Source organism: Bacillus sp. PK3_68, from assembly GCF_003600835.1.
Classification (GTDB): domain Bacteria; phylum Bacillota; class Bacilli; order Bacillales; family Domibacillaceae; genus Pseudobacillus.
In genome coordinates this window covers 4,129,386-4,327,500 of record NZ_NQYC01000001.1, presented here as the reverse complement: position 1 = coordinate 4,327,500, position 198,115 = coordinate 4,129,386, and the positions used below count along the sequence as shown (strand labels likewise).

Sequence of the window (198,115 nt, the reverse complement as noted above, 5' to 3'; positions counted from 1 at the left end):
CAGTTACAGACCAGAGAGCCGCCTTCGCCACTGGTGTTCCTCCACATCTCTACGCATTTCACCGCTACACGTGGAATTCCGCTCTCCTCTTCTGCACTCAAGCCTCCCAGTTTCCAATGACCCTCCACGGTTGAGCCGTGGGCTTTCACATCAGACTTAAGAAGCCGCCTGCGCGCGCTTTACGCCCAATAATTCCGGACAACGCTTGCCACCTACGTATTACCGCGGCTGCTGGCACGTAGTTAGCCGTGGCTTTCTGGTCAGGTACCGTCAAGGTACCAACAGTTACTTTGGTACTTGTTCTTCCCTGACAACAGAGCTTTACGATCCGAAAACCTTCTTCACTCACGCGGCGTTGCTCCGTCAGACTTTCGTCCATTGCGGAAGATTCCCTACTGCTGCCTCCCGTAGGAGTCTGGGCCGTGTCTCAGTCCCAGTGTGGCCGATCACCCTCTCAGGTCGGCTACGCATCGTCGCCTTGGTGAGCCGTTACCTCACCAACTAGCTAATGCGCCGCGGGTCCATCTGTAAGTGACAGCTAAAAGCCGCCTTTCCATTCTTCTTCATGCGAAGAAAAAGAATATCCGGTATTAGCCCCGGTTTCCCGGAGTTATCCCAGTCTTACAGGCAGGTTACCCACGTGTTACTCACCCGTCCGCCGCTAACTTGAACAGAGCAAGCTCCGTCAAGTCCGCTCGACTTGCATGTATTAGGCACGCCGCCAGCGTTCGTCCTGAGCCAGGATCAAACTCTCCAAAAAGATTGTTTGACTTGCTCATGTTTTAAAAATAAGAATTAACTTACTGGCATGTATTTTGTTCAGTTTTCAAAGATCAATTTCATCTGAGTCGTTTTTAGCGACCTTTTTAATTTAACATTTATCCAACATAATGTCAATGACTTTTAAAAAAATATTTTCTACCAAATCAGCTGCTTTAACAGCAAATAGTAATATACCATTCTCTTAAATACGCAGTCAACAACTTTTTTAAATATCCATATAATAGATTTTTATGGCTGATTTAGAGCAAATGGTAGCAATCATTCCGATAAAGATGGAGCAAAAATCACACAAGCCCTACAAAAAATAGGGCCAATCATTAGTAATATAAAAAGCCCTCCCCCGGTAAATTTATCTTTATAAGCTACTTCGTTTTATTGAAAAAATTCACTATTTATTTTACATGCTTTCATATAAGTAAATGTTGTTCTAATTCCATGCGAAGTGAAGAAGGAATTGCTTCGCTCCGCTGATGTTCTTTATTAAAATTCACATAAACAGTAGAAGAAATTACACACTTTTTCCCTGCCTGCCAAATTTCCTCATACAGCTCCAAGCTAGTATGGCCAACCCTTTTTACCCAACAGCAAACTTCAATATCCACCCCAAAAAAGATTTGCTCCTTGTACTCAATCGTTGTCTTAACAATGATCATTTTCCAATCGTGAAATTTATGATCCGGGTTAAACAAAGCAAAGATTTGATGACGCCCGGCTTCTAGCCAGATTGGAATAGTAGTGTTATTAATATGCCCTACAGCATCTGTTTCAGAAATTCGGGGAGTAAGCGTTGTTGTATACATATTTATCCCTCTTTTATTTATTATTCATTCCTCTACTCGCATTGTCTTACTATGTACCGTTTCATCTTATTGATTTTTAAACTCTGGCTTACGCTTTTTAAAAAATGCTTCCATACCTTCCTGCTTATCTTGAGTAGCAAACAACACCGACTGTGCCAGTTTTTCAATAAGGAGACTATTTTGCAATGCTGCTCGAGATTGAGATTTAATGGCCAATTTTGCAAATTTCGTGGCTACCGGTCCTTTACTTATTATTTTTTAGCTATGTTAAATGTTTCTTTTTCAAGCTCCTGCTGGTTTACTACAGCGCTTACTAAACCCATTTGTTGTGCAGTTGCCGCATCGACCATGTTTCCTGTAAAAATCAAATAAAGTGTGTTTCCGAGTCCTATATGCTGTAATAATCTTTGTGTGCCTCCAGCTCCCGGTATAATGCCAAGATTTAATTCTGGCAACCCGAACTTTGCATTATTTGAAGCGATTCGAATATCACAGGCTAGTGTTAATTCACATCCTCCCCCTAGAGCAAAACCATTTACCATCGCGATAGTCGGTTTTTCAAATGTTTCAAGCTCGTTTAGGAGGTCGTGGATACCTTCATTAGTCATGACGTCAAGATGATCTAAATGTTGAAGTTCTTCTATATCTGCCCCTGCGGCAAATGCTTTGTCTCCGCTACCTTTAATAATGACAACACGCACTTCATCGTCATATTTAAAGGAATAAAGCGCATCACGAATATCGAGAATGCATTCATTATTTAAAGCATTCAAAACCTCCTCTCGATAAATTTCAATAACTCCAATTTGCTCCTGTATGTATACTTGAATGTTTTGATACAAAATAATCCCCCCCTTGATTATTTACTATCGAAATAAAAGTCTTGAGCAGTTTTTCTATCGTAGGATTTCTTTTGCTTTTTAACGGTCTTCTTCGTAATCTGAGTTGTTAGATACAAACCTTTCTTAACCCCTTATTCTAAAATTAACCTTCCAGTATATGCGTTTGTATAAATTTCATAAATATCCTTTTCTGTTAACTTTTTAGGACTTCTTTCTAATAATCGTTCTTGTAAAAGTGCATGTCTTGTTAAATTTTTTAAATCCTTTTCCCTCACTTCATAAGCAGAAAGAGAAAGTGGCAAGCCTGAATCCTTAACCAAATCATATAGCGACTGTACAACTTTTTTGGCATTTTCACGTTCAGATTTCCCAGTTGAATAAGATCCAATTATCTGGCCTACCTCGGCTAACTGCCTCACGCATGACGGCCAAATATTCGCATATACATATGGCAGCAACCCCGCATTCGCTTCTCCATGCGCTACTTTGAACTGTCCTCCTAACGGGTAAGCTAAAGCATGTACTCCTGCTACTCCTGCGTTATAAAAACTTAATCCTGCTTCCAGGCTGCCGAGTGATAATTGTTGACGAGCAAGTCTATCATCCCCATTCCAAACAGCTACTCGGATCCATTGGTAAATCCGCTCTAGCGCATTTTTCGCAAAAGCATTGGATAGCGGATTAGAAAACCTTGAAGTAATGGACTCAATGGCATGAGTAAATGCATCTACAGCACTTGCAGCAGTAGCTTGCTGTGGCAGTGAATATGTTAGTTCGGGATCAACAATTACGTAATCCGCAAGTAAATATTTATGAGTAATAACATCTTTTGTCTCATTCACGCTAAATACCGCAATGTCCGTTACCTCCGCACCCGTTCCAGCGGTAGTAGGAATCAGCACTTTCTTAATGCCTTTTTTTGAAATCTTTCTTTGCTGTGTTAAGTTTAAATACTCCTCTGCCCTTCCTTCGTGAGCAGCCAACACCGCTACCGACTTAGCTAAGTCTAGTGCACTGCCACCGCCTATCCCAATTACAAGGTCATAACGATCTTGGTGTATCTCATCAAGAAATTGTTGCGCTAGTGTTATAGATGGTTCTGGCTCTACTTGATCACAAACTTTTACAGCAATGTTGTTTCTCATAACGATGTCTATTACACTTTTAACAAGCCCTAACTTTAAAACAACAGGATCACAAATTAAAAATACGCTTTTGCTCTTGAGCTCTCGAAAAATCCGTTCGAGCTTTTGTACCGATTTCTCTCCAAAATGGATTTCGATAGGAGAAATAAAGCTATACTGCTTTGGCATAAACTCCCTCACCTCTTTTATCATACGCAACCATTCCAGGATAAAATTTTCTAATAAAGAAACTACAACAAAGCCGTTTCCGTAAGATGGAAGCCACCGACTTTTAGGCTGCCCTTCGCCAATCGCACGAAATCTCCAAGGCAAAGGAGCCACTTTTTATTTCTTCTCTTTTACTAAGCGACTAGCCTATGCACCTTTAATTTAAATACATACGAAAACCGATAACTATTAGCAATATGGATAACATTTGGATAATCATTTTACTTGGCAGTTTCTGGGCTGAAATTACTCCAAGGTGCGCTCCAATGGTCACTCCTATCCCTCCCCAAATAACTATCTCCCAATCTACATGACCATATAAGAATTGAAAGAACCCCCCAACCGAAGAGTATAAACATATAGAAAAGACGGAGGTTGCAGCTGCCTGGTGAGGTGAAATATGAAATAAATAAATTAAGACTGGAACAAGAAGCCAGCCGCCGCCTATTCCCAAATAGCTGGATAATACTCCGATAAAAAACCCCACTGTTAGTAATTGTATAATCATTAAACGAGCGGGGTTTTGCAAGGAAGGCTCCATGCTTTTATTTCGTATAGATAAGTGTTCGGATTTCCCCTTGGAGCTAGCTACTAGAGCTTCTTTTCTGTTGAGTCGAATTGGCACATTTTTAGCTAATAAAAACAAGCCTAATGCAATTAAAATGCTGGCAAAAAGGATATAAAAAAAGTTAGAAGGATAGGATTGCAGGAACCAGACACCCACAATAGAACTAGGCAACGCGCCCATTCCCACAGCAGCCCCTATTCTGTAATGAATCATCTTTTTTTTCGCGTATCCTATTGCTCCGGCTATGGAATTAATACATACCAATACCAAGCCAGAACCTGCTGCAACTGTAGGTTCCATTTGAAAGACAATTAACAGCACGGGAACAAATATAAATCCCCCTCCAGCCCCAACAATTGTTCCATATCCCCCGGCGATGATTCCAATAATGAAAAGCAACAAGCTTGTTGTAGTAACCATATTCTCTCTCCTTAAACAGAGTAAAGATCTAACCAAAACAAAATATTCCGAGAGAGGCAGTCATCATATCGCTTAGTCAAACCTTCTTTTAAGAAACCTCCCCTAGATAGTTAAAATACCTTCTGCAAACATCTTTCTTAATGCCTTTTTATCAATTTTCCCAATCGGTGTTAATGGAAATTTATCAAGAAAATGGACGACTTTAGGTATCATATATTTGGAGGTTCTTTGTTTGCAGAAATCAATTAATTGCTCGCTAGTACAGGTCAATCCTTCTCGCAGTGATACAACTATACATACCGCCTCCCCCAATCTGGGTGGGGAACACCTATACACGCACTTAATGCAATAGAGGGGTGCTGATTCACTACTCGTTCCACTTCTGAAGAATATACGTTCATTCCACCTGTAATGATCATATCTTTCTTCCGATCTACAATATAAAGGTAACCGTTTTCATCCCACCTGCCAATATCTCCGGTGTAGAACCAGCCGTCACGAATGGATTCCTGGGTAAGGTCAGGTCTTTGATAGTAACCCACCATCATCGCTGGTGATTTTACGATAATTTCTCCAAGCTCGAACGGCTTTACGTCGTTTCCTTTATCGTCAATCAGACGAACTTCAGTAAATAGGCATGGCTTCCCACAGCTCTTCAACACCTCTGCATTGTTATGATAAGCCCAAATATGAGCGCTTTTCGATAGTCTTGTAATGACAATATTACATTCTGTCATTCCGTATTGCTGACGCATAATTGGTCCAAATACCTCGAAAGCTTCTTTTAAACGCTTTTGCGAAATTGGTGACGCTCCATAGAAGATGCTGCGCATCGAGCTCATATCATAGTCAATCTTCCTTGCCTGATCGAGAAGCCTATATAACATAGTCGGCACCATAAAGGTGGTCGTAATCTCATGGTCTTTTATGGCTTGTATGAACGTTTCCGCATTAAATGATCGCATCACATAAATATGCACTCCTGACACAAGAGATCTCCAAAGCAACGAACCGGCCGAATGAACAATTGGCGTGCTCAGCAATAATCGGTCCCGGTCATCAAGCGGATCCTCGATAGCAGCGGAAATGATGGCAGCACCCAATCCTTGCTGAGAATGCATTACTCCTTTAGGCGTACCGGTTGTCCCGCCTGTATAGGATAGAAGAGCGATATCTTCTTTCTTAGCAATTGGCAAGTCTACATCTTCGATTTCTTCGGGCCATTGGAACTGTTCAAACCCTTCCGGATAATGATGACCAAATTCAGGAAGGCCAATGATATGAACACCTTCTTCTTTTGCTTCTCCTAAATATTCGAGGAAGGTATCAAAGTGTGTCTGTGCAGCTATTATCACCAGTTTGGGTTTTGTTTCTTTTAAAATAAAATTTATTTCTCGTTTTCCTAGCTTTTCACCTATTGGTATCAAAGTAGCACCACATTGCTGAACAGCCAAACCAAACATCACACTTTCCAAGCTATTTGGAATAATAGTCGCTATGTGAATACCTCTTCCGGCACCTAAGCGAAGTAAGTAAGAAGAAATCCGTTCTATCTTGTTCCATAGCTCTTTATAAGTTATCGTTTCTCCACTCGGTAGCAAAGTAATGGCTGGCAGTTCGCCAAATCGCTTTATTCCTTTATACACCAGTGATTGAAATGTTATCTTATCCCACATTCATTATCCCCTCCATAAAAGAGCTCTTAATTTTTCAATAGTGCCTTAGCAATCGTATTTTTTTGGATTTCTGAGGTTCCACTTAAAATTCGATACATCCGCGCACTTCTATACATTTTTTCTACCGGATGCCCTTTCACTAATCCTTTAGAGCCAAGAATTTGGATAGCTTTATCAGCCACACGACTATTCACCTCTGAAGCAAACAACTTAGCCATAGATGCACCGGCTCTCTCCTCCTCTCCTCTGTCAATTTTTTCAACCACATCATAGACCATACACCTCGCTGCGTAGATCTCCGTTGCCATTTCCGCGAGCATGTGCTGAATTGCTTGAAAATCACTGATAGGCCGTCCGTGTTGCACTCTCGTTTTAGCATGATCAATAGATAAATCGAGAAGACGTTGAGCCATTCCGACAAAACCCGCTGCATGTGAAACGCGATTGGTGTTTATTCTTTTCAATCCGAGCTGCAGCCCTTTTCCTGGTTCTCCGATGATATTAGCGGCAGGTACTCGACATTGCTTGAAAATCAATTCAGCATGTATTCGTTCTCCTGATAGGGGAACTTGAATATCTCCCAGTTCAAACCCTGAATGCTGGGATGTTTTTTTATCTATCAAGAAAGCGGTAATCCTTGCTTTTTCTCCTTCCTGCAATTCTTTGGCTATGACAATAGCAAAGTCAGCATAAGGAGCTGCACTAATAAAGTGCTTCTTCCCATTTACTATATAATCGCCACCGTCCCTGACAGCTGTTGTTTCAATAGCAAAAGCATCCGATCCAGCATTTGGTTCTGTCAGTGCAAAACAGCAGCTAGCTTCTCCAGATACGACGGGCAACACATATTTTTCGATCTGCTCTTTTGTAAAGCTTTCCAACATCTGGCCGATTCTTAGTGGTCCACCAATCTCGCCAATCACTTGCCCCCATAAAACAGCTCCAGAACGCGCCAATTCTTCCTTAAGCATACATAACCCTCTTAAACTAACATTCTGCCCTCCATACTTTTCAGGAAGATTAATGCCGTAAAAGCCCAATTCCCTTGATCGCTTTCTTACCCACTGAATAGCCTCCATCGGAATATCCTCTTCAGCATTTAACCCTTGCTTCTTTTCATATGGAAGCAATTCATTTTGAATAAAATGCTGCAACTTTGTTTGAAGTATCTCTAATTCTTCTTCCCGCGTCGTTAACATAGGCTTCCCCTTTCGATTTTTATTTTGTAGAATCTACCAACTATTTAAAAGTTTTAAATATTATAATAATTAATTTTAAATATAAATTTCATTTAAGTAAAATAACAAAATATGATAAGTACATAAAAAATATTGATGAAAGATAAAAAAATATTAGTTTCCCTTCAACATAGGAAACTAATATTTAAGAGTAGTATAAAATTCGAGACATTTGATAAATTCCTTAGCAGCCTTTGAAAAATATTGCTTCTTCGAGCGAACGTAGCCCAGTTCCATTGAATTGTTTTCTAGATTTATTAAAGGAATAGCTACCAGTTCTCCGCCTAGAAAATAGGGATCACTATTCATTCCAATATCATAAGAAAAGGAAATGGCTAATCCCTCAGCGACTGTTTTTTTGATAATCTCTGTATTATTTGTGAAAAACAAAACATTCATTTCGCCGTAACGAGCAAAAAATTCTTTAATAAACCTTTTCATTTTTGGTCCATTGTAGACGACTAAGTCTTCGTTCAGCAGTTCTTCGGGGCTTATACTTTTTCGGCCTGCTAAAGAAGAGTTCCTGCTGACTGACACAATTACTTTCGCTTCCATTAAAGGTTGAAATTCCAACTCACTTTCCTTTGGTTTAAGCGGTGGAATATTTAATAGGCCGATGTCAATTTTATCATTTAATACATCTTCGATGATTTCTTGTCCCCCTTTTTCTTCAATCATAATTTTTACTTCAGGGTACTTTTTTTTAAATAAGGCTAAGGATTTGGGCAAAATCGTAAGAAATAAACCTTGTGTGGATGATAGACGCAGCTCTTTTTCCATTGTATCCGAGTGCATTTGCGCACTGTCTCTAATTTCCTCCAGCTTGCTCAATACCTCATGAGCTTTTTGGATAATTTCTTTTCCGTCTTCTGTAGGTATGGTTCCTAATCGTGATCGCTTGAAGATTTTGATACCTAATTCATTTTCGAGACTTGTAATAGCCATGCTGATTCCAGACTGAGAAATGTGGAGTTTTTCTGAAGCTGTGGAAATTGAATTTACCTCGGCTACCTTTATAATGTATTCTAATTGTTCAATATTCATGGCTCATTCTCCTTCTATCCTGCTACCAATATCATATCTCTAACGGAAAACCCTTTCAATTTTAGAGAAGAAGATTAGAACAGTTTAAACCATCTACGCTAAATAGGATACTCTTTCTAGTTTTATACTATGGTAGTTGTTTTTTCGTATGGTTTTGCCGGTTGAGTTGGATTGTTTTTGATAGATATGGCCACTGCTGTTCCGAGTAACGCTACGATCATTAAAAACCAAAAAGCTGCATTGTAGGAGTTATTAAATAGATGAATAATTAGGCCAATAGCCAAAGGCGAAACACCACCGGCAATTTGCCCGGCAAAAGTTACAAGTCCAGAGGCAGAACCGGTAACTTCTTTCGGAGCATATTTTATAATAATTGTATAAAGAACGGTTCCAAAGAAAGAGAGCGCTATGGAGTTAAGAGTAAGATAGGTGATGATAAGTGCTATAGATGTGGCGTTAGACATTAAATAGAGAAAAATTGCCGATAATAAGGCGCCTGCAGCAGCAAGATATTTTTCACGATTAGCCATATATTTATCCAGCAGCCACCCGCTGACATTAAACATTAAAAACCCAAAAATATAAGGAATCGCCAACAATCCCCCGGCGGCTACCAACTCGACCCCTTTTTCCTTAACTAAATAGATAGGCATCCATGATATTAGACCATAGTTAATAATATTACATAGAAATTTGAACGTAATGAGTTTCCAAATATTTTCGGTTTTAAACAATAACTTAATAGAAACTTTATTTTGTATTTTATTGAATTGCTTAACCTCTTTTGTGCTTTGAGGCTTGAGAACAAACCAAATACCAAAAGAAATTAAAATCCCTAAAACCCCCGCAATAGTAAACATGCCTCTCCAGCCGAACGCAGCTACCATGGAAGCAGCAAGAGCAGTACCTAATATTCCCCCAATATTTTGAGCAGACAAGAAAAAGGAATTGGCCCGGCCCCGTTCTTCTTCTGGAAAGTTCTCTCTTATCGTGGACATACTGGCTGGATAGAAAGGCCCCTCTCCTAATCCGAACAGAAAACGAACGAATAATAAAGATAGAAATGACCACGCAAACCCTGTCATCATCGTGAATACAGACCAGCTAAATAAAGAGACCGTAATCATCACTCGAGCTCCATATTTATCGGTCATCCACCCACCAAGCAGCTGCATTAGAGAATAACTAACAAAAAATATGCTGATTAGCAAACCCGTTTGAGACGTATTGAGATGGAACTCATCTGTAATAGGAATAATACCGACATTTATGGCCACTCGATCAAAAAAGCTTAAAATCATCCCAATAAATAAGAGACCACTGATAATAAATTTTCGTTTCTTGCTTACATACAACTGCATTCCTCATCCCTCCAGTTTTAAAGACTTCTATCTATATTGGCAACGCGCTGTTTCAAGCCTTCACAGGAAGCGCTTACAATTGCTTTCAAATTGTCAAAGGTTGAATATTTTTTCACCTTATTGATTTTCAATTCTGTTATCAAGCAGGATGATTTAATTAAAGAACGGTGAGTGGATTTATGAAAACAGGGATGGATGGCTGCAGAATTAACGATTAAATTCAAGCCCACGAGGTTAAGAATTAAACTCGCGGGAATCAATAGTGGTCATCCATCCTTTTTACCGAATGTAAGCTATTTTTTATAAATAATCTAAAGCAGCCGCCATCATGGGGTAACGATATTAACTTTAGGGTGAAATTGATCGAGTAAAGACAAGAAATTTTCGAAGCGTTCCTTACTGCCAGAAACAGAAACCTTCTCCGCTTTTTCCATTTCAGACAAATTCTCTCTCCCTAAAGCAATCATGTAGAAGGTTACTCTATCTAACACTAATGTTGTATCAGGTTTGGATGCTGTTTTCTCCTTTTTGAAATTTAACACGGAGTTTTCTAGATTCATTACATAGTTAACTTGTGAATCTGTAAATGTAATGTTAAACGTCATATTTTTATTTTCTGCTTTTGTTCCATTTAATTTAATAGACAAAAATTTAAGAAAATCATCCACTGGCATATTGAGCAGTGTATCCAGATTCATCATTCCACCCGTTCCCTTCGAGTCTGCTACACCATTCCTTAACTCCTCGGCGCCGGTAAGATAGAAATTACGCCAAACAGAGGATTCAGCCATATATCCTAGCTGCTCATAAGCTTTAGCCAATAAATTTTTTGCCTCTATATTATTGGGATTCGCCATGACTACATGCTTTAAGACTTGAGCTACCCAGCGGTATTCTCCTTTTTTATAGTCAAGTTTTGCCTGCTTAAGAACCTTCTTTTCCCCGCCCATATATTGCACATATTTCTCCCCCGATTCCTCTTGAGATAAGGGGTCTAAGTCGGACGGATTACCGTTGAAATATCCTAAATAATAGTTATATACGGCCTTAACATTATGTTTCATCGTTCCATAATAACCTCGATTAGCCCAGGCTTTGTCTAACTTTTCAGGAAGCTTTAGCTTTTCGGCAATTTCATCCGGCGTAAAGCCCAAATTAGCCAATCGGATAGTTTGGTCATGAATATACTTGTATAAATCACGTTGGCTTTTCAACTGTTCTAAAATGCGCTCTTTATTCCATACAGGCCAAGAGTGAGCGGTAACCATAGCCTCTATATCTTTACTTCCGTATAGGTCCACTGTTTTGTCCAATGCTTCTACCCATTTTAAGGCATCTCTCGTTTTAGCCCCTCTTAATGTGTAAATATTGTGTAATGTATGTCCTGTGTTTTCGGCTATCACCAGCGTTTTATAGTCATGAATATAATAATGCATTTCGGATGGAGCTTCTGAGTCCAGAGTCAACAGAAATTCAAACGTTATTCCGTCTATCTCTACCGTTTGAATATCTTTCTTTACTTCCATTGTTGGAGGCAAATAACTAAAAGTTCCGTTACTTAGCCCCGGGCCAATACCGGAAGTAACGAACCCTTTTTCACCAGCAGACAAAAGGTTGCCAAACATATAACCTGCACGCCGAGACATGATATTACCTAAGAGAACATTTTCACTCAGCGCTTCTTCGTTAAATTTTGCTGGGACAATAATAGGCACTTTTGCTGGATTTTCCGCGTATTGGGCAATGCCTTTTATACCGCCAAAGTGATCCGCATGACTATGACTGATAACAATGGCACTTACTGTTTTCTTGGGGCGATGCTCGAAATACAGTTCCATGGCTGCCTTAGCTGTTTCAATTGTAGAAAGCGCATCCAAAACGATTAATCCGGTTTTTCCTTCCACAATGGTAAGCACCGATAAATCCTGTCCCCGAACTTGATAAACGCCATCCACTACTTTAAATAAGCCTGAAATATTTTGTAATTGAGCCTGTCTCCACAAGCTCGGATTTACGGTAGAGCTCGCTGGCTGGTTCTCTTTAATAAATGAATATTGATTGCTGTCCCATACTACGTTACCTTTTGAGTTTTTAATAGGATTCTTATTTAAAGGTGCAATAAATCCTTTATGTGCATTCTTAAAATCTTCCTTATCCGCAAAATCCAACTGTTTATAAACGCCCTTATTTGCTAAAATAGTTGAATGAGTTGCCGGCAGCGGCTGATCAGATGCAGCCTTTATAACGGAAGATCCGGCTAATAAAACCAAAACAATTGGAACGGAAACAATCCCCTTGACAAAAGATTTTCCAAGCATTTTATTCCCCTTTCTTGTTTAATCAACAAGCACCTCTTTGTTCTTTTAAACGCAAAGTTGTTTTTAGACTATTCTAATAATTTTAACTAATTTTATAATTGAATTACCCTTAAGTAAAATTACTATTTTTAATGGTGACTTCAGTTTTACTGATACATGAGCTAAATATATCTGTCAGAACTCATGCTTATTAATGAAGTGAATAGCTGATTGCATCTCCGCTTAAGGTGTCGCCCAAAATAACACTCTCAACAAATTCAGCCTTAAGGTTTGTCCCCCTTAAGGCTTTCATCAAAGTTTTTGCTCTGAACGCATGAATTATGATGATCGCGTTCCTCTTCATTTTGCCTATCTCTTCCTTGCCTTTATCACTTCAACTCACTCCACCACAAGCGCTGGATTAATAGTTTGAGCGAACACATTTATGCTTTTTCTAACCCTTCTTCTTTTTTAGGAGAATAACTGATTCCCACAAATACCAGAATGATTCCAAGCAGCTGGTAAGCATCCGGACGATAGTGTAAAAGGGTTACATCAAGCAAGATGGCAACAACCGGATCTACAAAGACTAAAAGAGCGATGGTTTGAGCCTTTAATTCACGCAAACTACTGAAAAATAAGTAAAACACAAATCCAGTATGAATAAATCCTGTCACAAGGATATAACACCAGTTTATGAAGGTAAGAGGTATAAAACTTGTCCAATCTACTAACGGCATCAACAATAAAACACCTAAACTTGTTTGAATAACCGTTGTTGACACTGGACTAAGTACTTGAATTCCCTTTCCCGTAATGGAAGTAAGGGCGTAGAAAAAAGCCGCTGCAAATGCCCATAAAATACCGGTAGCGAAGAAACCATCAAGAGTAGTATGTTGATGGATTCCTCCAACTAATAATGTGCCAAAAAAGCAAACAAAGAAAAAGAGCAATCCTATTTTAGTTATTTTTTCTTTAAAAATAACAGAGCCTAAAAGGAGCACAATAACCGGTGCTAAATGATAAATGGACACTGCTACAGTAATAGGCATCAATTCTAAAGAACGAAAGAAAAAGACCCAATTTATGATAAGAAATAGCCCGCATAATAAGGCAAGTAGATACTCTCGACGAGGGATAGGCTCTTGCTTTTGTTGTTTTGTTTTTCGTTTGCTAAAAACCCATATTGCTCCTAAAAGAATGCTTGCACAAAGACAACGCACAAAAACTAACTCTATCGAGTGCAGACCAGTTTTTTCTGAAAATAGACCAATTGAACCAAATATAGCCATAGAGCTGGCAAACTTTAATTTTGCATACATCTAATCCGTCCCTTAAGTCGTTATAAGCATAACGACTATTATTTTTGTGATAAAAAAACAGCTTTATGTTAAGCTGTTTTTTCCTGTCATTACATGAATCAAATCCTCTCGCGATTTCCACAGCGCTTCTAGCTTTTCAGGGCCGAACGCATTTGTGACTTCTTCCACCATAATGTCATGCCGAATATATTCGGTAGCTACAAGAACAAGAGCAGGATCTGTCGACTTCACCGCCCACTCTGAACCTTTGTCGCTAAACTTAGCAATGAGAGCTTCCTCTTCATCTCGAATGAGAATAGTTAAATAGCCATTCATGCGTTTACTGACAATGCCTGGAGCCATATAGTTATGGTGATACGTGTGTCCTAATGTCTTATTTTCCGCCCCAAACAAAACCGTAAAAATCGGTATCGTTCCTTCTTTCTCCCGAACAGCCTTTTCAATCTCTTTCACAAGTGGAGCCCAGATGGACAGCCAGATCTCTTTTTCGCTGATTGAATCATCGAAAGCATTTCTTGAACGATATGCTCGTATTGGACAATTCTAGTGACCACATCCATCTTTTGGTCACTCTCTAACACTGCAAGAGAAGACTCTAACCATTCAAACGATGTATTCATCTCTTCTTTCAGACGAGAAAGCAACCGTTTCGGATCAACAGGTTGATAGACAACGGGATCCGAAGGAACTGTTTGAACAGCTCCTTTATCAAGTAATTTCCCCAACACCTCATAAATCATTGACCGCGGAACGCCCGAACGCTTACTTAATTCATAGCCAGTTATCGCAGGTGATTTCAATAAGCCTATATAGGCCTTACACTCATATTTTGAAAATCCGAGCTTTTGCAATTCAACAATCGCTTTTTCTTCCATAAACCCTCCCGTTAGTAGTTAGTCTTAAAACTACTATAAATTCTTTATACAGAAAAGTCTATAGTTTCAGATAGTTAATTGATTCTTTATCCAAAACGGTTGTACTTTCTAATAAGGTTTGATGAAGAAACTATTATGAATATGGATAAAAGAACGCAAGAAAAAAAGCGTATGTTGAAAAAAGCTGGCTCAAAATACGCTTTAGTCCTATATAATTGCTTGATTCTTTTATTAAAAAAGATAAATTATTTCATTTAGTAAAAAATCCATACAGACTTTATTAAACATCATAAGCCATTGGAGAACAGGTTAGAAGAACACATTAAGGCTTCTCTCCAATTTCAGAGAATTTCTTCTCATCAATCCTAGTATTAGGAATAAAAATTCTATCATAGAATTTACAATGACTTGTCTATCAAATGAGAGGGGAAAGCGACTAGATGTTCTCACATACACAAAGAGAAGGAAAAATTTATATATTAATCATTTTTTTATTTCTTTATATAAATGTCTTAGTGACATTTAGTTTTATCTACTTCCTCTTAGATCTCTTGGGTTTAGGATCATTAATCGCCCCCTTTCCATTCAACGATCATAAGAAACTACTCTTGGAAAAATTATTGAACTCCCTGCAATTAAGTGCAACGACCTTATTCTACGGTGTCTATGGAGGCATCGTTCCAATTGGCTGGTCTAGATTGGTCGCTTTTTTTGAGGGGAGCGTTGGATTTTTATTACCGGCACTTATACTGATAAAGTATGTGCCGCTGGAAGATGGTCAGTTGGAACGAAGCAAGTTACCAAAAGCCGAGCGAATGATGCATGCCTTGTTTGTTGCGTTAGGTGCTTTTTTTGTATCTCTCGGATTAAAGATTTTTTTAGTGCCGAATCATATTATTGATGGTGGGATCGTCGGTATTTCAATCATTATATCCTATTTAACAGATTTGAAATTAGAATTGCTTCTATTGATTTTAAACCTTCCTTTTCTATATCTAGGCTATAAAAAAATCGGCAAAAAATTTGTACTAACAACCTTATTAGGGATAGGTATATTATCGTTCGGAACGTTTTTTCTTTACAATGTACCTGTTCCAACTGAAAATCTATTGTTAGCATCGGTTCTGGGAGGAACCTTCCTAGGGATTGGTGTTGGAGTAGTAATCCGGTACGGTGGATCTCTTGATGGGACAGAAATTTTGGGGATTTTGCTTAACCAAAGAATCTCTTTTTCTATTGGCAAGATCATTATGTTTATAAATTTCTTCATTTTTTGCAGTGCAGGTTTTATCTTCAGCTGGGATAGAGCGTTATATTCATTAATAGCCTATTACATTGCATCTAAAATGATGGATGTAATCATTGAAAGGTTTTAATCCACATATGATCACAGGTACGGGCTGCAAGAAATTAAAATTTGAAGTGAAGTCATATTAATATTAAACAGCTATTTAAAAAACCATGCAATCAGGAGATCATTTTTTAAATAACTGTTTGGTATTAACATGATTGTATTAGCTTTAATACACTTCTCTTTAAAATTTGCAATATAAGCCTTTTTCTTCTTTTATGTCCGGTTAATTACACAACCGTTCAGCTAAAAGAGGGAGAAGGATGCACACGCTCTTACTTATGTGTGCTGTTTGTCTGAAAGGAATGATGGGAAAAATTTATTTTAGTCCCATTCTTCTTCTGCAAACTCGTTATTGATGATGACACCCGCTTCATATCCCTGACTAGCAGCGCCAATCAGACTCGTAAATGTGTTTTTGGCATCACCGATAACGAATAGCCCTTTGACATTTGTCTGCCCGTGTTCATCAGTTTCATATTCTCCCTTTTCATTTAGCGGAACACCTAGCGTGGCAGGAATCATAGAAGCTTGCTTTTCCCCAGTCGTTGTCATGAATCCCCTTTTCTTGGGATCGACTCTCCATTTTCCAAAATGACCCGTTCCATTTTTCCATTGCTCGATGTGATTGCTCGGATCGGAGACTCTTTTAATTGGATGTGGTGCTGCACAAGCTGCTGCTTTTCTTCATCACTGATATTGGCCTCTCCATTTGTAAATACAATTAGATCTTTGCTCCAGTTATAAATAATTTTTATAAAAGGCATCAATGCTTTCCCATTGCCGATTACAGCGAGCGATTCATTCTTCCGTTCCCACCCGTCACAATAAGGGCAATGAAATAATGTTTTCCCGTACACTTCCTTTATTCCTGGAATATCTGGCAAATGATCTTTCATCCCCATAGCAGCGATCACCTTTCTGCTCAATACGGTGTTCCCCTTTTTTGTTTTTATGACAAAAACTCCATTGTTTTTATTAATACTTTCAACAACGTCTTTCCATATCTGGACATTAGGATACGCCTTCATTTGTTCATGAGCTGCTTCTCTAATTTCAGAGGGACTTACTCCGTCTCTCGTTAAGAATCCATGTGCTTTAACGGTTACCTGGTTTCTCGGCTTTCCCTCATCGATTACTATTACTTTCTTTAAGGATCTTCCTAATACGAGAGCTGCGCTTAACCCGCCTGGGCCTCCGCCTAAAATGGCTACATCTATCACTCCACTAATCATAATTCCCTCCTGCTGATTCCACTGTTATTTCTTGACATCATTCATTTCCCTTTCATAAAAAGAAGAAACATGCAAATTTTCTCCTCCCATAGAAGGCGAAAGAAATGATAAAACGGCATTCTTTTGATGAATTTTACGAGTGTTTTCAATTTGTTTTTTATTTTCACAGTGAATACAAGCACTAGCGTTTCCTATTTACATGGTTTTTAATAGAAGTATTTTGAAATATTATTTGAATTTTTCACATAAATATTTTTGCCAATATTATTGATTGTTCTGTAATCGCGGAAACTCTTTTGTCTTTAAAAACCACGCGGCAAAGAATAAAAATACCTGTTGAAAGCAAGTATTCTTGTGCTCAATTTTTCCTCTCAATCTCTCCCTTTGACAAAGTAATAAAGGAACCAAACAGCGTGGTTTTGTTCATCTGCTGCTGCTCTGCGAAACGTTTCCTTGATATATTGGCTAGGTGCTTCGTCCGCAATGTCTAAATAAAAATCCACTGTTTCTTGTTCATCTTTTAAAGCGAATTCCAGACCTTTAATATATTTGTTAGGGCAGCGTTCTAAAAGCTGCGGTTGTGGTTGACGCCCGGTTAATTGAATATACATTTGCATGAATTGCTGGAAATGCCTTTTTTCATCTCGACGAATTTCAAGAATTTGTTTTTTTACTCCCTTACTTGGAGCCATTTCCGCCAGCTTTGCATAGCATTGAATGGCCGTATATTCTCCATTGATCGCCTTTTCAACATTGGCAATCAACTGATTAGTTTGCCTGCTTACAACAGAGTAATGATACGCATTATGCATATGCTTCCCCCCTATCCCCTTCACTTTATCTTACGGAAAACAAAACAGAGAGGTGCAACATTTAACGTTCCGCTCGTTTCTTCTATAAATATGAAAACCTCTTGTTTGAATTTAAAACCCCATTTACACTTTCATACCCATATGGGTATAATGGTTTTAACCAGCTCAATAGTTTGTAATAAATAATCTCTATTGCTAAGCATTTATAACCATAGAAAACAGTCTTTCAAAAAAGTGTCCTTATGAAAAAATATCCTTTCCAAGAGGTGAGTAATTTGAATACGATTGGCATAAAGGAAAACCTTCTGCCATTTTCATTATTAATCGTTATTAATTTATTTGTAGGCTCCATGGTCGGCCTTGAAAGAACCATTCTTCCTCTCATAGGGGAAGAGCAATTTGGCATTGCTTCAGCCAGTGCCGCCCTGTCTTTTATTATCAGCTTTGGATTTTCGAAAGCGATTGTTAACTTCTTTGCCGGAAATTTAGCAGACCGGATCGGAAGAAGACAAGTGCTGTTAATAGGCTGGTTTATTGGATTATTCGTTCCATTAATCATTATTTTTGCTCAATTTTGGTGGATGATTGTATTTGCTAACATCCTGTTAGGAATTAATCAAGGACTCACATGGTCCATGACCGTAAATATGAAGATTGATTTGTCAAAAAAGACACAGCGTGGCTTAGCCATCGGATTAAATGAATTTGCCGGTTACATTGGGGTGGCCTTGTTTGCTATGATTTCAGGATACACGGCATCCAACTATTCTTTGCGCCCCGAACCATTTTACATTGGCATCGGTATTGCCGTTTTTGGCTTTTTGCTTTCATTAGTGACAACTGACACAGAAAAACATATTAAAAATTTAAAGATAGACGATGTACAAACAAATAATTTAAAAACTGTGTTTTGGAAAACAACTTGGAAAGATAAGAATTTATCAAGTGCCAGTTTTGCTGGATTGGCAACCAATTTAAAAGATGGTATGGCCTGGGGATTATTTCCGTTATTTTTTTCTTCAAGGGGATTGAGCATCGGACAGATTGGATTAATTACGGCTATTTATCCCGCAGCATGGGGAGTTTTTCAGCTTTTTACAGGGGCCTTGAGTGATCGGATTGGCCGTAAATGGTTAATTACCGTCGGCATGTGGCTGCAGGCTTTTTCTCTTTGGTCACTCCTCTTCATCGATACCTATTCCTTATGGATTATAGGAGCAGCCTTGTTAGGAATTGGAACAGCTATGGTCTATCCAACTTTGATAGCATCCATCAGCGACATTGTCCCTTCAAGCTGGAGAGCTACCTCTACAGGTATTTATCGTTTCTGGCGTGACAGCGGTTATGTCTTTGGCGCACTGATGGCCGGTATCATTTCTGATAGGCTAAATGTAAGCTGGGCGATTGGTTTAGTGGCATGCTTGCCTTTAGCAGCAGGTATGATCACAGCTATGAGGATGAATGAGACATTGAGGAATACCAAAGAAAATTTCTAAACGCCATAGTTAATTATAAATATATTATGTAAAGTTGAACGTTAATAAAAAGGACGCAAATCTGCGTCCTTTTTATTAACCATTGATCTGTCCGTTTTCACGGTCGCTTGCTTCATCTTTAATTTCCGCCCGCATTCCCGCAATACTTTCTCTTCGGCGTGCGTTCTTCTCTTCAATCGCTTCACGCTGTTCCGCTTCAGCATTCATCATTGTTTCTTCTGCTCTTTCCATGTTTCCGATTGTATTTTCTACCATCTCCTGCAATCTTTCCACATTGTTTGATCTGTCATCTGGTTTTGGTCTGTTGTTCATCCCATAATCCTCCTTTTGGTGATTGTACATACAGTAGCTTCTCCTATTTAGAGGATCTTTAATGTGGTAATTTGTGGGCTGTTTGAATTGCACACATCATGACATTTATTTTTATGATGATTCTTTAAAAGATAACTGTTGATATTGATTAAACAAAGCCGGATAAACAAGTCTTGCCAAAATTATGCTGGTTAAAGCTGCTGTTGCTAAAGAAGAAAAGACAATAATTAGCTGAAAACGAACGGCCTGAACCGGATCAGCACCCGCAATAATTTGTCCTGTCATCATCCCTGGCAACTGTACAAGCCCAATGGTTTTTGCGCTGTCAATGCTGGGAATCATGCTGGCACGGACCGCATCTTTTAAAATCATCTGTACCGCTTGTTTAGGTGTGCCTCCGAGCGAAAGAATAACATTTATTTCCGCTTTTCTTGAAATAATTTCGGCTTTCATCCTGTTCAGTAATAAGCTCGCTATGATCATCGAACTCCCGATGATCATCCCGCTAAATGGGATAACGTACCTTGGGGCTGGCGGAATAATCTTCAACCCAATTAAAAACAGCATGGACACTGCCTCAATAACAAACAAAGTCATAACTATTCGCCAGCTGATCCCCGGAATCTCGGCCTTTCGTTTGACAATATTGAGAGTAGCAACGGCAATCATTAAAACAATCATAATAAGCATAAAAACAGGGTTATCTGCAGAAAAGATAAAGGTTAGAACGTAACCGATGGCCATTAACTGAATAGCAGAGCGGGCAGCTGCAATAATGATGTCCTTCTCTAATCCAAGCTTTAATCCGCTTGACAGTAGGACAGCCACCCCAACAAATATAACGGCTAAAGATAGTGTAAACAAACTCATGTTATGCTCTGCCTCCACTTAGTTCGCCCCGTAAAAATCGGCGTGTTAACTCTTCTTTTGGCTGATGGAAAAATGACTCTGTATCTGCCTTTTCAATCAGCTGCCCCTCTACAAGCAGCCACGTGTAGTGTCCAATTCTTCGTGCCTGCTCTAGATCATGAGTCACCCATAAGATCGTTTTGTGCTCATCTTTATGTATTTTCATTATTAATTCTTCTATCTCTCTGGCTGCTGAAGGGTCTAAAGCCGAAGTAATTTCATCGAGCATTAATATAGAAGATTCATTTACAAGCGTTCTTGCAAGTGCCACTCTTTGTTTCTGGCCTCCTGAAATTTCCTCTGCGCTTCTTTGCAGTAAATCTTTTGAAAGACCTACATAACGAAGCAATTCTTCAGGAGAGGAGAGCGCAGTACCATGAATTCGCGCTGCCAGTAGCAAATTGTCATGCACTGTTCCTGGGATCATCGGGGCTGTCTGAAAAGCCAGCGCTGCCTGTTGTCGCAGCTTATTCACATCCCAGTTTCTTACTTCTCTTCCCTGTATCCATACTTCCCCCTCATCCGGAGTCAGCAACAGATTGCAAAGAGACAGAAGCGTGCTTTTCCCTGAACCAGAAGGCCCCACCAGCGTAATAATCGCTCCTTCGGGTACCTCTGCTGTCACATTCTTTAGTACCATGCGTTTTTCTTTGCCATTTACCTGAAACTTTCCAGCCTGTTTGAATTGAATCATCGTCTTTAATTGAACCATATTATTCCTTGTTCCATTCCCTCCTCAGTGATCCTTATATTATATAAGTTCTTTTCCATTATATAGCCTTAGTCTCAAAAAGGCTGTCCAAAAATTGCGATACGCAATTTTTGAGACAGCCTCTCATTGAATCCGTTTTGCTTGTATGACCAGACGATACTTTGATGAATGTTGCGGATGACAAGTTACCAGTGACAGCAGCGACTTTCCCCTTTGCGCCTGCAGTACGTTTACCTCTTCAGGTGCAACAATTTTCTTATCAAATACTTTAAACATCATTTGTCGATCTTCTGTCTCCAGTTTGACTAAGCTGCCGCTCTTCAGTTCCTCTAGTCTGTTAAAAAACTTGCCAAACACAGCGGAGCGGTGCCCTGCAATAGCAAAGCTTCCATCTTGCTTTCCGGGTTCATCTAAACGATAAACATTATTTATTAAAACATACACATTCTTACCTGTTCTCTCTACAAGAGAGAATGAGGCACCATATACTGGTGTAGCTTTTTGATAAATTCCAGGCAAAAATATAGACATATGATTGCTACTATTTATACAATTCCTTATAAATCATCTATAGATGATTTAAATCTTTTTACCCACTTCTAGCCATTTACCAAGCAAGCATCATAGTCATATTTCTTTAATTTGACAAAATATATATTACTTTTTACCTATTTATATATAATTTCAAATACTTATAATAGATATATATATTATTTAGGGAGTTGAATTGAGTGGAAGCTAAGTCCAGTTTAATGAAAAAGCTTTTTCCGCTGTTCGCCTTAATCGCCATCGCTGTAGCAGCGATTTCCTGGTCATTGAAAGACGTTGATAAGGCAGTCACTATTTCCTTCTCGTCAATGGAAAAGATTATACAGGAACAAAAAGGAGCTCCTGTTTCTTTACAAGAAAAGCCTGACGGCGCTCTTTATCTCACTACTAAAGATCACCAATACGTCTCCTATACTTCTCCCGGAAGCACTTCGGTAGACCGATTGGTTGAAACCTATAATATTCGTTATTCTTACTCAAATAAAGGGCCCTATGACAATTTAATAATCGGGGGTGTGCTATTAGTAATCGTCGCTGCTGCTGCTGTTCTTTATAAAAAGGGACGAAGCGGTACCACTTCTTCAACAAAAGCGATGAAAAACAGTTTATCGAAAGCGATCCCCCTTCCTTCCATCACGTTAAATGATGTAGGTGGACTATCAGCAGAAATGAAAGCGGAGATTAAGCAAACCTTGTCTATCCTAAAAAATCCTGAGCGTTCCGCTGAAATTGGCGTCAAAGCTCCAAGAGGCATCTTGTTATACGGGCCTCCTGGAACTGGTAAAACATTGCTCGCTCAAGCGATTGCAAAAGAACTGAATGCCAACTTCTTTTCAGCAAGCGGATCGGCTTTTACCGAGTTATTTGTTGGGGTTGGAGCTTCTCGTGTCCGCAGTTTATTCGAACAAGCAAGAAAACAAAAACCAGCCGTGATTTTCATCGATGAAGTGGATGCTCTAGCCGGCCGCCGCAAGGCTCATGGCGGAGAGGAATCTGAAAAGACGCTAACCGAACTTCTTGTTCAACTCGATGGCGGCCATTCCAATGATGATATCCTGTTTATAGCTGCTACCAACAGAAAAGACATGCTTGATGAAGCCTTCCTTCGTCCCGGACGGATTGATTTCTCTTTCCTCGTTCCATTGCCGGACACAAAAGGCAGACGAGAAATTATCGACATTCACATTAAAGGAAAAAAACTCGCTGAAAATGTGCTCTCCTCACTCGGTGATTTAGCAGAAAGTACGTCTGGGTTTTCAGGTGCGGAGTTAAGTTCACTATTTGAGACGGCTAGCCGAAGTGCGATTCGTAACAACCGCAGCATCATCGAAAAGAGCGATCTTGATTATGCGTTAGATCGTACAATTCTTGGAAGCACTTCACGTACGCTGCAAGACCCTGAAACAAAGCGCCGGGTAGCGATTCATGAAGCAGGCCATGCTTTAGTTGCTGCAGCTACCAAACCGGGGTCGGTAAGAAAAGCCACTATTATTCCAAGAGGACAGGCGCTCGGTTATGTCGCTCCTATCCCAAAAGAATTGCACCTATCCACCGCCAGTGAGCTGCTTGATCAAGTCGCCATGATTCTGTCAGGCGGCACAGCAGAACGAAAATTTCTTGGTGAGCATAGCATCGGAGTCAGTGGTGACGTTCAGCAGGCCAAACAAATCATTGAACAAATGGTAGATATGGGTGTGCTGCAAGATGGCTTTACATTAACCTTTGTTAAAATGGAACGGGAAACAAAAATGCAACAGTTATTTGACAAAGCTCTCTCTATTTCAGAACAATTGATTGCAGAACGCGAAGAACAATTCCATCAATTAGTAGACGCTTTACTAAAGAAAGAAACATTAGAAGGCTGGGAAGTAGAACAAATCGTCAATGGTGTGCCCGCCTCTGATGATAAGGAATTGGTGCTTGCTTAGGTCTTCCTTCTAGAAATAAACAATAAAAACCTGGATCGACAAACGATCCAGGTTTTTATTGTTTAAATTCCGCTTCAGTAGAACAGGCTTGTCCTAGATATCTTTTACTTTTTCCGGATTGGGAATGGGCGATATCATAGTTATTTCTTCTTCTCTGTTCTTCTCCCTTCTTCTTCTTACTACAAAGAAAGAAGAAATAACTATGATGCTAAATAGAGATGTAAAAATAAACTGCGGCCGTTGCGAATCAACAATTGCCATTAAAATGAGCACAAAAATCATTGCAAAGATGGTCGCATAGGTTAAATATGGGAAAAGCCACATTTTCACTTTTAGAACTCCAGGGTTTTCTTTTTCTGCCCTTTTTCTCAGACGCAAATGAGAAATGGCAATGACTAGGTAGACAAGAATTCCGACGCCTCCGGAAGAATTTACCAAAAAGAAAAATATTTTATCTGGGGAGGTATAACTAAATATCGTGCTGATGAAAGCAAATAACGTGCTTCCTACAACAGCAAAAACAGGCACTCCATTTTTACTTATCTTTGCAAATAATTTTGGAGCATCCCCTTTTTGAGCGAGCGAATATAGCATACGGGAGCTCGTGTACAGCCCAGAATTTAAGCAGGAAAGCAAAGCTGTCAAAACCACTATGTTCATAATAAGAGCGGCATAAGGAATTCCCATCATTTCAAGAACAGAAACAAAAGGGCTTTTTAGTAATGTCGCTGAACTCCAAGGCAAGATGGTCACCAATACAGCAATGGAACCAATATAGAAAATCAGGATACGCCATACTACACTATTTAATGCTTTTCTCACAGATTTCACTGGATCAGACGTTTCACCCGCTGCAATAGCTGGGATTTCCACACCTACGAAAGCATGAAAAACAATGGCAATACCAACAATGACCGACTCAATTCCGTTAGGTATGAAACCGCCTATATTTAACAGGTTAGATGTGCCCGGCGGTTTAATATTTGGCACAAACCCAAGAATAACTGCTGCTCCTAAACCTAAAAATAAAATAATGCTTACTATCTTAATGATGGAAAACCAATATTCAAATTCACCAAATGATTTCACAGAGAAAATATTAGTAAGTTTCAATAAAACAATTAAAGCAAGACTTATTAGCCACACCGGCACAGAAGGAAGCCACTCGTGGATAATCGCTGCGCCAGCGACTGCCTCTAAGGCAATAACAATCACCCAGAAGAACCAGTATAACCAACCTGTCGTATAACCTGCCCACTCTCCAATCCCTTCTCTTGCATACACAGCAAACGATCCTGTGCTCGGGTTCACTGTAGCCATTTCTCCTAGCATTCTCATGACTAGAACGACGATGAGACCTGCCAGTGCATAAGATACAATCGCCCCTGGTCCAGTTTTACCAATGATAATGCCGCTCCCCACAAATAATCCGGCACCAATAACTCCACTTAGAGATATCATGGTTAAATGTCTTTGTTTAAGGCCCGCTTTTAATTCTTCTTGTTGATGCTCCAAGTTATCCACCAACTTTCAATATTTTTCCGTGAATGCTTATTAGTAAGCGTTTACAAACAGGTTTAGTAAGTTTTTGACTAAAACCCAGCTTAGCATATTGTTTATTTCCCCTTTTACTAGGTGAATCTGTCTTTTGAAAGACAGCAAGCAACGGTAATAGTTTAAATAACCTTTTTTAAACTAGAGAAAACATTTTTTTAAAAAAAGGGGCTTTTTTCGGAAAAGCCCCTTTTGTTTTTTACCAGTTTTTATGATCAAGATGTGCATACTTTTCAAGGAGACGAGTCGGCATTTGCAATGCATCTTTTCTGAATGGCGGTGCCAACTGTGTACCGTCTACAAGAATATCAATAACTGTTGGCTTCTTGGAAGCTAGCGCTGTTTGAATTGCTTTTTGTAAATCTTCTGGATTATCCACACGGATGCCTTCTGCCCCCATGCTCTTCGCCACTTCAGCAAAGTTCGGGCCTTCGATGTCTGCCCCGACAAACCGATTGTTATAGAAATCCACTTGGTTTTTCTTCTCAGCGCACCAAGCCCCATTATTAAATACACAAGCGATAACAGGTAGGTTCTGTTCTACGGCTGTGCTCACTTCATGAAGACTCATGCCCCAAGCGCCATCACCAACAATACAAAACGCTGGAGAAGATGGATCAGCAAGAACAGCCCCCATAGCAGCCGGATAAGCGAATCCGCAGTTACCGAACGTTAACGCAGCCAAATGCTTGCGCGGCTGATTGAATGTTAAATAGGCATTGGACGTAGACGATGTATTGCCAATATCAGAAGCAACGACTGCATTATCTGGAAGCGCACGGTTAATTTCAAGCAAGGCTCTTCGTGGATTCATTGGATTACCTGGAACCATGGCTAAATCAACAAGCTCTTGCTCCCACTTCTCTTTCTCTGCTGCAATTTTTTGCAGGCGCTCCTTGTTTGGCTCGAAAGAAGCCCCGCTGTTTTCCAAGCGCGTTAAGATTTCTGCTGTTGAATCATAAGCATCACCAAGAATCCCTACTTCGACTGGATGTGTTCTTGCGATATTGCGATGGTTGATATCAATTTGAATAATCTTCGCATTTTTAGGAAAATAATCAATATCATAGCATGGAAGAGTTCCAAATACAGACAATCTTGTACCGATCGCTAACAGCACATCCGCTTCCTGTAAAGATTGCATTGCTGCTTTTGATCCCATATAACCAATCGGTCCAACCGCTTGCGGATGATCAGCTGGGAAGGCATCATTATGCATGTAAGAAACAGCTACCGGTGCACTTAATTTTTCCGCCAAATCTTTTACCAAGTCAACGGCATCTGCATCCACAGCTCCTCTTCCGGAAATGATAACAGGGTTTTTAGCTGTTTTTAATAGTTCCACTGCTCGATCGACTGCTGCAGAATCGCCAAATCCTTTTTTCTCTACACGATACTGGGATGGTTTTAAAATATAGTCTTCTACTTCGCCGTAGAAATAGTCACGCGGAATATGGTAAAGAACTGGGCCGCGTTCTGCATAAGCAAGACGGAAAGCTGTGCGCAAACAATCTGCCACGCGGCTTGGATGTGTTACTTTTACTGTTGCTTTTGTAATTTTGTCGAATACAGAAGCTTCATCACACTCTTGGAAACCATCCCAACCGATTGTTTTCGTACCAGCTGATGGAGCAATCACGATCATTGGTGTATGCGCCATATTAGCAGCTGCTACTGAAGTAACCATGTTCGTAACCCCTGGCCCATTTTGTCCGATGACGACTCCCGCTTTTCCAGTCACCCGTGTAAAGGCATCTGCCATATGAGCCGCACTTTGTTCATGACGTACTGGAATAAATTTGATCCCCGCTGTTGGCAGCAAATCAAGCATATCCATGAAAGCCGACCCTAAAATCCCATACATTTGATCGATGCCTTCAGCAAGCAATGTTTCAACAATTGCCTCACTCGGTGTCATCTTTAATTTTTTTCCTTGCATAACCTCTAATTCTTTTTCTGCTTTAACCATTTACTCCTCATCCTCTCTTTTTTGATTCACTTTTATCGTTAAAATTATTTAGTATCATTAAAAACCTCAAACATGGTATTAACAAGGAAGTGAAGATCTTCCTCTGTAGAAGAAAGCGGTGGTGCTACAATGAGCACATTGTTGAATCCCGGAACTGTATCACCGTTTCGTCCGATAATCAGTCCTTTTGATTTACACTTGGCAATGATGCTGCCGATGATTTCATCAGAAATCGGCTCCTTTGTATCCTTATCTTTTACGAGCTCTAAGCCGTATAAGAACCCTTTTGATCTTACTTCCCCTACGTATGGATGGCTCGCTAGCTCATTTAATTTACCTAAGATTAGTTCTCCAAGCCGGGCCACTCTTTCTACAATGCCTTCTCGCTCAATAATCTCAATATTTTTCAGAGCAACCGCACAACTTGCTGGGTGTCCTCCGTACGTTGAAACGTGGCGAAGGTGGTTGTCTGTTCCTTTTTCCTTGAACTTTTCATAAATGCGGGAATGAACGGCTGTTGCCCCAAGCGGCAAGTATCCACTTGTCAGTCCTTTCGCCATTGTAACGATGTCAGGCTGTACACCTGCTGAATGCATGAAGCCGAACATCTTGCCTGTACGCCCAAAACCGGAAACCACTTCATCGATAATGAGCAATACATCATGCTTCTTGCAAATGTCAGCTACTCGCTGCAAATACTCGCTCGAAGGGACAATCACGCCACCTCCGGAAATAAATGGTTCCATGATCACTGCTGCGACTGATTCGGCTCCCTCCCACGTAATCATCTGGTCAATTTGATCCGCTGCTACCTTATCACAATTTGTTACTTCTTCACCAAACGGGCAACGATAGCTGTACGGAGGTGGAACATGCAGGAAGCCCGGCACGCCCGGATCGTACTTCACTCGTCTGTTTGCTTGCGCCGTTGCACTTAATGCACCGAGAGTTGATCCATGATAGGCCCGGTACCTGGAGATAAATTTATATTTTCCTGGATTTCCGTTTTGTTGATGATATTGTCTCGCAATTTTGAAGGCGGTTTCATTTGCTTCAGAACCGCTATTCGAGAAAAAGGTTTTATAGGAATCTCCCAGTAATTCGCTTATCTTCGCAGATAATTCAATCGCCGGCTGATGGCTTAACGTCAGCGGAAAATAGGAAAGCTTTCTCATTTGTTCTGCAGCAGCTTCTACAATTTCCTCGCGACCGTGCCCTAAATTTAAGCACCAGAGCCCTGAAACTCCGTCCAGATAACGTTTTCCTTCAAGGTCTGTGAACCATGCACCCTCGCCTGATTCAGCAATCATTGGCTGTCCGCCTTCTACATGGCGGCTCATCGCGTGCCACAAGTGGTCGTTATCTTGTTTCACCAGCTTTTGATTATCTTTCACTTCCAATTGAGCCATCCTGTTTGCCCCCTTTAACAAGTATTAATAACTAGCTAATCATCTATTAAACTCAGCTGCTGCCGCAGCGAATTTACAAGAAAAAGCTTTTACTTTCTTTCGTTCTCCTCCTCTGCTCTTCTCTTTGTCATATCATGTCGTCAGGTCGTCCGTACCAGTTTGTGTACCTCTCTGTTGTTATTTATATTAAATCATACGTTTTGAAAATATTCAATCAATTCTAAATATATTATTTATTGCAAATTCTATTTATGCTTATCTGCATTTTTAATAGACAGGGAACGACAGAATACCCATCAAGAAACAGCTCTTCCCCTTATCTAGCCGTCCCCTCTTCAATTGTTCTTTTTACTTAGCTTCATACGAAATGAGTACATATCAGAGCGGAAAGAGGCCACGTAGTATTCAACCAGCCTGCCAGAGTGATCCCAAAGCTTTCGCTCCGTATTTAACACATTGAACAAATCAGGCACATCTAACAATTCAGCATCTTCGGCGCTTAAAAAGCCGCTCGTAAGCAATTGCTCTGCCTCCGCTAACTGAATGCCAAGATTTTCTTCCATTAAATCAAAAAGAGTCCCTTTATCAATATCGAATTCAGCTAATTTACTACCAATATCGACAGGATAATATTGCAGTTCAATAGCGAGTGGAATGTCGTTAGCATACCTAACTCTCTTGATAAAATAAGCGATTTTAAAGCCTGTGGCTTCGATGATATCGGCTGGTGGATTAATTACCCCATGTGTAACGAGCTTAGCTCCCGGCTCCATCCCCATTTTCCGTATCGTTTCTGTCGTACTTGTTAATGAACCGAGCCAATCTTGAATAGCTTTAGAAGAGATAAATGTTCCTTTGCCATGGACTTTTTCAACAAGCCCTTCTCGAACAAGGTGGGCAACCGCTTCTCTCACCGTACTTCTGCTCACTTCATATTCATCCATCAGCTGACGCTCACTCGGAATCTTGCTCTGGTACCTTCCTTCATGAATTAATCCTTCTATCTTGTTCCTTAACTGAATATGAAGCGGCACCGGATCTTTAGGATTTAGCTTCTCCACATGCATACCCCTTTCTCCATCATTTTTAAGCCTTGCCAAAAAGCGGTGATTCTTCCTTCTTCTCATCTTGAGATGATTTTATAAAATTGTAACACATTATTAAAAAACAGGTATCAACAGAATTCAATATAGAATTCTATCGACACCTGTTCTTAATGAATCTTACTAGATTGTGAGAAAACAAGGTCTTTTAATTTTTTGCTTGTCAGCTGTAGAGCCTCTTCAAAATAGACCATGTAGAATTGCCTTGTTAACTTTACACCATCAATCTTTACTTCTTTTAATGTCCCCAGCTGCAGCTCTTTTTTCACGGCTGATTTTGAAATGATTGAGATACCAATATCCGCTTCTACAGCGCTTTTAATAGACTCTGTATGTTCTAACTCCAATACCGTCTTTAACTCGTTGGGGTCTACTTGATTTTTTCTTAAACTGCCTTCAATAACTTGTCTGGTGCCAGAACCTTTCTCCCGAATAATGAATGGAAGGGAAGTGAGCTCTTCTTTCAATATGCTATCGCTAATAATAATTTGTGAAGAGCTGGAAGCAATCAGGATTAATTCGTCTTCCTGAAATGGGATTTGTTTCAAATTAGGATAGGATAGCATAGATTCAATAAATCCGAGGTTTAATTCATGCTTATACAATTTCTCAATAATTTGCTCCGAGTTGCACATTTTTAAATGAACATCGACGAGCGGGTAGCGCTTTTTATAGTTTGCAATTAAAAACGGCAACACATGCTCGCCAATTGTCAGGCTGGCTCCAATGTTTAAACTGCCGGCGACCTCTCCCTTTAATTCTTGCAGTTCATTTTGGATTTCGTTCATTAAAAAAAGCATTTTCTCCGCTTTTTTATATAATATTTGACCTGCCGGTGTTAAATCTACCTTTTTGGTTGTACGTTCAAATAGCTTCGTTTGAAGCATATCTTCTAAATGTTTAATTTGTAGACTGACAGATGACTGGGAGATATGCAGCTCTTTCGCCGTCTGTGAAAAGTTTTTATTGTTTGCTACCGCGTAAAATAACCGTAAGTATTCTAAGTTCATTCGTCTTCTCCCCTCTGTTTCCTCTTTCATTATAAATGAAGCAGAAGGAACTTTTCACTCAAATCATGCGGAAGATGAATAAAACCAGAGGAGAAAGCGCCAACAGACCAGCAAAACCAACAATAGCAACTCCTACTGGCTTCATCCCTTCTCTCGCAAAGTCTTTGTAATTAACATTTAATCCAAGCCCCGCCATCCCCATTGCAAGCAAGTATGTGCTTAACAAAAGCAAATAGGTGACAACACTCTCCGGTATGAAATCAAGGGTGTTAATAAAGCTGGCGAATAAAAAACCAAAAATAAACCATGGAATCGGCAGACTTTTCAATCCTTTCTCCGTCAATTCCTTTCTATTAATGATCAGGCTGATGATTAAAGCGACCGGTATTAATAAAAGCACTCTTCCAAGCTTCACTACGATAGCTGCCTGGCTGCTTTCTGCCCCTCCTGGTACAGCTGCAGCGACAACATGGGCCAGCTCATGCAGTGTCGCTCCTGTCAATACACCATACTCATACTTACTGATTGGTAAATGGGGGAATAAAAAGATATAAAGAAGTGCACCGATCGTTCCCAAAATAGCGATACATGAAACAGCGATGGCTGTGTGCTCTTGTTTATTCTTAATGATGGGCGCTACCGCAATAATAGCAGCAGCCCCACAAATAGCTGTGCCTGCCGCAATCAACATTGATAGGTGTTTGTCTAATTTGAATACCTTTCCTAAAAGCAGAATAAATGTCATTGTAAAAGCGATGACAAGCACATCTGTTGCTAACACAGCATAACCAGCTGCGGCAATATCCAGCAAGTTCAGTCGAAAGCCCAATAAAATAATTCCCGCGCGCAGCAATACCTTGCTGCTGAATTGAATGCCTTCCTGATAGTCAGCCTTAACTTGAGCAGTATTTTTCCAAATCATGCCGATTAAAATAGACAAAATCATAATCCCCATGATTTGAAAAAAAGGAAGTTTGGCAATGAAGCCCGCAATCACTGCAATAAGAAAAGTTAACGCCACTCCTTTTGCCACTCTATGGGGCTTGCTTTGTTTTTTCGGTCTCTCCTGTGCATAGGATTGCATTCTTTGTGCTTCCAACCTGACCACCTCCGTATTAGTTAAATTAAACGTATCACAGTTTTGCCTGATCATTATTTTGATTATGTGATAAGTGTTATTGTATTCTTTCATGGAAAGTAGCCGTTTTAGATGGTTAGCTGCTACTAGTCACCTTACAGGAGTCAATTTGCATTCCTAACCGACACTTTTATCAAACAAAAAAACGACCTGTAAAAGGCCGTTTTGCTAAATACTTATTTCTTATCTCTTCGGTTTTCACTTCTATTTTCTTCTTTGTTTTCTTCCCTGCTTTCCTCTTTTCCAGAAGGCCGTCTTCCCCACCAAAACTCATGAACGCGCCGCATATGTTCTTCACGTTCCATGCGTTCCTCGCGCTCTTCCCCTGCCATTTTATGATCCGGCTTATGGTGCTTGTTTTTCATGTTAAACTCCTTCCGCATGTTATTTTGTCATAACATCTTATGCGCTGTGGAGAAAAAGGTGCAGGGATCAACCCCTTATATAAATAAGTCACCTGTTATCTTTTAGCTGCTCGAAACCCAGCTGCTTCCGCTTCTGCTTTTGTGCAAAACATTTGCTCCGGCTTTGTTATGTCATAGGATTGATTTCCAGGAATGTGGTAGATTTTTTCGCCCGAGCTTGAGATATTGCCTTTAATTTTGCAATCGTCCGCTGGAGCAGTCCTCTTTTCTTGTTTTACTGATTCTGCGTTATATCCGCGATCCGTTACGTAATCCTCCACTGACCAAATGCCCAATCGCTGTTCACGTGCTTTCTGTTGTACTCGTTCAAAGCGATCAACATATTTTGTATTCGGCGGAAAAACCGCCACACGAGCCAGCCCTTTTGCAATCAGCTGTTCATTCACTAACTTGTCGTTGAGCCAAACGTAAGCAAGCACCCGGCCATAGCGGTCACGCTCTTGTACATCCATTTCCAACGATACTTTCTTATCGGTCAATAGCGTCTTAGTATAAGCAGAAGCCTCCGGGCCAAAAGGCTGAACGCCAAGCCGCGGGTGCTTTGTTTCTGGCGTGTCGACCAATGTCATTCGAACCCGTTCTTTCTTTCCATTTGCTAATTGAACATCGAAAGTATCACCATCAACTACATAAACGACAGTACCTGCCAAGCCCTTATCACTGTCGGTCTCATCGTTGCTGTTAAAGGCCGCAGACTTATCTGTTTCTTGCACTTTCCCTGCATTGTCAGACTGCTGATTTTCTGTGCTTCCCTGTTGTTCTTCTATTGCACAGCCACTAACCATTAAAAAAATAGCTGTCAGTAAAATTAATTTAATCTTACTCATAACAAACACCTTTTCTTCGATTCTATTCTTTAGATGTGTATGCATAAAAATAGTGTAGTACATCATCTACATATTGCTCGCTGTGATTATAGGAATAAATAGCTTTTTTCAACTGCCCATCAGCTGCCCCATGGGCTTTTAAATAAGCAGCTGCACTAAAAACAGCGTCTTCAAGATCAAAAGGATCCGCTTTTCCATCTCCATTCGCATCCACTCCGTATCCCCCATATTTCTTTATAATGGCCGGGTTCACTTTGTCTTTACTTGAAATATTTCCTTTTCCAAGATCGCTGCACGTAGGATGACTCCATCCGACAAAGGTGCATGGCATGAATTGCATAGGCCCTTCTGCGCCGGCTGGTGATATCATCGATTCCATTGTTGAAAACTTGGTTTCTACCCGATGATGGGCAGCTAACAGCTGCCAGGGCACGCCGTACTCCTTCTCTGCAGCTTTATATATAGGGACATATTCCTTTGGGATAGACGGTTCAATAACAGTGTCTTTAGGGGCGTTTCCCTGATGGAACGCCACATATACCATTGCAATTATAAATAGTAAAAAAAATAATTTTCGTTTTACCGATTTTTTTAGCTTTCTTTTTTTCATGGTGTTCTCCTCAATTAGAAAGTCGGTTCGCATCTATATTAGATAACTGTAGAAAAATCTGCAAGCAATAACGATGCTCACCTAAAAAGGCCGTCCTGCATTCGGCAGAACGGCCAACCTAAATTATTATTTTCTAGGAGAACGGAACGCCTTCATCATGTCTTTTCTTTCTTTTGCAAGTGACTTATACAAGGATAGCATCATTAATATAATGATTGCCGAAAACGGAAGAGCAGCTATAATAAGAGCATTTTGCAACGCCTGAAGCCCTCCGCTATATAAAAGAATAACTGCAGTCAGTGATTGAGCAATCCCCATGCTAATTTTACACGATTCGGAGGAGTAAGTGAACCGTAGGTTGTTTGCATTCCCAATACAAAAGTGGCTGAATCAGCAGAGGTAATAAAGAATATGCTAACTAAAGCAACAGCTATGACCGAAAGAACAGAAGACCATGGAAGCTCATGAAAAATAGCAAACAGGACTTCTTCTGTTGCATTCTTTGTTAAATCTACGGCTCCTGATATTTGCAAGTCTATTGCTGAAGCTCCAAATACAGCAAACCATAAAAAGCTCACAAGCGCCGGCATAATCAATGTGCCAATTAAAAACTCACGGATCGTCCTTCCTTTAGACACACGGGCGATAAAAATACCGACAAATGGCGACCATGAAATCCACCATGCCCAATAGAAAATAGTCCAACCATTAATCCAGGAACGATGCTCTTCATTTAAGGGAGCAATCCGAAAACTCATCGTCGCCAAGTTTTGAAGGTAGGTGCCAATTGTATCCGTAAATAAATTCATAATAAACAGAGTAGGACCAAGGATAAGCATAAGCACTAGCAACACAATAGCTAAAAGCATATTCGCATTGCTCAATATTTTAATTCCTTTTCCCAGCCCGCTGATAGCAGAAGCCATAAATAAAATGGTTACAACAATAATAATAATCAGTTGCACAGAGAAGTTAATCGGTGTACCAAACAAATAAGAAAGACCACCATTAATTTGGGCCGCCCCAAAGCCCAATGTAGTAGCTACCCCCACTACTGTAGCAAACACAGCCATCACATCAATTACTGTACCGAGTGGCCCTCTTGCCCTTTCTCCTAAAATCGGGACAAGCGTTGCACTGATTAAGCCAGGTTCCTCTTTACGGAACTGATAATAGGCCAGTGCCAATGCCACAACAGCATAAATAGCCCAGGCATGAATGCCCCAGTGGAAAAATGTGTAACGCATGGATTCTTTCACGGCTGCCTCTGAGCCTGCTTTTGCTAAAGGAGGGTCAATCGCAAAGTGGCTCAACGGCTCTGCTGCCCCCCAAAATACTAGGCCTATTCCCATACCTGCACTAAACAGCATAGCGAACCATGAAGGAGTAGAATAGTCTGGCTTCTCTCCAGGCTTTCCTAACCTAATAGATCCTACCGGGCTGAAAATTAACAATAAACAAAATAAGACAATCACCGCGACTATAATTAAATAATACCAGCCAAAGGCTGAGGTAATAAACGTTTGAATGTTATTTGTGACTTGCTCGAATGTTTTTGGTGCCGCTACGCCAAATATAACAGAAGCAAGCACTAATGCGATCGTAATCCAAAATACACTTGAAATTTTTTGCACAAAATTCTCCTTTCTATATTTCACCTGACTAATGCACATGGGAATGGGCAGTATATCCACAGATTTTCTCTGCGCTTATTCGACAACCTATATAACCCTAACAAATAACCGGTATCCAATCAAGTAAAGGGATCTTTCCCTATAATTACTCTTACCATAAATCCCTCTAGTATTCTTGTCATAAAAAAGCTCTGCCGGTATTGAGGAACCGACAGAGTGAAGTGATATCGTTATAGCTCATTCATATATGGAGTGGTTTCTTTTTCCATTTCGCTTTTGTATAATTGCGATAAGCCATATGTCCGCTTTTCTGCATCCGAGATCGCGGTTCTCATTTGCTTTTCTTGTTGCTTTACCTCTGCCAACTTTTCCGTGAATTTTTCAATTTTACGCTGGATCTCTTGCTTATTCAGGTTCAATTGTGCAAGTTCATCATTGGAACGATGGATTTCTTCAATTAGCTGCGGTTCATAGTCATGATATTTTTCCAATACTAAATCGCTGATTTCATTGAACACTTTGTCAATTTTCTTTTCAATCTGGGCTTTTTCCGTCTGATGATAGCTTGATTTAATAAAAGTGGTAACGGACCGAACGATCCCTTTTTTCGCATTTTCCTGTTTAGCCAATTTAGCTTCCACTTTCTTCAACTCCTCTTGCAGCCTGTTATTCTTGACGCTAAGTTCGCCAAAATAGGGCCGTGCCGGGTCTTGCTTTAACATCTGTATCAGTTTTTCTCGCAGTTGTAGATTGTACGCTTCTGTTTGACGAAACACAGCTTCTTCCTCTTTTAGTTCTTCTCTAAGAATGTCCAATCCCTTTTTCCAATCATTTTGCTTTTGCACCATTTCATTTACTGAACGAAGCATCTTGCGGTAATCAACAAACCGCTGGTTCCAGGAATGAGTAATTACTGCAAGGTCCTCCTCTTCCTCCGACGCACCATCCGCTAAATAAGGAAGAATTGTCTCAAACAGAGCCATCGGCAGCAGACCCTTATTAAATAATAAATTTTGATAACGGTAAAGGATACCTCCACCTTTAAAAATGAGTGACAACAGTAAGTCAGGGTTTGTCATCCATGAAAAATAAGCAGCTTCCTGCGGGGCAAAAGCAGCAGCGGGACGCTCCCTTGAGAAGCATTGAAGCAAATATTTGTAAAAGCCAAAACCCGTCTTTTCCACGATGGAGGTAAAAACAGCAAAAGCATCCTCCAATAGCGCTATTTGCAATTCTTCTGCTGTCCATTCTGATAAATGAATCTGCTCCTTAATTTGTTCCTGTTGGTAAGAAGGCAAATGTTCAACAAACATCAGAATTTCGTCTACCCAAATAGCTGTCTCCGTTCCTTTTTCAGGCTTAGACTGCTGGGCATTCATATGCGTATATAATTGCGCCATTTCCCAGTGAACAAGAAACTTCACTTTATTTTTTTCAGGAAAGCGATCAAATGCTTTGGCAAAATCCTTATATTGCTTCTGAAGCTGTAGAAAAGCTTCGTCAATTATTTCTTCACATTGCTTCATAACCTTGTATGGGTCATCAAGCAGACGCATAGGCAGTTTAAGTGTTTTACTTAACTCCAGCAGCAAATCCAGCTGCAGTTCCTGATCTTCTACTACGTTTAGCTTATCAGCTTCCTTTTTAAGCCATTCATAAAAATGAGCAGACTGTTCTTTTGAAACTAAATCTTTTGTTTTAGAAGAAACAAGATCCCAAAAGTTTAAATCATGCAGCATGACATATACAAACCGTAAGTGAGTCCCTTTTAGAGACACAAGCGAATGTGCCAATTGCCGGCCTTCTATCATAAGCAATCCGTCCAATCTATTCAAATTATTTGTATATCATTATATATCAAAATAACAGAAGAAGGTATTTGCGCAAAGAAAATCGCTTTTCTTAATCTAACCGTCGAATTTTGTCTAAAACTAATCAGTCGGTTTTTTTCCAAACCATTGCAAAATAAGGAAATATTTTTTAAAATTGGTATATAATTCTGAAATTTATGTAATTTCAGGAAATTCATTTTAGGAGGATGTTCATGGGAAATCAAAAGCTAAAACCCCCACCGCTTGGAGCAGAAAAAACTACTTATGAAAGCATTGCCGAAAGCCCGAAGTTTAAACAAATGGTGAAAAGTAAAACCAAATTTCTTGTCCCTCTTTCAATCTTCTTTCTGCTATTTTATTTTTCACTGCCACTGCTTACATCCTACTCAACCATTTTAAATAAGCCGGCGATCGGTTCGATTTCATGGGTTTGGATTTTTGCTTTTGCCCAATTTATCATGACTTGGGCGCTAAGTATGATCTATGTAAAAAAAGCTAATCAGTTTGATCAAATGTCTGATGATATCTTAAACGATTTACAAGTAGAGAAAAAAGGAGATCAACCGTTATGAGTGTCATTGGGTTAGCGTTTTTCGTTGGAATAGTCGGACTCACGCTTGTCGTTACGTACTTTGCCGCTAAGCGTACAAATACAGCAAGTGAGTTTTACACAGCGGGTGGCGGGCTGACAGGCTGGCAAAACGGACTGGCTATTGCGGGAGACTACTTGTCGGCAGCCTCATTTCTTGGAATAGCCGGGGCTATCGCCTTAAATGGCTTTGATGGCTTCTTTTTCAGCATCGGCTATCTCGTTGCCTATTTGGTCGTACTTTATCTAGTCGCTGAACCATTGCGCAATCTGGGTAAATATACGCTGGCAGATATGATTAATGCCCGCTTTGACCAGAAGAAGGTAAGAGCTACTGCGGCTCTGAGTACCATTACAATTGTTATTTTTTACATGATTGCCCAACTCGTAGGAGCCGGTGCTCTTATCCAATTGCTGTTGGGGATTGATTATTGGATTGCCGTCTTAATTGTCGGTGTGATGATGACTGTTTATGTATTGTTTGGCGGTATGACAGCAACGAGCTGGGTGCAAATTATTAAAGCTGTTCTGCTTATGATCGGTACTGTTATTATTTCTTTTCTCGTATTAATGAAATTTCATTTTAACATCTTTGAAATGTTCTCTGACATGAAATCCGCCACTTCACACGGGGAAAATTATTTAAATCCTGGTGTGAAATACAAAAATCCTATCGATACGCTTTCTATGACGATGGCTCTCGTATTTGGGACCGCTGGTCTTCCGCATATCCTTATGCGCTTCTTTACTGTAAAAGATGCAAAAACGGCAAGAGGCTCCGTCGTTTATGCTACATGGATTGTTGGTGTTTTTTATATTCTTACCATCTTCCTTGGCTTCGGTGCTGCCGCTTTTGTTGGTTCCGATAAAATTATCTCTGCCAACGCGGCTGGAAACATGGCAGCTCCCTTGCTTGCTCAAGCATTAGGCGGCGACATGCTGATGTCATTTGTATCCGCCGTGGCATTCGCCACGATTCTTGCAGTAGTAGCTGGTCTCGTTTTATCAGGAGCATCCGCCTTCGCCCATGATATTTACGGAGAGATTATTAAAAAAGGAAAGGTGACGGAAAGACAGCAGATGCTCGCTGCGCGCTATGCCTCCATTTCGGTTGCTATTTTTTCTATTTTGCTCGCTCTGTTTGCTCAAAAAATGAACGTAGCTTTTCTCGTTTCTCTCGCCTTTTGCGTAGCGGCCAGTGCAAACCTTCCTGTTATTTTGTACACGATCTATTGGAAGCGCTTTAACACCATCGGCGCCATTTCTGCTATGTTAACTGGATTGCTTTCTGCGTTAATGTTGGTAGCCATCAGCCCGAACGTATTAGGCCCTGAAGGCACAGCCATTTTTGTCGGCAGCCCGCTGTTCCCTCTTACCAATCCAGCAGTTATCTCTATTCCAGCCGGTTTCCTTGCCGGGTATGTCGGTACGGTACTTTCTGCTAAAGCAGATGCCCGTAAATTTGCTGAAGTCTCTGTAAAAGCAAATACTGGATTTAAAGGGTAAGTCTATATGAAACAGCAGCCAGAATCGGCTGCTGTTTTTTGTTTCCCTTTTAGTGCCTTTTCCATCCAGATAAGAGTATAATAGTTTAAAAACAGGAGATAAAGATGAAAAAGATATTTGTATCTACCCTATTCATTTTTTGTGCCGCTTTTTTGTCCCCTTCTTTCTCAACAGCTGCAGAGACTACCTCTTTCGAGAAAAAAGTAGCTGCCCAATTATCAGCTATTACAGACAGCAGCCAGTTTATCGTTGTAGAAGGAAAGACAAATCATTACCAAGCCGTATTAAGAACATACGAAAAAAGAGGCGATACCTGGGTGCAAACGTACAAAACTGCCGCTGTGATTGGTAAGAATGGCCTGTCTCAGTCAAAAAGAGAGGGGGATGGCCGCACCCCTGTTGGTTTATTTCCTATTGGTGAAGGCTTTGGATTTGCTCCAAAACCAGCTAATCTAAACATACGGTATACGCAAACGAATAACTATCATTATTGGATAGACGATCCGTCTTCACCAGACTACAATCAGTGGATATATTATAGAGGCAACCCCAATAAGCGCTGGAAGTCCTACGAACGGCTGAATCACTTTTTGTATAAGTATGCAGTTATCATAAAATATAATGAAAAGCCTATTATTACAGGAAAAGGGAGTGCCATCTTTCTTCACAGATGGCGACAATCGACAAGTCCGACAGCTGGATGCGTAGCGCTTAATGAGAATCACCTGTTAAATGTGATGCGCTGGATCGTGCCGGCCAAGCAGCCTAAAATCGTGATTGGCGATCAATCTTCCATCGTCACTCAGCTTAAAAACTACAAGAATTCTGCCAAGTGACTATGCCATCCATTCAAAAACTCACTGTTTGGTTAAAAGATAGAGGATGAAGGATAGAAAAGGCCGTCCCTCTTTTCTATCCCTCTTGCAGTTGACTTTGTTGAATGTCTCTCCAATCCCTCTAAAAGCTGCTTAATTTTTTAGAGCCTATTAAAAGAATGTATTCCATTCCCCATCAAATATGTATTTGCCCACATTCATGTTGTAGACTTGGAGGCTTGTGTATCCTCCTCTTTCTAGACTCACACAAAAGATTTAAAAAGTTTAAGAAACAAAAAAGCACATCACCGTAATAAATGATGTCCTTTAAAGCTTACTTACATCTGTTCTATTCTATTTTTCACAAGTGCTAAACCATTGTTAAGCTCTTCTCTTAGGACTTGTTCTTTCTTGGCAAAATTAGCTGTTGGCTCCTGCGAACGCAAGGCCAGCTGAATATATTGCTTATAGGTAATATGAGCATCAAGTAAAATAGCGTACACCTCTGTCATTTCTTCTGGCGGTTCCGATAGCTCAAATAACAAGTCGCGGCATTTTTCTGAATCTTGTCTTAATGTCTTCACCATATTGTCATACCGGAAAGAGCTGTTGCTCCCTGCTACTATTCCTTCGCCATAGCGGCTAACCACTCCTTGGTCATTCGCATAGCTAGAAACGATAGACTCCGCCTTATAGGCATTTTTATCCATCAGCTCATAAATCACTTTTATCTGCTTCGCATAAGCCTGTTCGTTTCTATACTCTTTAAAATAATAAAATGATAGGCCCGTAAACAGTAAGGTACCACAAACAATCAATAGGAGAGACTTTGCAAAATAGCTCGTTTTTATGGAGGAGCGTCTAACAACCATTTATTATCACCTGGCCCTTTACTGTTTTACTAAGCTCATTTATTATTTTTAAGCTTGCCTTGCAGAAATTATATCATAGAATCTCCAATAAAAAATGGAAGTTTACAGTATTTAACAGAATTGATATATTTGTAAGTAACCATGAAAAAACCTGTCAAACGATGACAGGTTTTTGACGATTAAATTAATTCCTCTACCGCTTTATATTCATATCCAAGGTCTTTTGCTACCGCTTCATATGTTACATGACCTTTATACGTATTGACTCCAAGCTTTAATGCAGGGTTGTCCTGGATTGCTTGATTAAATCCTTTATTAGCCATTTGTAAAGCATAAGGAATAGTCACATTTGTTAACGCTACCGTAGAAGTGCGTGGAACTGCTCCAGGCATGTTAGCTACAGCATAGTGAACAACGCCATGCTTTTCATACGTTGGATTGTCATGTGTTGTTACATGGTCAACTGTTTCAAAGATACCGCCTTGGTCAACCGCTACGTCTACAATAACAGATCCCGGAGACATCGATTTAACCATTTCTTCTGTTACAAGCTTAGGCGCTTTTGAACCTGGAATTAATACCGCTCCAATGACAAGATCAGATTCCTTCACTGCTTCAGCGATATTGAACGGGCTGGACATCAGTGTTTGTACACTTGATCCGAAAATATCTTCAAGCTGGCGCAGACGATCTGCACTCAAGTCAATAATTGTTACTTCAGCTCCGAGGCCGGAAGCGATTTTTGCTGCATTTGTTCCTACCATGCCGCCACCGATTACTGTTACTTTACTTTTCTTTACTCCTGGTACTCCACCGAGAAGAACACCTTTTCCGCCTTGATTCTTCTCAAGGAATTGTGCACCAATTTGTGCGGCCATGCGGCCTGCTACTTCACTCATTGGGGAAAGCAGAGGAAGGGTACGGTTCACTGATACCGTTTCATAAGCAACGCCTGTTACACCGTTTTCTATAAGCGCTTTTGTTAAAGCCGGCTCTGCTGCAAGGTGTAAGTACGTAAATAACAGTAAGTCTTTACGGAAATATTGGTATTCCGATTCGATTGGCTCTTTGACTTTTAAAACCATCTCAGCTTGATCCCATACATCTTTTGCTGAATCAATCAACTGTGCACCGAGTTCTTGATACTCTTCATTAGTGAAACCGCTTCCAAGCCCTGCATCCTTTTCCACTAACACTTTGTGTCCTGCTCTAACTAAAGTAGTAACGCCAGCTGGAGTGATCGCAACACGGTTTTCGTTGTTTTTAATTTCCTTAGGAATACCAATAATCATTTGAACATCTCCTCTTCTTTTCAATATACGTCTATATTATGCTAATTTCCCGGTCAATTCATCATTGTAAATAAAAAATTCAAAGAGATGTTTTTGTGATTTTTTACAAACTTTCCTCCTCTAATTGTTTAATGAGTAAATCTAGATACAAAGTAATTTTTTGGTTTGCATCTTTTAAATTGATCCCAGCTATTTCAGATATCCTTTTCAGTCGGTAAGCAAGCGTATTGGCATGAATATGTAACGCTTTAGCTGCATCATTCATGTTTCCATCATGATGTAGGAACACAAAAATAGTTTCCTGCAAGTTGGCATGATGATCACGGTCATATTGGCTTAATTTTTCAATGGCCGGATTGGTATAACCAGATTGTTTTCTGATCGCAGCCAAATCTTCGATAAATTGAAACACGCCAAGCCTATCGTAGCTAAAAATAGAAGCGGCAGCTAATGAGAACTGCTGTTTCACCTTCAGTACATAAAGTGCCTCCTGATAGCTTCGGGCAAGCTCCAGCGGATTATTAGTTACGCTTCCTGAAGCGGCAATAATCCCTGTAATTTGCTGACGTTCTTTGATTTTGTTGATGAGATTATTGGTAAAATCACCAATGGCCTGTTCTGTCTCTTTCTCTGGCAGCCTCACTAGCAGAATTAACTGTCCGTTATCAAAGGTCCTTGCTATGATGGGCAGCTGTTGCATGGTTTCTACTAAGTAACTGGTTTGGCGTTCGACTGGCTGGCTAATTGGCTGTAAAAAGTCTAAAATCACGACTGCCAACGCACCCTTCAGCACTAAATTGTAACGTTCATTTACTTGTTCTAAATCTCTAAGCCTTGTAAAGTGACCGGTCAGCAGTTTCCAAAAAAGTTCTTCATAATTCTTTTCAGTTTCCGTTTTCTGTTTTTGGCGCTGAATAAGCTGATTTTTTACCGCTTTTGCTGCTTCCTTTAAAATCATGATTTTCTCTTCATTGAACGGCTTACGCGGATGCGCCCAAATAAAGCCGACAACTTCTTTATTCTTACGCACTGAAATCGCCACGCGCTCCCTGATCCCCACCTGGTCAATCCTAGGAACTGTAACCGGCTCCTCTGTTTCGAACAGCTTTGGTATCGCTCCTACTTTCCACAAGCTATTAATAACATTTTCCGGCACACGCCTGCGCATAATGGTTGCAATCCTGACAGGATCAACTTCATCTTCGTGTCGGCTATAGGCAATGATACGGTGATTGTCATCTTCTATTGTAATCGGACATTCCAGTTCTTCACTAATTAAATCAGCAAGCACTTCAAGGGATTCATATTCCTTGGAGAAGAAATTCCCAGTTACTTTTTCCATATAACCACTTTCTTTCTTTAATTTCATTCTGTACCAACATTATATTATTAGACCGCGTTGCTTGAAAGCTATTTTTAATTTATTGTCCATTAACTGACAGAAAACTGTGCTTAACAATATATTTTCTCCTTTAACAGGAAAACGGAGCTGCCGGGAATTGGCATACTCCGTTTAAAAGGCTGAAATTATAAGATTAGCAGACAATCTACTAAATTGGCAGGCAAATGGGAAATGAATACTAGAAGGCTAGTGATCGGGAGATTATTAATATTTTCGAGAATCGCAGTTTGGGCAAATATACACATCTTCTGCATCAAAAATGGAGCCGCACTTCGTTTGTTCGAGAACAACAAATGCTTTCTTCAAGTCAGCACGGACTCCTTCCCACCCGCATTCGCACTTGATTTGATTGAAAGATCCGAACTTGTAAATACCGTAGTTCATAAAATTCACCCCTTTTTTAAATTTTCAGAAAAACTTCTGTGTAATTATCTTACCCAAAAAAGACCAAAAAATCAATTAAATGATTGTGAATTTTTTGTTAATTTTTTAAAGTCAAGTCTTGTTTTTATTTTATTACTTACTTTTTACCCATTTATCGTTTCACTTACCAACAAATAAAAGGAGTGAGGAAAAACGAAAGGATGCTCTAATCGCTAGAACATCCTTCTTTACCTAAAAGATCTTATTTTTCGTCAACCAGTGTCTTAACATCTTGAACAATTTCTTCAAATGGAACTTCTTCTGCTCCGCTATAATTTTTTACTACTTTTCCTTCTTTATTCACTAAATAAAAGCTTGTACCGTGAGTGACTTGATTGGAATTAGGATCGGGAACGGCCAATGTTTGCAGATTCTTTTCTGCAAAATCACGGATGTATTCTGGATCATACCCCGTCAGCAAGTCCCATTTCTTTTCATCCACCTCAAAATGAGAAATGTATTCTTTTAACTTATCAGGTGTATCAACCTCTGGATCGACGCTAAACGATACGATACGATAGTCCTCTACACCTTCTTTTTTAAGCATCTTTTGCAGATCCGCCATATTCTTTGTCATCGGTTGGCAAACCGTTGTGCAGCTAGTAAAAATTAAGTCAGCGAGCCATACTTTTCCCTTTAAGTCCTCTAAGCTGACTTTTTTATTGTTTTGGTTCGTATGCTCAAAGTCTTGCATTTCGACATCCATGTTGCTTTCAAAATTACTTTTGCCGCAGCCAGCTACGAGCAAAATAACCGAAAGCGCTGCAATCACTAAAAAAGAGCGCGAATAATTCAATTTATTTTCCCTCCTGCAATAGTCTAGTAAATCTAAAATAATGTTATTGTATATATCCAACAAATACAACGGCAGGCGATTGGTTATCTTGAATAATTTATGAACACGCCTGCCTATTTATGCTAGTTATGTGGAGGAGAGCGCTAATTGAAATTGTGTATGACTGCCACTTTGCGATGATATAACTTCGAGCCGGGCATCAATTCTTTCCTTTAGCTCGGGCACATGAGAGATTACACCAACGAGCCGTCCGGAGTCCTGAATCTCCATTAACGCTTCAATCGCCTGGTCTAACGATTCGGGATCAAGCGTACCAAACCCTTCATCAATAAACATTGTTTCCAACGATACCCCACCTGCATATTGCTGGACGATCTCCGCCAAGCCGAGAGCAAGCGCAAGTGCCGCCTTAAAGCTTTCGCCCCCGACAATGTTTTTACGTGCCGTTCCTGGCCAGTATACTGGTCAAAAATTAACAACTCCAAACCGCTTTGAGCATTTCCTTTTGCCCGATCTGTTTTGCGGTGCATCGTGTAACGCCCACCAGTCATTTTTACGAGCCGCTCATTTGCCACAACAAGAATATCATCAAGAAAAGCAGCTAGCACATATCGTTCAAATGTTAATTTATGCACATTTTTGCCGTGCGTGATCTCATAAAGATGACCGATTAAGCTATAGTCTTTCTCCAAATCTTGTAAATGCTCATTCACAGCTGCCACTCTTCCTACGATGCGCTGACAGTTGCTGATTAAATGGTTAAGAGCAAGCCGTTCCTTATCTTTCGCAGCTATCTGCTCCTCAATTTCAGCTTTTTTTGTGATTAATGAGGCAAGATCCGGCTTTTCAATGCCCATTAGGCTTTCTGTAAATTCCTTCAATAGATCGGATACGGAGCGAAAATGCTCGTGAAAGGAATGGATCTCCTGTTGCAATTTCTTTAATTCCGCTTCCGTCCTTTTGCTTGCTGAATAGTGCTTAAAATCAGCAAATCCATTTTGCTCCATCAATTGTTTAAAACGCGCTCGTTCAGCATCTAAGCGTTCTTTTTGCTGAGCAATTGTACTTTGTATCTCCTGTAAGCCTGCTTCAACAGCTGCAAGCGCTGTTTCTGCAGCCTGCTTTCTTTTTAAGGCTGCCGCCAACTGTTCCTCCAAACGCTGCCTCGTTTCTTCAGCTTGCTCGACCGCCTGTTCATACGCTTCTTTTTGCTGAAGCGGCACCGGAATGTTCTTTAACAATTCGTCTACATGTGACTGCTTGCCAGCATATAATTCACGCGCTTCTAGTTCTTCTTGCTGACATGCTGCTAACTCAGCACGCAGCTCTTTCCATTGTACATTCAGACGGTTTCGTTCTTCAGTCCATGCCTTCTTTTGCTGCAGCTTTTCATTCGCTTGCTGAATAGCTCGCTCGGCAGCTGCCTGAATAGAAACCAGCTGTGCTTTTTGGCCGTCTATATTTGACCAATCCACTTTTAAATGAAGCTCTTTCGTTTCCTGCAAGAGCTCGTTTAATACCTCTTCTTCCTTCTGTAAATGAATTTGAATACGAGCCAGCTCACGGGCAGCTTCATGCTGTTCTTTTTCAGCTTGTGCTGACACCTTTTTGGCCGCTTCAATTTCTTCTTTCTCCGGAGCATCAGCATGAGCTTTTGCCGGAGATGGATGATGAGTGGAACCACAAACAGCACATGGCTCTCCAGCAATAAGAGACTGCGCCAACATGCCTGCCTGTTGTTTCTGCCAGCTTTCTTCAAGCTTTTTCACATTCATCGCGGCTGCTTCTAGCCCTTCCTTTTTTTCCTTAGTTAGATGTTGCTGGTTTTGCTCCTGCTCTTTCAAATGTTTGATCCGCTCAGTTATTTTACTAATCTTCTCAATCAGCTTTATTTGGGCTTCAGCCTGATAGCCGTTCTTCTCTTCATCGTAAACAATTTGCTGCCAGCGATCGAGGGAAGACAGCTCCTCTTCCAGCTTTTCTATTCTTGTTTCTATTTGTACGGACTGTGCAGAGAGTGCTTCCCGTTTCTTTTCACATGCTTTCACTTGGACATTCAAGCGGTTTAACATCGCTTTTTCCGCATCCAGGGAATAGACCGATTCTCTAAGCGCAATCAGCTTGTTCAGCCTATCGGCCGCTTCTTTCCGCTCTGCTTCTCTGCCATTTTCCTCTTGCCACTGCTGTTCAGCTTTTTCCAGGGCTCTTTGATGATTGATAAATGTTATGCGTGATTCTTCTGCCCTTTTTACATCTTCATCCAGATGTTTCTTTAACTGCATGCACAAGTCTTCCTGGTGCCCTAAGTTCTTTGCCTTCTCTGCCCGTTCAATTTCTTTTGTTTTTTCGGCGATTTCAGGCGTTCTAGCTTCTAGTCCTTTTTTCTCTTCCTCCAGCTCATCTTTGCGGGCGATTTGCTGGATAATGTGCTTTGTCTGATGAATATTTCGGGTTAATTCATCACGTGCATTTTGTTGTTGTTCAATTTCCTCTTTCATTCCCACTAACTTTTCCGACAGAAAATCAATATCTACTTTTAATTGTGAAAGAATGGCTGCCTCGTTTCGAGGATCTTGCTCAAGCAGTTCGCTCATTTTGTCGGTGGCGGGTTCGATGCTGTCCAATAATTGCGCTCGTTCTTTTTGCCCACTTTCCACTTTCTTCGCTAATTCATCTGCCTGGTGCTTTAACTTGTCTTCTATCAATTTATAAAATTGAGTGTGAAACAAGCGTTGCAGCACTTTCTCCTTCTCTTTGCTGTCGGAAACGAGCAGCTTTCTGAACTCGCCCTGGGGAATCATCAATATTTGTCTAAATTGATTCGCATCAAGCTGGATAATTTCTTTTACCTTTTCGTCCACTTCTCGGACATTTGCTGCAATCAATTTTCTCTCTCCACTGTCATCGATTTCATAGAGTTCTGCTTTTGCAGTAATAGTCCGAAACCCTTCCCCGCGCTCTTTTCTCTTTTCCTGCTGGGGAGAGCGGTAAATCAGATAATTGCGTCCCTTCAAAGAGAATTCGAGCGATACCTCTGTTAACAGGCTGTCTGCGGCAAACTGGCTGCGCAGATCGCTTCCCGTTCTCTCTTCTCCACTTGCCCGGCCGTATATGGCAAAGCTAATCCCATCAAAAATAGTTGTTTTTCCGGAGCCGGTTTTTCCTGAAATGACAAACATGGTCCGATTCTCCAGTTGCCTGAAATCAATCTCTTCCCTCCCCGCATAAGGGCCAAATGCCTGCATGATTAATTTGACTGGCTTCATTTTTGATTCGCCTCCAGCTGTGCCTCATGAATAACTCTCTCTATCACTTTTCTTTTTTCATTTGTGAAACTATCTGTTGTCATCTGACTGTAAAAATCAGCAAAAAGGGCAAGATCAGACTTTTTCTCTTCCCGTTTCATTCCATAGCTTTCTTTTTTGCGCTGATCAATCACATCAATTTGTCTCTCTAAATGAAGAATATTTGGATAAGCTTGCCGAAGCTTGCCCATCGGGTCAATAATTGCTCCACGGTCAAGAAGAGTCACTTTTAAATAATCTTCTGCCGCTTCCTTTTGAACGCGGGCAGGGTCAAGCAGCTCCTCCATCGTTCCCTCCAATGAGCGCATATCTCTCTTTGGACGGAGTGTTTTTTCTTCTATAGAGAGCGCTCCCTTTTCATCAACAGTCACAATCGAAATGCTCTTGCGCTGATTTACCTCGGAAAACGAATATTTCAGCAGAGAGCCCGAATAGCGTACCTTCTCATGTTTTATCGCATCCGGACTATGTAAATGACCGAGCGCCGTATAATGGAAAGGAGCAAACAATCCAGCATCTACACAGCCCGATCCGCCCACCGACAACGTTCTTTCCGACTCTGTTGTCTTTCCACCGAGAACAAAGGCATGGCCGACAAATATGTTCACTTCTCTATAGTCCATCTCTTTTTCCAGCTTGCCTATTAGGCACTTCATGGCATCTTGATGGGTATGAATCGAACTGTCACCAAGCAGCTGCCGGATTGTGCCCGGTTCTGCATAAGGAACACAGTAAAAGTTAACCCCATTAATCCGGACAGGTGAAAATTGATCGTCCACCTTTCCTTTCAAATAAAACTGGCTATTCTGAAACCAGGAGGAACCAAATGAAAGACGTTCTGAACTATCATGGTTCCCAGAAATGGCTACAATCGGTGTCTCCAGCTCCACATTAATTTTGAAAAGCATCTCATTTAACAGCTCTACAGCGCTTGTTGGCGGTACAGATCGATCATATAGGTCACCGGCTATGACAACGGCATCCGGCTTCTCATCTTCTACTATTTTTACAAACTGGTGTAAAACCTCACGCTGCTCTTCTGTCATATAAACTCCATGGACGAGCTTGCCTAAGTGCCAGTCTGCTGTATGTATAAATTTCACTTCTGTCACCTCTAATAAAGTCTCTCTTTTCATAGTATAGGAAATTATAAAGAAAGCAAATTGCTTTTCTTTACAAATAGCTAAATAGTAAATCTTAATTATTATGAAGCCTTTTTACGCTAAAATGATAGGATCATCATTAACTGTTGTATCCATTTTCTCCTTTGTCTATAATTAGTAGCGATAGAAGAAAGACTTGGAGGTTGGCATCATGCTGCAAGGTTGGTTTTCTTATTTCATCCTTTTGTGGGTAATTATTCTGGTCGGCAGTTTCGCGATCGGCGGATTTTTTATGTTTCGCAAGTTTTTAAAACGGCTGCCAAAAGCAGATGGAAAATCAGATATGGACTGGGAAGAATATTATGTTGATCAGACAAGAAGCATGTGGAAGAAGCCGGAAAAAGAACTATTGGAAGAACTCGTCAGTCCCGTTCCTGAACTTTTCCGGGATGTGGCTCGTCAAAAAATCGCTGGAAAAATCGGTGAATTAGCATTAAAAGAAAAAGCGGGAAAGATTACGCAGGATTTAGTAATACGAGGTTATATCATTGCTACTCCAAAGAGGGATCATAAGTTTTTGCGTAAGAAATTAAACGAAATGAAGATGGATTTAACTCCTTACGAACATTTATTTTAAAAAGAGCTTGCGGCATCAAACGCAAGCTCTTTTTTTCATGAAAGCGGATTTCCACCAAGTGAATCTTGATCTAATTTAGTCCGCAAGCTTCGATATTGTCTGTACATAGCAATGCGCCATGGGATGATCATTGAAAAGGCAAGAAGGAAAAACATTCCGCTTAATTGGCCAAGATGAATCGTTGAACTCAGCACAACCTTGCCGACGACCCGAATGATTAGCAGGGTAATTAAAATAATAGGAAACGCTTTTGATCGCTTTAAATAAATATCATCATTACGAATTTCAAAATTTGAAGTTTTAATTAATAAGATCGAAAATAACATCCCTACAACTACGGCTTCCAACAACTCCATAAACGTGACCCGAAACTCCGGTATAATAAACATAAGCGCTCCTGTGCTCATAAAGAGCGGAGGGAGCATAATTTTATTGGCCGATGTCGGTTTCTTAGAGGCCTTCATACGAACAAATATCACTGTAATTCCCATGATTACTGCTAAAACGGATGAAGCAACAAGCATCATCTTCATCATTCCTTATCTTTTACATTTGCTTAGTTATTATAATCAATTTTTTTGGAAAAGACAAAAGCCGCCTCCGTTCAAAACAGCTTAATCTATTAAACGGCGTAATGCCTCATTTACCCGAACCTCATCAAAGGGCTTAGTAACGAAGTCTTTTGCTCCCGCTTCAATCGCTTCCATTACCATCTTTTGCTGCCCCATCGCTGAGCAAATGATAATTTTTGCTTGAGGAAATTCTGATAAGATTCGTTTCGATGCTTTAATACCATTCATAATAGGCATGGTAATGTCCATAATAACGATGTCTGGCCTTAGTTTTCGATATTGTCGTACCGCTTCTTCCCCGTTTTCAGCCTCCCCTAAAACCTGATGGCGCAAATTCGTCAACATATCTATCAGTGTCACTCTCATAAATTTTGTATCGTCTACAACTAATACCCCTGCCACTGGCTTGATGCCCCCTCTTGTCTGGAAAATAATGTAACATATGTCTTTATCCTAAATATACCTGTTTACACAAAAGAAGGCAATCAATAGATAAAGTTAAAATCCAGTAAAGCCGCCAAACAACGGGCTCAAGAAAATAATAATTTTTGTCATCCAATCAAAGAAAAGTACGACTCCCATGACAATCATAATATAACCGCCAACCTTCATAATGATTCCACTGTGGGTGCGAATCCATTTCATGCGGCCGATAAAGAAAGAAAGTATAAAGAACGGAATAGAAAATCCTAGCGTATAGGCAATCATATATAAAAGTCCTGATCCCGGATTGCTTGCCGCAAGAGCAAAAACTGACAATAAAATAGGCCCAGTACACGGTGTCCAACCTGCAGCGAATGCGAGGCCGATTAACAAGGAGCCCAGATAGCCGCTCGGACGATTTTTGAATTCAAGCCGCCGTTCGGTCATCAAAAATTTCGGCTGCAAAATACCCGTCACAACTAAACCGAAAAATACAATAAAGATGGCACCAATCTGTCTAATTAAATCCTGGTACTGAGCCAGTATATTGCCGATAACAGTCGAAGCAAAACCCAATGATATAAATATTAAAGAAAAACCGAGCAGAAAAAACAACGTATGCAGCAAACTTCTTTTTTGCAGCATTTTATTCTCATTTTTTAATTCACTAACGCTCATGCCCGTAATATAAGAAAGAAATGCGGGATAGAGAGGCAAGCAGCATGGTGAAATAAAACTGAGAAACCCTGCTCCAAAAGCTAATAAAAAGTTAAGATCGTTCAATCAAACCTCCTGCCTTTCATTGATATTGTAACAAAGTTTCAAGCAGGAATCGAAAGAAAGAGATATGAATAATTTGTGTCCCCATCCTTCCGAAAAAAGGAAATCCCTCAATTTAAAGTAACTTTGTTTTTGAAAAAAAGTAAAAGATTGGGTATACTAGAGAAACCAACGAACACTGACCTATTATTGCATAGAAAGGACTTTCCGCCGTGCATAAAGACGACTTATTGGATGCTATAGAGAAAAAGCGGTTGGAGCTATTTCACATTGTCACTGTTAAAGGATTAAACTCTCCGCTTGCCGTTAAATGCAGCCAAGAGCTTGATCTTTTGTTAAATGACTACGATCGCAAATACGTTCATTCTTCGGTCCCTCTTTATCAAAAACAAGTACCTAATTAAAAAATGAGCAGAGTCCCAAAAACATCTGCTCATTTTTATGCTTATTTTTACAAAATCTAAAAAATAAAAGCACTCAATAACCGAGCGCCGTTTATTTATTATCAAATTGCTTGTTCATTTGTGCCATCATTTGATTTATTTTTTTCTGCGAAGGCTTTTGGCCCATCTGCATCATCATCATTCGCAGCATTTGTTCATTAATTGGCGGATTCTTTTTTAAATAGTCCATCATGTATTTACGGGCTATAAAAAATCCAAGCGCAACTCCGGCAATCAGAGCCAGAATCCCGACGAGTACATACCACATATACTACTTCCTCCTTCATGTCGTCTACTAAAAGTTTACTAAACCAAAGGATATTATACAACATGAAAGAGAAATTTTCTTTACTTAAATAAATTTTCTTTCCTGATCGGCTCGAGCCAGCCATAATTCTTTCGTTCGAAATCAACAGCGAAGAGACAAGCATTCAACTTTTTTAAGGAATAAAAGAAAACGGTCTCCGCTTCGTAACTTCCCCGTGCCTTCAAGTGAAGGCATTTCGCCTCAGCGGACAAAACGGCTTTCCCCTTCTTTTCTGGAAGTTCAATCGTAAAAAGGTTGTTTTTTTCAACCGCAAAGCTGTCTTTACCCATTAACGCTTCTTTCAAAATAGAGGCGAGGGATCGCATCGAAAATTCTTTTGTAATATATTGAATTTGCTTTTCCACTATATTCTTCTCACTTTTTTGTCCGATAGAGCTTTCAAAAAATAACTGAAAAAAGTTCTGTTCACGCCCGTAAAAATAATGAGCGAATTCTTCTCCGATCCAGTAAATTTGATAGCTTCTCATTTACTTTTACCTCCTGCTTGTCCTTTTCCTTATTATAAGAAAGAACCATCGTCAAGGTTGTTGAATTTTGGAAAAAACGTTCACTAGTTTTGTCGATTGGGTCAGAATGGCACGCGATTCAAATCTATATTCACTTTTCAACACAAAAAAAAGCCGGGGTTGCTTTACAGCTACCCCAGCCTTTCTCATGTATCTTCTTATTTATTGAACAGTTCTTTTGCCCGTGAAACTACATGTTCAACTGTAAAACCATATTCAGTCATCACTTTATTTCCAGGAGCGGAAGCGCCAAATCGGTCAATAGCGATAATCTCGCCTTCATCTCCTGTGTAACGTTCCCATCCAAGGGAAGAGCCCATTTCAATCGCAAGGCGCTTTTTCACTTCTTTTGGAAGAACAGAGCGCTTATATTCCTGACTTTGTTTCTCAAAGCGATCCCATGACGGCATGCTGACAACAGACGCATGGATGCCTTCCTGCTGGAGAGCTTTTTGTGCTTCCACCGCTAAGCTCACTTCCGATCCGGTAGCCAGCAACAGCAAGTCTGCCTGCTCTTTTTCGGCTGCTGAAATAACATAAGCCCCTTTTGACACTCCTTCTGTCGCTGTTTCGGAAGTGCCTCGAATAGTCGGCAAGTTTTGACGAGTCAGCACAAGCACAGTCGGTGTTGATTCCGAAGAAACAGCCAACTTCCAAGCAGCAGCTGTCTCATTCGCATCCGCCGGGCGGACAACCGAAAGATTCGGCATGGAGCGAAGAGCGGATAAATGCTCAATCGGCTCATGCGTCGGTCCGTCTTCTCCCACCGCAATACTATCATGAGTAAACACATAAGTAACAGGCAGCCCCATCAAAGCTGATAGACGGATCGCCGGACGTACGTAATCGGAGAATACGAAGAATGTTCCGCCGAACACTTGCAGACCGCCGTGAAGCGCCATTCCGTTCATCGCCGCTCCCATTGCAAACTCCCGTACGCCAAACCAAATGTTACGGCCTTCATAAGCAACAGGTGAGAAGTCTTTTTCATTTTTTATGGTTGTTTTATTAGAGCCGGCCAAATCAGCAGATCCGCCGATGAAAGTTGGAAGGTTCCTTGCAATCGCATTTAATACTTCTCCTGATGAAGCCCGGCTTGCTAACGATTTACCTTCTTCGTAAGATGGGATATCTTTGTCCCATCCTTCGGCTAACTCTCCGTTTATCGCAGCCTGAAGCTGCTGGCCAAGTTCAGGGAATTGCTTTTTATATTCTTCAAACAGCTGGTTCCAATCCTGCTCAACAGCTTGGCCTTTTTGAACAATCAGTTCTTCAAAACGGCCGTATACTTCCTCAGGCACGTGAAAATCCTGCTCAAATGTCCATTTGTAATACTCTTTTGTCAGCTTCATTTCATCTTCGCCAAGCGGCGCTCCATGTACGTCTGACTTACCGGATTTATTAGGTGAGCCATATCCGATAACTGTTTTTACTTCAATCAGTGTTGGCCGTGATTCGTCTTTTTGCGCTTCTTCAATCGCTCTGGAGATCTCTTCCATGTCATTTCCGTCTTCAACACGGAGATACTGCCATCCATAGGCTTTAAAGCGGTCTTTCACACTTTCAGAGAAGGACTTATCAAGATCGCCATCAAGAGAAATATCATTGGAATCATATAAAGCAATTAAACGGCCGAGCTTTAGATGACCTGCAAGGGAAGCTGCTTCGGAAGCCACACCTTCCATTAAGTCTCCATCACCGCAAAGTGTGTATGTATAATGATTGACTACGTTATATTGGTCCTTATTATAGACGGCAGCTAAGTGTCTCTCTGCCATTGCCATTCCAACTGCCATAGCAATCCCTTGGCCAAGAGGACCGGTCGTTGCTTCTACACCGTCCGTGTGTCCGTATTCTGGATGTCCTGGTGTTTTACTGCCCCATTGGCGGAAATTTTTAATTTCATCCATTGATAAATCATAGCCCGATAAATGCAGAAGGCTATATAACAGCATAGACCCGTGTCCTGCTGACAAAACGAAACGGTCACGGTTAAACCATTTTGAATTTTTCGGGTTGTGGTTCATGTAACGGCTCCACAATGTATAAGCCATTGGAGCAGCTCCCATCGGCAGACCCGGATGCCCAGAATTCGCTTTTTCAATCGCATCTATAGAAAGTGTGCGGATCGTATTCACTGCTAATTGATCAACTGTATCAAACATGGAAAACTCCCTTTCCTTACAAATATTGTTCCTTCTTAATATATAGGTCTTTATCAAAATATACAAGATGTCTGAGAAGATCTATTATTTGTCATTTTCTTTTCCGTTTACTCCATATAAAAAAGCCAGCGTTTGCCGGCTCATTAATGCATTCTTTTACGTTTTTGAATGTCTTTAATTTTTTCAGGTGTCACTTCATTGCCTTCAGGATCAAAAATACGCACCGATTCCACTGTATTTTTCATGGACGAGCGAAAAGCACGTAAGTATTCTTGGCGCAGGCTTGTCTGCTCTGCTTGTTCCTCTGCGGACAGCCCTTCAGTTTTTGATTTCTTGGAAAGCTCATTAATACGAGCTAGTTTATCTTGAGAAAGCATAGATGGGGTTACTGCCAATTCGTTATAAATCAGCAGACTCTCCTTTCTTTTTCTTTAATATATTCTTACCTTTATTTTATTAAAAGGGAAAGGAATAAACAAGAAAGATGCCTATTCAAGATCTTTATCCGCCTGTTCAACATACTCTTTAAATCGTCTGTGAACTGTCGCCTTAGATACCCGATAACCAAAGCCGTTTAAAGTAGCAGCTATTTCTTCGAAAGTAAGGTTATTGCGGCGTAGACGGACAATTTCTTCCATCGGCACTTCCTTCCTCTCTCTTCCGGCTGGGTTTCCTCTATTCTTTAAATTGTCTTCAGGTCGAAAACCGTTTTCTACCGCCCGTTTCATTCCTCGCTTGATTTTTAAATTATGAATCTTCCGCTGGTATTCTTCTACCATGCTAACAATTTGAATAACCATTGAATCTGATTCTGACAGCTGCAGTTCTCCATCATCAGCGATGCTAAATACTTTTACTCCCTCTTTAAACAAGCAGTGCAGCAAAGCAATTTTAGCATTGCCTCGTCCAATTCGTGTTTCATCCTGAATCAGTACAGCATCAATCGATTCCTTTTTCACTAGATCTAGCAAATCAAGTATTCCCGGCCGATCTAATTCATAGCCACTCACTTGCTCTTTAATCACTGCTGCCACTTCACATCCTTTTCGGAAGGCAAGGCTGAGCAGTTCTTCCTCTTGCCGTTGAAGCGACGTTTCCTGTGTTTCTTTTTTTGTGCTTACACGGCAATATATAATAGCTTTCACTTGAAATTACTCTCCTTTAAAAGCGATCTGGCCGCCAGTATGAGATGAATGCGAAGTAATGGGAATAACGAGAGTGTCTCCCGGTAATATTTTAACGGAATGCAGCTTGTTCTCTTTTTGTATCCACATGATAAAGTCCTCTTCTTCCATTTCCTTGCTGTTATTATACTGTCTGGCAATGCTCCAGAGAGAGTCCCCTTCCCGTACGGTGATTTCTTCGTAAGGAAGACGTTTCTCACTCACATTAAAGATCAGCATGCTTCCTGCCATAATTGTAACAGCCATAAATAACAGAACAAAAGAATTCTTTTTAACAAACACTTTCATCATTCAACATCCCCTTCAAGCGAATACTCGTTCGTATATTTATCTTTATTTTAATAGGAACATTTGTTTGAGTCAAGATTTCATTCGAACTTATGTTTGTATCCTAAAAAGTGACATGTTATAATACAGAAAAGAGATAATCTAAGAGGTGCAGACAAATGACAAAATTATCGAAGAGGCAGCAAGATATTTTGGACTTCATCAAGCTTGAAGTTAAAGCAAAAGGCTATCCTCCTTCCGTGCGCGAGATCGGGGAAGCAGTTGGATTGGCATCCAGCTCCACTGTCCATGGCCATCTTTCTCGTCTGGAGAGCAAAGGACTGATCCGCCGCGATCCAACGAAACCACGCGCGATCGAAATATTGGAATTGGAAGAAAGCGTACCGAGACAAAAAGTAGTAAGTGTGCCATTAATCGGGAAAGTAACAGCCGGAATGCCTATTACCGCCATCGAAAATATTGAAGAATATTTTCCTTTACCGGAGCGGCTTGCACCTGCCGATGACAATGTATTTATGCTGGAAATCATGGGCGACAGTATGATTGAAGCCGGCATTCTAAATGGTGATTATGTCGTCGTACGCCAGCAACAGACAGCCAAAAATGGCGAAATAGTTGTAGCGATGACCGAGGAAAACGAAGCCACCGTTAAACGCTTTTTTAAAGAAAAAGACTTTATTCGCCTTCAACCTGAAAATTCATCCATGGAACCAATTATTCTGTCGTCTGCTACTATTCTTGGCAAAGTGATTGGCGTCTACCGGGATATCCATTAACTGCCGGACAAACTCCTTTCTGCTCTATTGTGCGGAAAGGAGTTTTAACTTTTTTGCAAGAGTAATAGAAGCAGTTAACCTATCATATGACGAGCCTAAAGAAGATATGATTGTTTAATGAGAAAAGCCATTCACCGAACAACAATCGAAAGTTCCATTGCTAGATTAAAAGCAAGAGAGTCAGAGTCTCTTCAACCACCAAAAACCCCTGGACCTTTATAGGCCAGAGGCAGAAAAAATTGATGATTGAGTTCCCCACTTACGCAATAATGCCACGTTCATTCTCAAACTGTTTATATTGTTCCTCCTTCATAATCTTCTTTAAAATCTGCACCGCTTTCCACACCTCTTCATACGTGTTATATAAAGGGACTGGAGCAAGCCTGATCCCATGAGGGGCTCGAAAATCTGGAATAACTCCATTCACTTTTAACGCCTTACAAATTCGTGCAGCTTCTTTATGCTCCAAATAAATGTGACCGCCCCGTCTCTTGTCTTCCAAGGGATTCCCTATCTTAAAACCGGCTTCGCTCAGTTCTTCTGAAGTGAGCTCGATCATATAACGCGTCATACATAAAGACTTTTTTCGGAGGTTCTCTATACCCGCCTCTTCAAAGAGTTGGAGTGAACCGATCAATGGAGCAATACTTAATATATGAGGTGTGCCGATCTGATAGGCTCCTGCCGCTTCTGCCGGCGTGAACGTATGCTCCATATCAAATTGTTTCTCTTTGTTGGAACCAAACCATCCGGCAAGACCTGGCAGCTTGCCAAAATGTTTTTTATTTACATATAATCCACCGGCACTGCCCGGACCGCTATTTAAATATTTATAATGGCACCAAACCGCAAAGTCTACTTCCCATTCGTTCAATTGGTGTTCAATTGCTCCAATTGAATGACACAGGTCGAAGCCAATTAAAATGTTGCGTTTATGGGCTTCTTTCGTTATGCGCTTTATGTCAAGAATTTGCCCGCTCCGGTAAAGAATGCTCGGCAAGACGATTAAAGCCACCTCTTCTGTCATTGCTTCAATCACATCTTCTTCTTCAATAAGACGCCCATCGCGGCTTTGTACGCGAATCAAGTGATCCTCTGGATGATAGCCTTTCAGCTGAATCTGGCTTCGTAGCGCATAGATATCAGAAGGAAACGTAAGTTCATCTGCCAGTATTTTTGTTCGTTTGCCTTCCGGCTCATAAAAGGTGGCAATCATCTGATGCAGATTCGTTGTTGTGGAACCAGTCACTATTACCTCCTCAGGCCGTGCCCCAACTAACGATGCCAGCTTCCCACCAAGCCGCTCCGAGAGGTCATACCAAGGATAACCCCCTTTTGTCCACCCATCAATTCCGAACTGTTTCCACGAATCTAGCAACTCTAACAACGATTTTTCTGATCGTCTGGACAGTAATCCTAACGAATTACCATCAAGATAAATGATTCCTTCTTGAATATAAAATTCGTTGCGAAAGGATGCCAGCTCATCCTGTTGATCAAGCTTGCAGGCATATTCCTGAGAAGAATCAAACTGCTTTTTACCCATTTGTCCATCCCCTCTATTCTCTATATTCATTCTTCCAATTTCTACTATAACGATAAATGATTAGCCCGTCACTTATTCTTAAAAACATAAAAACCTTTGTGTATTAAGCAATAAAGAGTAATAAAATAATTTAAAGTTACTCTAAAGTAAGATAGGTTATTTAGGTCATTAGTTGCATAAATTTCCATCCTCATGAGATAATAGAGGTAAAACAGGAGTAAATTTATATATCAATATTAATTTTAGAGTCTTTATTACTAGCTTTCCTTCTTTTAATTTATCCTTTCTTCGACGTTAAATACACAAAACCGTTAAAGGAGAGAAAAGATACCCTTTCGAGAGTAAGATTCTTTAAATTTGCCATTTATTCAGAATGGACGATTGTAGCAGCAATCCTTCTCATGATAGTAATGACAAAAATAACGTTTAAAGATATGGGAATAACCCTTCCGCAGCAACCCCATTCAGAAGCGCTCGGCATGATCTTCGGCTTTCTGGCAGGCCTCTTTATTTTACTATTTGTTCTAATGAAAATACCGGCTTATCAACAACGCTTAAACAAGCAAACAGCAGACATCGACTACTTATTGCCCACAATTAAACAAGAAAGAAGATTATCTATCTTCGTTGCTATAACGGCAGGTGTTTGCGAGGAAATTATTTACAGGGGGTTTGTTATTCATTACCTGTCGAGTCTGCCAATTGACATTCAACCAATGTATATAATCATTATCTCTGCCGTTATTTTTGGATTTGGGCACATTTATCAAGGCTGGAAAGGCTTCTTGCTTACCGGGTTCATTGGTTTTATTTTTGCCCGTACTTATTTAGCTACCGGCTCCCTTTTATTCCCAATCCTTCTTCACATCGTCATCGATATGCGGTCTTTTTTATTTGTTAAGCCCTTGCCTAAAGAAAGCCAAACAACTTTTACAAGAAACATTTAACTGTACAAAAAGCCCTTGATTTTGTCTGTATCAAGGGCTAAAAAGATTAATGTATTTTCAATATATCGGCATTCTTCCTCGGTGAGCTTATCTGTCGTAGATGGCTTAAACTTTGTAAATCTGCTTTTCTTTGCTTTCTTAAATATGCTTTTTGGTCCTCCATGAATAATAGGGCCAGGGCTTTTATTTTTACTATCAACTAATTCGGAAAAATAAGGGCTCCGAGCAAATCTGACATGCCCTTTTTTAATACGCTCATACCTTAAAAGCAGTGTTGCCCTATCTAACGATTCTTCAAATCATTATTTAGGGATTTTTGCCGTCCTTTTTTGTCATTCATCCTTTCCAATTGGATTTTATTCTGCCCCCGACGTTCAGCATCTTTTTTAAATGCTTCCATCGCTTTGATGCAAAGAAGATTCATTCATTACGCCTCCTTTATTTCTATTGAATTTGCTTCTACACCTGGCAGGAATAGACTCCTCAAAAAGTCAGCATAACAAGAGGCCATACTGTCGAAAAGCGTATGGCCACTTCTCGCTAGAGCGCTAAAAATAATAAGAAATGTACGGCAAGATCGAAGAAAAAGGACCAAAAAATTACTCTTCCCACGCTCGGGTAATTCCTCTGAATGATTGCCAAACAGACAGCTAGAAAAAATTAGTGCTCTGTTCCATCCCTCCGATCTTTTTGGTTTATGTTTTCCCTGTTCCTATTCAAAAAAACATAAACTACCACCAACCGTTATTTCTACATTCAGTTTCATCCCCTTGTTTAACCACCCAACCCTCTAGTTCATCAAACGTGCTTACACCTTCTAGTGAACGAACCACTCTACTCTCCTCATTTTTATCGTTAATAGCTATACTCCTACATCAAATTATAATCCTCCAAAAAATAACAATAAAAAGCTGTTTCATAAGCTAATCACTAACTTTTCAAAAAGTTTTATGGGATAATAGATTAACAGCATTTAACAAAACTTACATTCCTAGATAAGAGAGGTGGATGATTTGGCCTTACAATATCAAGAACATGGCGATGAGAGCGCTCCTTTGATGCTATTTTTACATGGTGGTGGGGTAAGTGGTTGGATGTGGGATAAACAAGTTCAATACTTCGCCCATTATCATTGCATTGTTCCAGATTTACCTGAACACGGGCTAAACAATCACAAAATTAATTTCTCCATAAAGACTAGTGCAGTAGAATTGATCCAATTAATCGAGAAAAAAGCAGGGACGAAGAAAGTAATTTTAATTGGGTTTTCTCTGGGTTCTCAAGTTATCATTCAACTATTAAGTATGAAACCAGATTTAATTGATTTTGCCATAATAAATAGTGCTGTTGTCAGACCCATTCCATACGCTAAAAAACTAATTCGACCTACTATCAGATTATCCTTTCCATTAATTAAAAATAGATGGTTTTCACAATTACAAGCAAAACCATTATATATAAGCAAAGACTACTTTGAAAAATATTATGAAGAAAGTTGTCAAATGAAGCCTGACACTCTTGTGAGAGTATTAGAAGAAAACACATCGTTTGGGATACCTGCAGATTTTAAAAAGGCAAATGGAAAAATATTAGTTACTGTAGGCGAGAAGGAAAAAGCCATCATGAAAAAATCCGCAAAGGATATTGTAGATGCTAATTCTCATTGCATAGGTATAGGTATACCTAATATTGGACATGGAGCGCCTTTGGCAATGCCTGACTTCTTTAATCGCATGGTAGAAACATGGATAAATGAGGATGGTTTACCACAGGATTGTATAGTGATAAGCTGATGTTTGTTTGATATTGCCTGTATGATTAGTAAAAAATAAAAGTTCTAATCATTATAAAATCCTGCGTTTTGTGTATTTCAAATAAAAAATCAACCATATTTAATCCATCTAAATAAAAGCCCTCATCCAACTAAGGACAGGGGCTTTATTCTACTATTCTTTTGCTGCCTTTCTCCAGTCGATGATGCCTTGATGATGTGATAGATCAGCGGTTTTTGTCATAAGTCTATCCCCTTTGAATGTTCTTCTCTTTTGTTCCCTAACTTAAATAATTCAACTGCTGAGAGTCTGGATAAGCCACTCGCCCATAAGCGATAACCTAACTCTAAATCAGTAAGGGACGTGGCTGCCAATACTATGACTAGTCTAATGAACAGCGCCAATAATGGAAGAAAATTATTTTTTGATCATACTTGTTCTTTTAAACAAATCTACCAGCGCTAGGATGATCGGTGCAACCAGGTCTCATAACCTATATTCCTTTTTGCATAAAAAAGAGACCTGTAGCCACAAGTCTCAAGCTCTTCTCATAGTCATTTTCATAATTAGCCAAACACCCCCCATAACCATTGATAACAAAGTAAAAAATACTCCCAGATTAATACCTAACCGGAAGAAAAAGTCTGCCTGATAAGTACTTCCTTTATATTCTGCTGTTCCAGAAATCACACCGCAAATTAAGACCTCTAATACTAAGCAGATAATCGAAATCCAAAATGCTCTCGAAACAAATCTCATATGCTCCTCCTATTAACAATGCTTGCTAATAGCGTATCTTATAACCCCTTATTTGGTAAATAGTTACAACGTATTGATTGCGTTTTTGAGACTGGTAGTCATACTAAGTACAATGTACTGTTTTTTTCATTTAAAAACACCCCCATCTTATTAGATGCTTAACGGCTCGGTTATTAAGAAAAAACAAATTCAGTCAGCTACACAAATTTTATTACGCCCCGATTTTTTTGCTTGGTATAATGCTCTGTCCGCCTCTTCAATTAACATGTTTATATTATTGGTAGTATCTCCATAACTTGCAATTCCAACGGAAATTGTCAATGTGATTTTTTGGCCATCATTCAATGAAAACTTGTTTTTCTCTACTGCTTTTCTTATATTTTCAGCTATTTCAATTGCCCTATTCAATTGGCAATCTATTAACACTACTGTAAATTCCTCTCCTCCATTACGACTCACCAAATCAAAGCTTCTTGTGCCTTTCCGTAGAAGTAAACCTAATTGTTTTAAAACAGCATCCCCTTCGGTGTGTCCATATGTATCATTTATCCTTTTAAAAAAGTCAACGTCAATATAAAGAAGGGATAAAGGTTTGTTATTTGTTTTAGCATCAGTAGTTAGCTTATTAAACACTTCATCGAATCGCCGTACATTGTTCAAACCTGTTAGTCCATCTATTTTGGCCTCCTCTTTATACTTTTCCAGCAGCATCTGACTATCACGTAAAAATTCAAGGATATAAAAAGCAAGATACCCAGCCGCATAGGAGATAGTCCAATACAGTGGGATTAAATATAAAAGAAAAGAAATATCTTCAATTAAATAAATAACAGTAAAAGAAAAAGAGATATTAGAAAAAGTTAACATGTATAATATTTTTGTATTTCTGGTCAACTGAATTTTTGAAATCCATATGGAAAATATCGCAACAGAAACGATAAACATGATAGAAACATAGGATGAAAGGTTAACCCCAATCAAAAACCTACCTATCATCACGAACATTACAGAAATAGCTGTAGGCAATGCTCCACCAGTGGAGGCTAATAAAATAACAGGAATATGCCGTAAATCAATAATCGTTGTTCCAATCTCTATGCTGTATTGCATCAATACATTGCTAGCAAGCCCTCCCGCTGCCCCCACAAGTATCTTTCTTTTAATGGAGGGACTAGAACGAAGAGGAGAACTTTTTGTGAGATGGGCATATATAAATAAAAGAGAAATAATTATAGTCAAATTCGCAAAGAGATCTTTAATAATCATTTTTATCACCTTAAGGAAATTTATCACATTTACTGGAAAGTTAAAACCAGGAACCAATAAAATCAGCTCAATTAATTCTATTTCTTTTATAAAAAATTGAAACAGATGCTATTGAGCGTTTTAAAGAATATACAGCAACTATTATGTCCGGGGCAGAAAAGGGGGCAAGAATCAAAAAGCTGACACTATATGAGGTTTACCTTCAAACAAAAACCCCTTGAAGCCAAGTGGCTCAAGGGGTTTCACTATTAATACATTTGTAAATATTGTTCGCGTTCCCAAGGGTGGACTTGTGTGCGGAACATGTCCCACTCAATCTCTTTTGCTTCAATGAAGTGTTCAAGGATATGTTCGCCGAGGGCTGCTTGAATAACTTCATCTTTTCTTAACATGCGAAGTGCTTCTGCTAATGTACCTGGCAGATCCTCTACACCTTCACGTTCCCTTTCTTCTTCGTTCATTGTGTAGATGTTGCGATCAACGGCAGGCGGCGGTGTCATGCTGTTTTTAATGCCGTCAAGTCCTGCTTGCAGAAGGACAGCCATTGCTAAGTATGGGTTTGCTGCCGGGTCTACACTGCGCACTTCCACACGTGTGCTCATGCCGCGAGCAGATGGAATACGGATCAGCGGACTGCGGTTTTGACCAGACCAAGCAACATAACAAGGCGCTTCATAGCCAGGGACAAGGCGCTTGTAGGAGTTTACAGTAGGATTTGTAATAGCTGTAAATCCTTTCGCGTGCTTGATGGTACCAGCGATAAATTGATAAGCTGTTTCACTTAATTGCAGCTCGCCATTTTCATCATAAAATGCATTTTTGCCATCTTTGAATAATGACATATTGCAGTGCATGCCTGATCCACTTACACCAAATAGCGGCTTCGGCATAAAGGTTGCGTGCAACCCATGTTTTCTCGCAATCGTTTTGACAACCAACTTAAATGTTTGGATTTCATCACAAGCAGTTAAGGCATTGGCATATTTAAAGTCAATTTCATGCTGTCCCGGCGCCACTTCATGGTGGGAAGCTTCGATTTCAAAGCCCATTTCTTCCAGCTCTAGCACGATGTCACGGCGGCAGTTTTCTCCAAGATCTGTCGGTGCCAAGTCGAAGTAGCCACCGTTATCATTAAGCTCTAATGTAGGTTCGCCATTCGCATCCAATTTAAACAAGAAAAACTCTGGCTCAGGCCCTAAGTTGAAATTAGAAAAACCGAGTTCTTCCATTTCCTTCAAAATTCTCTTTAAGTTGCTGCGCGGATCTCCAGCAAAAGGGGTGCCATCTGGCATGTAAATGTCACAAATCAAACGAGCTACTTTTCCTTTTTCCGCTGTCCAAGGGAATACTACCCATGTGTCAAGATCCGGATATAAATTCATATCAGATTCTTCAATACGCACAAATCCCTCGATAGAGGATCCATCAAACATCATTTTGTTATCCAGTGCTTTCGGCAATTGACTCACTGGGATTTCCACATTTTTAATGGTTCCTAAAATATCGGTGAATTGCAGCCGGATAAATTTAACGTTTTCCTCCCTCGCCAAATTCATAATGTCTTCTTTTGTATACTTGCCCATACAAATAATTCCTCCTCAAGATCATACGTTGTGTTTATTTTTAATGAAAATAACGAAAGCGATCTCCGGGCGGAAGATCGTTTCGATAAAAACGACCAGCATTAATAAATTCCTTGCGCAACAATTTCCTTACTTCTTCATCAGTGGAAATCTTTTTCTCTTTGCTCAATTCATTCTTAACTTGATTATGTATGCTCTCATCTTCCTTCAATAAGATTTTTTTCACACCTGCCATATTGACACCTTCATCAAGCAGATCTTTAATTTCGAGCAAACGGTCAATATCATACAAAGAAAAGAGCCGGCGATTGCCTGCAGTCCGTTCTGGACGAATCAATTGATGTTCTTCATAGTAGCGTATCTGCCTGGCGGATAAATCTGTTAGTTTCATCACTGTTCCCATTGGGAATAATGGCATCGAACGCCTGATTTTGCTGCTCATCAATGATCTCTCCTTTCTTTATGTTATTTATTTTATACCCTGTTACTTTATATGTCAAACACATGTTAGGTTTTCTAACATGAAAAAATTTATAAAAAAACAGCTGCAAGAGCATTTGCTACTTGCAGCCATTTTTTATAACATTTTTTTCTCGATTAATTCATTTAATGCGTAGCAGACCGCAATTTTTACGTGGGCGTACGTTAACCCTCCTTGTACATAAGCGGCAAAGGGTGGGCGTAACGGCCCATCTGCAGACAGTTCAATGCTTGCTCCCTGCACAAACGTCCCGGCTGCCATAATCACATCATCTTCATAACCAGGCATGTAACTAGGATAAGGAGTCACATGGGAATTAACCGGAGAAGCACTTTGAATCGCCTGACAGAAAGCGACCATCTTCTCGCGGTCATCAAATTGGACAGCCTGGATGAGATCAGTTCTTTTCTCGTGCCATTTAGGAGTCGTATTCATTCCCATTTTTTCTAGTATCGCTGCTGTAAAGATGGCTCCTTTTAAACTCTCCGCTACCACGTGCGGAGCAAGAAAGAAACCCTGGTACATCTCCTGCAGACTGTACAGACTCGCGCCTGCCTCGGCACCAATCCCTGGTGAAGTCATCCGATAAGAACAGCTTTCCACGTATTCTGCCTTCCCTGCTATGTAACCGCCTGTTTTTGCAAGGCCGCCTCCCGGATTTTTAATTAATGAACCAGCCATTAGGTCAGCTCCCACATGGCAAGGCTCCTGCTCTTCCGTAAATTCCCCGTAACAGTTATCAACGAAGACAACAACATCGCTTTTTACTTTTTTAACAAATTCAATCATTTCTTTAATATCCGTCATGGTAAACGAAGGGCGGACAGCATACCCTTTAGAACGCTGAATGCCAATCATTTTGGTATTTGGCTTAATAGCTGCCCGAATGGCTGAATAGTCCGGCCGTCCCCCTTCAGCAAGCGGAACGCTTTGATAAGAAATACCAAATTCTTTCAGCGATCCATTTCCTTTGCCGGAAATTCCAACAATCTCTCCCAATGTATCATAAGGGTCACCCGTAATATAAAGAAGCTCATCTCCTGGGCGCAATATACCGAACAAAGCGATCGAAATTGCATGCGTCCCAGAAATAATCTGCGGCCGGACAAGCGCTGCCTCTCCTCCGAACACATCAGCATAAATGCTCTCAAGTGTATCACGACCGCTGTCATCATAGCCATATCCGGTGGAAGGAGTAAAGTGAAATTCACTTACCCGGTGCTTTCTAAAGCTTTCAAGCACCCGAAATTGGTTTAATTCCGCCGTTTTTTCAATCCCTCGATGTACATCGGCAATCTGGGCCTCAGCCTCCTCGGCAATCGGCTGAATAGTTTTTCCTTGTGTCAATAATTCAAACATAACTGTTCTCCCTCTGTATTATGTGTATTTTATCATTTCACCGACAATTGGATGATCCCTAAACATAAATCCTTGCACACGATAAAATTGATCGTCTTCGTCAAACGAGATGGAATCTACAATGGTTTCTGTCTTCAACTGGGCGAGCAGCTTGCCGGCAGAGGATGGAATCCGCCCGTTGTATGGCACCATCTGCTCTTTCATCATGCTCTCGATCGTTTCCTTCAATTTCAGGCGGTCTTCTTCATCAAGAGCACTGATGAGTATTGTTTCTGCATCCGAGGAGCGAACAAATTCCTCGTGTTGTTGATCGCTTTTATTATAAACCGTCAATTCTGGCAAATGGTCCATCTCAAGCTGCTCCAGCAGGCTTCTCACAGTCTGTTGGTGCTGGACAAAATCAGGATTTGAACTGTCAACAACATGCAATAATAAATCTGCCTCACTCACTTCCTCAAGGGTAGAACGGAATGCTGCAACGAGCGTTGTCGGCAAATCCTGAATAAAGCCAACGGTGTCGGTGAGAATCGCCTGATAGCCGCTTGGCAAAACTAGTTTCCGAGTTAAAGGATCGAGTGTAGCAAACAGCTGGTTTTCTTCCAGTGACTCAGCAGCAGTCAGCCTGTTGAATAAAGTGGACTTTCCGGCATTCGTGTAGCCAACCAGCGCTATTTGAAATGTTTTGTTCTTTTTTCGGCGACTTCGGTACCGCTCACGGTGATGAACGATCGTCTGAAGCTGCCGCTTGATTTCATCAATGCGCCGACGAATGTGACGACGGTCACTTTCAAGCTTTGTTTCCCCGGGTCCTCTCGTTCCGATTCCGCCGCCAAGACGAGAAAGAGCTGTTCCCTGTCCAGCCAGCCGCGGCAGCAAGTACTGCAGCTGAGCGAGTTCTACTTGCAGTTGTCCCTCTCTCGACCGGGCACGGCGGGCAAAAATATCAAGAATTAATTGTGTCCGGTCAATCACCCTGGCAGATAAATCGGCAGAAAGATTTCTAATTTGACTCGGAGACAGCTCATCATTAAAAATAATGATATCAGGCTCCAGTTCCTCCTCTAATCTTTTTAATTCCTCTACCTTTCCTTTGCCAATATATGTGCCTGGGTGGATTCGCTCTCTTTTTTGTGTGATCATGGCTAAGGACTCACCTTGCGCCGTTTCTGTTAGTGATTTCAACTCTTGCATGGAGTACAGAAACTGTTCCGTATCGTCCGTTAACTGGCAACCAGCCAGAATGACTTTTTCTTTTTCCACATTTGTCAATTAGTTTCCTTCTTTCCTTAGATTTTTCTTCCATCATCTTATCAAAAAGACAGATAAAATACTAATAACTCTGCAACCGCATACGAAACTTAAAAAATTTTTTCTTTATTAAAAGTTAGACTGGTTCTTTAAGCCTTCCGGTACTATAATAGATTGCCGGGAACATTTTAGTAAGAGGTGACATCCATGGAAATCACTTGGGACATTTTTACAGTCATCGGTACAATTGCTTTTGCTATTTCTGGTGCGATTGTGGCGATGGAGGAAGATTATGACGTATTCGGTGTATATATATTAGGAATGATTACCGCTTTTGGCGGCGGAGCGATCCGTAACTTATTGATTGGTGTACCCGTCTCTGCTTTGTGGGAACAAGAGGCTTTTTTTCAAATTGCCCTGCTATCTATCACAGCGACACTTCTTTTCCCTCACAATATGCTAAAGCATTGGCCGGTATGGGGAAATTTCTTTGATGCCATCGGTTTGTCAGCTTTTGCTGTTCAAGGCGCACTGTATGCAGTCGGAATGAATCATCCGATCAGTGCGGTCATTGTGGCTGCTGTTCTAACCGGAAGCGGCGGAGGCCTTGTGCGCGACTTGCTGGCAGGACGGAAACCAGCTCTTTTGCATAATGAAGTGTATGGCTTATGGGCTGCGTTGGCCGGTTTGCTTATTGGGTTGAACATAACAACTACACCTGTCGAATTAATTATCCTTTTTACTGCGATTACAGCCCTTCGTGTAGCATCTTATAAATTAAAATGGAGACTCCCAAAAAGGGCCCTCCATTAACAATATAAAAGCCTTTCAAAGTTTATTTGAAAGGCTTTTATTATATTAAAATGCCTCCAGCTTTACCTCTTCCGAAACAGTCATGTCAGCCTCTGTGCACTCGATAATTTCCTCTACCGAATACCCTTCTGCTACTTCCATAAGCATGAGACCCTTTGATGTAACATCCATGACAGCCCTGTCGGTAATAATGCGTTGGACGACGCCTTTACCGGTTAACGGAAGCTTGCATTCTTTTAAAATTTTTGACTGGCCATGCTTATTTACATGATCCATAATCACAATGGTTTTGCGGGCACCATGGACAAGATCCATTGCCCCACCCATTCCTTTTACCATTTTTCCTGGAATCATCCAATTGGCCAAGTCACCATTCTGGGAGACTTCCATTCCCCGAGAATGGCCACATCAATGTGCCCCCCGCGTATCATAGCAAAAGATTCGGAACTGTCAAAGTAAGCAGAGCCAGGAATAGCTGTAACCGTCTCTTTTCCGGCATTGATCAAATCAGCATCCATTTCCTCTTCGCTTGGGTAGGGACCTATACCAAGCAGACCGTTTTCCGACTGCAGTACGACTTCTTTGTTTTCAGAAATGAAATTGGCAACAAGCGTCGGCATGCCAATGCCTAAATTCACGTAATTGCCGCTTTCAATCTCCTTTTCTGCCCGTCTTGCAATCTTCTCTCTTGTATCCATTAGTATCCCTCCTTCATTGACGAACCGTTTTTCTTTCAATCCGCTTTTCTTGACTTCCCTGGATCAATGCCTGTACGTAAATACCTGGTGTATGAATATAGTTCGGATCGAGATCCCCTATTTCTACAATCTCTTCCGCCTCAGCGATGGTGATTTGACCAGCAGCGGCGATCATTGGGTTAAAATTTCGGGCGGTTTTATTATAGACGAGATTCCCTTTTTTATCTGCTTTCCAGGCCCTTACAAGACTGAAATCAGCTGTTAGGGCTTCCTCAAGTAAATACTCTTTCCCATTAAATTCTCGAATCTCTTTTCCCTTGGCAATGGGAGTACCGACGCCAGCCGGTGTAAAAAACGCCGGAATCCCTGCCCCACCTGCCCGGATTTTTTCAGCCAGCGTTCCTTGTGGAGTTAATTCCACTTCTATTTCACCGGCAAGCATCTGCCGTTCAAATTCTTTATTTTCACCAACATAAGAACCAATGATTTTCTTGATTTGTTTATTTTTTAATAGCAGCCCGAGTCCCCAATCATCGACTCCACAATTATTAGAAATGATCGTTAGCTCTTTTACTCCCGAATCCGCCAGTGCTTTGATTAAGTTTTCAGGTATGCCACACAAACCAAAGCCGCCAACCATGATCGTCATTCCATCTTTAATTCCCGATACGGCCTCTCGGAAATTAGTATAGATTTCTTTCATCCCGTTCCCCTCCTTTTATTAGACAGGATTCACCCCATGTTTACGGTCTGTGAACACCATATATTTAGACATATACACATTGAGCCGGGCAGAGAGTTCTTCACGCAGTCGGTTTGGCTCTACTACATCATCTATAATCAATTCTGACGCCAGACGATAGATGTCAATATCCTGGCGATATTCTTCCCTCTTCTCATTGATAAACGCGGCTTTTTCTTCCTCCGGCAACGCAGCAATTTTATTGGCGTAGACAGCATTGACTGCCGCCTCAGGACCCATAACCGCAATTTGCGCTGTCGGCAGTGCCAGACAGCAATCCGGTTCAAATGCCGGCCCAGCCATAGCATAGAGGCCAGCTCCATAGGCTTTACGCACAACCACTGTCATCTTAGGCACCGTTGCTTCACTCATTGCAAAAATCATTTTTGCCCCGTGACGGATAATGCCAGCTTTTTCTACATTTGTTCCGATCATAAATCCAGGCACATCCGCCAAGAACAAAAGCGGAATATGAAAAGCATCACACAAACTGATAAATTTAGCTGCTTTGTCAGCTGAATCATGAAACAGCACGCCACCTTTTACTCGAGGCTGATTAGCAATAATACCAACCGGCTGTCCATTGATTCGGCCTAGACCAGTAATCAACTCAGCTGCAAATAATTTTTTAATTTCACAGAAGCTGTCTTCATCGATCAAGCGTTCAATCAGCTGATACATGTCAAAGGGTGCGTTTTGGTTTTGAGGGATAAGTTCTTCGATTGACTTTTCAAAGGCTGCAGGTGCTTTCGGCTCTCTTGGAACTGGTTTCTCCGTATAATTATCCGGAAAATACGTTAAATACTTTTTCGCATATGCAATAGCTTCCTCTTCTGTTTTAACAAGCACATCGCCACAACCCGAAACAGAACAGTGCATTTTTGCTCCGCCCATTTGCTCAAGTGTGACTTTTTCGCCAATCACCATTTCTGCCATACGCGGTGATCCAAGGTACATCGAAGCATTTCCTTCCACCATTACAACAATGTCGCAGAAAGCTGGAATGTAGGCACCTCCTGCAGCAGAAGGGCCGAATAACAGGCAAATTTGCGGCACCTTTCCAGATAGCTTCACTTGGTTATAAAAAATACGGCCCGCTCCTCTGCGCCCTGGGAACATTTCAAGCTGATCTGTGATTCGTGCCCCTGCTGAATCAACAAGATAGAGCATCGGGCAGCGCAGTTTTTCGGCTGTTTCTTGAATGCGAATAATCTTCTCTACTGTCCGCTTTCCCCACGAGCCAGCTTTAACCGTTGAATCATTCGCCATCACGCACACTGTGCGTCCGTTCACTTTTCCGATGCCGGTAACCACTCCGTCTGCCGGCAAATCCCCAGCCATCATATTGGCGAATAATCCGTCCTCTGTCTGAAGACCCTCGTCAAAAAGTCGTTCCAGACGATCACGAACGAATAACTTTCCTTGCTCCTTATTTTTTCATGATACTTTTCCTGTCCGCCTTTCAAGATGGCTTCTGTTTTCTGCTGATAGTCTGTTTTTACTCCCGTTTCATTCACTGCTGTCTCCTCACTTTCCTCTGTATGTTGGCGGCCGCTTTTCTGCAAACGCCCGCAATCCCTCCAGTCTATCCTCTGTCGGAATTAAGGTATTATAAGCCAGCCGTTCAATTTGCAAGCCGGTTGCAATATCGGTCTGCATCCCCTGATTGATGGCTGTTTTTGCCTGAAATAATGCCAACGGGGCATTTGCAGCAATCTCCCTCGCCAAATGGATGGCTGTTTCCAGTAAATTTTCCGGAGTAGCAATATGCTCGACAAGACCAATTTGTTCTGCCTGGTGAGAGGCAATGCGTCTGGCTGTGAAAATTAATTCTTTTGCTTTTCCGGTTCCGATCAATCGAGGCAACCTCTGTGTTCCTCCAGCTCCTGGAATGATGGCAAGAGAGGTTTCTGTTAATCCCATTTTCGCGTGACTGGAGGCAATTCGGATATCACAGGCTAAAGCCAATTCTAATCCTCCCCGAAAGCAACGCCGTTTATAGCGGCAATAACCGGCTGCGGCAACGCTTCCACCTCGTTAATAACCGAACCAATCAAACTGACAATTTTCCTTACTTCCGCTTCGTTCATTCCTCTTCTCTCTTTTAAGTCAGCCCCTGCACAAAAAGCTTTCTCACCTTTGCCCGTCAAAATGATCACCCGAACTTCCGGATCATGTTTAAGGTTATAGAGGGCATCGTGAAGATCATACAAAAGGGCTTGAGACAAGGCGTTAGCTGCTTCGGGGCGGTGAAGTGCCAAAACAGTCACTCCTTGTTCAAGCTTCGTCACTTCAACTGTTTTTCCCAAACAACTCACCCTCTCTCCACTTTGCGGTATAGTTCCATTTGCCTGCTGTTTAACGGCTTGCCTAAAATAGATTCCATCAATTCACCAGCTTCAAGCAGCCCTTCTAACCGAACGCCTGTTTTAATCCCCATAGCCTCAAGCATATAAACCAGGTCCTCTGTTGCTACATTTCCAGATGCCCCTTTAGCATAAGGACAGCCACCCAATCCTCCGAGAGCACTATCAAATGTGCGGATCCCCATTTCCAAAGCTTTCGAAATATTTGCAAGTGCTGTCCCTCTTGTATCATGAAAGTGCATAGCAATATGCTCTTCGGAAAACTCAGAGAGAAGCTGTTCAAGCAGCCGTTCTACCTCTGTAGGGACAGCAACGCCAATCGTTTCACCAAGCGACAATTCATCAATGCCCATATCAAACAACCGGGCACTGATTTCTTTTACCTGTTCAGCTGGCACAGCTCCCTCATATGGACAAGCGATCACAGTCGATAAATATCCTCGCACTGTTTTTCCAGCTGCTTTCGCCTCTGTAACGACCTCTTTCAAGACTGGAAATGTATCCGAAATGCTCTTGTTAATATTGTTTCGATTATGTGATTCGCTTGCAGACATGAAGACGCTCACTTCATCGACATTACCTTCCAGCGCCCTTCGCAGTCCATGCATGTTTGGAACGAGGGCTGCATAGGTGATGCCTGGCTTTCTATCGATAGAAGAAAGTACTTCTACCGCATCTGCCAGCTGCGGAATCCATTTCGGATGAACGAGAGAGGTGACTTCAATATAGGATAGCCCGCTGTCTGAGAGCCGGTTAATCCAGGCTACCTTATTCTCGGTGCCTACCTGATGCGGCTCATTTTGCAGACCATCACGGGGTCCCACTTCTTTAATGGTCACTTTTTCAGGAAGTTTCAACAGGGAACCCTCCTATTCCATATCAACGAGTGCATCCGCTTCGTTGACAAAGTCTCCCTCATTCACATGAATTTTTTGAACGGTGCCATCTTCCTCAGCAGCAATGGGGATTTCCATTTTCATTGATTCTAAAATGATGACATCCTGACCAGCCTTTACTTCTTCTCCCTCTGCTACAAGAACCTTCCACACGTTCCCTGCCATGCTTGCTTGTACTGTTGTCAATATAATCTCTCCTTTACTTCGTTGTGGTTAACTCCGGCAAATAGTATTCATTCACAAAATGAGTTGTTGTTGTTCCTTTTAAAAATTGCTGATGACTGATAATTTTTCTAAGCATCGGCAAGTTCGTTTTGATGCCTTCAATTTTGTACTGCTCTAGCGCTCCCTTCATGCGGGCGCAGGCTTCTTCTCTCGTTGCTCCCCAGGTGATCAACTTACCGATCATCGGGTCATAAAACGGAGTTACAGTTGAGCCTTCCTCGACCGCACATTCATTTCGTATCCCCTCTCCTTGAGGCAGTTCAAAGGCGGTAATTTTGCCAGGTGAAGGGAAAAAGGTTTTTGGATCTTCAGCGTAAATCCGGACTTCAATTGCATGGCCGTTTCGCTTAACGGCCTCTCGTGTTAATTCGAGCTTCTCGCCGGCAGCCACTTTTAATTGCTGCTCCACAAGATCAAGCCCAGTGATTTCCTCCGTTACTGGATGCTCTACTTGCAGACGTGTATTCATCTCCAAAAAATAGAAATTTTCTTCTTTATCCACTAAAAATTCAATCGTGCCGGCATTCGTATAGCCAATATGACGAGCAGCCTTAACTGCAGCATCCAGCATCTTTGTTCTCGTTTCCTCGCTAATAAACGGGGACACCGCTTCTTCCACTACTTTCTGATTGCGGCGCTGAATGGAACATTCCCGCTCCCATAGTGGAATCACTTGACCATGAGAGTCTGCCAATACTTGGACTTCAATATGATGCGGCTCTTGAATATACTTTTCCAGGAACATATCACCGTTGCCGAAAAAAGATTCTGCTCGCTTTTTATTTCCAGCAAACGCCTTAACGAGTTCCTCTTCAGAGTGAACAAGCTGCATCCCAATGCCGCCGCCCCCCGCTGAAGCTTTCAACATTAACGGGTAGCCAACAGAGGCGGATGCCGCCTTCGCCTCTTCTTCATCCTGAAGCGGGATATTAATCCCTTCAATGATAGGGACTCCCGCTTCCTTCATCGTTTTGCGCGCTTCAATCTTACTCCCCATAGCTGCTAAAATATCGGGGGCAGGGCCGATAAAGGCAAGCCCCACATCGAGACATTTTTGCGCGAAAGCAGCATTTTCTGAAAGCAGGCCATAACCCGGATGAATAGCCTCTGCTCCACTCGCCTTTGCTGTCCGGATAATTTCATCAGCATTTAAGTAACTAAGGTTTACTTGCGGCTTACCTATGCAATAAGATTCATCTGCCTGACGGACAAACAGAGCCTGCTCATCCGCTTCAGAGTATATAGCTACCGTTTTTATCCCCATCTTTTTACATGTGCGAATAATACGCGAAGCAATTTCTCCGCGATTAGCAATTAATATTTTGGAAAACAAACTGGACCACTCCTTCTGTTTACTTCAATAAGCTCATCGATTGTTCGCGCAGTCTAAACTTTTGAATTTTTCCTGAAGCGGTCATCGGGTATTCCTTCGTAAATTGAATGTACTTCGGAATTTTATGGCGGGAAATTTTATCCTTGAAGTACTCTTTAATTTCGTCTGCAGATGCGATTTCTCCCTCTTTAAGAATGATCCAAGCCATCAATTCCTCACCGTACTTTTCATCTGGTATCCCAATCACCTGTGCGTCGAGTATTTTGGGATGAGTATACAAAAACTCTTCAATTTCACGCGGGTAAATATTTTCCCCGCCCCGGATGATCATGTCTTTTAAACGGCCAGTCACCCTTATATAACCATTCTCATCCATGACAGCCAGATCACCTGTGTGGAGCCATCCCTCTTCATCAATCGCTTCTTTTGTGGCATCTGGATTGTTATAATACCCTTTCATTACGTGATACCCTCGCGTGCATAGCTCCCCTTGCTTATTAAACGGCAGTTCCCTTGATGACCCAGGTTCCACAATTTTCACTTCCACCTCTGGAAGTGCCCGGCCTACCGTTTCTACACGCAGTTCAACAGGGTCATCTGTTCGTGTTTGGGTAATCACTGGCGAGGACTCTGTCTGACCATAGCATATAGTTATTTCCTCCATGTGCATCTTATTCATTACTGCTTTCATGATTTCGACTGGGCAATTCGATCCTGCCATTACTCCTGTACGGAGAGTAGACAGGTTGTATTTTTGAAAATTCGGATGATTCAGTTCAGCAATAAACATCGTCGGCACGCCATGCAGCGCTGTGCACTTCTCCTGCTCTACCGTTGCTAGCACGGTCTCTGGATCAAATTCCTGCACAGGTACCATTGTAGCCCCGACAGTCACACACGCCATCGTTCCAATCACACACCCAAAGCAGTGAAAAAATGGAACCGGAATACAGAGACGATCTTCTTTCATCAATTCCATGCATCCAGCAATATGAAAAGCATTATTTATTAAATTGCTGTGTGTCAACATGACTCCCTTAGGAAAACCTGTTGTTCCGGATGTATACTGCATATTGATCACATCATCTGGCGCAAGCTCCTCTGTTCGTGCATCCAGCTGTTCTTCTGTCACTCGGTCCGCCATTTCTAAAATATCCGACCAGCTATACGTACCGCTGTACTGCTGTTCACTGAGAACAATGACATTTTTTAACAAGGGCAGTCGCTTAGACGACAATTCTCCAGGCTCACAGGAATGTAACTCCGGACAGATTTCATAAATCGTATCGATATAGGAATTTCCGCGGTAATCTTCTATTAAAACGAGTGTACGACTCTCTGATTGCTTTAATAAATATTCCAATTCGGCGGCACGATAATTCGTATTAACTGTTACTAAAACCGCTCCCATTTTACCTGTGGCAAATTGCAGTGTGACCCATTCAGGAACGTTCGTTGCCCAAATAGCTAGATGTTCTCCTTTATCAACCCCAAGCGCCATTAAGCCTCGCGCTACTTTTCGGCATAGCCGATTAAATTCGCTGTACGTGTAGTGAATACCTCGATCTGGATAGACAAGTGCTTCATGATGTGGAAGTTGTTCGGCCTTATTGGCTAATAGTTCCCCTATTGTTTCATGGATCAATTCGCTCATAACACCCTTCCCCCTATTATCTTTTAACAGCCAAGGTGGCGTGCGATAACCAGACGCTGGATTTCCGAAGTACCTTCCCCGATTTCAAGCAGTTTTGCATCGCGCAAAAATCTTTCTACATCATATTCGTGCATATAACCGTAGCCTCCATGTATTTGAATAGCTTGATTGCTCGTGCGAAAGCTCGTTTCTGAAGCAAATAATTTGGCCATAGCTGCTTCTTTGCCAAATGGTTTTCCTTGATCTTTCAGCCAGGCAGCTTTATACACAAGATTGCGGGCTAACTCCACTTCGGTCGCCATATCTGCCAATTTAAACTGAATGGCCTGGAATTTAGAGATTGGCTGGCCAAACTGCATACGCTCCTTCGAGTATTGAAGCGCCTTCTCTAAAGCCCCTTGCGCAATACCCACCGCTAAAGCGGCAATGGAGATACGACCGCCATCAAGCGTATATAAAAACTGACTGAAACCTTTTTGACTGTCTCCAAGTAAATTTTCTTTCGGCACCCGCACATTTTCGAGTATAATTTCACACGTGTTAGATGCACGGACACCCATTTTGTCATAGTTGCACGAAATGGCCACACCCGGTGCATCAGCAGGTACGATAATAGCTGAAATAATGTTCTTTCCGTCTTCTCTTTTGCCTGTGACAGCGGTTACAATAATTTGTCGAGCAAAACCTGCATTTGTAATCCAGCACTTCTCACCATTAATTACATACTCATCGCCATCAAGGACTGCTTTCGTTCTTGTGCCCCCGGCATCAGAGCCGGCATTTGGTTCAGTTAAACCAAAAGAACCCAATGTTTCTCCTTTCGCCATTGGAACGAGCCATTCCTGCTTTTGTTCTTCCGTTCCGAAATAAAAAATCGGGCTTGCTCCCAGGCTGATAGCTGCTGCGTAGCTTAACCCTGTGCCGCCGCACGCTTTGCCGATTTCCTCCACTGCAATTGCGTAAGAGACAGTGTCCCCGCCAGATCCCCCATATTCTTCTGGAAATGGAATGCCAAGTAACCCTAACTCCCCCATCTTTTTAAATGCCTGTTCATTAAACCCTGACGTTTTATCAAGTTCCTGGGCGTACGGCTTAATCTCTTTCTCAGCGAAACTTTTTACCATTTCCTTTAGCATTTGCTGTTCTTTCGTTAATTCAAAATTCATGTAAAATCCCCTTGTTTTCCCTTTTAATTCAGAGACAGACTAGTCGGTCTTTGAAGGTTATTATAATAGCCAGCTTAATGGTTAATTGGCTGACTGTTTAATAAAATATGATTGAATATCTTGATTCTCCATCCCTTTTTCTGTAATTAGTGCATGCACAAGCAGATCGTTAAATATTCCTCCAATGTCCTCGATTGACAGCTTCCCTTCTTTTTTAAACCATTTGTACGTCCAATTTACCATGCCAATAATTGCCATCGTTGTAATCTCAGCCGATACTTCCGGCCGAAAATCACCGCTCTTTTGGCCTTCGCAAATGATTTGTAAAATGATCTTTCGATACTCGTCGCGCTTTTCATTAATCTTTTCTTGAAAATCCCCTTTTAAGTACGTGCTTTCTTGATAAAAAACAGTAATATGCGGCTTATACAAATCAAACACTTTAGTAAATGACAAAACAATCGCACAAAGCCGAGAGACAGGTGTGTCATAACTAGCATATGCTTCCTTGGCACGGTCGAGCACGTAGGAAATAAAAACGTCGTGAATGTGATATAATAATTCATCTTTCGACTTGAAATTGTGGTAAAACCCTCCCTTGGAAGTACCGCTTTCCGCCACAATTTGATCGACCGTCACTCCATGATAGCCGTGTTTTTCAAACATAATAAGTGATGTTTCTATAATTCTTTCTTTTAGCGCTTTCTTTTTCATAACTGACCACCTTTGAATAAATAGTATCATAGAAAAAACTGGATTGACAATTTTTTTATCAGAAAATAGAAAATAATTTAACGACGCGGCTTGTCCTTTTAGATTGAAAGAAAACCGCCCATGATAATGGCGGTTTATTTTTCTTACTTTAACCCATCTTCTGTTATTTCAATTGGATGTCCTTTGACTCGATTAACATTAACTCTTCATATTTATAGTTATTTTCATTGAGCAAGCGAACAGCTTGAGCGCGTGTCGCTTTTTCAATTAAATTGCGAACATACCTTCCATTTGAAAATGTTTGGTAGTTCCCTTCTCTCACTTTAACAAAGTGTTCACGCAGCTTCATTTTTGCTTCTTTGCTAAACTGGTATTCTTTTTCTGCAGCCATTTTTTCTGCAATAGACATTAACTGTTCAGGCCGATAATCAGGAAATTGGAAGATGAGCGGAAAGCGGGACTCCAATCCAGGATTCAGCGTAAAAAAATGATTCATCTCCCTCGGATATCCTGCCAATATAAGAATAAAGTCATTTTGTTTATCCTCCATGTGCTTGACAAGCGTATCGATGGCTTCCTTTCCAAAATCTTTTTCCCCTCCCCGGCCTAATGAATAGGCTTCATCAATAAATAAAATGCCGCCCATGGCTTTTTTAATTAAATCTCTCGTTTTTTGCGCCGTATGTCCGATATATTCACCAACAAGATCTGCACGTTCCGCCTCTATTAAATGACCTTTTGATAATACTTTCATTTCAAAAAACAACTTCCCGATAATGCGGGCAGCTGTTGTTTTTCCCGTTCCCGGATTCCCTTTAAACATCATGTGCAACACTTGCTTTCCAGCTTTCAGGCCGCTTTCTTCTCTCTTTTTACTAATGAAGATCCAGGCGTAAATTTCCCGGATCATTTTCTTTAAGTCTTCGAGTCCAACTAAAGCATCCAGCTCACTTTCTATCCTCTTTAATACCGCATGCTCAGAAGCATTGGACCACGTATAAAGCGGCTCTTCGCGGACTGGCTGCTGGATGCGGTCATTTTTGGTGTGCAGCACAACATTGATTTGACCGTTGTCTTTCATACGGATTGGCTGCTTCATCTCTATCACCCCATCAAGCTTGACGTAGGCCGTCGCATATTGTCTTTTTTTGCGCTTTCCCGAGAAATAATTTCCCTCTTTACAGTCTATTCATGCTCAAAATAAACATACGTCTTTCTGCATATAAAAAACGTGTACAAAAATTTGTACACGTTTGAATTATATTATTCTTGTTCTTCCAAAGAAATTTGAACGTTTCGTTGAGGAGCGAATGTAGAGATAGCATGCTTATAAACGAGCTGCTGTTTTCCGTCTGATTCAAATAAAACCGTGAAATTATCAAAACCCTTTATGTAACCGCGTAATTGAAATCCATTTAGTAAGAATACAGTGACGAGCGTTCCGTCTTTTCGAAGCTGATTTAGAAATTGGTCTTGGATATTGATCCCTTGTTTCATATCTTTTCCTCCTCTTTCTATCTATACTTAATTAATTCTATTTTAAATGCAGCTTTCCTGCTACAAAATCGGAAATTTCTTTTATTTTTTGCGGCCGCTTTTCCTCATCTGATAAGTCAAACCAATCTACGGCCATTTTATTTCGGAACCAAGTCAACTGGCGCTTAGCATAGTTTCGCGAATTTTGTTTTAATTGCTCGACAGCCGACTCTAACGTCTCTTCCCCCCTTAAATAACTAAATAGCTCTTTATAGCCAATGGCCTGTACAGCCTGACCGCTGCGGATGCCCTTTTCCCAAAGCATTTTTACCTCTTCCAGCAAACCAGTTGCCATCATGCTGTCCACTCTCTGATTAATGCGGTGATAAAGCTGTTCCCGTTCCATGGTGAGGCCGATTAACGCTGTCTCATATAACAATTTATCAGGCGGTTGACTTTGTTGCTCAGACATCCTTTTTCCGGTTGTATAAAAGATCTCCAATGCGCGAATCACTCTTCTCACATTATTGGGATGAATGCTGGCTGCCGCTTCTGGATCAATTTGTTTCAGTTTTCCATGAAGTGCCTCTTTTCCCGCCTGGGCTGCTTCTTCTTCTAACTCTTCACGCAACTGCGGGTCCCCACCAGTCTCGGAAAATTGATAATCATAAATAACTGATTGAACATATAAGCCTGTCCCGCCCACAATAATAGGCAGGGACCCTCTATTAGTAATGTCTGTTATTTTTTTCCTGACAAGCTGTTGGAACTCGGCAGCCGAAAATAATTCATCAGGCTCTTTAATGTCGATTAAGTGATGGGGAACTCCTTCCATCTCTTCGGGGCTGATTTTGGCGGTACCAATATCCATTCCTTTATAAACCTGCATGGAATCCCCGCTGATGATCTCTCCCCTAAATCGCTTAGCTAAATGGATGCTTAGCGCTGTTTTACCGACTGCTGTCGGCCCGATGATCACGATAAGTTTTTCCTGCTGATGCAATCTTTTCACTGCCTTTACCGATTTTCTCTTATCGTACCATACGTACAATCAGTTATTAAAGCTAATACTCTATTCTCACCCTTTTTTTTTATTTTATACGTGCTATCAAAAAAATCCGGCTGCTTATTATTACAGCCGGATTTCGGTTATTGCTGTACATCAACAGGGATTTGTGCATCCCGTATTTCTTTGTCCAGCTCTTCTAAATATTGTTCGGTATGAGAAGAGGACCACCCGAACAAATCTGCCATTACTGCGATAACTCGTTTTTTGTACTGCTTCACTTCATCCATCCGGAAAAATAATGCTCCGGTTCGGCGAATAAAGAAATCGACCGGCCGCCAAATCATTTCATGATTGACTGCATATAGCAATTGGGCATATAGCACTTTAGGGAGATCATTCACTGGAGCTTGTTGTGCAAAGGTAAATACATGATCTACATTTGTTCCATACATATGAGCCAAGTATTCTCCTTCTTGCTCAGATAACCCAAAGGAAACAGCTTCTTTTCCCTTCTTCTTAATAAATGATTCCAGTCGAGCAGCTCCACCAACATCACCTCCAGATATCGGCAAATGGCGCGTTTGACAGCTTTTAAATTGTCTACCCGTTTCAGCGCTCAGTCTTTCAGAAACAAGGTTTACAACGATTTCAGCCATTTTCCGGTATCCTGTCAGTTTACCGCCAGCAATCGTAATTAATCCGCTCTCTCCTTCCCAAATTTCATCCTTCCTTGATATTTCTGAAGGGTCCTTTCCTTCCTCGTAAATAAGCGGCCGCACACCTGCCCAGCTCGATTCAACATCTGCGGGTCCTACGTTCACATCAGGGAACATATAACGAATAGCTTTTAATAAATAGTCTCGGTCTTCTTCTAGCATCTTCGGATTGGCTATGTCCTGATCTTCTCCATAGAACGTATCGGTTGTGCCGACATATGCTTTGCCATCTCGCGGAATGGCAAAGATCATTCGGCCATCGGGCGAGTCAAAATATACAGCTTGCTTAAGCGGAAAAATAGATTGATCAATAACGATATGAATGCCCTTTGTCAATCGCAAGTGTTTATTATTAACCGAATAGTCCTTCTTTCGGACATTATCTACCCAAGGGCCTGCTGCATTGACGACTTTCTTTGCTTTCACCTCAATGGTTTTCCCTGTTAAAACGTCTTTAGCCTCAATCCCGATTACCTTTTGCTCTTCATAGACGAACTTCTCTGCTTTCATATAATTAACAGCAATTGCCCCTTTTTCAACTGCTCTTTTCATCACTTCTATCGTTAGCCGAGCATCGTCGGTCCGGTACTCTACATAGTAGCCGCCGCCAACTAACCCTTCTTTTTTTACGAGCGGCTCTTTTTGAAGAGTTTCTTCAGCAGTGAGCATCGTTCTTCGTTCTGATTTTTTCACGTCAGCAAGAAAGTCATAGACACGCAAGCCAATCCCTGTTGTAAACTTGCCAAAAGTCCCTCCTCGATGCATGGGGAGCAGCATCCACTCTGGTGTTGTAACGTGCGGGCCGTTTTCATAAACTACTGCACGCTCTTTTCCTACCTCAGACACCATTTTAATTTCAAACTGTTTTAAGTAGCGCAAGCCGCCATGAACAAGTTTTGTTGAGCGGCTGGATGTACCGGCAGCAAAGTCTTGCATTTCCACAAGAGCTACCTTCATTCCACGTGTTGACGCATCGAGGGCAATACCTGCTCCTGTAATTCCGCCTCCAATGACAAGAAGATCAAATTCCTCTGCTTGTAAACGGTCAAGCCATTGCTCTCGCTCTACATTTGAAAACTTCATAATTTCGCCTCCAGTTGTTAAATACCTCATCTTTATGGGAAGAAAACGAAAAAGAGACCCATCAAAGCATAACGATGGATCATCGCTATGAAGACAGGTCTCTCTGTTTCTCCAGACAATTTATTAACTTACTTTTATTATATAGGACTATTCAGCAGATTTCAAACTTTAAACACTAAAGCGGCCTCGATTGCTTTTTTCCAACCGGCATACAAACGTATTTGTTCCTCTTTATCCATTTTCGGCTGGAACAATTTTTCTACTTGCCACTTAGAGGCAATCTCTTTACGGTCTTGCCAGAACCCCACCGCCAGCCCAGCAAGATAGGCTGCCCCGAGCGCCGTTGTTTCATTAATAATCGGTCGTTCCACAGGCACTTGCAGCATATCGCTCTGGAACTGCATAAGAAAATTATTTTTAACAGCCCCGCCATCGACACGCAAGGTTTTCAATGAAATACCAGAATCAGCTTCCATTGCATCCAACACATCTTTCGTTTGATAAGCAAGCGATTCAAGTGTAGCACGGACAAAATGCTCTTTGGAAGTGCCTCTCGTTAAGCCGAAGACTGAGCCGCGTACGTCACTATCCCAATAAGGAGTTCCCAGTCCGACAAAAGCCGGGACCACATACACGCCTTCAGAAGAGGCCACTCTAGTTGCATATTCCTCTGTCTCCACGGCGTCCTTTACCATACGCAAGCCGTCACGTAGCCACTGAATCGCCGATCCTGCTACGAAGATGCTTCCTTCAAGAGCATATTCAACTTTCCCATCTATTCCCCAGGCAATGGTCGTTAATAAACCGTGACGAGAAGAAACCGCTTTTTCGCCTGTATTCATTAACATAAAACAACCGGTGCCATATGTGTTTTTCGCCATTCCTTCATCGTAGCACGCCTGCCCAAATAAAGCAGCCTGCTGATCACCAGCTGCCCCGGCAATCGGTACTTCTTTTCCAAAAAAATGGTGAGGCACTGTATGGCTGTAAATTTCAGACGAAGGCCGAACCTCAGGAAGCATGGCTTTCGGAATATCCAAGATCTTTAACAGCTCATCATCCCATTCTAAATCATGAATGTTATAGATTAAGGTTCTTGAAGCATTCGAATAATCAGTCACGTGGGCTTTCCCGCCCGATAGCTTCCAAATGAGCCACGTATCAATTGTTCCAAACAGGAGTTCTCCTCTGTCTGCCCGCTCCCGTGCGCCTGCTACATGATCAAGAATCCATTTTATTTTCGTACCCGAAAAGTAGGCATCAATTAGCAGCCCCGTTTTTTCTCGGAATAACGAATCATATCCTTGCTCCTTTAGTTCATTGCAAATATCGGCCGTTTGCCGTGACTGCCAGACGATCGCATTGTAAATCGGCTTCCCTGTTTCTTTTTCCCAAACTACTGTTGTTTCCCGTTGGTTCGTAATTCCAATACCAGCAATTTGCTCAGGACTAATATTGTTTTCAGATAACACGGTTGCAATGCAAGCAAGAATCGTTCCCCATATTTCGTTAGCATTGTGCTCCACCCAGCCAGGATGCGGAAAATGCTGAGTAAATTCTTTTTGGGCAACGTAAGCCACTTCTCCTTTTCTATTAAACAAGATCGCTCTTGAACTGGTAGTGCCCTGGTCAAGTGATAAAATAAATTGTTCCATCGTTTCTCCTCCCTTTAACGAGCATCTATATTGATTGAAGCTGTATGATTTCTCTTTCCCCAAATAAGTATAACGAGTAAAGCAAAAAAAGTAATAGCTAATACTATCCACAATGCCGGCCCTTTCTCTCCTATAAAGAAAGCTCGGTAAAACAATCCACCAATTGAACCGCCAAGCAGCGGGCCCACTACAGGTATCCAGGCGTATTTCCAATTAGAAGAACCTTTCCCTGCAATCGGTAATAAAAAATGAGCAATGCGCGGGCCAAGATCCCGAGCTGGATTAATGGCATAACCAGTTGTTCCACCTAAGGATAAGCCGATGGCCACAATCAATAATCCTACAATAAACGGATTCAGCCCTTCCGTAAATTGATTCGCTCCAATCGATAATATTCCAACCGTCAAAATAAAAGTCCCGATAATTTCGCTTAATAAGTTAGAAAACGCATGCTCAATCGCTGGCCCAGTAGCAAAAACCCCTAACTTTGCTGCCGGATCCTCCGTTGCTTTCCAATGGGGTAGAAAATGCAAGTAAACCACCGCTGCACCGATTATAGAGCCAATTATTTGTGCAATAATATAAGGCATGACATCTCCCCACGCAAAATCTCCAGCAAATGCCAGAGCCAGCGTGACAGCCGGATTTAAATGGGCCCCACTAAATCGCCCAACCGCGTACACAGCCATCGCAACAGCCAGACCCCAGCCCCAGGCGATCACAATCCAGCCCGAACCAAAAGCAAAAGATTTCTTTAAATTTACATTTGCACAAACTCCTGCTCCGAATACAATCAACAGAGCTGTGCCGAAAAGCTCTCCCCAAAACGGTGACATTTCCCCACTCCCTTTTTTCTATGAATTTACCGATGTTAAAGAGTGTTGTACTCGTTAACAGGAACGTTAAATAAAAAAGAGAACAAAAAAATTCACAACAAACAACCGCCTGAAATAGCGTGTGTTGTGAATCTCTTTGTTCTCCCTCACAAATTATTAACTTATTTTTAAGATAACATGTTTTGAAAGCGCCATCAACTAATTTACAACAACCTAACTTTTAATAATATAATTTCCACAGCTCTCGATCAGAGGTTGTGATGGCGCATGCCCCCGCCTGCAGGGCCTCTTCTACTTCCTCTCTCGTTTCAATCAATCCGCCGGCGAAGATTGGCTTTTTTGTTTTTTCATGCAGCTCTTTAATAATCTTCGGTACGACGCCCGGCAGCACCTCGATATAATCAGGGTCTGTCCGTTCAATTAATTTCACACTGCGCTCGAGGGCGCTTGAATCGATAATGAATGCCCGCTGTGTCGCCAGCATTCCTTTTTGCTTCGCTCTGACAATGGCACTGCCTTTTGTTGAAATAATTCCATATGGCTTGGCATATTGTGCTACAAACTCGGCCGCATATTCATCACTTGTTAGTCCGTGAATTAGATCGAGATGCAGGAACATTTTCTTTCCGTGCTGCTTTGCATAGTCAAAAACACTCTTTACCATGCCTATATGAAGATCTAAAAACACACCATACTCAAATGGAGTGTCCAGCATTTTATCAAAATCCTTCATTGTCCGGACAGCCGGCAAAATTTTTTGTCCGTGAAAATTCATCCGCTACACTCCTTTTCATTTAAACTTTCTTCATCTGCTTATCAGTCAAGGGGGAGTATGTTGTCTTTCTTTAAAGGTTTCCCTCCATACCAAAAAAAGATCATGGTAACGAGTGCAAAAATAGCGCTAATGACCGTGAAAAAGCTGATGCTCTCAAACAACTGTAAAGCCATCCCTCCCAAGTATGGACCGGTTAAACTACCGATGCTGAAGGCCATGCCGCACAGAAGATTGCCTGTCGGCAGGAATTGTCTAGGCATTAGATCGGTCATAAAGCTGATTCCAAGGCTGAAAGTGGAACCAACAAGCATGCCAGCAAGAAAAATACTCACTAACAGTAAATAATATAAGTGGTCGATCAATGCGGCGCTAAAAAACAAAACCGTACCCGCTAACAATACAACCGCTAACACTCTTTTCCGTCCATACTTATCGCTCAATACACCTAGCGGGAACTGGAAAACAATTCCTCCGATAGCAAATGACATCAAAATGACAGAAATTTCTTGAACAGACAATCCGGTTCGAACCCCATAAATTGGATAAATGCCATTAAAAGAAGCTTCTAAGAATCCATAAGCAAATGTCGGCAAAAAGGCAATCCATCCATAGCGAGACGCTTCTCTGAAGCGCTTCAGAGTTTCCCACGTCGAATTGGTTTCCACCTGCTGTTCTGGAAAGTCATTTTTCAGGAAGAATAAAAAGACCCAACAAATAAGACAAAGCACCCCCGAAACAATAAACGGCAAAGATTCGCTATAATGGATAAGACCGGTCATGAGCGGACCAGTGGCAAAACCCAAGCCAAAAAATAATCCATAGAGCGAAATATTTCGCCCGCGCCGCTCCGGTGACGAAAAAGAGGTGATCCATGTCTGGGTGCCAAAATGAAGCGCATGATCACCGATTCCAATCAGCAGCCGCAAAATAAACCAAAACCAAAAGGACTTCCATAAAGGAAAAGAAAAAAGAGCGACAATAACGAGCAGCCCGCCTCCGATGATGACCGGCTTATAACCGAACTGCCGCAGCGGTCTTTCCATAAACGGTGAAACAAGCAAAATTCCAATATATAAACCAGCTGCATTTAATCCATTTAACGAAGCCGACATCCCTTCCCTCTCAAACAAAACAGCGATCAGCGGCAGCAGCATTCCCTGACTAAATCCGGAAATCGCTATAATACTAACAAGTATACGTAATCGAAAACTCTCTCTTGTGTTCACCATAACAACTCTTATTCACCTCTTGTAGATTCCGAAGAACCGTCTCCATCCCATCAACAGATTAAAAGTACTTCTCCCTTTTCTATATTAGGCTATTTCGTTTAGAACGTATAGAGAGATAAATACGAGAAGTTCTACATTTTAAATGTATGTGGAAAATCTGGTTTTTTCATCTTGCACTTCACGTAACGTAATGTTTTAGAATGGACTTATTAAGTGGATGGAGGAAAGCAAAATGGCGAAAACATTTACTATTGGCCAATTTAAAAAGATGAGCGGCCTGACAGCGAGAACCTTGCAATATTATGATGAAATTGGCCTTCTAGCAGCTAAACGGACATCAAGCGGACATCGTTATTACCAAGAAAGTGACTTGTGGATACTTCAAAAAATTGTTTCTCTTAAATTTTTAGGGTTTTCACTGGAAGAGATTGCTGACTTTATTCGTAAAGACACATGGAATGAAAAAGACTCTCTTATCTTTCAGCGCGACCTTATGGAAAAAAAGCGCGAACAGTTAAATGACGCTATCCGGCTACTAAGCCTTGCCATTGATCAAATAGAAAGAGGCGGCACGTTGCATACCGATATCTTTGTTTCAATGATTAATAATGTTCAGATGGAGGATGATCATAAAAGCTGGATGAAATCCGTTGTACCATCGCCATACATTGATGAATTATTCGATCGAATAAAGAATAACCAAGAAGAGATCGAGAAAAGAGCGATGGACTTGTTTTCGCGCATAAAGGAACTGGCCTTTTCAGATCCAAAAAGCAGCGCTGTTGAACAATTAGTGACGGAATTAATAGAGCTGGCAGCAGAAGTAGCCGGCGGTGATTTCCATACGCTGGAAACTTATTTTGCTACCGATCTGGAAGAAGATCCATGGCTGTTTCCTTACCCATTTAGTCCTGAAGAAGAGAAGTGGCTCGAACAAGCGATGACTTATTATAAAGAAAAGGAGGAATAGAAAATGGAAAAAACTGAACAAACAAATTTCCAACAATGGAAGCCCTTTGTACACTTATTTACAAAAGCCCGCCTGTCAAAGTGGATCATTGCCGGGGCCATCCTGTTAAGTATAGCCGAAACACTCGCCGGGCTTGTCGTTCCTTTATTTACGAAAGATCTCGTTGACCAACTTGCCCACAATCAACTGCAAACATCCGTTATTCTCTTCCTTGCTGGCAGCTTTCTCGTTCAGACTGTTTCAGGTGGTTTCTCCTACTACTTGATGAGCTATATTGGGGAAGCAGTCGTTTCTTCTGTGCGGAGAAGAGTATGGAACCAAGTCCTTGAATTGCCCGTTTCTTACTTTGACGAGCATGAATCTGGAGAAACGATGAGCCGGATTACTCAGGATACAAACACGGTTAAAACTTTGATCGTCCAGCACCTCGTCTCATTTGTCACTGGGATCATCTCCATCCTTGGCGCCATTGTTATTTTGCTTTTCATTGATTGGAAAATGACCGTCATTATGCTTCTCGCTGCCCCAGTTTCTATTTTGATCATTATGCCGCTCGGCAGAAAAATGTATCGCATTTCCAAGGATACTCAAACCGAAATGGCCGGTTTTTCTGCTGATCTCGGCAGGGTGCTCACAGATATCCGACTCGTTAAGGCGTACAGCGCTGAAAAGGCGGAAAGAGAAAAAGGTTTCTACCGTATTCAGGAGCTTTTTCGTTATGGATTGAAAGAAGCGCGGGTCCAGGCTGTCATTTCTCCTTTTATGACAGTGATCATGATGCTCGTCCTTGTCGTATTAATCGGTTACGGCGGTGTCCGTGTTGCCTCTGGAGCCCTTACAGCCGGTTCACTCGTTGCTATTATTATTTACATGTTCCAGATTGTCATCCCCTTTAGCCAAATGGCTTCATTCTTTACAGCTTTTCAAAAAGCCATGGGAGCGACAGAAAGAATTCAATCCATTCTAACACTGAAAAAAGAATCAGAAGCAGCCGGCTTGCCTGTCGTTCAGCCAGCACAGCATCTATCACTTAAAGACCTGACTTTTGGTTACGAGGAAAATCATGCTGTGCTCAAAAATATGAATCTTCATATTCCGACCGGAAAAACAACGGCCTTTGTCGGCCCGAGCGGCAGCGGCAAAACCACTCTCTTTGCTTTGCTTGAGCGCTTTTATCAACCTGTGCAAGGAGAAATTTTCTTGGGAGAGCATCCCATCAGCGAATTTGACCTTCGTTCGTGGCGCACATCCATCGGTTATGTTTCCCAAGAAAGTCCCATTATGTCGGGTTCCATTCGCGATAATATTTGTTACGGCATGGGGGGCCCGATTAAAGAGGACGAGATAAAAAGAGCCGCAAAGCTAGCTAATGCCGCTGAGTTTATTGAGGGGTTTCCCGATCAATATAACACAGAAGTCGGCGAACGAGGAATCAAACTATCAGGTGGCCAGCGGCAGCGGATAGCGATTGCCCGGGCCTTTATGCGTAACCCGCAAATTTTGCTTCTTGACGAGGCGACTTCTAACTTGGACAGTGACTCAGAACGGCTTGTCCAAAAAGCGCTCGACCAATTAATGACTGGCCGGACGACCCTTGTCATAGCGCATCGCTTATCCACCATCGTAAACGCCGACCAAATCGTCGTCATCGAACGAGGGAAAATTACAGGCATTGGCACGCATGACACACTGTCTCAAACTCATTCACTCTATCAAAAATTGGCAAGCCAACAGTTTTCTTCTTGAGCCATTAAAAAAAGGTCAGCCTTTCGGGAGGCTGACCTTTTTTCGATCACATAATGCGTTTAAACATTTTCTCTATTTCGTAGGTGGAATAGTGAATGATGATTGGCCGGCCGTGCGGACAAGTGAATGGATCGCTGCTATGTCGCAGATCATCAAGCAGCTGCTGGATCTCATCGTTCCGTAAATGATGATTCGCTTTGATGGAGGCTTTGCAGCTCATCATAATCGCAGCTTCCTCCCGTAACTTTTTAATATCAACCTTTTTCATGGACAGCATTTGCTCAATGATGCCCTCGATCATTTGCTGTTCTTCTCCTTTAGGAAACCATTGCGGATGGGAGTGGACGATAAAAGCTCTCTCACCGAATGGTTCCAAAAACACGCCGACACTTTCCAATTCGTGCAGATGTTCAGTAATTTTAATACAGTCATCGGCTGAATAATCCAGCGTGATGGGCACAAGCATATCTTGCAATTCTTTTTCTACTTGTCCCACTTTCTCCCGGAAAAATTCATATTTCAATCTTTCCTGGGCGGCATGCTGATCAATCATGTACAAACCTCTTTCATTTTGGGCAAAAATATATGTGCCGTGCATTTGCCCAATTGGATAAAGAGGCGGCAATCTGCTTTCTGTTGTCTCATGTATCTCGTGTGTTTCATACTCAATTTCTTCTGAGAAGGTCTCTGCTACGAGATCTGTCGGTGTGGAAGGTATAAATTCGGTCTGTTGAATGATCTCTTCTGTTTCTTTCGACTCCACCGGATGGTCATCGTCCGCTTGATCAGCATTTACTTCGTAAAGCTCTTTCGTATACAACTCTTTCATTTTATCCGTCGGCAGTAACGATTCGCGCTGGGACAATGTGGTAGGGCGAAACTTTTTTTCAAAGCTAGTTTCTGTTTTCACTTGCTTCCGGCTGTCATCAAACGAAAATTCCTCTTGCCGGGAAAGCGGTTTTGCTTGCTTCACTGCTGGTGCTGCCGAAGGAATCAACATTTCTTTTTGGAAAGCTTCACGGATAGCAGTTGTAATAACTTCCTGTAACTCTAGTTCTTTGCTAAAACGCACTTCTAGCTTGGCAGGGTGAACATTGACATCGACTAGTATCGGGTCCATGACAATATTCACTAAAGCAATGGGATACCGCCCAATTGGAAGCAGTGTATGGTAACCTTCCTGAATCGCTTTTGCCAGGCTGTAATTTTTAATGAATCTCCCGTTCACCATGACAGAAAGATAGTTTCTGGAAGCGCGAGTAATTTCCGGCAACGAAATCCAGCCGTCTACTTGGAAATCCAAGGAGGAAGCTGCCACAGGAATCATCTTTTTGGCCGTATTTAACCCGTAAATCGCCGCAAGTACTTGGCGGACATCTCCATTTCCTGTTGTCTGCAGCAACTCTCTCCCATTGTGGCGCAGTCTTATGGCTACCTCCGGATGGGCCAAAGCGAGCCGATTGACTACATCTGTGATGTTACCAAGCTCGGTGTGAATCGTTTTCATATATTTCAAACGTGCCGGGGTGTTAAAAAACAACCCAGACACTTTTATATCCGTTCCTTTGCGGCTGGCTGCCGGACCGTGCTTCTGAACAATCCCTCCCGAAAGAATGATCTCTGTTCCCGGACCTTCCCCCGTTCCGGTCGTCATCGAAAGCTCGGATACAGAAGCAATGCTCGGCAGCGCTTCGCCTCGAAAGCCTAGCGTCCGAATGCGAAATAAATCATTTTCATCTTTGATTTTACTTGTCGCATGACGGGAAAAAGCTTTCAATACATCATCCGGCTCTATTCCTGCTCCATTGTCAAGAATACGGATGCTTTCCAGCCCTGCTTCTTCCACGTCAACCTCAATAACTGAACTTCCAGCATCGACTGAATTCTCGACGAGCTCCTTCACAACAGAAGCAGGGCGTTCTACTACTTCACCGGCAGCAATTTTATTCGAAAGTGTATCATCCAGCTGAATAATTTTTCCCATTTGCTTCACCTGCTTTTCTTTGTCTGACTACCTCTTTATTTTCTTTTGAAGCGCATAGAGGGCATTCATTGCATCAAGAGGAGTCATTTCCAGTAAATCGTAGGACTTTAACTCTTCAATAATCTTTTTCTCTTTATCTGTCTGCGGCGTAGGAGGAGGAGCAACAGGTTCGCTGAAGAAAGAGAGCTGGCCGGCTGCTTCTGCTGTTTCCTTCGGCTGCTTTCGTAAATCAGGCTGTTCTTTCTGTTCTAATTCCGTCAGGATCTCATTTGCTCGCTCAATGAGCTCACGAGGAAGCTCAGCCAGCTGCGCCACATGAATGCCGTAGCTTTTATCGGCCGCTCCTTCTTTTATTTTGTGAAGAAAAACCACACGGCCATTTTGTTCAATTGCACTGACATGTACATTTTTCAACTGAGGAAGGGATTCCTCTAAAACAGTTAATTCATGATAATGGGTAGAAAACAGCGTCTTGGCTTGAATATGCTCATGAATATGCTCAATGATCGCTTGAGCAAGCGCCATTCCATCATAGGTTGATGTGCCGCGGCCAATTTCATCAAAGAGAATCAAAGATTGGTTCGTTGCATGGGTAATAGCATTTTTAGCCTCCAGCATTTCCACCATAAACGTACTTTGGCCCGAGATCAAATCATCCGCTGCCCCGATTCTTGTAAACACCTGATCGAAAACAGGCAACTTAGCTTCCTGTGCAGGAACGAAACAGCCAATTTGAGCCATAATGGCTGTTAAAGCGATCTGTCTCATATACGTGCTTTTCCCTGACATATTCGGACCGGTGACAAGAAGCATTTCCCTCTCGCCGTTCATGAAACAGTCATTCGGAACGTATTCCTGGGAATCCATGACTTTTTCCACGACAGGATGGCGCCCCTCTTTAATGAAAAGCTCTCGGCTTTCCGTTAATTCCGGTCTTATATATTTTCGCTTCTCACTGACTTCAGCGAAGCATTGCAGCACGTCTAATTCGCTCACAAGTCTAGAAAGTTCCTGAAGCTCAGGAATAAATGATTTCACCTGCTCACGGATTTCAAGAAACAGCTCATACTCCAGGTCAATAATCTTTTCTGTAGCTTGCAAAATCAGCGTTTCCTTTTCCTTTAATTCCGGCGTGATAAAACGCTCACAGTTTGCTAATGTTTGTTTGCGTTCATAGCGGCTGTCCTGAAGCAAATGAAGGTTCGCTTTTGTAATTTCAATGTAATAGCCAAAGATACGATTATAGCCAATCTTTAATGACTTGATGCCTGTTCTTTCTCTCTCTTCCTGCTGCAAGTTGGCAATCCAATCTTTTCCGTTGCGGCTTGCATCTCTATACTCATCAAGCTCCGCATGAAAGCCGTCTCTGATCATGCCGCCTTCTTTAACAGATAACGGCGGATTATCAACAAAAGCTTGTTCGAGAAGGTCGGTCAACTCTTCACACGGATTCATATTTTTCGAGAGTGCTTGAATTTCATCGTTTTGAATTTTAAGCAGCAAATCCTTCAGCAGTGGAATCTGCTGCAAGGATTTCTTTAACTGAATCAAATCGCGGCTGTTGACATTTCCGAAAGCGACCCGTCCAGCAAGGCGCTCCAGATCATACACTTCCTTTAACATCTCCCGGATTTCCTGGCGCTCAAAAAACGATTGTATCAATTTCTCCACCATTGACAAACGTTCATTAATTTGTCGTCGGTTGATCAGCGGACGGTCAATCCAACGCTTCAGCATCCGGCCGCCCATCGCCGTCATCGTTTCATCCAAAAGCCAAAGCAATGAGCCTTTTTGTTTTTCGAACGAATCGTTTCCGTTAGCTCAAGATTGCGTTTGGAATAAAAATCGATCTTCATAAATTGATGGACTTCATAGACTTCAACTGGCTGTAAGTGAGTGAGACTCCGCTTTTGCGTGCGGTGCAGATAATGAAACAGCAGATGGGCGGCCTGCTGCATTCCGGAAACAGTAATCTGTTCGGTTAAAGACACGAATTCATCCCTTGCAGCTGTTTGCTCTTCATAAGAAAGCGTAACACCAAGCCGCTCCTTTAACGCCTTTCTTACATTCTCATCCAAATCCTGCTTCGTCACTACCTCCTTTGCCCGTAAAGTAGATAGTTCATTCAGTACTTCATCGAGTGTCGTTAAAGCTGTCGTTCGACTTTCACCAGTAGATAAATCACAAAAGGCCAGGCTGTATGTATCCTCATTTTCACAGAAGAGAGCCGCGATATAATTGTTTTCTTTATCGTGAAGCCCCTTGCCTTCCATGACAGTGCCAGGGGTGATAAGCTGTACGACTTCGCGTTTAACGACACCTTTTGCTTGCTTTGGATCTTCAGTCTGTTCGCAAATAGCGACCTTATGGCCAAGTTCGATTAACTGTTCTATATAAGCAGCCGCCGAATGGTAGGGCACCCCGCACATCGGTATACGTGCAGACGATCCGCCATCTCTGCTCGTTAACGTAATTTCAAGCAACTGGCTGGCTTTCGTTGCATCTTCAAAAAACATTTCATAGAAATCTCCTAAACGAAAAAACAAAAAGGCATCCTCATATTGTGCCTTTATCGCTAAATATTGCCGGATCATCGGCGTATATTGTTCCATATATTGTCCAATCCCTTTCAAGAAAACCTGTCTATTTTCAACTTTACATTATATCATATTTCCCCTCCCTCTGCCGTACGCAGCCCACAAAAATGAGCAGGCTGTATTCAGAGCCTGCTCATTACGTTAATCTTCTTTTTTATTCTCTATAAAAGCTGTATCTAATTCTTCATAGTCTTCGTCATCAATGTCGCTGTCCCAATCTTCATCCTCACATCCATAAGGGTGGACCGCTACGCAAATTTTTGTTTCCCCGACCACTTCAACCAAGAATTCGCGCTCAGCCTGAACAATGATTTTATTATCCTTTGGCGAACATACCGCTTCACAGCAATTTGGCTGTTGCAGCACCCGAGCCATCACTTCATTATCATCAAAACAATTTTCATCGCGATATTTCAACTTAATAACATCTTTATAACTTACTTTTTCCGTTACGACTGAAGTTTTCGTATTGTCATGATGCGAATACCATACGTTAATATCGTATGTTCCATGAACCTCTACCTTTTTCCCCATCTTTTTTGCTTTATACTCATGGTTAATAATCCAGCAACCTAAAATGCTCGATGGGTGATGTGGCGGACAAATGGTGTGATGCGTCTGAGTAAATTTTCGGCCTTTAGCAACAACCGACTTTGTAATAATCTCTCTATATTCTGCCATCCGAGCGTCCCTCCTCGCTTGTTCTCTATCTATCATATGCACCAAGAGCGAGACATGTGCCTAGAACATATAAAAAGTTAGAAAAGCAAAGATAACTCCTCTAAAACCCTACTGCCGAGAAAGTGGATTTTCATATTCTCTAGTCATAAAAAAGACACCAGCATAGAGAGCTGATGTCTTTCGTTTGCCTACTTATTAGCTGCAGCTTCCTGGCGTGCTGTTTCTAACTTGGGCTCCTGTTTCACCGCGAAGCAAATCGCCGCCAGTTGATTCAATAATCTGGTCTGTTACTGTGTTGGAGATAGCGGATGTAACGATTTGCAAAATATCATTTACTTCTACCTGTGATTCTTTAAACTGCTGGACAACAGGAATCTCATCTAATTCCTGTTCAATTTTCAACATTTTTTCTTCGACCATTTTTAACGCTTCTGTCTTGCCGTAATGCTGAAAATTCACCGCTTGTTTCTGCAAGCTTTTTAAACTGGCAATTTTTTCACGCACTTTTTGGTTTTCATGAATTTTTGCTTCTGCCTCTTTAAAGAATGCAACCTCGTCGGTTTCTGCAATCATTTTAGCCAGCTCTGTTGCTTGTGCGAGAATATCATCTTTTGTATACTTTGCCATTTTACTCCACCTCAGCCAATTGATGTTCTTCAATCATTTCTCCGTTTAAGGACCAAGTTTTTGCATCAGTTATTTTTACATTTACAATTTTGCCGATTGCCGTTTTCGGCCCCTTGAAATTAACTAATTTATTTTTGTTCGTGTATCCGGCCAAAATGTCCGGATTGTTCTTGCTTTCCCCTTCAACGAGCACAGGAACAACTTGTCCTTCATATTTCTTTAATGCTTCAGCTGACAATTCGTTTACTACCGCATTTAGGCGCTGCAGCCGCTCTTTCTTCACTTCCATCGGAACGTTGTCTTTCATCTTAGCAGCAGGCGTGCCTTCACGTGGAGAATAAATAAACGTATAAGCGGACTCAAAGCCCACCTCACGGTACAGAGAAATGGTTTCTTCAAATTGCTCCTCTGTTTCATTCGGATAGCCGACGATGATATCAGTTGTTAACGCAACATCCGGGATGGCTGCTTTGATTTTGCGAACAAGCTCAAGGAATTGTTCGCGCGTATATTTGCGTGCCATAATTTTTAATACATCTGTAGATCCTGACTGAACTGGCAAATGAATATGATCCATTAAATTGCCCTTTTTCGCTAACACTTCAATCAGATGATCGTCGAAGTCACGCGGATGACTCGTTGTGAAGCGAACGCGCGGAATATCGATTTTTCTCATTTCGTCCATTAAATCACCGAGACCGTATTCTATGTCTTCGAAATCTTTTCCATAGGCATTAACATTTTGGCCAAGAAGTGTAATTTCCTGATAGCCTTGAGCAGCTAAATGACGCACCTCTTGAATAATGTCCTCTGGGCGTCGGCTCCGTTCCTTTCCGCGTGTATAAGGAACGATACAATACGTACAGAATTTATCACAGCCGTACATAATATTTACCCATGCTTTAATATTTCCCCGACGTACTTTTGGAAGGTTTTCTACTACGTCCCCTTCTTTTGACCATACCTCAACAACCATTTCCTTCGACATGTAGGCATCATTTAAAATATGTGGAAGGCGGTGAATGTTATGTGTGCCAAAAATCATATCAACATGATTATAGGTTTTTAAAATTTTATTTACGACAGACTCTTCTTGTGACATACACCCGCACACACCTAACAATAGATCAGGTCGCTGCTGTTTTAAATGCTTCAAGTGACCAAGCTCACCAAACACTTTATTTTCTGCATTTTCACGAATCGCACACGTGTTGAGCAAGATAACGTTCGCATCCTCTACTGTATCCGTTGCTTCATAGCCAAGAGCCATGAAGATGCCCGCCATTACTTCTGTGTCATGTTCGTTCATCTGGCAGCCATACGTGCGTATATAAAACTTCTTCCCGTCTCCCATGCCGCGAAGCTGTTCGTCGATCTTAAAATCTTTATGGTAGGCTACTTCTTCTTTCCCCCGCTTTTTTGCTTCCTTTAAAGAAGGCGGTAAAAAGACGGTTTCAAAATATTTACTGTAATCCTTTTCGGATTTTTTGTCCGTTGGATTTTTCTCTTTTACTTGCTGTCCCTGAAGACGTTGCTCTTCATTCATCAGAAAAACTCCTTTCTTTTCTAGCAAAAACGACAATAAACCATATTTAAAGTGAGAAATATCTTTTGTTAAGTGGTACACATTATTTTAGTATATAGCTTTCCATTTGATTAAACAATAGATGAATACTAACAATTTCACTAGATAGAATAAAGCATTATTTTTTCTTATTAATCCTATTTTGAAATAAAAAAACCGCCAATGGCGGTTTTTTTATCATATAAATTCCTTCACAAGGTTATTAAACATTTCATCGCCTAGCTGCAGGTCTTGGCTGGCCAGCGGTTCTTCTGCATAGCCATGCACAAGCTCTTGATAAGAAGCTCTTTCTTTATCCTGATAAATGATCCCTGTTACGAGGCCGTTGTGTTGCATCAGCGTATTCATCGCCATCTCCCGATTGGAAGAATCATAGTCTTCAATCGCAGAAAGCTTCGTTAAGTTTTCTTTAAACCAATCATAGGTGTTAATTTTATTATAGGTCACACATGGGCTGAACACGTTAATAATAGAAAAGCCCTTATGGTTGATGCCCGCTTCAATGATGGCCGTTAAGTCCTTCAGGTCCGTAGAGAAGCTTTGAGCGACAAATGTAGCGCCACTTGTCAGCGCCAGCTCCATGGGAGAGACCGTTCCTTCAATCGCTCCTTTCGGAGTGGACTTTGTTACAAATCCCTGAGCAGAGCGAGGAGAGGTTTGCCCCTTTGTTAACCCGTAAATTTGATTATCCATCACAATATAAGTCATATCAATATTGCGGCGCATCGCATGAATCGTATGCCCCATGCCGATGGCGAATCCATCGCCGTCTCCGCCAGAAGCAATCACCGTTAAGTCTTTGTTGGCCATCTTCACTCCTTGAGCAATCGGCAGTGATCGCCCATGAATCCCATGAAGGCCGTATGATTTAATGTAGCCTGAAATACGTCCCGAACAGCCGATGCCGGAAATAACCGCAAGCTGATCCGGCGTCAAGCCGATATTGGCCGCCGCCCGCTGAATCGCCGCCTGGACAGAAAAGTCACCGCAGCCTGGACACCAGTTTGGTTTTACATCATTTCGAAAATCTTTAAACGTTGCCATTTGTAACCGCTCCTTGTAATGGGAAAAGTTCTTTGCTGCCATGGTAAATATGATGCGGCTGGAATGGATTGCCGTCATATTTTAGCAGGCTTTTCACTTTCTGAATGTGGCCTACATTCATTTTAATGATATTCGCCAATTGGCCAGTCGCATTATTTTCTACGACAAGCACGTTTTTCGCTGACTCGATCAGCGGCAAGATTTCTTCTGACGGGAACGGATGAATGAGTCTAATTTGAGCATGGTTGACTTTTACCCCCTCCTGCTCTAACCGTTCCATCGCTTCTTCAATCGCCCCGCGAGTGGAATTAAATCCGATCAACAATAAATCAGCTTCTTCATGCTGAGCGTTTTTATAGACCGGTGTATCAAAGCGGATCTGCTCCAGCTTTCTCATCCGCTTGTCCATTTGAGCCTGGCGATTAGCCGCTCCTTCGGACGGCCTTCCGGTCTCATCATGCTCCACCCCTGTTACGTGGTGAATGCCATGCTTCATGCCAGGGATCACTCGAGGGGAAACTCCATCCTCTGTCACTTCATAGCGTTTAAAGTAAGCTTTTCCATCCAGCTCCGGCAGCTCTTCTTGAACAAGTTTGCCTCGGCGGATTTCTACTCGGCTGTAGTCCAGCGGTTCGACGGTTTGTTTGCCAAGAGATAGCTGCAAGTCAGATAGAAGAATCACCGGACATTGATATTCTTCTGCGAGATTAAAGGCTTCCACCGTATCATAAAAGGCTTCTTCTGCCGTGCTTGGCGCCATCACGATTTTCGGGATTTCGCCATGGGTTCCGTAAATCATCGCCAGTAAGTCGGACTGTTCTTGCTTTGTTGGCAAGCCGGTAGATGGACCCCCCCGCTGAGTATCAACGACAACGAGCGGCGTTTCTGTCATCCCCGCCAGGCCAATCGCTTCCATCATTAAAGAGAGACCCGGTCCCGCAGAAGCGGTAAAGGAACGAATGCCGCCATAATTGGCACCGATCGCCATCGTGGCTGCCGCAATTTCATCTTCTGTTTGAATGACCGTTCCGCCGACCTTCGGCAGCTTGTCGATCAAGTATTCCATAATTTCAGAAGCTGGCGTAATCGGGTAAGCCGCCATCAAACGGACACCGCCCGCCAGGGCACCGAGTGCGATCGCATCATTGCCGATCATGAACATCCGCTGATGTCCATCTGCCGCTTCAAGCTGCATGGCTCCTACTTTGCTGCCAAGCTGGTCACACATATATTGATAGCCTTGTTGAATCGCTTCCATGTTCTTCTGGACAACGGCTTCTCCCTTGCGGCCAAAAATTTCTTCTACTACATTGGTAAACACGTGTACATCTAAATTAATAACAGCGCATGTGGCCCCTACAGCTACCATGTTCTTCATCAACGACGTACCCAGTTCAGCCGCGATTTCTGTGAAAGGAACGACATACAATTCTGCCTTTGCCTGATCTGGCTTCACTGGATTGAACTTAGCATCTGCGATGATGATTCCCTGATCGTGAAGCTCCCCATAGTTGACATCAATGGTTTCCTGGTCAAATGCCACTAAAATATCTAAATCATCCGCGACCGCACGGACAGGAGTCGTGCTCACACGAATTTTATTATTGGTATGGCCGCCTTTAATTCGGGATGAAAAATGGCGGTACCCGTAGAGAAAGTATCCGAGACGGTTCAAAGCGGTAGAAAAGATTTCCCCGGTACTTTCAATCCCTTCCCCCTGTTGTCCTCCGACTTTCCAGGAAAGCTGATTTATCATAAAATATACAACTCCTTCAGTACATTCGGATCTTCAAAACTATTACTTTTTTAGTTTATCACTTTTACAGTTGAATCACTATAGCTAAACGCGACCCTCATCCCGGAAATCGACTTGAAAAATTCGTCCAAAGAAACTTTTCTACTTGGCTGGCGGAATAGTACTTTTGAAGAATCTCTGTCCATTGCTCGTAGGCCTCATATGAATCCCAACCTTGAATCATTTCGTCAATGCCATCAAAATCCGAGCCGAAACCAAGATGGTTTTCACCCCCCAGTTCACAAATATGCTCTACGTGCTTCAGCAAGTCTTGAGCATATACCTTTCCATGTTCCTTAATAAAAAACGGTACAAAGGAGAGGCCGACCACGCTATCCTTTTCAATTAATGCTTGAATTTGATCATCTTTCAAATTGCGCGGATGCGGACAAAGGCTGTAGCAATTTGAATGACTAGCAATTGGATGATCAGCCTGTTCCATTACATCCCAAAAGGCCTTCTCCGACAAATGAGATACATCTGTCCAAGCCTTCCATTCATTCAGCATACGGACAACGCGACTTCCAAATTCAGTTATACCCGCTCCCCTTTTAGTCATAGCACCGTCTGCCAAAGCATTAGTGTGATTCCACGTTAAACCGACGGACCTTACACCGAGCCGGTATAGGGTCGATAGCTTTAATGGGTCTTCTTCAATTGCCTCACCGCCTTCGAGCGTAAGTACGGCGCCAATTTCTCCGTTTTTCAGCTCTTCCAATTCCCGCCTAGTTGTAATCACTTTCATATCTGGATAGGGATCAATCACCTTCTTGTAAAATAAATCAATTTGCTCTAATGCCGAGCGGAACCGATCGTTTGGCCTCACTGAAGTTGGAAGAAAGATCGCAAAGCATTGAACCTTGGCTTTCGCTCGTTTAAGTCTGCTGTGTGTCACATGCAAGGAAGGATCATTAAAATTTTTCTTTGGATCTTTTTGTAATTGATATAAGACGTCACAGTGTGCATCAAACACCATTTTTCTCATCCCTTTCAGAAATGTTTCTGATTCATAAAGGCGAAACAACAAAGCGTAAAAAAAGAAAAACCCGCCTTAAGAAAGCAGAGCAGAAGACTAATCCTTCTTCTCCTGTACTATCAAAAGGCCGGTTTTTATCCATATTTATGATGTTATCGAGGTTCGACAATCAATTTGATTGCAGTTCGTTCTTCTCCTTCAATCATAATGTCTGTAAAAGCTGGGATGCAAATTAAATCTACCCCGCTTGGAGCAACAAATCCTCGTGCAATCGCTACTGCCTTGACCGCTTGATTAAGCGCACCAGCCCCAATTGCCTGAATTTCAGCCGCCCCTCTTTCCCGAAGAACACCGGCAAGTGCACCAGCTACAGAATTAGGATTAGATTTTGCCGAAACTTTTAATATCTCCATTTCTTGTCCTCCTTTTGTTAAACGATACCGAATGCTCATTTAAGTGAACATAGTTGCTCGCTATCCTTCCATTTCTACTATATTCGAGGACAGGCTCCTGTATTACAGACTTCAACTAAGAAACCCTAGGAACTTCACATAGTAGCCTTTTCAGCTAGAGAAAAAGCAGCGCGCTTTAGCAGGCTTATCTCGCTCGGATCACTCGTTAAACAAAAGGGGACACCAGGCTACTCAGCAATAAATGGTGTATCCTCATTAATGAGAATACGGTCAATAGCTTTGGCTTTTCCTGTTTTTTTATCAACTTCAATCAAACAAGCGCTTAATTGTGTTCTTCCACTTTTCGGCACTTCAAATCGCACCGGCAGCCCTGTGACAAATTTCTTTAAAACTGCTTCCTTCTCCATACCAAGAATCGCATCATATGGTCCTGTCATTCCAACATCTGATAAGTACGCTGTGCCTTTTGGCAAAATGCGATTATCCGCTGTTTGCACATGAGTATGTGTTCCTATCACAGCAGACACATTTCCATCTAAAAACCAGCCAATTGCCTGTTTTTCACTTGTCGCTTCCGCATGAAAATCAACAAAAATAATCGGCGTCCGTTCACGTGCTTTGGCGACGAGTGCTTTGGCTTTTTCAAAGGGACAATCAAGAGCGGGCATAAATGTACGCCCTTGAAGATTAATCACTGCCGCTTCTACACCGGCACGCTTAATGAATAACAATCCAGTTCCTGGAGTGCCTTCTGGAAAATTAGCCGGCCGAACGAGTGCATTGGCCTCATCAATAAATTCGAAAACATCCCTATTATCCCAAGCATGGTTGCCAAGCGTAACCACGTCAGCCCCGTCTACTAAAAACTGGCGGTAAATTTTTTCGGTAATCCCCCGTCCTGAAGCAGCATTTTCTCCATTAACGATTGTCAGCTCTGGCCGATACTTATTTTTAAGTCTTGGTAAATACTGATTAATCATGTCGCGCCCTGGAGACCCGACAACATCGCCTACAAATAATATCCTCATATAAATTCCTTTCCTTACCTTTATTTCCCCATAGGGAAAGCGGTGTGATCACTCACACCGCTTTATTTCGCATATTCCACAGCACGCGTTTCTCTTATGACTGTTACTTTAATATGACCTGGATAATCAAGCTCTCCCTCAATTCGTTTCCGAATATCACGTGCCAGTCGGTGCGCTTGCAAATCATCCACCTGTTCAGGCTTAACGATAATCCGCACTTCGCGTCCAGCTTGGATAGCAAAAGATTTCTCTACGCCCTCATAAGATTCGGCAATTTCCTCGAGTTTCTCCAGGCGGCGAATATAGTTTTCCAGCGTTTCACTGCGGGCACCCGGTCTGGCAGCGGACAGTGCATCGGCTGCAGCCACGAGTACAGCAATAATAGAAGTTGGCTCAGTGTCTCCGTGGTGAGAAGCAATACTATTAATAACAACTGGATGCTCTTTATATTTTGTCGCGAGTTCCACACCAATTTCTACATGGCTTCCTTCCACTTCATGATCGACAGCTTTACCGATGTCATGAAGCAAGCCGGCACGGCGGGCAAGTGTTTCATCTTCCCCAAGCTCTGCTGCCAACAAGCCAGTAAGGAAAGCAACTTCCATGGAATGCTTCAGCACATTCTGGCCGTAGCTTGTACGATATTTCAATCGACCAAGAATTTTAATCAAATCCGGATGTAATCCATGAACACCTACTTCGAAAGTTGTCTGCTCACCGACCTCCCGGATATGCTCATCTACTTCTCTGCGCGCTTTATCTACCATTTCTTCGATACGCGCTGGATGGATACGTCCATCCTGTACGAGTTTTTCAAGAGCAATCTTGGCAGTTTCCCGACGAATTGGGTCAAATCCAGAGAGAATTACTGCTTCCGGTGTATCATCAATAATCAAATCAATACCTGTCAGCGTTTCCAGTGTACGGATGTTTCGTCCTTCCCGTCCAATGATACGACCTTTCATTTCATCATTTGGCAAAGTAACAACTGATACAGTTGTTTCTGCCACATGATCGGCCGCACAGCGCTGAATGGCAAGAGAAAGGATTGACTTCGCTTTCTTGTCTGCTTCTTCTTTCGCTCGGTTTTCTTGCTCTTTTGTCATTACAGCAATATCGTGCGCAAGCTCTTGCTCCGTTCGATCCAAGATAATCGAGCGGGCTTCGTCCCGAGTAAGACTGGCGATTCGTTCTAGTTCCGCCTGCTGCTTTTTGATCATCTCTTCCACTTTGCTGTCCATCTCTTCAATATGTTGTTGTCTCTCAGCAAGAATCTCCTCTTTTTTCTCGAGCTGTAATTCGCGTTTATCCAGCGATTCATCTTTTCGGTCGAGGTTCTCTTCCTTCTGTAACAAACGATTCTCTTGTTTTTGCAATTCGTTTCTTCGTTCACGAAGTTCTAACTCCGTGTCTGTACGAAGCTTGTGAATTTCATCCTTTGCTTCAAGCAGGGCTTCTTTCTTTAGCGATTCTGCCTCACGCTTTGCGTCGTCAATAATTTGCTCTGCAGCACTTTTAGCTCCTGCAATCTTTGATTCTGCAATGGACTTTCGAACAAAATAGCCAACAACTACACCGACGATTAGGCCAAGCAAAATGAAGATGATTGTAATGGGTTCCATCCTTTCACCTCCTCTTGCTATGAACTTTTGCCATGCTTTTAACATGTCGGCTGATACATTGTGTTATCATTTCAATATACAGCTTCTCATTTCCATTTTTAAGAGAAAAAAATGTAAAATATACATCTCAATTTTATAGTTGTGAAAATTTCTTGTCAAGAGTTTCATCACGGTAACAGTCTTCTTCGAGACTAATAAAAAACAAGAGGAGCGATGTCTCCTGACACCGCTCCTGTTTATTATTCGTCAAGCAAACTGAATTCTTCTGTCTCTTCTGCTTCCTCTACTTCTACAAAGTCAGCATCAAGACCATAATGCTGGCGGATCTTCATCATAATCTCCTGACGAACAGCCGGATTTTCCTTTAAGAACTGCTTTGCATTCTCACGCCCTTGACCAAGGCGTTCCTCATTATATGAATACCAGGCACCGCTCTTTTGAACAATATCTACCTCTGATCCCATATCGATGATTTCACCTTCTCTGGAGATTCCTTCTCCATACATGATATCGACTTCTGCTACACGGAACGGAGGAGCCACTTTATTTTTCACTACTTTAATCTTTGTTTTGTTTCCTACAATTTCATTTCCTTGTTTCAGTGCTTCAGCACGGCGAACTTCCAGGCGGACGGAGCTATAAAACTTGAGCGCACGGCCTCCAGGCGTTGTTTCCGGGTTACCGAACATAATCCCGACTTTCTCACGAATTTGGTTAATGAAGATTGCAATTGTTTTAGATTTATTAATAGCACCAGACAGCTTGCGAAGCGCCTGTGACATTAAACGTGCCTGCAGGCCGACATGGGAGTCGCCCATTTCTCCTTCAATTTCAGCCTTTGGAACAAGGGCTGCGACCGAGTCGACAATCAGGATATCGACAGCACCGCTTCGTACGAGAGCTTCGGCAATTTCAAGTGCTTGCTCGCCTGTATCCGGCTGAGAAAGCAACAACTCATCAATGTTGACTCCTAATTTCTGAGCGTATACAGGATCAAGCGCATGCTCCGCATCAATGAAAGCAGCTTGACCGCCGGCAGCTTGTACTTCAGCAATAGCGTGAAGAGCCACGGTTGTTTTACCAGAGCTTTCCGGCCCATAGATCTCAACGACCCGACCGCGTGGATAACCGCCTACACCAAGGGCTGCGTCAAGAGCAAGCGAGCCGCTTGGACTAGTGGAAATTTTCCGGTCTGTTTGTTCTCCTAATTTCATGATAGACCCTTTACCAAATTGTTTTTCAATTTGCTTTAAGGCCATATCCAATGCTGCTTGACGATCGTTCACTAAAATTCCTCCTTAAAATTAACAATCTATTAAGTAAATGCACAGTGACATGTTGTTTCATAATCTATACTAACTATACCTTTTTATTGAGACAATTTCAAGTAAAAAGCGAACATTTATTCGGTTTTTTTATTTTTCCTCCTGAGAAGAAGAATGGATAAGAAACTAGAAAAGTAGAAGAAGAAATAGCGGAAAAAAGAAGAAAAAAAAGTAACTCCTGCTTTTTTATTTTATCATAAAAAAGCAGGAGAGGATAATTTTAAGCCTGTCATATTCTTTATTTAATAAGGAAAAGCGTTAAGCTTCTACAGCTACGCCAGTCGCTTTTTTAATCGCCTGATTCAAGTCAGCAATCAGGTCCTCTGTTGACTCCAGTCCGATCGATAAACGGATCATCTCTTCTTTCGTACCTGATTTTGCTAAGTCTTCACTGCTTAATTGCTGATGTGTGGTAGAAGCCGGGTGAATAATGAGTGACTTGCCATCCCCCACATTGGCAACATGTGACCACAGTTTAATGTTATCAATCACTTTTTTACCTGCTTCGCGGCCGCCTTTAATGCCAAATACAACAATAGAACCAAACGTATTAGCCAAGTATTTCTTCGCTAATTCATGAGATGGATGATCCTCCAAGCTTGGATGAGATACCCAATCTACTGCCGGATGATTTTTCAAATAATCGACGATAGCAAGCGTGTTTTCATGATGGCGCTGAATACGTAAATGCAACGTTTCCAGCCCTTGAAGCAACAAGAAGGCGCTATGGGCACTCAAGGAAGGGCCAAAATCCCGTAACAACTGTACGCGTAATTTGATAGCAAAGGCTGGGCCTTCCAGGTCCGCAAATCTTAAACCATTATAAGATTCATCCGGCTCCGTAAAGCCAGGAAACTTCTCACTGTTCCAATTGAATGTTCCTCCATCTACTACTATACCACCGATGACTGTTCCATGGCCGCTGATCCATTTCGTAGCGGAATGAACGACAATGTCGGCCCCTCGAACAAGCGGATTAGCCCCGTAAGGAGAAGCAAACGTATTATCTACAATGAGCGGAATACCATTTTCATGAGCAATATCTGCCACCTTTTCCACATCAAGCACATTCAAGGAAGGATTTCCGATAATTTCTCCAAACAGAGCTTTTGTTTTTGGAGTGATCGCTTTGCGGAAATTTTCCGGATCAGTAGAATCAACAAACTTTACATTAATCCCGTATTTAGGAAGCGTATTGGCAAAAAGGTTATAGGTGCCTCCGTATAAATTAGCTGCCGCTATAATTTCATCGCCCGCGTGAGCCAGATTAAGAATTGAAAAGGAAATGGCAGCCATTCCTGATGAGAGCGCCACTGCTGCTGCTCCCTTTTCCAATGCAGCCACACGCTTTTCAAACACATCTACTGTCGGGTTGGTAATACGCGTATAAATATTTCCTGGCTTTTGCAAAGCAAATAGGGCGTTAGCATGATCTGTATCTTCAAATACATAAGAAGTCGTTTCATAAATCGGAACGGCACGGGCGCCAGTAACCGGATCCGGCACTTGTCCTCCATGAAGTAAAATTGTTTCTTTGTTCCACTGTTCGTTTGTCATCATTAATCCCTCCCAATTATTAAATAAAGCGCTAGTAACCTGAAGAATAACTAAAAAGCCCTCTTCTGTTGTAAGAAGAGGGCTTTATTATAGGATCCTCCTCTTATCTCTCAGGCACATACGCCTGCAGGAATTAGCACCGTTTCAGACAATTTGTCTGAAGGTTGCCGGGCTTCATCGGGCCTAATCCCTCCACCGCTCTCAATAAGAGTACTTCTATTTAATTGCGTAACTCATAATCTCTTGGTTTTTATTATATAGCATAGCGATCAGAATAGTCAATAATATTCCGAATGTTTTCACTTATCTCCAGCAAGCTCAGCCAACAAATAATGACACCCATACTTAACTGAGCGCTTTCTAATTCCTTCACGGCTGCCTACTAATTGGAGTTTGAATACTTTTGTTTCCCTGTGCTTTGAAGCAAGACCAATCCATACAGTACCAGGCGAGTGTCCTTCCGATTTATCCGGTCCCGCCACTCCGGTAAAGCTAATACCGAAGTCAGCATTCAAAAGACTGCGGACATTTTCCGCTAATTCAATAGCACACTGTTCACTAATGGCACCATAACTTTCAAGCGTTTCTGGCTTCACTTGCACGAGTTTTTCCTTTGCTTCATTGGAGTAGCAAACAATCCCGCCATTAAAGAAAATGCTCGCTCCGGGAATAGCTGTCATTTCACTTTGAAACAATCCCCCTGTTAAGCTTTCAGCTGCTGCTAACGTATGAGATGTTTCCTTTAAGCGCTCCGCTAGCTCACGGGCAATGGACGTATCATTATAGCCGTAAAAGTATTCCCCGACCCGGCGAAGAATTTCCTCCTCTGCTTCTTGTATCATCTGTAAAGCGGTTTCTTCCGATTCGTGTTTAGCAGTGATTCGCAGTGTTACCTCTCCATCACCAGCAAGCGGGGCAATCGTCGGATTTTGCTGTGCGAGTAACAAATCCTCTACTTCTGTTTCTAAAGCAGATTCTCCAATACCAAAAAACCTTAATACGCGTGACTCTATTTTTTCAACTTTTTCAAGCACATCTAATAGCGCCGGCTTTCCATAGCGGACAAACATCGGCTGCATTTCCCGGGGTGGCCCCGGCAAAAGCATATAGAAGTGATTCTTTCCTTTTACCATCATCCCTGGCGCCATGCCATGATCATTCGCTAAAACGAGACAGCCCTCCATGACCAGGGCCTGTTTTTTATTGTTTGGTGTCATCGGGCGCTTCGTTTTTACAAAGTAGTTTTCAATACTTTTTAAGGCCTCTTCGTTATAAACAAGCGGACGACCAATATGAGCGGCAATTGCTTCCTTTGTTAAATCATCCTTCGTAGGACCAAGCCCACCTGTAAAGATAAGCAAGTCCGCTCTTTTTTCCGCTTCCTTTATTGCATCGAGCACACGGCTACTATTGTCCCCAACAACCGTATGATAGTACACATTCACCCCAATTTCCGCTAATTGCTGAGAGAGAAACTGGGCGTTTGTATTTGTAATTTGCCCTAACAGCAACTCGGAACCAACTGCAATAATTTCTGCATTCATTTTTGTCATCCCTTCTCTTATTCAGGCCCTGTTAAAGATGAATATTGTTTTTTCGATAGTTGATTGTAGCAGAAGAAAGTGTCTTTAGCGGAGAAAGTGAGTCCTGGTAAGATGGCGCACAGACCGCCAGCGGAAAGCGTCCGCCTGCAGTATAAATCAACAAGCAAGCAGTGGAACAGGGGCCTTTATTAAAAATAAGGCTGCTCCATAAGCAGCCTTATTTTATATAGTATCGTGGTAAATTTTAAAACACAACGGGCTTACTTTGGAGCAACCTTTTCTTTTACTTTGAATGTTTAAACACGCCACGGTTAAGATAGAAGTAATCCCAGCCGGACCAAACGGTAAAGAATGCCGCTATCCAAAGGGCGATATCTGCAAATGGGATTCCTAATCCTTCAAATGGCGCATTATGAAGCAATAAAGCCGCAATGGCAATAATCTGCGCCCACGTCTTAATTTTCCCAAGCATATTAGCCGCAACCACTTCGCCTTCTCCAGCTAAGATTAACCGTAAGCCCGTTACCGCAAACTCCCTGCTGATAATAAGAATGACAATCCAGGAAGCAGCTAAATTAAAATCAACAAGCACGATTAAGGCTGCTGATACAAGTAACTTATCAGCGAGTGGATCTAAAAATTTCCCCAAGTTTGTGACCTGGTTTAATTTTCTCGCATAATAGCCATCAACCCAGTCAGTCGTTGAGGCTAAAATAAATAGCATGGCTCCCCAAAAGTGGGCAGCCGGCATGGTGGTACCAAATACTGTAAGGTCCCCCAATTAAACTCAACTAACATGATCACCAAAAAGAGCGGGATCATTAAAATCCTTGAAACAGTAATTTTATTCGGTAAATTCACAGTCGACCCTCCAACTATTCTATCGACAGACAACTTACAAAGAAGCTATCCAAAAAACTGCCAAATTATTGTCCGGCAGGTTTCGCCTGAATAATAATGTCTTGTCTTACCTGTTTGGCAGCCGGAAGCTGATACGCCAGCGTTTCGCCGTTTACTTTAATTTCCGTATCCGGTGCAAAGCCAACGACAATTTTCGCTTCTGTCTGTCCTGTTAAATTAAATGTTTGCGACTGTCCTTTTGCCAACATATTATTATAATAGCTTTTTCCGCTTCCATCAGTTACTCCTATCCATGTCTCCCCTTTAGATAGAATAGTTACCTCGAATTTCTCTGCATTTTGAAGAACGTATGTGGCTTTCCTGCCGCTCGCCCCTGCTGCAGTTAAGGTTTGTGCAGGCTTAGCAGGCTCTTCGACTTTCTCTTCTTTTTAGGCTCTTTGTTCGTTTCTTTTTTGGCTCTTTGGCTTCTTTCTTATCATCCGTCTGGTCTTTCGGCTGTTCAACAACGGTTTCTTCCTTCACCGCTTTGTCATTAGAATCACTCTTAGGGATAAGAAACCAAACTAGAAAAAGTGCTCCGACAACAAAAGCCGTCACTAAAATCCTCGGTAAATACTCAAGAAGCTTGGACGGTTCAGCTGGCGCCGTCGTCCGTACTTTCTCTACTTTTGTCGCTCTTTGAGGAATTTCATCTTCATAGGAAGAAGGAATTTCATTTTTATATTCTTCAAACAATTGCTCATGGTCAAGCCCAACCGCTTCAGCATATTGCTTGATAAACGCCCGTACATAAAATTTGCCGGGCATCAGCTCATAATTCCCCTCTTCTATGCCCTTTAAATATCTTTTCTGAATCTTTGTCATTTCCTGCACATCTGCTAAGGATAGCCCTTTCGCCTCCCGTGCTTCTCTTAAGCGGTTTCCTAATTCTGTCACCCATAACACCTTCCATAATTAAAAGTTAAAACCACCAAAGTCCATATCCTGGAATAAGTTGTTCTTCTCCACCGGCTCGTATGTAATTTCTTCATCAGGATGATTGCGAAGTTCAATAATATAATCAAAGTCCTCTAAACTGTACTCGCTATTTTGTACAAAAATATCTGGATGTTCCACTACTTTAACGGCAGGCAGTCTCATAATTTCCCGAACGAGCTGCCAATGTCTTTCATTGGCTCTCTTTATCGATACAACCCCATCCATAATAAAAAGGTGATTTGGATTGTATTCGTCCCGAATTAACTGATCACGAACAGTTTGCTTAATCATTGTCGACGAAACGAATAACCATCTCTTATTGGCACAAACACTTGCCGCTACAATGGATTCTGTTTTTCCAACCCTTGGCATGCCACGAATGCCAATTAATTTGTGCCCTTCCATTTTATACAATTCTGCCATAAAATCAACGAGAAGTCCAAGTTCATCCCGAACGAAACGGAATGTTTTTTTGTCGTCCGCATCTCTTTGGATATAGCGGCCATGCCGGACAGCCATTCGGTCTCTTAGTTTAGGTTCCCTTAATTTAATAATTTGAATCGTGTCCATCGTCATTAAAATGGATTCAAGCCTTCTGATTTGGTCTTCGCTTTCTGCCAACATTAAAAGCCCGCGGCTCGCCTCATCCACGCCATTAATTGTTACAATATTAATGGAAAGCATACCGAGTAGCGAAGCAACATCTCCTAACAGCCCTGGACGGTTTTTAACAATTTTATATTCTAAATACCATTCTTTTTTGGACATAGATAACGCTCCTAGCGGCTTCATCAAAAAGCCCATTAATGATAATGTCTAGGTACTATCATATATGATTTATCTCTGTAATGAAAGAAAAAAGAGAGGGAAAAGCTCCCTCTCTTAGCGACTACCATTATTTTGAACTAATTTTACCATCATGCTTGCAATTGCTCTTTGTTCTTCTTCTGAAGCAACGGACCACAAATCAGATAATACTCTTTCCTGCTCGTTTTTCGGGTCGACTTTGTTGGCAAGATAATCACCAACTTGATAAGCCATATTATTGATTACATCATTGTTCATTCCTGAGTTTGTAGCTTGATTTAATTTGTCTCCCAAGAAGTTTTTCCATTCGTGCCAATTTTCGAGTACTGACATGTCGTTGTCCCTCCTTTATTGAGTTGCAACATTAGTTTGTTCCCCGAGAGAAAAATTATGCATATGAATCATGTGTACCAGCCGCCATTTACAGCAAGCACTTGACCTGTTATGTAAGAAGCTGCAGGTGAACAGACGAAGTAAACCGCTTCAGCTACTTCGGCTGCAGCACCAAGACGCCCCATCGGAATATCAGCTGCTATTTCTGCTTTTTCTTCCATTGTAAATTTTTCCATCATAGGTGTATTAACCGCTCCCGGAGCAATCGCGTTCACACGAATATTGGAAGGAGCTAACTCTTTTGCTAATGCCTTCACAAATGCAATTTGGGCGCCTTTTACCGTCGAATAAGCTACCTCACAAGCGGCCCCTGTCTGTCCCCACACCGAAGAAACTAAAACAACTGAGGGCGAAATTGCTTTGCGAAGCTTTGGAATTAACTTTTGCACAATGATCATAGGACTTTTGACGTGAAGCTGCCAAAGCTTATCCATTTCCTCTTCTTCAATCTCTTGAAATAAGCTGTAGTGAGCCGTTCCTCCTGCAAATACGGCAGCCTCCAGGGCAAATAACTGGCTCGACAGAAAGTGAGCACCTGCAGCAGAAGTTAAATCTGCCTGGATCGGGATCACCTCTGCTCCCATGTTTTCCAGCTCTTTTTGTAACGACTTTATTTTTTCTTTTCCTTTATAGTATTGCAAATACAAGTTCCATCCTTCTTTTGCTAGCTTCCTGGAAATTTCTTCTCCTATTCCTCCGCTCGCTCCTGTAACAAGCGCATACTTCTTCACTGTGTACTCCCCCATTCTCTCTACACAAGGAAGCAGCTGGACTCCCTTTCCCCATGATGTCATGAAAAAAGAGAATCCAGCTGCCCTGCTACCTATTTATGCCTGTTTAGGCAAAATATAAAAAGCGGTCAGGCGGTTTTCTGCCACCATTCGTTCGGCAGTGTTCTTTACATCTTCCAGCGTAATTGCTTCCAAGAGTGGCACTACTTCAAATAAATCCATTTCATTGAAGGCATAACGAATAAATTGATTAGCAATATATTCTGGTGAATTAACCGATCGTAAAAAAGAACCGATCTTTTTTCGAATAGACCGCTGTACGGCCTCTTCTGTTAGATGCTTTCCTTCTTTCGCTTCAAGCAAAATAGTACGAATGCGTTCTCCCAGCTCCTCCGGCTTGGTTGTATCTCCACCGACCATCGCAAAACCAAAGCCCTTCTCCTGGGTAAAGTCGTAATAAAATGTTTCATCAATTAGCCCTTCTCGATAAAGCTGGTAATAGAGCGGGGAACTTTTTCCAAAAAGTATATCAAGCAATATATTCATCGTCAGTTCCCGCTTTTGTAATTCTTTTCCCTGCAATTCAGTATCGATTGCTTTGATACCAACTTGACACTTCGGTAATTGAACATTCATTTTAAGAACTCGTTTTTTCTCGTTAACCTCTTCTGGCTCCTGCTCTATCAAACGTTTGATTTCCTCTTGCTTTTGATACTCTTTTTTTGCTTGATTTTCGCGAACGAACCCAATGGTTTTCTCGGGATCAACCGAGCCAACTATGAACAAAAGCATGTTGCTCGGGTGATAAAACGTGCGATAACACTCGTATAAGTGATCTTTTGTAATTTCTGCGATGGATTCTACCGTACCAGCAATATCAATCTTTACTGGATGGTTGTGGTACATATTCTCAATAAGGCCAAAATAAGCCTGCCAGTCTGGATTATCATCATACATACGTATTTCCTGACCAATAATGCCCTTTTCCTTTTCCACTGTCTGTTCAGTGAAATACGGATCTTGGACAAAGTTTATAAGTGTCTCTAGATTGTCCATTACTTTGTCTGTGCTGGAAAACAGGTAGGCTGTTCTCGTAAAAGAAGTAAAAGCGTTCGCTGAAGCGCCTTGACGGCTAAAATATTGAAACACGTCGCCATCTGCTTTCTCAAACATTTTATGCTCCAAAAAGTGAGCAATCCCATCTGGTACCCGGACATACTCGCTCCCTCCCTGTGGGATAAACTGATTGTCAATGGACCCATACTTTGTCGTAAAGGTAGCGTATGTCTTATTAAAGCCTTTTTTCGGAAGTACATACACATCTAATCCATTATCCATTTTCTCAAAATACAATTCTTCCTGCAGCTGATCAAACAGAATTTTCTCCATTATTCTTCCTCCGTTCCCGACAGAAAGTACACCGTATCTATTTCCACTTTATTGGCAACCGCTACAACTTCCTCTATTGTCATTCGCTCTGCTGCCTCCAGCCAATTATCAATCGTGACTGCCGTTTTGCCTATAACATTATGATAGAGCATTTCAATAGTACCTCTCGCTGTATCAAGCGTCTCAAGTATCTGGTTGCGGATGACGGCTTTTGTTTGCTCCAGCTCTCTTTCAGAAACTTCTCCCTTTTTCATCGCTTGAAGCTGCTCAGCAATGATCTTTACAGCTTTGCTGTAATTTTTGCTGTCAATTCCTGAAAGAACCATCAAGAAGCCTTTATGGCTTTCCAAGCGGCTCGCTGCGTAGTAGGCTAGGCTTTCTTTTTCCCTCACATTCATAAACAATTTGGAGTGAGAAAACCCACCAAAAATCCCGTTAAACATCTGCAAAGCAAAGTAGTCATCGTCACCAAAAGTAATATGAGTGCGATAGCCAATATGAAGTTTTCCTTGATTGATTTCCTGCTTTTCTACAACTTCTTTGGGCTCAGAAGGTGAGGCTGTTTGTTTCGCTGATTGGGGAGATCGGGGATTTCTGTTGTTGAACTGAAATAAGCGGCCAGCTATTTTTTCCACTTGATCAGCTTCCACATCTCCAACGATATACATATCCATTTCATCTTCCGAAAATGCTTGTTCATAATACTTATATAAATCGGTTTCATTTATTTCATCTACTGCTTCATACAGGCCGTTTGCCTGAAGAGCATAAGGATCTCCTTTGTACATCTCTTCGAGGAGACGAGCGCTTGCAAAACGCATTTTATCATCATAGATGGACTGAATTCTTTGTTTTAGATTACGCTTTTCATCTTGTACCGTATCTTTATCTAGCGCTCCATTGCTCACTTTCGGTCTCTGCAAGATTTCATGCATAAATTGCAACGCTTTTTCGAGCAGCGGCTCTCCTGCTTTTAGAAACTTCTCATTCGCTACTTCCAATGAAAAGCTCATCACATGAAAGTCTCCTTTTTTTGCTACATCTACATAAAAGCCAGCACCATATAAATCGTCAAGATATGAACGCAGATGTGTGGATGTTGGGTACTTTTCCGAATTGCTTTGAAGAACATAAGGAAGCAAAGCCCTCTTCGTTACAGTTTCTTTTTCAAGCGGAGCTTTCATCCTAAAGACAATCGTATTTGTCTTATATTTATCAGTCTTTACGATGTGTAATGTGTACCCTTCTTTTTTTATAATATTTTCATTGACTAATGTCACTAAAATACCCTCCTTTTCCAGCAGCTATGTCTATATTTTTATCCGTTTATCCTATAATTCATGCCCATATTTATGAAAAACTTAATTTCACTATACATGAGAGGCGCCTAATTGAAAATTGAAACGTACCATCCGAGTAAAATTCTTCAAAATCTGGCTAATGTAGATTCAGTTTTTACACAAACGATTGTGCGGCTGACAAGAAATATCTATCCGACTCTTTTACCTTATAGTTCACAAGGCTTCCTATTTTACATCTGTAAAATAAACGTCAGTATTCTTCCTTCCTGTGTTTAAAGAAAAATCCCCTCTCTATCAAGAAACACTTCTTGATAGAGAGGGATTTGCTTATTGATACATTGTGGTACTTTCGCTTTTCTTTTGTTCAGCTGCAGGCGCTAGCGCGTACGCTGATTTCGCTCTCTCTATCGAAGTCTGAAAATCGACTTCTTGTCGGGAGCTCCAATCCGCTAGCGCGCTAATCAAGCGCCTTCCGCTTTTCTTGTTTGTTACCTGCTGCCTTTGATGTATGGGGTTCCGGACGCTTTTGGTGCATCGGCCCGACCAATAAATCCAGCAAGGGCTAGAATTGTCAGCACGTAAGGGGCGATTAATAAGTAGACTGCCGGAATATCCTCTAAAAATGGAATACTTGATCCGACGATACTTAAGCTTTGAGCGAACCCAAAGAAGATCGCTGCCCCCATCGCTCCGAGCGGATGCCATTTTCCAAAAATCATTGCTGCCAGAGCCATGAAGCCTTGGCCTGTAATTGTCGCATGGCTAAAGTCGAGTGAAATAGACTGGGCATACACGCCTCCGCCCAAACCACCGAGCAAACCAGAAATGAAAACAGCAATGTAGCGCATTTTCGTTACATTTACACCCATTGTATCTGCTGCCATCGGATGCTCTCCTACCGCTCGCAAACGCAAACCAAATGGAGTTTTAAATAGCACATACCAAGAAACGAAAGCCAGGGCAATCGCTACAATAGCCGGGTAAGAGATATTTGAAAAGATTAACCGACCAATCACCGGAATATCACTTAAAACTGGGATATCCACTTTTTTAAAGTTGAATTTAATAATATCTGTCTGACCTTTATCGTAAAGCATTTTCACTAAAAACAATGATACACCGAGAGCTAGAAAGTTAATTGCCACTCCACTGACAACTTGATCGGCACGGAAAGTGATCGAAGCTAGCGCATGAAGAAGCGATAGCAATCCGCCGACGATCATCGCTGCAATCAGAGCCACCCACGGGGTAGCCGCTCCAAAGGTTGAAGCGAATGTTAGATTAAATACAATAGCTGTAAACGCCCCAATAATCATCAGCCCTTCAAGACCGATGTTAACGACACCGGAACGCTCGGAGAAAACACCGCCTAATGCAGTGAAAATAAGCGGGGCGGCTGCGAAAAGAGACGATGAAATAATAATGGATAAAATCGTTAATGTATCCACTTATTTCTCCTCCTTTTTGAATCGGCTGAGAAGCCATTTTATCATATAGCTGGAAGCAACAAAGAAAATAATTAAAGCAATAACGATTTCAACAAGCTCGTTCGGCACACCTGATTCAATTGGCATATTTAATGCTCCAACTTTTAAAGCACCGAATAGTAAAGAAGCGAGCACAACACCAATAGCTGCATTTCCACCAAGAAGTGCTACAGCGATTCCATCGAAGCCTATGCCGGAAAATCCAGAGTGCAAGAAGGCATTTCCAAACGTCCCTAGCCCTTCCATCGCTCCTCCAAGACCAGCAAACGCACCTGAAATGACCATTGAAAGAACAATATTGCGACTGACATTCATACCGGCATACTGGGAAGCATGCTGACTAAAACCAACTGAACGAAGCTCGTATCCGAGCGTTGTTTTTTCAAGAACAAACCACATAATAATAGCGGCAATAATTCCAAGATAAATTCCGTTATGAAGGGAAGAAAAATCTGTGATCGATTCGAAGAACGGAGATTTTAAACTAGCTGTTTCTTTCACTGCTTCCGTTGCATCAGACTGATCACTAATAACATTTCTTATTAAATGATTTGTCACGTGCAAAGCAATATAATTCATCATAATTGTCACAATAACTTCATGGACATGGAGACGAGCTTTTAACAACCCTGGAATCAGTCCCCAAAGTGCACCGGCCGCTGCCGCTGCCAAAAGAGAGAGCGGTAAGTGAATGGCTTTCGGCAAATCGAAAGCTACCCCAACCCAAACTGAAGCCAACCAGCCAACTAACAGCTGGCCTTCCACACCAATATTGAACAGGCCTGTCCGAAATGCAAATGCCACAGCTAGACCGGCAAATATATATGGAGTCATTTGCCGAAGCGTTTCACCGAGATAGAAGGTATCCCCAAATGCGCCATTCCAAAGTGCAACATAACCGCTGATCGGATTGTAGCCGCTGATTAACATAATAATGGCTCCTGTAATTAATCCTAACAATACAGATACAACAGGGACTGCCATATTAGAAAACCGTTTAGACATTCATCTCACCTGCTTCCTTTCGTTTGGAGCCAGCCATCAACAATCCAAGCTCTTGCTCGGTTGTTTCTTTTGGATTAACAATAGCCACAATCTCTCCTTCATAAATAACAGCGATCCTGTCGCTAATGTTAAGGATTTCATCTAATTCAAAGGAGATTAGCAATACCGCTTTTCCTTTGTCCCGTTGCTCGATGAGTCGCTTATGAATAAATTCAATCGCACCAACATCCAGTCCACGGGTTGGTTGAGCGGCAATAAGAAGATCGGGATCACGGTCTACTTCCCGGCCAATAATCGCTTTTTGCTGGTTTCCGCCTGACAATGCGCGGGCCGGTGTATATTCCGATGGCGTCCGCACATCATATTCCTTGATCAATCGGCCGGCCTTTTTATAGATCTCTTTATAATTTAAAACGCCTGCTTTAGAATAAGGTTGCTGATAATACGTTTGTAAAACCATGTTCTCCCCTATCGGAAAATCAAGTACAAGTCCATGTTTATGGCGATCTTGAGGAATATGCGCTACCCCTTGCTCTGTTATTTTCCGCGGCTTGAGATTCGTAATTTCCCGACCGCTGACAAGAATTGAACCGCTTTCGGCTTTTTGAAGCCCGGTAATGGCCTCGATCAGCTCGCTCTGTCCATTGCCGTCTACCCCGCAAATACCGACAATCTCTCCAGCATGGACAGTTAAATTTAATCCTCTTACTGCCGGAATGCCTCTTGTATCCTTGACGAATAAACTTTTGATTTCCAACACACTGTCTTTCGGTTGCGCTTCCTGTTTATCCGTTTTGAATGTAACTTCCCTTCCGACCATTAAGCTGGCTAGATGGTTAGGGTCCGTTTCCGATACATTCACTGTACCGATCCCTTTTCCTTTACGGATAACCGTTACACGATCACACACTTCCATGATTTCTTTCAATTTATGTGTAATCAGAATAATAGACTTGCCCTCTTTAATAAGGGTTTTCATGATTTGGATGAGCTCTTTAATTTCCTGCGGGGTTAATACAGCCGTCGGTTCATCAAAAATTAGTATTTCTGCACCCCTGTAAAGAGTTTTTAAAATTTCGACACGTTGCTGCATTCCAACGGAAATGTCTGACACTTTCGCTGTCGGATCTACAGCCAGTCCATATTGTTCAGAAATTTCTCTAACTTTTTGCTCCGCTTGCTTGATGTCAATTTTCCCACCTGACTTAGGCTCTTTTCCGAGAATAATATTTTCGGTGACTGTAAATGTATCAACGAGCATAAAGTGCTGATGGACCATGCCGATACCCAGTTCATTTGCCACGTTGGGATTGGAAATGTGAACTGTTTCGCCATGAACTTTGATTTCACCTTTTTCAGGCTGATATAGCCCAAATAAAACATTCATCAACGTGGACTTGCCTGCACCATTCTCCCCAAGCAACGCATGAATTTCTCCCTTGCGCAATTGAAGCGTTATATCATCATTGGCAACAAATCCATTGAACTCTTTGCGAATGCCGAGCATTTCAATAACATATTCCACCTGACTCACTCCTCATCTAAGGTCTTTTCTTGCCGCACAGGCTATCGTGTAGATAAACGAATTAATGATTGCAAGTAGGATGTCTGACCTTCTATCACTAGGATTTTTGCAGAACACAGAGCTTCCCGGCATTTTGCAGACAAGCAAAAGCGCCAGCTTAAAAATCCTAACAAACATACAGACGTGCTGCATTCTTGTTACCATTTTTAAGCCGGGGCAAATCTTCTTAATTCTCTGATTTACCCCGGGAGTACTACGTTATTGCAGAGTGGCTAGATTATTTTCCTTCAGGCTTTAAAGGAACCTTCACTTCACCGTTTTTAACTTTTTCTGTCCATTCTTGAACGGCTTTCTTTACGTCCTCACTTAAATTATCTTGAGTTGGAGCAATGCTTACAGCGTTGTCTTCAAGACCGTATTCCAGCAATTCCCCACCTGGGAACTTTCCTTCTTTTGCTTTTGTAGCTAGGTCTTTTACAGCGATATCTACACGCTTAACCATAGAAGTTAATGTGATATTTTCTTCTTTTCCATTGACTGTCACTTTTCCTTCTTCAGCTTGGTCACGGTCAACACCGATTACCCAAACATCTTTATCAGGGTTTTTCTGCTTTTCGTTTTTCGCTTCTGTAAATACTCCATTACCTGTCGCACCAGCTGCATGGTAAATAATATCGATGCCTGATCCATACATAGCAGAAGCCATTTGCTGTCCTTTGTCTGCTTTATCAAACGCGCCAGCATACTCAATTTTCACAGTTGCTTTAGGATTAACCGCTTTCACACCAGCCTGGAAGCCAGCTGCAAATTTGTTAATTAAGTCACTGTCAGTTCCACCGATGAAGCCAATTTTATTGGATTTAGTAGTCAATCCAGCTGCTACACCGACAAGGAAAGAACCTTCATGCTCTTTAAATGTAATGCTTGCTACGTTATCTTGGCCTTCGATCACATCGTCAACGATAGCAAAGTGGCTGTCTTTACGCTGTTTTGCTACTTCTTCAATAGCTGGCTTAAGTTTATAACCAATTCCATAAACCAGATCAAATTTATTACGAACTGCTGTATTTAAGTTCGTTTTGTAGTCAGCATCTGACTTTGATTGGATATAGTCATAGCCGCTTGTTCCTTTTTCCAGGTTGTTATCCTTGCCAAACTCCTGTAATCCTTCCCAGGCAGACTGGTTAAAGGATTTATCATCCACTCCACCTACATCGGTAACCATAGCTACTGTAAACTGATCATCTTTCTTGTTGTTGCCCTTTTGGCTTTTCTCTCCATCATCATTGCCGCCACCGCATGCACCAAGGATCGTACCGGCTGCAAGAACAAGGGACATGGCAAGACCAAACTTGCGTTTTGTCATCAAGATAACCTCCTAAAATTTAAAGTTAGTAGAAATGTTTCCATAAAAGCTAGAACCGCTTTCTCAAGACGTGGAAACTGAATTTATCCGCTTTGAAGTAGTTCACGGAGTAAAGAATCGGCTGATCTGTTTCATCAAAATGCAATTGTTTTAAGATGAGCAGAGCAGTTTCAGGATCGCATTGAAGAATGGGTGACACTTTCTCATGATAGCCAAACGGTTCAATTTGGGCGACCGCGTGGGAGATCTTCCGACTGCTTGTCCGATCAAGCAGTGAAAAAAGTGATTCATCGCCATAGTTATAACTCTCCGGATAATAGTTAACCGGAATCTTATCCAAACAATAGACAACCGGTTCCCCGTTAGCTGTGCGCACCCGTTCGATTACAAATATTTCTTCGTCCGGTCCGCAGTCAAACCGCCGCATATCTTCTTCAGTCGGGTTTTGTATACCCGAATTTAAAAAGATCGTTCCCGGCTCCATATTTGCTTGAATGATCATGTCCGTTACACTCTTCAGCTGCTCAATGCCTGAGGTAAACAGCGGTTTTGCGTTTACAAATGTTCCGACTCCATGCCTGCGGATAATGACATTTTCCTCTTCAAGAATACGCAGGGCCTCTCTTAGGGTAGCACGACTCACCCCTAGCTGCTTGGCTAGTTCGAACTCGGAAGGAAGCTTTTCTCTCTCCTTATAAACCCCTGCTTCAATATCTCTTTTCAAACGATCAATTACTTGAAGGTATAAATGCCGGCTATCCGACTTTATTGTCATGTAACCACCCACTTTCTTACAACGTCAGACCTCTGATGTATAACATTTCTACTAATTTAAGTTTAAGATAGCACTTTTTGTCCAGATTGAAAAGATAAAATCAATGATTCATGTTATTTGTTTTTTATGTATACAATTCCCTCGCATAATTATGAAAAACCCCTTGATTAAGCCTATATTTAACTTTATAATTATTAGCTCGACGTGAAAAGGACATTCATCATAAAAGCCGCCGGATAGGAAACTCGGCGGCTTTGTCATTATTGCATATGCTCCTCTGCCTGTTTAGAAATTAAAACTGTTCGTGGTTTGCTGCCTTCATATGGGCCAACAACTCCTCGCATTTCCATCTCATCGATCAACCGTGCTGCACGGCTGTAGCCAATACGAAATCTTCTTTGCAGCATAGAGACAGAAGCAGTTTGCATATCTGCTACCAGCTGAACTGCCTCTTCATATAGCTCATCCTCCACCTCACTCGTCGTTTCCGGTGTATCGTCAGGGATCATGTCTTCTTGATATTGCGCTTTTTGTTGAGAAATCACATAATCAACGACTTCTTCTACTTCTTCATCAGATAAAAACGCTCCCTGAACGCGGATCGGCTTGGAGGCGCCTGAAGGAAAGAAAAGCATATCCCCACGGCCTAAAAGTTTTTCCGCTCCTCCCATATCCAGGATGGTTCTCGAGTCTGTCATTGAAGATACGGCAAAAGCAATTCTTGACGGAATGTTTGCTTTGATTACACCGGTAATGACGTCGACAGAAGGTCGCTGAGTGGCAATGATTAAATGAATGCCTGCTGCTCGTGCCATTTGGGCAAGCCTTGTAATAGAATCTTCTACATCGCCCGAGGCGACCATCATCAAGTCAGCCAGCTCATCAACGATAACAACAATATAAGGAAGAAGCGGCTGCTTTTCTCCTGTCTCTTCGTTATGGCGTTTCACATGGGTGTTATACCCTTCAATGTTTCTCGTTCCGCTGTGAGAGAACAGATCATATCTACGCTCCATTTCTCCTACGACTTTCTTCAGTGCTTGGGAAGCTTTTTTTGCATCTGTTACAACCGGCGCCAGCAGGTGAGGAATGCCATTGTAAACATTTAATTCCACCATTTTCGGATCAATCATCATGAGCTTGACCTCATGCGGTTTTGCCCGCATTAAGATGCTAGTAATAATCCCATTTATACAAACACTCTTCCCACTTCCTGTAGCTCCGGCTACGAGTAAATGGGGCATTTTGTTTAATTCAGCCGATACTGCCTCTCCGGTAATGTCGCGTCCAAAAGCAATCATTAGCTTGGATCCTGGTTTTTCATTAGCACTTGCTTCTAATACTTCCCGAAGCGAGACCATAGCTACCTCCGAATTAGGCACTTCGATTCCAATAGCCGATTTTCCGGGGATTGGCGCTTCCATCCGGATATCCTTTGCGGCTAACGCCAGGGCGAGGTCATCACTTAAACTAACAATCTTGCTGACTTTTACCCCTACATCAGGATGCACTTCATACTTAGTCACAGCAGGCCCTAGGTGAACCTGGGTGACTTTCGCTTTCACACCGAAGCTTTGGAATGTTCTTTCTAACTTCGCTGCATTTGCATGGATTTGTTTGTATTCTCTGCTTTGGTCCGTTTGCTGGGGCCTTGTTAACAGGTTAATCGAAGGAAGCTGATAATCTTTGTTTTCTACCTCTGTAAAAGTCATAGAAGGTGCTCGATCATCCTCTTCTTTTTCAGCGGCCTGGGCTGGCCTTGCCTTTTCTTCTTTTCCCCGTTCTAGAACGGGCTCCGCTTCCTCCTGATAAGCACGCTCGGTAAAACTTGAAATAATCGGCTCCGGAGCCGAATAATTGTCTTCATTATTAGTCAATGGGGAATGTGGCTCTACTGTTCTTTCAGATGCTCTTTCAGGTATTTTTTCATCCTCTTCCACCCGATCGGCCCGTCTTGTCTTTCTCTCATCCTTCCACTCTTTCATATCTTGGAGAAATACAGCCCACTGCTTTTTAAAGTTTTTCTGACCGGCTACAAATAGCTTGTTAAAAATTTCTCCAAACGACCGGCCGGTAATTAAAATCAAACCAATCATGATAAGAACGAAACTCAAAATTTTTGTGCCAAGCGTATCAAATAAAAAGTAGGAAACAGCAAATAGCGTGGCACCGATCATCCCGCCTCCCAGGTCGTGGCTGCTGGCCGTTCCTTCTTTTACCTCCAGCCAGTAAAGATCCCATGTGTTAATTAAGACGCTCGGCTCATTAAACGACCGACCGTTTCCAAGCAGCTCAAACAGCTTTACATGACTTAAAAGTAATACGCTCATCAAAATAACATACAGTCCCACCTGTTTCCTACGAAACAGAAGAGGCCTCTTACGTTTTGCCATTATGTAAATTCCATAAAGGATCGCAGCGATGAAGCCAATCATATACCATTCGCCGAGGAAAAATCGAAAAAAATAAACGAAAGCATTGCCTACTGCGCCGAGTCTTATGATGCCGATGAGGCTCAAGGCAATGGTGATAATTCCAATTAACTCCAGCTTAATCGCTTCTTTGATTTGCATTGATTTTTTTGTCCGCTTGGACGATTTTTTCTTCTTTTTATTTGCCATAGCTCCCACCTAATCATTGGATTAAAACAAAAAGCAAGAAAGCAGCCGATGGGGCTGCTTTCTATATTATAGCATATTTGTTCGTATCTATCTAACGATGTTTAAAGGGAAATGAATTGGCCGGGTGTTACTTGCTGGTTTAAATAGTGGGACGGATCGGTACTGAGAATCCGGACAACTTTATAGCGATTTTCCTCACGCTCTGCAAAAAGTGGAATACCGTTCCACGAAATAAATTCCAGATTATTCCCTTGAGTATCTTCGGGGTAAATGTGCTCATACGGCATGACTGTGTATAAAATCATTGGATCATCGCTCCGCCTTGTTCTTTAGCAGCAATCAATTCATTTAGCTTCCTCATCGCTTCCCCGATTCCGCCTACTTCTTTAATTAAGCCGTACTGGACAGCGTCCTTGCCAACTACATTTGTACCTATATCCCTTGTTAAGTTCCCCTTTGCCAACATTAGTTCCTTAAACTTTTCTTCTGAAATAGCTGAGTGCTTTGTAACAAAATTGACTACTCTTTCCTGCATTTTATCCAAATACTCAAAGCTTTGCGGAACACCAATCACGAGACCAGTCAGCCGGATTGGATGAATGGTCATAGTAGCCGTGGAAGCAATAAAGGAATAATCACAGGAAACAGCAATCGGTACACCAATAGAATGCCCTCCTCCAAGAACAATGGAAACGGTTGGCTTTGACAATGAAGCAAGCATCTCAGAAATAGCGAGCCCTGCTTCAACATCTCCTCCCACAGTATTTAAAACAATGAGCAGCCCCTTGATTGAGGGGTTCTGTTCAATGGCCACAATTTGCGGAATGACGTGCTCATATTTTGTTGTTTTATTTTGCGGAGGGAGCTGCAAGTGCCCTTCAATTTGGCCAATAATAGTGAGGCAATGTACAGGAGAATCACTTGAAAGCTGGGGGACATTTGTCTGTCCGAGCTGTTGAATTTTCTCCATTAAAGAAGATTGGGGTTTCTCATTCTGTTCTTCCGGCTCTGTTTCTTCCATTGTTTTCTTTTCTATATCCATATCCAATTTCTCCTTTCGAAGGCGACGCATTCTAACGCCTAACTTGTATATGAATATTCTCTTCATCCTGACTGATATTATTCAAAAGCATCAGAGAACAATAAACAAAAAAAATAAGCCCGAAGGCTTATTTTTAATTTTATCATTCGTAGAGTATCTTCTTTTTATCGGTGGAATAACAAAGACTTTTCCGCCGCTGAACGAGCGCCTTCCGCTTTTCTATTGTCCAGCTGCAGGCGCTAGCGGCTCGAGGTCATAAGCCCATCCAGCCAGAAGATTAAAAAACAACCTTCCAGCTGGCTTGTCTTATGCTTGTCGCCGCTGAACGAGCGCCTTCCGCTTTTCTAGACTTCCATGATGATGGGAAGGATCATTGGACGACGTTTCGTTTTTTCAAATAGGAATGAATTCAGTTGATCTCTAATATCTTGCTTAATGCTTGACCAATCAAAAGATTCGCCAGCCATATTTTTTTCTACGATATCAGTGATTAATTTCGTCGATTGCTCCATCAGTTTCTCGGACTCTCGTACGTACACAAAACCACGCGATATGATCTCTGGACCGGAGACAATCCGTTTTTGTTTTTTGCTTAGCGTAATGACGACAATGAAAATTCCATCCTGTGACAAAAGCTTACGGTCTCGCAAGACGATGTTGCCTACATCTCCTACGCCGATTCCATCAATCAGGACATTGCCTGCAGATACTTTAGAGCTGACGCGCAATTTATCGTTTTTATATTCAATCACATCCCCTTTTTCAGGGATATAAATGTTCTCCACGGGTACGCCTGTTTGAGCAGCTAGCTTGGCATGGGCTTTCAACATGCGGTATTCACCCTGAATAGGAATAAAATAACGTGGTTTCATGAGATTGAGCATAAACTTTAAATCTTCTTGGAAGCCGTGACCAGAAACATGCACTTTACGGCTGCCTGTTACCACATTTGCCCCGGAACGATAAAGAAGATTCACTGTCTTTGCCATAAGCAGCTCTAATCCCGGAGAAGGCGTAGCCGTAATTAAAACTGTATCCCCCTCTTTAATTCTTACGAGCTTGTTCGTTCCTTTTGCCATTTTTTGCAGTGCTTCAATTGGTTCTCCCTGCACGCCCGTTGTTAAAATTACAATTTCATTTTCCGGATATTCAGCAATTTCCTGCAGGCTAACCAATACATCTTCTTGAACATTTAAATAGCCTAGCTTGATCGCCACATCGTTCACACGCTGCAAGCTTTTACCGCTGACGGCCACTTTGCGGCCATTCTCGTAAGCAGCGTCAAATACTTGCTGGATACGAATTAAATTGGAGGCATATGAAGCGACAATAATACGTCCTTTTGCCATATGAAAAGCATCCGATAACTGGCTAGCAATCACTTCTTCAGACGTTGTGTGGCCCGGGCGCTCTGCCTCTGTAGAATCAGATAAGAGCATAAACACCCCATTCTGGCCAATTTGAGCCATCTTTCCAATATCAGGTGAATAAAGACCTTTTGCGGCCTGATCAAACTTAAATTCCCCCGTATGCACGATGGCTCCTTCGGAAGTGTGAATGGCTACACCAACAGAATCCGGAATGCTATGAGTTGTGCGGAAAAATGTTACTTCCACACTATCAAAACGGAGCCGCGTATCTGAATGCACCGTATAATACTTTACTTCTTCCTTTACGTTCTCCTCACGTAAACGCATTTTTGCCAAGGCAATTGTCAGCTTCGTTCCATACACAGGCGCTTTAATTTTTTGCAGCACATAGCCTAACGAGCCGATGGCGTCTTCATGTCCGTGCGTTAAAAAGATCCCTTTAATACGTTCTTTATTATCAATTAAATAAGAAATATCAGGGATGACGATATCGATTCCGAGCATTTCATTTTCCGGGAACATGAGCCCGCTGTCAATTATAAAAATCTCTTCATCCACTTCGACTACCGTCATATTCTTTCCAATTTCACCTACTCCGCCAAGCGGAATCACTTTAATCGTTTCGTTTTTTTCTTACTCACTATAAATTTCCTCCTATACTTAAGAACACCCGTCCCATCACATTATGTTTATTATAAGGGATGAAGGAAAGTAAAGCCAATACTATCTGTCTCTGGGAAAGCTTTTATCTGATTTTAACAAAAAAATCCCGACAAGCGGGCTCCTGCTGAAATGAGGCAGAAAAAGCTTTCTGCAGCTGTATCAGCCAGGAGACCTCAACCTATCGGGAATTTTTTTCGTTTACACTAATTTCTGTAAAGCGGTACGTTCAGCTTCTGTAAGTGGAACGAGCGGCAAACGTACAGACCCCATATCCATGCCTTTTAACTGCAAGGCCGTTTTAACAGGCACTGGACTTGGAGAAGCAAATAATTGTTTAATCAGCGGCAAAAGCTGTTGATGAAGTTTTGCTGCTTCCTTGTAATTGCCATCTAAAAAGGCTGAAACCATTTGTTGCATCTCATTACCTGCAACATGTGAAGCGACAGAAACGATACCAACTCCTCCAATTGAAAGGATCGGAAGTGTCAGGCTATCATCGCCACTATACACCTGAAAGTCATCGTCTGTGCCAGCAATGATTTCAGTGACGGCGTCTAGATTTCCGCTCGCCTCCTTCACTGCCACAATATTAGGCAATTTAGACAATCTAATAATCGTTTCAGGCTCGATATTCACACTCGAACGTCCAGGAATATTATAGAGCATCACGGGTAAAGAAGTCGCTTCGGCAACCGTCTTAAAGTGCTGATAGAGCCCTTCCTGATTCGGTTTATTATAATAAGGGGCAACAAGCATAATAGCGTCCACGCCCGCCTCTTCAGCTTTCTTTGTCAACTCAATAGACTGTCGCGTATTATTGCTACCAGTACCCGCTATAACAGGTACTCGTCCATTGGCTACTTTAACTGTATGGCGGAACAAAGCGACCTTTTCTTCCGCCGTCAGAACTGGAGATTCTCCAGTAGTTCCAGCAATAACAAGTGAGTCTGTTCCATTATTTATTAAATAATTCACCAGTTGGGTCGTTCTTTCAAAATCAACATTTTCTTTTGAGTCAAACGGTGTCACCATAGCAGTTGACACCCGTCCGAAAGAAGTCATACTCCTTTTCCTCCTTCAAACAGCCGGCTTAGTTATTTTCATATTCAAACTGATCCTCGTGCAAAAGGAAAGCATCATGAAGCGCGTTAACCGCCGTTACGAGCTGTTCGTTTTTAACGAGCACCCATATAGTTGTATGACTGTCGGCGGATTGCAAAATACCGACTCCTTGTTCCGACAAGGCCGTAACAATTTTAGATGTCACACCCGGTACGCCTGTCATGCCAGCACCGACGACTGATACTTTTGCACAGTCTTTCTCCACGTCAGGCTCATAATCCATTTCTCTTAAAACAGAAATAGCACGATCAGCCATCTCTCCTGCAACCGTATAAACTACACCTGTTGGAGAAATATTGATGAAGTCCACACTGATCTTTTCGTTGGCCATGGCTTTAAATACTTCCGCCTGCAAGTTATACTGATCTTTTTTCGCCTGTACTTTAATCTGTGCTACATTGCTCACATGGGCAATTCCTGTAACGAGGCGCTCACGAACGTCCGGCCCTTGATTCGGCTTCGTAATCGAAGTAACAAGCGTCCCAACGCCGTCAGACTGAGTAGAGCGGATACGCATTGGCACTTTGGCCTGCATAGCAATCTCCACAGCACGGGGATGAATGACTTTCGCTCCCTGATAAGCCATGTTGCACACTTCAGTATAAGTAACAACAGAAAGCGGCCGCGCCTTCGTAGCAATACGAGGATCGGCTGTCATGATTCCTTCGACATCTGTAAAGATATCTACCCACTCTGCCTGTAGGGCAGCACCGAGAGCAGCAGCCGACGTATCGCTTCCTCCGCGTCCAATTGTTGTAATGTCACCCGTTTTAGAAGCTCCCTGGAAACCAGCTACGACGACTACATCATGCGAATGAAGGGCTTTTAGCAGCCTGTCGCATCTCATTTCAAGGATTTTAGCATTCGTATGGTCATCATTTGTTATAAATCCTGCCTGAGCCCCAGTCATGGCACAGGCAGTTATGTTGCTCTCCAATAACATATTTGTAAAGACGAGGCTGGATATAACTTCACCGCAAGACAAAAGCATATCCTGCTCTCTCGCTGTCAGTTTCATCTCTGTTCCATTAACTAGAGATAAGAGTGTATCTGTTGCATAAGGATCTCCCTGTCGTCCCATCGCAGAAACAACCACTACAACTTTATATCCTTCTTTGATCGCTGATTCAATATGCCGCTTAGCGTGGCGGCGTGATTCTTCACTGCGGACGGATGTGCCGCCAAATTTCTGTACGATAACTTTCACTATAAACACCTCTGCATTTCCGTGATGAGATCATCCTACGATCACTTTTCTTTTACAAGCTCCATCTCAATCAATGTTTCAGCAATTTGAACAGAATTCCAGGCAGCTCCCTTGAGCAGGTTATCAGAAACAACCCACATATGGAAGCCTGTTTCTTCATCCAGGTCTTTGCGCACCCGTCCAACAAATACTTCTTTCTTTCCGATGCAATGCGCAGGCATTGGATACACTTGTTCATCCGGATTATCTTGCAAAACTACCCCTGGTGCATCCTGCAGTTTATGTTTAATATCAGCTGCTGACAATCCCTTAGTGTCCACTTCAAAGTAAACAGACTCCGAGTGCCCAGTTTCTACTGGAAGGCGTACACACGTAGCTGCTACACTAAGCTCTGGCATGTGCATAATTTTCTTTGTTTCATTGATCATTTTCATTTCCTCAAACGTAAAGCCGTTTTCCTGAAATTTGTCAATTTGAGGAATGGCATTAAAAGCAATTTGATAATGCTTTTTATCACTGCCTACTGGTAAAATTTCTGGCGTTACTTCTTTGCCATCAAGAATATCTTGTGTTTGGCTATACATTTCATTGATGGCTTTCGCTCCTGCTCCAGATACAGCCTGGTAAGTCGATACAATCACCTTTTTTAAACCGTACGATTGGCGGATGGGTTCAAGAGCAGCCACCATTTGAATCGTTGAACAGTTCGGGTTAGCAATGATTCCATTATGTTTTCTTAAATCTTCTTTATTTACTTCCGGCACAACGAGCGGAACATCTTCGTCCATGCGGTAAGCGCTCGTGTTATCCACAACAATCGCTCCCCGTTTCACTGCTTCTGGAGCAAGCTGTTTAGAAATGCTGCCCCCGGCACTGAACAAAGCAATGTCGACTCCTTCAAAGTTCTCGGGCTTTGCTTCTTGTACAATTACTTCTTCCCCTTTATAAAGAATCGCTTTTCCTGCAGAGCGTGCAGATGAAAGCAATGTTAATTTACGGATTGGAAATTCTCTTTCTTCTAATGTTTGAAGCATTTGTTGGCCAACTGCTCCAGTTGCGCCTACAAGAGCAATATGAAATCCTTTTGTATTCATCCTTCTTTTTCCCCTTTCAAATTCCCTATGAACAAATAGACTTGTGCATATGTAATAGTTTTTAAACAATATTAAATAGTAAAAAAAAATAGAATAGCACTTTTAATAGCTACTATTTTATCATATTAAAGTTCGAAAAGAGCAATAAAATGCTGAGTTCTTAAAAAAAGAGAAAAAAGGGGAGAAATTAACTCCCGTAGCGGAACCGTTCAATAATAACCGGCTGTAGTTGCTTTCCTTCTAGAGCGGATTCGATTGTCTCTGTCAGACTGTCCATTCTCGCTACCATAGAATTTGGTTTTTTTATCGGATCATCCTGACCAAACGGAACAAAATACACATTTTTTACAGGCATAAGCCTCATAATGTTCATTCCATTTAAACCGAGGGCATCATTGGTTGAAATTCCGAGAACGACAGGCTTCAAATTCCGCAATGTCGCTTTAGCCGCCATCAATACCGGTGAATCTGTCATGGCATTGGCAAATTTGCTAAGTGAATTGCCGGTAATTGGAGCAATCACCATGCAATCGAGTGGGATTTTTGGACCGAGCGGCTCGGCTGCCACGATGGAATCAATCACTTTTTTCCCTGTCACTTTTTCAATCTTCTCTACCCATTCTCCCACTTCACCGAAGCGTGTGCCTGTTCCTTTTACCGTAGCTGTTACAACTGGAACTACGTCTGCTCCAAGTTCGACAAGCTTCTTAATTTGCGGAAACACTTCCTCATACGTACAATGAGAGCCCGTAATGCCGAATCCAATTCGCTTCCCTTTTAATGACATCTTCTAATCTCCTTTCGTAGTATTTATGTCTCCTAACAAGTCCGCAATCACGCTCGCTAAAATCTGTCCGGCGGTTTTTGGGGCCACAATTCCCGGCAACCCTAAAGCAAGGATTGCTTTGATGCCTCGCTTTTTGGCAAATTGAAAGTCTGTTCCTCCTGGCTTGGAAGCTAAATCAATAATTAACATATGAGGCTTCATCCTGGCGATGGATTGTGCGGTAATGACTAAAGAGGGAATTGTATTAATAATGATATCTAGCGACTCTGCTTCTTTAGGGAGCTGGTCAATGGAAAACGGTGTCAGCCCCATTTCAATTGCTCGCGCTAAATGTTCGCTCCTTCTTGCACCAAGCTTTACATTTGCCCCTAAGCTGTCAAATGTCCTAGCCACGCTCATTCCTACTCTGCCCATGCCAAGAACAGCAACAGAAGAGCCATGTATGGTAAAATCCGTTTGCTGGATTGCCATCATTACTGCGCCTTCCGCAGTTGGTATGGAATTATAAATCGATACATCATCCCGGTCGAATAGGCGAATGAGTGTTTTTCCTGTTTGTGCAGCAAGCTTCGTCAGTACCGGAGGACTAATGCCTGTAAATAGAATGCAGTGATCGGGCGTTTTTTCAAGCATGCCTTGCGTTAAACGGAGATGATGAGATGAAAAGATTGCTTCAATTTCACCTGTTGGTTGCAAGCCAGCTACCGGTAGAATAATGGCATCTAACTCGTTAAAAGGCAGTTCCGCCAGCTTCTCCTTTACCGCCCCCGTAAAGCTTTGTTCGAGTTGGTCAAACCCAACTAGATACACTTTTGCATCAAGTTCTGTTAATTTCCTGATGATTTCAAGCTGGCGGGCATCTCCGCCTAACACAGCCACCTGGAGCCCTGTCAGCATCGTTTTCACCATCCCTTTCTTCTCGCTTCTACATTGTATGAAAAAATAGAATTTCGGTGAAATGAATAAAAAAATCTCTTGCTATATGCAAGAGATTTTTTCTAATTATATAGTAACGGCCCCTGGAAACTTTCCGTCTGGACTAATCAAAGCCGCCGAATAATCATTGTTGAAGATTTTATTGCCGAGATTATTCACCTTCTCCATCGTTACTTCATCAATTAAACTGACGATTTCATCAAGCGTACGATGTTTCTTTAACAACAGCTCATTCTTACCATTGCGGCTCATGCGGCTATTGGTGCTCTCTAGGCTGAGCATTAAACTGCCTTTTAGTTGCTCTTTGCTATTATGCAGCTCTTTACCGCTAATTCCGTCCGCTTTCAACGTAGCTAGCGTTTGCTGGATTGTTTCAAATAATTCGTCTAGCTGTTCTGCTCCAGTGCCGCCATATATCGTGACAAGTCCGCTATCTCTAAAAGAAGAATGATAAGAGAAGACCGAATAAGCAAGCCCACGCTGTTCGCGTACTTCCTGGAAGAGCCGGGAAGACATGCTTCCTCCTAAAATATTATTCAAAACAATTAAATTGTACACATCTTTATGGCCAATCGGCAATCCTTCAAATCCGAGGCAAAGATGCGCCTGCTCAGTTTCTTTTTTTCGGGCTACTTTTTCTGTAAATGTTTCAGGCGATATCGCATGATCTGGACGTTGTCCCCCTTGATAAGAGCCGAAAAGCTTCGCTGCATGCTGAACTAGCTCTTCGCTGACATTGCCTGCAATAGAAATAACAACGCGATCAGGTGTATACATATCATGCATGTATTGTTTTAGTTTTTCCCTTGTAAAAGAAGCCAGTGTTTCCTCAGTGCCAAGTATCGGATAACCAAGCGGATGACTTTTATAAAAAGCCTTGCTCAGTAAATCATGGACAATGTCATCTGGTGTATCTTCATACATCTTAATTTCTTCTGACACTACACTTTTTTCTTTATTCATTTCTTCCTCAGCAAAAGCCGAATTAAAAAACATATCGGCCAGCGTATCCACAGCATAAGTCGCATGATTATCAAGCACCTTAGCATAGTAACAAGTATACTCTTTCGAAGTGAACGCATTGACCTGTCCACCGATGCTGTCAAAGCTTTCGGCAATCTCTTTTGCTGATTTTGTATCCGTCCCTTTAAAAAACATATGTTCTAAAAAATGGGAAATACCATTATTTTCAGGTGTTTCATCTCTTGAACCTGTCGCGATCCAGATACCAATAGCTGCTGACCGCACAGTCGGTATTTCTTCCATTACTATTCTAACCCCATTGTCACAAGTAAACTTTTTTATCAATGTAATCCTCCTATTTCAGCCGCTGTAAAAAAGCCGAGTTCGTTAATGACTAGATGATGATGTATGTGAAATAATTCTAGTTTCGCTTAGCAAGTTGGATACAGTGTCCACTTTTAATTGTTTAGCCTTTAGCTTTCTAACCAATGTGTCTAAAGAAGCGGACGATGATTCAGTCGGATGCATTAAAATGATCGCCCCTGGATGCACACGGCTTATGACCCTATTAATAAGAGCTTCGGGCGTAGGTTTCTTCCAATCAATCGTGTCTACTGTCCACAAAGTTGTATTCATTCCGAGCTGATGAGCAGTTTCTACTGTCGCGTCAGTAAAGCTGCCGCTTGGAGGAGCGAACAGCAGCGGACGGGTTCCTGTTGCTGATTCAATAACTTTATTTGTCTTTTCCATCTCTTCTCTGGCACGCGCCTTGCTTAGGCGTGCCATATCCGGATGAGTGTAAGAGTGATTTCCTCCTTCATGTCCAGCATCTATAATCATTTTAGCAAGATCAGGGTGTTTTTTTACCCATTGCCCTTCGAAGAAAAAGGTAGCATGAATTGAATGCTTTTTCAACACTTCTAACATTTCCGGTAAATATTCTTCCCCCCATGCTACATTAATAGCCAAGCTTACCATTGCCTTGTCAGAATGTCCACGATAAATTGGAGCGGGGGGCAAGTCCTTTAAATGGACCTTAGGTGGTATTTGTTTATATATTAAACGGCTTTCTTGAAACCTTCCATCTTTTTTCATCAATTGGTAGGACTTCTTTTCATCTACTTTCAGTCCATTATAACCGGGTATTGCTTTCCATACTCGATCAATCTTGGCATTCTGAGGTGAAACATAGCGATCTTTCGCTTCTTGTTGGATCTGTTGAAGCAATGATGGTCCGCTTTGATGGGCGAATTGCGCCTCGTTCTTTAATTCCTCAAGATAACCGCTGATCAATTTGCTTTCAACGAAAAAGAACATAATCATTCCAATGATTAATACACTAATCATATGTTTTATTTTTCCCATTGTCCATGCCTCCCCCCATTGTTTTAAAATTATGAAAAATAGAGGGATTATAGAACATGCGAAAAAACCAGAGGAGCATCCTCTGGTTTTTGATTATGACTGTTGGCCTTGTTTTTCAGCCGCTTCTTTTTGTTCTTTTAATACAGTCTTACGCGAAAGATTTACCCGGCCCTGATCGTCAATACCGATGACTTTGACGAGAAGTTTATCACCAAGTGCCACAACATCTTCCACTTTGCGAACACGCTCTTCAGCTAGCTCTGAAATGTGAACAAGCCCGTCTTTACCAGGGAACAACTCAACAAATGCGCCAAATTTCTCGATGCGCTTGACTGTACCATCGTATAGCTGCCCTACTTCGACTTCACGAACAATATCTTCGATGATTTTCTTCGCAGCATTATTCTGCTGGGCATCCACTGAAGAAATAAAGATTGTGCCATCTTGCTCGATATCAATTTTAACGCCTGTTTCTTCAATGATCTTATTGATCTGCTTGCCGCTTGGTCCGATTACATCACGGATTTTATCCGGATTAATAGTCATCGTTAAGATTTTCGGTGCATAATCTGACAGCTCGCTGCGCGGTTCAGCAATGACAGATATCATATGATCTAAAATATGCATACGGCCTTTTTTCGCTTGTTGAAGAGCTTCTTCTAAAATTTCACGGCTCAAGCCTTCAATTTTAATATCCATTTGTAAGGCTGTAACACCTTTTTCAGTACCAGCCACTTTAAAGTCCATATCTCCAAGGTGGTCTTCCATTCCTTGGATATCCGATAGAACAGTGTAATGTTCGCCGGATTTTACAAGGCCCATCGCAATACCGGCTACTGGTGCCTTGATCGGAACACCGGCATCCATCATCGCCATCGTGCTGGCACAAATACTCGCCTGAGAAGAAGAACCATTTGATTCCAACACTTCTGATACGAGGCGAATCGTGTATGGGAAGTCTTTTTCACTTGGAACGATCGGCTCTAAAGCCCGTTCTCCTAACGCTCCATGACCGATTTCACGACGGCCTGGCGCTCGTAATGGACGAGTTTCTCCTACGCTGAAGGAAGGGAAATTATAATGGTGCATGAAGCGCTTGGACTCCTCGATGCCAAGTCCATCTAAAATCTGTACATCGCCTAGTGCACCGAGAGTACAAATACTTAGTACTTGTGTTTGTCCTCTTGTGAACATAGCAGAACCATGTGTACGGGGCAATAAACCGACCATAGAAGATAGCGGACGGATTTCGTCGATTTTTCGGCCATCAGGTCTTACTTTTTCAACTGTAATAAGGCGGCGAACTTCTTCTTTGACGATCTTGTCCAAGGTTTGTCCGATCTGCTTTATTGTTTCTTCCTCTGCCTCTTCGGCTGTAAACTTCTCAACAACGGTTGCTTTTACGGCGTTAATCGCATCTTCGCGTGCATGTTTTTCCTGCACTTGAATCGCTTCGACCATTTCCTTTTCACAGATAGAACGAACCTGCTGTTCAAGATCCGCATCAAGCTCGTACAAATCGATTTCGATTTTTTCTTTTCCTACCGCCTTGACAATTTCCTCCTGAAAAGCGATTAAACGCTTAATTTCTTCATGGCCGAACATGATGGCTTCAAGCATGACCTCTTCAGGTACTTCATCTGCTCCTGCTTCCACCATGTTAACCGCGTCTTTTGTTCCAGCTACAGTTAAGTGCAAGTCACTCTTTTCAAGCTGTTCAACAGATGGATTAATAATAAACTCTTCGTTTACACGGCCAACGATGACACCGGCAATCGGGCCTTCAAATGGAATGTCAGAAATACTTAATGACAATGATGAACCAAACATAGCCGCCATTTCGGAGGAGCAGTTCTGGTCCACACTCATCACTATGCTGATTACTTGTACTTCATTGCGGAAACCATCCGCGAATAACGGGCGGATTGGACGGTCAATCAGCCGGCTTGCCAGTGTTGCTTTTTCACTTGGACGGCCTTCTCTCTTAATGAAACCGCCTGGAATTTTCCCAACAGCATATAAGCGTTCCTCATAATTAACTGTTAGCGGAAAGAAGTCAAAAGGCTTTGCTTCCTTTGAAGCAGTAGCTGTACTTAGTACGACTGTATCTCCATAGCGGATCAACGCCGCTCCATTAGCTTGTTTAGCGACCTGGCCAACTTCAACAGTTAGCTCACGACCTGCCCATTCTATGGAAAATGTTTGTTTCCCTTGCTCCATAAATGAACCCCTCTCTGTACCAATAAATGTTGTGATTGCGTATCATCCTAACTATTAGCATAACACTCGGGATGATTCATGCAAAGTTATATCATTGAATTTATCTATCTTATATATTCTCTGCTGAAAAATATAAGTTACTCATTCACTTTTTATTTTCTTTTGGAATTAAATCCCAATTGTTTTTCTCCTAATAAAAAAGCGGGAACAAATCCCGCTTTCTGAACGGCTTAGCGACGCAAGCCAAGCTTTTGAATTAATTCACGGTAACGTTGAACATCTTTGTTACGAAGGTAAGTTAATAGGTTACGACGACGTCCAACCATTTTCAACAAACCGCGACGTGAATGATGGTCTTTTTTATGAGTGCGTAAATGCTCGTTAAGTGTATTGATTTGCTCTGTAAGCACAGCAATTTGTACTTCCGGAGAACCAGTGTCACTTTCATGAGTTTTGTATTGGTTGATAATTTCGTTCTTGCGTTCTTGAGTTAAAGCCATTGTAATTCCTCCTTAGTTTTTATAAAATCCCCTGTTACCAAGCATGCGTTGGAGCGGCGCGATGCTGAGCAAAGGTTCAAATAATGCATTTCTAATCATAGCTTATCTTAAGAAAAAATGCAACCTCTTTACCTTTCCACTGCAAAATACGTAACAGCCGCCTGCTTGTCTTTGTCAATTTGAGCCACAAGGGCATCAATCCCATCAAATTTCTGTTCCCCACGTAGCCGGGCATACCATTTAACAGAAACCTCTTCTCCATATATCGAGTGGTCAAAATCAAAAATATGAACCTCTACCGACAGACTGTGCTCATCGGGATGCTTGAATGTCGGACGGTAGCCGATATTGCAAACTCCTTCATACCATTCATTTTTCACTTTTAATTTCACTGCATAGACGCCCGTTTCAGGGATGAGATAATCTTCATCCACTTCCACATTTGCGGTGGGAAATCCAATTTTGCGGCCACGCTTGTCTCCATGAATGACTGTGCCCTTTACCTCATAAGGCCTTCCGAGCAAGCGGGCTGCCTCTTCCACATTTCCTTCCCCAAGAAAGTGGCGAATTTTTGTGGAACTAACTTTCTCTTGCTCATACTCCCATTTATCAATCGTTGTTGAAGTAAAGACATCACGCGAATGAAAAGGAAGAGTTTCCATTGTGCCCTTCCCAAGGCGGCCATATGTGTAATCAAATCCGGCAACGACATGCTCCACATGGAGACCAATAATATATTCATCAACAAATTGCTGGGGTTCGAGTGCTGCAAAATCAGAGGTGAATCGGACAATAAACAAATAATCTACCTCTAGTGACTCTATTTTTTTAATTTTTTCATCCATTGGAGTAATATATTTTATTGGTTTATGTGTATTTCCAAGGACGACGGACGGATGAGGATCAAATGTCATCACCGCACTTTTTATGCCCTGATTCCTTGCTTTCTCTACCGCCGCACGAATGACTTGCTGGTGCCCGGTATGGACTCCATCAAAAAAGCCAAGAGCCATCACTAAAGGGGGCAAATTATTTTTGTCTAAGTTATGGGGATGATGCAACATATACACTTTCACCGTTCTCACCTGTCCTCCTGTCAGTCAGCTAACACTTTAACTGGCTTTACCTTCCCCGGTTTATCCGGGTGAAGCTTATAAATTGCCAGTAGACTCTCTTCATGAAATACTGCCGCTTCTTGTGCCTTTTCAGGCCATTCTGTCGGAGTATCCAACACAGAGCCGTTGATTACTTTCTTTGCTAATGTATCATTTATTGCCCATTTCGGCAAATGCTTGACCCCTTTTTCAAGAGGCTGAAGAATGGAGGAAGCGGCGTCTTCTTCCTGAAGTTTCCTCAGTTCCTCCAATGTGACGCATTGCTGTTTATTAAATCCGCCGGACGCCGTCCGTACGAGCTTAGACATGTGCGCTGGATAACCAAGTCGTTCGCCAATCATAACAGCCAGCGTCCGGATATATGTTCCTTTGCTGCAAGCCACCCGAAAAGAAAACCGAATGACCTCTCCCTCATACCATTCTCTGTCGTCCAATAATTCCAGCTCGTGAATGGTTACCTTTCTTGACGGTCTTTCCACTTCAATTCCTTGACGAGCATACTCATACAGCCTTTTCCCCTTTACTTTCACAGCGGAAAACATAGGCGGTGTTTGCGTGATTTCCCCAGTCAGTGATTGCAACACCGAGAGGACTTCGGCTCGTGAAATTTTTGAACGTATGGGTTGTTGTTCGACTATTTCTCCAGAAGCATCTTCTGTAGTTGTGGAAAAACCAACCGTCACTTCCCCTTCATATATCTTTCCTGAATTCATTATGTACTCAGCAAGCTTTGTTGCCCGTCCGAGACAAATAGGCAGCACTCCTTCTACATCAGGATCGAGGGTTCCAGTGTGCCCTACCTTTTTCATCTTCAAAATTTTACGCACTTTAAACACACAGTCATGGGAAGTCATTCCTTTTTCCTTCCAAAGTGGAAGTATTCCATCCATTCGGTCTCTCTCCTTTTTCAGGCATAAAAAAAGGTCTGGCCCCTTAAGAAGAAATGAATATAGCTCAGAAAAAGCGTCTATATCTCATTCACTGAAGAGGCCAGAACCTTATGATCCTTTATTGTTTATCAATGATCTGTGGAAGGGCTGTTGATTTCTCTTAATAAAGTATCGATACGGTTGCCATATTCGATCGATGCATCCATTTCAAAGAGCAGCTCTGGAGTTTTACGCAGGCGAATTCTCTGTCCCACTTCCGAACGGATAAAACCTTTTGCTTTGGTTAAAGCTTTCAAAGTACCCTCACGCTCTTCTTCATTGCCAAGCACCGTAATATACACGGTAGCCTGTTGAAGATCGCCAGTCACTTCAACGTCAGTGACAGTTATAAAACCAATGCGCGGATCTTTTACTTTCCGGTTCAATATATCCGTCAGCTCTTTTTTCATTTGTTCACCGACACGATTCGAACGAAGACTCATCTTTCTCACCTCACTATAGCCATTCATAGGAAACAGCGAGCCGTTCCCACTCAGGGAAAGAGTCAAGAAAATGCAAGGCATTCGCCAGCTCCCTTTCCGCCGCTTTCTTGGATGAAGCGACAGTGACAACAGCTAGTTTCGTACGCTGCCAAACATCTTGATGATCAATTTCTGCTACGGAAACATTTAATTTTTGCTTTAAGCGTGTAACTGTACGCTGTAGCACTGCCCGCTTTTCCTTTAAAGAGTGCGAGTCATAAATCAAATATTCTACCTCAGCATAGCCGATCATTTGCGTTCAATTTCTTCCTCGATGAAGGCTTCGATAATGTCGCCTTCTTTCACATCGTTGAAGTTTTTAATCGTAATACCGCACTCATACCCTTGGCTGACTTCTTTTGCGTCGTCTTTAAAGCGTTTAAGCGCATCTACTTCTCCTTCAAAAATAACAATGCCATCACGGATTAAGCGCACGCCGCTGTCGCGGGTGATTTTTCCATCTGTCACATAAGAACCAGCAATTGTTCCAACTTTAGATACTTTAAAGGTTTGGCGTACTTCTGCCTGGCCAATAATTTTCTCCTGGAACTCAGGATCAAGCATACCTTTCATCGCCGCTTCAATCTCTTCGATAACTTTGTAAATAATACGGTGTAGACGAACATCCACTTCCTCTGTTTCCGCTGCCCGTTTCGCATTCACGTCTGGACGAACGTTAAAGCCAATGACAATAGCGTTGGATGCGGAAGCAAGGATAATATCAGATTCGGTGATCGCACCGACGCCTGTGTGAATGATTTTTACATTTACGCCTTCCACTTCTAATTTTTGAAGAGCTGCTGCTACCGCTTCAAGCGACCCTTGAACGTCAGCTTTTAAAACGATATTTAAGTCTTTCATTTCCCCTTGTTTCATATGTTCAAACAAATTATCGAGACTGACACGTGATTTTTCACTGCGCTGTGCTTGCAATGCTTCCTGGGCACGTGCTTCCCCAATTTGTCTTGCTGTTTTTTCGTCTTCAAATACAACAAAACGGTCTCCGGCTAACGGAACGTCACTTAAGCCAGTGATCTCGATCGGCGTAGAAGGGCCTGCAGTTTTGATGCGGCGTCCAAGATCATTTACCATCGCCCGTACACGGCCGAATGTGTTTCCGACAACGATAGGATCCCCGATGTTTAATGTGCCGTTTTGCACAAGCAGTGTGGCGACAGAGCCACGCCCCTTATCTAACTCAGCTTCAATTACCGTACCGATTGCCCGGCGATTTGGAGTAGCTTCGAGTTCCGCCACTTCCGCCACGAGCAGAATCATTTCAAGAAGCTGTTCAATACCTTCTCCTGTTTTCGCAGAAAGTGGAACAAAGATTGTATCGCCGCCCCATGCTTCTGGAACAAGCCCTTGCTCCGTTAACTCCTGCATGACACGATCCGGATTAGCTGTCGGCTTATCAATTTTATTCACCGCGACGATAATCGGCACTTCAGCCGCTTTCGCGTGGTTAATCGCTTCAATTGTTTGCGGCATCACACCATCATCTGCTGCAACCACAAGAATGGTAATATCGGTAATTTTCGCTCCGCGGGCACGCATTGTCGTAAACGCAGCATGTCCAGGCGTATCGAGGAAAGTAATTTTCTTATCATTTACTTCAATTTGGTAAGCACCAATATGCTGAGTAATTCCGCCAGCTTCTCCTTCGGTTACCTTCGTATGGCGAATCGAGTCAAGAAGCGTTGTTTTCCCGTGGTCTACGTGTCCCATGATCGTAACAACAGCCGGACGTTCTGTTTTCTCGCTTTCCTCATTCGCTTCTTCAAAGTAAATTTCTAGATCTGCTTTATCAATTAAAATTTCTTCTTCTACTTCTACACCGTACTCGCTTGCTATAAGCTCAATCGCATCTTTGTCAAGCTCTTGGTTAATAGTTGCCATTACGCCCAACATAAACAGCTTTTTGATGATTTCAGATGGTTCTCGGTGTAGTTTCTTAGCCAGTTCTGCTACCGTCAGTGAACCTGCAAATGTAATTTTTTCAGGGAGTTCTTTTACTTTCGGCGGCTGCGGGGCAGCAACTGGTTTTGCCTGACGCTGCTTGTTTCCCTGCTGCTTGCCTCTCCCTTGATTTTTATTGTTCCCTTTTCCTTGATTAAATCCTTTTTGCTGAGAATTTTTCTGTCCGCCTGGCCCTTTGCTTCCTGGCTTTCCTTTGCTCGCAGATGCTCCTCGTCCTGCTCCCTGGGAACTGCCAGCTGGCTTAGTGGACGTACCTGGTTTAGATTGATTAGATTTAGTTTGTTTGTTTGTGTTTTCGAAAGATTTTTCCAATTTTTGTATAGCCTCCTCGTCAATAACAGTCATATGGTTAGAGACTTCTACATTCAACTCTTTGAGTTTTTCAATGACTACTTTACTTGACACGTTTTTTTCTTTTGCATATTCATGTACTCTTTGCTTACTCATATGTTCACCCCCGCATAGTATCATCGAGGAGAGTGGAAAGCTTTTTAGCAAACCCCACGTCTACAACAGCTACGACTACCCTCGCCTCTTTGCCAATGGCCTGGCCAAGGACTTGCCGATTATCAACCCACCTTAACGGCACTTGATAATAGGCTGCTTTGTCCTGTATTTTTTTTCTCGTATTGGGTGATGCGTCTGCTGAAAGCAGAACCAGCTTCGCTCGGCCTTTTTGAATTTCTTTTACTGTCAGCTCTTCGCCTGAGATAATTTTTCGTGCTCTATTGGCTAATCCCAGCAGTTTGGCCCACTGAGGTTCATTCATCAGCTATTTCGTCTCCTTTTCTACGTAAGAGAGGAGTTCTTCAAACACACTGTCTGGCACATCGGCATTCAGTTGTCTTGATAGAATGCCTTTATTTTTTGCCAGCTCTACCGCTTCTTTCGTTTTTGACACATACGCACCGCGACCGGATTTTTTCCCGGTTAAATCGACCGATACGTCTCCCTCTTTTGAACGAACTACACGTACCATTTCTTTTTTGGCTTTCATTTCACCTGTAGCCACACATTTTCTTAACGGAACCTTCTTTGGGCGATTCATTTTCTTCACCTCTTATTCGATTTCTTCGGAGGAAAAGTCATAGGCGCCTTCGTCTTCAACAGCAGATGCTGCATGATCACGCGGATAGATTCCAGCTTCCCGGGCGTCTGTCTCACTCTTAATATCAATCTTCCAACCTGTTAATTTTGCCGCTAGACGGGCATTTTGTCCCCGCTTGCCAATAGCGAGAGATAATTGGTAATCCGGGACAATTACCGTTGTCGCCTTTGCTTCTTCATCCACTTGTACATCAATTACCTTCGATGGGCTTAATGCATTGGCAACGAAAACAACTGGGTCCTCAGACCACTTGACGATATCAATCTTTTCACCTTTTAGTTCGTTAACAATCGCCTGCACACGGCTTCCTTTTGGTCCCACACAAGCACCGACCGGATCGACCTCAGGGTTTTCTGCATATACAGAAATTTTAGAACGGTCGCCCGCTTCACGAGAAACCGAACGAATCTCTACTGTGCCATCAAAAATTTCCGGTACTTCAATCTCAAATAACCGCTTTAGCAGCCCTGGATGAGTCCGTGAAACGAAAATTTGGGGTCCTTTCGTCGTCCGCTCTACTTTGGTGATATAGACTTTTATGCGGTCGTGTGGCTTATAGCTCTCGTTTGGCATTTGCTCAGAAAGAGGAAGAAGGGCCTCGATTTTGCCAAGACTGACATAGATAAAACGGGAGTCTTGACGCTGGACGATCCCCGTCATGATATCTTCTTCACGGTCAATAAATTCTGAATAGATAATGCCTCTTTCTGCTTCTCTCACACGCTGGGTAACGACCTGTTTAGCTGTTTGTGCAGCGATCCGTCCAAAATCCTTCGGTGTCACTTCAAGTTCCACAATGTCTCCCAGCTCATAAGAAGGATTGATTTCTCGCGCCTCCGCTTCGGAAATCTCAAGACGGGAATCAAATACTTCATCTACCACTTCTTTCCGGGCAAACACTCGCATTGTTCCTGTTTCAAGATTTAAATCAACACGGACATTTTGCGCCTGGTTAAAGTTTCGTTTATATGCTGAAACCAGCGCTGCTTCGATCGCTTCAATAATTAAATTGCGCTCGATCCCTTTTTCTTTCTCCAAATATAAAAGAGCATCATATAATTCAGTGCTCATCGGACGTTCCGCCCCCTTACATAATAATAAACTGTCAACTTTGCTTCATGAGATGAACCAAGCTAGGCCGAAAGCTCGGCTGTCTTCCTTTCATTTAAGAAAATGAAACAGCCAGCCGGGCTTTCGCAATCTTTTCCAATGGAATAGTCACTTGCTTCTTTCTCGTTTTGATTAAATACTCGATGACAAGCTCTTCTTGTTCAAACGATAACAAAGTGCCTTCAAATGTTTTTTCTCCATCAATCGGCTCGTAGGTTTTTACGTGCACACGCTTTCCGACCGCCCGCTCATAATCACGAGTTTTCTTAAGCGGACGCTCTGCTCCTGGAGAAGAAACTTCCAAAAAGTAGTTATAAGGAATGGGATCTGTCTCATCCAGCTTTTCACTCAGCCGCTCACTGACCATTCCACACTCCTCAATATCTACTCCTGTTTCTTTGTCAATGTAAACACGAAGGAACCAGCTTTTCCCTTCCTTTACATATTCGATATCGACTAATTCTAGGTCCAGCTCTTCAGTAATTGGTTTTACTAGCTGTTCGACTGTTTCAACTACTTTGCTCATATATACCCCCTGGTTGAATAAAATTCCTGACCAAGAATGAAACTCCTTTACAAAGACGAAAGAGTGGGGATGCCCCACTCTTTCAAAGAGAGTTATCAATTAGTATTTCCATTAAAATATACCATATCCCTTTATTTTATGCAACTCGTCGGCAATTTGCCTTAGAACAGCGAGAGCTGATTCTGATCAGGCAGAGAGACAAGACAGCCATGGTTATCTAAATACTCGATGATCGTTTTAGATACCTTCCCGCGCTGCTGCAAGTCTTCTTTAGACAGGAACTCTCCTTCTTCCCGGGCTTTTACGATATTGTAAGCAGCATTGGTGCCAAGCCCCGGAATCGAATTAAATGGCGGAATCAACGAGTCACCATCAATAACAAATTGGTCCGCACTTGAGCGGTATAAATCTACTTTTTGGAAGGTAAAGCCACGCTCACACATTTCCAGCGCTAGCTCTAATACCGTTAATAAACTCTTTTCTTTAGGAGACGCTTCTAATCCTTTAGCGTTAATTTCCTCAATAAGTAATTTGATAGCAGCCGATCCCTTGACCATCGAATCAATATCAAAATCCTCTGCCCGCACCGTAAAGTATGCTGCATAATACAGAAGGGGCAAATGAACTTTAAAATAAGCAATCCGTACAGCCATTAATACATAAGCTGCAGCATGGGCCTTCGGGAACATATATTTAATCTTTTTACAGGAATCGATATACCATTCCGGCACTTTATTGTTGCGCATTTCCTCTTCCATCTCATCAGTTAAGCCTTTACCTTTACGGACAGACTCCATAATTTTAAAAGCGAAAGCAGGATCAAGTCCCTGATAAATCAGATAAACCATAATATCATCCCGACAGCCAATTACATCACTTAGTTCACAAATGCCATTATGGATGAGCTCTTGGGCGTTTCCGAGCCATACATCTGTTCCGTGGGACAGCCCTGAGATTTGGACGAGTTCCGAAAATGTTGTTGGTTTCGTGTCCTCAAGCATTTGCCGGACAAAGCGCGTTCCAAACTCCGGAATGCCAAGTGTACCGGTTTTACACATGATTTGCTCCTCTGTTACACCGAGCGATTCCGTGCCGCTGAATATTTTCATCACTTCGGGATCATCCGTCGGGATCGTTTTTGGATCGATGCCGGATAAATCTTGCAGCATCCGAATAACCGTTGGATCATCGTGTCCTAAAATATCGAGCTTTAACAAATTATCATGAATAGAATGGAAGTCAAAATGTGTCGTGCGCCATTCTGATTTATCACTGTCCGCCGGATATTGGATCGGCGAAAAGTCATAAATGTCCATATAATCTGGTACAACGATAATTCCGCCAGGATGCTGACCCGTTGTCCGTTTAACCCCAGTACAGCCCTTTGCCAGCCGGTCCACTTCTGCGTTCCGGAGCTGCAGATTATTATCTGAAGCATAACCTTTCACATAACCGAATGCTGTTTTATCCGCCACTGTACCAATCGTTCCCGCCCGGTATACATACTCTTCCCCGAATAGTACCTTCGTATAATTGTGGGCCCTCGGCTGATATTCTCCGGAGAAGTTCAAGTCGATATCCGGAACCTTGTCTCCTTTAAACCCAAGGAATGTTTCAAACGGAATATCATGCCCATCCTTTTTGTATCTGACCTGGCAGTCCGGACAATTTTTATCAGGCAAATCAAATCCAGAGCCAACAGAACCGTCATTAAAAAACTCCGATCTTTTACACTGCGGACAAACGTAATGTGGCGGCAATGGGTTCACTTCTGTAATTTCTGTCATGGTAGCCACAAACGAGGAGCCGACGGATCCACGGGAACCAACAAGATAGCCGTCATCGAGTGATTTTTTTACGAGCTTATGAGAAATAAGGTAAATAACAGCGAATCCGTGTCCGATGATGCTTTTCAACTCTTTTTCTAATCGTGCTTCAACGATTTCCGGCAGTTCTTCTCCATAAATCCGCTTTGCCATGTCATAGCTCATCTGGCGAATTTCTTCATCGGCCCCTTCAATTTTTGGCGTATAAAGATCATCCTTGATCGGCTTAATTTCAGCAATGTTCTCTGCTATTTCATTAGGGTTCTTAATCACAATTTTTTCTGCTGTCTCTTTTCCAAGGAAACTGAAGGCATCAAGCATTTCATTCGTCGTGCGGAAATGGACATCCGGCAACTCATGGCGGTTAAGCGGATTCGCCCCTCCTTGAGAACTAACCAGGATTTTACGGTGAATCTTGTCCGTTGGGTTTAGATAGTGAACATTCCCTGTAGCTACTACAGGAAGCTGCATTTTCTCCCCCAGCTCTACGATTTTTTTGATAATGTCTTCAAGCGCTTTATTATCGCGAACAAGCTCCAATTCAAGCAGGTGGCTATACACTTCTTTTGGATGAACCTCAAGATAGTCATAAAACTTAGCCGCTTTTTCTGCCTGCTCCATCCCCTTTTGCATCATGCTTTCAAATACTTCGCCTTTATCACAGCCCGAGCCGACAATGAGTCCTTCCCGATGCTTTTGGAGGACAGATCTCGGAATTCTCGGTACCCGGTAAAAATAATCTATATGTGAAATCGAAACAAGCTTAAATAAATTCTTCAGACCAGCATCGTTTTGCGCCAAAATTGTACAGTGATAAGGGCGAGCTCGTTTATAAGCACCGCCATCCCCCATATGGGTGTTTAAATCATCATGATAAACAATCCCTTTTTCATTCGCATCCTTGAGCATTCTTAAAAACAAATAACCCGTCGCTTCGGCGTCATAGATCGCCCGGTGATGCTGGGTAAGCTCGACATCGAATTTTTTGGCGAGCGTATTCAACCGGTGGTTTTTTAAAGTCGGGTATAAAAATCTCGCCAATTCAAGCGTATCGATAACTGGATTCGACGACTTGCCAAGATTGTACCGAACGTAGCCGGCATCTAAGAAGCCCATGTCAAAGGAAGCGTTATGGGCAACGAAAATGGCATCTCCTGCCCAATCTTTGAATTTTTTTAGTACTTCTTCGACTTCAGGGGCATTTTGAACAAGATCATCTGTGATGCCCGTTAAATTAATTGTAGTCGCAGAAAGAGGATGGTGCGGATTAGCAAATGATTCAAAACGGTCCACAATTTCACCGTCTTTTATTTTCACTGCGGCCAATTCAATAATCGTATCATAAACAGCTGAAAGCCCTGTCGTTTCTACGTCGAACACCACGTAGGTTTCATCCGCAAGCAAGCGATGAACGTCATTGTAAGCAATCGGAACGCCGTCATCTACCAAATTAGCTTCCAAGCCATACAGCACTTTTATGCCATGCTTTTTCCCGGCACTATAGGCGTCTGGAAACGATTGAACTACTGCATGATCGGTAACGGCGATAGCCTTGTGTCCCCACTTAGCTGCTTGGGCTACCAAATCGCCTATTGGTGAGACAGCGTCCATTTGACTCATTGGTGTATGCAGGTGAAGCTCCACACGCTTTTCCTCTTCGGGAGCTGTATCCTGGCGCATAACTGGAGCGATCTCATTGACATCATTGGCAATCATGACAAGATCACGGACAAACGTATCATTTTGCACAGTCCCTCTTGCCTTTACCCACATGCCTTTTTTCAAACGGCCGAAAAGAGCTGCGTCCTCTTTGTCGCGAGAAAACATTTTTACTAATATAGAGTCGGTATAATCAGTAATTTTAAATGTTAGCAGCGTACGGCCACTTCGAAGTTCTTTCGTTTCCGCATCAAAAACATATCCTTCAATCGCTATTCGGCGCTCTTCATCTTGAATTTCCTCCAGCTTTTTAAACTCGGCATCTTCTTTGATGGTTAAGCCAATCATAAGAGGACCACTAGCCACCTCTTGATCGTCTCCTGCATTTTCTTCCCGTTTCTGCATTTCAGCTACTGCCTGCATAGCTCTCTCGGCATCTTCCTTTTGTTTGGCTTCCAAAAACTGTTGGAATTCATCATTTGTTTCTGCCTCTGCAACTGCTATATCAAATGCTACCGGTGGAAAGCCATAGTTTTGATAAGTACGGCAAATCCATTCGCCATATTTATTTTTTAATGTCATGCCTTCTGTATCATTGCCAACACTAACGATTAATTTATTTCCTTTCACAGTAGGTGTACGTCTATTTAACAGCGCAAGCATCGGAGGAGAGATTCCCTCTAGCTGACTTACGCAAAAGGACCAATATTCACTGATCAACTCTTCTGTCACAGCTGTATTTTTTGCTTTTATTGAAAAAGTAACCTGCGCAATCTCTTTAAATGCATAATGTAGCGCATTTGTAAAAGTTTCAAGAAGCTGACAAGGAATAATAGTTTCGGTGACAAAAGAAAAATGCCAACGTTTGGTCTGTCTTTCTACTGTTAACTTTGCAATTTCAGCTCCCTCAAAATGGCGGACGACTGCATCTTCTGTCAATTTCAATTGCTGTAAGAGCAGCTGGAACCGCTGTCGTCTTCCCTGGGATTCTTCACTCATTTGCATGCCTCCCAATTGATTGTTCTCTTCTATTTTAACAGAAATTCAGAAAGAAAAAGCCACCTGATTCAGGTGACTTTAAATATTTATGCTGCACAAACTTAGATAGCAACAAAATTACCGCTCTAAAATTATTAACTTAGCTAGGTCTCTGCAGGAGAATCAGCCGATAACATTGACAATTAGATGGCTTGAAAAATCTCATGCAGCTTAGAGACAAGCTCATTTCGCTGAATTTCTATCATTTCACCGGTTTTGCGAACCTTCACTTCAACAATTCCCTCTGCTGCCTTTTTACCTACTGTTACTCGGATAGGCAAACCGATTAAATCACTATCGGCAAACTTCACGCCCGGACGCTCTGCTCGGTCATCCATCAATACATCATAACGGTTCTCTCGAAGCAGACTGTAAAGCTCTTCAGCAAGTGTACGCTGACCTTCATCTTTCATATTGATTGGCACTAAGTGAATATCGAAAGGAGAGAGGGCCTTCGGCCAAATAAATCCTTGTTCATCATTAAATTGTTCAGCTACGGCAGCCAACGTCCGTGAAACCCCAATTCCGTAACAGCCCATGATCATTGGTTGCGTCCGGCCGTTTTCATCCAAATACGTGGCATTCATCGCTTCACTGTAGCGTGTGCCCAATTTGAATATATGGCCTACTTCGATTCCTTTAGCAAACTTAATGGTTCCTTTTCCATCCGGAGAAAGATCTCCTTCTTGAATAAAGCGCAAGTCCGCATACTGATCTACACGATAATCTTTTTCCGCATTTACATTTACAAAATGATAGCCTTCTATATTCGCTCCACACACACCATTCGTAATAGCTTTCACCGCATGGTCCGCAATTACTTTCACACCTTCTTTGGCGTTTACCGGTCCAAGAGAACCAATCGTGCAGCCAAGCACTTCGTTCACTTCTTCATGCTCGGCAAGCTCAACGACATCTGCCTGGAATAAGTTTTTCAATTTAATTTCATTCACTTCATGATCGCCCCGAACGAGAACGATGACATATTCTCCATCCACTTTAAAGAGAAGCGTTTTTAAACATTGCTCCGCAGAAACATTCAAGAGCTCTGCTACACTGCTGATTGTTTTAGCATCCGGAGTTTCCACTTTTTCCATTTGGCGCTCCGCTTCCCCACTCTTTTCATAGGCAGTAACAACCGGAGCCATTTCAATGTTAGCTGCATAATCAGAAGAATCAGAGTAGGCAATGGTATCTTCACCGATCTCAGAAAGAACCATAAATTCATGTGTGTCCTTGCCACCCATCGCTCCTGAGTCAGCAATAACAGCTCGAAAATCTAATCCGCAGCGACGGAATACATTTGAATAAGCCGTGTACATCCGGTCATATACTTCCGCTAAGCTTTCATGAGAGGTATGAAAAGAATAAGCATCTTTCATAACAAACTCCCGCCCGCGGAGCAGGCCAAACCGCGGCCGCTTTTCATCCCGGAATTTAGTTTGGATTTGATACAAGGTTAACGGCAAACGCTTGTACGATTTTATTTCATCACGAACCAGGCTTGTAATCACTTCTTCGTGAGTTGCTCCAAGGGCAAACTCGCGTTCATGTCGATCTTTCAAGCGCATAAGCTCTGGGCCGTACGTGTACCAGCGTCCAGATTCCTGCCACAGCTCAGCCTGCTGTAAAGCTGGCATCAAAAGTTCTGCAGCTCCAGCGTTGTCCATTTCCTCACGAACAATTTCCTCTACCTTGCGAAGCACTTTTTTACCAAGCGGCAAATAACTGTATACTCCGCTGGCGTTTTGACGGATAAATCCCGCTTTTAACAGCAACTGATGGCTTTTTACGTCTGCATCAGCCGGTACCTCTCTTAATGTGGGTATTAACGTTTGGCTTTGTTTCATCACATACACCTCAGACTATTTTATTGTAAAAAGAATCGTTGAATATCATTCCATGTTACCACGATCATTAAAAGCATTAACAAGGCGAAACCAACAAAATGAACCATTCCTTCTTTTTGGCGATCAATCGGCTTGCCTCTGAGCGCTTCAACGAGGAAAAACAATAGGCGCCCGCCGTCCAATGCTGGAAGCGGCAATAAATTCATAATGCCTAGGTTAATGCTTAACACGCCGGCCCACTTCATCAAGTTCATAATGCCTGACTTAGCTACTGTGTCAGTGGATACATAGATGCCAACAGGACCCGAAAGCATATCGATCGAAAATTGCCCAGTGACGAGCTTGCCGACCAACCGAATAATTTCTACTGTCCAAAAATACGTTTCTTTCGCGCCATAGGAGATGGAACCGAAGAACGATTTTTCTACTGGACTGTGTACACCGATTACTCCAATCTTTTGATCTTCCACCTCACGGACCTTCGGTGTTACTGGAATATCTAGTGTTTTATTGTCTCTTTCTACTGTAAAGTCAATCTCAGACTGGGGGTTTTTCTGAATGACAGTAACGATATCATTCCAGCTTGCTACCCCTTGTCCATTAATGCTAATAACTTTGTCGCCTTCCATTAAGCCCGCTTCTTTTGCTGCTCCATCGGAGGTCAGCTTGCCAAGCTCGGGCTCGTTTGTAGGCATTCCCTGCATCATAGCAATGAGAATAAAAACAAAAAAAGCTAAAATAAAGTTAAAGAGCGGACCTGCAAAAATAGCCATCGATCGCTGTCCTAGCGTTTTCGAGGCGAACTGTCGGTCCCATGGCGCGATCTGGCTCTCCACCCCATCCTCTAAAATAACGGCCTCCCGATGGATCGGAAACGTTTTAATTTCTTCTTCTCCGTCCTCATAGCCTCTAATAATAAGCTGATGTTCGAGATCGGCGGTCTCTACCTCAATTACTCGAGCTTCTGGATAACGGTCTTTGCCAGAAACGATAATTTTGACAATTTCTTCATGATCATTAAACAGAACACCGATGCGATGACCGGCTTTTAAATCTACCATTTCTGGGTCTTCCCCAGCCATGCGGACGTATCCCCCTAGAGGAAGAAGCCGAAGAGTATATATGGTTTCTCCTTTTTTATGGAAAAACACTTTTGGTCCGAAACCGATGGCAAACTCTCGACAGAGAATCCCCGCCCGCTTGGCAAAAATAAAGTGACCTAGCTCGTGAAAAAAAACGAGGGCGCCAAATATAACGATAAACGCTATAACAGTATTCAATATAGATAACCACCTTTTTTATAAAAGTGAGTGGACGAAATTCCGTGTTTCTTTGTCGGTTTGCTGTATCGTTTCCAGATCGGGCTGCATAATGGACTGATGTTTTTCAAGAGCCCGCTCTACCATTTCATCAATTTGCAAAAATGTTATTTTCCCGTCAAGAAAAGCAGCAACAGCCGCCTCGTTAGCAGCATTCAACACAGTGGGAACTGTGCCGCCCGCTTTTCCCGCCTGATAAGCAAGCGCAAGCATCCGAAAACGCTTTTGATCCATCGGCTGAAAATGAAGCTTGCCCGCTTCCAGCAAATTGAGACGCCGAGCAGAAGGCAAAGGGAGCCGATCTGGATAAGAAAGCGCATATTGGATTGGCACGCGCATATCAGGGGTACCTAATTGAGCGATTACCGAACTATCTTGAAATTCGACCATCGAATGAATAATACTTTCTCGATGTAAAATAACATCTATTTGCTCATATGGCAAATGAAAAAGCCAGTGTGCTTCAATAACTTCCAAGCCTTTATTCATCATTGTAGCCGAATCAATCGTGATCTTTGCGCCCATTGACCAATTTGGATGATTTAACGCTTCCTGTACAGTTACATTCTTTAATTCTTCTCGTGTCCGGTCACGAAAGCTACCTCCCGAAGCTGTCAGTATGAGGCGTGCAATGTTTTTCTCTTTTTCCCCTTGCAGACATTGAAAAATCGCAGAATGCTCACTGTCTACCGGCAAAAGAGCCACATTATGCTTTTCAGCGGCTGCCATAACTAAATGCCCGGCCGTTACAAGTGTTTCTTTATTTGCGATAGCAATTGTCTTACCTGCTTCAATCGCCTGCAGTGTCGGGCGTAAGCCGACACTCCCAAGCACAGCATTCACAAGAATGTCCGCCTTTTGATAAACAGCCGTTTCAACAAGTCCTTCTTGTCCGTACACCACTTTTAAAAAAGGAAATTCTGACTTTAGTTTCTCCGCGTCCTCCCGAAGCTCGACAGATACTAATTCAGGTTGAAACCCACTAATAATGTTCCGTGTTTCTTCAATATTTCGACCGGCTGAAAAAGCAACCAGCGCAAAATCATCACGATGCTCCCGGATCACATCCAGTGTCTGGCGGCCGATCGAGCCAGTTGCACCTAAAAGACTTAATTTCTTCACATCTTTCATCTCCTCAAACAAACTCTGCTGTCACACTAGATGCAGTAAATGAACAAGCGGAAAAACAAATAACCAGCTGTCTGTACGATCCAAAATACCGCCATGGCCCGGCAATAAAGTCCCTGAGTCCTTTACTTCGTAATGGCGCTTAAGAGCTGATTCCGCCAAGTCGCCAAGCTGTCCAAATACAGACAGCACAGCTGTAGCAATTAACAGTTTAAACAATGGTATATCCATATCCGCTAGCAGGGCAATAATCAAAGCGACGATTACTGCTGCAAAAATACCACCAACTGAACCTTCTACTGTTTTGTTCGGACTAATTTCCGGCCATAGTTTGCGCTTTCCGAGCGACCGGCCTACAAAATAAGCACCCGAGTCTGTCGCCCACGTAATTAGAAGGGCAAAAAAGACGAATATAGCGCCCGCTTCTCTCGTTTCTATGAAATAATAAAAACCAAAGCCGACATAAAGCGCAGCCAGAACGCAAAACCCTGCATCTTCAAAATGAAACTTATTTTTTGAAACAACCGTGTATGCTAGCATCAATAACACGAACAAGGCAGATAGCTGCAGCTTATCGTAGCCCATTTGTTCGATAGCAACAGTCAGGCGTTCCGGCATTAACACAATGCAGAGAAGTATGATAGAAAGCAGCCCGGGCATCGAAGCAGGAGCAATTTTTTTCATTTTTAATGCTTCCGTTAGGCCAATGATAGCCATTAAATAAGCCAATATAATAAAAGGCCAGCCGCCGTACAGCACGACCGGCAAAAAAGCGGCCGCCGCAATAACAGCGGTCAAAATACGTTGTTTCATGTCTCAAACTCCTAACTCTTGTCCTGATGAATAATTACGTCAAACCGCCGAACCGACGGGAACGGCGCTGAAAAGCTTCCACTGCTTCGAGCAAATCTGTTTCTTTAAAATCAGGCCAATTAGTATCGGTAAACCAAAACTCAGTATAGGCCAGCTGCCAAAGCATAAAATTGCTCAAACGAATTTCTCCGCTCGTCCGGATAAGCAAGTCCGGATCTTTTAAATGCTCTGTCATAAGATAGCGCGAAAAAAGCTCTTCATTTAAATTTTCCTCTAATAGTATACCATTTTTTGCATCATGAATAATATTTTTTACAGCCGTTAAAATCTCCGCACGACTTCCGTAATTTAAAGCAAAGTTTAATATTAATCCATCATTGCCACTCGTTTGTTCCATCGCTTTTTCTACCGCACTGAGCGTGTGTTTCGGTATTTGATTTCTCTCTCCCATCATTTGTACCTGGACATTTTCTTCAATCAATTCCGGTAAAAACGTGCCAAGAAACTCTTCAGGCAATTTCATTAAAAAATCCACTTCATGTTTCGGCCGCTTCCAGTTTTCTGTTGAGAAGGCATAGAGTGTTAATACTTTGACACCCAACTTATTAGCAAGTTTAGTTATCTTTTTTACCGTCTTCATTCCTTCATGGTGACCAGCAATTCGGGGAAGGGCTCTTCTTTTTGCCCATCTGCCATTGCCGTCCATAATGATTGCAATATGCTCCGGCACTAACTCCTCTTTAATTCTTTCTATTCGATCTTCGATATTATGGTCATCTGCTGTTTTCCATAATTTTCTCTTATTGATCATAAAATATCCTCCACGATGTAGCATCACCAAATTATAAACAAATCATTATCTATTATAATACCAAAATTGTTTGTTGATTACTTTGTAGAAATGGATGTATTTTTTTATTCAATAAAAAAGAAGAAAACCCTCTTACAGCGAAGAGGGTTTTTACATTAGACTTCCATAATTTCTTTTTCTTTATCCTTGGAAATACCGTCGATTTTGCTAATGAAATCATCCGTTTGCTTTTGCACATCGTCCGTTAAGCCACGCAGCTCATCCTCAGTAATGTCGCCAGCTTTCTCCAATTTTTTCAGCTCTTCATTCGCATCACGGCGAATATTGCGAATAGCTACCTTTGCGTCTTCCGCTTCTTTTTTCACTACTTTAGCCAATTCCTTGCGGCGCTCTTCTGTTAAAGCAGGGAATGCAAGACGGATAACCGATCCATCGTTAGATGGCGTTAGCCCAAGATCCGATTTTAAAATAGCTTTCTCAATGTCACCCATCGCTGTTTTATCATAAGGCTGAATAACGAGAAGACGTGCTTCCGGCACAGATACAGAAGCAAGCTGGTTAATCGGTGTTGGTGCCCCATAGTAATCGACCGTTATCCGGTCTAACAATGAAGCGTTCGCACGTCCAGCACGAATGGAGGCGAGCTCTCTCGTATACGCTTGAATTGCTTTAGACATTCTTTCTTTCATCTGTTCAATTGTTTGATTTGCCATTATTCCTTCCCCCTCACAATTGTTCCGATATTTTCACCCATAACTACCCGTTTAATATTGCCGTTTTCTGTAATAGAGAAAACAATAAGCGGTATGTCATTGTCCATACATAATGATGAGGCCGTTGAATCCATAACAGCAAGCCCTTCTTTAATGACATCAAGGTAAGACAATTGATCATACTTAACGGCATTTTTATCAACGCGTGGGTCTGCTGAATACACGCCATCTACATTATTTTTAGCCATCAAAATAACTTCTGCTTCAATCTCAGCGGCCCGAAGCGCAGCTGTTGTATCTGTAGAAAAGTAAGGGTTACCTGTGCCTGCAGCAAAAATAACCACTCGCTTCTTTTCAAGATGGCGGATTGCCCGACGGCGGATATAAGGTTCTGCTACCTGCCGCATCTCTATAGAAGTCTGAACACGTGTTTCAATCCCAAGCTGCTCCAGGCTATCCTGTAGAGCCATTGAGTTCATTACAGTAGCAAGCATGCCCATATAATCAGCTGTTGCGCGGTCCATACCCATTTCACTGCCGATCTTTCCTCTCCAGATGTTGCCGCCGCCTACTACGACTGCCACCTCTATATCGAGTTCAGCAATTTCTTTGACTTGCTCAGCAATTGATTTAATAACAGCTGGATTAATGCCAAATCCGGCCTCTCCTGCCAGCGCTTCCCCGCTTAACTTTAATACTACCCGTTTATATTTTGGAACGCTCATGTAAACCTCCGTATGTATGGTTATTGGTTTGCCTCGGCCTTAACCTTATGGAAAATTGCCAAACTCTAGATGAAATCCCTCACCAATAACCGGCAAGGGATTCCCATCTAACAATAACAATTTCTTTCTATCTTCACTCAATAGAAAAGAATTATTTTTTCACTTGATTCATTACTTCTTCAGCGAAATTGTCTTGACGCTTCTCAAGGCCTTCGCCCACTTCATAGCGCACAAGTGCAGTCACTTCTGCTCCTTTAGATTGAACGAACTTGCCCACTTTTTCATCAGGGTTTTTAACAAATGGCTGGTCAACTAAGCAAATTTCCTCAAAGAATTTGCCAAGACGGCCTTCAACCATTTTTGCTACGATATTCTCTGGCTTGCCTTCGTTCAATGCTTGTTGAGTTAATACCTCACGCTCACGAGCCACTTCTTCTTCAGAAACTGCATCACGGGAGATGTATTTAGGATTTAAAGCAGCTGCGTGCATGGCTACATCTTTTGCTGCACTTGAATCAGTTGTTCCTTCAAGAACAGTTAAAACACCAATGCGTCCGCCCATATGCAAGTATTCACCGAAGGCAGCATTGTCGCTTTTTGTTTTAATTTCAAAGCGGCGAAGAGTTAATTTTTCACCAATTTTCGCAATCGCTTCATTGATGAAATCACTAACTGTTTGGCCGTTATCCATTTTTTGCTCAAGTGCTTCTTCTACGTTTGCAGGCTTTTTAGCAAGCAAATGATCAGCTAATTCTTTTACAAGCACTTGGAAACCTTCGTTCTTTGCAACGAAGTCTGTTTCTGAGTTTACTTCTAAAATAACAGCAGTGTTGCCTTCGCTCTTGATAAAAGTCGTACCTTCCGCTGCAATGCGGTCAGATTTTTTGGCAGCTTTAGCCATGCCTTTTTCGCGAAGGAAATCAATTGCTTTTTCCATATCACCATCAGTTTCTGTTAGCGCTTTTTTACAATCCATCATACCAGCGCCAGTTTTTTCACGTAGTTCTTTAACCATTTGAGCAGTAATTGCCATAATTTATTTCCTCCTTTGAGTCATATGCTTCTTTACGATGCACAGTTTTACTTTTTTCTTTTTAAAAAAAGGTGATAAGAGAAGGTCTACTTATCACCTTTTTATCAGCTTTTACTCAGCTGCTGCTGTTTCTTCAACTTCTGTTGTTTCTTCAACTTCTGCTGTTTCTTCACCTTGTTTTGCTTCAAGGATAGCATCAGCCATTTTGCCTGTTAAAAGTTTAACAGCGCGGATCGCATCATCATTTGCTGGAATAACATAATCGATTTCATCCGGATCACAGTTCGTATCAACGATACCAACGATTGGAATATTCAATTTACGAGCTTCCGCCACAGCAATACGCTCTTTACGAGGATCGATGATGAAAAGGGCATCAGGAAGGTCTTTCATATCTCTAATTCCACCAAGGAATTTCACTAAACGTTCATGCTCTTTTTTCAATTGTACAACTTCTTTTTTAGGAAGTACGTCAAATGTGCCGTCCTCTTCCATTTTCTCGATGTTTTTCAAGCGTTGTACACGTTTTTGGATAGTTGAGAAGTTTGTTAATGTACCACCTAACCAGCGTTGGTTTACAAAGTACATTCCTGAACGTTCTGCTTCTTCTTTTACAGATTCTTGAGCTTGTTTTTTCGTTCCAACGAAAAGAACTTTTCCGCCGTTTTCAGCTAATTCTCTAACGAATTTATAAGCTTCTTCAACTTTTCTTACTGTTTTTTGAAGGTCGATAATATAGATTCCATTACGCTCCTGGAAAATATATTTTTTCATTTTTGGGTTCCAACGGCGTGTTTGGTGACCGAAGTGAACACCAGCTTCAAGCAATTGCTTCATTGAAATAACTGACATGTTTTAGTTCCTCCTAATGGTTTTAATTTTTCCTCCGCTCTCATCATTTTCGATCAGAAACTGTCCTAAAAGACAGCACCATCTGAGCAAATCAGGGAGCGTGTGTAATAACACCGTTAGTAACTATACCATAGCCAGGCAATGCAATCAACTATTTTTACCGGTCTTAGCAAATTTCAATGCTAATTCTACTTCCGTCTTTCCTTTATTTAATTTTTTAGCGATCTCTCCTATGCTAAGTCCCTGCTCATTCAATGAGAAAATATCCTCTGATGCCTTCTGCTCGTCCGGCAACGCGATATTTTCTTTTATTTGTTCTTTTCCATCTTCATTTGGTGTTTTATTTGTTACATTATATACCTGAGCAGCCCGCACCCGTTGCATAGAAGGAGCAGAGATAGTTAGCGAATCCGCCTGTATGTTGTCCGCAGAAGTCTGTTCGCTGGCAGCTTTTGGCGGAGAAGGTGTTCTTATTGAAAAAGTATCTTCCGCTGTAGGATGAGATGAAAACTCTTTAATAAACCTCTCATTCTCTTCTTTCATTTCCAGCAAGTAAGCAGTCATCATTTCTTCCATATCCGCCACTAGCTTCTCCTGTTGTCTCTTTACTTCATACAGACGATTTTGTCTTGTAAACAATAAAATAATTGCCAATAGAGCAACAGCATTAAGTATAAATGAAATAAAAATAAATAGAGTAGCCATTAGATCTCCTTAAAGATGAAACTTTTTCTTAATGTACCGATCCGTTGATTTTTACAAGCTGATTTTTCAGCTTAAACAATGCTTTTGAATGAATTTGGGAGATTCTTGAAGTCGAAAGATTCATTACCTCACCGATCTCAGTTAAAGTCAGCTCTTCATGATAGAATAAGCTGAGCACGAGCTGTTCTTTCTCAGACAGCTTAGAAACTTCCTCCGTCAACTCCTGAATCAGCTCACCCTTCACAAGAACATCTTCCGGCAGATCTGCCTTCTCGTCTTTTAATACAAATCTCTTTCCTTCCGAATCTTCATTATCATGTACTTGTTCGTCCATCGATAGGACATTGGAAAATAAATGCTCCGTCATCGTCTGATGAACTTCTTCTTCTGAAATGTCAAGTTGTTCTGCAACTTCCGCTGCGGTGATTTTTCGAAGGTATTTTTGTTCCAATTCCTCAATCTTTGCTTCAATCTTTTTTGCCCTTTCTCTCGTTCCTCTCGGGAGCCAGTCTTCCTTTCGAAGCCCATCCAAAATCGCTCCACGAATGCGAAAAGAAGCATACGTATCAAACTTTAAATCGCGGGTTGGATCAAATTTCTTCAACGCATCGTACAAACCCATCAATCCAAGACTTTTAATATCTTCTTTATTGACGCTTTTCGGCAAGCTTGCTGATATCCGTTGAGAATGAAAGGATACAAGTGGCATGTACTTTTCTACAAGCAGATTGCCTGCCTCTGGATCCTCTGACTCTTTCCAGGCAGCCCACAACTTTTGTTCATCATATCTGTTCTGTTTGGCCATATTTGACGTTTCTCCTCCTCGGATTGACCTCTCAGAGAAGTTTTTCTGAAAAAAACGGTCAGGCTAATTTATTCTTTATCTTCCACATTTTATTAGAAAATACCGCCAAAACGCAAATAAATTTTCAAAATACGACAAAGGGAAAATATGTATATTATTCCATCACTCTAACAATAACCCATTTACTTTCTCTATAATCTTCTATTTACACTTCTCTACTCTGTTCTCTTTAAGCGTTTTATCTTTTAAAAATTGTTTGATGCTTCAACGGTAAACTTCGTTACATAACGAAAGGGACACTTGTATGTCCCCTTTATATTATGTGATTGCCTTTATTAACTGTTCTTATATGAAGATCGCAAGTATGCGGATCAAATTCTATTGTACGGCCGCTGTTTCCGCCTGTGTCTTCCGCTATGAGCGGTATATGATGGGCCTCTAGTACTTGCTTCACAGCTGCAACATTCCTAGGTCCAATTTTGAATGAGCTGTTTTGCGAACTAAATTGAAACATTTGAGCACCACCAGCAATCTTTGCTTTCAATCTGTAGACTTGTGCGCCTTCAGCTTTTAATAGAGCGACCAATTCATTGATGCCTGTATCTGCATATTTAGCTTTATTCATATGGCCATTTTTGGCAAGCGATGAGTCTGGCAGCATAACATGTACCATCCCAGCGACAGATGTCCGGTCATCATAAATCACCACTCCAACGCAAGATCCTAGCCCCGATGTGCGAATGGCATTTGGTGGACGAACAATATTTAAATCAGCAATCCCTACTTTTACGATTTGTCCAATACTACTCATTTAATCCGACTCCAAGGGCCTCAAAAATTGGACCAAACGATAAAGGATCAGGAAGCAGAAAGAAATGCCCTTTCATTTCGTCTGTATATCCTGCCTGGACTTCCTTTAATATTGTTTCAATAACAATCGCATAATCCCCATATTGAGAAGACTCGACCAATCCATAGCTAATAATAGCGCCAAACATATCTATGGCCAGTTCTGGAACGGAAGGATAAATCTGTAAGCGAGTAAAGTCCCCAAGGGCTGATAAGTAAGAGCCTGATAAAATGTTTCCAAGTTCCTGCATGGCAGAGAGACCGATACTTTTCTCTCCCGCTTCCTTAAAAGAAAAAGCTCTGTCCCCGGTCATATTGCTAATAAAGCTTTCCGCTTGCCTTAAGGAAAGAACAAAGAACATATTCCCTGTAACTTCTCCTTCAATCCTAAGACTCACACTCACTACTTCCTCTTCTGCACCGCCCGCCATCTCCATCATATCGTTAAATGAAACGATGCGGGCACTAGGAACTTTCATATCAATTTGTTTGTTCAGTAAAGTAGAAAGAGCAGTAGCTGCATGTCCGGCACCAATATTGCCGAATTCTTTTAAAATATCTAAATGGGTCGTATTAATCTTTTCGATATAATTCATGGCCATATGCCCCTATTATTTAAAAACTCTTTCTAAATTTAATAAGATAAGCAGTCTCTTTTCTAGCTTAGCCACGCCTGTAATATATTCCGCTTCTACGGCACCGACGATGTCTGGTTGAGGTTCAATGATGCTTTTTGGAATATCAAGAACATCATTGGCGCTATCTACAACTAAGCCGACTTCAATATCATCAGACGCCGCAATAATAATTCTGGTCTGCTCATCGTACTCTTTTTCCGGCAGACTAAAGCGATTACGCAGATCAATAATTGGAGTAACCACTCCCCTTAGATTGATCACACCTTTAATAAAAGAAACCGTTCCTGGTACACGCGTTATGTGAATCAACTTTTCAATCCCCTGAACTTGGTGAACAGGAAATGCATATTCTTTATCCATTAATTGGAAAGCAATCACTTTAATCATTGACGGAGCTGTGATTTCACTCATAGGTTTTCCCTCCTTTTCCCCTCTGCCTATTATTTGATCAGGGCATTGCAGTCTACAATCAAAGCTACTTGACCATCTCCGAGAATGGTAGCACCTGAGATAGCAAACACATTTGATAAATAATTGCCAAGTGATTTTAACACAACTTCTTGCTGACCGATGAAGGAGTCTACGACTAATCCTGCCATTTTATCCCCTTTGCGCACGATTACAATGGAATAAAACTCATCTTCCTTGCTTTCTCTTGGCACTTCGAATATTTTTTCCAGGAAGACAAGCGGGACAATCTTCCCGCGGAAATCAATGACTTGTTGTGTATGAGCATTTAAGACATCTTCTTTTTTCACGATGGCTGTCTCAATAATAGATGATAAAGGAATAGCATATTTTTCTTTTTCCACTTCCACTAACATGACCGAAATAATTGATAGCGTTAATGGCAATTGAATAAGAAATACTGAGCCCGCTCCCTCGGTTGCCTCAATACTGATGGAACCTCCGAGAGATTCAATGGTTGTTTTTACTACATCCAAGCCGACCCCGCGGCCAGAAATATCAGATATCGTATCAGCAGTAGAAAATCCTGAAGCTAAGATCAGCTCATAAATTTGATTATCTGTCATAGAGGCTACTTGTTCTTCTGTTACTATGCCTTTTGACAGTGCCTTATTAAGTACTTTTTCCTTATTAATGCCTGCTCCATCATCTTCAATTTCGATAAACACGTGATTTCCGCTATGATAAGCTTTTAGCTTAACAGTTCCCTCTTCAGGTTTCCCCTTGGCTCTGCGTTCTTCAGGTGTTTCCACTCCATGGTCAAGTGCATTACGAATCAAATGAACGAGCGGGTCGCCGATCTCATCGATTACTGTCCGATCCAGCTCCGTTTCAGCACCGATGATCTCTAAGTTGATTTTTTTATTTAAGTCACGGGCTAACTGACGTACCATTCTTGGAAAGCGATTAAATACGGTCTCTACCGGCACCATCCGCATATTAAGAATAATAGTTTGCAGGTCCCCCGAGATTCTTGCCATTCTTTCAACGGTTTCATTCAGCTCAGGATTATTTAGTTCACCTGAGATTTGCTCTAGTCTTCCCCGGTCAATAACGAGCTCTTCAAAAAGATTCATTAAAATATCAAGCCGTTCAATATTGACGCGAATGGTTTTATTAGATACAGATTGTTGCTTATTACTAGATTTCGGCTCCTCTTTCTTTTCTGTTTTTTCCTGAGGAGGAGCTGGTGAATCTGGTACAACTGCAGCTGCTACTTCTTTTGTCGCTTCTTCAATTTCTGTTGATGGTACAATAAATTCCGAAACGGTTACGCGCTCAACCTCTGATACCTTTTTCACCTTACTTTCGATATCATCAGAAGACTCTTGAGTAATAAGAGTAACTACAAAGCGTTCATCAAACTGTTCTGCTTCCAGTTCTTCCGTAGAAGGAGTTGACTTAATCACTTCTCCGCACTTTTCTAATACTTCAAATACCATAAATACACGCGCTGCTTTCAATACGCAGTCGCTGCGTAATTCAATGGCTATCTCGAAGCAAGTAAAACCTTGCTCTTTTGACTGTTGAATGACCGTGTATTCAAATTCATCATACTTGATAGTTGAAGAAGGACTGACAGAAGGAGAAGCCTCTATTTGTACAGAAGAAGCTGTTTCACTCACCATTTCGCCATTTTCAATTTTCAACAGCTTATCAACAATATCGGATACATCCCGCTTCCCTGCACCGCCGGCCGCAATGTCTTGGACCATTGCTTCCAGATCATCAATCGAAGCGAAGACCACGTCCAAAATATCAGCTGTAACTTTCAGTTTATGATTGCGGATGGCATCAAGAACATTTTCCATTTTATGTGTTAAATTAGCCAGATCTTCATATCCCATCGTAGCAGACATTCCTTTTAATGTATGGGCAGACCGGAAAATCTCATTGACAATTGCAAGATCCTCAGGATTTTTTTCCAGCTCTAACAAGTTTTCATTGATTGCCTGCAAATGCTCTTTGCTTTCATCAATAAAAACTTCTAAATATTGATTCACTTCCATCAGCCGCTCACCCTTTCTATCCTATATACTCTAAAATTTTTTCAGCGATATGTTCTACAGAAACCGTGCAATCGATTAGACGAGTGGCAATAGCGGCTCGTGGCATTCCGAATACTACACACGACTCCTCAGACTCTGCAATGGCCTGTACATTCCCTGTTTCTTTTAATTTGATTAGTCCATTTGCCCCATCTGCTCCCATTCCAGTCATAATCACTGCTACTTTATCAAAGCCCGTTGCTTCACTGACAGATTCAAACATGACATCCACCGCCGGACGGTGTCCGTTAACTGGAGGCGATTGATCAAGATCTATGGCGAGCAGCGCCCCATTTTCTTTTATCTTTAAATGATAGCTTCCCGGGCAAATATAAGCGGTTCCCTTTTGAAGAGTTTCCCCATCCTCAGCTTCTTTGACATGGATGGCAGATAAAGAATCTAATCTTTGAGCCAGTGATTTTGTAAACCCTGGCGGCATATGCTGGACAATAAGTACTGGTGCCTTCAAATCTTTTGGTAGTTTCGTCAGCACTTTTTGAAGAGCTCTCGGCCCCCTGTTGAAGTGCCAATAACAACAATGCTCTGGCTATTTTTCGGCTTTCTTGTATTCCTACTGCTAACCCTTACTTCTCTCTTCCCCGGTGGTTGTTCTACCCTTGCCGGTTTGGGAGGAGCCGCTTGAGCAGTGGGAATCATAGGCCGCAGATTAGCTTTACTGGCAGCGAGTACTTTTTCTATTAGTTCATCTTTAATTTTATGGAGGTCAAGTGAAATGGTTCCCGAAGGCTTTCTGACAAAATCAACTGCGCCTTTTTCCATTGCTTGAAATGTCGTTTCTGCGCCAGCCCCTGTTAAACTGGATAACATAACAATTGGAGTGGGCATATGTTCCATAATGTATCCGAGGGCATCCAGCCCGTCCATTTCGGGCATTTCTACATCCATCGTAATAACGGCCGGCTTAAACTGTTTAATCTTCTCGATAGCGTCTTTGCCATTGCGGGCGGTCGCTACAACTTCTAGTTCCGGATGTGAAGACAAAAACTCGGTAACTAGTTTTCTCATAAATGCAGAGTCATCAACCACAACGACTTTTTTTTCTCTCATTACTAGTGCCTGCCTTTCACAAAGAAGTGACGAAGCTTGAATATAAAGCTGTCTGATTCTGAATGATCTGGTGAATACCCATATCCCTCTTTATACAGTCTTACGGCTTCTCGTAACGCCCGGGATATCTTTGCATTTGGATAAGCAATCAAAAATGGAGTCTGAGCGCTCACAGCTTTTTTCACAGCTGTGCTCTCCTGCAATACCCCAAGCTCAAAACTTGATTTACCTAAAAACTTGCGGACAGCTTGTTGGAGCCGCTTTATAGCTTCCTGTCCTTCTCTCTCTGAATCGGCCCGATTACACAAAAGATAAAAGGCGTTTTCTCCACCTTGAAAGTGAATATATTTCATCATGGAATACGCATCTGTTATAGAGGTTGGCTCGGGAGTGGTTACAACAATAATATCGTCTACTGACATGAGAATATTAAGTGTCTCCTTTGTCGCTCCCGCCCCCATATCAAACAATAAATAATCATATTGGTGCTGAAGCTCCTCTATATCATCCAGCCACCGGCTCAGATGGCTGCTGTTCCATTCTATTAATTGGTTCAGCCCCGAACCGCCTAGAATGTAGGAAACACCTTCCTTATCTCTATACACTAAGTCAGCGAGCGAGAGATTTTTTTCAAAAAAATCAGCAATAGAGTGCTCTGCCGTCTGCCCTGTTAACACATGAATGTTCCCCATACCGATATCCATATCAAATATTAGCACTTTTTTCCCATTTTGGGTTAGATTAATAGCAAAATTTAATGAAATATTTGATTTTCCAACCCCGCCTTTTCCACTCACTACAGCGAGAGTTTTTGCTTGTTTCCCCGCAAGGCGATTCAGCCTTTTCCGCAGTGACGCTGCTTGGTCATTATTTGTCATAGATGATCACCCAAAATAATATCAGCCATTTCCTTCGAATCAGGTTGAATCAGATCATCTGGTACATTTTGCCCATTCGCTAAAAAAGCCACTCCCTTATTATATTGGCACATCATATTTACAATCGTTCCTCGGCTCGTTGTTTCATCCATCTTTGTGAAAATAAACTGGTGAACCGGGACAGTTGAAAATTGATCAATTACCGCATGGATGTCCCGCTCTTTAGCAGTAAGGGACAGCACCAAATAATTTTTCATCTTTTCAAAAGGAACCATTGCTTTCAATTCATTCACAAACTGTTCCTCCAAGTAATTGCGCCCGGCTGTGTCAATATAAACGACATCGTAATCTTTAAATCGTTCAATTGCCCGCTTCATATCAACCGGCTTATAGGCCACTTCTACCGGTACCTTCAGTAAATCTGCATATGTTTTCAACTGCTCAATTGCTGCAATTCTATACGTATCAGTAGTAATAAAAGCGGTCTTAAGATTTTTCTCCAATACACTTTCAGCAGCCATTTTTGCCAGAGTAGTTGTCTTGCCTACTCCAGTTGGTCCAATAACATTAATAAACTTTTTGGAGAGCAGTAGCTGGTCCGCTTGCAATGGTTCGATTTTCTCAATCAACCATCCTCTGCTCCATTGGTCAGCCATTTCTTCATTGACTTGTCCCTTTTCCTCTTTCCACTTCTCTAAGAGAAACTGCTTTAATTCTTTAATTAAATCATCTGCCACCTCTTGCTTCTTTAACTTTATAATAGGCAGCTTTAACTCCTCAGGGTAAGTGTCGAGCGATAGCTGATCCACCTTTGAAAATTGCTTGACTATCTCCTTTAATTCATTTAGTTCCTTTTTTAAAGACTCCTCACTGTTTTTCTCTACCGACAATGAAGGAGAGGGCCGACTTTGACGGGAATTAGAGAGGTCCAGTTCTTTTGGACGGACTGCTTCGTGCATCGGGTTTGGGTCAATGGCCGCTACCACTTCAATTAGCTTTTTTTTAAATAAACCTAAAAAACCCCCGATATATACTGTTTTTGATTGCAAAATAACAGCTTGCTCTCCAAGCTCCGCACGAATCTTTTTCATTGCTTCCGGCATAGATGCAGCTGTATACTTTTTTACTTTCAATCTAGATTCACCACCCCTACACTTTGAACTTCGACGCTAGGCTCGAGTTCATTGTAAGATAAAATTGGCAGCTGTGGAAAATACCTCTCAGCAAGCTGCCTAATATACATCCGGATGGCAGGTGAGCATAGAATAATCGGCGCCTGCTGCATAAAAGAAACTTGTTCCACCTGAGCAGCCATCGCTTCCAAGATGCGCTGTGAATCCATCGGATCAAGTGACAAAAAGTTTCCATGCTCTGTCTGCTGCACGCTGTCCGCTACCCGTTTTTCAACTTGGCCTGACAGTGTGATAACTCGTAAAGGTTCTCCCGCCTCAGCGTATTGGCCGGTAATTTGTCTTGCTAATGACTGACGAACATACTCTGTCAGCAAATCCGTATCGGAGGTCATCTTGCCAAAGTCAGCTAGTGTTTCAAAAATAACCGGCAAATTTCTTATAGAAATATTTTCTTTCAATAACTTGGCCAACACTTTTTGAACTTCCCCCACTGTCAAAGGACTTGGAGTGACTTCCTCTACTAAAATTGGATAAGTCTCTTTCAAATGATCAATAAGCTGCTGTGTTTCCTGACGGCCAAGCAGCTCATGAGCGTTCGTTTTAATTACCTCTGTTAAATGAGTTGAAACAACACTCGGAGGATCAACAACCGTATACCCTAAAATTTCAGCCTGCTCTTTCATTTCCTCCGTAATCCATTTCGCTGGCAATCCAAAAGACGGTTCAATTGTGTCAATCCCCTCAATTGTATCGTCGTCTTCTCCCGGACTCATGGCAAGATAATGATCGAGCAGCAATTCGCCAGAAGCCATAACGCTTCCTTTTATTTTAATTCGGTATTCATTCGGCTGAAGCTGAATATTGTCTCGAATACGGACAACCGGAATGACAAGGCCAAGCTCAATAGCAAGCTGACGACGGATCATGACGACCCGATCTAGTAGATCTCCTCCCTGACTTGCGTCCGCCAGCGGAATCAGGCCATAGCCAAACTCAAATTCAATCGGATCAATATTTAATAAATTCACGACACTTTCCGGCTTTTTCAATTCCTCCGTCTCCATTTCTTCTTCTGCCTCGAACATGTCGATCTCTTCTTTTTCCGGTGTACGCCCAAGCATATAACCACCCAAAGCCAGCGCTCCAGCAATCGGTATGGTTAGTACATCGTTAATCGGGGTAGCAATACCGAGCAAAAAGATGGTCCCGCCTGCCACATAAAGCATCATCGGAAAAGCCAGAAGCTGAGACATGATATCTTCTCCCAGATTGCCTGTGGAAGCTGCACGGGTTACAACAATCCCCGTTGCAGTCGAAATCAAAAGAGCGGGAACCTGAGAGACAATTCCATCGCCGACTGTGAGCAAAGAATAACGAGCAGCTGCTTCAGCCGCTGGAAGGCCTTGCTGAACCACACCGACGATCATCCCAAAAATCAGATTGATGATAACGATAATAATACCGGCAATGGCATCTCCTTTGACAAACTTAGTCGCCCCGTCCATTGCTCCATAAAAGTCTGATTCACGGCTTACCTTTTCCCGCCGCTCTCTCGCTTCCTGTTCAGAGATCATCCCGGCATTCAAATCGGCGTCAATACTCATTTGTTTTCCTGGCATCGCATCAAGCGTAAAACGAGCAGCTACTTCAGACACACGCTCCGATCCCTTGGTAATAACAATAAACTGAATAATAATTAAAATAAGGAAAACAACCATCCCGACAACGATATTCCCACCGACAACAAACGTTCCAAACGTCTCAACTACGCCGCCTGCCTCACCTTTACTTAAGATCGAACGCGTCGTCGAAACATTTAGCCCGAGCCGAAATAGCGTTAATAATAGGAGTAAGGATGGAAATACAGAGAACTCCAGTGCTTCTCTCATATTCATTGAAATTAGCAGAACCAAAAGCGCGAGAGAAATATTTATAATAATTAACACACTCAGCAGCCACGACGGCAGCGGAATGATTAGCATAGCCACTATTAGAATTACACTTAACAATACGGAGACGTCTCTTGCTTTCATTTCTCTCTCTCCTAACAACAAACTTACAATTTATTTTTTATCCGGTATACATAAGCTAAAATTTCAGCTACCGCTTTAAAGAACTCTTCCGGGATTGGCTGGCCAACTTCTGCCTGATCATAAAGCGCTCTTGCCAGCGGCCGGTTTTCAACTAATTCAATTTCATTCTCACCAGCAATATATTTAATCTTCTGGGCAAGGTAATCCACTCCCTTTGCTACAACCACAGGAGCATCCGCCTGCTTTTCATCATATTTTAAAGCGATAGCATAATGGGTCGGGTTTGTAATGACCACATCGGCCTGCGGTACTTCTTGCATCATCCGGCTCATCGCCATTTCCCGCTGGCGCTGCTTAATTTTTGATTTGATGAGTGGATCGCCCTCTATATTTTTATATTCATCTTTGATATCTTGCTTCGACATGCGAATACTCTTTTCAAAATCATATTTCTGATATAAAAAATCGAGCAGGGCTAGAAAAAGAAGGGCGGCAGAAGCAGCTGCTCCCATTTGTAGCGTCAGCATTCCGATTGTCCTTAATGCATCGGCAATTGACTTAAAGGAAAGCTTCAATACCTCTTCAATATTGGACCAAAGAATAAAAAAGGTAACGGCTCCGACAAATGAAATTTTCAACATGGACTTTAGTAGTTCCACGAGCGCCCTAACAGCAAAAATTCGCTTAAACCCTTTGATCGGGTCCAATTTTTCTAACTTAGGCTTCAAAGGCTCTCCCGTCAGTAAAAAGCCCACTTGCAGATAATTCGCTGCCACTCCTGCCAGAAGAGCCACCAGCATAACCGGCCCAAGTATATAGATGAGCTGTTGCATAATCTCAAGAACAATTACTTTCAAGTTAGCTTCGGTGACCGGCATGATCAAATAATACTGCAGTGAATGTTGAAATAAATGAAGAATTTCTTTCCCTATAAAGGAAGCTCCTACAAACAGAAAACCAAACAATGATAACAGGCTGACGGCTGTAGTTACATCCTGGCTTTTCGCAACTTGGCCTTTTTTACGAGAGTCCTGCTTTTTTTTCGGCGTAGCTTTTTCGGTTTTTTCTCCGGCAAAAAATTGGAGGTCCAACTGCAAATGTTCCAATTTATGCCCCTCCTAATAATGTCATTACGTCACGCATTGTATAAATCATAAGTTCAAACAGCTTTTGGAGTACTGTAAACATCATTCCAATGACCACCGTCATAACGATAAATGCTGCACCGATTTTAATTGGAAAACCGACTACAAAGATATTAAGCTGCGGAACAGTCCTTGCTACGATCCCTAAAGCCACATCCACTAAGAATAAGGTAGCAACGACCGGCATAGCCATTTGAAAAGCAACCAAAAACATGGAACTAAAAGCCCGGCTCATATATCCAGCGAGGCTCCCATTGCCAAAATGCAGTGAAAGCTGGTCTAAAGGGACATACTGATAGCTGTAAAAGATACCATCCAATATTAGATGATGGCCATTCAGTGACAACAGTAATAGCAGCGCAAACATGTAAAGGTATTGTCCCATTAGCGGACTCTGCGCCCCAGTTTGCGGATCGATGACATTAGCGATAGCAAAACCCATCTGAAAGTCGATTAGCCCTCCGGCAATTTGTATAGCGGCTATCATCATATAAGCAGATAACCCCAAAAGGAGACCGACAAGCGCTTCTTTTAAAATTAATAAGAAGTAGCGGCCATCGATTTCAAGAGGACTCACATCTATCGTGTAGTACATCGTCCAGGAAAGCATAACGGCTAGCCCAATCCGGTGCATCGCCGGTATGGACCTGTGGGAAAGTAACGGCACTGTTATAAAAAAAGTAGAGACGCGGACGATAATTAATAATAAGACAGAAAAATCAGGCACTATTTCTTCCATTCAATCAACCTACAAATCTTGTTAAATTCGCAAATATATCAATTGTATAAGAAAGCATTTTACTCAGCATCCACGGTCCAAAGAAAATCAACCCGACGAGGACAGCAACAATCTTCGGAATGAAGGCGAGTGTCTGCTCTTGAATTTGTGTCGTTGCCTGAAAAATACTGACTGCAAGACCAACGACAAGAGCGATCAAAAGAAGGGGACCACACACAATGATTGTCGTGTAAACACCCTTTTCAGCTAGAGAGATCACCATTTCAGAATTCATTTATTCCACCTACTTAAAAGCTTTTCAGCAAAGATTCAATGACTAAATACCAGCCATCTACAAGAACGAACAGCAAGATTTTAAAAGGAAGGGATATCATAACTGGCGGAAGCATCATCATCCCCATCGACATTAAAATACTGGCTACCACCATATCAATAACGAGAAAAGGAATAAAAATCATAAAGCCAATTTGAAACGCTGTTTTGATTTCACTTAAAGCGAACGCCGGAACGAGCGAAGTTAGCGGAATGTCTTCAACCGTTTTTGGACGCTCAGCCCCTGAGTAATTTAAAAACAGCTCTAAGTCTTTCTGCCTCGTATGTTCACTCATAAAATCTTTTAACGGGACGCTTGCCTTGTCATATGCCTGCTCAAGATTAATTTCTTCATTAAATAATGGCGTGAGGGCTTCATCATTTATTTGTTGAAATACAGGCGCCATAATAAAGAAAGTTAAGAATAAAGCAAGCCCGATTAAAACTTGTGTCGGCGGCATTTGCTGAGTCGCGAGTGCGGATCTTACGAAGGACAACACGATAATGATGCGTGTAAAACAAGTCATTAAAATCAAAATGCTCGGCGCGAGCGATAACACAGTGAGCAGCAGGAAAAGCTTTACCGAAGTAGATACATTATCAGGAGAACTATTGTTAAAAAACTCCATAAACTCATTCATCTTGACTCTTCTCCCTGTTGTTCATTTTGGAGATGACTTGCTTGCGCGATTGTTTCATCTCACTTAATTTACTCTCAAACATTTGCTTAAAAGGATCCTGCTTCTCGCTTTTTGATGGTTCTTTCCCCTTCCACTTACCGATCATTTTTGTCATGATATCCTGAGGCTGAAGCAGCTGGTCCATCTGATTATCATAATGATCAATAAAACGGGCGAGTTCCTCTTCATCATCGATTTCTTTAAGCAATTCAATATTTTCACCGACTCCAAGAATGAGAATCCGGTCGCCAACTTTCACCATCTGAACTGAGCGGTTTCCCCCGAGCGGAGTACCTCCTAAATGATGAATTAACTTGGTCTGCTGGTAAGAGCGGCTTTTTTGATTGATGAAGCGAAGCAAAAAATAAATAAGAGCCAGAACAAAAATAAGTGCTCCGATCATTTTTAGAAAGTCCCAAATCGTTACGCCGACTGTTTTTTCTGCTTCTAGCTGTTGAGTTTGGCTGCCCTGCTTTTCCTCCTTCGTTTTTCCTGTTTCTTGCCCACATTTCTTAGGGCTTTCTAAACAGTCTTTCACATTATTGTCAAATGGCTCTGCTTGCGCAACAGAAACATTGCCTGCAAACAGAGCCATACTGAAGAGGATGAAAGCGAAAGGCTTAAAAAGTTGTTTAATCAACTGACGCACCTTCTTAAGCTTATGCTAATGTTTTGGAAATTGCCTCGATGACACGATCCGGCTGGAATGGCTTTACGATAAAGTCTTTTGCGCCTGCCTGAATCGCATCGATAACCATTGACTGCTGTCCCATCGCAGAACACATAATAATTCTGGCATTTGGATCATCAGCCTTAATTTCTTTTAATGCGGAAATGCCATCTTTCTCGGGCATGGTAATGTCCATTGTTACTAAATCAGGCTTCAGTTCTTTATATTTTTCAACAGCCTGTGCTCCATCGGATGCTTCTCCAACTACTTCAAAGCCATTTTTAGTTAGAATGTCTTTAATCATCATGCGCATAAATGCCGCATCATCTACAACTAAAATACGATTTCCCATTGTCACTAACCCCCAAAATAAATTAATTTAAATTTTTCAAACGGTCGCTCTGACTTAAAATATCTGTAATCCGAACGCCGAAATTTTCTTCAATTACGACTACTTCACCCTTAGCTATTAAGCGGCTGTTAACGAGAATATCGACAGGTTCCCCTGCCAATTTATCCAATTCAATAATAGAGCCGGCAGACAAATCCAGGATATCTTTTACCGATCGGTTTGTTCGACCCAACTCCACAGTAACTTGCAATGGGATATCTAACAGCATATTTAAATTACGTGCTTCATGCTCTTGAAGTGAAGCCGGTTCAAATGAAGTGAATGAAGCAGGTTGAACGTTGACAGGCGGCTGTTGAACAGTAGTATTCGGCGCTTGTCTATTTGCTTGAACGGCTTGTTGTCTGTCTTGGGATGGAACAGGCGCACTGTAAGCCGTTGCCTGTTCAGCTTTTTCTGCTGTTTGAATGGGCTCAGGCTGAACAGGAGGTGCTTCAACAGTCGCAGTTGCCGCAGTTTCATCAGAAGGATTCATTAATTCATGAACAAGGTCTTTAGCAAACTCTAATGGAACAAGCTGCATGATATTAGAATCAATGAGATCACCAATAGTTAAGCGAAAAGAGATGCGCACAAGCAGCTCTTGCTGTTTCAACGTCTCTTCTCCTTTTCCCAAATTAAGATCCATTAAAGCAATAGCAGGTGGAGAAATATCTACACGCTTATTGAAAATGGTCGACATGGACGTGGCAGCCGATCCCATCATTTGGTTCATCGCTTCCTGCACCGCGCTCAATTGAATTTCGCCTAAGTTTTCGTCAGGGTTTCTTCCATCTCCTCCCAGCATTAGGTCAGCAATAATTGCCGCATCCGTCTGCTTAATGACAAGGAGGTTGGTCGCTCCTTTGAACCCTTCTGTGTATTCCACTTCAATCGCTACATAAGGATGCGGAAACTCATCTTTTAAATTTTGACGATCAATTACGCTAACTGTTGGAGTCGTAATTTCCACCTTTTGATTTAATAAGCTAGAAAGCGCTGTAGCCGAACTTCCAAATGAGATGTTACCGATTTCGCCGAGGGTATCCTGCTCAAAAGAGTCTACATACACTTCTGTATCTGCCGCAGCCGGTTCTGTTATTTCTTCGCTTTCTTCATTTACATCTGCTGTGCCTTTTAACAAGGCGTCTATTTCCTCTTGAGAAAGCATGCCATCACCCATGATCCTCATCTCCCCTCTTGAAATCGTCAAGAATTTGAATTGCCATTTTTTTCTTTACTTTTCCAGCTTGTGCGGTGAATTTCGGAATGCCGCTAACTTTTACGAGCAAAGGCTCATCAATGCGCTTTTCCAACTCGATCACGTCTCCGACAGAAAGAGCCAAAAAGTCCTCTATCGTAATGCTTGTTCCGCCAAGCTCAGACACAACTGGAACCTCTGCTTTTTTAATTCGTTTTTGTAAGTTTTCAAACTCGCCTGGTTGTCTTTCCTTTTTATCTGGATTCTGCATCCAGTAATGAACAGAAAGTTTTGGGATAACCGGTTCCAGAACAACGTGAGGAATACAAATATTTATCATCCCTGTTGTTTCGCCAATTGTTGTATCTAATGATATCACAACTACTGTTTCATTCGGAGACACCATCTGCAAAAATTGAGGATTTACCTCAAAATTCGTCATAAGCGGATCGATGTCCGCCACATTTGACCAAGCCTCGCGGTAATTCTCAAATGCTCGTTCAAATACGCTAGACATAATTTTCGTTTCTATTTCTGTCAATCCCTCGACATTATTCACGCTTGCCCCGCGACCGCCGAGCAGCCTGTCCAAAACGGCATATGCAATATTAGGGTTTACCTCCATCAGCACGTGACCGTCGAGCGGCGGTACTTCAAATACATTTAACACCGTCATATTTGGGATCGAGCGAATAAATTCTTCATAAGGAATTTGATCCGTTGATGCGACTGAAATCTGTACGAATGTCCGCAGTTGAGCCGAAAAAAAAGTTGTTAAAATACGAGCAAAGTTATCGTGCATCCGTGTTAAACTACGAATCTGATCTTTTGAAAAACGAAGAGCCCTTTTAAAGTCATAAACTTTGACTCTCTTTTCCTGTTCTTCTTTCTTCAGTTCATCAGCGTCCATCTCCCCGGTAGAAAGAGCGGACAGCAGGGCATCAATTTCATTTTGCGATAAAACCTCTCCCGCCATAAAGTCACCTCCGTTAAATAAATTGTCGTGTATTACTGGATAATATAAGAGGTGATGTAAACGTCAAGCACTTTTCCATCCTGCATAATTTCATTAAACTGATCTTTCAGCCGATTTGTCAATTGTTCCTTGCCTTTTTTTCCTTTTAAATCCTGGGATTTCATTTCAGAAAGCTGCTCGATAATAATGTTCTTCGCTTGGAAATCGCGTTTAGTCATTTCCTCTTTCGCTTCCTTGCTATCTGTCTGGATTTTAAAAGAAATACGAATATAATCATCTGAGGCAAGATTCGTCGTCATCTCTGGAATATCTACAGTTGATTCAATAACTTCATCAATGCTTGGCGCTTCAGCCTTGCCTTCTTTAGAAGACTTTAAAATAATAACAATGGCTGCTGTGCCGATCAACAAAATAACCGTCAGCATTACAATCATGACTGTTAGCAGCTTATTATTGCCCTTTCCAGCCTTTGCTTCAGTCTCCATCTTTCATCTCTCCCTGTTCCATTTTCCCCAATACGTGCACCCGGCGATAAAACTCCTCCATCCGCTTCCTAACTTCGTCCTCCGACTCGCGTACAAGATACTTTTTCCCATTTGAAAGAGTAATAGTTGTATCTGGAAAACTCTCAATTGTTTCAATATAAAGGGCATTTAGCGAAAAAGACTTGCCATTTAATCTCGTTACACTGATCAATAGATTTTCAGGGCTGAAGCGGCAGCTCCAACCCTGACACCTCCTTCAATTACAAATCAGTTATTACCGCTTCAAGTTCACAAGTTCCTGAAGAATTTCATCCGACGTTGTAATAATACGAGTATTTGCCTGGAACCCGCGCTGAGCGACGATCATTTCTGTGAACTCTTCGGAAAGGTCGACGTTGGACATTTCTAATGTTCCGGGGACAATTGTGCCGGCTCCTCCCTGCCCTGCATAGTTATAAATTGGTTCTCCTGAATTAGCTGTTTCTACAAATGAATTAGAACCACTTTTTTGCAATCCGTCTGGATTTGTGAATTTAGCTAATGGTACCCATCCCTCTTTAAAAATATTTCCTGAAGAATCAACATAACTGATGAGGCCGTCACTTCCTATACCGAAACTTTTTGCAGTTGGTGGAATAGTTATAGGGATAAAAAGAATAGCTTTAAACGGATCATTAGGATCTGGAATAGCCTTTACTAAAAAGTCCCCTTCACTATTTACTACTTCCCCATTTTTATCAAGATAAAAATTACCGTTTCTAGTATATCTCTGGTTAACTATTTTTCCACTGCTGTCCTTGTTACCTGTCATAAAGAAACCATCACCTGAAATAGCAAGATCTAATACTCTTCCGGTTGTTTGCAAACTTCCTTGCGTATGAATGGTATCTATAGTTGATAATTGTGATCCTAAGCCTATTTGTTTTGGATTAGTACCACCTATAGAAGCTCCTGGCGCGCTGGCACCTGCTATTTGTTGATTTACCATATCTTTAAATGTTGTTCTTCCTTTTTTAAAACCAAATGTATTAACATTCGCTATATTATTTCCAATTACATCCAGCTTGGTTTGGAAGTTTTTCATCCCGCTAATTCCCGCATACATCGACCGAAGCATCGTCTTCCCCCTCTGTTAAACAAGTTGCCAACTATTATCGTTTTAAATTGACAAGCTCTTGCAAAATTTCATCAGAGGTAGTAATGATGCGTGTATTTGCCTGGAACCCGCGCTGAGCGACGATCATTTCTGTGAACTCTTCAGAGAGATCAACGTTGGACATCTCTAGCGTTCCCGATACAAGTTTACCTGCTCCTCCTGAACCTGGAGCAGAATTTGTTGCCGCTCCAGAGTTGTTAGAAACCCGGTACAAGTTGCTTCCTACTTTTTCTAAACCATCAGGGTTTGGGAATTTCGCTAACTGTATGGCTCCGCCAGTTGCATTCCCCCCTACAACTGAAATACTTCCATCTGCCCCGATACTGAAGCTTTCAGCAGTAGAAGGTATATTTATATTGCCTCCCGCTCCTTGTAAATAGTATCCGTCACTGTTCACTACATTTCCTGTTGCATCGAGGTAAAAGTTTCCTGACCGAGTATATACTGTGTCATTTCCCTTTTTGAGAACAAAAAACCCATCTCCAGAAATACCAAGATCTAATGGTCTTGCAGTAGTTTGCAAGCTTCCTTGTGTATGAATCGTATCAATTGAGCTAATTTGAGAACCTAAACCCACCTGTTTAGGATTTGTTCCGCCTAGCCCACCAGCGGCTGCACTGGCCCCTGAAATCTGCTGGCTTACCATATCCTTAAAGGTAACGCGGCCTTTTTTAAAGCCAAATGTATTAACGTTGGCAATATTGTTGCCAATAACGTCTAATTTATTTTGAAAACCTTTCATTCCGCTAATTCCTGAGTACATTGAACGTAACATGAATTATTTTCCCCTTTCGAAAGGATCTACTTAATAAGACCCCATTCGTTATTTACTATGGACTGACCATCCTTTTGCTTCCTCATTATTATCGGCTCATAGGTCCGTATGATTAGGTCTTTTTTGTGAAATTTATCAATTTTAAAGAAAAAGTTATTCCTTACTTTTCGATTTTTGTAAGAGCTGATGGGCTGACTTTCTCGCCGTTATCAAGCTGGAGCCAGATCGCCCCATCCTTCATCGATACAGACTGCACTGTCGCCGTTTGATCAACTCCGTCTTTATTCCAAGTGACTTTGTGCCCAATTAAATGGCTAGCATCAACGAGCGAATGGCTGCTGCCAGAGGCCCCTCCGCCTTTCACTTCCGAAATATTGGCAGGCTCAAGAATGGTTCCATCTGCCATTAAAAATTGAACGCCATTGCCCTTATACTGGATTGAAACGATAGTTCCAGTTCCCGTTTTCACTTCCGGTTCAGCTTCTGGATCTGTACTTTCCACAAGTTTATGCCAAGTAACCTCTTTACCGACAAAGGAGTTATAGCTGATCATTTGTGAAGCCTGCTGCATTTGCAGAAACTGGTCAAAAGAAGTAGCCATATTTGTCATTTGCTCCAATGAAGAGAATGTCGCCATTTGTGCAATAAAATCCTTATCTTCCATTGGGCTAAGCGGGTCCTGGTTTTGCAGCTGCGTCATTAAGATCTTTAAAAATTCATCTTTTCCAAGAGAGCTGTTTCCTGTTTTCGGCTGCTGCCTATTATTTTCCAAATACAAACTTGGATCAATTTTAGCCATAGATATTTAAACCTCCATATTCAGTAATAAGTCTTGAAAGTTCTCCGTTGGCTCGTCATCCGTTTCCGCTGGCTCTCGGTCCTGTTGCTGCGGCTGGCGGGACTGCTGCTGTTGTTGTTGGCGGTCAAATTTCTGCGGTTCTGCCTGGCTGAATGTCAGCTCGATTTTATCGACATTGATATTTTGCTGATTAAACGCGTGCTTTAAGCTGCTTACATGCTGCTCAAATAAGTCCTTCACCGTAGACGTCGAGGAGAGAATTTTAGCTGTCATTACACCGTTTTGCTGCAGCAATTCAATTCGCAGACTGCCAAGCTGTTCTGGATATAACCTGATCAGCAGCTTTGTTCCATTCGGCATCTTTGCTAAATTTGAATTCCCAAGAATTTGTGAAAACTTCTCCATAAATTGTTCCATATTCATCGGCCGCGGATTGGTTTGAACACTCATAGAAAATGTTTCTGTTCGGCCAAGGGGATGGAAAAACGGCTGAATGTGGTTGACTCCTTCTTTTCCTGATAACAGAAGTGGCGCTTTTTGCGCTCCTTCTCCGTCCACTAACTCAGTTGCTGTTCCTTGCTGGAGAGCACTAGTTTGATTGGCGGAGATTGCTTTTGTATTTGTCGATGGGGAATATAAAAAGTTTTGAAATGCTTTTTTCAAAATGGCGGTCCGATTGTCTGTCTGCGGCGACAGCAGTTTGTCTAACTTGCCGACGATCTCTTTCATAAAATCTCTCATTGCCTCCTGCGAAGACAGAGCTTTTAAATTGCCATCGGCTTGTTCGCTCATCAACTGCCAAAGCTTTCCTGTCTGTAGAACCGTTTGTACAGTCTTTTCGTCAAGTTTTATCCATTCCTTTGCAGGAACGGCTGCTAATAATTCAATCACTTGCAATAAAGCAGCTATCCCCTCGTCTCCAGTTAGTCGGTCTAATGTTTCTTCCTGCAACTGATTTTCATCCGGGTCCGTGAATGCTTCTATAAATTCACCTGTTTTTTCCGTGCCAGCCAAAGCAGTGAGCTGTTCAGTTAAATCTTTGATGCTTTTCTGCAACTGCTCCGTGCTCATTCCCAAAAAGGCAGCAAGCTCTTCAAAGGAAGGCTGCTTTCCATCTCCCATCCATTCCTTAACGATCGCTTTAACAGCTTCCGGTATATTTAGCAGCTCTTCTACGCTGACTGCTCCGGCCAGTTGCTTTTCCTCAGCCAGTCTCGTTTGTGACGGATGAACAGCCGCTTCCTGAACAGCAACACTGTCTTGCTGGCCGGTAAGGATTGATTTAAAATCCCCTGTTGAAGCGGCCTGCTCACTTGCAGATGCCTTCTGTATATTCTTTTGTGCTGAGAGCGCGTTTACCAATTGCATCATGATTCTAGCCATCCCCCTGCTTGTATAATCAATCACCGGCTATCCTTACTGAGAAGTACCGGAAAGTAGTTTCGTATATTTAGCAGCTGTTTCCGGAGGAAGTTTTTCCAAAATATCAGCTTGCTTTTCCGTGCTCATTTCTGCCAGAATTTTTACCGCTTCCCTATCTGACAAGTTCACTAAAATATTAGCAATGTTTTTTGGTGCCATTGTTTCATATGTGTTAATTAATTTATTATCTTGTTTGTCAGTAGTAACAGCTGACTCTTCTTCTTTCTTTAACTTCTCTAGTTCGATCTTCAGACGGTCCTTTTCTGTCAATAACTCTTCCACTTTCTTATCGGATGCTTTTAGCTTTTTCTCAAGCTGTTCGATCTTTGCTTCTTTGTTTTTTATCTCCGCTTGCAAAGAAACGACTTTCTCTTTATCTGTTTGGCCGCCTTTATCATCTGCTCCACCGTCTATCATGTTTGAAATGAGAGGAACGTGCTCCCCTACCTCTTTTGCTTTTTCAAATACATTCACCCCGGCAACTGTCATAACGATGAGTGCGACAGTAATTGCGAATAGCAATGGAATCACAAGAACAAAAAGAATCCATTGAAATACGCCATATCCTTTTTCTTCTTCTATTTCCACGAATTCTTTTTTCTTTTTCTTTGCCAAGACTCTCACCTATTTTCCACGGTTCATGAATTGAATGGTTGAAATTTCATCCATTTGTTTATTTTCCTCTTCCAGCAAACTTTCTTTAAATTTCTCAAAATCTTTTTCTTTTATCTTTTCATACTTTTTAACTTCTATATTTTTTTCCTGCAACTGCTGCTCATGCCATTGCATTTTATTACGGGCATTAATAACTACTCGCTGCTGGTATTCAATCGTTTGCTCAAGGTTAGAAACGAATAGCTGGTAGTGCTGAATTTCATGAATGGAGAAACCGCTAACCATCTTTGCTTCTTGAAAATCAATTAAGCTCTCTTTCTTTTTTAATAAAGAATATAATTTTTCAGCTGCTGCCTCGAACTGCTTTAGCGATTCATTATAAAGAGTTTGTGTCTCTTCTTTTTCCCGTTCTCTTAACTGCAATATCTTTTGAAATTTATAGTTATATGCCATGCTTAATATTCTCCCTTCTCAGCTAACTGAATAAGAGACGCTACGCTTTCTTCCAAGGAAACTTTTTCATCTGTTCGCTGCTTTAAATAAGAGATAATTTTAGGGTAATATTCAATGGCACGATCAATTTCAACGGATGAGCCTTTTTTGTAAGCACCAATATTAATAAGATCTTCTGAATTTAAGTATGTGCTCATCATCTCTCTAATTTGAATGGCTGCCTGCTTGTGTTCCTCTGATGCGAGATGGCTCATCAAGCGGCTGACACTTTTTAAAACATTGATAGCAGGATACTGTCCTTTATTAGCTAATGCACGATCAAGTACAATGTGGCCGTCCAGTATCCCTCTCACTGCATCAGCGATTGGTTCATTCATATCATCCCCGTCAACAAGCACTGTATAAAAAGCGGTGATACTCCCCAGTTCATTTGTTCCTGTGCGCTCTAGAAGCTTTGGCAAAATGGCAAATACAGAAGGAGTGTACCCCTTCGTTGCCGGTGGTTCTCCGACTGCCAAGCCGACTTCCCTCTGCGCCATGGCTACCCGCGTAACGGAATCCATCATCAGCATGACATTTAAACCTTTATCTCTGAAGTACTCAGCAATGGCCGTCGCTGTAAATGCTCCTTTAATTCTCATTAAAGCCGGCTGATCCGACGTGGCTGCTACGACAATCGATCGGGAGCGCCCTTCTGGACCGAGATCCCGTTCAATAAACTCTCTTACTTCTCTACCACGTTCACCAATTAAGGCAATAACATTTAGATCAGCTTTTGTATTGCGGGCGATCATTCCGAGGAGCGTACTTTTACCTACGCCGCTCCCCGCAAAAATTCCGATCCGTTGCCCTTTGCCAACTGTAAGCATGCTATCAATCGCTCGCACACCTACCTCTAGCCGGTCATTAATTGGCGGTCGGGTGAGTGGATTAGGTGGACTTTGTTCGGTACCGACAGAAGTGAGCGTTTTTGGAAGGGATGTTCCATCCATTGGCTCTCCCATCGAATCAATTACTTTTCCAATAAGTGAAGGGCCGACCTTAATAGCCAGCGGATGACCTAAAGACTCGACAAGACTGCCAGGCGAAATGTCGCTTATGTCACTATAAGGCATAAGTACAACCATTTCATCTTTAAAACCAATCACTTCTGCTCGGATGGCCCGGCCACTCCCTGCTCCATCCGGGTAAATTACACATACATCGCCAATAGACGATTTGGGTCCTTGAGACTCGATCATTAAACCAACCACTCGTTTTATACGACCATATCGTTTATACGTATCAAGGCTGCTAATTTGCTGAGCAATCTGGGTTAATTTCACTTTTCCTCACCTTCAAGAAGTTCGAATAGCTGTTTTCTCAGCTGCTGGAGTTGACTGTCAAGGCCTACTTCAATTCGGCCCTGGCTCGTTTCAATATAACAGCCGTCTTCCTCCAATTTTTCGTTCGGATAGATGTAACAGAGCGTATCGATCGGAAACATGGCGTCTATTTCTTCTTTTTGACTAACAACTAATGAATAGTGCACCGGGTGAACATGTATCTGCAATTCCTTCTGTTCTGGCATATCCTTTAACGCTTGTTGAACCATTCCCAGAAAAGCTTGCTCATCCTCCTCGAGCTTTTGGCTAATAATTTTTTCAGCCGCTTTTACTGCAATATCTAACATGAGCTTTTCCGATCGTTGAACATTCATTTCATACTCTTTTTTTGAGCATTCAATCGTTTCCTTGGCTGTTTCAATCAGCTCCATGTAATCATCATAGCCTGCTTTGTGCCCTTGCTCCTGCCCTGCACGAAAGCCTTCTTCGTAAGCTTGCTCGGTTAGCGATTGTTTCTCTGTTTGCCATGATTGTTTTTCATTTTCAATTTCCTGCTCTACTTCCCGTCGGCGTTGTTCAGCCTGTTCAATAATCGTATAGGCGGCTTCTTCGGCTTCTCTTATTGCCCTTTCCTTCTCTTCTTTAAAATAAAGAGCTTGGTTAGGCAATTCTTCCTCATTATCCAAAGAATGCGACCGAGAATGAAACACTTTCACTTTAATTTCTTTATTGCCGTTACCTTCCGTTCGGTGAGATTTAATAATTCTAGACAATAATGTCATCTCCCCCACCGCGGGCGATAATAATTTCACCGGCTTCTTCCAATCTGCGAATTGTGCTTACAATCCGTGACTGCGCCTCTTCCACATCACGCAAACGCACAGGCCCCATAAACTCCATTTCTTCCTTGAAAGTTTCTACCATCCGTGTGGACATGTTTCGGAAAACCACTTCTTTTACTTCCTCGCTTGAAACTTTCAGTGACAATAGCAAGTCTTCATTTTCACAATCTCGAATGACCCGCTGAATCGAGCGGTTATCCAATGTAACGATATCTTCAAAGACGAACATCCGCTTCTTAATTTCTTCAGCGAGTTCGGGATCTTGAATTTCCAGAGAGTCAAGGATTGTCTTCTCTGTTGCCCGGTCTACCCCGTTCAATACTTCCACAACAGCTTCCACTCCGCCTGTTTGCGTGTAATCCTGGGTAACTGTAGCGCTTAATTTACGCTCGAGAATTGCCTCCACTTCATTAATAATCTCTGGAGAAGTGCTATCCATAATGGCAATTCTTCTTGCAATATCTGCCTGTACATCCTGAGGCAACTCGGAAAGAATCTGACCTGCCTGCTGTGGATCAAGATAAGAAAGAATTAAAGCGATCGTCTGCGGATGCTCATTTTGGATAAAATTTAGAATTTGACTGGCTTCTGCTCTGCGCGCAAAGTCAAAAGGTCTAACTTGTAAGGACGAAGTAAGCCTGTTAATAATATTTTGCGCTTGATCTTTGCCAAGCGCTTTTTCAAGCACCGTCTTGGCATAACCAATTCCGCCTTGGGCAATATAATCCTGGGCAAGAGCAATATTATGAAACTCCTCAAATACTTCCTCTTTTGCCTCTGTATCTACTTTTTTTACGCCTGATATTTCCAGTGTCAGTCGTTCGATCTCTTCTTCCGACAAATGCTTATATACAGAAGCTGATACATCCGGACCAAGGGAAATAAGAAGAATGGCCGCTTTTTGTTTCCCTGTTAACTTTTTCTCTCTAACAGCCATACTGAATTCCTCCTATTCAACACATTATCTTGTATATGCCATCGGTTTTTATTCTTCAGATAACCAAGACCGGAGGAGTTTGGCAAACTCTTCGGGTTTTTCTTTCGCCATTTTCTCCAATTGTTTTCTGCGGGCCGATCCTTCTGTTTCTATTTCGTTAATATCAGCAAGCGGCTCTTCTGGTTCTAACTCTTCTTCGAACTCTTCTTCCTCTTGACGGCGACCGCGCAAAATCAAGAATACTAGTACTCCGATAATGACAAGCAATACGGCTCCAACTGCGTATACCCACCAAGGTATAGAGGATTGCTTTTCTTCAGTAAACGTCGCTTTTCCTTTAAATGGCTGAACAGAAACAGAAATCTTTCCTTCTAAATCCTGGTCAGTTAGCTCTTGATTATATCCTTTATCAATAGATGTCCGAACGATTGTACCAAGCATTTGTTGAATATCGTCCACTCGTTCTTGAGGCAAAGAATCCGGATTGTTAGCCTTTGGCGGCTCAACCATCACTTGAATCCCTAAATCTCGAATCTTATAAGGGCTTTCTTTAATTTTCTTGCGGATGCGATTTACTTCATTATTAATTGTTTCTTCGGAACGCTCATAGTCACCGGAACCGCCGGTCCCTCCCATATAGGTGGAACCTTGTGAATCGGCCGGATCTTCTCCTTGAGGAATACCACCAGCTGCCCCGTCGCCCGTAAAGGTTTCATTAATTCTTTGAGCGCTGATTTGGATACCAGCCATCTTTTCTTCATCTACAGGTGTAACGAGGTTTTCTTCTCTATTCTCCTGGGTAAAGTCAACATCGGCAGTAACGGATGCTACAACCTTGTCTTGACCCATCAGCGTGCCGAGCATACTTTGAACTTGTCGCTGAATATCCCGTTCAATTTTCTTTTTAATGTCCATCTGCTGAACCATCTCATTACCGTAGAGAGAGCCGCTATCCTGCTGGTCATAATACTCAAAATTCTGATTCATAATAACGATATTCTCTTCTGGCAAGTTGGGCACACTTTTCGAAACAAGATGGTAGAGTGATTTAATTTGCTTTTCATCAAATTGATAGCCAGACTCTGTTTTCAGCACAACAGACGCAGAGGCTTTTTCTTCATCGTCTTTCACAAATACCTCTTTTTGTGGAAGATTGATCATGACTTTAGCATCTTTTACACCTTCAATGCCTGTCATTAAATGAGCAAGCTCTGTTTGCATAGCATCCAGTTTTAAAATATTAAATTCATTGTCGGTCATACCGAAGCCAGCATTCTCACTAAAAAAGCCGTAATCAATGCTTCCCGATTTAGGCAGACCTTCTGCCGCTAAATCAACCTTCAATGAATCTACCGTTTCCTCAGGAACGAGTATACCGGTTCCTCCTTCAGTAATTTCATACTTGATTCCCCGGCCGTCCAAATTTTCTTTAATAGCTCCTATCTCCGTAGGAGCAAGCTCACTGTAAAGTGGTACCATCTTGTCTCTTGTCATAAATAAAACAAGAGCGCTAATGGCTATAACGAACAGCAGAAAAGCGCCTATGCCTATCCATCTTTGCCTTTTCGTACGGCTGTTCCAATATTCTCGTATTCTTGTTAATTGTTGGCGTATCGTTTCATTCATTACAATCCCCGGTTAAGTTGCTTCTGATTCAAAGGGTGTTTCACTAGTTTGTCTTTTTACATTTACATTTGCATTCTCATAATTTCCTGATAAGCTTCTACAGCTTTGTTGCGCACTTCCATCGTTAATTGCATCGCTACGCTTGCTTTTTGTCCGGCAATCAACACTTGATGAAGATCTACATTCTCCCCGCGGATGAGCTTACTTGTCATATCATTAGATGTAGCATCCGCTTGACTCACTTGATTAAGCGACTCTTTTAAAAAGTCGGCAAAATTCTGTTGAGCTTTATAAGGGGTTACTTCAGGCTTCAATTCAGCTCTTTCAGCTTTTGAAAATGGTGTGACTGCTTGCACAGATTGAATAGCCATTTATTTATCTCCTTTATTTACCAATTTCTAAAGCTTTTGTCATCATTGACTTCGATGCGTTAAAGACTGTTACATTTGCCTCATAGGAGCGCGTGGCAGCCATTAAATCTACCATCTCCCGTAAAGGATCAACGTTAGGCATCTGCACATATCCTTCTTCATTCGCATCAGGATGCGTTGGATCATAAACCATTTTAAAAGGTGTCAAATCGTCTTCTACAATGTTGGTAACCTTGACTCCATCTCCCGCCCCACCGCTTTGACGGCCGATTGCTTGATTTAAATAGGAAGAAAAATCACCTTGTCCAGGTTGAAGAACAACTGATTTACGGCGATACGGCTCCCATTTCCCGTCAACCTGACGGGCACGAGTAGAATCCATGTTAGCCATATTGGAAGAGATAACATCCATGCGCAAACGCTGGGCAGTCAAAGCTGATGAAGTCGTATTCATACTATGAAATATGGACACTTTTACCTTCCTCCTTTAATGACATTTGTTAAAGAATTAAACTTGCTGCTCATTCGATCGACAAGGGCATTATAATAAATCTGATTGGTCGCAAGGTCCGACATTTCCTTATCCGTGTCGACACTATTGCCATTTTGATTAAATGAGAGGTTGCGATTCGTCACAACCGCAGGGTGGCTTTGACTTGACTGAAAAGAAAAATGACGGGAATCTGTGCGGTAAGCATTCAATTCATTAGCTAGTGTTTCGTCAAATACTTTTTTAAAGCTGACATCTTTCGACTTATAGTTTGGTGTGTCTGCATTTGCAATATTATTAGCAATGACTTTTTGCTTCAGCGCAGAATAATCCAATCCTTTTTCAATGTTACTGAATGAATCTGAAAATATCTTCATTTATCACCACTCCGCTTGATGTGTTAGTAATATTTACTCGAATGAAAACGTTTTGAAACATTTTTTCCTATATTTGCTTTATTTTAAAAGGAAAGAACCTTTTGCCCTATTTGGATTTATTTTCAATCTCACGTTAGAAACTATAACATAATTCTTATTTAAATTTCACTTAAGTTTACAATTTCGCTAAAAAAATAATACATTTTTAACTAAATTGACAAACGTAGGCATTTTTACTTACTTAATAACACAACTAGAAATCACTACCACACATTTAATCACAATTTCCCAACCATAACAAATGACAAAATTCCTATTTTGGGAATAAACAACAAAAAACCACCTGTCGAAAACAGGCGGTTTTTTACTTATAAAGAAATTAATTTGATTTTAATTTTTCTAATTCAATGAGGAATTTATCATTTAATACTTTAATGTATGTGCCTTTCATCCCTAAAGAACGAGACTCAATGACACCAGCACTCTCCAACTTTCGCAGCGCATTCACGATAACAGAGCGAGTAATGCCGACACGGTCAGCAATTTTTGAGGCGACAAGTAAGCCTTCTTTTCCGTCTAATTCTTCAAAGATATGTTCAATCGCTTCCAGCTCACTATAGGAAAGAGAGCTGATCGCCATTTGGACAACCGCTTTGCTTCTTGCTTCCTCTTCAATCTCTTCTGTCTTCTCACGTAAAATTTCCATGCCTACTACGGTTGCTCCGTACTCAGCTAAAATTAAATCTTCATCATGGAACTTCTCTTCCAAACGAGCCAACACTAGCGTACCAAGACGTTCACCTGCCCCTTTAATCGGAACAATCGTCGTATGACCATTTTTAAACAACTCTTTATTCTCAACCGGGAAAGCAGTATACTCGCTATCTACATCCAGGTTAGAAGAAGTCTCTTCTAAGTTAAACAAGTTTTTTGTGTACTCTTCAGGGAAACGTCGTTCAGCAAGCATTTGTTTCATCCGCTCGTTCTCGATTTGCTGATTCACCCCGAAGCCTAGTAACTTTCCTCGACGACTCACTACATATACATTCGCTTCAATTAATCCAGACAGGGACTCTGCCATTTCTTTGAAATTGACATGTTTGCCTGCTGCATCTTGCAACAACTTGTTAATCTTTCTTGTTTTCTCTAACAAATTCATAATAAAATCCTCCTACAATGACTAGTCTATCTGTTACCGGTCAATGCATTATTTTTTACTTTATTTTCTACTTCCCGTTCTACCCTTTTATCCATTGAGTTGAAACTCTATAGGATAAACTGACTCACATCTTTATCACGTGAAATAGCTTCCAACTTCTCATTTACATATTGCGGAGTAATCGTAATTTTCTCCATCGTGATATCAGGCGCTTCAAATGATAGGTCTTCCAATAGCTTTTCCAGGATGGTATGAAGGCGGCGAGCACCTATGTTATCAGTACTTTGATTGACTTCAAAGGCAATTTCTGCTATACGTTTTATAGCATCGTCAGAAAATTCAATTTCTATACCTTCCGTTTCTAATAAAGCTATATATTGTTTTATTAAAGCATTATCTGGTTCCACTAAAATGCGAACAAAGTCTTCCACTGACAGTTTCCCAAGTTCTACGCGAATTGGAAAACGCCCTTGTAATTCCGGAATAAGATCGGATGGTTTCGACATATGAAAAGCGCCTGCTGCAATGAATAAAACATGATCGGTCTTTACCGAACCATATTTTGTTACAACCGTCGAACCTTCTACAATCGGTAAGATATCACGTTGCACGCCTTCTCTCGACACGCTGGCCGATGAAGAAGCTGCACCTTTAGCTGCTATCTTATCAATTTCATCAATGAAGATGATACCTGTCTGCTCGGCCCGTCTGATCGCCTCTTGTGTAACATCATCCATATCAATTAGCTTTTGAGCTTCTTCATTGGTCAATACTTCTCGTGCTTCTTTAACCGATAACTTCCTTTTCTTCTTTTTCTTCGGCAAAAGCCCACCGAGTGCATCCTGCATGCTCATACCCATTTGTTCCATGCCCGACCCTTGAAACATATCAAACATGGAAGGCGGCTGCTCTTCCACTTCGATTGTAACGATCTCCTCTTCCATTTCGCCGCGCGCAAGCTGATCTGCAACCAACTTTCTTCGCTCTCGAATAGAAGACTCCTCATGAGAATCCTCCTGGCTCACCTGCTCTTGTCCACTGCCGCCAAATAACATTTCAAATGGATTCTTCATGCTGGCTGCTTTCTTTCTTGTCGGAACAAGCAATTCTACGAGCCGCCGATTGGCTGCTTCTCTTGCCGGCTCTTGCACAGATTGGATTTTTTCTTCTTTGATGATCCTTACAGATGTTTCAGCTAAATCGCGCACCATAGATTCTACATCCCGGCCGACATAACCTACTTCTGTAAATTTCGTTGCCTCTACTTTAATAAAGGGTGCGCCCGAGAGTTTTGCGACACGACGGGCAATTTCCGTTTTCCCAACCCCTGTCGGACCGATCATCAATATATTTTTAGGAATGACTTCATCCCGAATTTGATCACTTAACAAACTGCGCCGGTAACGATTACGTAAAGCAACAGCTACTGCTTTTTTAGCATCTTTCTGACCGACAATATACTGGTCAAGCCGTTCTACAATTTGTCTCGGCGTCAACTGCAATGATTTCTTCTCCAAGCTCTTCACTCCTTTACTCAAGTTCTTCCAAAATAATCTGGTCATTCGTATAAACGCATATCTCTCCTGCAATTTCTAAAGCAGCTTTAGCAATTTCTCTCGCGGATAGATGATCGCCCGAATAAGTTTTTAAAGCGCGTCCTGCGGCTAAGGCGAAGTTGCCCCCCGATCCAATAGCTAAAATGCCGTCATCCGGTTCAATGACTTCTCCTGTACCGGAGATTAATAGAATATTCGAGCGGTCCATTACGATTAGCATGGCCTCTAAACGGCGAAGCACTTTATCAGAACGCCATTCTTTCGCAAGCTCGACTGCTGCACGCTGCAGATTTCCGTTATACTCTTCCAGCCTACTCTCAAACAACTCAAACAACGTGAAAGCATCAGCGACAGATCCAGCAAAGCCTGCAAGTACTTTTCCATTGAACAGCTTGCGCACTTTTCTGGCCGTGTGTTTCATGACAACAGCATTTCCAAATGTCACTTGCCCGTCTCCGGCCATTGCACACCCGCCTTTGTGCTGAACAGCAAAAATTGTAGTAGCATGAAACTGATCCATAAATTCTGATTCCTCCTTTACTTACGCACGGGGATGATGAGTTAAATACGTCTTTCTTAAATGTTCTTTTGTCACATGAGTGTATACTTGTGTAGAAGAAAGATGATCATGCCCAAGCAGTTCTTGGACCGTCCGCAAATCCGCCCCATTGTTCAGCAAGTGAGTAGCAAAGGTATGCCTCAGCATATGGGGATGAATTTTTCTTGTTAACGACGCTTTCTCAATCAGTGTGGTTAAAATGTGACGGACGCCTCTTGAAGTCAGCGGTTTGCCACGATGGTTAACAAACAAAAAAGAGTGGTTGTCTGTAGACTTCATTAAGAACTTTCTCGCAGTTGCTATGTATCGCTCGATTGCTTCATGGGCAAAAGTTCCGAAAGGCACATATCTCTCTTTATTCCCTTTTCCTTTAACAAGTAACACGGAAAAATCAAAATCAATATGCTTCATTTCAATTCCTGTACATTCACTCACACGGATACCCGTTGCATAGAGCAGCTCAAGTATTGCTTTATTACGGAGGTTCAAAGGCTCTTCCCCTTCGCACACAGCAAAAAGCTCTTCCATCTCTTCTTCATAAAAAAAGGAGGGGAGCTTATTTGCCCCTTTTGACTGCTGCACGAGCGCAAAAGGATTTTCCGTTATGACCTTTTCTCTGGATAAGAAGCGAAAAAAACTGCGCATGCTAGAAACTCTTCTAGCAATAGTAGAGCGGGACAGTTGTTTATCGTGCAGCGTTGTTAAATACAGCCGTGCATCCAAGTATTCCACATCTTCTAAGTTCTTAATGCTTTGCTCAGTAATGAACTTAAAGAATTCTTCAATATCGTAGCGATAAAATTGTATCGTGTAATTTGAATAGTGTTTTTCGACTCGCAAGAACTCGATGAACGATTGTAAATACTTATTAAAAGGTTCAGACATTTAAACACCCCCATAGGGCTACTAAATAGTATCACAATCAAGCAGCCCTTGCAAGAAGTTTACAAACTTTTCACAAAAGTTTGAATTGTTTCTAATGCCCGCTGAGCATGGGCTTCGTATCTTTCCTTCTTGTTTCTTATTTTAACCGGAAGGTCAGGAAACAAACCAAAATTAGCATTCATTGGCTGAAAATTCTTTTCATTTGTTGAAGTAATATAATGAGCCATGCTACCAATCGCTGTTTCTGCCGGTACAGCCACAGGGTCTTTTCCAAGGGCTAGACGCGCTGCATTGATCCCGGCAATCAAACCGCTTGCTGCGGATTCTACATATCCTTCCACACCCGTCATTTGGCCGGCAAAGAATAAATTACTCCGTTCCTTGAACTGATAAGTCGGCTGCAAAACTTTCGGCGAATTAATAAACGTATTACGATGCATAACTCCATATCGGACAATCTCTGCCTTTTCCAGTCCAGGGATTAATTGCAGGACTTCTTTTTGAGGCCCCCATTTTAAATGCGTTTGAAAACCAACAATGTTATAGAGCGTCCCGGCGGCATCATCTTGACGCAGCTGCACAACCGCATGAGGTCTTTTTCCTGTGCGTGGATCTTCCAACCCGACTGGTTTCATCGGTCCAAACAGAAGCGTTTTCTTTCCGCGCTTTGCTAGAACTTCCACTGGCATGCAGCCTTCAAAGAAAATCTCTTTTTCAAATTCCTTAAGGGGAACGGTTTCCGCAGAGATCAGCGCTTCATAAAACCTGTCAAATTCTTCTTCTGTCATTGGACAGTTTAAATAAGCGGCTTCTCCTTTATCATAACGGGACTTTAAATAGGCTTTACTCATGTCTATGCTGTCCTTCTCAATAATAGGAGCGGCAGCATCATAAAAGTATAAATAATCTTCTCCCGTTAGTTCCTTCAACTTTTGCGATAAGGCTTGGCTTGTTAACGGTCCGGTAGCAATGACAGTAATTCCCTCGGGGATGTCTGTCATCTCTTCATTAAAGACCGTAACGTTCGGATGATTTTTCACCCGTTCAGTCACTAGACCGGCAAATTCATGGCGGTCAACGGCAAGGGCTCCTCCTGCTGGAACAGAACAATGGTCTGCTGCAGAAATAATAACGGAATGCAAAGCTCTCATTTCTTCTTTCAACACGCCGACAGCATTGGTGAGTGCGTTAGCCCGCAATGAATTGCTGCAAACGAGCTCAGCGAATTTATCTGTATGATGAGCCGGTGTTTGTTTGACGGGCCGCATTTCATACAGATGTACTTTCACGCCCCGTTCAGCAATTTGAAAAGCTGCTTCACTTCCGGCTAACCCTGCTCCGATCACATTCACGACTGGTTCCATTGTTTTTTTGCCTCCTGAATAAATAATGGTACGTACATCTATGTCCCTAAAGCATTGTACAACAGACGTTCCCATAAAAAAAGTATTATGTTCAAAAACAAGCAAAAAAGCGGGAAATTCCCGCTTTTATACCTGTGTTTCTTCCTTATAATCGCAGCCTGTACATTGAATTTGCACGCCTTTTTTCAGTTTCTTTTCAACAAGCATCTGTTCACACTTTGGACACTTTCGCTCAATTGGTTTATCCCATGATAAAAAGTCACATTCTGGAAAGCGATCGCACCCATAAAAAATACGGCGTTTTTTACTTTTTCTTTCTATTATATTTCCTTCCTTGCACTTCGGACATTTCACGCCGATTTCCTTTACAATCGCTTTTGTATTCCGGCAATCAGGAAAGTTGCTGCAAGCCATAAACTTTCCATAACGGCCCATTTTAAATACCATCGGATTGCCACAGTTTTCACAATCCTCGCCAGCAGGTTCATCCTTAATTTCAACTTTCTCCATTTCTTCTTCCGCTTTAACTAAGTGTTTTTCAAACCCCTGATAGAATTCATCGATTACCTCGACCCATTCTACTTGTCCGTCTTCTATATTATCTAAGTCTTTTTCCATCTTTGCTGTAAATTCGACATCAATAATATTTGAAAAGAATTCCATCATCAGCTCATGCACAATTTCGCCTAATTCTGTTGGTACAAAGCGCTTATTATCAAGAGCTACATAGCCGCGTTTTTGAATTGTGTCAAGCGTAGGAGCAAACGTGGACGGCCGACCAATCCCCAGCTCTTCCAGCGTTTTTACAAGCCTTGCTTCTGTATAGCGAGGCGGCGGTTGAGTAAAGTGCTGTTTCGGCTCTATGGTCTCGGAAATTACTTTGTTCCCTTTTTCCAAGTTAGGCAACTGTTTTTCTTTCTCTTCTTGCCCATCATCTGATCCTTCTATATACACTTTCATGAAACCTTGAAATTTCACTTTCGAACCGGTAGCCCGAAATGTCACCTCGCCGTTTACAAGGTCTGCGCTGACTGTATCTATCACCGCTGCTGACATTTGACTGGCAAGGAAACGTTCCCATATCAATTTGTATAGCCGTAACTGATCGCGCGACAAAAATTCTTTTAGCATCCCCGGTTCCTTGAATACACTTGTTGGACGTATAGCTTCATGCGCATCCTGGGCATTTGACGGTTTCTTTTCTTTCCTCGCTTTGGCTTCAGCTTCTTTTGTATATTCTTTGCCATGAATCGACTCGATAAATTCATGCGCCTCTTTTTGAGCAACCTCAGAGACTCTCGTTGAATCCGTTCTCATATACGTAATTAACCCGACTGTTCCTTCTTTGCCCAAATCGATTCCTTCGTATAGCTGCTGAGCGAGCATCATCGTCTTCTTTGCTCGAAAGTTCAGCTTGCGGGCTGCTTCCTGCTGGAGAGAAGATGTTGTAAATGGCGGTGCAGGATTTCTTCTGCGTTCCTTTTTTGTCACACTGGCAATCTCGAAGCTGTTTCCTTTAATAGCTGAAAGAACCGCTTTTACTTCTTCTTCAGATTTCAAAGCCGTTTTCTTCCCGCCCTTTCCATAAAAGGAGGCTGAAAAAGAATCTGTTCCTTTTGAAAACTGGGCTTCAATTGTCCAATATTCTTCCGGTGTAAATTGAGTGATCTCTTTTTCACGATCGATAATCAGTCGCAAAGCGACTGATTGCACGCGCCCTGCGCTCAGCCCTTTTTTAACTTTCTTCCAAAGGAGCGGGCTAATATTGTAACCGACTAGACGGTCCAAAATACGGCGCGCTTGTTGGGCATCCACAAGATCCGTATTAATCGGCCTTGGATGCTTAAATGATTCCTTAATGGCATCTTTTGTAATTTCATTAAACACAACCCGGCAATCCGATGACGTATCAAGGTCAAGACTATGAGCCAAATGCCAGGCAATCGCTTCCCCTTCTCTGTCGGGGTCAGCCGCCAGATAGATTTTTTTCGCTTTTTTAGCGGCTGTCTTTAATTCTTTCAGCACGGGTCCCTTTCCACGGATGGTAATATATTTCGGTTCATAATTATTTTCTATATCAACACCCATTTGACTTTTAGGCAAATCGCGCACATGGCCCATAGATGCTTTTACTTTATATTTTTTCCCCAAGTAACGTTCAATTGTTTTCGCTTTTGCAGGGGACTCGACTATTACTAAGTACTCTGACATGCATAAACCTCCCCCTAGAGGTGAAAATAAATAGATGTAACACACATTATTAGCCGGTTTGATGACAATTGTCAATCAATTGCATTTTAATTATGTTTTTCTATTTGTTTTTCTCTATTCATTAAGTTATTTTTTTCATCATTAAAATCATTGATTCTTTTGCAAAATTTAATACAGTTTGCGAATAAAAGCAACCTTTTTTTATCAAAGACGGAAAAATTAATTGATTTTTCTTCCATATTTGTATCGATTTTTACATAATTTCCTCTAAAATATCTGCACTTGTCCGCACTATTTTGGCTCCCTCACTAATTAGCTCATTTGTTCCTTCAGACAACGGTTCATCAATCCTTCCCGGAACACAAAATACCTCTCTCCCCTGCTCTAAAGCACAGTAAGCGGTAATTAAAGAGCCGCTTTTCTTTCCCGCCTGTACTATAACAGAACCGAGAGATAAGCCACTAATGATTCGGTTTCTAGCAGGAAAATACCACTTTCTAGGTGGGGTGTTTGGCGGGTATTCAGAAACAATCAGGCCGGATTTCATGATTTTTTGAGCTAAAGACAAATTCTCTCTCGGATATATATGATGAAATCCGCCAGCAATAACGGCGATCGTTCCCCCCTCTTCAGCCAAAGCTGCCTCGTGGGCAAAAGCGTCCACTCCTTTTGCCAGTCCGCTGACGATAATACAACCATATTCGACGAGTTCTGGCACCAACAGTTGTACAGCCTTCCGTCCATATTCATTGGCTGTTCGCGCGCCAACAATCGCTATTTTTCGCTCACACGTAAGTAAAGACACATCTCCTGCTGTATAGAGGATCCATGGAGGTTGCGGCAAGGTTTTTAGAAGGGGCGGATAGGAGGGACTATAAATGGGGATCGATTGAAACCCTTGAGCTTTGTACATTTTGAGTAGAGGGCGGTCCTTTTGATGCTTCAGCTGTTCGACAACAGCCGCCGAGTGGGAAGGTGAAATGGCAAGTATGCGGGAGAGATAGACAGGGGAATAGTTATATAAATTCTTCAGGTCATTTTCTTGCCTCAAAAGTGAATAAATGGCTTTCCAGCCGATGCCATGACAATGTTGCAAGTGGATGATTTTTTCCGTTAGCGCGTCCAGTTTGACTGCCTCCTTTTTAAAGAAAAAGGCTGTCCGAAATGCCTTTTGCATTGCTTTCGGAGCAGCCTCTTCGTTGTTTATTTAACTAGATTAATGCGTTTTGCACTCTTCGTAAATGCCTTTTTCTTTGATCACTTCGATCAAAGTTTCACCCATAACGGATGGAGTTTCAGCTACTTTAATTCCGCATTCGTTCATTACGCGGATTTTTTCATCAGCTGTCCCTTTTCCGCCAGAAATGATGGCACCGGCATGGCCCATGCGTTTTCCTGGAGGTGCAGTACGGCCGCCGATGAAGCCGACAACAGGTTTTGTCATGTTTGCTTTTACCCATTGAGCTGCTTCTTCTTCAGCTGTTCCGCCGATTTCACCAATCATAATAACAGCTTTTGTTTCTGGATCTTCGTTGAACGCTTTTAATACGTCAATAAAGTCCGTACCGTTTACTGGGTCTCCACCAATACCAACAGCTGTTGATTGGCCGATGCCAGCTTGTGACAATTGGTGTACCGCTTCATAAGTTAATGTACCGGAGCGGGAAACAACACCGACATGGCCTTTAGTATGAATGTAACCAGGCATGATACCAATTTTACATTCATCAGGTGTAATAACACCCGGGCAGTTTGGCCCAACTAAGCGAGTTTTCTTGCCTTGCATATAGCGTTTTACTTTTACCATATCTAATACTGGGATATGTTCAGTAATACAGATAACAAGATCAAGCTCTGCATCTACTGCTTCTACGATTGCATCTGCAGCGAATGGAGCAGGAACATAAATAACAGAAGCGTTAGCACCTGTTGCTTTTACTGCATCACTAACAGTATTAAATACCGGTACGCCTTCTACCTCTGTTCCACCTTTACCAGGTGATGTACCACCAACGATTTTTGTACCGTATTCCAACATTTGTTTTGTATGGAAAAGAGCTGTTTTACCAGTGATACCTTGAACGATTACTTTTGTGTCTTTATTAACAAATACACTCATGCCTATACCTGCCTTTCTCTGGTCAACTCTGGGATTATTTGCTTACAAGCTCAACGATTTTTTGTGCGCCATCAGCCATAGACTCAGCCGCAACAATGTCAATATCAGACTCACTTAAGATTTTCTTACCTAAATCAACGTTTGTTCCTTCTAAACGAACAACGAGTGGCACAGATAAGCCGACTTGTTTTGCAGCTTCTACCACACCAGTTGCAATGATGTCACATTTCATAATTCCGCCGAAAATGTTAACGAAAATACCTTTAACGTTTTTGTCGGAAAGAATAATTTTAAATGCTTCTGTAACTTTTTCAGCTGTCGCGCCGCCCCCAACATCAAGGAAGTTAGCCGGATCGCCGCCGTAATGCTTAATGATATCCATTGTTGCCATAGCGAGGCCTGCCCCATTAACCATACAGCCAATGTTGCCATCAAGAGAGATATAGCTTAAGTCATATTTAGAAGCTTCGATTTCTTTTGGATCTTCTTCTTCTAAATCGCGGTATTCCATAATATCTTTATGGCGATACAATGCGTTAGAATCAAAGTTGATTTTCGCATCAAGCGCCATAACATTACCGTCACCTGTTACAACAAGCGGGTTAATCTCAGCAATAGAAGCGTCTTTCTCAATAAATACTGTATAAAGACCCATCATAAACTTCACTGCTTTGTTCACAAGTTCTGCCGGAATATTGATGTTGAAAGCGATACGGCGAGCTTGGTAAGGCATTAAGCCTGTTACTGGATCAATGTACTCCTTGAAAATCTTTTCTGGAGTAGCTGCCGCTACCTCTTCGATTTCTGTTCCGCCTTCTTCAGAAGCCATTAATACGACTTGAGACGTAGCGCGATCTAGAACAAGACCAACGTAATATTCTTTTTGAAT

177 protein-coding genes, 1 rRNA gene, 11 pseudogenes and 1 riboswitch (2 of these 190 only partly in view) are annotated in these 198,115 nt (G+C 41.9%); of the genes and pseudogenes, 14 read left to right on the top strand and 175 right to left on the bottom strand.

Translation table 11 applies throughout. The features are described 5' to 3' along the window. From CJ483_RS21645 to CJ483_RS21585, 13 genes and pseudogenes are all read right to left on the bottom strand, one after another. Nucleotides 1-760 (bottom strand): 16S ribosomal RNA (locus CJ483_RS21645); it reaches 794 nt to the left of the window's first position. A 430-nt stretch (nucleotides 761-1,190) separates the two neighbouring features. After that, on the bottom strand, nucleotides 1,191-1,583 hold the full coding sequence (locus CJ483_RS21640; RefSeq protein WP_120037519.1) for an acyl-CoA thioesterase: 393 nt from the start codon (nucleotides 1,581-1,583) through the stop codon (nucleotides 1,191-1,193). Between the two features lie 66 nt (nucleotides 1,584-1,649). Continuing rightward, nucleotides 1,650-2,356: pseudogene (locus tag CJ483_RS21635) on the bottom strand (enoyl-CoA hydratase/isomerase family protein). Nucleotides 2,357-2,556: 200 nt separating this feature from the next. Beyond that, nucleotides 2,557-3,882, bottom strand: a complete 1,326-nt coding sequence (locus CJ483_RS21630) for an iron-containing alcohol dehydrogenase (RefSeq protein WP_259455743.1) — start codon at nucleotides 3,880-3,882, stop codon at nucleotides 2,557-2,559. A gap of 52 nt (nucleotides 3,883-3,934) precedes the next feature. Next, nucleotides 3,935-4,765 carry a sulfite exporter TauE/SafE family protein gene (locus tag CJ483_RS21625; RefSeq protein WP_120037517.1) on the bottom strand — a complete coding sequence of 277 codons (831 nt, stop codon included), beginning with the start codon at nucleotides 4,763-4,765 and terminating at the stop codon, nucleotides 3,935-3,937. Nucleotides 4,766-4,867: 102 nt separating this feature from the next. After that, a complete protein-coding gene (locus tag CJ483_RS25870) occupies nucleotides 4,868-5,101 on the bottom strand; it encodes an AMP-binding enzyme (protein WP_481747726.1) in 234 nt (77 codons plus the stop codon). Next, on the bottom strand, nucleotides 5,056-6,441 hold the full coding sequence (locus CJ483_RS21615; protein WP_120037513.1) for a class I adenylate-forming enzyme family protein: 1,386 nt from the start codon (nucleotides 6,439-6,441) through the stop codon (nucleotides 5,056-5,058). The genes CJ483_RS25870 and CJ483_RS21615 overlap by 46 nt, the downstream gene beginning before the upstream one ends. 26 nt (nucleotides 6,442-6,467) lie before the next feature. Beyond that, nucleotides 6,468-7,640 (bottom strand): acyl-CoA dehydrogenase family protein, encoded by a 1,173-nt coding sequence (locus CJ483_RS21610; RefSeq protein WP_120037510.1) that lies wholly within the window; start codon nucleotides 7,638-7,640, stop codon nucleotides 6,468-6,470. Nucleotides 7,641-7,817: 177 nt separating this feature from the next. Beyond that, nucleotides 7,818-8,723 (bottom strand): LysR family transcriptional regulator, encoded by a 906-nt coding sequence (locus CJ483_RS21605; RefSeq protein ID WP_120037508.1) that lies wholly within the window; start codon nucleotides 8,721-8,723, stop codon nucleotides 7,818-7,820. Between the two features lie 122 nt (nucleotides 8,724-8,845). After that, entirely contained in the window at nucleotides 8,846-10,084 is a 1,239-nt protein-coding gene (locus CJ483_RS21600) for an MFS transporter (RefSeq protein ID WP_120037506.1), read from the bottom strand. A 326-nt stretch (nucleotides 10,085-10,410) separates the two neighbouring features. Further along, nucleotides 10,411-12,402 (bottom strand): alkyl/aryl-sulfatase, encoded by a 1,992-nt coding sequence (locus CJ483_RS21595; RefSeq protein ID WP_120037504.1) that lies wholly within the window; start codon nucleotides 12,400-12,402, stop codon nucleotides 10,411-10,413. Between the two features lie 422 nt (nucleotides 12,403-12,824). Next, on the bottom strand, nucleotides 12,825-13,703 hold the full coding sequence (locus CJ483_RS21590) for a DMT family transporter (protein WP_120037502.1): 879 nt from the start codon (nucleotides 13,701-13,703) through the stop codon (nucleotides 12,825-12,827). Between the two features lie 63 nt (nucleotides 13,704-13,766). Continuing rightward, nucleotides 13,767-14,578, bottom strand: a pseudogene (locus tag CJ483_RS21585) (TrmB family transcriptional regulator). 608 nt (nucleotides 14,579-15,186) lie between these two features. On the opposite strand from CJ483_RS21585, the gene CJ483_RS21580 reads away from it, so the two are divergent. Then, nucleotides 15,187-15,954 carry a YitT family protein gene (locus tag CJ483_RS21580; protein ID WP_259455742.1) on the top strand — a complete coding sequence of 256 codons (768 nt, stop codon included), beginning with the start codon at nucleotides 15,187-15,189 and terminating at the stop codon, nucleotides 15,952-15,954. Nucleotides 15,955-16,253: 299 nt separating this feature from the next. Here CJ483_RS21580 and CJ483_RS25210 read toward each other — a convergent pair whose 3' ends face one another. The 3 genes from CJ483_RS25210 to CJ483_RS21570 form a co-directional block, all read right to left on the bottom strand. After that, complete coding sequence (locus tag CJ483_RS25210; RefSeq protein ID WP_259455741.1) at nucleotides 16,254-16,484, bottom strand: FAD-dependent oxidoreductase; 231 nt, start codon at nucleotides 16,482-16,484, stop codon at nucleotides 16,254-16,256. After that, entirely contained in the window at nucleotides 16,481-17,164 is a 684-nt protein-coding gene (locus CJ483_RS21575) for an NAD(P)/FAD-dependent oxidoreductase (protein ID WP_259455740.1), read from the bottom strand. Before CJ483_RS21575 ends, CJ483_RS25210 begins: the two co-directional genes overlap by 4 nt. 371 nt (nucleotides 17,165-17,535) lie before the next feature. Continuing rightward, nucleotides 17,536-17,976, bottom strand: coding sequence for a ferritin-like domain-containing protein (locus CJ483_RS21570; protein ID WP_120037500.1), 441 nt, complete (start codon nucleotides 17,974-17,976; stop codon nucleotides 17,536-17,538). Nucleotides 17,977-18,218: 242 nt separating this feature from the next. Between CJ483_RS21570 and CJ483_RS21565 the strand changes: the two genes are divergently transcribed. Then, on the top strand, nucleotides 18,219-19,472 hold the full coding sequence (locus CJ483_RS21565) for an MFS transporter (RefSeq protein WP_182917126.1): 1,254 nt from the start codon (nucleotides 18,219-18,221) through the stop codon (nucleotides 19,470-19,472). A 75-nt stretch (nucleotides 19,473-19,547) separates the two neighbouring features. Here CJ483_RS21565 and tlp read toward each other — a convergent pair whose 3' ends face one another. The 4 genes from tlp to CJ483_RS21545 all read right to left on the bottom strand — a co-directional run bounded on the left by tlp (nucleotide 19,548) and on the right by CJ483_RS21545 (nucleotide 21,936). Further along, a complete protein-coding gene (gene tlp, locus CJ483_RS21560) occupies nucleotides 19,548-19,784 on the bottom strand; it encodes a small acid-soluble spore protein Tlp (protein ID WP_120038209.1) in 237 nt (78 codons plus the stop codon). Between the two features lie 111 nt (nucleotides 19,785-19,895). Continuing rightward, on the bottom strand, nucleotides 19,896-20,654 hold the full coding sequence (locus CJ483_RS21555; RefSeq protein WP_120037498.1) for an ABC transporter permease: 759 nt from the start codon (nucleotides 20,652-20,654) through the stop codon (nucleotides 19,896-19,898). A gap of 1 nt (nucleotide 20,655) precedes the next feature. Next, the gene (locus CJ483_RS21550) at nucleotides 20,656-21,405 is read right to left on the bottom strand and encodes an ABC transporter ATP-binding protein (RefSeq protein WP_259455739.1); all 750 of its coding nucleotides are present in this window, start codon (nucleotides 21,403-21,405) and stop codon (nucleotides 20,656-20,658) included. 123 nt (nucleotides 21,406-21,528) lie between these two features. After that, entirely contained in the window at nucleotides 21,529-21,936 is a 408-nt protein-coding gene (locus tag CJ483_RS21545; RefSeq protein ID WP_120037496.1) for a sortase, read from the bottom strand. A gap of 200 nt (nucleotides 21,937-22,136) precedes the next feature. On the opposite strand from CJ483_RS21545, the gene CJ483_RS21540 reads away from it, so the two are divergent. Further along, nucleotides 22,137-23,882, top strand: a complete 1,746-nt coding sequence (locus CJ483_RS21540) for an AAA family ATPase (protein ID WP_481747725.1) — start codon at nucleotides 22,137-22,139, stop codon at nucleotides 23,880-23,882. A gap of 93 nt (nucleotides 23,883-23,975) precedes the next feature. Here CJ483_RS21540 and CJ483_RS21535 read toward each other — a convergent pair whose 3' ends face one another. The 11 genes and pseudogenes from CJ483_RS21535 to CJ483_RS21485 all read right to left on the bottom strand — a co-directional run bounded on the left by CJ483_RS21535 (nucleotide 23,976) and on the right by CJ483_RS21485 (nucleotide 37,354). Then, complete coding sequence (locus CJ483_RS21535) at nucleotides 23,976-25,397, bottom strand: amino acid permease (protein WP_481747724.1); 1,422 nt, start codon at nucleotides 25,395-25,397, stop codon at nucleotides 23,976-23,978. Between the two features lie 238 nt (nucleotides 25,398-25,635). Next, nucleotides 25,636-27,405 carry a sulfoacetaldehyde acetyltransferase gene (gene xsc / locus CJ483_RS21530; RefSeq protein ID WP_120037494.1) on the bottom strand — a complete coding sequence of 590 codons (1,770 nt, stop codon included), beginning with the start codon at nucleotides 27,403-27,405 and terminating at the stop codon, nucleotides 25,636-25,638. Nucleotides 27,406-27,449: 44 nt separating this feature from the next. Next, nucleotides 27,450-28,814, bottom strand: a complete 1,365-nt coding sequence (locus tag CJ483_RS21525; protein WP_120037492.1) for an aspartate aminotransferase family protein — start codon at nucleotides 28,812-28,814, stop codon at nucleotides 27,450-27,452. A gap of 335 nt (nucleotides 28,815-29,149) precedes the next feature. Beyond that, nucleotides 29,150-29,881: a GntR family transcriptional regulator gene (locus CJ483_RS21520; RefSeq protein ID WP_182917125.1), complete on the bottom strand. Its 732-nt coding sequence runs from the start codon at nucleotides 29,879-29,881 to the stop codon at nucleotides 29,150-29,152. 146 nt (nucleotides 29,882-30,027) lie between these two features. Further along, entirely contained in the window at nucleotides 30,028-30,927 is a 900-nt protein-coding gene (locus tag CJ483_RS21515) for a selenium metabolism-associated LysR family transcriptional regulator (RefSeq protein WP_120037490.1), read from the bottom strand. Nucleotides 30,928-30,985: 58 nt separating this feature from the next. Beyond that, nucleotides 30,986-32,035, bottom strand: coding sequence for a YeiH family protein (locus CJ483_RS21510; protein ID WP_481747752.1), 1,050 nt, complete (start codon nucleotides 32,033-32,035; stop codon nucleotides 30,986-30,988). Nucleotides 32,036-32,241: 206 nt separating this feature from the next. Continuing rightward, complete coding sequence (locus CJ483_RS21505) at nucleotides 32,242-32,430, bottom strand: hypothetical protein (protein ID WP_120037488.1); 189 nt, start codon at nucleotides 32,428-32,430, stop codon at nucleotides 32,242-32,244. Nucleotides 32,431-32,525: 95 nt separating this feature from the next. Continuing rightward, nucleotides 32,526-33,317, bottom strand: a complete 792-nt coding sequence (locus CJ483_RS21500; protein ID WP_120037486.1) for a thermonuclease family protein — start codon at nucleotides 33,315-33,317, stop codon at nucleotides 32,526-32,528. A 22-nt stretch (nucleotides 33,318-33,339) separates the two neighbouring features. Next, the gene (locus CJ483_RS21495) at nucleotides 33,340-33,927 is read right to left on the bottom strand and encodes a lytic transglycosylase domain-containing protein (protein ID WP_120037484.1); all 588 of its coding nucleotides are present in this window, start codon (nucleotides 33,925-33,927) and stop codon (nucleotides 33,340-33,342) included. Between the two features lie 126 nt (nucleotides 33,928-34,053). After that, nucleotides 34,054-35,600, bottom strand: a pseudogene (locus CJ483_RS21490) (glycine betaine uptake BCCT transporter). A gap of 191 nt (nucleotides 35,601-35,791) precedes the next feature. Continuing rightward, nucleotides 35,792-37,354, bottom strand: a complete 1,563-nt coding sequence (locus CJ483_RS21485; RefSeq protein WP_120037482.1) for a hypothetical protein — start codon at nucleotides 37,352-37,354, stop codon at nucleotides 35,792-35,794. Nucleotides 37,355-37,605: 251 nt separating this feature from the next. Between CJ483_RS21485 and CJ483_RS21475 the strand changes: the two genes are divergently transcribed. The 3 genes from CJ483_RS21475 to CJ483_RS21465 all read left to right on the top strand — a co-directional run bounded on the left by CJ483_RS21475 (nucleotide 37,606) and on the right by CJ483_RS21465 (nucleotide 40,324). After that, a complete protein-coding gene (locus CJ483_RS21475) occupies nucleotides 37,606-37,965 on the top strand; it encodes a DUF485 domain-containing protein (protein WP_120037478.1) in 360 nt (119 codons plus the stop codon). Then, the gene (locus tag CJ483_RS21470; RefSeq protein ID WP_120037476.1) at nucleotides 37,962-39,488 is read left to right on the top strand and encodes a solute symporter family protein; all 1,527 of its coding nucleotides are present in this window, start codon (nucleotides 37,962-37,964) and stop codon (nucleotides 39,486-39,488) included. Before CJ483_RS21475 ends, CJ483_RS21470 begins: the two co-directional genes overlap by 4 nt. Nucleotides 39,489-39,592: 104 nt before the next feature. Next, nucleotides 39,593-40,324 (top strand): L,D-transpeptidase family protein, encoded by a 732-nt coding sequence (locus CJ483_RS21465; protein ID WP_120037474.1) that lies wholly within the window; start codon nucleotides 39,593-39,595, stop codon nucleotides 40,322-40,324. A 317-nt stretch (nucleotides 40,325-40,641) separates the two neighbouring features. Here the strand turns inward: CJ483_RS21465 and CJ483_RS21460 are convergent, their stop codons facing one another. The 8 genes and pseudogenes from CJ483_RS21460 to CJ483_RS21425 form a co-directional block, all read right to left on the bottom strand. After that, entirely contained in the window at nucleotides 40,642-41,175 is a 534-nt protein-coding gene (locus tag CJ483_RS21460) for a hypothetical protein (protein WP_120037472.1), read from the bottom strand. A gap of 179 nt (nucleotides 41,176-41,354) precedes the next feature. After that, nucleotides 41,355-42,467, bottom strand: coding sequence for an alanine dehydrogenase (gene ald, locus CJ483_RS21455; RefSeq protein WP_120037470.1), 1,113 nt, complete (start codon nucleotides 42,465-42,467; stop codon nucleotides 41,355-41,357). A gap of 103 nt (nucleotides 42,468-42,570) precedes the next feature. After that, nucleotides 42,571-43,836: a PucR family transcriptional regulator gene (locus CJ483_RS21450; protein ID WP_120037468.1), complete on the bottom strand. Its 1,266-nt coding sequence runs from the start codon at nucleotides 43,834-43,836 to the stop codon at nucleotides 42,571-42,573. Between the two features lie 237 nt (nucleotides 43,837-44,073). After that, on the bottom strand, nucleotides 44,074-44,253 hold the full coding sequence (locus CJ483_RS21445) for a hypothetical protein (protein ID WP_120037466.1): 180 nt from the start codon (nucleotides 44,251-44,253) through the stop codon (nucleotides 44,074-44,076). Between the two features lie 241 nt (nucleotides 44,254-44,494). After that, on the bottom strand, nucleotides 44,495-45,088 hold the full coding sequence (locus CJ483_RS21440; RefSeq protein WP_120037463.1) for an SCO family protein: 594 nt from the start codon (nucleotides 45,086-45,088) through the stop codon (nucleotides 44,495-44,497). Nucleotides 45,089-45,214: 126 nt separating this feature from the next. Beyond that, nucleotides 45,215-45,768 (bottom strand): annotated as a pseudogene (locus tag CJ483_RS25865) (SbcC/MukB-like Walker B domain-containing protein); the annotation flags it as partial. 1,992 nt (nucleotides 45,769-47,760) lie between these two features. Continuing rightward, nucleotides 47,761-48,333: pseudogene (locus tag CJ483_RS25860) on the bottom strand (AAA family ATPase); the annotation flags it as partial. 17 nt (nucleotides 48,334-48,350) lie between these two features. Next, nucleotides 48,351-49,496, bottom strand: a complete 1,146-nt coding sequence (locus CJ483_RS21425) for an exonuclease SbcCD subunit D (RefSeq protein WP_120037457.1) — start codon at nucleotides 49,494-49,496, stop codon at nucleotides 48,351-48,353. A gap of 211 nt (nucleotides 49,497-49,707) precedes the next feature. Here CJ483_RS21425 and CJ483_RS21420 point away from each other — a divergent pair, with 211 nt between their 5' ends. After that, a complete protein-coding gene (locus CJ483_RS21420; RefSeq protein ID WP_120037455.1) occupies nucleotides 49,708-50,133 on the top strand; it encodes a DUF2621 domain-containing protein in 426 nt (141 codons plus the stop codon). A gap of 35 nt (nucleotides 50,134-50,168) precedes the next feature. Here the strand turns inward: CJ483_RS21420 and CJ483_RS21415 are convergent, their stop codons facing one another. From CJ483_RS21415 to CJ483_RS21405, 3 genes are all read right to left on the bottom strand, one after another. Next, nucleotides 50,169-50,657: a CcdC family protein gene (locus CJ483_RS21415; protein WP_182917177.1), complete on the bottom strand. Its 489-nt coding sequence runs from the start codon at nucleotides 50,655-50,657 to the stop codon at nucleotides 50,169-50,171. Between the two features lie 90 nt (nucleotides 50,658-50,747). After that, complete coding sequence (locus CJ483_RS21410; protein ID WP_120037451.1) at nucleotides 50,748-51,107, bottom strand: response regulator; 360 nt, start codon at nucleotides 51,105-51,107, stop codon at nucleotides 50,748-50,750. 96 nt (nucleotides 51,108-51,203) lie between these two features. Further along, the gene (locus CJ483_RS21405; RefSeq protein WP_120037449.1) at nucleotides 51,204-51,911 is read right to left on the bottom strand and encodes a cytochrome c biogenesis CcdA family protein; all 708 of its coding nucleotides are present in this window, start codon (nucleotides 51,909-51,911) and stop codon (nucleotides 51,204-51,206) included. 209 nt (nucleotides 51,912-52,120) lie between these two features. On the opposite strand from CJ483_RS21405, the gene CJ483_RS21400 reads away from it, so the two are divergent. Next, on the top strand, nucleotides 52,121-52,312 hold the full coding sequence (locus tag CJ483_RS21400; RefSeq protein ID WP_120037447.1) for an aspartyl-phosphate phosphatase Spo0E family protein: 192 nt from the start codon (nucleotides 52,121-52,123) through the stop codon (nucleotides 52,310-52,312). 91 nt (nucleotides 52,313-52,403) lie between these two features. Here the strand turns inward: CJ483_RS21400 and CJ483_RS21395 are convergent, their stop codons facing one another. The 6 genes from CJ483_RS21395 to yneA all read right to left on the bottom strand — a co-directional run bounded on the left by CJ483_RS21395 (nucleotide 52,404) and on the right by yneA (nucleotide 56,825). Beyond that, the gene (locus CJ483_RS21395; RefSeq protein ID WP_120037445.1) at nucleotides 52,404-52,619 is read right to left on the bottom strand and encodes a YneF family protein; all 216 of its coding nucleotides are present in this window, start codon (nucleotides 52,617-52,619) and stop codon (nucleotides 52,404-52,406) included. Nucleotides 52,620-52,699: 80 nt separating this feature from the next. Continuing rightward, nucleotides 52,700-53,146 (bottom strand): sporulation inhibitor of replication protein SirA, encoded by a 447-nt coding sequence (gene sirA, locus CJ483_RS21390; protein ID WP_120037443.1) that lies wholly within the window; start codon nucleotides 53,144-53,146, stop codon nucleotides 52,700-52,702. Nucleotides 53,147-53,343: 197 nt separating this feature from the next. After that, entirely contained in the window at nucleotides 53,344-55,350 is a 2,007-nt protein-coding gene (tkt, locus tag CJ483_RS21385) for a transketolase (RefSeq protein ID WP_120037441.1), read from the bottom strand. A 143-nt stretch (nucleotides 55,351-55,493) separates the two neighbouring features. Beyond that, nucleotides 55,494-55,727, bottom strand: coding sequence for a DUF896 domain-containing protein (locus CJ483_RS21380; RefSeq protein ID WP_120038197.1), 234 nt, complete (start codon nucleotides 55,725-55,727; stop codon nucleotides 55,494-55,496). Nucleotides 55,728-55,838: 111 nt separating this feature from the next. Next, nucleotides 55,839-56,495: a YneB family resolvase-like protein gene (locus CJ483_RS21375; RefSeq protein WP_120037439.1), complete on the bottom strand. Its 657-nt coding sequence runs from the start codon at nucleotides 56,493-56,495 to the stop codon at nucleotides 55,839-55,841. A gap of 6 nt (nucleotides 56,496-56,501) precedes the next feature. After that, nucleotides 56,502-56,825 carry a cell division suppressor protein YneA gene (yneA, locus tag CJ483_RS21370; protein ID WP_120037437.1) on the bottom strand — a complete coding sequence of 108 codons (324 nt, stop codon included), beginning with the start codon at nucleotides 56,823-56,825 and terminating at the stop codon, nucleotides 56,502-56,504. Nucleotides 56,826-56,980: 155 nt separating this feature from the next. On the opposite strand from yneA, the gene lexA reads away from it, so the two are divergent. Beyond that, nucleotides 56,981-57,598: a transcriptional repressor LexA gene (lexA, locus tag CJ483_RS21365; RefSeq protein WP_120037435.1), complete on the top strand. Its 618-nt coding sequence runs from the start codon at nucleotides 56,981-56,983 to the stop codon at nucleotides 57,596-57,598. Between the two features lie 259 nt (nucleotides 57,599-57,857). On the opposite strand, the gene kynU is transcribed toward lexA, so the two are convergent. Continuing rightward, nucleotides 57,858-59,144, bottom strand: coding sequence for a kynureninase (kynU, locus tag CJ483_RS21360; protein WP_120037433.1), 1,287 nt, complete (start codon nucleotides 59,142-59,144; stop codon nucleotides 57,858-57,860). A gap of 401 nt (nucleotides 59,145-59,545) precedes the next feature. Here kynU and CJ483_RS21355 point away from each other — a divergent pair, with 401 nt between their 5' ends. After that, complete coding sequence (locus tag CJ483_RS21355) at nucleotides 59,546-60,091, top strand: CPBP family intramembrane glutamic endopeptidase (protein WP_120037431.1); 546 nt, start codon at nucleotides 59,546-59,548, stop codon at nucleotides 60,089-60,091. A gap of 283 nt (nucleotides 60,092-60,374) precedes the next feature. On the opposite strand, the gene CJ483_RS24675 is transcribed toward CJ483_RS21355, so the two are convergent. Then, on the bottom strand, nucleotides 60,375-60,515 hold the full coding sequence (locus CJ483_RS24675; protein ID WP_182917123.1) for a hypothetical protein: 141 nt from the start codon (nucleotides 60,513-60,515) through the stop codon (nucleotides 60,375-60,377). A gap of 589 nt (nucleotides 60,516-61,104) precedes the next feature. Between CJ483_RS24675 and CJ483_RS21350 the strand changes: the two genes are divergently transcribed. Then, the gene (locus CJ483_RS21350) at nucleotides 61,105-61,884 is read left to right on the top strand and encodes an alpha/beta fold hydrolase (protein WP_120037429.1); all 780 of its coding nucleotides are present in this window, start codon (nucleotides 61,105-61,107) and stop codon (nucleotides 61,882-61,884) included. A 516-nt stretch (nucleotides 61,885-62,400) separates the two neighbouring features. Here the strand turns inward: CJ483_RS21350 and CJ483_RS21345 are convergent. The 6 genes from CJ483_RS21345 to hflX form a co-directional block, all read right to left on the bottom strand. Beyond that, the gene (locus CJ483_RS21345; RefSeq protein WP_120037427.1) at nucleotides 62,401-62,622 is read right to left on the bottom strand and encodes a hypothetical protein; all 222 of its coding nucleotides are present in this window, start codon (nucleotides 62,620-62,622) and stop codon (nucleotides 62,401-62,403) included. A 189-nt stretch (nucleotides 62,623-62,811) separates the two neighbouring features. Beyond that, nucleotides 62,812-63,888 carry a GGDEF domain-containing protein gene (locus CJ483_RS21340; protein ID WP_120037425.1) on the bottom strand — a complete coding sequence of 359 codons (1,077 nt, stop codon included), beginning with the start codon at nucleotides 63,886-63,888 and terminating at the stop codon, nucleotides 62,812-62,814. Nucleotides 63,889-64,136: 248 nt separating this feature from the next. Then, entirely contained in the window at nucleotides 64,137-65,471 is a 1,335-nt protein-coding gene (gene glnA, locus CJ483_RS21335) for a type I glutamate--ammonia ligase (protein WP_120037423.1), read from the bottom strand. A 40-nt stretch (nucleotides 65,472-65,511) separates the two neighbouring features. After that, nucleotides 65,512-65,913, bottom strand: a complete 402-nt coding sequence (locus tag CJ483_RS21330) for a MerR family transcriptional regulator (RefSeq protein WP_120037422.1) — start codon at nucleotides 65,911-65,913, stop codon at nucleotides 65,512-65,514. 135 nt (nucleotides 65,914-66,048) lie between these two features. Beyond that, entirely contained in the window at nucleotides 66,049-67,311 is a 1,263-nt protein-coding gene (locus CJ483_RS21325) for a methionine gamma-lyase family protein (RefSeq protein WP_120037420.1), read from the bottom strand. Nucleotides 67,312-67,329: 18 nt separating this feature from the next. Next, nucleotides 67,330-68,580 carry a GTPase HflX gene (gene hflX, locus CJ483_RS21320; RefSeq protein ID WP_120037418.1) on the bottom strand — a complete coding sequence of 417 codons (1,251 nt, stop codon included), beginning with the start codon at nucleotides 68,578-68,580 and terminating at the stop codon, nucleotides 67,330-67,332. A 192-nt stretch (nucleotides 68,581-68,772) separates the two neighbouring features. Here hflX and CJ483_RS21315 point away from each other — a divergent pair, with 192 nt between their 5' ends. Further along, nucleotides 68,773-69,372: a trimeric intracellular cation channel family protein gene (locus tag CJ483_RS21315; RefSeq protein ID WP_120038195.1), complete on the top strand. Its 600-nt coding sequence runs from the start codon at nucleotides 68,773-68,775 to the stop codon at nucleotides 69,370-69,372. A gap of 45 nt (nucleotides 69,373-69,417) precedes the next feature. Here the strand turns inward: CJ483_RS21315 and CJ483_RS21310 are convergent. From CJ483_RS21310 to CJ483_RS21225, 18 genes and pseudogenes are all read right to left on the bottom strand, one after another. Next, nucleotides 69,418-70,070 (bottom strand): annotated as a pseudogene (locus tag CJ483_RS21310) (CoA transferase subunit B). Nucleotides 70,071-70,083: 13 nt separating this feature from the next. Next, on the bottom strand, nucleotides 70,084-70,773 hold the full coding sequence (locus CJ483_RS21305; protein ID WP_120037416.1) for a CoA transferase subunit A: 690 nt from the start codon (nucleotides 70,771-70,773) through the stop codon (nucleotides 70,084-70,086). 18 nt (nucleotides 70,774-70,791) lie between these two features. Beyond that, nucleotides 70,792-72,329 (bottom strand): annotated as a pseudogene (locus CJ483_RS21300) (acyl-CoA carboxylase subunit beta). A gap of 10 nt (nucleotides 72,330-72,339) precedes the next feature. Further along, nucleotides 72,340-73,121, bottom strand: a pseudogene (locus CJ483_RS21295) (enoyl-CoA hydratase). A gap of 5 nt (nucleotides 73,122-73,126) precedes the next feature. Then, on the bottom strand, nucleotides 73,127-74,035 hold the full coding sequence (locus CJ483_RS21290) for a hydroxymethylglutaryl-CoA lyase (RefSeq protein WP_142927246.1): 909 nt from the start codon (nucleotides 74,033-74,035) through the stop codon (nucleotides 73,127-73,129). A gap of 12 nt (nucleotides 74,036-74,047) precedes the next feature. After that, the gene (locus CJ483_RS21285; protein WP_120037412.1) at nucleotides 74,048-74,260 is read right to left on the bottom strand and encodes an acetyl-CoA carboxylase biotin carboxyl carrier protein subunit; all 213 of its coding nucleotides are present in this window, start codon (nucleotides 74,258-74,260) and stop codon (nucleotides 74,048-74,050) included. Between the two features lie 13 nt (nucleotides 74,261-74,273). Further along, nucleotides 74,274-75,632 (bottom strand): acetyl-CoA carboxylase biotin carboxylase subunit, encoded by a 1,359-nt coding sequence (locus CJ483_RS21280; protein WP_120037410.1) that lies wholly within the window; start codon nucleotides 75,630-75,632, stop codon nucleotides 74,274-74,276. A 19-nt stretch (nucleotides 75,633-75,651) separates the two neighbouring features. Beyond that, complete coding sequence (locus tag CJ483_RS21275) at nucleotides 75,652-77,286, bottom strand: AMP-binding protein (RefSeq protein ID WP_406910394.1); 1,635 nt, start codon at nucleotides 77,284-77,286, stop codon at nucleotides 75,652-75,654. A 23-nt stretch (nucleotides 77,287-77,309) separates the two neighbouring features. Next, entirely contained in the window at nucleotides 77,310-78,452 is a 1,143-nt protein-coding gene (locus tag CJ483_RS21270) for an acyl-CoA dehydrogenase (RefSeq protein WP_120037408.1), read from the bottom strand. A gap of 81 nt (nucleotides 78,453-78,533) precedes the next feature. Then, nucleotides 78,534-79,166 (bottom strand): TetR/AcrR family transcriptional regulator, encoded by a 633-nt coding sequence (locus CJ483_RS21265; protein ID WP_120037406.1) that lies wholly within the window; start codon nucleotides 79,164-79,166, stop codon nucleotides 78,534-78,536. Between the two features lie 163 nt (nucleotides 79,167-79,329). Further along, nucleotides 79,330-80,265, bottom strand: coding sequence for a stage V sporulation protein K (spoVK, locus tag CJ483_RS21260; RefSeq protein ID WP_120037404.1), 936 nt, complete (start codon nucleotides 80,263-80,265; stop codon nucleotides 79,330-79,332). 164 nt (nucleotides 80,266-80,429) lie between these two features. Then, entirely contained in the window at nucleotides 80,430-80,663 is a 234-nt protein-coding gene (gene hfq / locus CJ483_RS21255) for an RNA chaperone Hfq (protein WP_049661654.1), read from the bottom strand. Nucleotides 80,664-80,700: 37 nt separating this feature from the next. Further along, nucleotides 80,701-81,645: a tRNA (adenosine(37)-N6)-dimethylallyltransferase MiaA gene (gene miaA, locus CJ483_RS21250; RefSeq protein ID WP_120037402.1), complete on the bottom strand. Its 945-nt coding sequence runs from the start codon at nucleotides 81,643-81,645 to the stop codon at nucleotides 80,701-80,703. Nucleotides 81,646-81,791: 146 nt separating this feature from the next. Further along, entirely contained in the window at nucleotides 81,792-83,450 is a 1,659-nt protein-coding gene (locus tag CJ483_RS21245; RefSeq protein WP_120037400.1) for a glycerol-3-phosphate dehydrogenase/oxidase, read from the bottom strand. A 161-nt stretch (nucleotides 83,451-83,611) separates the two neighbouring features. Next, a complete protein-coding gene (gene glpK / locus CJ483_RS21240) occupies nucleotides 83,612-85,105 on the bottom strand; it encodes a glycerol kinase GlpK (RefSeq protein WP_120037398.1) in 1,494 nt (497 codons plus the stop codon). A gap of 14 nt (nucleotides 85,106-85,119) precedes the next feature. Beyond that, nucleotides 85,120-85,941, bottom strand: coding sequence for an MIP/aquaporin family protein (locus CJ483_RS21235; protein ID WP_120037396.1), 822 nt, complete (start codon nucleotides 85,939-85,941; stop codon nucleotides 85,120-85,122). Between the two features lie 220 nt (nucleotides 85,942-86,161). Beyond that, complete coding sequence (locus tag CJ483_RS21230) at nucleotides 86,162-86,716, bottom strand: glycerol-3-phosphate responsive antiterminator (RefSeq protein ID WP_120037394.1); 555 nt, start codon at nucleotides 86,714-86,716, stop codon at nucleotides 86,162-86,164. Between the two features lie 41 nt (nucleotides 86,717-86,757). Further along, nucleotides 86,758-87,945, bottom strand: coding sequence for an MFS transporter (locus CJ483_RS21225; RefSeq protein ID WP_120037392.1), 1,188 nt, complete (start codon nucleotides 87,943-87,945; stop codon nucleotides 86,758-86,760). 232 nt (nucleotides 87,946-88,177) lie between these two features. On the opposite strand from CJ483_RS21225, the gene CJ483_RS21220 reads away from it, so the two are divergent. Beyond that, complete coding sequence (locus tag CJ483_RS21220) at nucleotides 88,178-88,915, top strand: MerR family transcriptional regulator (RefSeq protein ID WP_182917122.1); 738 nt, start codon at nucleotides 88,178-88,180, stop codon at nucleotides 88,913-88,915. 3 nt (nucleotides 88,916-88,918) lie between these two features. After that, entirely contained in the window at nucleotides 88,919-90,661 is a 1,743-nt protein-coding gene (locus CJ483_RS21215; RefSeq protein WP_120037387.1) for an ABC transporter ATP-binding protein, read from the top strand. Nucleotides 90,662-90,707: 46 nt separating this feature from the next. On the opposite strand, the gene mutL is transcribed toward CJ483_RS21215, so the two are convergent. From mutL to sucC, 101 genes and pseudogenes are all read right to left on the bottom strand, one after another. Beyond that, a complete protein-coding gene (gene mutL / locus CJ483_RS21210; RefSeq protein ID WP_120037385.1) occupies nucleotides 90,708-92,645 on the bottom strand; it encodes a DNA mismatch repair endonuclease MutL in 1,938 nt (645 codons plus the stop codon). 27 nt (nucleotides 92,646-92,672) lie between these two features. After that, nucleotides 92,673-95,257: pseudogene (gene mutS, locus CJ483_RS21205) on the bottom strand (DNA mismatch repair protein MutS). Nucleotides 95,258-95,383: 126 nt separating this feature from the next. Then, a complete protein-coding gene (cotE, locus tag CJ483_RS21200) occupies nucleotides 95,384-95,923 on the bottom strand; it encodes an outer spore coat protein CotE (RefSeq protein WP_120037383.1) in 540 nt (179 codons plus the stop codon). A gap of 195 nt (nucleotides 95,924-96,118) precedes the next feature. Then, nucleotides 96,119-96,550, bottom strand: a complete 432-nt coding sequence (locus CJ483_RS21195) for a YlbF/YmcA family competence regulator (RefSeq protein WP_120037381.1) — start codon at nucleotides 96,548-96,550, stop codon at nucleotides 96,119-96,121. A 1-nt stretch (nucleotide 96,551) separates the two neighbouring features. Beyond that, nucleotides 96,552-98,096, bottom strand: coding sequence for a tRNA (N6-isopentenyl adenosine(37)-C2)-methylthiotransferase MiaB (gene miaB, locus CJ483_RS21190; protein WP_120037379.1), 1,545 nt, complete (start codon nucleotides 98,094-98,096; stop codon nucleotides 96,552-96,554). Between the two features lie 216 nt (nucleotides 98,097-98,312). Beyond that, complete coding sequence (locus CJ483_RS21185; RefSeq protein WP_120032303.1) at nucleotides 98,313-99,179, bottom strand: 2-oxoacid:ferredoxin oxidoreductase subunit beta; 867 nt, start codon at nucleotides 99,177-99,179, stop codon at nucleotides 98,313-98,315. Then, entirely contained in the window at nucleotides 99,166-100,935 is a 1,770-nt protein-coding gene (locus CJ483_RS21180) for a 2-oxoacid:acceptor oxidoreductase subunit alpha (protein ID WP_120037378.1), read from the bottom strand. Before CJ483_RS21180 ends, CJ483_RS21185 begins: the two co-directional genes overlap by 14 nt. Before the next feature lie 97 nt (nucleotides 100,936-101,032). Beyond that, a complete protein-coding gene (locus tag CJ483_RS21175) occupies nucleotides 101,033-101,959 on the bottom strand; it encodes a dipeptidase (RefSeq protein WP_120038191.1) in 927 nt (308 codons plus the stop codon). Nucleotides 101,960-102,102: 143 nt separating this feature from the next. Further along, nucleotides 102,103-102,363: a stage V sporulation protein SpoVS gene (spoVS, locus tag CJ483_RS21170; RefSeq protein WP_041100119.1), complete on the bottom strand. Its 261-nt coding sequence runs from the start codon at nucleotides 102,361-102,363 to the stop codon at nucleotides 102,103-102,105. 227 nt (nucleotides 102,364-102,590) lie between these two features. Then, a complete protein-coding gene (locus tag CJ483_RS21165) occupies nucleotides 102,591-103,391 on the bottom strand; it encodes a TIGR00282 family metallophosphoesterase (RefSeq protein WP_120037376.1) in 801 nt (266 codons plus the stop codon). A 62-nt stretch (nucleotides 103,392-103,453) separates the two neighbouring features. Beyond that, the gene (gene rny, locus CJ483_RS21160; RefSeq protein WP_120037374.1) at nucleotides 103,454-105,013 is read right to left on the bottom strand and encodes a ribonuclease Y; all 1,560 of its coding nucleotides are present in this window, start codon (nucleotides 105,011-105,013) and stop codon (nucleotides 103,454-103,456) included. 239 nt (nucleotides 105,014-105,252) lie between these two features. After that, nucleotides 105,253-106,299 (bottom strand): recombinase RecA, encoded by a 1,047-nt coding sequence (gene recA / locus CJ483_RS21155; RefSeq protein WP_120037372.1) that lies wholly within the window; start codon nucleotides 106,297-106,299, stop codon nucleotides 105,253-105,255. A gap of 297 nt (nucleotides 106,300-106,596) precedes the next feature. Next, complete coding sequence (locus CJ483_RS21150) at nucleotides 106,597-107,895, bottom strand: O-acetylhomoserine aminocarboxypropyltransferase/cysteine synthase family protein (protein WP_120037370.1); 1,299 nt, start codon at nucleotides 107,893-107,895, stop codon at nucleotides 106,597-106,599. A 100-nt stretch (nucleotides 107,896-107,995) separates the two neighbouring features. Beyond that, a riboswitch (SAM riboswitch) is annotated at nucleotides 107,996-108,106 on the bottom strand. An 88-nt stretch (nucleotides 108,107-108,194) separates the two neighbouring features. Continuing rightward, nucleotides 108,195-109,439: a competence/damage-inducible protein A gene (locus tag CJ483_RS21145; protein ID WP_120037368.1), complete on the bottom strand. Its 1,245-nt coding sequence runs from the start codon at nucleotides 109,437-109,439 to the stop codon at nucleotides 108,195-108,197. A 283-nt stretch (nucleotides 109,440-109,722) separates the two neighbouring features. Beyond that, nucleotides 109,723-110,300 (bottom strand): annotated as a pseudogene (gene pgsA, locus CJ483_RS21140) (CDP-diacylglycerol--glycerol-3-phosphate 3-phosphatidyltransferase). Between the two features lie 65 nt (nucleotides 110,301-110,365). Next, on the bottom strand, nucleotides 110,366-110,548 hold the full coding sequence (locus CJ483_RS21135) for a RodZ domain-containing protein (protein WP_342754459.1): 183 nt from the start codon (nucleotides 110,546-110,548) through the stop codon (nucleotides 110,366-110,368). 151 nt (nucleotides 110,549-110,699) lie between these two features. Further along, a complete protein-coding gene (locus CJ483_RS21130) occupies nucleotides 110,700-111,236 on the bottom strand; it encodes a helix-turn-helix domain-containing protein (RefSeq protein ID WP_182917121.1) in 537 nt (178 codons plus the stop codon). Between the two features lie 18 nt (nucleotides 111,237-111,254). Next, the gene (locus tag CJ483_RS21125) at nucleotides 111,255-112,046 is read right to left on the bottom strand and encodes a YmfK family protein (RefSeq protein ID WP_120037362.1); all 792 of its coding nucleotides are present in this window, start codon (nucleotides 112,044-112,046) and stop codon (nucleotides 111,255-111,257) included. 114 nt (nucleotides 112,047-112,160) lie between these two features. Then, nucleotides 112,161-112,418, bottom strand: a complete 258-nt coding sequence (locus CJ483_RS21120) for a DUF3243 domain-containing protein (RefSeq protein ID WP_120037359.1) — start codon at nucleotides 112,416-112,418, stop codon at nucleotides 112,161-112,163. Nucleotides 112,419-112,486: 68 nt separating this feature from the next. After that, nucleotides 112,487-113,209 carry an elongation factor P 5-aminopentanone reductase gene (ymfI, locus tag CJ483_RS21115; RefSeq protein ID WP_120037356.1) on the bottom strand — a complete coding sequence of 241 codons (723 nt, stop codon included), beginning with the start codon at nucleotides 113,207-113,209 and terminating at the stop codon, nucleotides 112,487-112,489. Nucleotides 113,210-113,305: 96 nt separating this feature from the next. After that, a complete protein-coding gene (yfmH, locus tag CJ483_RS21110; protein ID WP_120037354.1) occupies nucleotides 113,306-114,598 on the bottom strand; it encodes an EF-P 5-aminopentanol modification-associated protein YfmH in 1,293 nt (430 codons plus the stop codon). Next, nucleotides 114,598-115,878: an EF-P 5-aminopentanol modification-associated protein YfmF gene (gene yfmF, locus CJ483_RS21105; protein ID WP_120037352.1), complete on the bottom strand. Its 1,281-nt coding sequence runs from the start codon at nucleotides 115,876-115,878 to the stop codon at nucleotides 114,598-114,600. Before yfmF ends, yfmH begins: the two co-directional genes overlap by 1 nt. Nucleotides 115,879-116,387: 509 nt before the next feature. Further along, entirely contained in the window at nucleotides 116,388-117,347 is a 960-nt protein-coding gene (locus CJ483_RS21100; RefSeq protein WP_120037349.1) for an ABC transporter permease, read from the bottom strand. Next, nucleotides 117,348-118,391: an ABC transporter permease gene (locus CJ483_RS21095; protein WP_120037348.1), complete on the bottom strand. Its 1,044-nt coding sequence runs from the start codon at nucleotides 118,389-118,391 to the stop codon at nucleotides 117,348-117,350. Beyond that, nucleotides 118,384-119,916, bottom strand: coding sequence for an ABC transporter ATP-binding protein (locus tag CJ483_RS21090; RefSeq protein WP_120037346.1), 1,533 nt, complete (start codon nucleotides 119,914-119,916; stop codon nucleotides 118,384-118,386). Before CJ483_RS21090 ends, CJ483_RS21095 begins: the two co-directional genes overlap by 8 nt. A gap of 277 nt (nucleotides 119,917-120,193) precedes the next feature. Then, the gene (locus CJ483_RS21085; protein WP_120037344.1) at nucleotides 120,194-121,282 is read right to left on the bottom strand and encodes a BMP family lipoprotein; all 1,089 of its coding nucleotides are present in this window, start codon (nucleotides 121,280-121,282) and stop codon (nucleotides 120,194-120,196) included. 49 nt (nucleotides 121,283-121,331) lie between these two features. Further along, nucleotides 121,332-122,057, bottom strand: coding sequence for a GntR family transcriptional regulator (locus tag CJ483_RS21080; RefSeq protein WP_120037342.1), 726 nt, complete (start codon nucleotides 122,055-122,057; stop codon nucleotides 121,332-121,334). A gap of 260 nt (nucleotides 122,058-122,317) precedes the next feature. Continuing rightward, nucleotides 122,318-124,678 carry a DNA translocase FtsK gene (locus CJ483_RS21075; protein WP_120037340.1) on the bottom strand — a complete coding sequence of 787 codons (2,361 nt, stop codon included), beginning with the start codon at nucleotides 124,676-124,678 and terminating at the stop codon, nucleotides 122,318-122,320. A gap of 101 nt (nucleotides 124,679-124,779) precedes the next feature. Then, nucleotides 124,780-124,983, bottom strand: coding sequence for a YlzJ-like family protein (locus CJ483_RS21070; RefSeq protein ID WP_120037338.1), 204 nt, complete (start codon nucleotides 124,981-124,983; stop codon nucleotides 124,780-124,782). Further along, nucleotides 124,980-125,720, bottom strand: a complete 741-nt coding sequence (locus CJ483_RS21065) for a ClpP family protease (RefSeq protein ID WP_120037336.1) — start codon at nucleotides 125,718-125,720, stop codon at nucleotides 124,980-124,982. Before CJ483_RS21065 ends, CJ483_RS21070 begins: the two co-directional genes overlap by 4 nt. A gap of 344 nt (nucleotides 125,721-126,064) precedes the next feature. Next, a complete protein-coding gene (locus CJ483_RS21055; protein ID WP_275064570.1) occupies nucleotides 126,065-127,702 on the bottom strand; it encodes a ribonuclease J in 1,638 nt (545 codons plus the stop codon). Between the two features lie 249 nt (nucleotides 127,703-127,951). After that, entirely contained in the window at nucleotides 127,952-128,815 is an 864-nt protein-coding gene (gene dapA / locus CJ483_RS21050) for a 4-hydroxy-tetrahydrodipicolinate synthase (protein ID WP_120037332.1), read from the bottom strand. Between the two features lie 28 nt (nucleotides 128,816-128,843). Then, nucleotides 128,844-130,082: an aspartate kinase gene (dapG, locus tag CJ483_RS21045; protein ID WP_120037331.1), complete on the bottom strand. Its 1,239-nt coding sequence runs from the start codon at nucleotides 130,080-130,082 to the stop codon at nucleotides 128,844-128,846. A gap of 41 nt (nucleotides 130,083-130,123) precedes the next feature. Then, nucleotides 130,124-131,176 carry an aspartate-semialdehyde dehydrogenase gene (gene asd / locus CJ483_RS21040; RefSeq protein WP_120037329.1) on the bottom strand — a complete coding sequence of 351 codons (1,053 nt, stop codon included), beginning with the start codon at nucleotides 131,174-131,176 and terminating at the stop codon, nucleotides 130,124-130,126. 187 nt (nucleotides 131,177-131,363) lie between these two features. Beyond that, nucleotides 131,364-131,963 carry a dipicolinate synthase subunit B gene (locus tag CJ483_RS21035; RefSeq protein WP_120037327.1) on the bottom strand — a complete coding sequence of 200 codons (600 nt, stop codon included), beginning with the start codon at nucleotides 131,961-131,963 and terminating at the stop codon, nucleotides 131,364-131,366. Between the two features lie 3 nt (nucleotides 131,964-131,966). Continuing rightward, nucleotides 131,967-132,860 (bottom strand): dipicolinic acid synthetase subunit A, encoded by an 894-nt coding sequence (gene dpaA / locus CJ483_RS21030; protein ID WP_120038187.1) that lies wholly within the window; start codon nucleotides 132,858-132,860, stop codon nucleotides 131,967-131,969. 105 nt (nucleotides 132,861-132,965) lie between these two features. Further along, nucleotides 132,966-134,207: a M16 family metallopeptidase gene (locus CJ483_RS21025; protein WP_120037325.1), complete on the bottom strand. Its 1,242-nt coding sequence runs from the start codon at nucleotides 134,205-134,207 to the stop codon at nucleotides 132,966-132,968. 42 nt (nucleotides 134,208-134,249) lie between these two features. Then, nucleotides 134,250-135,227, bottom strand: coding sequence for a polysaccharide deacetylase family protein (locus tag CJ483_RS21020; RefSeq protein WP_120037323.1), 978 nt, complete (start codon nucleotides 135,225-135,227; stop codon nucleotides 134,250-134,252). Between the two features lie 93 nt (nucleotides 135,228-135,320). Then, complete coding sequence (gene pnp, locus CJ483_RS21015) at nucleotides 135,321-137,447, bottom strand: polyribonucleotide nucleotidyltransferase (protein ID WP_120037321.1); 2,127 nt, start codon at nucleotides 137,445-137,447, stop codon at nucleotides 135,321-135,323. A gap of 230 nt (nucleotides 137,448-137,677) precedes the next feature. After that, entirely contained in the window at nucleotides 137,678-137,947 is a 270-nt protein-coding gene (rpsO, locus tag CJ483_RS21010) for a 30S ribosomal protein S15 (protein WP_049661588.1), read from the bottom strand. A gap of 128 nt (nucleotides 137,948-138,075) precedes the next feature. After that, on the bottom strand, nucleotides 138,076-139,023 hold the full coding sequence (ribF, locus tag CJ483_RS21005) for a bifunctional riboflavin kinase/FAD synthetase (RefSeq protein ID WP_120038185.1): 948 nt from the start codon (nucleotides 139,021-139,023) through the stop codon (nucleotides 138,076-138,078). A 20-nt stretch (nucleotides 139,024-139,043) separates the two neighbouring features. Continuing rightward, nucleotides 139,044-139,952, bottom strand: coding sequence for a tRNA pseudouridine(55) synthase TruB (gene truB / locus CJ483_RS21000; RefSeq protein ID WP_120037319.1), 909 nt, complete (start codon nucleotides 139,950-139,952; stop codon nucleotides 139,044-139,046). A 128-nt stretch (nucleotides 139,953-140,080) separates the two neighbouring features. Beyond that, nucleotides 140,081-140,434 (bottom strand): 30S ribosome-binding factor RbfA, encoded by a 354-nt coding sequence (rbfA, locus tag CJ483_RS20995; RefSeq protein WP_120037317.1) that lies wholly within the window; start codon nucleotides 140,432-140,434, stop codon nucleotides 140,081-140,083. A gap of 13 nt (nucleotides 140,435-140,447) precedes the next feature. Further along, nucleotides 140,448-140,726, bottom strand: a complete 279-nt coding sequence (locus CJ483_RS20990) for a DUF503 domain-containing protein (protein WP_120037315.1) — start codon at nucleotides 140,724-140,726, stop codon at nucleotides 140,448-140,450. Continuing rightward, entirely contained in the window at nucleotides 140,723-142,900 is a 2,178-nt protein-coding gene (infB, locus tag CJ483_RS20985; protein ID WP_120037313.1) for a translation initiation factor IF-2, read from the bottom strand. Before infB ends, CJ483_RS20990 begins: the two co-directional genes overlap by 4 nt. A gap of 4 nt (nucleotides 142,901-142,904) precedes the next feature. Beyond that, complete coding sequence (locus CJ483_RS20980) at nucleotides 142,905-143,222, bottom strand: YlxQ family RNA-binding protein (protein WP_120037311.1); 318 nt, start codon at nucleotides 143,220-143,222, stop codon at nucleotides 142,905-142,907. Between the two features lie 3 nt (nucleotides 143,223-143,225). Then, nucleotides 143,226-143,501, bottom strand: a complete 276-nt coding sequence (rnpM, locus tag CJ483_RS20975) for an RNase P modulator RnpM (RefSeq protein ID WP_120037309.1) — start codon at nucleotides 143,499-143,501, stop codon at nucleotides 143,226-143,228. Between the two features lie 12 nt (nucleotides 143,502-143,513). Further along, entirely contained in the window at nucleotides 143,514-144,632 is a 1,119-nt protein-coding gene (gene nusA / locus CJ483_RS20970; protein ID WP_120037307.1) for a transcription termination factor NusA, read from the bottom strand. Between the two features lie 94 nt (nucleotides 144,633-144,726). Further along, nucleotides 144,727-145,197: a ribosome maturation factor RimP gene (gene rimP, locus CJ483_RS20965; protein WP_120037305.1), complete on the bottom strand. Its 471-nt coding sequence runs from the start codon at nucleotides 145,195-145,197 to the stop codon at nucleotides 144,727-144,729. 161 nt (nucleotides 145,198-145,358) lie between these two features. Continuing rightward, entirely contained in the window at nucleotides 145,359-149,681 is a 4,323-nt protein-coding gene (locus tag CJ483_RS20960) for a PolC-type DNA polymerase III (RefSeq protein WP_120037303.1), read from the bottom strand. Between the two features lie 182 nt (nucleotides 149,682-149,863). Beyond that, the gene (locus CJ483_RS20955) at nucleotides 149,864-151,570 is read right to left on the bottom strand and encodes a proline--tRNA ligase (protein ID WP_120037301.1); all 1,707 of its coding nucleotides are present in this window, start codon (nucleotides 151,568-151,570) and stop codon (nucleotides 149,864-149,866) included. A 20-nt stretch (nucleotides 151,571-151,590) separates the two neighbouring features. Next, nucleotides 151,591-152,850, bottom strand: coding sequence for an RIP metalloprotease RseP (gene rseP, locus CJ483_RS20950; protein WP_120037299.1), 1,260 nt, complete (start codon nucleotides 152,848-152,850; stop codon nucleotides 151,591-151,593). An 18-nt stretch (nucleotides 152,851-152,868) separates the two neighbouring features. Then, nucleotides 152,869-154,011, bottom strand: coding sequence for a 1-deoxy-D-xylulose-5-phosphate reductoisomerase (gene dxr, locus CJ483_RS20945; RefSeq protein ID WP_120037298.1), 1,143 nt, complete (start codon nucleotides 154,009-154,011; stop codon nucleotides 152,869-152,871). Nucleotides 154,012-154,041: 30 nt separating this feature from the next. Next, nucleotides 154,042-154,830: a phosphatidate cytidylyltransferase gene (locus tag CJ483_RS20940; RefSeq protein ID WP_120037296.1), complete on the bottom strand. Its 789-nt coding sequence runs from the start codon at nucleotides 154,828-154,830 to the stop codon at nucleotides 154,042-154,044. A gap of 34 nt (nucleotides 154,831-154,864) precedes the next feature. Then, on the bottom strand, nucleotides 154,865-155,641 hold the full coding sequence (locus tag CJ483_RS20935; protein WP_120037294.1) for an isoprenyl transferase: 777 nt from the start codon (nucleotides 155,639-155,641) through the stop codon (nucleotides 154,865-154,867). Between the two features lie 155 nt (nucleotides 155,642-155,796). Further along, nucleotides 155,797-156,354: a ribosome recycling factor gene (frr, locus tag CJ483_RS20930; protein WP_120037292.1), complete on the bottom strand. Its 558-nt coding sequence runs from the start codon at nucleotides 156,352-156,354 to the stop codon at nucleotides 155,797-155,799. Further along, the gene (pyrH, locus tag CJ483_RS20925; RefSeq protein WP_120037290.1) at nucleotides 156,354-157,079 is read right to left on the bottom strand and encodes a UMP kinase; all 726 of its coding nucleotides are present in this window, start codon (nucleotides 157,077-157,079) and stop codon (nucleotides 156,354-156,356) included. Before pyrH ends, frr begins: the two co-directional genes overlap by 1 nt. Before the next feature lie 151 nt (nucleotides 157,080-157,230). Then, the gene (tsf, locus tag CJ483_RS20920) at nucleotides 157,231-158,112 is read right to left on the bottom strand and encodes a translation elongation factor Ts (protein WP_120037288.1); all 882 of its coding nucleotides are present in this window, start codon (nucleotides 158,110-158,112) and stop codon (nucleotides 157,231-157,233) included. Nucleotides 158,113-158,223: 111 nt separating this feature from the next. Continuing rightward, nucleotides 158,224-158,964, bottom strand: a complete 741-nt coding sequence (rpsB, locus tag CJ483_RS20915; RefSeq protein WP_120037286.1) for a 30S ribosomal protein S2 — start codon at nucleotides 158,962-158,964, stop codon at nucleotides 158,224-158,226. Nucleotides 158,965-159,111: 147 nt separating this feature from the next. Further along, nucleotides 159,112-159,669 carry a hypothetical protein gene (locus CJ483_RS20910; RefSeq protein ID WP_120037284.1) on the bottom strand — a complete coding sequence of 186 codons (558 nt, stop codon included), beginning with the start codon at nucleotides 159,667-159,669 and terminating at the stop codon, nucleotides 159,112-159,114. A 28-nt stretch (nucleotides 159,670-159,697) separates the two neighbouring features. After that, a complete protein-coding gene (locus CJ483_RS20905) occupies nucleotides 159,698-160,474 on the bottom strand; it encodes a FliA/WhiG family RNA polymerase sigma factor (protein WP_120037282.1) in 777 nt (258 codons plus the stop codon). A 313-nt stretch (nucleotides 160,475-160,787) separates the two neighbouring features. Then, nucleotides 160,788-161,285: a chemotaxis protein CheD gene (locus CJ483_RS20900; RefSeq protein WP_120037280.1), complete on the bottom strand. Its 498-nt coding sequence runs from the start codon at nucleotides 161,283-161,285 to the stop codon at nucleotides 160,788-160,790. Continuing rightward, nucleotides 161,278-161,919, bottom strand: coding sequence for a chemotaxis protein CheC (locus CJ483_RS20895; protein ID WP_120037278.1), 642 nt, complete (start codon nucleotides 161,917-161,919; stop codon nucleotides 161,278-161,280). The genes CJ483_RS20900 and CJ483_RS20895 overlap by 8 nt, the downstream gene beginning before the upstream one ends. A gap of 15 nt (nucleotides 161,920-161,934) precedes the next feature. Continuing rightward, nucleotides 161,935-162,372 carry a chemotaxis protein CheW gene (locus tag CJ483_RS20890; RefSeq protein ID WP_120037276.1) on the bottom strand — a complete coding sequence of 146 codons (438 nt, stop codon included), beginning with the start codon at nucleotides 162,370-162,372 and terminating at the stop codon, nucleotides 161,935-161,937. Between the two features lie 29 nt (nucleotides 162,373-162,401). Beyond that, entirely contained in the window at nucleotides 162,402-164,438 is a 2,037-nt protein-coding gene (locus CJ483_RS20885; protein ID WP_120037274.1) for a chemotaxis protein CheA, read from the bottom strand. A 16-nt stretch (nucleotides 164,439-164,454) separates the two neighbouring features. Then, a pseudogene (locus CJ483_RS20880) lies at nucleotides 164,455-165,545 on the bottom strand (protein-glutamate methylesterase/protein-glutamine glutaminase). Nucleotides 165,546-165,547: 2 nt separating this feature from the next. Continuing rightward, nucleotides 165,548-166,423 (bottom strand): MinD/ParA family protein, encoded by an 876-nt coding sequence (locus CJ483_RS20875; RefSeq protein ID WP_120037272.1) that lies wholly within the window; start codon nucleotides 166,421-166,423, stop codon nucleotides 165,548-165,550. Further along, complete coding sequence (gene flhF, locus CJ483_RS20870; protein ID WP_120037270.1) at nucleotides 166,420-167,556, bottom strand: flagellar biosynthesis GTPase FlhF; 1,137 nt, start codon at nucleotides 167,554-167,556, stop codon at nucleotides 166,420-166,422. Before flhF ends, CJ483_RS20875 begins: the two co-directional genes overlap by 4 nt. Next, nucleotides 167,553-169,589, bottom strand: coding sequence for a flagellar biosynthesis protein FlhA (gene flhA / locus CJ483_RS20865; protein WP_120037267.1), 2,037 nt, complete (start codon nucleotides 169,587-169,589; stop codon nucleotides 167,553-167,555). Before flhA ends, flhF begins: the two co-directional genes overlap by 4 nt. 23 nt (nucleotides 169,590-169,612) lie before the next feature. Next, entirely contained in the window at nucleotides 169,613-170,695 is a 1,083-nt protein-coding gene (flhB, locus tag CJ483_RS20860; RefSeq protein ID WP_120037265.1) for a flagellar biosynthesis protein FlhB, read from the bottom strand. 1 nt (nucleotide 170,696) lies between these two features. Then, nucleotides 170,697-171,473 (bottom strand): flagellar biosynthetic protein FliR, encoded by a 777-nt coding sequence (fliR, locus tag CJ483_RS20855; RefSeq protein ID WP_120037263.1) that lies wholly within the window; start codon nucleotides 171,471-171,473, stop codon nucleotides 170,697-170,699. A gap of 4 nt (nucleotides 171,474-171,477) precedes the next feature. Continuing rightward, the gene (fliQ, locus tag CJ483_RS20850; protein WP_120037261.1) at nucleotides 171,478-171,747 is read right to left on the bottom strand and encodes a flagellar biosynthesis protein FliQ; all 270 of its coding nucleotides are present in this window, start codon (nucleotides 171,745-171,747) and stop codon (nucleotides 171,478-171,480) included. Nucleotides 171,748-171,760: 13 nt separating this feature from the next. Next, nucleotides 171,761-172,426, bottom strand: coding sequence for a flagellar type III secretion system pore protein FliP (gene fliP, locus CJ483_RS20845; RefSeq protein ID WP_120037260.1), 666 nt, complete (start codon nucleotides 172,424-172,426; stop codon nucleotides 171,761-171,763). Then, nucleotides 172,419-173,105, bottom strand: a complete 687-nt coding sequence (locus CJ483_RS20840) for a flagellar biosynthetic protein FliO (protein ID WP_120037258.1) — start codon at nucleotides 173,103-173,105, stop codon at nucleotides 172,419-172,421. Before CJ483_RS20840 ends, fliP begins: the two co-directional genes overlap by 8 nt. A 19-nt stretch (nucleotides 173,106-173,124) precedes the next feature. Then, the gene (locus CJ483_RS20835; RefSeq protein WP_041099994.1) at nucleotides 173,125-173,487 is read right to left on the bottom strand and encodes a response regulator; all 363 of its coding nucleotides are present in this window, start codon (nucleotides 173,485-173,487) and stop codon (nucleotides 173,125-173,127) included. A gap of 22 nt (nucleotides 173,488-173,509) precedes the next feature. Further along, complete coding sequence (gene fliY, locus CJ483_RS20830; protein WP_182917120.1) at nucleotides 173,510-174,706, bottom strand: flagellar motor switch phosphatase FliY; 1,197 nt, start codon at nucleotides 174,704-174,706, stop codon at nucleotides 173,510-173,512. Continuing rightward, nucleotides 174,699-175,700: a flagellar motor switch protein FliM gene (fliM, locus tag CJ483_RS20825; protein WP_120037255.1), complete on the bottom strand. Its 1,002-nt coding sequence runs from the start codon at nucleotides 175,698-175,700 to the stop codon at nucleotides 174,699-174,701. Before fliM ends, fliY begins: the two co-directional genes overlap by 8 nt. A 32-nt stretch (nucleotides 175,701-175,732) precedes the next feature. Next, entirely contained in the window at nucleotides 175,733-176,185 is a 453-nt protein-coding gene (gene fliL / locus CJ483_RS20820; protein WP_120037253.1) for a flagellar basal body-associated protein FliL, read from the bottom strand. After that, nucleotides 176,175-176,396, bottom strand: a complete 222-nt coding sequence (locus tag CJ483_RS20815) for a flagellar FlbD family protein (RefSeq protein WP_120037252.1) — start codon at nucleotides 176,394-176,396, stop codon at nucleotides 176,175-176,177. Before CJ483_RS20815 ends, fliL begins: the two co-directional genes overlap by 11 nt. 63 nt (nucleotides 176,397-176,459) lie before the next feature. Then, nucleotides 176,460-177,302, bottom strand: a complete 843-nt coding sequence (gene flgG / locus CJ483_RS20810) for a flagellar basal body rod protein FlgG (protein WP_120037250.1) — start codon at nucleotides 177,300-177,302, stop codon at nucleotides 176,460-176,462. A 34-nt stretch (nucleotides 177,303-177,336) separates the two neighbouring features. Next, nucleotides 177,337-178,116, bottom strand: a complete 780-nt coding sequence (gene flgG, locus CJ483_RS20805; protein WP_120037248.1) for a flagellar basal body rod protein FlgG — start codon at nucleotides 178,114-178,116, stop codon at nucleotides 177,337-177,339. 160 nt (nucleotides 178,117-178,276) lie between these two features. Beyond that, nucleotides 178,277-178,915: a flagellar hook assembly protein FlgD gene (gene flgD / locus CJ483_RS20800; RefSeq protein ID WP_120037246.1), complete on the bottom strand. Its 639-nt coding sequence runs from the start codon at nucleotides 178,913-178,915 to the stop codon at nucleotides 178,277-178,279. Between the two features lie 6 nt (nucleotides 178,916-178,921). Next, nucleotides 178,922-180,298: a flagellar hook-length control protein FliK gene (locus CJ483_RS20795; protein WP_120037243.1), complete on the bottom strand. Its 1,377-nt coding sequence runs from the start codon at nucleotides 180,296-180,298 to the stop codon at nucleotides 178,922-178,924. 33 nt (nucleotides 180,299-180,331) lie between these two features. Beyond that, on the bottom strand, nucleotides 180,332-180,952 hold the full coding sequence (locus CJ483_RS20790) for a MotE family protein (RefSeq protein ID WP_120037241.1): 621 nt from the start codon (nucleotides 180,950-180,952) through the stop codon (nucleotides 180,332-180,334). Nucleotides 180,953-180,961: 9 nt separating this feature from the next. Beyond that, entirely contained in the window at nucleotides 180,962-181,405 is a 444-nt protein-coding gene (gene fliJ, locus CJ483_RS20785) for a flagellar export protein FliJ (RefSeq protein ID WP_120037239.1), read from the bottom strand. A 2-nt stretch (nucleotides 181,406-181,407) separates the two neighbouring features. After that, entirely contained in the window at nucleotides 181,408-182,730 is a 1,323-nt protein-coding gene (gene fliI / locus CJ483_RS20780; RefSeq protein WP_120037237.1) for a flagellar protein export ATPase FliI, read from the bottom strand. Next, a complete protein-coding gene (fliH, locus tag CJ483_RS20775) occupies nucleotides 182,727-183,503 on the bottom strand; it encodes a flagellar assembly protein FliH (RefSeq protein ID WP_182917119.1) in 777 nt (258 codons plus the stop codon). The genes fliI and fliH overlap by 4 nt, the downstream gene beginning before the upstream one ends. Then, nucleotides 183,496-184,509, bottom strand: coding sequence for a flagellar motor switch protein FliG (fliG, locus tag CJ483_RS20770; RefSeq protein WP_120037233.1), 1,014 nt, complete (start codon nucleotides 184,507-184,509; stop codon nucleotides 183,496-183,498). The genes fliH and fliG overlap by 8 nt, the downstream gene beginning before the upstream one ends. Nucleotides 184,510-184,557: 48 nt before the next feature. Further along, nucleotides 184,558-186,135, bottom strand: coding sequence for a flagellar basal-body MS-ring/collar protein FliF (fliF, locus tag CJ483_RS20765; RefSeq protein WP_120037231.1), 1,578 nt, complete (start codon nucleotides 186,133-186,135; stop codon nucleotides 184,558-184,560). Nucleotides 186,136-186,197: 62 nt separating this feature from the next. Continuing rightward, nucleotides 186,198-186,506 (bottom strand): flagellar hook-basal body complex protein FliE, encoded by a 309-nt coding sequence (gene fliE, locus CJ483_RS20760; protein WP_120037229.1) that lies wholly within the window; start codon nucleotides 186,504-186,506, stop codon nucleotides 186,198-186,200. Between the two features lie 13 nt (nucleotides 186,507-186,519). Further along, nucleotides 186,520-186,978, bottom strand: coding sequence for a flagellar basal body rod protein FlgC (gene flgC / locus CJ483_RS20755; protein ID WP_120037227.1), 459 nt, complete (start codon nucleotides 186,976-186,978; stop codon nucleotides 186,520-186,522). A 2-nt stretch (nucleotides 186,979-186,980) separates the two neighbouring features. Next, entirely contained in the window at nucleotides 186,981-187,373 is a 393-nt protein-coding gene (gene flgB / locus CJ483_RS20750) for a flagellar basal body rod protein FlgB (RefSeq protein WP_120037225.1), read from the bottom strand. Nucleotides 187,374-187,752: 379 nt separating this feature from the next. Beyond that, nucleotides 187,753-188,532, bottom strand: coding sequence for a GTP-sensing pleiotropic transcriptional regulator CodY (codY, locus tag CJ483_RS20745; protein ID WP_120037223.1), 780 nt, complete (start codon nucleotides 188,530-188,532; stop codon nucleotides 187,753-187,755). A 107-nt stretch (nucleotides 188,533-188,639) separates the two neighbouring features. Next, nucleotides 188,640-190,049: an HslU--HslV peptidase ATPase subunit gene (gene hslU / locus CJ483_RS20740; protein WP_120037222.1), complete on the bottom strand. Its 1,410-nt coding sequence runs from the start codon at nucleotides 190,047-190,049 to the stop codon at nucleotides 188,640-188,642. 13 nt (nucleotides 190,050-190,062) lie between these two features. Continuing rightward, the gene (gene hslV / locus CJ483_RS20735; RefSeq protein ID WP_120037220.1) at nucleotides 190,063-190,608 is read right to left on the bottom strand and encodes an ATP-dependent protease subunit HslV; all 546 of its coding nucleotides are present in this window, start codon (nucleotides 190,606-190,608) and stop codon (nucleotides 190,063-190,065) included. 21 nt (nucleotides 190,609-190,629) lie between these two features. Further along, nucleotides 190,630-191,532, bottom strand: coding sequence for a tyrosine recombinase XerC (gene xerC / locus CJ483_RS20730; RefSeq protein ID WP_120037218.1), 903 nt, complete (start codon nucleotides 191,530-191,532; stop codon nucleotides 190,630-190,632). A gap of 59 nt (nucleotides 191,533-191,591) precedes the next feature. Continuing rightward, the gene (gene trmFO, locus CJ483_RS20725; protein ID WP_120037216.1) at nucleotides 191,592-192,896 is read right to left on the bottom strand and encodes an FADH(2)-oxidizing methylenetetrahydrofolate--tRNA-(uracil(54)-C(5))-methyltransferase TrmFO; all 1,305 of its coding nucleotides are present in this window, start codon (nucleotides 192,894-192,896) and stop codon (nucleotides 191,592-191,594) included. A gap of 126 nt (nucleotides 192,897-193,022) precedes the next feature. After that, nucleotides 193,023-195,107: a type I DNA topoisomerase gene (gene topA / locus CJ483_RS20720; RefSeq protein WP_120037214.1), complete on the bottom strand. Its 2,085-nt coding sequence runs from the start codon at nucleotides 195,105-195,107 to the stop codon at nucleotides 193,023-193,025. A 253-nt stretch (nucleotides 195,108-195,360) separates the two neighbouring features. Beyond that, entirely contained in the window at nucleotides 195,361-196,284 is a 924-nt protein-coding gene (dprA, locus tag CJ483_RS20715; protein ID WP_120037212.1) for a DNA-processing protein DprA, read from the bottom strand. Between the two features lie 39 nt (nucleotides 196,285-196,323). Further along, nucleotides 196,324-197,226 carry a succinate--CoA ligase subunit alpha gene (sucD, locus tag CJ483_RS20710; protein ID WP_120037210.1) on the bottom strand — a complete coding sequence of 301 codons (903 nt, stop codon included), beginning with the start codon at nucleotides 197,224-197,226 and terminating at the stop codon, nucleotides 196,324-196,326. Between the two features lie 34 nt (nucleotides 197,227-197,260). Beyond that, on the bottom strand, nucleotides 197,261-198,115 hold the 3' portion of the coding sequence (gene sucC / locus CJ483_RS20705) for an ADP-forming succinate--CoA ligase subunit beta (protein WP_120037208.1). It continues 309 nt past the right edge of the window; the window shows 855 of its 1,164 coding nt (coding positions 310-1,164); the start codon falls outside the window, past its right edge; its stop codon occupies nucleotides 197,261-197,263.

Excerpts from the sequence above, each read along its gene's own strand:
- kynU (WP_120037433.1), bottom strand. The coding sequence starts at position 59,144 with ATGGGTAAAAAGCAGTTTGATTCTTCTCAGGAATATGCCTGCAAGCTT.
- CJ483_RS20940 (WP_120037296.1), bottom strand. The coding sequence starts at position 154,830 with ATGAAACAACGTATTTTGACCGCTGTTATTGCGGCGGCCGCTTTTTTG.
- CJ483_RS20795 (WP_120037243.1), bottom strand. The coding sequence starts at position 180,298 with ATGGCTAGAATCATGATGCAATTGGTAAACGCGCTCTCAGCACAAAAG.
- rbfA (WP_120037317.1), bottom strand. The coding sequence starts at position 140,434 with ATGAGTCTTCGTTCGAATCGTGTCGGTGAACAAATGAAAAAAGAGCTG.
- CJ483_RS21065 (WP_120037336.1), bottom strand. The coding sequence starts at position 125,720 with ATGGATATAGAAAAGAAAACAATGGAAGAAACAGAGCCGGAAGAACAG.
- CJ483_RS21305 (WP_120037416.1), bottom strand. The coding sequence starts at position 70,773 with ATGAAAGAAATCTATACTAATTTCCGAGAGGCCGTATCGGGAATTAAA.
- CJ483_RS21575 (WP_259455740.1), bottom strand. The coding sequence starts at position 17,164 with ATGATTAGTGGAGTGATAGATGTAGCCATTTTAGGCGGAGGCCCAGGC.
- infB (WP_120037313.1), bottom strand. The coding sequence starts at position 142,900 with ATGAGTAAGCAAAGAGTACATGAATATGCAAAAGAAAAAAACGTGTCA.
- fliY (WP_182917120.1), bottom strand. The coding sequence starts at position 174,706 with ATGGGTGATGGCATGCTTTCTCAAGAGGAAATAGACGCCTTGTTAAAA.
- CJ483_RS21500 (WP_120037486.1), bottom strand. The coding sequence starts at position 33,317 with ATGAGTAAGATTAAATTAATTTTACTGACAGCTATTTTTTTAATGGTT.
- flhA (WP_120037267.1), bottom strand. The coding sequence starts at position 169,589 with ATGAAAGCAAGAGACGTCTCCGTATTGTTAAGTGTAATTCTAATAGTG.
- CJ483_RS21495 (WP_120037484.1), bottom strand. The coding sequence starts at position 33,927 with ATGAAAAAAAGAAAGCTAAAAAAATCGGTAAAACGAAAATTATTTTTT.
- truB (WP_120037319.1), bottom strand. The coding sequence starts at position 139,952 with ATGGATGGAATACTTCCACTTTGGAAGGAAAAAGGAATGACTTCCCAT.
- rpsB (WP_120037286.1), bottom strand. The coding sequence starts at position 158,964 with ATGTCAGTTATTTCAATGAAGCAATTGCTTGAAGCTGGTGTTCACTTC.
- ald (WP_120037470.1), bottom strand. The coding sequence starts at position 42,467 with ATGATTATTGGTATTCCTAAGGAAATTAAAAACAACGAAAACCGTGTT.
- CJ483_RS20935 (WP_120037294.1), bottom strand. The coding sequence starts at position 155,641 with ATGATCAATAAGAGAAAATTATGGAAAACAGCAGATGACCATAATATC.
- rpsO (WP_049661588.1), bottom strand. The coding sequence starts at position 137,947 with ATGGCTTTAACTCAAGAACGCAAGAACGAAATTATCAACCAATACAAA.
- topA (WP_120037214.1), bottom strand. The coding sequence starts at position 195,107 with ATGTCAGAGTACTTAGTAATAGTCGAGTCCCCTGCAAAAGCGAAAACA.
- CJ483_RS21420 (WP_120037455.1), top strand. The coding sequence starts at position 49,708 with ATGCTGCAAGGTTGGTTTTCTTATTTCATCCTTTTGTGGGTAATTATT.
- CJ483_RS21515 (WP_120037490.1), bottom strand. The coding sequence starts at position 30,927 with ATGAACTTAGAATACTTACGGTTATTTTACGCGGTAGCAAACAATAAA.
- CJ483_RS21175 (WP_120038191.1), bottom strand. The coding sequence starts at position 101,959 with ATGAGAAAAATGGTGTTTGATGCACACTGTGACGTCTTATATCAATTA.
- dapA (WP_120037332.1), bottom strand. The coding sequence starts at position 128,815 with ATGACTTCTTTCGGACGGGTGTCAACTGCTATGGTGACACCGTTTGAC.
- hfq (WP_049661654.1), bottom strand. The coding sequence starts at position 80,663 with ATGAAACAAGGGATCAATATCCAAGACCAATTTCTAAATCAGCTTCGA.
- CJ483_RS21555 (WP_120037498.1), bottom strand. The coding sequence starts at position 20,654 with ATGAGTTTGTTTACACTATCTTTAGCCGTTATATTTGTTGGGGTGGCT.
- CJ483_RS21270 (WP_120037408.1), bottom strand. The coding sequence starts at position 78,452 with ATGAATTTTGAATTAACGAAAGAACAGCAAATGCTAAAGGAAATGGTA.
- CJ483_RS24675 (WP_182917123.1), bottom strand. The coding sequence starts at position 60,515 with ATGAATCTTCTTTGCATCAAAGCGATGGAAGCATTTAAAAAAGATGCT.
- CJ483_RS21355 (WP_120037431.1), top strand. The coding sequence starts at position 59,546 with ATGATAGTAATGACAAAAATAACGTTTAAAGATATGGGAATAACCCTT.
- CJ483_RS21475 (WP_120037478.1), top strand. The coding sequence starts at position 37,606 with ATGGGAAATCAAAAGCTAAAACCCCCACCGCTTGGAGCAGAAAAAACT.
- lexA (WP_120037435.1), top strand. The coding sequence starts at position 56,981 with ATGACAAAATTATCGAAGAGGCAGCAAGATATTTTGGACTTCATCAAG.
- fliP (WP_120037260.1), bottom strand. The coding sequence starts at position 172,426 with ATGAATGAGTTTATGGAGTTTTTTAACAATAGTTCTCCTGATAATGTA.
- CJ483_RS21600 (WP_120037506.1), bottom strand. The coding sequence starts at position 10,084 with ATGCAGTTGTATGTAAGCAAGAAACGAAAATTTATTATCAGTGGTCTC.
- xsc (WP_120037494.1), bottom strand. The coding sequence starts at position 27,405 with ATGGTTAAAGCAGAAAAAGAATTAGAGGTTATGCAAGGAAAAAAATTA.
- CJ483_RS21565 (WP_182917126.1), top strand. The coding sequence starts at position 18,219 with ATGAAAAAATATCCTTTCCAAGAGGTGAGTAATTTGAATACGATTGGC.
- CJ483_RS21095 (WP_120037348.1), bottom strand. The coding sequence starts at position 118,391 with ATGTCTAAACGGTTTTCTAATATGGCAGTCCCTGTTGTATCTGTATTG.
- pyrH (WP_120037290.1), bottom strand. The coding sequence starts at position 157,079 with ATGAGCGTTCCAAAATATAAACGGGTAGTATTAAAGTTAAGCGGGGAA.
- CJ483_RS20905 (WP_120037282.1), bottom strand. The coding sequence starts at position 160,474 with ATGGCCAAACAGAACAGATATGATGAACAAAAGTTGTGGGCTGCCTGG.
- CJ483_RS20955 (WP_120037301.1), bottom strand. The coding sequence starts at position 151,570 with ATGAAACAAAGCCAAACGTTAATACCCACATTAAGAGAGGTACCGGCT.
- CJ483_RS20980 (WP_120037311.1), bottom strand. The coding sequence starts at position 143,222 with ATGAATGAACCTCAGTGGGCCAAACTGCTGGGATTAGCCAATAGAGCA.
- CJ483_RS21195 (WP_120037381.1), bottom strand. The coding sequence starts at position 96,550 with ATGGCAAAGTATACAAAAGATGATATTCTCGCACAAGCAACAGAGCTG.
- CJ483_RS20875 (WP_120037272.1), bottom strand. The coding sequence starts at position 166,423 with ATGACAAATAATGACCAAGCAGCGTCACTGCGGAAAAGGCTGAATCGC.
- CJ483_RS21615 (WP_120037513.1), bottom strand. The coding sequence starts at position 6,441 with ATGTGGGATAAGATAACATTTCAATCACTGGTGTATAAAGGAATAAAG.
- CJ483_RS21125 (WP_120037362.1), bottom strand. The coding sequence starts at position 112,046 with ATGTCCAAAAAAGAATGGTATTTAGAATATAAAATTGTTAAAAACCGT.
- CJ483_RS21235 (WP_120037396.1), bottom strand. The coding sequence starts at position 85,941 with ATGTCACCGTTTTGGGGAGAGCTTTTCGGCACAGCTCTGTTGATTGTA.
- CJ483_RS21610 (WP_120037510.1), bottom strand. The coding sequence starts at position 7,640 with ATGTTAACGACGCGGGAAGAAGAATTAGAGATACTTCAAACAAAGTTG.
- CJ483_RS21165 (WP_120037376.1), bottom strand. The coding sequence starts at position 103,391 with ATGAGGATATTATTTGTAGGCGATGTTGTCGGGTCTCCAGGGCGCGAC.
- CJ483_RS21145 (WP_120037368.1), bottom strand. The coding sequence starts at position 109,439 with ATGAATGCAGAAATTATTGCAGTTGGTTCCGAGTTGCTGTTAGGGCAA.
- CJ483_RS20910 (WP_120037284.1), bottom strand. The coding sequence starts at position 159,669 with ATGGCTACTCTATTTATTTTTATTTCATTTATACTTAATGCTGTTGCT.
- asd (WP_120037329.1), bottom strand. The coding sequence starts at position 131,176 with ATGAATACAAAAGGATTTCATATTGCTCTTGTAGGCGCAACTGGAGCA.
- CJ483_RS21120 (WP_120037359.1), bottom strand. The coding sequence starts at position 112,418 with ATGTCAGTACTCGAAAATTGGCACGAATGGAAAAACTTCTTGGGAGAC.
- CJ483_RS21075 (WP_120037340.1), bottom strand. The coding sequence starts at position 124,678 with ATGGCAAATAAAAAGAAGAAAAAATCGTCCAAGCGGACAAAAAAATCA.
- CJ483_RS21245 (WP_120037400.1), bottom strand. The coding sequence starts at position 83,450 with ATGAAGTTTTCAAATGTAGAGCGAGAGCAATGGCTTGACCGTTTACAA.
- CJ483_RS21395 (WP_120037445.1), bottom strand. The coding sequence starts at position 52,619 with ATGTGGTATGTACTCGTCGGGATTCTGGCTCTGATTGCCGGAGTTGCG.
- fliQ (WP_120037261.1), bottom strand. The coding sequence starts at position 171,747 with ATGAATTCTGAAATGGTGATCTCTCTAGCTGAAAAGGGTGTTTACACG.
- fliJ (WP_120037239.1), bottom strand. The coding sequence starts at position 181,405 with ATGGCATATAACTATAAATTTCAAAAGATATTGCAGTTAAGAGAACGG.
- spoVK (WP_120037404.1), bottom strand. The coding sequence starts at position 80,265 with ATGAAGCAGCCAATCCGTATGAAAGACAACGGTCAAATCAATGTTGTG.
- CJ483_RS21550 (WP_259455739.1), bottom strand. The coding sequence starts at position 21,405 with ATGGTTCAATTAAAGACGATGATTCAATTCAAACAGGCTGGAAAGTTT.
- CJ483_RS21625 (WP_120037517.1), bottom strand. The coding sequence starts at position 4,765 with ATGGTTACTACAACAAGCTTGTTGCTTTTCATTATTGGAATCATCGCC.
- CJ483_RS21020 (WP_120037323.1), bottom strand. The coding sequence starts at position 135,227 with ATGGGAAAAATAAAACATATGATTAGTGTATTAATCATTGGAATGATT.
- CJ483_RS21035 (WP_120037327.1), bottom strand. The coding sequence starts at position 131,963 with ATGTCATTAAAAGGGAAGCGAATTGGATTCGGCATTACGGGCTCTCAT.
- CJ483_RS20890 (WP_120037276.1), bottom strand. The coding sequence starts at position 162,372 with ATGAGTGAAATCACAGCTCCGTCAATGATTAAAGTGATTGCTTTCCAA.
- CJ483_RS21590 (WP_120037502.1), bottom strand. The coding sequence starts at position 13,703 with ATGTATGCAAAATTAAAGTTTGCCAGCTCTATGGCTATATTTGGTTCA.
- fliL (WP_120037253.1), bottom strand. The coding sequence starts at position 176,185 with ATGGAGACTGAAGCAAAGGCTGGAAAGGGCAATAATAAGCTGCTAACA.
- CJ483_RS21080 (WP_120037342.1), bottom strand. The coding sequence starts at position 122,057 with ATGACAATAAAGTCGGATAGCCGGCATTTATACCTTCAAGTAATTGAT.
- miaB (WP_120037379.1), bottom strand. The coding sequence starts at position 98,096 with ATGAATGAAGAGCAACGTCTTCAGGGACAGCAAGTAAAAGAGAAAAAT.
- flgG (WP_120037248.1), bottom strand. The coding sequence starts at position 178,116 with ATGTTACGTTCAATGTACTCAGGAATTAGCGGAATGAAAGGTTTTCAA.
- trmFO (WP_120037216.1), bottom strand. The coding sequence starts at position 192,896 with ATGGAACCAGTCGTGAATGTGATCGGAGCAGGGTTAGCCGGAAGTGAA.
- CJ483_RS21325 (WP_120037420.1), bottom strand. The coding sequence starts at position 67,311 with ATGTTTGAATTATTGACACAAGGAAAAACTATTCAGCCGATTGCCGAG.
- flgG (WP_120037250.1), bottom strand. The coding sequence starts at position 177,302 with ATGCTTCGGTCGATGTATGCGGGAATTAGCGGGATGAAAAACTTCCAA.
- dpaA (WP_120038187.1), bottom strand. The coding sequence starts at position 132,860 with ATGCTGACAGGGCTCCAGGTGGCTGTGTTAGGCGGAGATGCCCGCCAG.
- CJ483_RS21465 (WP_120037474.1), top strand. The coding sequence starts at position 39,593 with ATGAAAAAGATATTTGTATCTACCCTATTCATTTTTTGTGCCGCTTTT.
- CJ483_RS21415 (WP_182917177.1), bottom strand. The coding sequence starts at position 50,657 with ATGCTTGTTGCTTCATCCGTTTTAGCAGTAATCATGGGAATTACAGTG.
- codY (WP_120037223.1), bottom strand. The coding sequence starts at position 188,532 with ATGAATTTGTTAGAGAAAACAAGAAAGATTAACAAGTTGTTGCAAGAT.
- yfmH (WP_120037354.1), bottom strand. The coding sequence starts at position 114,598 with ATGGAGAAAATTCTGTTTGATCAGCTGCAGGAAGAATTGTATTTTGAG.
- CJ483_RS21265 (WP_120037406.1), bottom strand. The coding sequence starts at position 79,166 with ATGAAAAAGAAAGCGCTAAAAGAAAGAATTATAGAAACATCACTTATT.
- fliF (WP_120037231.1), bottom strand. The coding sequence starts at position 186,135 with ATGAATGAAACGATACGCCAACAATTAACAAGAATACGAGAATATTGG.
- frr (WP_120037292.1), bottom strand. The coding sequence starts at position 156,354 with ATGGCAAATCAAACAATTGAACAGATGAAAGAAAGAATGTCTAAAGCA.
- fliM (WP_120037255.1), bottom strand. The coding sequence starts at position 175,700 with ATGGCGGGAGAGGTTTTATCGCAAAATGAAATTGATGCCCTGCTGTCC.
- sucD (WP_120037210.1), bottom strand. The coding sequence starts at position 197,226 with ATGAGTGTATTTGTTAATAAAGACACAAAAGTAATCGTTCAAGGTATC.
- CJ483_RS21150 (WP_120037370.1), bottom strand. The coding sequence starts at position 107,895 with ATGACAAACGAACAGTGGAACAAAGAAACAATTTTACTTCATGGAGGA.
- CJ483_RS21595 (WP_120037504.1), bottom strand. The coding sequence starts at position 12,402 with ATGCTTGGAAAATCTTTTGTCAAGGGGATTGTTTCCGTTCCAATTGTT.
- sirA (WP_120037443.1), bottom strand. The coding sequence starts at position 53,146 with ATGAGAAGCTATCAAATTTACTGGATCGGAGAAGAATTCGCTCATTAT.
- CJ483_RS21445 (WP_120037466.1), bottom strand. The coding sequence starts at position 44,253 with ATGAACTACGGTATTTACAAGTTCGGATCTTTCAATCAAATCAAGTGC.
- CJ483_RS21520 (WP_182917125.1), bottom strand. The coding sequence starts at position 29,881 with ATGCATGTGGAGAAGCTAAATCCTAAAGATCCGGTGCCGCTTCATATT.
- CJ483_RS21135 (WP_342754459.1), bottom strand. The coding sequence starts at position 110,548 with ATGTTGGCAAAAGGACAGTCGCAAACATTTAATTTAACAGGACAGACA.
- CJ483_RS21460 (WP_120037472.1), bottom strand. The coding sequence starts at position 41,175 with ATGGTTGTTAGACGCTCCTCCATAAAAACGAGCTATTTTGCAAAGTCT.
- CJ483_RS21185 (WP_120032303.1), bottom strand. The coding sequence starts at position 99,179 with ATGGCAACGTTTAAAGATTTTCGAAATGATGTAAAACCAAACTGGTGT.
- CJ483_RS21505 (WP_120037488.1), bottom strand. The coding sequence starts at position 32,430 with ATGAAAAACAAGCACCATAAGCCGGATCATAAAATGGCAGGGGAAGAG.
- CJ483_RS21275 (WP_406910394.1), bottom strand. The coding sequence starts at position 77,286 with ATGAGCGAATTGATCCATGAAACAATAGGGGAACTATTAGCCAATAAG.
- dprA (WP_120037212.1), bottom strand. The coding sequence starts at position 196,284 with ATGCAAAAGGCATTTCGGACAGCCTTTTTCTTTAAAAAGGAGGCAGTC.
- hslV (WP_120037220.1), bottom strand. The coding sequence starts at position 190,608 with ATGGATCAGTTTCATGCTACTACAATTTTTGCTGTTCAGCACAAAGGC.
- CJ483_RS21570 (WP_120037500.1), bottom strand. The coding sequence starts at position 17,976 with ATGCATAATGCGTATCATTACTCTGTTGTAAGCAGGCAAACTAATCAG.
- fliG (WP_120037233.1), bottom strand. The coding sequence starts at position 184,509 with ATGGCTGTTAGAGAGAAAAAGTTAACAGGGAAACAAAAAGCGGCCATT.
- CJ483_RS21605 (WP_120037508.1), bottom strand. The coding sequence starts at position 8,723 with ATGAATATTGAACAATTAGAATACATTATAAAGGTAGCCGAGGTAAAT.
- CJ483_RS21220 (WP_182917122.1), top strand. The coding sequence starts at position 88,178 with ATGGCGAAAACATTTACTATTGGCCAATTTAAAAAGATGAGCGGCCTG.
- CJ483_RS20885 (WP_120037274.1), bottom strand. The coding sequence starts at position 164,438 with ATGGAAGTGAATCAATATTTAGAAGTTTTTATTGATGAAAGCAAAGAG.
- tsf (WP_120037288.1), bottom strand. The coding sequence starts at position 158,112 with ATGGCAATTACTGCTCAAATGGTTAAAGAACTACGTGAAAAAACTGGC.
- CJ483_RS20900 (WP_120037280.1), bottom strand. The coding sequence starts at position 161,285 with ATGAGTAGTATTGGACAAATCGTAAAAGTAGGGATTGCTGATTTAAAT.
- CJ483_RS21070 (WP_120037338.1), bottom strand. The coding sequence starts at position 124,983 with ATGATTTTATACACAGTCATGCCGTATGAGCACATTTACCCCGAAGAT.
- fliR (WP_120037263.1), bottom strand. The coding sequence starts at position 171,473 with ATGGAAGAAATAGTGCCTGATTTTTCTGTCTTATTATTAATTATCGTC.
- CJ483_RS21230 (WP_120037394.1), bottom strand. The coding sequence starts at position 86,716 with ATGAATTTTCACGGACAAAAAATTTTGCCGGCTGTCCGGACAATGAAG.
- glnA (WP_120037423.1), bottom strand. The coding sequence starts at position 65,471 with ATGGGCAAGTATACAAAAGAAGACATTATGAATTTGGCGAGGGAGGAA.
- CJ483_RS21225 (WP_120037392.1), bottom strand. The coding sequence starts at position 87,945 with ATGGTGAACACAAGAGAGAGTTTTCGATTACGTATACTTGTTAGTATT.
- CJ483_RS21345 (WP_120037427.1), bottom strand. The coding sequence starts at position 62,622 with ATGAGATTTGTTTCGAGAGCATTTTGGATTTCGATTATCTGCTTAGTA.
- CJ483_RS25210 (WP_259455741.1), bottom strand. The coding sequence starts at position 16,484 with ATGACAACGACTGGGGAAAAGCAAGCTTCTATGATTCCTGCCACGCTA.
- flgB (WP_120037225.1), bottom strand. The coding sequence starts at position 187,373 with ATGAAGATATTTTCAGATTCATTCAGTAACATTGAAAAAGGATTGGAT.
- CJ483_RS21180 (WP_120037378.1), bottom strand. The coding sequence starts at position 100,935 with ATGATAAATCAGCTTTCCTGGAAAGTCGGAGGACAACAGGGGGAAGGG.
- tlp (WP_120038209.1), bottom strand. The coding sequence starts at position 19,784 with ATGAACAACAGACCAAAACCAGATGACAGATCAAACAATGTGGAAAGA.
- CJ483_RS20895 (WP_120037278.1), bottom strand. The coding sequence starts at position 161,919 with ATGAATTATATCGAAAAGATTAATACGACCCATTTAGATATTTTAAAA.
- mutL (WP_120037385.1), bottom strand. The coding sequence starts at position 92,645 with ATGGGAAAAATTATTCAGCTGGATGATACACTTTCGAATAAAATTGCT.
- CJ483_RS21330 (WP_120037422.1), bottom strand. The coding sequence starts at position 65,913 with ATGAGCAGCAAAATCAGGCGTTCGATGCCATTATTCCCAATGGGAACA.
- tkt (WP_120037441.1), bottom strand. The coding sequence starts at position 55,350 with ATGTTTGATACAGTTGATCAATTAGCAGTGAATACGATCCGCACACTT.
- glpK (WP_120037398.1), bottom strand. The coding sequence starts at position 85,105 with ATGGAACAATTTATTTTATCACTTGACCAGGGCACTACCAGTTCAAGA.
- rnpM (WP_120037309.1), bottom strand. The coding sequence starts at position 143,501 with ATGAATCGCCCAAAGAAGGTTCCGTTAAGAAAATGTGTGGCTACAGGT.
- spoVS (WP_041100119.1), bottom strand. The coding sequence starts at position 102,363 with ATGGAGATATTAAAAGTTTCGGCAAAATCTAATCCTAATTCTGTAGCT.
- nusA (WP_120037307.1), bottom strand. The coding sequence starts at position 144,632 with ATGAGCACTGAATTATATGATGCTCTTTTATATTTGGAGAAAGAAAAA.
- CJ483_RS21545 (WP_120037496.1), bottom strand. The coding sequence starts at position 21,936 with ATGTCTATATTTTTGCCTGGAATTTATCAAAAAGCTACACCAGTATAT.
- rimP (WP_120037305.1), bottom strand. The coding sequence starts at position 145,197 with ATGAGCAAAGTAGTTGAAACAGTCGAACAGCTAGTAAAACCAATTACT.
- rny (WP_120037374.1), bottom strand. The coding sequence starts at position 105,013 with ATGGAACCCATTACAATCATCTTCATTTTGCTTGGCCTAATCGTCGGT.
- CJ483_RS20960 (WP_120037303.1), bottom strand. The coding sequence starts at position 149,681 with ATGAGTGAAGAATCCCAGGGAAGACGACAGCGGTTCCAGCTGCTCTTA.
- CJ483_RS20835 (WP_041099994.1), bottom strand. The coding sequence starts at position 173,487 with ATGGGAAATCGTATTTTAGTTGTAGATGATGCGGCATTTATGCGCATG.
- flgD (WP_120037246.1), bottom strand. The coding sequence starts at position 178,915 with ATGGCTAAAATTGATCCAAGTTTGTATTTGGAAAATAATAGGCAGCAG.
- CJ483_RS21340 (WP_120037425.1), bottom strand. The coding sequence starts at position 63,888 with ATGATTATTAAAGATCTCTTTGCGAATTTGACTATAATTATTTCTCTT.
- CJ483_RS21640 (WP_120037519.1), bottom strand. The coding sequence starts at position 1,583 with ATGTATACAACAACGCTTACTCCCCGAATTTCTGAAACAGATGCTGTA.
- fliE (WP_120037229.1), bottom strand. The coding sequence starts at position 186,506 with ATGGCTATTCAATCTGTGCAAGCAGTCACACCATTTTCAAAAGCTGAA.
- CJ483_RS20990 (WP_120037315.1), bottom strand. The coding sequence starts at position 140,726 with ATGATCGGCTATGCTGAGGTAGAATATTTGATTTATGACTCGCACTCT.
- CJ483_RS21470 (WP_120037476.1), top strand. The coding sequence starts at position 37,962 with ATGAGTGTCATTGGGTTAGCGTTTTTCGTTGGAATAGTCGGACTCACG.
- CJ483_RS21450 (WP_120037468.1), bottom strand. The coding sequence starts at position 43,836 with ATGAAATTAAAGAAAGAAAGTGGTTATATGGAAAAAGTAACTGGGAAT.
- cotE (WP_120037383.1), bottom strand. The coding sequence starts at position 95,923 with ATGGCAGAATATAGAGAGATTATTACAAAGTCGGTTGTTGCTAAAGGC.
- xerC (WP_120037218.1), bottom strand. The coding sequence starts at position 191,532 with ATGTCTGAACCTTTTAATAAGTATTTACAATCGTTCATCGAGTTCTTG.
- CJ483_RS21215 (WP_120037387.1), top strand. The coding sequence starts at position 88,919 with ATGGAAAAAACTGAACAAACAAATTTCCAACAATGGAAGCCCTTTGTA.
- CJ483_RS21380 (WP_120038197.1), bottom strand. The coding sequence starts at position 55,727 with ATGCTTTCTCAAGATAAACTAGCTCGTATTAATGAGCTTTCCAAGAAA.
- pnp (WP_120037321.1), bottom strand. The coding sequence starts at position 137,447 with ATGGAGCAAGGGAAACAAACATTTTCCATAGAATGGGCAGGTCGTGAG.
- CJ483_RS21525 (WP_120037492.1), bottom strand. The coding sequence starts at position 28,814 with ATGGCTCAATTGGAAGTGAAAGATAATCAAAAGCTGGTGAAACAAGAT.
- CJ483_RS21085 (WP_120037344.1), bottom strand. The coding sequence starts at position 121,282 with ATGACAAAACGCAAGTTTGGTCTTGCCATGTCCCTTGTTCTTGCAGCC.
- yneA (WP_120037437.1), bottom strand. The coding sequence starts at position 56,825 with ATGATGAAAGTGTTTGTTAAAAAGAATTCTTTTGTTCTGTTATTTATG.